The following is a 228,041-nucleotide window of genomic DNA, read 5'->3' on the forward strand; positions in this document are numbered from 1 at the left end:
GCCCTGTCGCCGAAATCCCAAGGGTTCCTGCTTAAAGCTAATCTGAGCAGGGTAAGCCGGCCCCTAAGACGAGCCCGAAGGGGGTAGTCGATGGGAACCACGTTAATATTCGTGGGCCTGGAGGTGTGTGACGGATCTCGTAAATTGTTTGCTCTTATTGGATTGAGCAGGCTTTGAAGAGGTTCCAGGAAATAGCCCCTCCATTATAGACCGTACCCTAAACCGACACAGGTGGGATGGTAGAGTATACCAAGGCGCTTGAGAGAAGTCTCCTGAAGGAACTCGGCAAATTGCCTCCGTACCTTCGGAAGAAGGAGGCCCTCATTCCGGGCAACCGGTTTGAGGGGGCACAGGCCAGGGGGTAGCGACTGTTTAGCAAAAACACAGGGCTCTGCTAAGTCGGCTTCAAGACGACGTATAGGGCCTGACGCCTGCCCGGTGCCTGAAGGTTAAGTGGAGTGGTGCAAGCTGCGAAATGAAGCCCAGGTAAACGGCGGCCGTAACTATAACGGTCCTAAGGTAGCGAAATTCCTTGTCGGGTAAGTTCCGACCTGCACGAATGGCGTAACGACTTCCCCACTGTCTCCAGGAGATGCTCAGCGAAATTGAATTCTCCGTGAAGATGCGGAGTACCCGCGGTTAGACGGAAAGACCCCGTGCACCTTTACTGCAGCTTCAGAGTGGCATTAGGAAAGAACTGTGTAGCATAGGTGGGAGGCTTTGAAGCGTTGGCGCCAGCTGACGTGGAGCCATAGGTGAAATACCACCCTGTTGTTTTCTGATGTCTAACCTCGATCCATGAAACTGGATCAGGGACCCTCTGTGGCGGGTAGTTTGACTGGGGCGGTCGCCTCCTAAAGAGTAACGGAGGCGCGCGATGGTAGGCTCAGGACGGTTGGAAACCGTCTGCAAGAGTGCAATGGCATAAGCCTGCCTGACTGCGAGACTGACGAGTCGAGCAGAGACGAAAGTCGGTCATAGTGATCCGGTGGTCCCGAGTGGAAGGGCCATCGCTCAACGGATAAAAGGTACGCCGGGGATAACAGGCTGATGATTCCCAAGAGCTCATATCGACGGAATCGTTTGGCACCTCGATGTCGGCTCATCACATCCTGGGGCTGGAGCAGGTCCCAAGGGTTTGGCTGTTCGCCAATTAAAGTGGTACGTGAGCTGGGTTCAGAACGTCGTGAGACAGTTTGGTCCCTATCTGCCGTGGGCGTCGAAATTTGAGAGGAGTTGACCCTAGTACGAGAGGACCGGGTTGAACATACCTCTGGTGTACCTGTCGTGGCGCCAGCCGCGCAGCAGGGTAGCTATGTATGGACGGGATAACCGCTGAAAGCATCTAAGCGGGAAGCCTCCCTCAAGATAAGATTTCATAGAGCCGTGGAAGACCACCACGTTGATAGATCGGATGTAGAAGCGCGGTAACGTGTGGAGCTAACCGATACTAATTGCTCTATTCGCACTTAAGAGTCCCACCATCAACGACACTCCTGATAGGATTGTCCGCGATTGGATGATTGTAGTCAGACAAATATTGCACGGACATCGATTGAAACCCGATTTTGACCCACGCCGGCTTCATTGCTTGGTGACCATGGCGTCAGTGACCCACCCGATCCCATCTCGAACTCGGCCGTGAAACCTGACAGCGCCGATGGTACTGCTGCTTAAGCAACGGAAGAGTAGGACGTCGCCAGGCATTGTGGCCGGCGTGAGGAAAAAATCGCTGGAAAACCCATTCACAAAGTTAGAGGCCGGCAGCAATGCCGGCCTTTTGCTGTTACGGACCGCGCTCTGCGCGAAGATCCGTAAATTGGTGGCGCGGGATGGAGCAGCCCGGTAGCTCGTCAGGCTCATAACCTGAAGGTCGTAGGTTCAAATCCTACTCCCGCAACCAACGTCGGTATAACTCCGGGATTCAAAGTTATACCAACAGGGGAAGCCAGCCCCCGCAACCAACGTCAGTATAATTCCGAGATTTGTTATACTGACGGGGCATCGGGTCCCCGCAACCAGCGTCAGTATAACTTCCTCGTTATACCGATCTAGCGTCAACACAACAGCCCGTCAGACCAAGTCTGGCGGGTTGTTGCGTTATGGGTGTCCTAACACTCCCGGTCTTTGAGCTATTGGAAAGACGCTCGGCTAACGGAAATCATGGCTCTTGATCCTAACCAACTCCTCGTCAGTGAGCACGGCGTCGAACGGCGGATGAGATAAGGTCCGCCCGCGCGGGATACCGGAGTTGCGCGGGTCCGGCCCCGCGCCGTTGGTCGCCCCGTCGCCGCGGATGGGCGTGACGGCGAACGCTGTCCGTCCGATTGAGCGCAGCATGTCATCGTGATCGACGATGCGGTCGCAGATGATATGGATCACCTCGCCTTCCTTCTGCAGGCGCCCGCGCATCGCGATCATCGATGAAGACATGACCTGACGCCGGTAGATTTCGAAGCGGTCCGGCCAGAGGATGCCATTCGCGATGCCGGTCTCATCCTCGATCGTGATGAACAGGACGCCCTTGGCCGAGCCCGGCCGCTGGCGAACCAAGATGACCCCGGCCACCTCGACATTGCGGCCGTCGCGGATCGTGGCGAGATCGGCGCAGCGAACGATCCGCAACGCGTCGAGCTCATCGCGCAGAAAGCTGACGGGATGGCCGCGCAGCGACAGCTGGGTCGAGCGGTAATCCTCCACCACCTCGCGGCCTTCGGCCATCGCGCGCAGCGCCACCATCGGCTCCAGCCCTTCTGGCGCGAATTTGGCCTCGCGCTCGTCGGCTGCCGCGAACAGCGGTAGCGGCGCCTCGCCAAGCCCCTTCACCTTCCAAAGACCTTGGCGCCTATTCTCGGCGATGCAGTGGAAAGCGTCGGCTTCGGCAAGCCGCTCGATCGCCATGCGCGGGGTGCCGGCGCGGCGCCAGACCTCTTCGACGCTGTCAAATCGCTCCGGTCCACGCGCGCCGACGATCGCTGCACCATGGACATTGGCGAGCCCGCGCACCTGCCGGAAGCCGAGCCGCACCGCCAGATAGCGTCCGCGGGTCGGCTCCAATGTGCAGTCCCAATGGCTATCGTTGATCGAGACCGGCCGCACCTCGACGCCATGCTTGCGCGCATCAGCGACGATCTGCGCTGGTGCGTAGAAGCCCATCGGCTGGGCATTGAGCAGCGCCGCGCAGAACACGTCGGGATGATGATGCTTCATCCAGCAGGAGGCGTAGGCGATCTTTGCGAAGGAGGCGGCGTGGCTCTCGGGAAAGCCGTAGCTGCCGAACCCCTCTATCTGTTTGAACGTCCGCTCGGCGAACTCCTTGGGATAACCCCGCTCGACCATGCCACCCACGAGCTTGTCGTAGAAATGGCTGACGCCCCCAGTGAGCTTGAACGTCGCCATAGCGCGACGCAGCTGGTCAGCCTCGACGGCGGTAAAGCCGGCACCGACGATGGCGACCTTCATCGCCTGCTCTTGGAACAGCGGCACACCCAGCGTCTTCTCGAGCACGGCGCGCAGCTCGGGTCGGGGATATTCCGGCGTCTCCTTGCCTTCCCGGCGACGCAGATAGGGATGGACCATGTCGCCCTGAATCGGGCCGGGGCGGACGATCGCTACCTCGATGACGAGATCGTAGAATTCCTTGGGCTTCATCCGCGGCAGCATCGACATCTGCGCCCGGCTCTCGATCTGGAAGACGCCAAGCGTGTCCGCCTTCTGAATCATCGCATAGACGGACGGATCGTCGTCCTGCAGGTCGGCCATTCCGACATCAATGCCCTTGGCGTCGCGCAGCAGGTTGAACGCGCGGTTCATGCACCCGAGCATGCCCAAGCCCAGCACGTCGACCTTCATGAACTTCAAGGCATCGATATCGTCCTTGTCCCACTCGATGATCTGGCGGTCCTCCATCCGGGCAGGCTCGATCGGCACGAGATCGTCGAGCCGGTCCTGGGTCAGCACGAACCCGCCGGGATGCTGGGAGAGATGGCGCGGCGTCCCGATCAGCTGCCGTGCGAGGTCGAGCGTCATCCGGAGACGGTGATCCTCGGCATTGAGATTGAGCGTCGCGATCTGTTCGGGGGTGATCCCGTCCATCGACCAGCCCCAGACCAAGCCAGTCAGCATCTTGGTCAGATCACGCGGCAGGCCCAGCGCCTTACCCACCTCGGCTACGGCGCCGCGGGTGCGGTAGCGGGTGACGACGGCGGTGAGCGCGCTGCGCGTCCGGCCGTAGGTCTCGTAGATCCACTGGATGATTTCCTCGCGCCGCTCATGCTCGAAGTCGACGTCGATATCGGGCGGCTCCTTGCGCTCGCCCGAGACGAAGCGTTCGAACAGCAGTTCGTGACGGATCGGATCGATTGAGGTGATGCCGAGCAGATAGCAGACGCAGCTGTTGGCGGCCGAGCCGCGCCCCTGGCAGAGGATGCCGCGCCGCCGGCTCTCGGCGACGATCGCGTTGACGGTCAGGAAGTAGGGCGCATAGCCGAGTTGGTCGATCAATCGCAACTCGTGATCGATCTGCTTCACATAGGCTGGCGGTAATCCTTCCGGAAACATCCGCGCGGCCGCATTCTCCGTCAGCGCCGCCAGCGCCTCCTGCGCGGTGCGGCCGGCGATCACCTGCTCATAGGGATATTGATACTGGATTTCGCCGAGATCGAAGGTGCAGGCGGCGGCGATGTCGGCGGTCGCCTGGATGGCGTCGGGAAAGGCCGTAAAGCGCCGCTCCATCTCGGCAGGCGACTTCAGGTCGCGGTCCATGAACCGCTCGCGGCGAAAGCCGAGCGCGTCGATCGTCGTCTTCTCGCGGATCGCGCTAACCACGTCCAGCAAGGGCCGGCGTTCAGACGTATGGTAGAGCACGTCGCCGGTCGCGACGCTGCGGACGCCAGCCATTCGCGCCATCGTGTCAAGCTCATGCAGGCGCGCCATATCGTCGGGGCGTCGGCGCAGCGATAAGGCGCAAAAACCCTGCTTGCCGAACAGATCGCGCAACGCGGCGAGGTCCGACGCGGTCCGCGCGTCAGGCATGTCGGGCAGCAGGATCGCAATCACGCCTTCGACGTGCGCTGCAACGTCGGCCCAGTCGAGGATGCAGAACCCCTTGCCGCCGCGCGCCTTGCCGACGGACAGCAGCCGGGTCAGCCGTGACCAGGCCGGGCGCGTCATGGGGTAGAGCAGCATGGCGCGACCGTCGGTCAGGTCGACGCGCGCACCCGCGATCATGCGCACGCCGGTCGCCTTCTGGCCGTCCCAGCCGCGAACGATGCCGGCGACGCTGCCGCGATCGGCGAGCCCGAGCGCGCTGTGTCCGAGTAACGCGGCCGCCGCGAATAGCTCCTCGGGCGACGACGCGCCGCGCAGGAACGAGAAGTGGCTTGTCACCTGCAGCTCGACATAGGAGGTCATGCCATGACGCTCGCGGCGGATACGCGAGCGCGACCGCAACCCGCGCCATGGACGTCATCCGCCTTCAGGAAAAATTCGCGCTGATCGATGAGCACTGGCGGCCCAAGGTCGCCGGTCGCCTCAACGGCCAGGAGGTCAAGCTGGTCAAGGTGCAGGGCGTGTTCCCGTGGCACAGCCATGCCGATGCCGACGAGATTTTCCTCGTCCATCGCAGCCGCTTCCGCGTCGAGTTTCGCGACCATATCGCAGACATGGGACCGGGCGAGTTCGTGCTCGTCCCGCGCGGGGTGGAGCATCGCACCGCCGCCGACGAGGAGGCCGAGGTGCTGATGTTCGAGCCCACCGGCGTCGTGAACACCGGGAACGTGCAGGACGCGGTGTTCACCGCGCCGAACGGTATCGAAATCTAGGCTCATCCGAACAGGCCGTGCAGATACCAGCTGAGGTCGCCGGTCGCGGCCTCGACGCCGTCGCCGCGCCGGAACAGCCAGAAGCGCTCGCCGCCCTCCGCCTCCACCCGGAAATAATCGCGCACCGCCCAGAGCTCGCCCGGACGGCGCCACCATTCGCCGTGAATGCGCTCGGGGCCGTCGCCGGCGACGACGCGGTAGGCTTGTCCGCGCCAGGTGAAGCGGCGCGGTGGATGATCGGGCAGGAGGGCGACGACGTTGGACAGCGGCTCGGGTTGGCGGAGCAGGCGCACCGGCCGCTTCCATGCTGGCCAGCCGGATGTCGGCGCCAGCGGCGCGTTGCGGCGAACGGCGCGTTCGGGGACGTCGCTCTCTACCGAGGACAGCCGGAACAACTGCTCGGGGCCGACCCTGCCGCCAAGCTGGTCGACCAAGGGCGCGATATCGGGCGTGCGATCGCCATCGACGAAAACGGCGGTCAATGTCTCCGGTGCGAGCGCCTCGACGCGGGGTGCGGCAAGCGTCATCCCCTCGATGCCAAGCCCAGGATCGATCCGCTCGACACGCATGGCAAGCATGCGCTTGAGATGCCGCGCGTCGCGCGTGGCGCGCGCGGTGCCGATACCGATGCGCTGGGTGCCACCGTCGACGACGCTTGCGGCGAGAACCGCGGCGCGGACACCCAACCCCCGCGCCTGCAACACGGCGGCTAGGTCGTCGACAAGATCTCCGATGACCTGCGTGATCGCCTCCGCGGTGCCGATCGGTTCGAGCAGGCGGCGTTCGACGCGCGGCATGTCGAACGGCACGATCGGGATGATCGGCTCGCCAATGACGCCTCGCGCCTGGTCGAGCCGCTTGACCGTCGATAGCCCCAGACGGCGGGCCAGTGGCCCGCGCGGCATCGGGTACAGGTCGGCGACACGCTCGAGTCCGAACCGCGCCGCGGTTGTCAGCGCGTTCGGGGGCAGCCTCAGCGCTGCCAGCGGCAAGTCGGCAAGCGCTTCAGCTTCCATGCCGGCAGGCAGAATGGTGATCGCGGCCCCGCCATAGCGGGCCAGCGCATGCGCCGCCCCCGGCGCGCCGGCGATGGCGACCATCGCGGTGAAGCCAAGCCGGCGCAGGAAGGCGAGCAGCCGTCGGCAGAAACGTTCTTCGCCGCCGAACAGGTGCGTCGTTCCCGCCAGATCGAGCCAGAGGCCATCGGCGCCGGCCACGCTGGCGGTCGGCGTCCAATGGCCGACCGCATGCAGCGCGAGCCGGTTGAGCAAGGCCCGGTCCGCCTCGGGCGCGGCCTCGCGCACGTCTAGTTCGGTGACGAGCGCGCGGGCGTGCGCGGCCGCCATGCCAGGCCGCAGGCCACACTCCAGCGCGATCGGACATGCGGCGGTGACGACCTCGCGCTGACCGCTGCGTTCGATCAGGATGGTCGGCCGGCCCCACAGCGTCGACCATGTCGGCGCCATCCCCGTCGAGGCTGACCCCGGCGCGCCTTCGTCCGGCGGCATCGCCTTGAACGGATGCTCGGCGGCTTCGCTGCGCCGGCCCATCTCGCGCATCGTCGGACGCTGATGCGCGGGCATCGTGTCGATCTTGGCTTGGTCTGGCCTGCCTGTCGCCGCGCGGCCGCGCGGCCATTCGGCGGCGCCGTGATCGGCCAAGGCCCAGCACGCGCCGGGCCGCCAGCCAAGCCCGCGCGGGACCGAGCAAGCGCCGGGGTCGCCGTCGATCGGCGCCGGGAAGCGCGGCTGGGCCGGGATGAGCGCTCGCTCAGGCGGCTTGGCTAGCCGCTCCGACCTGCGCAGCCGCTCGATCGCGAGCTGGGGCAGGTAGAGCGAGGCGACCCTGGTCATCACAAGCTTCACATTCGAGGAAAAAGGGGTTACCGCCCCGCTGGCGGACCAGCTCGACCGACCAGCGCGCACGGCCGACGCCGGGATAGGGCAACCGCGCGGACGACGCGCAGCCGATCCGCCAGCGCGTCATCGCGGCGGACGGCTGGTCGAGCGGGCAGCGATCGCGCGCCCGGTGTCGGCGGTAGAGCAGCATCGGCGTCTTGCCGTCCGAGGCGGCAAGCTGGAGTCTACGGGTCGCGGTCTGGTCGGCCGCCTTCACCTCGGCGATCACGCAGGCGAGCGCTCCGTCACGCAAGGCATCCTCGGCCAGTGCCAGCACGTCGCTGTCCTTGCGACCCGACGCGTAGAAGATGCGATCGGGGCCGAGCCCGACCTGCTCGAGCCCCGGCGCATAGAGATCGAATTTGGACAGTGCCCAAAGTACCGAGAAGCCGGGCTGGCAGGCGAACCGGGCCGCGATCCCGGCGGCGAACAGGGTGGCCGCCGCATCGTCGCTCGATGACGGTCGTGCCGCAGCGATCTCGTGAAGGCCGGCGCCGTCAAGTCCATGGTCGGAGAGTCGATCGTCAACGGCGGCGATCCCGAACGCCAGCGCTGGCCCGCGTGCGATCTGGGCACGCGCCAGCTCGGCGCGGAGGGCGACAATCTGGTCGGCGCGTGACGGCTCCGCTATTTGGACGACATGGTTCATAAGCAATCGACTCGGGTGTTCGTGTTATGTTCCACGAGCCCGATTGATTCCGCAAGTCAGAAAAATCCTTGAGGCGGCCACCGCCGGACGTTCGAAAACATCCGGGTCGGAGTCGGGCCTAATCGCCCATCCACTCACCTCCCTGTTGGATCGGCGCAGCGCATCGCTACTTTGAAACGGGTAGCGCTGGGGAACGCTGTTAATCCCCGAGCGCTTCTCCAGCAGCGCCGACGCCTGTCGGCTCCCCGCAGAACCGCCCTTGAAAAGCGTAGAACCGAAAGGCTGAGCATGTCCCTCAAAGGCAAATCGATCGCGATCCTCATCGCACCGCGCGGCACCGAAGAGCCGGAATTCGTCCAACCCAAGGAGGCCGTCGAACAGGCAGGCGCCAGCGTGACCGTGATCAGCCTCGAGAGCGGGCAGGCAAAGACAAACAATCACGATCTCGATCCCGGCGGCGAGTACGCGGTCGACACGACCTTCGCCGACGTGTCCGCCGATGACTTCGACGGTCTGATCATTCCCGGCGGCTGTGTCGGTGCCGATAAGCTGCGCGCGGATGACGACGCGGTCGCGTTCGTCAAAACTTTTTTCGACCAGAAGAAGCCGGTCGGCGTCATCTGCCATGGCCCCTGGCTTTTGGTCGAAGCCGACGTCGTCGAGGGCCGCACACTCACGTCCTTCCCGAGCGTGCGCACCGACATCGAGAATGCCGGCGGCAATTGGGTCGATCAGGAAGTCGTGGTCGATGAGGGCCTGGTAACGAGCCGGAAGCCCGACGATCTGCCGGCTTTCTGCGCCAAGCTCGTCGAGGAGTTCGCTGAAGGGCGTCAGGTCGACGCCTGATACCGGCTGACGATGATGGGAGCGTCAGCGCGAGGGTGGCGCTTCCTCCAGCAACGACAAGGTAGCGTCGTCCCGCTTTCCCGCGAACCAGCGATCAAGCGCGGCCGCGAACAAGGCAAGCAGGCGCGCCTGCTCGAAAAGCGTCAGCGACGAACGTAGCTTCATGGCGTCGATCTCGCCGAACACCGCGATGGGGTCGCTCACCGTCAGATCCTGCAGCGCCTCGACACATTCAACATAACGGATCCCGAGCACCGGATTGTCGAGATAGGCGCGGGCCTCATCCAGCGAGCGGATCGCGAAATGGCGCGCGGTCGGGCTTTGACCGAGACCGGCGATCTGCGGGAAGATGAACCACATCCAGTGCGAGCGCTTGGCGCCGCGCCGAATCTCGGCGAGCGCGGTCGGATAGGCGAGGGTCTGCGCCTCGACGAAGCGATCGAGCGAGGTCTCGTCAGGCATCAGGCCAGCATTCCCTGTGTTGCTTCGGGCGGGAAGGCTCGCGTGACGGCCAAACTGCCTTTCGGCAAGACCCGCAGCACCTCATTGGCGGGCACAGCGCCGTCGAGCCAGTCCGCCCACCGGTCGCGCGGCAACGGGATGATCTGCCGATGATGGTAGGGAGCCACATCCTCGCCCGGCTCGGTGGTCAGCATCGTGAACGCCTCGCCGGTCTTAGGATCGGTGCGCCAGATGCCCGCGATGCAGAACCAGTCGTGATCCTTGAGCGTGAACAGCCATTTGGTCTTACGCTTCTCCCCAGGCAGCGGATCGGTGAATTCGTAGAAGCCGTCAGCGAGGATAAGGCACCTACCACTGTTGAACGCGCGACCTTCCGAGCGGAAATTGTAGACCGGCTTGCCGCTCTGACCAGGCCAGCTCCACTTGCGGTTGATCAGATCGCCTGCACCGCGGTCGCCCTCGATCCCGCGTACTATTGGTGCTGTGTCGCTAATCTTGATATCCTCGCGCGCCGCGACGTTCGGCGTGCCCTCTGACATCTTGATCTTGATTTTCAGGTCCGAGAAGTCCTCGACGATCGAAGCGATGTCGACTTCCAGCCTATAATTGTTGCACACGAGACGCTTAGCCCTCCTTGCGACTCATCCTTGTTCACATTATGTTCCCGACATGGAGTCGCCCACGCCTTTCGATTCGGATGCCCCGCTTGGAAGCCGCCGCGCCATCATCCGCCGAAATCCGGACGATGCCAGCGAAATCGAGATGGTCGAGGCGACCTGGGGTTCGAACCCACGCTTCAGCGATGGCATCGCTTACCGTTTCGTCCGCTCCGAGGGGCAGACCTTCCCGAGCCATCGTTGCCTGATCCCGGCCAGCGAGTTCCACATGATGGTCGGCGACAAACGCTACCGGGTGACGCTGGATGGCGGCAATCACTTCTATCTCGCCGGTGTGTGGGAGCCGGCCATGTGTGAGTGGCCGCTCTGCTATCGTGTCGTCACCGTCGACGCGAACCCTGAGGTCGCGCGCTATCAAGACCGGCACGGCGCGATCATCCACCGCAGCCAGGTCATGCAGTGGCTCGATCGCACCGTCCCTGACATCGACCTGATCGCAACGCCGCCGGCGCGCACCTTCATCGTCGAGGAGATCGGCGCGAGCGCCGTGCAGGCGGCGCTTGCCTTGTGAACGACCCAGGAAGGATTGGATCATGAGCCGCATGTGGGACACGCCCGATTTCTGGGCACGCGGCGAGGCCGATGAGGCGCTTCGCGACATGCCCGATGTTGAACCGGCGGCAATGGCGCATTCGCTGAAACGAAGCGCGGCGAGCTATGGCGGCGACCCGGAAACGGTCGCGTTGATCGCCACGGACCTTCGACGGCGCGCCGCGGCCGGAATTCGTTTCTGGACCGGCCCTGAGGCCGTCACGTCGCCAGCGGCCAAAACGGTTACCGGTGCGCATTCCCGCACGCGATCTGATATCGCCGAACTGATGGACGACGAGATCCCATCGTGAGGGCGGCAACCGCCGATCTGTTTGCCACGCCGTTCGTTGCCGGGCTCGACTACAGGGATGCCGTGCTGACGGAGGCCGAGGAAGATGCGCTTATCACGCGCATCGATAGAGCCGAGCTGAGCCCGTTCAAATTTCACCAATGGAAGGGAAAGCGCCTGACCCAAAGTTATGGCTGGAGCTACGATTTCGAAAGCGGCCGCTTCACGCCGGCCGAACCGATGCCCGACTGGTTGCTTCCCTTTCGGGCCAAGGCAGCGCGGTTTGCCGGGCTCAATCCTGCCGCATTCGTCCAAGCACTGCTCATCCGATACGATCCTGGCGCCGGCATCGGCTGGCACAAGGACAGGCCAGTCTTCGAACACGTCGTCGGCATTTCGCTCGGAAGCGAAGCGACGTTGCGGCTTCGGCGGCGATGCGCGATAGGGTTCGACCGCGTCGGTGTTCCGCTGGCTCCGCGCTCGATCTACCATCTCTCTGGCGAGGTCCGGCACGACTGGGAGCATAGCATCGCGCCGCTCGACCATTCGCGGTGGTCCGTCACGTTCCGCAGCCTCTCCGACAAGGGCAGAACCCTTGCCGAACGGAATGATCGCTCGCGCGTTTAGCCTGCAGAAGGAGATTGATCATGCCTGCCACCTCAAAGGCCCAGCAAAAGGCTGCCGGTGCAGCGCTCGCCGCCAAACGCGGCGAAGCGCCGAAATTCAAGCTGAAAGGCGCTTCCAAACAGATGGAGAAGTCCATGTCGGAAGATCAGCTCGAAGAGTTTGCCAGCACGAAGAGAAAAGGTCTTCCCGATAAAAAAGACTGACCGGCGAGGGGGCCGACCGCTCGCCGGCGCCCCCTGACTGCCGTTACTTTGTCGTGCGCGGCCGGCTGTGGCGACGGTCCAATCCATCGCTCGATCCGCACACGCATGATCGGCTGGTGAAGGCGCTGATGGCTGCGCGACGCGCCGTGGGCGTTGCCAAGCGTGCGGGCGATACCGATGCCGGGGCATCAGCCCATTCCGACGTCGGCCATGCCAAGCGAGCGCTCGGCGAGCGCGGGTCGGCCTGGTGGCTGACGGTGCACCCGATCTCAATCACCATATGACGCGCAACACTCCCTACGCGGACTGGTTCGCGTCATTGACGCAAGTCGACCGACAGTGAAATTGGGATATCAAGTCGGCGGCCGTCGCCTCTTGAAGGCGGACAAAGCATTTCCAAATCCATCTCCGCCGAACGTTTCGGCCATAAGCTTGCGGCGACCTGAAGCGAAAGGAGGCACAGTCATGTCGCAGCCCATTTCCCGCTATTTGCATCCATTCGACATTGCCGAGCACCCGACACTGGAGCCGGAGGTCAAGCGCGCGATCCTGGCATCCTGGGCGTCGGACCGATCCGCCGTCAGAGGGCAGCCATCCGTTCGCAAACCGCCCGGCGCCCGCGCCCGTCCCGATCGACGACATTCTGGCCGCGCGGCGATCGCTCGACGGCGAGCAACCGCCGACACTGCAGTGACAGGCGGTCCGCTCCAGCGCTGGCGCGACTGGGGCGGCGCATCTTGAGCGTCCCGCTTCCATTCGCCGACTCATGGAGGTTGCGCTGGCGCTGCTAGCGCTATCTCCTGATGAACTGGCCGCGCTGGGAGTTTGCGGTCGCGCCGACGCCGATCCTTCTTGTTCTCGCCGCGCCGGACGATCCGGCGACACGCGTTTGGCGTGGCGGCGGATGGGCTCGTCTTCCTCCTCTGGACTCAGGCGGGCGCGATTTCTTCTTATGAGCAGATCGATCATGCTTGCACAGAGCATCGCCAAGCAGGGGCGGGGTGTTGGTTTTCGCTGGCGTACAGGTTGCGCGCACTTTTTTTCAACGCCCCGTCCTGAAGCTGCTGTTTGATCGATACGATTGGGGATCTGGGCCACTCGACGTCGTCCATGTCGATGGTCATGCCGATCTGGGCATGGGAGATCCTTCCTGGGTCGATCTCATCTCTCATGTCGGCAAGCCGCTCTCCGAACGTCATCAACCTCGCCGCGCAAATCAGGGGCTGAACCTCGGGACCTGGCTGGCCTACGCGTTGACGGCAGAGTTCATATTTAGACTCCTGTTCGTCCCATCCCGCCAAAAAAAGTGACGATCTGTCTCCCATCCATTTTCTTCGGTCGGACAAGACTTCGGGCTTCATCGAGAGGAAATCCTACGCCCGTCCCGATTTGCCGCGCATGGGCTCGGTGGTCGACTACCATGCGCTCCTGAAACTTCCGCCGGATGTGCCTTTGCCGCCAGTCCCATTCGCAATGGAAACCCTGACCGCCTATCGGGCCGACCGTCCCTTCGATGTCGGGTTCCTCTGCAGGTTACCGGAATATACGCCTGCGACCTCCGATGCGCTCATGATCGCCGACTATTTCCTATTCTAGGGGCGACGATATTAACCCGGAAGCTAGGCCAAATCGAGCGTCGCGATAAACCGGGGCGATCGAATAGAAGCGGCCGATCCAGCATCTGGCTTGGCCTGTGATATCTGGGCGGTTTGCATTGTCAGGCGGCAATCGCCCGATCCGCGACGAACAATTTGGGATCCCATCGGCTGATCGTCTGGCCTATGGCATTCCTTCCGAGTTCGATCACATTGAGGCGATCGCCTTCGAAGGCCGGGCTCAACTCCAGGCACAGATAGTCGAATAGCGAGCGCTCATGCACTGCGATCACTACCTGCCGCTTCATCTGCTTTGACAAGGTCCGCAGAAGTGCAGCGAACTGGGCAATATGGACCTCATCCATGCTTTGGACCGGATCGTCGATAACGAGCATGGGCAGCTTTTGCTTTGACGAGAGATGAAGCGCGAGGAAGAGCGTGAGGGCGGCGGTATTGAGATTGCCGGCGCTGAGCATTGCTCGCGGATTCCCGCCTTTGCCGCCACGTCGATGATGAGTCTCAAGAATGGCTTCGATGTCTGCGCCTGGGCCGGCCGGGATCGCAAAGGCGGGGATGAATGGCTCTTCGGGCGCGAGGCGGACGAACAGATCACGCCATACGGCATTGAGCTCGTCATTGAACACGCGGCGCACAACCCGTCCTCTGGCTTCGCGCGTTTGTCGGACCAGATCTTTGGCAACCTCGATCATTCGATCTGCCTCGGCCTTCTGGGCCCGCAGGATCGCAAGCTCAGCTTCGGTCGCCGCCAGAGCCCGTCGTGCGGTCGCCTTGCCATCGCGCGCATTTCCCAGGGCAAGGAGGCTGTCAACTGCCACCCGGCGGGATTGCTGTCGCGCGGACAAGCCCGCATCACGCGCAGAAATTGCTTCCGCAATCCGAGCGATAAGATCATCCGTCGGGTCATCGCCCTTGACAGCCACGCCTACGCGACGTGCAATATCGTCTAGGCTGTTGCGCAGTACGACCGCGGATTGGTCGGCATTCTGCCCGACAACGAGCGCCCGCGCTGTCCGCGCGGCTTCACTGCGAAGAGCATCCCCTTCCACCATGAGATCGCGGCGCGCATCCAGCTCCTTTCCGATCTCGACAAGGTTGGCATGTCGCGCTTTAAGCCTGCTGATATCGGCGTCCGGCAGAAGGCTGTTGGTCGCGTCGGCAAGCTCCCGTTCAAGTTGCGCCAAAGCGGTTGCGGAATTCGTCCGGTCGCGCGAGAGCGACTGAAGGCGCCCGGCTTGCTCGACCATCGCGCCAACCTTTGCCGCTATATGCGCTGCAAGCGACCTCGGACCGGTCTCGCTGAAATCCCTGTCACAGACCGGGCAAATGTCACCATGGACGTGACTGCCAAGGTCTGACAGCGCCCGCGCAAGTCCCTCATTCGCTTCGGCGGCAAGGGCGATCTGCTCATCAAGACGGCGGAGCCTCGTCCTGGCCTCGTCCCGTTGGCGGACCAGAGCATCGCGCTGAACCAAAGTCTGGTCATGCGAGTCGAGGGATGCAGCGATATGCGTTGTTTCCGGGCTAATGCGCCGAGCGAAGATGTCCGCTCGGTCCACATTTCCCGGAGCGGACGTGTCCGAGAGATCGGGAAACAGATCTGCGGCCCGATTGAAAAGCGCCTCGAGATCATTTCCCTGCGTTTTCGTCCAGGTCTCAAGTGCCGCGCGTGCCGCGCTATTCTCGGTCTCGATCGCTGCCCGTTGGGCAGCCCCCGGCGCTGCGTTGGCATTCGCCCAGCTTGCCTGCGAGACGTCGAGCTCGCGCTTCAGTCTCACAAGGTTGAGAAGGCGTTCCTCATCAGGATCCTGTTCCAGCTGCGCTCGTAAAGCGGAAAGGTCTCCAAGCTGTTCGACCAGCGACGGATCGATGGCGAGGAGTTGCTCGCGAAGCGCGGTCTCTTGGGTCTTGATGGCGCTTTCAACCTGCACTTCGTCCAGAAGAAGGTTGTTAAATTCGCTGTCTTTCGCGGCGATCTCATCGCGCGCATTGCCATAAGCGGGGACAGGGGCTTTGAGCCTGGCGATGTTGCCGGCGCTATGGAGCCCGCCGATCAGCGCTTCCATGCGGTCAAGGCCAAGTAGCTCCTTCACGAAGCGGGTGAGAGGCGAGTCCGCCTTCTTTTCCGAATGCTGGTAGATTTCCAGGAGCCGACCAAGCGTCGACTGAGCGAGATAGCTGCGTTCGCTGAAATAGTCGGCCTGGTCACGGGCAAGAAGCGGCGCGCCGGTGATCCCTTCCGCCGTCACCCGGATATCGGCGGTCCTCGTCGCGCCAACCTCATCCGCAATCTCGAGGCGGACCTCGCCGAACGGCCGATCCTTGTGCGGGAGGAACGTGAGATAGTCCGGCTCGGCACGTGAAAGCGACGGGACCGAACCGGTCAGCGCGAGCTCGATCGCAGAGAGAAGGCTGGTCTTTCCGGCGCCGTTGGGGCCATGAATGAGCACGATCGGCGCATCGAACGAGAGGTTGACCTCCCCGTCGATGCTGCGAAAATCCTTCACATAAAGTGATTTGAGCCGCGTCATCCGAGCAGTTCCTCAAAGTCGTCGCCGTCCGGATCGAACGCCGCCCTCAGCGCTTCATGAAAGACGTCGCGCACGGCGTCCTCGCCAAGCTCCGAGGCGTCGAACAATCGCTGTGCGATACCGTCTTCCGGCAGGATCAGTTCCTCGCCAGCGCCAAGATCGCGCTCCTCGCTCATCGATGCGGGAACCTCCAGCGGGAGCAGGATTGCCAGCCGATCACGCAGATCCGCTGGATCGCTCGCTTCCTCGACGGCCAGCATCCGGCCAACCTGCGCAAGCGCTTCGAGCGCCTTCCCAACCGGCCGCGGGCCCACGATGACACTGGTCAACGGCCGATGCGACCGCATCACGTCGAGGGCGCGCGCGATCCCGTCAATCTGCTGGACGACCTTGCGTTCACCATCCGCCGCCATGTCACCCACGACAACGAGATCGGCCGAATGGCCGCCGCCCACAAACGCCCCTGCGACGTCGAAGGTCAGGCCCGCAACCTCAAGTGGCGATGCGATCCGGCGATAGCCCGCCGCGACAAGCAAGTCGGCGACCCGCTCGGAGGGAATGGACGCGCTCACAGCGCCACCTTACCGCGAAAGCGTTCAAGCAGATCCTCGACCTCACGCCCTTCAGCCAACAGTTCCGCGATGCTTGCTTCCCGGATCGTAGCCAGCCCCGTCCTGCCAGGTGGACGGCGAGGCGCGCGCTGCATTGGGGGAGGGCTATCGTGGCTGTGCACGATCACAGCGTCGTCATTGGCCGCAATAAGACCATTCAGGCCAAGCCGGATCGCAGCCTGGGGCGTCGCGGCGAAATAGACCCGCGCCGGTCCGCTGCGGCCAACAAGCGTCATGGAGCCGGACTGCGGATCGCCCACCTGCGATTTCTCCACGGTCCACATACCCCTCTCCAGACCGATTCCGATCAGCCCGGTCGCGACGGCGAACTCACACACACCGCTTCCTCCAAGGGTCGGGTCCGCAGGCATCCGGTCGATGGGATCGGGCGTCAGTGGCGCATAGAGACCTGACCGATACGCCGGCAAGTTACCATCGCGCAGCAGCGCCAGGGTCCGTCCGATGAGCAACAAAACCTCAAGCACATGCTCCGCCGAGGGAGAGATCGCATCGGCGAGCAGGTCGCGCCCATGCATAAGACCTGCGGTCAGCTTGTCACGATCAGCGTCGAGAAATTGAAGCGCGGCATGTCCCACAAGGGCCTGCAGCTTTGCGGTTACGACATGGAGGTAGAGCGCCAGCAACAACGGCTTGGCATAGGCCTGCACCAGAGCCTCATCATCCATCGCCGGCTTGTTCTGGGGCGTATGGTCAAGATGATAGACATTCTGGAGAAGGCTCTCCTGATCGCCCCCAAGCGCGTTCTCGGCAAAGGCGTAGGCGGGGGGATGCGATGGCCAGCGCCATGCCAGCTGGGCTTCGGCAGCCGCGAAAAGCCCCTGGATGTTCGAGTCCTGCGCTGACAGCCCCAACATCAATGTTGCTCTCGTCGTGATGAGATGGACGAGGAAGCCGGCCATCACCGCATTGTTAGCCACCCAGCCATTGATCTGGTTCTGTCTCGCGACCAGCAGCGGGCGGAATGCAACGTCATCACGCGCGGCTTTCGCGCATCCGTGAAATTTGTAGAGATTGCCGCGCCGACGATTCCAGCGCGTATCCTGCGGCGCGACCGCCACGCGCAGCACCGGAAGAGTGCCCGCGAGCATGGTAACGGCCCTTTCGACAAGCGTGTCCCAATTGGCCGACGGCATCTCCGATGCGACCCCCTCGATCATGAGCGCCGCCAGGCACAAATGCTCCGCATCCGGCTCAATTGTCTCATCCGAATAGACATTCGCGGCATCGAGCACGTCCCAGAGCAGGAAATCCGCCTCCTCGCCGTCGACCGTGACATTGAGCATCCGGGCATAGTTGTTGACGAGCCTGCCGGACAGCGCAGCGAATACAGGCCATTGGTCAGGCGCTTGTGCGAAGTCGATTTCGGCCCATTCCTGTTCGCTGGGCGCAGCCAGCGCAACCACCTTCCCCAGCGCCTTTTTGAAGCGGCAGTCGGCGTTGGCGCGATCCACCCGAGCATGGAGCGTCAGCAGAACTCGCTTTGCCAAGTCCCGCAGATCCGGCATCCGCTCTCGCGAAATCCCCGAGCCGAGCCAGAAGACATATTGATCATTTGCGACGCCCTGCGCAATCTCACGCTTTGGCCCATCAAGCATGGCGAGCGTCTCGCGGATCGTGATTGTTGCTGCGGGCGGAAGTGCCATGGTTTTCCTGTAACGAGATCGAACTTGTCTGGGTGAGACGCAAACTGCACAAAACTATGCAAGACAGGAAAAGTACAGTGTATTTCCGCGGCGCGCCGGCCGGGACGAGACCTCAATCGGAGCGCCCGTCTCGTCGTCCCTCTCGATCGACGCAACTGCGACAGGAATGCCGATCGTCAGCGCGTCGATGAAGGCGCGCAGGGCAGCAGGCATCTGAACCCGGCTGGGATGATAGAGATAGAAGGCCGCGGCGGGCCGCGACCAGTCGAGCAGGAGAGGCGCAGGCGGTCCGCGCTGAAGATGGAGGGTCGCCATCTGCGGCGCGCAGATGCGGATCGTGCCGGCGGGCTTGCCTCTGAACTCGTTGATCTCCTCGAACCCGTCGAATAAAGGTGCAATCCGGTCTGGCAGTCGGCTGCCTGCATCGGTCAACGCCATAGTAGGGGTCGTGCGATGGAGGAGGCGCACGCCCAACCGATCTTCTAGCCCCTTGATCGTCTGGCTGAGCGCCGATGGCGAAACCGCGAGCTGCTCGGCCGCGCGCGCGAAATTGAGCCGCTCCGCAACGGTGGCGAACGCCTTCAATTCGGCGAACTTGGCGCCTCGCATCGTCTTGCCGCTCCTGACCGGGGGCAGACCGGCCATCGGGTCCGCACCGCTGCAACATGGCATGTTCACAGGCGGCATCAAGAGCCGACTGGCCTCAGATTATATATTCCACGCTTCATAGCTCCTGTCGGAATGCGCGCATTCCGGGCGGCGTGCCGACGCGCGATATCCGCCTCGACCAAAACACAGCCCTTTTCGAGGACAGATATGACCGACACGTCGCCCCTCCCGCGCGCGATCAGCCAGCTCGCGCCCATCGCGCCCACAGGCCGTCTGCTTCTGCGTGGCGGTACGATCATCAGCATGGATCGAGGCATCGGCAACATGGTGCGAGGCGACATTCTGGTGGAAGGTGACCAGATTCGTGCGATCGGCTCCACGATCACTGCCGATGACGCGGAACGGCGAGCTATGCGCTCGCCCCCGAGGTCCGCACCCGCGTGAACGGCTATGTCCTCACGCAAATCACCGACGACAGGCAATATGGCGCGATCGTGGGCGCCGATGGCGCGCGCACCACGGTCTTTGCAATCGGGCCTGCACTCCACGCCGATATGCGCAAGGCGGGAATCGATCTGAAGATCCTGCGCGTTCGGCGCGCGCAACCACAGCCAGGGGACCAGTGTCTTGATAAAGGCCGCGATAGGGCTCTGATCTGCGTGTACGCGGTCGGCATCGGCAGGGACTAGGAAGCAGGCTGCACCAGCTTCGTCGGCATGGCGGCTCTACGGCGGTCTGGCGCGGCGACCAACTTCCGTGGGTGCCGAACCCCGGCCCTTGCGAAGCCATGTCGCAGCACCCCTGAAGATCTATTTCTCAGGACGGGGGCGTCATTCGGTGATGGCCGAATATCCTGTTGAGCTTGTTGGTGCGCCACCTCGGCATCTTAGCCTGCCCATCGTCAAGTCCGTTGGCCTCCAGAAACGCCCACCAATTCCGGCAAAGTGCATCGAAGCGGCTCACCGCGAAACCCAGGCTCTGTCTGCCGGCCACCATATGATAGAGGACATAGCCGGGTGGCACATCTTCATCGCCCTCTTCATACGCCATCACCACTTCGCCATCGATCCAGCCTCGCTCGCGAAAATTTGCATGCTTTGCCGTGTTGGCGATCGCGACGCAGGACAGCAACTCCGGAATAGCGGCATCGACGGATCGATAGAAGGCTTCGTCGCGCCATATTTTGCCGGCTTTTTTGGCTTCAGCCTCCAGCGCCGCTTTGACCCAGTCCCGCAAGCTCGCAGCTGCGATGCACACGTTAATCGCCGCATAGGCCAGCGGCTGGTCCTCGTCGGGATAGCAGACCTGAATATCGCGAAAGACGTCGACGTCCCACGCCAGCTTCGACCACATTCCGACCGCGTCGCCAATGATGGCTGTATGTCTTGTCGCTCCCGGCATGAAATCCAGTTCTTTTCTTGCGTGATGACCCGTGCGATCTACAACATCGCATGGACGGAAAAGCCAATCTTGTCCTAGACTATGCTGATGGACAAGGACACCGATTGGATACTCCCCGCCAGCATCCCTTTTGCGGATATCAAGGGACGGGATCTCGAAGAGTGCGTCTATTGGCTGCTCGACGCCATGGGCGCCCGGGACCTTGAATGGCGCATCGGCGGAACAGGGGGTGGGGCTGCAGATGGCGGGCGGGATCTGGAGGCGACCTTCTACATCCCCGGTCCCGATGGCGAGATGGAACCACAGCTCTGGTGGATCGAATGCAAGGGGCGCAAAGGCACCGTCGAGCCTGACGAGGTGAAGAGCGCCGTCAACAACAGCATGCAACTCGCGAATCTCGCCCATCTCGTCATCGTCACGAACAGCAACTTCTCCAACCCGACCCGCGACTGGGTCAAGCAATGGCAGGCGAACCATCCCCACCCTCGCGTCAAGCTCTGGGATCAGGGGACGCTGGAACGTCTCCTCACCCAGCATCCCAACGTCGTCCTGCGACTCTTCTCCGAGGCCCTGAGCCCGTCTGGCCTCCTCAAGGTGATCCGGCAGCGCTTCTGGGAACGGCTCGAATATATGCCCGTCAAAGCATTGCGCACCTTCTGGAGTGAACGCAACGCCATCGAAATCGACCCGCTCGACCGCTTCGCGCTTATCGCCAACGAGTTCGCACATGGCAGTATTAACGATCGCCCATGGGCAGCCCAGGCAACGCCCAAGAAGCTAATCCAGACCGTTCACATCGCCTTCGTGAACCTCCCATATCTCATGGTGCGCGTGAGCCGCATAGGGGTCGATCGCGAACCGGTCCTGGCAGCACTCGCACATCTTATCGTCGCTGCGCTTCAGGTCACCAGCGCCGACGATCTCTGCCGGCTGTTGTTCGACGATTGTCTGGCCCTGAAAGGTGAATTGTTTCCGGACTCAGTGATCGATGTGATTCTGGTGCCCGTCATCGATCGTGTTGCCGGCGAGATGCAGGACGTCTGTGCGGCAGATTGCGATCGCATCATGACCTCCGAACCGACGACGCTAGTCAACGCAGGTGACCTCATCGAAACCTATTGGCGCCGCCTCGATCCTTCGGGTGCATCGGAGGTACCCGACGAGACCAGGCATTTTCGGATCGAGCGACGTGACGGGCCGTGCAAGGTCGGCTTCGAGCTTGACCGTAACCACAGCTGTCCGCTCTTCGACCTCGACCTTAAGGCTGCCAATGTCCGCGAGTTTCTTGCTATAGTCGAACGCGTGTCTGAGGCGAGACTAGCTCAGGCGCGCGAGCGGGCCGCCGAGAAGGCGCAGGAGGACGCCCTGAGAGATGCCGCACGAAGGGCTGACCGCAACTGACCTTTCCGATCAGCCTGGCTGCGCTCCGGCCATACTGGTGAACATGGCCACCCGCTTCATCCGCAGACTGCCGTCCTTATACTTGTCGAGCCAGACATCGGTCTCGTCAAGGAACAGGCTCGCTTTCTCATCGGCAGCGGCGTTCACTGCGCTGCCGCTACTCGCGCGATCTCTGGTGGCTTCATGGACCGAGCGAAAATAGTAATGGAAGAAAAGCCGATTGAACTCGGTGAAATAGATGTCCGAAACACGCGTCTCCCCCCGGATCAGCAGCATATTCTCATCATTTTCGTTGGTTGACGCTGTCGAGAAATTGGCCGAGCCGGTCACCACTATCGGATCAGCGCCAAGCGGGTCGTGGAGAAGGAACTTCGAGTGGATGTAGCTCACATGCACATTGAGGCCCAACGCCCTCGCGTTTGTTTCCTTCGTCCACCGATAGAGCGGATCATCGATATATGACCCCCAGGCCGAATAGACATTGTGCTTTGCCCCCAGTGTTACAAAAGGCTTGGTCGAACCCTTTCGGGGCTCGTCCTTCTTCTCCAGCATCAGAAAGGTCAGTGCTCCGGCCCGGTTGTTGAGAGCGAGCTTGTCCTTGAAGACGGCGCCGATTCCGAACGCGAGCGTGATGCAGCCGAGCGAGGAGGCCTCGTCCAGCAGCGTCGCATACATGTCGAGGACTTCGCCGCCCGCGCGTGGACTGAACACTGGCGTCGTGCCTTCGGGGATCGCTCCCCATTCCGCCGGCGTCTCCAGCAGATCGCCCACCAGCTTGCGGCACGCCGCCATCACCTTTCGCGCGGTCGCTGCATCCTCGAGACCAGTCTTGCCAGGGTCGGTCGCGAGCAAATCCCAATATGCTTTGAAATGAGCCGCAACGCCGGGATCGCGCACCCAATGGCCGACATTCGTCTGGCCATGTATTCCCCCCGTTGAAAGGTTAGTGGACCCCGTCCAAACCTCCGTCGCTTCCAGCGATCCGCCCTTAAGGAGCACCATGAACTTGTTGTGAGCGATCGCGCCGGGATTCTTCTCTCGCCAGCAGGCGATCGCACTGTTGGGCAGCCCTGCCTTCTTTACTGCATCGACATTGTCCTCACGCGGGAAGTCCAAATGAACCTTGCCCTTCTTGTCGGTGTAGCCATTCTTCTTCGCGTCAAGCACGAGCCTCACCTTCACGCCGCGATCGACGGCAGCCTTCAGGCGATCGGCTGCTGGCGCGTAGCGGAACTCGTAAAAGGCACCGAGCAATGTGTCGCCGGCCTGCGCATTGTCGATGAATGCGAGAAGGGCCTCGTCGAGTGACCGACTCAGCCACTCCAGGGCAGCGCTCTTTTCAGGCTCGGCAAGCTTGTCTGGCGTTTTGTTACGAAATTTGCGAGCATAGGCCTGACTGCTCGCGACACCGCGATTGAAGAAGATGTCATGGGCGCCCTGACTGAACAGCGGCTCCGTTTTCAGCTCGATCGGGATGGGTTTACCCGAGCGGTCGAGATTTTTGGGCGTCCCCATGACCGGATGGAAATAATAGCGGTAGGTCCGGTTCGGCTTAGCCGTGAAATCGTCCCAGACGAAGGACTGGATCGGCTGGTCGAAGGTCGACACGACAAGCTCGGGATTCGGCGCGGGATAAATGCTCTCGAACACCTTGAACCCATAGACGAAGTACCGTTCCTCCTCCTGAGGGTCTTCCCGCTCGATCGCAAAGCCAAGCAATCCATCGATCTTGCTGCGGTCGAACGCGATCCCAAAAGAAACCGTATTAGTTCCGCTAACAGCGAAGACTTGATAGCCTCCCACTTTCTTCGACTTGAATCGCATTATTTGTCCCCCCGCCTGGACCTAGCGAAGGACTATTTACCTTATTTGCAGGGCTGCGGGAACAGGCAACGGAACGGCATGTACCACGCTCATACTCGTATGGTGCCTAAGGTTGAGGATCACCCGATGTCGGAGTTGATGCGCGAGGCGCTGGACGGGCAGGGCAAGGGACGAAACAACGCCGCTCCGAACATCACAGCCAAGCGGATCGGCATCCATCGACAGACCCGTAGTGTTGAGGCCGCACCAATGAGCCTCAGGACGTCAGATCTTCGAGGCGCGGGGCTGCATGTCGACCCATTGATTAGCGATGCTGCGCTCGACGATGAGCCAGCCTGTGGGATAACGGCGGCAGATGTCGCGGTACTGGACGCCGGCGATGATTTCGTCTCGTTCGTCACCCTTTGCGACCTTGTGGTGCGCAACACCATAGCTCCAGACGGTCGCCTGGTCGCCGTTTAGCGCGACGTACTGGTTCGCTATGAGGTGCTGCGTAGCCTTGAAGCTGGAGGCAACCGCATACGTCGCTGGCAGGCTTTCATCGACCGGTTCAAGCCCGGCCTTCCCCTGAATCTTCGCCTCGTCGGCGAACGCGCTGCGCGCCAGGTCATAGTCGCGCAGGTCCATTCCCAGCGCGTAGATCTTGCAGAGCTGTCCAGCCGCGTAATGATCGGCAAGCTCCTCAGGGGTTAGGGGCAGGGCCGGTCCCCGCCAGCATGCGACATCAAATTCCATTTCTCATTCCTCCCGTGAAGGTAATCGGCCGTTTCAAAAACCCACAAAGCGAACTTGCTGGTCCAAGGGGACGCGAGGCCGTTCGAAGTTGTTGACCGGTGCTGTTCGGTCGGCATGGCCTATGGCGAGCCCGCAGAAGAAGATGTGGGTTTCATCGCTGACGCCGATGTGGTCCTTGATGACCCGGGCGTAGAGCGACAGGAACTCTTGGGGACAGCTATCCAGCCCTTCCTCTCGCAAAAGCAGCATCACGGTTTGGAGCCACATGCCGATGTCCGACCACTGTGGCGGTCCCATGACGCGAGGGAAATAACACAGCAGCAGAACCGGGGCGCCAAACCCGCAGTAATTGCGCATTACCGAAGCCTGGCGGCCTGCTGCATCGTCCCGGGCAATACCTTCGGCGGTGTACTGTCGATCACCGTTTTCGGCCAGGCGCGCGAGATAGTCGGCGCCGATGTCGGCGGGCTGGATCACGTATTCCACAGGATCCTGCGGCGGCAATTGCCGCATCTTCGATTGCAGGTCGCCAAGCGCCGCGCCGGTGAGGACGGTCGCTTCCCATGGCTGGAAGTTGCATCCCGACGGCGCAAAGCGGGCCTTGTCCAGCACGCCTTTCAACACATCGAGCGCGACCGGCTGATCCGTGAACGCGCGGGTAGCGCGCCGGCTCATGACCGCACTGGTCACGGTCAGGCTTGCCATAGACGCCGCTGCGTCGACGCTCGTTAAGACCGGTCGATCTGGCCCAATTTCCTGTTCCATCGCTAATCCTTGATGCCGCGCGGCGCGGCCAAATGAGAGGTCGTGATCCGGGGCGGCTTCATGCCGGTTCGCCCGCATCGGCCAACTTATCCTTCGAGCCGACCCCGGCGAGGTAGGTTTCAAGGCGTTCGAGATAATCGGGGTTCAGCATCAGAGCGCTGTTCGCCATCCGCTCGACATGCGCCGCTGAATCGCGACCCAGCTCGGCAGCAAGTTCGATGGCCACTTTGGCGGCGCCCATCTGCTCGCCGTTTTGCCTTGCGAGGTGCCGGCAGAATTCCATCAGGTCCTGCTCGAACGACTCATCGGGAAAGACCTGGTGGACGAGGCCCATCGTGAGTGCGAGATCCGCGGATGCCGATTTGTTGGCCATGATCAGCCAGCGTGCCCAGTGCGGTCCGCACAGACGCGTCAAGCGGCTTACACCGTTGGATGCGGGAAGAACGCCGAAGAGGCCTTCGGGGAAAGCATAGGACGCGCTCTCAGCCGCGAAACGAAAATCGCATGCCAGCGAGAGCTCCAGTCCGCCGCCGACGCACTTGGCATGATGGCCGATGACGATCGGCTTTTCGATGTGCTCCATCTCATCGTAGATCGCGCGAACGCCATAGACGCCGAGCCGATGATTTTCCCGGATTCCGCGAGCCGTCATCGAGGCCGGCTTCTTCCCGCCCTTGAGATCGGCCCCTGCGCAGAAATAACGTCCGGTCGCCCGGATCAGCATGACCTTCAATTCATCGCTGTCCCGCAGGAGCGTGAGGGCCTCCCGGAAGATGCCCATCATCCCCTGGGTCATCGCATTGAGCTTCTCGGGCCGATTGAGCGTGCAGATGACGATCGGTCCCTGGATCTCGACAAGCATGTGAGGTGCTTCAGCCATGGTCATCTCCCATCAGCGGCTTCGGGGAAGGCCAAGCGCGCGCTCGGCGATCATGCTGCGATGAACTTCGCTTGTGCCGCCGTAGATGGTCGTGCCGTGGGCATGCCGATAGCTGAGGTTGATGAAGCCGGCCGGTCCGTCCCGTTTGGATAGCGACGCGGGCGCCGTCAGCTCGAGCAGGTCGTTAGCGTCCTCCAGGAACTTCTCGGAAGAGAACATTTTCGCCATCGGCCCCGCACCTGGAATGGGCTGCTTTTCCTCGGTTGCCCACAGCGAGCGCAGGCCCAGCATCTCTGAAATCAGGCAGTGTGCCGTCGCCCGCGCAAGGCGGCGCTGTGCCGAAGGCTCCTGAATCAGCGGGCCACCTTCTGCGCCCTGCAATTCCCGGCATAAAGCCTCTGCCGCGCGCAGGAGTGCGAACTGCGACTTGAAGAAGCCTCCGCCATGCTCAAGCTCAAGACCGGCGCTCATGGTTTTAACCCCGCCGTCGATTTCCCCAAGCCGGTAGCTGTCGGGCACGAAAACGCCGTCGTAGAAGGTGACGTTCGTGCGCTCGTCCTGGAAAGTGAAGACCGGTTGCACGCTCACCCCGTCGCTCTTGAGCGGCAGGATGAACATCGTCAGGCCCTTATGCTTCGCCACCTGCGGGTTGGTGCGCGTCAGCATCAGCACGTAGTCGGACAGATTGGCACCGCTGGTGAACATCTTGGTGCCGTCGATACGCCAACCGTTGCCCTCGGGCACTGCCCGGCATTGTGCGGCAAAGACGTCCGATCCCGACCCCGGTTCCGAATAGCCGAGACTGCAGATCACGTCTCCTGCAAGGATCGGTTCCAGCACGTCTCGCTTCAGATCCTCGCTGCCGAAGCGCTCGATGATCGCAGCGACCATCTGCGTTGTCCCTTTGGCATGGCTGGACCAACCATGTTCTTCCCAAACCTGGGCGGCGGCGTGACTGGCATAAGGCGAAACGCCGCGCCCGCCTTTGGCCTTGGGCCATGCTGGGAACAGGAGGTTCGCCTCGGCAAGCTTCTTGTGAACCGCAGGATGATGACCGTCCCACGAGTAATGGGCATGGGCTCTCAGGTCCGGCGTCAAGGTCTCCCGGAAGAACCCATCAAGCTCTGCAGCCAGCTCTGCCGCTTCGGACCCCAGATCGAAATCGATGGAAATCTCGCCCACATCGGGAAGCGCCGAGCCCGTGTTCGCATAAAGCCGCGCCCCAGCCTCGCCAAGCAAGCGATCGGGATCGCCGGCGATGAGCTGCAGCGCCTTTGCGCGCAGGTTGTAGAGATGAATATCGTACTCTGTGGTGAGCCCATACCCGCCGAATGTTCGAAGGCCTTGCACGACGGCCATGGTCGCGACCCGGCCGTTCCACCACAGTGCCAGGGGGATGAGGGCTCCGGCTTTCGGCGTGCGATGAGCTACCTCGTGGAGCACTTTCCAGACGAAATATTTGCCGCCATCGATCTCCGTAATGAAATTGGCGAGGGGATGCGATATCGCCTGAAACGTTCCGATCGGAACGCCGAACGCCTGTCGCTCGCAGGCATAGTCAGCCGCCAGATGCACGGCCTGCCTGGCAAGGCCCGATAACATTGCGCTGGTGAGCAGGCGCCACTCCTCGATGGCGGCGGCAAAGCGAGTGACAGCTTCCTGACCCGATGCGAGATCGACCCGCGCGGCGCGGGAAAGGTCGACCTCGCCGATGCCGTTGGACGCGAGGTTGCCCTCTGCTTTGCGGTTTTCAGGCGTGAGGGACAGCAGGACCACCTCATTACCGTCGCGGGCGATGACAAGGTCTGCGATGGCTCCGCCCGCCAGCCACTGAACAGACCGCTTCGCAATGTCATGGAAGGCCAGAGTCGCGATGCGAGTGCCACCCAGAACTTGCCCCAACACAGGCTCTGCGCTCGGCTCGCCAAGCTCGCCAAGCAAGGCTGCGGCAACGATCGTCTCGGCAAGTGGACCCGATGCCAGGGTCCGTCCCGCTTCTTCGAGCACCAAGGCGGCATCGAGCGTGCTGAGGCCTAGTCCCCCGGCCGCTTCCGAAACCCGCATGGCGAAAGTGCCAAGGTTTGCGAGGCCCTGCCATAACGCCAGATCGAAGCCGCCGGCTTCCCCGGCTTGCCGCACCCGCGCCATGGAGCTGTGCTCGTCGAAGAAGCGAGCAAAGGTATCGCGCAGCAACTCCTGCTCATCGTTCAATCCGAAGTTCATCGTCTCAGTCCGGTTATCTGGGATTGGGATGGGCGTCGTGCACCGCATTAATGGCCTTCGCGAGATCCTTGGGGACGGCGAGATCGATCGCGCCCAGATTGCTCTCGAGCTGGGAGACGGAACTCGCTGCCATCAGTACACTGGTCATGAATGGCTGGGAGCGGGCAAATGCCAGAGCCATATGCGCGGGCTCCATACCGTGATCACGCGCCAGCTGCGTGTAAGCGGCGATCGCCTTTTGCCTCTCCGGTGTAAACCGGGACAGGAATGCCGCGGAATCGCTTGAGCGACTGCCCGCTATGGGGCCAGGGTCGCTGCCGTATTTTCCGGTCAACGTGCCGCCGGCCAGCGGCGAGTAAGCGATCAAGCCGAACTGCTCGCGCATGGAAACTTCGGCCAGTCCCAGCTCGAATGAGCGGTCCAGCAGGCTGTAGCCGTTCTGGATCGATGCGACACGGGGGGCGGCTCCTTGGTCGGCCGCTTTCAGGTAGCGCATCACGCCCCACGGAGATTCATTGCAGACGCCGACCGCGCGAACCTTGCCGGCGCGCACCCATTCGCCAAGCGCATCCAAGGTCTCTTCGATCGAGATCTGTACTGGATCTTCGGCAACCTGCGAGAAACGCGATCGTCCGAGCGTGGTGATCGCGCGCTCGGGCCAATGGACCTGATAAAGATCGATGCAATCGGTTCCGAGGCGCTTCAGACTGGCGTCAATAGCCATAGCTATGTTGGTTCGGTCGAGCCGCCGGTTTGGCCCGCGAAGGTAATCCAGAGACATTCCGGCGCCGTTCGGCCCCGCGACTTTGGTGGCGATAACGACTTTTCCGCGCAGCCCCCGGGTTGCGATCCAACTGCCTAGAATTTCCTCGGATCGCCCCTGCGTCTCAGCTTTGAGCGGTGTCGGGTAATTCTCTGCCGTGTCGAACAAGGTGATGCCCGAAGCGAATGCCAGATCCAGCTGGCGCATGGCATCGTCTTGCGGTGTTTGTCCGCCATAGGTCATCACGCCGAGCCCGAATGCGCTCACCGTAATGCCTGTTGTGCCTAGTTGGCGATATTCCAAACATCCCCCTTCGGGCCAGATCACCCTGAGAACTTGCGAAGCGTGCTCTATTGAGCAGCGCCCAGCGTAAATGGCGGCATTCCCTTGGCGACCTGCCGTCGGCCGGCTCGCTTGAGGATGCTGTCAGTCTTTTCGCGCGGATTATAGAACTGGCTGTACCAGATGCGGGATTGTCGGAACGGCCCATCGCCTGGCATCTGCATGACATTGATGGCCGGGCGCTTCGTGGCCCAAACCTCGCCGTCGCGCATCAGCCCGTTGCCCATCGAGGCGCTGAGGCGCCCTCGGGCAATCTCTGCCTGCTCGGCCGTCAGGCCCTGCGGAATCTTCAGCATCGCCGCTTGCCAAAGACGGCATGTGCCGTCTTCGATCGGAGTGACGCAGATAATCTGCTTGGCATCGATCTCGACGAAATGACCGAATGCGATGCCGGGTCCGACGTAACCGGCCAGTGTGGTCAGGGTCGATGCGTAAATGCCTTCGCCCTGCTCGGTCGTGTTCCCGCTTTGACGCTGATGGAGAATATGGCCGTCGTACTCGTTTTCGTACGAAGTGACACTGCCGCCGTGGAGATGATCCAGGTGCGTGACATCCGACATGTTATCGAAAATCTCGATTGGGTGCTGGAGATCGCACAGAAGCTCGAGTTCGGTCCAACTCGCCCAGTCGGGCTGCCCCCATTCGTAAAATTCGGCGATTTCGAAATCGGGCGCCAATCCCTCCGGATCGTGCCAGCAGAAGACGATTCCGTACCGTTCCTCGACCGTCCAGCTGTTTACCCTTGCAGCGGGCGGGATGGGGCCGTCGTGATAGGGAATGTGGTTGCAGACACCGTCGGCACCGAACCTCCAAGCATGAAAGGGACAACGGATGTTGTCGCCCTCCATGAAGGTATCTGACGTGGTCGTCGCTGAATGGGGGCCGCTACCAATATGGGTGCCCATGTGCGGGCAATATGCATCGAGCATGACCACTCGCCCGCTGGTGCCCCGGTAAAGGATCATGTCCTGACCGAAGTAACGGACATTTTTGGGTTTGCGACCGACTTCGGCGCTTTGCGCGACGGCGAACCAACCTCGCGGAAAAGCGTAATCGCCCAGCCGATACTCGGCGCTCGTCGCCATGCTCGCCTCCCATCAAACGGCCCGTTCCGAGCCCGCTTCTCTTGTTAGGTGGCGATGGGTACATGCCACCACTACAATATTCGTGCCCAAGGTATGCCGATCCACTATAGGTCGCTGATGGAACTGCGCCGTCTGACCTATTTCCTGCGGATTGCCGAGGAAGGCTCGCTCAATGCGGCGTCGCGTGCGCTCGGCATTGCGCAGCCGGCCCTCAGCCGACAGATGCAGCTGCTGGAAACCGATCTCGGGGTGCAGCTGTTCAAGCGCGTGGCACGCGGCATGCAGCTTACCGAAGAAGGCGATTATCTGCGGTCCGGCCTCATCCATCCCCTTGAGCAGATCGAAACTGTGCTTGCCAACGCACGATCGTTTTCTACGCGCGTCGAAGCGCATGCGAAGATCGGGCTGCCTCCGGGCTTGGCTGGGCCGATCGGACCGCGCCTTATCACCCGCTTGGCCGCCGAAATGCCAAACCTCAGATTGAGCATTCTTGAGGAAGATTCTGCGGTGCTGGCGAACGAATTGCTGCACGGCCGGATCGATATCGCCCTGCTCAGTGGATTGACGCCTGACGATCGCCTCTTCCATTCCGAGGTTGCCCGCGAGGACCTGGTGCTTGTCGGAAGCCCCGGATCACGCCTCGCCGGCCGTTCGGAAGTGACATTTTCGGAGCTTGAGAATTATCCACTCGTGGCGCCGCCGGCTCCGGCAAGCCTCACCGTCATGTTGGAAAAGCTGGCGGCCCGCCGGGCATGCAAAATCAAGATCGCGTTTGATGTCTCGTCACGGACGATCAGCAAATCTCTCGTCATCGCGGGGGCCGCGTTTGCGGTGGTCACGCCGCTAAGCGTACAGCGTGAAATTGAGAGCGGGCAACTCGTATATGCGCGGATCGTCGACCCCACGGTCTTCCAGCTCACTCATGTTTCGGTGCAGGCCCATTGGCGAATAGCTCGGAGTACCTACAAACAGTTTCACGGGGTGTTCTACAGCGTCCTTTGCCAAACAGTTGACAGCGGGGATTGGCCCGCAACGTGGTTACTCGACTTGGCAAGTGTCGAAAACGCGATGACCTGAACTGCCCAGGCGCTGGGGCACTTGGCGAGTTTCTCCTCCGGGAAAGGTATTTCAAGGACGAGCCCATAGTGCATTGAGATTCACCTCTAGCCGCGGGTTGTTGGCAACCCAGTCGTGCTCGGGGAGGACGAAACTCTCGATCTTCGTAGCGGTGCTCCTGCTTCGGTGGCTGCAGCTTCCGGCCGGCGGCGACGCTTCGGCTTGTCGGCGAGCGCGACCCAGACTGGTGCGTGATCGCTGGTCTTTTCCCAGCCGCGAACGTGCCGGTCGACCTGCGCGTCGACGAGGCGATCGGCAAGCGCCGGACTCAGCAGGAGATGATCGATGCGCAGGCCTGCATTGCGCGCATAGGCGTTCCGGAAATAGTCGAAGAAGGTGTAGATCACCTGCCCTGGGTGGATCATTCGTAGCGCGTCTATCCAGCCCTGATCGAGCAGACGGAAATAGGCGGCCCGTACCTCGGGCGCGAACAACGCGTCGTCGAGCCAGCGCTCTGGTTTATAGACGTCGAGATCTGTCGGGATGACGTTGAAGTCGCCCGCGAGCATCACCGGAAAGCCGGTTTCCAGCAGACTAGCGGCGTGTTCGATTAGCCGTTCGAACCAGCTCAGCTTATAATCGAACTTGGGCCCGGGGCGGGGATTGCCGTTCGGCAGATAGAGGCCGCCAATCAGGATTCCGTTGACCGCCGCCTCGATATAGCGGCTGTGCGTGTCGTCGGGATCGCCGGGCAAGCCGCGGCGCGTTTCATGGATCTCGCCGACACGGCTGAGGATGGCGACGCCGTTCCAGCTTTTCTGGCCGTGCCAGATCGCATCGTAGCCAAGGTCGCGGATCGCGCTCAGCGGAAATTTCTCCTGCGGCGCCTTCAACTCCTGCAGGACGACAATGTCGGGCTGGCGTTCGGTCAGCCAGCGCAGCAATACCGGCAGGCGGCCATTGACGCCGTTCACATTGTAAGTCGCGATGATCACAGGTCGGGGAGGATCTGATCGGCGCGCCCCCAATGCGCCAGATTCTTCGACGCCGCACGCTTCACCATCTCCGCCCCGTCACCGACATGCCAGTGCGAGGGTTTGTCGAGGTCGCGCAGTTCCTCCCAAGTCAGCGGCACCGCGATCGGCGCATGTTCGCGGGTTCGCGCGCTGTACGGCAGCACCGCCGTCGCGCCGCGCTGGTTGCGCAGATAATCGATGAAGATCCGGCCCGTCCGTTTCGCTTTGGCCAGGGCCGCAGTGAAGCGTTCCGGCTCGGCCTGCGCGAGCGCCAGGGCGAAGCGATGGGCGAAGTCCTTCACCACCGGCCATTCGGCCGAGGGGGTGAGCGGCGCGATGACATGGACGCCCTTACCGCCGGTGACCATCGGGAAGGTGGTGAGCCCCATCTGCGCCAGCACATCCTGCACATGGAAGGCCGCCGAGACGACGTCCTTGAACTCCAGCCCCTCGTCGGGATCGAGATCGAAGACGAGCCGATCGGCTTTTTCGACATCCTCGATCCGCGCCCCCCAGCCATGGAACTCGATCGTCCCCATCTGCACGCAGGTGAGCAGCCCCGCGGGTGTATCGACGAACAGATAGGGTTCGTCATGGCCGTCCTTCTCGCGGATGCCGACCTGCTTCACGTCGTCGCCGAAACTGCCGGCATCGTGCTTCTGGAAGAAGCATTTCTTCGATCGGCCTTGCGGACAGCGCACGAGGCTGATCGGCCGGCTGCCCGCCCAAGGCAGCATGATGGGCGCGACGACCTCATAATAGTCGGCGAGCTGTCCCTTGGTGAGCTTGCCTTCAGGGAAGATCACGCGCTCGCGATTGCTGATCTTGACGCTGCTGCGCGCGGGGGCGGTCGCGACCGCCACCGGTGTCTCGGCCTCGATCACGACGGCTTCGGGCTTCTTGTCCTCGCGCAGGCCAAGATAGCTCGGATGGCGCAGGACGCCCTCGTCGGTGAACTCGATATAGGCGATCTCGGCGACGAGCTTCGGCTCGATCCAGTGGGCGCCGCGAACGGCGGCACGCGGCGCGTCGACAGTCGGGGCCTTGCGTTCGAGCGGCGCCATGATCTCCATCAGCCGCTCGATCTCGTCGGCGGTGAATCCTGTGCCAGCCTTGCCCGCGTAGCGCAGCTTGCCGTTTTCGTTCACGCCCAGCAGCAGCGAGCGGAACCCGCGCTGCTTGTCCGACGGCGTCCAGCCGACGATGACGAACTCCTGACGGCGGATGCACTTCGTCTTAAGCCAGGTCCCCGCACGCGAGCCGCTGTATCGTGCATCAACACGCTTCGAGATCACCCCTTCGAGACCCGCGCCGCAGAAGCTGGCAAGAAGCTTCTCGCCGTTGCCGATGATATGATCGGAGTAGCGGATACGTCCCTTGGCGTCGCCGATAAGCGCAGCCAATTTCTCCTTCCGCTCGATCAACGGGAGTCGCGTCAAATCTTCGCCGTCGAGCTCGAGCAGGTCGAACGCGAAATAATCGATGGTATCGGGATTGCTCTTGAGCGCTGCCTGCAAGGCCTGGAAGCTGGTGCGGCCATCGGGAAGGATGACGACGGCCTCGCCGTCGATCAGCGCGCTGCTGACATTCAGCTTCAACGCCTCGGCGATCAGTCCGGCGAACCGGTCGGACCAGTCGAGGCCCGAGCGCGTATAGGCGCGTCCCTCGCCGCCGCCGACAGCGATCAATGTGCGATATCCGTCATATTTAAGTTCGTGCAGCCAGCGATCACCCGGCGGCACGTGATCGACGAGCGCGGCAAGCTGCACAGGCTGAAACGCTGGCAAGATGCCCGCTGCTTTCGGGCGACCTCGCCTCGCTCGGGACGCGGTCGGCGCAGAACTCGCGGCGGCGGGCGCGTTAGAGTCTGCTTTGCGCTTGGACACCGCCTTGCCCGCGGCAATCTCCTCCATCGTGCGTCCGGTATCGACGCTGGTGAGATGGGTGCCGACAAGATCATCTGAGCCCCCGACGAACGCGTCCTGGACCTTGCGCAGGATCCAGTTTTCACCTTTCTCCTTGCCCCGCGGCTTCAGGCGAAAAAGGATCCATTCGCCCTGCATACGCCGGCCGTGAAGAATGAAGTGAAGATGGCCTTCGGGCAGCGTCTGGCTGGGGTCCTTGCCCGGAATCGATTCCCAGGTGCCATTGTCCCACAGCATCACGGTGCCGCCGCCATATTCGCCCTTGGGGATCGTGCCTTCGAAGCGGGCGTAGTCGAGCGGATGATCCTCGGTGCGGACCGCGAGACGCTTGTCGTCCGGATTGCTGCTCGGTCCGCGCGTGACCGCCCAGCTCACCAGCGTGCCGTCGAGTTCGAGGCGAAAATCATAATGCAGGCGGGAGGCGGCGTGCTTCTGGACGACGAACCCGTTACCATTCGTGGGCTCGGTCGCGCCCGACGGCTCGGCGGTGCGCGCAAAATCGCGCTTGGCGCGATATTTGGCGAGACGCTCCTCTGCCGGACTGCTTTTCGTTATCGAGCCTCGTGCCATGGTGGTTCCGATCGATCGCCTACTTAATCCTCGCCGCCGCGGACTCGTTCCCCGGATGCCTGTTCGCTGATCGTTCGGACGAACCGATAGCTCGCCTGCTCGAACTTCAAAGAGCGGAAGAAATTGTGGCTGTTGTTGGTCGTGATGTCACTCATCACCTCGATCTGGCGGCAGCCGGCCTTTGTCAGCGCGGTTTCGGCGGCTTCCAGCATCGCCGTTCCGACGCCCCGGCGACGATGCGCCTTGTCGACGACCAGCGCGGTCAACCGGCCGACTGCGCCACGATGTACAGTCGCGACGACCGCCCACCCGCAACAGCCGACAATCTCGCCCAGGTCTGCCAAGACCATGCCTGCCTTGGCCTTGCGGGCGCTGGTTAGATTAGCGGCGACGTCGGCGCTCTCCAGAGAAAACCCACCGAGCTGGCTTAGCAGGGCCGCAAGCGCATCGGCATCCTCTGTGGTGGCCGCGCGAACCCGCAGCACCGGTTGGGGTGCGGGCCCGGGTTCGGGCTCCGATTCTGGCTCCGGCGCAGCTTTTGGAACGAGCCGAAGGGACGTTCTTGGTTTGGCTTTCGAGGGAGTCTTAGGTCGCGCCGGCGCCGATTCTTCTTGTTCCCGCCGCGCCGGACGATCCGGCGATATGCGTTTGGCACGGCGGCGGATGGGCTCGTCTTCCTTCTCCGGCTCGGGCGGGCGGGGTGTCTCCTTACGAGCAGGTCGATCGGGCGTCGTATCGGCCGACTGCTTCCACGTGTTTTGCTCGCTGCTGCGCAGATAGTCCTGAATGTCATCGGCGCTCGCGGTCAGGCCATCGGCTCCGATGCCGAGCAGAGCTTCCCCGCCCATATCCGTCAGTCCGTATTTGCCGAAATCGCCCGTGCCGGGCTTGCGCCGCCGCGACTTGACCAGCCTCAGCCCCCGGTGCTGGGCCATCTCGCGAAGCTGGTCGTCGCTGATCCCGGTCATCTCATGATCGACCAGCAATGCGGGCCTGCGCCCATCCGGCAGCGCCGGCTTGGCGTCTCGCGGATTCGAGCTGACGCAACGACCGGAACGACCTGTGATGATAGGCGCTTCTCCGGCTATGCGCGCGCAACGCTTCCCGCAATCCTCGATGATAGACCGCATCGGCTATGACGACGCCGCCGGCACGCTGTCGATCTCGTTTCGCGATACCGGCAAATACTTCTATCACGGGGTTCCGGCCGCGCTGTTCGACGCCTTTTGTCACGCGGCGTCGGCGGGAACCTTCTTCAACGAGCACATCAAGGATCGCTTCCGCTGCGTTCGCGATCCCGAACGGCGGCGCTTCGGACCTAACGCCTGAGAGATCAGGCTTCGCCAAGCGCACGATACACCGACATCAGATGGCGCGAGGCGACGGCGCGGGCACGCGGCGACCGGATCGTCTCTTCGTTGGTCTCGTGCAACATGGTGATCATGTCGAGCACCTCCTGACGGGGTGTGCCTGACTCGCGAAGATGCGTTCCGATCAACGTGAGCAGATTAGCCCACAGCGTGATCGCGCCCTCGGCGAATGCGGCATCGTCGTCGACCAGCGCCGATCCTGGGTCCGATCTGTTGGCCATCGATCAGGCCCGCTTGCGCGCAGCCGGTTTCGGCTTGGTCTCGGTCTTCTTGACGGCCGGCTTCGCGGCGGTCTTGGTCGTTTTCTTCGCCGCTGTTTTGGATGATCCTCCACCCGACGACCCAAGCGAATTCTTAAGCGCCGCCATCAGGTCGACGACATTGGAGCCGCGCGCATCGCCACCCTTGTCGTCGCTCTCGATATTGAGTGTCTTGCCCTTCTTCTTGCGCTCGATCAGCTCCTTGAGCGCGTCGGCATAGCGGTCGTGGAACTCGCTCGCATCAAACTTGCCCGTCTTCTTTTCGATCAGCGTGGTCGCAAGGTCGAGCAGTTCGTCGTCCGGATCCGCGTCGCCGATCTGGCGGAAGTAGCTCGTCGCCTTGTTGACCTCGTCGGCATAGCGCAGCGTCTCCATCACCATCCCGCGTCCGCAGGCCTTGATGCTGACGACATATTCCCGCCCGCGCATAGCGAGCTGGCCGAGACCGATCTTGCGTGTCCGGCGGAGCGCCTCGCGCAGGACGATGAAGGCTTCCTCGGCAAGATCGTCTGCGGGCACGACATAATAGGGCTTTTCGAAATAGATGGCGTCGATATCGTGGCTGTCGACGAACTGGGTCAGCTCGAGCGTTTTCTTACTCTCCAGCTTGACCCCCTCGATCTCGTCATCGTCGAGGAGGACATATTCGCCCTTGGCATACTCGAAGCCCTTGACGATCTCATCGACATCGACCGGACCGATGCCCGGTACAACCTTCTCATATTTGATGCGCTGGCCCGAGGGTTCATGAATCTGGTTGAATGCGATCGTGGCGCCGCTTCTCGTCGCCGAATAGATTTCGACAGGGATAGAGACGAGTGCCAGTCGGATCTGGCCTTTCCAGTAGGGACGCGCAGCCATAGATCTCTCCTTCGCACCGATTGCATTCAATCATCTATCTAGTCGCCGGGAATGACCTTATCTTGCCGTTCACAGCCAGCGCGAAAGATGGCTTCACCACCGCAACAAGAACGCATGAACCCGCTCGATAAAGTCATCGCGATGAAAATGCCTGAACACCATAATAGTTCGCGACTTCCTACATTTTGTGAGATCCAAGAACCGATTCCCCTTGTCGACCGTTCTTGCAGTGCGGCAGTTTGGAGGTCCTCATGGCGTCGGCAATCGAAAACGGAATGACGTTGTGGATGTGGCCACTAATGGCAACGCAGTTGGCCTATGACTGGGTCGAGACGATGACGAGCGCGCAAAGCGTGATCGACGCTCGCATGCCGGTCATTTCGGTGGCATGGGCTAATCCCTTCACGGCCGATTATCGCGAACTGGCGCGGATTGTGACCGAGAAGACAAGCGCGTTCTGACAGTCGCAACAAACGATCAGCGCTGCGCAGGGGAAGGTCCGCCGCGCGGGGGAGGCCAATGCGCGGGCGCTCGGCCGACTATCGGGCGGGGGCTGGCTCGGCTGGTCTGAATGGAAGCAGGTCGTTGAACGAAACCTCGAGATCGCGACCACTCTGGCGATGTTGCCGACAACGGCGCTGGCGCCAATCCCTTCCAAGGCGACGGCGAACGCCCGCCGCCTCAGCCGGTTTTAGGCCGCCGCCAGCCGGATAAGCCTTTCCCGCATGTGCGAAGAGCTTTCTAGTGAGAGCAGGCTTTGGTCGGTACCGAGCAACTCGGGGAGAAATGCCGCTGGCGGGAATGTGTTTCGTTGATCCTCCGAACGGACAATGATGTCCTAGTCTTTTGCTACCGCTCAGGATTCACGCTTGTTTTTCTGGCATCGAGGATCTTTGGCAGGCGTGTCTCGATCCAGTCCGCGAGATCAGTCACTTTTTGCGCAGCTTCGCGTCCTATTGGCGTGAGGCTGTACTCGACATGCGGCGGAACAATCTGTCGCGCCGTACGATTGACTAGCCCGTCGTGCTCCAGCCATTGCAAGGTCTGCGAGAGCATCCTTTCGCTTACCCCACCAATCAGCCGGCGAAGTTCGCCGAACCGCAGCGTGCCATCCATCAGAGCAATCAGCACGAGAACCCCCCATCGACTGGTGACGTGTTTAAGCACTTCGCGCGATGGGCATGCCGCCGCCATGAGATCGCCGCGACGCAGTTGTACGGACAGGGGTATACCCGTGGTTTGTGCATCATATTCCATACTAACACAAATGTACGTACTTACGAAAAATAAGCAAGGCGCCTATTGCTGATCTTGATCACCAAAGGAGCGAGGTTTTTATGAATATTGCCGTTACGGGTGCGAGCGGACAGCTTGGGCGCCTTGCAATCGATGTGCTGACAGCCCGGACAGGTCCGGCCGGTATTGTTGCGCTTGCCCGCACCCCGGACAAAGTGGCTGACCTCGGTATCGAAACGCGCGCTTTCGATTATGAACAGGCTGAAACACTGGCAGCCGCGCTTAAAGGCGTGGATACGCTCATCCTCATATCGTCGAGTGAAATCGGCCAACGCGTACGCCAGCATCGCAACGTCATCGATGCCGCCAAGGCGGCTACGGTCAAGCGCATCCTTTACACGAGCCTGCTCCACGCGGACACGTCGGTGGTGTCGCTCGCCGCCGAGCATCGTGAGACCGAGGCAGACCTGAAAGCCTCCGGCGTCGATTTTACGATCCTGCGCAACGGCTGGTACACGGAAAACTATACCTCCTCGATCCACAGTGCCTTGCAAAGCGGTGTCTTCATCGGGAGCGCGGGCCAGGGCAAGTTGGCGTCAGCGACGCGTAAGGATTTTGCAGAGGCGCTAGCCATAGTAGCGATGAGCGATGGCCCTGCGAGCAAGGTCTATGAACTGGCAGGAGACGACGCCTGGACACTCTCAGACCTAGCCGCGGAAATCTCACGGCAGACCGGTAGGACCATTCCCTATCGCGATTTGCCAGCAGCAGACTATGCCGCAGCGTTGGTCACCGCGGGTCTTCCCGAAGGCTTAGCTGACGCGATCGCCGGGTGGGACGTCGCTGCATCGCAGGGGGGCCTATTTGACGATGGCAAGCAGCTTTCAAAGCTAATAGGCCGGCCGACTACACCATTGGCGCAGGCCGTGGCGCACGCGCTGCAATAACTCGCGCTCGCGGTGCAAGGCTTGACGGCCCGATCGACTTCTTGGGGTATGTAGCGTGGCTTCGGCGCTAGCGATGTTCGCATCCGCTTGGTCCAGGGCTGCGCCATAGCGGGGAGATCAATAAAACAGCGCATCGCCTGTCCGGACGGATTGATTGTCCCGGACGCGGACCTCGGTCATCAGGCCGGCTACATCGGGCGTCACGCGAACAACATCGGCGTGGACATGGCCGCCGCTGGTCCAGCAGTCTTGCTCATATCGGTGTCAGAGCGCGATAGGACTGCCACTGCGAAAGAAACGATTACGATAATGGTGGTGGTAAACAGGCGGCCAAGAACGGCAGGTGGCGTGTCATGCGAACGTCCAGAGATTCCGCTGATCTGTGCGACTGCGGCGTAGAGCAGGAGGAAGAATGCAAGATCGACGATTGGCCGGAAAATGAGATCGAAATAAGCGGATCTCCGCCTGCAGTCTTGCGGCTGAGGTAGTCGCTGCTTAAATTGCCATCATGCAGCATTCATCTTCGAAACAAAGCAAGGGTCGCCCGCGAGGCTTCGATCCCGAGTGCGCGCTGGAGATTGCGCTCGATACGTTTCGAAGGAAAGGTTACGAGGGCGCATCCGTCGATGATTTGACCGATGCTATGGGTATTTCGAAGCCGAGCATGTACCGGGTTTTCGGCAACAAGGAGGCGCTTTTCAACAAAGCAATGGACCTTTACGAGACCGATATCGTCAGCTTTTCGGTCGTGTCGCTTAGAGAGCCGACCGCGCGAAAGGTAGCGGAAAGTTTCTTGCGAGGCGCGTTGGACGCGCAGACCCGGACAGGGTCAAAAGGTTGTCTGGGTGTCTTAGGTTCGATGGCTTATTCTGACGACGCGCACGCGGTGAGGGCAAATGTTTTAGCGAGGCTCGGCGCGGCGCGCGCAGCTCTCGCTAGTCGCCTTGAATTGGCTCGTCAGCTAGGTGATTTACCCGGCAATGACCCGATTGATGGTTTGGTGAGTTTTCTCTACGCCCTCGTTCATGGAATGGCGGTGCAAGCCGCCGCCGGCGTGGATCGAACAGCCCTGGAAGACATAATAGAATTAGGTTTGCGCGCGTGGCCGGCTAGCGGGATCGAGGGCGCTTAATCGGACAAATGGCGTTGGCGAACCAATTGGCGGGCGGGACCAGCCAACCGCAGAACCAGTTCAGCCGCCTATCCCGCACATCCGGCGATGCGCGGCATCGAGCATCGGCAGGGCGTGCCCGGCTCGCTCGGCTGCGTCTCTCGCAGCCTCAGGTCTTTCAGACCCAGGGTCGCCTTGAAGCTCGGTTCATAAGTCTCGCTCGCGATGTTCGCTGAATAGACTTGATAGGAGCGGCTGCCGGACAGAGTACAAAGGTTGAGTTTCGAAAACTGATCCCGAGCATGGCCGTTGGCTTCGGTCAGCACAACAGTTTCAGCCATTGCCTTGATCGCCATGGTGATCATTATATTGCAGGCAACCTTGGTGGAAATTCGCCATCGGCCCGTCTGTGCCCATGTCCCAGATCCGCCCGCCGATCACCTCCTCAGAGGCGCGGGTCCTGTCGACCGCCGACGCAGCGCCGCCGACCAGGATGTTGAGTTCGCCCTTAGCAGCCAAGTCGGGACGGCCCAGCACGTGAGCGGAAACAAAAGCAACATCGCACTTTCGTGCAGCTCGGCCAGTTCACGCGCGAAGGCGACCGAGATGGTGGTGGATGCCGCGGCATGAATCAGCCCGATTTTCGCGTTAGCGAACGTGCAAGGGCCGACGCTGCCACCGACCTACCGATCGGCATTATCGTCGACCAGATGGCGGGGCAGGCTGGCCAGCGTGCTATTTCAGACGTCCAAAATAGGTGGCGCATATGCTGAGGCCGCTCTGCGGATGTCGAAGTCCGATCGACGGCCTTGAGCGGTCTCAGAGTTGGCAAAAACCCCTTTCGGATTTGCCGATAGCTGCGACGAGGCGCTCCGATCAGCTGGATGGACGAGCGCGGATCGCCCGGCGCGTGGGGATATTTCCCGTCGAGGCAGGTGACTTCGCTTTATCCATACGTAGCGAAACCGGAGGGCCGCACTCACTTCGCGGACAAGCACGGCTCCAGCCCTTCCGGCGACGTTCGAAGAGGGCTGGTATCGGGGCTGAGAGCGGTGGACGAAATAGAAAAAAGAGGTCGGCATAAATGCCGACCTCAATTGGGAGAGGATGCCTGAAAGGCGATCGTATTTTCACAGGAAATTGCTGCACCGCGCAATCTCCCAAATTGGAATGTCTCTTATCCGTCGTGGAATGAGTGATATATAGAGGGCGCTCGCCTCGGCGACCTGGACTGTCGTGCTCGGAACATAGGTCTTGCCGGACCGCGCCCGAACTGAGCGCCCAGACACATTGGAGACAATATCGCCGCGATACTCTCGCGCGGATATGATTCGGCATGAGCAATCAAAAAGACCGACTGAACGGCAGGAAGAGGGGGAGAAGAGCTTCAGTGTCTGACTCAGAAGATAATCAAGCAAAGCAATACCTTGCAGTTCGCCGGGTAAGCATGCGGATGGAGGCGATGGTCGCCCATGCGGTCGAGGACGCGACGGTCGTCTCCCAATCCTTGGCGAGCCGGCGGCATCTGCCGAGCCATGCGAAAGTCCGTTCGACGACCCATCGGCGGGGGAGGACGTGGAAGCCCTTGGCCTTGTCGGACCGTTTGATGATCTTGATCCTCCACGCTCCCGATCCGGCGAGCGCATTCCTGAATTTGTCACCGGCATAGCCCCCATCGGCAAAAACATGCCGCAGCCACGGGAAGCGTTTCCGCACGGCCTTGAGGACATCGACGGCACCGTCGCGGTCCTGGATGTCGGCGGTGTGGACGAGGATGAAGATGAGAAAGCCGCAGGTGTCGGTCAGGATATGCCGCTTGCGGCCCTTGATCTTCTTGCCCGCGTCATACCCGCAAGGACCGCCGCTTTCGGTGGTTTTCACCGACTGGCTGTCGATCACACCGGCGCTTGGGCTTGCTTCGCGCCCTTCGATCTCGCGCAGGTTCATCACCAGCACCGTGTTCATGACCTCGAGCAAACCGGTGTTGCGCCAAGCGTAGAAATAGCGCTGCACCGTCGAGACCGGCGGAAAGCATTTGGGCAGAAGCCTCCAGGCGCAGCCGCTGGCTGCTATGTAAAGCAAGGCATTCACCACCTCGCGCATGTCTGTCGTCCGACGACGACCTCCGCGCTTGGCCGGCGGGATGAACGGCTCCGCCAAAGACCACTCACGGTCCGTCATATCACTGGAATAGCGCAATCCTTTCCGGCTATGCTCCTGCCGGGCAATACCAGTCCATGTCATTGATCACTCCATCTCTCGCAGGACGGACTGAATCACAACATACTGGTATTGCTCAACAACTTTCGGGGCGGGCTCTCAGGCCTGGAAGGCATGATCAAGGAGTCGAACCATCGTATCGAGAGCGAGTCTTGCTTGCGGTACCGGTCCGGTGTGCGTGAAGAAATGATCGACGCCCGGAACGATCACATGCTCGAACAATACCCCCGCATCCCGAAGCCGATCGGCAAATGCGTCCCCCTCATCGCGCAATGTATCGAATTCCGCCGTGATGACGAGCGTTGGCGGTAGCAGGGTCATATCGGTAGCGAGCAGCGGCGAAGCCAAAGGGGCGAGGCGCTGTGAACGGTCAGGTATGTAGCTATCGGTGAAAATCCGGGAAAGAAGCGGAGTGATCAGCGGTCTTGGCAACCGCCTGTGCTTCGTCCGAGGATCGGCAGCAAGATCAAGGATCGCATAATCCACGATCAATCCGAGTATCTGAAAAGCTTCATCCTGCGCGGCTCGCAAAGCGAGGCCTGCCGCCAACGCGCCGCCTGCGCTATGGCCACCCACTGCCAGCCTTGCCGCATCGAGATCGAGCTGATCGCCATTGAGCGAGAGCCAGCGCGCCAGGCTGAAACACTGTTCGGGCGCGGTGGGATAGCGGGCCTGCGGCGCGGTATCATAGTTGATGTTGACCACCGCACAGCAGGCCCGATTGGCAAGGTACCGACAAATATGGTCATCCTGATCGGGACAGCCCATTACATAGCCGCCGCCATGAATATTCAAGAATACGGGCAATGGACCTGAAGGCGTGGCCGGGCGATACAGCTTGAACGATATGAGACCGGCATCGGTCGTCGCCCGATGCGCGCTGACGTTGCAGGGAAGGCTGAACTCTTTGCGCACCTCGCCCGCTGGCCTGGTCAGGAGCGGCGCGATCGCTTGGATTCCAAAAGCGACGATGTCTGTCAGATAACCCATATCACTCCTTGATCTCTTGCATTTCGATGGTCCGTGACCCTCATCATGACCGGTGAGCTACATTGCCTCGCCGCGCGCCTTGCCGCTGCCATCATTAGACGAACGCAGCCAGGACTTTGTCCCGCGCGGTCGCGGCATTGGCATCTGTTTCCAGGCAGATATGGTTGATCAATAGCGATAGGAAAGGGTCAATCCATAGGTTCGTGGTTGACCGGTGAACCGGATCGCCGCATCGGGCCCTGGCTGACTGACCAGAGTGGCATAGAATTTGTCGGTGAGATTCTTCACATAGGCGGTCAGACGCCAACGGTCGTCTTTCAGCACGACGCCTGCCCGCACGTCGATCAGCGTGTAGGAATCGATCGCAAACTGGGGCAATTCTCCGAGCCCTCCATTCGTGGCAGCCTGGTAGGTTGCGCCGCCGCCGACAAACCCGTTCATGCTGTCGCTTACCGAAAACTGATAGTCGATGTCCGATGTGACCTGCCAGTCGGGCGTCAGAGGGAAGGCTTCGCCGCTCAGGTGTACCTGCTGTGCGAGAGCGTCGAAATTGACGAAATCACCAAGAATCCTGGTTCCGACATAGGTGACGCCGGTATTGATCGTCAGCCCCGAAATTGGTCGCAGCGTTGCCTGGATTTCGCCGCCGGCGACACGTGACTTGGGGACATTGATCAGGGCGCTCTGCGGCCCGATCACGGGATCTACAATCCTTCCGCGAAACTGCTTGTCGCGGTAATCATAGTAGAAGACCGCTCCATTGAGTTGCAGCTTCCTGGCAAAGAGGCCAAGCTTGAATCCGGCCTCATAGGCGGTGAGCGATTCCTGCGTGGCGGGTGTGAGCTGGAGCGCAAACGTTGCTCCAGCCGTCGGAAAGGCACCGTTTTTATAGCCCTTGCTGATGTTCGCATACAGCAGGGTGGTTGGGTTCACTTGCCAGTTCACGCCGCCCCGCCACGATATATTATCCTCGTTCAGCTGGCTGCGGACCTGTGCAGGCTCAAAATTCGCATTGAGCGTGAGGCATGCTCCGGGCGCTATCGTGATGGGGTGTCCGGCGCGCGCTGTAGCGATACGGGATACCACCGCCGAAAAATCGCCGGCACCCGAATCATAGGTGCAGCCGATGAAACGCCGATGCTGGTCGGTATATCTCACGCCGCCCTGGAGCGTCAGTGTATCGGTCAGCTTGTAGTCGAGGCTCGCAAATGCGGCATAGGTATTGATATGTTGATCGGAATGCGCACTCGCCCTTTGAAAGGGAAAGCTCGAGGTCCGTGCGAGGGGGTCCGACTGGTCGAAGACACTTTCCCAAGCGTAATTTAGGCCAACGACATAATGGAGTTGCCCGGAATCGCCTGATAGGCGCAACTCCTGCGAGAAGTCTCGCGAGCGGCCCGGGTTAATCAGCGCATAGGCCTGGATCGCCGTGCCGTCTGCATCGACAGCGCTTAAACGCTTGAGCTTTGAATAGGCCGTAATCGATGTGATCGTAACAGTGTCTGACAGATCATAGTCGGCGCGACCGGAAACCTGGGCGAACCAGGAGTTACGCTTGAATGAAAGGTCAGGGTCAAAATCGGCGGCGCGATTGTCGCGCGGGGGCAGGGGGTATGTGCGCAACACGGCGGGAGACGCGGCTCCCGTAATTGCCGCAAGCTGAGGCGCCTGGCTTTCGGAACGATCGCGCCATCCGTGAACCATGAAACTGAAGCGGAGCCGGTCACTCGGCTTCCAGTCAACGATTGCGCGGCCGGAGAAGATGTTGCCTTCGCCGTTGGTTGCATCGCGTGTGTAGCTGCGCTGCCAGTCGTCATTTCGATCAAACCGCGCGGCGATACGGGCGGTCAAGGTGTCGGTGATGGGACCGCTGACGAACCCTTTCAACTCGACCCGGTTGAATCTGCCATAGGTGAGATCTGCCCCGCTGTGAAAGCTATCTGTAGGCCGTGCCGAGATGTAGTTGATCGCGCCACCCGTTGCATTCTGCCCATAAAGCGTGCCCTGAGGGCCTTTCAATATCTCGACGCGATTGAGATCGAGGGTGGCGCCTAGCGCCATGATCGAAAGCGGTAGCGGGACTTCATCGACATAAACGCTGACGGCCGAGGCTGCGCCGATCGCCGTGTCATAGAATCCGACACCCCGCAGGGTCAGCACGGGTACGCCATAGGCGCTCTGAACAAAATTGAAACCGGGCGTGATCTTGATGAGGTCTGCGGTATCGACCACGCCGCGCTGTTGGAGCGCGTCGCCCTGGACCGCTGTAATCGAAACACCGACCTTGTTGACGTTTTCGGATCGCTTTTGCGCGGTGACGATGATGTCGCCGAGCGATGCAACGGGTTCCGGCACAGAGTCAGCTTGTGACGGGGGATTGGCCGCATCCGGAGCGTTCTCATTCGTCTGGGCAACGCAAGGCGCTGCTAAGGCCATCAGCGAAGTTGCCGATAGCGCATACGTGATCGTCTTCATATTCCTCTCCCCTTGGATCGCCCTGTTCGAGCTTGTTTGCCTGAACATACTCAAGGGTATGTAATTTACAATATGGGGACCAAATTTTGCAGATTTAGCTAACATCCTGAAAACAAGGGTAATTGGTGAGAAAATGACGCATATTTTTTGCACCTGTCCTTCGAATGGTGCGAAAACCATTCGAATACGCATGGTGGAATGAGTGCGACGATTCGCTCGATGGGGTTCGTTGGCCTGGAAAAACGCGCTTGCAAAATTAGATACGAATCCATACGGTAAGGTATGGAGAGCCTATCATGACGCACAAAGCCGCCGATTTGGTCGACTGGACGTTCGGAACCGTCGATCGCCGTATTTTCTGGGATCCTGCTATATATGAGCGTGAACTCGAGAGAGTTTTTGCGCGCTCATGGTTGTTCGTCGCGCACGAAAGTCAGGTCGAGCTGCCCGGCAGCTTCATCACCACGTATATGGGCGAGGACTCGGTGATCGTCGCCAGGGCAGGCGCGGGTACGATCAACGTGTTCCTCAATTCCTGCCCGCACCGTGGCAACCGCGTCTGCTTTGCTGATAGCGGAGAAGGTCGCCAGTTTACGTGCAACTATCATGGCTGGGCGTTCGGTCTCGATGGTGCGCTCAAGAAGATGCCCAAAATGGGCCTCTACAAATCCACCCCCGGCTTCCGGATGGAGGATTGGGGGCTGAAGCGCGCCCGTGTGGCAAGCTACAAGGGGCTCGTCTTCGCGACCTTCTGCGAGGAAGCGCCTTCACTCGACGAGTGGCTGGGCGACTTCCGCTGGTATCTCGATGCCGTGCTGGACGCGGAAGATGGTGGCACCGAATTCCTTCCCGGCGGCGCGACCCGCTCCGTGATGAAGTGCAACTGGAAGTTTCCGGCCGACAATTTCGTCGGCGATATCTACCACGCCCTGTGGACCCATCTTGGTGGCTCGGAGCCGACATTGGGCCGCCATGGCGGCGTCAAGGTCGACAATGCCGGCAGCTATCAGGTGTCCGTCAACGGCCATGGCTGGGAGTTCAACGACAGCTTCCTCGGCAATGCCGCGACGATGGGCGATCGCGAATTGCTGCGGTACATGCGCTCGCGACAGGATGCGATTACCGCTCGCTTGGGGCGGTTCCGCGCCAACATGTGGGGATCGGTCGCCTCTGCAACCATCTTCCCGAACTTCTCGTTCCTTCCCGGCTATTTCACCTTCCGCACCTTCCAACCCAAGGGGCCGACGCAGACGGAAATCCATGCCTGGACCCTCGTCCCGAAGAACATGCCCGAGGAGATCAAGGACAGATTCCGGCGCGGCTCGATGCGTACCTTCTCGCCCTCCGGCCTGCTCGAGATGGACGACGGCGAGAATTGGGAGCACTCCACCACGGCCAATGCAGGCTGGGTGACGCGAAACCAGCGGCTGTGCTACGCCATGGCGCCAATTGGTGAGGTCGAGCAGGAAGGTCTCCCCGGTTCCGTTAGCGCAGGCCAGCTTTCCGACGCCAACCAGCGGCTGTTCTACAAGCGCTGGGCGCAAATGATGGATGCCGAGACCTGGGCCGATATGCCGGTAGAGGTTCCCGTAGCGGAGCCGGAGGCAGCGGAATGACCAGTGTGCTCGACCGCAAGCCTGACTATTCGACCTATCCGACGTTGACTCAAGGCGAGGCGCGCGCCGCTGCGGCTCAACTTCTTGCCATGCGGGGGGAGGGCGCTCCCGTTGAGGATGCGCTGCTGGCAAAAATCGAGCGATTTGCCAAGCTCGAGGCGCGCCTCCTCGACGAAGAGCGATATGATGACTGGTACGCCCTTCTGGCGGACGATCTGTTTTACTGGATGCCGCTGCGGCAGAATCGCTTCCGTCGTGACGCAAGGCCGGAATTGGATCCCGGCAATATGGCACTGTTCGATGAATCGAAGGCGGACATCGCGGTACGCATCGGGCGAATCCATTCTAATCTGGTGTGGACGGAAGATCCCCCAACTCGCCATGTTTATCTCATCACGAATGTCGAGGCGTTCGAGACGGACGTCTCGGGTGAGTATGAAGTTCATTCTGCCTTCGTCCAGTACCGCAATCGGTCGGAACATGACGAAGCCACTTTGTTCGGACGTCGTCGTGATTTGCTGCGCGTCAGTCCCAATGGTGGTTTCGAGATTGTGCGGCGGATGATCTTGTTGCCCCAGTCGGTGTTGCTGACCAAAAATCTCTCTGTCTTCTTCTGATGGCGCGCCTTGCAGGATATCGCGCGGTCGTGACCGGCGCCGGTTCCGGTATCGGGCGTGCCGTCGTGCGCCGCTACCTGGCCGAGGGCGCGCATGTCGTTGCGGTCGTTCGCCGCGATTCTGATGTTGCCGCGCTCGAAAGCGAGGGCGCGGTCGTCGTCGTTGGCGACGTTGCCCACTTCACCACCGCGGAGCGTGCAGTCGCCGCGGTGGTGGAGCGCTGGGGGGGGCTTGACGTCTATGTCGCCAACGCTGGCCTGTGGGACTTCCACAAGCGTCTGGAAAAGCAGGAACCGGCGGAAATCGACAGGGGGTTCGAGGAGATCTTCGGCGTCAACGTCAAGGGGGCTCTCCACGGCGCGCGCGCCAGCCTGGCGGCCTTGCGCATGAGCCGGGGCAGCATCATCGCGACCGGATCGAACGCCTGCTTTCTCGCTGGCGGGGGCGGGGTGCTCTACACGGCCTCGAAGTTCGCTTTGCGCGGTCTTGTCATGCAGCTCGCCAAGGAGTTTGCGCCGGAGGTTCGTGTGAACGGGGTTGCTCCCGGCGCGACGGACACCGGCATCTCCGGCCCCGCTGCACTGGGACAGGGGGAGCGGGCGATGAATGCGGATGCTGACCGCATGGCCGAAATGCAACGCCATATGCTGCTTGGGCGCGTATCGACCCCGGAGGATCATGCATCGCTTTATGTCCTGCTCGCAAGCCGCGAGGAGAGCGCGTACGTCACCGGGGCGATGCTTCTGTCGGACGGCGGGCTCACTATTTCCGTTTGAGGTCCGAAATGCCGACACTTACAGTCATTAATCGTGCGGGAAACGCGCAACAACTTGAGGCGGGATCAGGGCTCTCTGTCATGGAGGTCATCCGTGACGCCGGATATGATGAGCTGCTTGCGCTTTGCGGCGGATGCTGCAGTTGCGCGACCTGCCACGTCTACGTCGAAGGCGATGTCGATCCGGGCGTGCCCGGCAACGATGAAAATGACCTTCTCGATAGTTCCGATCACCGTACCGAACGATCTCGCCTGGCGTGCCAAATAAGGTTCGCTGACGATCTTGCGGGACTGACGATACGGATCGCGCCGGAAGACTGAAAAAAAGTTGGAGGGGAGTTTATGATAGCGAGTGATTTGAAAGTTGCAGCGGTCGATGTGCAAGCAGAGCGCCGTAGCGATGGCTCTATCCTGCTCAGCAACGGAATCGCCCTGCCGCCCGTGAACGGCACGATCCCGCAGAGGCTTGCGCATTGGGCAAATATTCAGCCCCAAGCCTTGTTTCTGACCCAGGGTGACCGGGAACTTACTTACGCCCAGGCCGAGGCCGAGCGCCGTCGGATTGCCGCGCGATTGCTAGCGATGCCGCTTTCGCTGGAACGCCCGCTGATGCTCCTTGGGCAGAACAGTATCGAACATGCGCTGGTCGTTTTGGCAGCCACCAGCGTCGGCATTCCTGTGGCAATCGTTTCGCCGACCTACGCCGCGCCTGAAGCGCGTCCCTGGGCAAAGCTGCTGCGCGTCATTGGCGAGATCGATCCTGGTCTTGTCATCGCGGACCACACCGATCTTGCCGTGTCCATGCTTGCGGAAAGCGGGCGTCCCGGGCTTGAAGTGCGCTCGCTCAAGGATCTTGGCTGGATCGATGCCGTGCAGCCCATAAGCGATACAATAGTCGATGCCATGGAGGCCGACGTCGGTCTCGACACGGTGGCAAAGCTTTTGTTCACGTCCGGATCGACGGGTCATCCCAAGGCGGTTGCAAACACTCAGCGCATGATGGTGTCGAACATGCTGGGGTTGTCGGCGATCTGGCCATTCCTCAATGACCGTCCGCCCGTTTCCGTCGATTGGCTGCCCTGGAACCATACATTTGGCGGCAATTGCTGCTTCAATACGACCCTCTGGTTCGGCGGCCATTCGCATATCGACGACGGTCGACCGACGCTCAAATCGATCGCGAAAACGGTAGACGCCTTGCGTCGTTGGAGACCGACACTTTTCTACAACGTGCCGGTTGGTTTCGAGGCCCTCCTGCCGTTTCTGGAAAGTGATCCCGTCTTCGCCCGTCATTTCTTCGGCGATCTGGACTTCATCTTCAATGGCGGTGCACCCCTGCCTACAGCCCTGAGGAAGAGGGTGGAAGCCGCCGCCCTTGGCAGCGTCGGGCGGGTGCCAATGATCGTCGCTGGCTGGGGTTCCACTGAAACAGCCCCCTTCTCGAGCATCCTGTATTTCGATCAGCCCTATGCCAATAATCTGGGCGCGCCGATGCCCGGCACGACGATCAAGATGATGCCGAATGAAGATCGCTACGAGCTGCGCGTGCGTGGACCCAATGTCATGCCGGGCTATTGGCGGGATCCCACGACCACGGCCAATGCGTTTGACGAAGAGGGGTTCTACAAGATCGGCGACGCGGCCAAGTTTGCGGACCCCAATGACCCATCGGCTGGAATATTGTTCGATGGTCGCGTCGCGGAGAATTTCAAGCTTACCTCTGGAACCTGGGTCAATGTCGGGGCTCTGCGGCTAGCCATCGTCAACGCCGGGGAGAAACTTATCTCCGATGTGGTCATTACAGGCCATGGTCGCGGCGAGGTCGGAATTCTGTTGTTTCCGAACCAGGAAGCCTGTCGTGCGCTGCTGGGCGAGGATATGAGCGCGATGTTCGGTACGGAAGCGGTTGCCGAACACCCCCTCATACGAGAACGGCTAAGTGCGATTCTTCGCAGGCACAATGATCGGCAGATGGGGTCGAGCACCCGAATCGCGCGTTTCATGGTGCTTGCTGAACCGCCAAGTGCCCATCATGACGAAATTACCGAGAAGGGGAATGTCAATCAGCGCCGTATCCTCGAGCGACGAGCGGACCTTGTCGAACGTCTTTATGAAGATGCGTACGCGCTATGATATCCTGCGGGTCGCCTTCCAGGCATGATATCCTCATCGTCGGCGGGGGCCATGCGGGCGCGCAGGCCGCTGTGACGCTGCGACAGCGCGGATTTTCCGGTACGATCGGCCTCCTTAACGGCGAGCCTGAACTGCCCTACGAGCGACCACCTCTGTCGAAGGAATATCTTTCAGGCGAGAAATCGTTCGATCGCATTCTCATCCGTCCTGCCACATTCTGGGCCGAAAAGCAGATCGATGTGATGCCCGGGCATGTGGTGACCGCGGTGGATGCAGCCGCGCACTGTGTGATGCTGGCTGACGGCAGGGTGCATGGCTATGGCACGTTGATTTGGGCGGCCGGCGGTAATCCGCGCCGTCTCAGTTGTCCAGGGAATGCGCTCGGCGGCGTCCATTCGGTGCGGACCCGCGCCGATGTAGACAAGATGTTGCTCGAGCTGGGTGACGATCCTCAAATAGTGGTCATTGGTGGCGGATTTATAGGCCTGGAAGCAGCAGCCGTGCTGATCAAGCGGGGGCTGGCGGTGACCTTGCTCGAAGCCCTTCCGCGCGTTCTTGCGCGTGTGGCCGGCGAGGATATTTCCCGCTTCTATGAGGCGGTCCATCGAGGTCATGGCGTTGACCTGCGCATGGGCGTGGCGGTCGCCTGCCTGGAAGGGCGGACCCGCGTGACCGGTGTGCGGCTGTCTGACGGAACGCGCATTCCAGCCGATATGGTGATTGCAGGCATTGGTATCCTTCCGGCGGTCGAAGCCCTTTTGGCGGCCGGCGCGGAAGGCGGAAATGGGGTGGCAGTTGATGCCTATTGCCGGACGAGCCTGCCGGACATCTATGCCATCGGCGATTGCGCCCTGCATGCTAACCCCTATGCCGATGGCGCTTTGATCCGGCTGGAATCGGTTCAGAACGCGCATGATCAGGCGATGGTTGCGGTTTGTTCGATCATGGGCGATCCGATTCCATACGATGCCGTACCCTGGTTCTGGTCCAATCAGTACGACCTTAAATTGCAAACCGTGGGCCTTTCGATCGGATATGACGATGTCATCATCCGGGGTGATCCGGCCAGCCGAAGCTTTTCGGCGATCTATCTCAAGAACGGTCGGGTCATCGCACTCGACTGCGTCAATGCCATGCGCGACTATGTGCAGGGCAAGGCCCTGGTGACTGCCCGCATCTGTCCCGACCCCGTGCGGCTGGCTTGTACCGATGTCCCGCTCAAGACGCTTGTTCAACAGACGGCCTGATGCCGATCAGAAGTGCCTCGCATCTGTCCATCGTTTCGCGCGCTTCGGTTGCGACGAGAGTCGCTGCGACCCGCATATAGGAATAAGCGAGAATGGCGCGTGCTTCCGCTTCCGGAGCATCGGCGCCGCACTGCATCATCAGCCCGGAAATATAGCGAAGGCGCAGCTGATCAATCTCTTCAAGTGCCGCCTGCGCGCGCGGCTCGCGCCGCCCCCAGAGACGTACCGCGAGCTCGACGTCGGCTGCCCGCGCCGAGCGTTGCCCCATGATGGGCAAGCGCAAAAGTCGTCGCAGCCTCGCTTCGGGCGAGGCCTCACCGCGGTCCAGGCGCTCGATCAGCGCCAGCGTTGCGCTCTTGCGCCATTGTTCGAGCATCGCCTGGTGCAAGGCATCGCGATCCTTGAAATGCCAGTAGAAGCTGCCTTTCGTCACTTCCAGCCGCTTGGCCAGGAGTTCGATCCGAACGCCGTCGATGCCGTTCGATGCCAGAAGTTCCAATGCGGCGTCCGTCCAGGCCGCAGCGTCCAGTCGTATCGCTTCCGTGCTGCGCGTTTTTGTTGTGGTCTTCATGAGAGCACTTCTTGCCGAGAGACGTCATTTGTCAATCGAACTATGAAATGCCGCCGCAAACAGGTATCAACCATACGCTACCGTATTGACATTCGCGCGTAACCCGTTCACCACGGTTCGCAGCAATGAGAGGATTGTGATGTCTGAAATCGCCGAAATTGGACGCGGAAAATCGGTTGCCGCGCTTGGCCTCGAAACGAATGTCCACGACATGGGTGAGGGGCGGCCGGTGGTGCTTCTTCATGGCTCCGGGCCGGGCGTTTCGGCATGGACCAATTGGAAGCGGGTCATGCCCGTGCTGGCGTCCGACTTTCGTGTGGTCGCTCCCGATATGGCCGGTTTTGGTTACACCGAGCGCAATCCCGATCTCTCCTACGACATCAAGCTTTGGGTGAAGCATCTCGTCGCGATCCTCGATGTGCTCGAGATCGAGAAGGCCAGCCTTGTAGGGAATAGCTTCGGTGGCTCCCTCGCGCTTGCGGCCGCCGCGCGTCATCCCGCCCGGTTCGACCGACTCGTGCTGATGGGCACACCTTGCGACAAGTTTACGATGACGCCCGGCTTGCGCGCTGGCTGGGATTATACGCCCAGCCGCGAGGCAATGCGCGCGGCGATGACGCATTTTCCCTATGATCCCTCGTTCATCACCGACGAACTGGTCGAGGATCGCTTTCAGGCAAGCCTCATTCCCGGCGCTCAGGAGGGATTGCGCAAGCTCCTCGTCAAGCCGAACGATGAGGGGGACACCCCCCTTTCGGGTATGCCCGAGGGCGTGGTTTCGGGCATCGAGCATCAAACGCTCGTTCTGCATGGCCGGGAGGACAAGGTCATTCCCGTCGAGATGGGGCTGCGCCTGGGACGTGCGATGCCGAACGCGGAATTCCATATGTTCGGTCGCTGTGGACACTGGGTCCAGGCCGAGCGCTTCGACGCCTTCGTAGCACTCTCGCGTCGTCACCTGGGGGCGGGTGCATGAGCAGCGAAGTCGAGGCGCTCGGTTATATCGGGCTCGAGGTTTCGGATCTGGCGGCCTGGCGCGTCTTTGCGAAGGAGGAGCTTGGGCTTCAATGGGTGCCGCGCGATGATGGCACCATCGATCTGCGGACCGATCAATATGCCACGCGAATTCGCCTTCATGTCGGGCCGCGGGATGATCTGGCCTATGCCGGATGGGAAGTGAAGGATGGCGCGGCCTTGGCAGCGCTTGCTGCGCGACTGGAGGGGGTCGGCGTTACGGTCGATCGTGCAGACGCCGCGGTTGCGGCGGACCGGCGCGTACATTCGCTGATTCGTTTCACGGATCCTGAGGGCAATGCCCATGAGGCCTTTTTCGGCCCCTTGCAGAAGACCAATGATCCATTCGTCAGCCCGACCGGAACGCGCTTTAAGACAGGGCGACAGGGCCTGGGGCATCTTGTGCTCGCATGCCGCCAAAAAGCCACGATGATGGAATTTTTTACAGAAACCCTGGGGTTCCGTTTGTCCGATCATATCAACACCGAAGTCGTGCCCGGGCGCCCGATCGAGATCAGTTTCCTGCGCTGCAACGGTCGCCATCACTCGCTCGCCCTCGCGCCTGTCCCCATCCCCAAAAAGATCGTGCATCTCATGGTCGAGGTGACGACGATCGACGATGTGGGGCGCGCGCTCGATCGTTGCATGAAAGGCGGCAGGCATTTGACCTTTACGCTGGGGCGCCATTCGAACGATGAGATGCTGAGCTTTTATCCGCTGACCCCGTCCGGGTTCGACGTCGAATATGGCTGGGGCGGTCTCGAGGTGGACGACGAGAGTTGGCATGTCCTGACGCATGACACCAACTCGGCCTGGGGCCACATCTATCAGCGCCCCCCGAAACCCGCCAAGCTGGAGTCCGTCGCGTGAGCAATTATGAGGATGTGGCGGCGCGGCTGCGCGCCGCTTATGCGGGACCTGCCCTGGACCCGCTCCGGGATGTGCTCGATCCAACCGATGCGGACGGCGCTTACGCCGTTCAGGCGATCAACACGGGCTTCTGGGCGAACCAGGGGCGCCGCATCGTCGGCCGCAAGGTCGGGCTGACCGCCAAGGCAGTGCAAGCGCAACTGGGTGTCGATCAGCCGGATTTCGGCGTGCTGTTCGATGACATGGCAATCGACAATGATGGCCTGCTTTCGCCCGAACAGGTCCTGCAGCCAAAGGCCGAAGCCGAAGTCGCCATCGTGCTCGCCACGGATTTCGACCATCCCGATGCGACGGCCGCTGACGTGGCGGCCGCAACCGCCCATGCGATTGCGGCCATCGAGATCGTCGACAGCCGCATAGCCGACTGGAAGATCAGCTTTGCCGATACGGTCGCCGACAATGGGTCTTCCGCCTTTTTCGTGCTGGGCGAGACCAGGAAGCCGCTCGATGGGCTCGACCTTTACACCTGCGGGATGGCGCTCGAAGTGAACGGGCAGCTTGCTTCGCTCGGCGCGGGAGCAGCCTGCCTTGGCCATCCGCTTGAGGCGGCCGCGTGGCTCGCCCGCACATTGGCGGCGGCCGGTGATCCGCTTCGTGCCGGCGACATTGTCTTGACCGGGGCACTTGGCCCCATGGTGGCTCTCAAGCCCGGCGACCGGGTGGAAGCGAAAATCGGCGGCCTTGGCAGGGTTGCATTCAGGTATGGGAATTAACGATGGCCAAGGTGAAGGCAGCAATCATTGGATCGGGCAATATCGGTACCGACCTGATGATCAAGATCATGCGCAATTCCGACGTCCTTGAAATGGGCGCGTTCGTCGGAATCGACCCGGAGTCCGACGGTCTCAAGCGAGCCGCTCGGATGGGCGTCGCAACGACAGCGGAAGGAATCGACGGCCTGGTCGCGCTTCCAGTGTGGCCTGAAATTGGCGTCGTTTTTGACGCAACTTCGGCGGGAGCCCATAAGCGCCATAGCGACATCGTCACCGGTGCCGGCAAGGTCATGATCGACCTGACCCCGGCGGCCATTGGTCCTTATGTCATACCGGTGGTCAATGGTGACGCCCATCTCGATGCTTCGAACGTCAATATGGTCACTTGTGGGGGGCAAGCGACGATTCCGATCGTTGCTGCGGTATCATCGGTCGCCACGGTTCATTATGGCGAGATCGTCGCATCGATTTCGTCGAAGAGCGCGGGCCCCGGGACGCGTGCCAATATCGACGAGTTCACCGAGACCACCAGTCGCGGTATCGAGGAAGTCGGCGGTGCTGCCAAGGGCAAAGCGATCATCATCCTCAATCCCGCCGAGCCACCACTGCTCATGCGCGATACCGTTTTCACTCTGTCCTCCGGCGCGGACGAGACGGAAATCGAAGCTGCGATCCTCGCAATGGTTGCGAAGGTCCAATCCTATGTGCCGGGTTATCGCCTCAAACAGAAAGTGCAATTCGAGCGCTTCGGGTCCAACAATCCCGTCAAGATTCCCGGTCTCGGTAGTTTCGAGGGGATCAAGACGAGCGTCTATCTAGAGGTGGAAGGCGCTGCACACTACCTGCCTGCCTATGCGGGCAATCTTGATATCATGACGTCGGCGGGCCTCAAGACAGCCGAGAAGATCGCAACCCGACGCTTGCAAAAGGAGGCCGCATGATGGGCTTCGATCCGTGCACCACAAAGCTCTACATTCAGGACGTCACGCTGCGCGACGGCATGCACGCCATTCGCCATCAATATGGCATCGACCATGTCCAGAAGATCGCCAAGGCCCTTGACGAGGCGAAAGTCGACGCGATCGAGGTCGCCCATGGCGACGGTCTCAATGGTTCGTCTTTCAACTATGGTTTTGGCGCGCATACTGACTGGGAATGGCTCGAGGCAGTTGCCGATGTGCTCGAGCATAGCGTCCTCACCACTTTGCTGATCCCTGGGATCGGGACCATCGAGGAGCTGAAGCACGCCTACAAGCTCGGGGTGCGTTCAGTGCGCGTCGCGACGCACTGCACCGAGGCCGACATTTCCAGGCAGCATATCGAGGCAGCCCGCAATCTCGGCATGGACGTTTCGGGCTTCCTCATGATGAGCCATATGAGCGAGCCGGACGCGCTGGCCCGGCAGGCCAAGCTGATGGAAGATTATGGCGCCCACTGCGTCTATGTGACCGACAGCGGCGGCGCGATGGACATGGACGATTATCGCGCGCGGTGCGAAGCGTATGACAGGGTGCTCAAGCCCGAAACTCAGCGTGGCATTCATGCGCATCACAATCTCAGCCTTGGTGTCGCGAATTCGATTGTCGGCGTTCAGTCGGGCGCGATCAGGATTGATGCGAGCCTGGCCGGCATGGGCGCAGGCGCGGGCAATGCGCCGCTCGAGGTGTTCATCGCCGCGGCGGAGCGCAAGGGGTGGCTGCACGGCTGTGATCTCTACAAGCTGATGGATGCGGCAGAAGAACTGGTCCGCCCTCTGCAGGACCGGCCTGTCCGCGTGGATCGTGAGACATTGTCCCTTGGCTATGCCGGCGTCTATTCCTCCTTCCTGCGTCATGCGGAGAAGGCGAGCGCAGACTATGGTGTCGATACGCGCGCCATCCTCGTCGAGCTTGGTCGTCGACGGATGGTCGGTGGCCAGGAGGATATGATCGTCGACGTGGCGCTGGATATGGTTCAGGCCGATGGCTGACCGCTCTCTCGTCGATACGCTCTATGGCGAACTTCGCCTTCCTGTGTTCGCTGCGCCGATGTTCCTCATCTCCGGCCCCGATCTTGTCATCGCGGCAGGCAAAGCAGGCATCATAGGCGCCTTTCCGGCGCCCAATGCACGGACGATCGAGGATCTCGCCGCCTGGCTCCCGCGTATCACGTCGGAGCTCAAGGCAGCCGGTCGCGAGGGGATGTGGGCCATCAATATGATCGTGCATCCGACCTACGAGCGGTTCGATGCCGAACTGGACCTGATCTGCGAATATAAGCCGCGCATAGTCGTCACCGCCCTGGGTAGCCCTGGACGCCCCCTGGAACGGGTTCATGCCTATGGTGGGGCGGTGTTCTCGGACGTCATTACGCCTGATCAGGCGCGCAAGGCGGTGGATGCGGGGGCCGACGGATTGATCTTGGTGGCGAGCGGTGCCGGCGGCCATACCGGCCACTATAGCCCGTTTGCCTTCGTAGAGGAGGTGCGCAGCTTCTGGGATGGTCCTCTGATTCTGGGCGGTGCGATCGGCGGGGCTCGCGCAATTCGCGCTGCGCTCACCATCGGGGCCGATTTTGCCTATATGGGTACGCGCTTCATCGCGACGCGCGAGAGTCTCGTTTCGGACGACAATCGTGAGATGCTGGTGCGCGCCACCATGCGTGATATTGTTACGACCACAGCGGTAACGGGCATCCCATCGAACTGGATGCGCGAGAGCCTCGATGCTGCCGGCTTCACCCCGGATATGCTGGAAATTAAAAAGAAGATCGACTTCTCCAATCTTCATGGTGATTCCAAAGCCTGGAAGAACATCTGGGGAGCGGGGCATTCGGTCGGTCGCACGCGCGCAGTTCAGAGTGTTGCCGAATTGGTCGACGAACTCGTGGAAGAATATCGTCTGACCAGCTCCGACCTCACGCGGATCACCGATTGGCCGCACGACATCGAGGCGGCCCGAGCGGATTTGGTTGCGGGGTGACGAGCGGGGCCATTTGGCATGGGGGGCATGTCGATCTTGCCGGGCTCAATCGTCTCGGTGAAGGGTCCTTAAATTCCCATGTTGGAATCGAATTCGTCGAGGCGGGGCCAGACTGGCTCACAGCCCGCATGCCGGTTGATCGACGCACGGTGCAGCCTTTGGGGCGCCTGCATGGAGGCGCATCCGTGGTGTTGGCTGAAACAACAGCCTCTGTGGCCGGCCTGCTGACGCTGGATCCCGCGCGTGAAACCGCGGTGGGCATGGAGATAAACGCCAATCACATGCGGCCGGTTGCCGATGGCTGGGTGACGGCGACGGCGAGGCCAGAGGCTCGTCAGCGGATAACCCAGGTCTGGACGGTTCGCATCACTGACGATGCCGGCCGTCTGGTCTGCATATCCCGCGTGACGCTTGCAGTTATTCCGCTTGAGCGCGGAGCGCCTGCGAACAAAGGGTGATATCGAGGACTGGCGAAGTCGGCCGATTTCTCACGCCTTCCGCTTCGCTGCGAATGCTCATGCAAATGAAACCGCAGTGTCCCGGACAGCGCTTGGCGTCGTCCCGAATTCCGCGCGAAAGGCCCGGCTGAGCGCTGCCCCATCATTGAGACCTGCGCGCAACGCGATCTCGCCGAGGCTGAGATCGCGTTGACTGTCGTCCATCAGACATCGACGGGCAGATTCCAGGCGCACCAGGCGGATGAGCTTGGCGGGACTTTCTCCTTCCGCTGCCAAGGCGGCATATAGTGCACGGCGAGACATTCCCATATCGCGGGCAAGATCGTTTGGAGTGTAGCGATCGGCGAGATGTGCCTCGATATGATGTCGCGCCCGCCGGGCATAACGTCTTTCGGCAATCGTCCCCAATCTGTTCGACAGGGGTCCACGGATCAGATCGAAAGCCGCTTGAAGGAGATGCGGACCACAGCTCTCCTGGTCGTCATCGTCGAAAAGGCAGCTCACAACCGCGCCGGCGGCTTTCATCGCGCTGTTGCCGGTTATTAAGCGTATGTCACGGCCGGAAGGAAGCGAGGCGAGTATCGTATGGCGCTCAGGTATCACGAGCATGACAGCCCGATAGCCCGTCAGAACATCCAGGGAATAAGCTTCGCCCAGCGGTACATGGAGTGCGTCACCCGCCGAAAGGCATACCTGCTGCTGGTCGTTCGTAAAAACCGAACTCCCCTCCATCTGCCAGACGATCTTGCAGCGGGCCTGCAGCCGGGTAGAGCGCTTCCGGCTTGCACGACCGAGCAGAGCCGGGCTCTCGATACGAATGGCATCCATTCCGGCGACGCGGCGCTGAACGACGTTCCCTGCGAGATCGACATCATCGGCGATGTCGATCTCGAGGTTGGGAAAAATTCTGTCGCATTCACGCAGAAAGAGGTCGGATGCCACTGGATTCACCTTTTCCATACGGTAGCGTATCTTGAAGGCGGCGGCAAGATTTGCGTCGAACAGCTCTGCGTTCGACGCTGATCTTTGTCTCATGAGAACCGGTTTGCTAAAAATTCACCTGCAGCCCCGCGTTCACGACGAGCGGGTCGAGCGCGACACGGGCAGTGCCAGGGACCAAACCGCCCGGTGTTGGCAGATTGTAACGCGAATTTGTAGACACCCATGCCTTAGACACTGAACCGAATAGGCTGAAACGCTGATTGAATGGCACCTCGACGCCAGCGACGAGGGCGGGTCCGAAGGTATTGGATGTTTTGAAGTTTTGCAGCGCACGATCGTCCGTATCGAAAATGATCGTCCAGTTTACTCCGGCGCCGACATACGGTCTGATCGGACCATTGGGATTGAGGTGGTAGCGCACCGTGTAGACCCCAGGGCCGTATGTCACCGTTCCCAGGTCGCCGGCCGAACTCAACGTGCCCGCGCCCCTGAGCGTGGTCTTGGGGGGCAAGCCGATGGTCGCCGCAACGGATATGTTCGGCAATATGAAATAGCCCACCTCCAGCGAGGGTGGCGTGTTGTCCTCGACCGTCGCGTTGCCTCCCGCGACAGGCGCGCCGCCCAGCTTGATCTTTGCATTTTCGTTAAAGAAGAAATGGGCGACGCTGACACGGACATAGGCACGCCCCTTGGCACCATGGGGATCAGCATTTTGCGCGCCGGCTGCAGTGGAGCCCAAGCTGAGGACAAGTGCAGACGCGATCATTGATAGTCTTTTCAATATTCCTCTCCTTCTATGATTTTTCTTGTTGTCAGTGCCCCTTGAGCAGTGCCTCCTCCAGAAACTGACGGGTCTGCTCACCATAAGGCGCGCGCATCAGCATCACGGCTTCGGTGGCTTTGCTTTGTCGATAGATGGAACGTGCGTGGCTGAAGGTTCGGAAACCGACATTGCCGTGATAAGCGCCCATACCGGAGGGGCCGACCCCGCCAAATGGCAAACCTTCGACAAACACATGGGCCATAACGTCGTTGATCGTCACACCACCCGAGGCGGTGCCATCGACGACTTCACGCGCGGTCGCGTCGTCCTCGCCGAAATAATAGAGCGCGAGGGGGGAGGGGCCGGAGCGGATCTTCGCGATGACCGCGTCGAGTGAATCATAGCCTATCACCGGCAAGACCGGGCCGAAGATCTCCTCCTGCATCACCATCATGTCATCGTTCACGCCGACCAATATCGTTGGCGTCATCCGGCGATCATTGGCCTCGGGTGCCGTTGCGAGCACTTCGACCACCTCGGCTCCCTTCTGTCGGGCATCTTCCACGATGTGTTGAAGGCGGGCAAAGTGCCGTTCGCTGATAATCGCGGTATAATCGTCCGAGAGCGTGCCATCAGGGTACATTGTCCGCGTGGCAGCTACGCATGCATCAACAAACGCCCGCTCCGTACCGCGCGGGACATAGACATGGTCCGGTGCGAGACAGATCTGCCCTGCATTGTAGGTCTTGACTGTCATCACACGCGCAGCCGCCTCGGCCATGTCGAACTGGTCCGTCAGGATCACTGGGGATTTTCCGCCAAGTTCCAGCGTCACAGGCGTGAGATTGGCCGCCGCCGCGCGCATGACGTGCCGGCCGACCGTGGTTGACCCGGTGAAAATCAGGTGATCCCATTTGGCGCCGGAGAATGTCTCTCCCTCCTCCGGACCGCCTTCAATCACGGCGACTTCCTCCGGGGCGAAGTAGCGGGCGATCAGATCGCCCATCAGCGCGGACGATTTCGGCGTGAATTCCGAGGGCTTTACGACAGCGCGGTTGCCCGCGGCAAGAATGCCGGCGAGGGGCGAGAAAACCAGATTATATGGAAAGTTCCAGGGGCCGATAATGCCGACCACACCGAGCGGATGATATTCAACCCGGGCTTCGGCATCGTGAGCGAGACTCTCGTAGAACTCCGGTTGCATCCATCGTTCGACTTGAGCACTTGCGAGCCGTAGCGAGCCAACAGCGGCAAAGACGTCAGCGATGATCGTCTGGATCGTGCTTCTGTGGCCGAAATCCTCTGACAGGGCGGCGGCAACCGCATCCCTGTTTTCCACAAGGAGCGCTATGGCGCGGCTCAGGCGATCGATCCTGATGGCGGCGGAGGGAAATCCATCGGCGATATAGGAGTGTCGCTGGCGGTTGATGATGGTTTCGAGCCGGCTCTTGAAGTCCATGTTCGGGGCCTTTTCGGTCATGCCGGTGGTTCTCGGCAGATATGGAGAGATCACAGCGCGCCGATGCGGAGCACGGGTTTCAGCGTCTTGCCGCTTTCGCTATCGGCAACGGCTTCATTGATCTGGTTGAACTCATAAAAGCGGATCAGCTTGTCGAAGGGGAATTTCCCTTGCTTCCACAGCGCGATCATGTGCGGGATGAAGGTCTTGGGCGTGGCCTCACCCTCAAGCGCGCCGCCGATCGACTTGCCGAAGAGCATGTCCATGGCCGAAAGAGTGAATTCGGCACCAGGTTTTGGCACCCCAACCAGCATCGCGCGCCCCCGCATCTTGAGGACATCGACGCTCTGACGGATCACCGCAGGCACAGCGGTCGTATCCAGCGTATAGTCGACGCCCCCCGCCGATAGTTCGCGGATGGTCTCCACCGTATCAGCTCCGGCTTTCACCACATGGTTCGCCCCGACCTGCCTCGCGAGATCAAGCCGATTGTCATGCAGGTCGACAGCGATGATCGTCGTGCAGCCCACCGCGGACGCTGCCATGATAGCGGCAAGCCCGACCGCTCCGGCGCCGAAGACCGCGATCGAGCTGCCCACCTCCGGCCGGAGCACGTTGATGACTGTCCCCGCGCCCGTCTGGATACCGCAACCCAGAGGGCCGAGCAGCGCGAGATCGACGTCCTTGACCACCTTAACCGCATTGCGTTCACTGGCGAGGGCATATGTTGCAAAGGACGATTGGCCGAAGAAGCTTCCGCTGATCGCTTCTCCGTGACAGGTGATGGTTGGGCTGCCATCGAGCCGACGGCCACTGAAATTCAGGGGCATGACATTGTCACAATAGACGGTGTGTCCAGTCACGCAGTTGGAGCATTTGCCGCAATGGGTCATGGTGAGAACGACATGATCGCCAACCGCCAGCGTCGTCACATCCGGCCCGATCTGTTCAATCACGCCAGCGCCCTCATGGCCCAGCACGGCTGGGAGAGGTGTGGGGAGATCCTGGGCGCGCACGCTCATGTCCGTATGGCAAACACCCGTCGCCACAATCCGGATGAGCACTTCGTCGCCCCGAGGGGCGTCTAGTTCAGCAGAGGCCATTTCCCATGCGCCGCCATGGCATGGCGTCAATGCTGCAACGATATCGGTCACTCGATCTTCTCCCATTTGATCTATTTTTGTCTAATATCGGCTCGATGACGCTATCCAGCGAAGTCCGATCACGGCATGCGGCGGCGCTTGTCGCGGAGCCTGAATTACGTCACCAATGTCCAATTGCTGATCGGGCCAGGATCCTCGATGTACCGACCCTGTCGTGAAACACGCGATTGCGGATAGATTGCGCGCCCGATCCCGACAGGCCATGCTGTCGTCAGCAACAGAAATATTGGTTGAGCTGGCATTGCCAGCATCCTCTCAAACTGCTTCATGTCGTTGACCTGAACATCACGGTGACGGCGCGCTCGGTCCCCTGTCCATCAGCTTAAGAGCGCCCCTCAGCTTAGCGCTTCTATTGATGGCGCGTTTGCGCCTGCGTGCAGACAATTGCGCATGCGTGCTCTTCTTTCCGGGTGGAAGACCGAAATGATCCTGCCGTTTCCGGATGCGAGGAAGGAGCGACACGAGTTGGGGATTGTCCCGAAGCAAAAGGGTCGAAGATCAGATTGTAATGCAACTGACCTCCGCCGTGCTGATTGGGCCACGAAGAGGAATGGCTCGATCCTGTCACGGGAAAGAGTCTGGGCCTCAATATTCGCACGATGAAGGTGGTTCGACGATCGACAGGCTGAATTGGCCTGCCGGAGACGAGATGCAAAATACCCGATGCCTCTCGGGACTGGACAACCGATGTCGTCGATCGGTATGATATTTTATGTGCGGTCGAAACCTCTGCGGTGTCACTCCGTCAGATTCCATTGCGTCTGCACAGGTGCCGGCCCTCTGGGGTGGAGGCGGCAAGCGCACGGTGCCGATAACGATCCGTTTGCGCAAGGCCCACTCCGGCACGAAAGCTTGCCGAACAGGTTGCTGCTTTCCCCGAGAGATATCATCGAGACGCCGACGGGTCGGACAAGCCTACCCCAGGAAGGGCTGCGGCTCGTGCTGCGTTAACTGCTATGTCGCTGCCCACACCGCCTAGCTGGGCAGGCCCTTCAGAAAAAGATCGACGACCATGTCGGCAAGCTGGTCTCCATTGATTTCTCCCGCAGGGTCAAACCAGGTATGAGTCCAATTGATCATGCCAAAATACAGCATGGTCAAAGCTCGTCGCTTTCCCTTGTTCTTGCCCAGTGTGGTGGCGCGATCGACAATAATACCGTCAACAATATCGAGAAGCCTTCTCTCGGCCTCTATGATGGCCGATCTCCGCTCGACGGGTAGCTTGTCGAGATCATTGATGAGAACCTTGTGCCGATAGGATGCGTTGGCGTAGAGCTTCATGAAGCCATGGGTCAGGGCCTTTAAACGATCGGCGGAATCCGGCAGGTCAGAAACCTCATCGGCGGAGGCGCGCAGCGCTTCGACATGCCCGATCATGATCTCGAACAGTATATCCTCCTTGGAGGAAAAATAATGATACAATAACGACTTCGAGATACCTGATGCTTTAGCAAGATCTGCGATAGAGCTTCCCAGAAATCCAGTTTCACCGTACAGCCGCGCGGCTATTTCGACGATCGCTTCGCGCCGGTCGTCATAGTCTGCCGCCTGTGTCCTCGCCACGCATATATCTCCAAAGCCAGATTCTTCATCGGCTATGCCAGAGGGCGCGCGCGAGGCCAAGCAGATGCTCAGGCGTCGAAGTCCACCGAGACGTCATCGGTCAACGGCATGGCCTGACAGGTAAGGATGTAGCCCTGAGCGATTTCGTCAGCCGAGAGGCCGTAGTTCGCTTCCATATGCACATCTCCGGTCACAAGCTTGGCCCGGCATGTCGCGCAGACACCTGCTTTACAGGCATAGGGGGCGGACATGCCGGCCGCGCGGGCATTTTCCAGGATGCTGCCGCGCGCGCTGTCGAAGCTGATCGAGCGCCTGCGTCCATCAAGCGTGACGCTGACCTTGCGACCCTGTGACTGGCGCTCCAACGCTGCCCGCTGCTCCGCGTTGCCAGCGGGCCTGTCGGCCGTAAAACGCTCGGCCAAAATAGAGGATGAGGGCACATCCTTGGCGAGGAGCGCGGCCTGGGCTGCATCCATCATAGCGCCAGGTCCGCACAGAAATGCTGCCTCGATCGTCGAGGGATCAACCAACCGCTCGAAAATATCACCTAGTTTCTCAGCTTCAAGACGACCGTTGAAGAGTTCGATATCCTCTTCCTCGCCGCTCAGGAAATGATGGACCTGAAGTCGCCCCATATTGCGGTTCTTGAGGGCAGAAAGCGTCTCGAGAAACATCACTGAGCCGCTGTGCCGATTGCCATAAAGCAAGGTGAAACGGCTCTCAGGCTCTTGCGCCAGCATCGTCTTGATGAGTGACAGGATCGGCGTGATGCCCGAGCCCGCCGCAATACCAAGATAATGTGCGCGGCGCGCAGGCGTGAATTTCCAGGTAAAGCTGCCATGGGGAGACATTGCCTCCAGGCGGTCACCCTGCTTGAGTTCGCTGTTCGCCCAGGATGAGAACTGCCCGCCGGGAACCTGCTTGATCGCGACCCATAGCGCGCCTTCGTCTGGCGATGCACAAATCGAATAATTTCGCCGTACATCGTCGTTTTCGAACAAGCGTCGAAGGGTCAGGTGTTGTCCAGGACTGAAAGCGAACGCATCGCCGCAGTCTTCCGGCAAAGCGAGGCGAACCGCGACGGCGTCGTCGGTCTCGCGCCGAACCTCGGCGACGGTCAGTTCGTGAAATGCGACGGACAAGGGTCTCTCCTTAATGACATTTGAAGCGGTCGAACGGCTCCAGGCAGTCTTCGCACTGCCAGAGCGCCTTGCATGGCGTCGATCCGAAACGGCTGACTTCATGGGTCGCGGCGGATCCGCATCGGGGACACGCTGCTGCCTCCCTATTGCGCAGCGAGGACATCGAAGCGCCGCGTGGCGGCGGCGCAATGCCATAAGCCTTGAGTTTTTCACGGCCCGCGTCGCTGATCCAATCGGTCGTCCATGGCGGCGAGAGTACCGTCCGGATGCCGACTTCACCGAATCCGGCGTGATCCAGAGCGTGCCGCACGGCCTGCTCGATCACAAGAGTGGCGGGACAGCCGCTATAGGTCGGGGTGAGCAGGACAGTTGGGGGTGAGCGTTCTATAGCCCTGACGATTCCCAACTCGACCACAGAGATTGCGGGGATCTCAGGGTCGGGCACATCGCACAGGACATCGCGCACCCGGTCCTCGAAGCTGGGCGAAGAGATGTCACCAGCGTGCATCGGGAAAACTGCGTGGGATATGCTGCATCACTGCAAGCAGGTGACCGAGATGTTCGCTGTGCTTGCCCTGGCGGCCGCCGGTGACAGGCCGGTGCTGTGCAGGCAGGTCCAGCCTCGCTTCAGCAAGTGATTGCGCGACGATGAGGTCGAAAGGCTCGCGAAGTTTGGCGCGGTCGATGCCGATGCGAGTCTCGATCATCGCTTCGTCCACCGCATCATTGACGAACAGTTCGTCGATGAACCGCCAATTCCATTCCAGGCCATCGATCATGCGCCGACGGCTTTCCTCGGTGCCATCGCCCAAGCGGATTACCCACTCGCGCGCGAGGCCTGCATGATATTCGGTTTCCTTGACGGCTTTCGCGGCGATTGCTGCAAGTTCGGAATCCGACGATGCGGTCAGCGCCCCGTAGAGCAGGTTCTGGAACGTCGAGAAAAAAAATTGCCGCGCCATTGTGCGGGCGAAATCGCCATTGGGTTGCTCGACCAGCAGGCAATTGAGAAAGTCGAGTTCGTCCCGGTGAAAGGCGAGGGCGTCAGCATCCCGGCCGCCATTTTCGATCTCAGCGGCATGCGCCAGCAGCAGCGTCCCCTGGCCAATCAGGTCGAGCCCAAGATTGGCAAGCGACAAATCGACTTCGACCGAGGGCGCGTGTCCGCACCATTCGGACAGGCGCTGACCCAGGATCAGAGCGTCGTCGCCCAATCCGATCAGATAGGCCACATGCGCCTCGCGGACGATCACAGCATTGTCCATCACATATGCCTCACGGCGTCGGGCAGGTCATAGAAGGTCGGATGCCGATAGACCTTGTCCTCGGCCGGCGCGAAAAGAGGGCCGGCTTGTCCAGGGTCGGACGCAACGATGTCGGCCGAGCGTACTGTCCAGATGCTCACCCCCTCCATGCGGCGGGTATAGGTGTCCCGAGCATGGCGAAGCGCCAGTTCGGCGTCGGGCGCGTGGACAGAGCCGACATGCTTGTGGGACAGTCCGCCGCGCGCGCGGACGAAAACCTCCCAGAGAGGCCAATCATTACTCATCGTCGTGTTCCAATCAGGCTGCGAGGCGCTGGCGCCGCTTCATTTCATAGGCATCGGCAGCTTCACGCACCCAGGCGCCATCTTCCCATGCCTTGCGTCGTGCCTCGATCCGCTCCCTGGCGCAGGGACCTTCACCACGAACGACGGCAAAGAACTCCTCCCATTCGATGGCGCCGAAATCATAACCGCCGCGCGCCTCGTTCCAGCGTAGGTCGGGATCCGGGATCGTAAGACCAAGCAATTCCGCTTGCGGCACGGTTGCGTCGACGAATTTCTGGCGCAACTCATCATTGGTGTCGCGCTTGATACGCCAGCGCATCGATTGTTCGGAATTGGGCGACTGGTCGTCAGGCGGACCGAACATCATCAGGGCAGGCCACCACCAGCGGTCCAGCGCATCCTGTGCCATGCGGCGCTGCGCCGACGTGCCGGCCGCCAACGTCATCATGATTTCATATCCCTGGCGCTGGTGGAAGCTCTCCTCCTTGCACACCCGTACCATGGCCCGTGCATAGGGGCCGTAGGAGGTCCGCTGGAGGGGCACCTGGTTCATGATGGCCGCACCGTCCACCAGCCAGCCGATCGCGCCGATGTCAGCCCAGGTCGGGGTCGGATAGTTGAAGATCGTGCTGTACTTGGCTTTGCCCGCATGTAGTGCATCGATCATCTCGGCGCGGCTCGCCCCGAGTGTCTCGGCGGCCGAATAGAGATAGAGACCGTGGCCACCTTCGTCCTGCACCTTGGCGAGGAGGATGGCTTTGCGGCGGAGGGAAGGTGCGCGGGTGATCCAGTTACCTTCAGGAAGCATGCCGACGATTTCGCTGTGGGCGTGTTGCGAGATCTGCCGGATCAGCGTCCGGCGGTAAGCTTCGGGCATCCAGTCCTTGGGCTCGATGAATTCGTCCGCGGCGACGCGCGCCTCGAACGCCGCGACAAGATCAGCCGGCTCGACGCTGCGGACCCCAGGGTCGGCCTTTTGCAATTCGGTCGTGTACATGGCTCAAAATCTCCTCGAACATGGTGATATTATTAATCGACCGCTCGGTCAACTAATAACTGCGATCAAGGTTGCGCGAGCAGCATGGCGATGCCCTGTCCGACCCCGATGCACATCGTGCATAGTGCGTAACGCGCGCCCCTATCCGCCATTTCGATGGCCGCCGACTGCGCAAGACGCGCGCCCGACATGCCCAGTGGATGCCCAAGAGCAATCGCACCGCCATTTGCATTCACATGGTCCGCGTTGTCGGGAAGGCCGAGTTGGCGCAGGACAGCGAGGCCTTGCGAAGCGAATGCCTCGTTGAGCTCGATGACGTCGATGTCCTTGAGTGCGACACCGATCCGCTCGAGAAGTCGCTGTGTAGCCGGTGCAGGCCCGATCCCCATGATCCGGGGCGGGACGCCGGCGACGGCCATGCCAACGATCCGCGCGATCGGATTAAGGTTATATTTCTCGACACTGGCCTGCGATGCGATCAGCAGGGCTGCAGCGCCGTCATTAACGCCGCTGGCATTGCCCGCGGTGACACTACCGTCAGGGCGAACGATCGGCCTGAGTTTCGCGAGCGCTTCCATGCTGGTTGCGCGTGGATGCTCGTCGCGGTCGACGACGATCGGATCGCCCTTCTTCTGCGGGATGGTGACGGGCACGATCTCGCGCGCGAGGCGGCCGTTCTCCTGAGCCCGCGCCGCGCGCGCCTGACTTTCTACGGCGAAGCGATCCTGATCCTCGCGCGAGATCTGGAAGTCGTCCGCGACGTTCTGGGCGGTCTCCGGCATCGAATCGACGCCATATTGCGCCTTCATCAGTGGGTTGACGAAGCGCCAGCCGATGGTCGTGTCGAATATCTGTGCTTCGCGCGCAAAGGCGCTTTGCGCCTTTCCGGTCACGAACGGAGCGCGCGTCATGCTCTCGACGCCACCCGCAACGATCAGATCCGCATCACCCGACCGGATCGCGCGGGCGGCGTAAGCCACCGCATCCAGGCCCGACCCGCACAGTCGATTGAGCGTGGTGCCGGGGGCGCCCTCGCCAAGGCCGGCAAGTAGGGCGGCCATTCTGGCAACGTCGCGATTGTCCTCGCCCGCCTGGTTGGCACAGCCGAGCACGACATCGTCGATGCCGTTCCAGTCGATCTGGGGATGGCGTTCCTTGAGCGCGCGAATTGGAATGGCGGCCAAGTCGTCCGCGCGCACTTGCGCCAATGCTCCGCCATAGCGTCCGATTGGCGTCCGGGCGGCGTCACAGATAAATGCTTCAGGCATCTGATTGAAGTCCTTCGATTACAGGCCTGCCGAGCGATCGGCTCAGGCCTTGCATGGTAGCGACGACACGGCCGTCCTCGCCAAATACAGTGATTGCGTAGCTGCCTGTCCTTCCACGCACGGCCAACTCGCGTGCTTCCGCCACCAGCCGTTCCCCTGGGTGGCCGGCGTCTATGAACGCAATCGCACAGCTCTGAGCGACGGCAGCGACGTTGCGGGAGTTGCAGGCGTAGGCAAATGCCGAGTCGGCAAGCGCGAAGATCATCCCGCCATGAGCAGTGCCATGGCCGTTCGTCATTGCCGACGTCAGTCGCATCGACACGCGGCTCATTCCTGCATCCGCCGCTTCCAGGGTCAGGGCCCACGCGGTCCCGGTTCCCTCTTTCGACAGCAGGTCAATGGCGACCCGCCAGGCGAGATGCTCGCTGGGAGACCGGGAGAGATTTCTGTGGTTCAACATCATTCCACCTTAGCCGCACGATTAGGACTTGCCAATAATAGTTCGACCGGTCATTCTGCGAATTAAGGGCAGCATGTCCGCCGGAGGATGCATGGCATATCAAACGATAGTTTTCGAAGCGCAGGACGGCGTTGCGCGACTCACGCTGAACCGGCCCGACCGCCTCAACAGCTTCACGGTACAGATGCACGAGGAGGTTGCCGAAGCGCTCGGTCGCGTGGCCGGCGACTCATCAATCCGTGCGCTTTTGCTCACGGGTGCGGGTAGGGGGTTTTGCGCCGGGCAGGATCTGGGCGACCGTGCGGTTGCACCGGGCGCCGAGCCGGTTGACCTCGGAGACTCGGTGGAGCGCTATTATGCGCCCTTGATCCGCAGTCTTACGTCGCTGCCGATGCCGGTCATCTGTGCTGTGAACGGCGTCGCGGCGGGGGCAGGAGCCAATATCGCACTTGCCTGTGACATCGTTCTTGCCGCTCGCAGTGCGAAATTTATCCAGTCTTTCGCCAATATTGGCCTCATCCCGGATTCCGGCGGGACATGGGTGTTGCCACGTTTGATCGGACAAGCGCGAGCGCTCGGCTTAGCGCTGACAGGTGATCCCTTGCCTGCGGAACAGGCGGAAGCCTGGGGCCTCATCTGGCGCTGTGTCGATGATGACGTCCTTGCCGGTGAAGCTGCCGCTCTGGCGTCGCGTTTTGCGAACGGGCCCACTTCCGGGCTCGCCGCGACCAAGCAGGCCTTGCGGGAATCCTCATTGAAGTCACTCGACGCTGCGCTCGACAACGAACGCGATCTCATGCGCAGGCTCGGTCGAAGTGCCGACTATGCAGAGGGCGTTGCCGCCTTCTCGGCGAAACGCAAGCCAGCATTTACGGGCCGTTGACGGCCAAGAAGGAGTTCATCTCATGGCCGTTCGTGCCGTTCAAAGTTACACCGAAGGACATTGGTACACCAGTTCGGGCGGCCGTGAGGCCGTTGCGTCGGCGGTCACCGGTGAGATCATCGCCGAGATTGGCAGTGATGGGATCGATTTCGGCGCGATGTTGCGCTTCGCACGAGCGACCGGCGGACCGGCGCTGCGCGCGATGACCTTTCACGAGCGCGCGTTGATGCTCAAGGCGCTGGCGCAAGCCGTCATGGCGCGAAAGGAGGAACTTTACGAGCTTTCCTACCCCAGCGGTGCAACGCGTTCGGACAGTTGGATCGACATTGAGGGCGGAGCGGGAACGCTCTTCGCCTATGCATCGAAGGGGCGGCGCGAACTGCCCAACGAGCGGCTATTGATCGACGGCGACACCGAATTGCTGGGCCGTGCCGGCACCTTTGTCGGGCAGCATGTCTACACGTCGTTGCAGGGCGTCGCCGTTCACATCAACGCTTTCAATTTTCCGATCTGGGGAATGCTCGAAAAACTCGGGCCCACCCTGCTCGCGGGCGTGCCGGCCGTCGTCAAACCCGCTCAGTCAACCGGCTACATCGCCGAGGCCGCTTTCCGGATCATGATCGAATCCGGCGTACTCCCGGCAGGTGCGCTGCAACTTGTGTCGGGCAAGACGGGAGATCTTTTCGATCATCTGACTGCCCAGGATGTCGTGGCCTTCACCGGCTCTGCTCGCACAGCCATGCTGTTGCAAAACCATCCGGTCATTGCGCGCGAATCGGTTCGGTTCACGGCGGAACGCGACTCGCTCAATGCGTCAATTCTCGGGCCGGATGCGACGCCCGACACGCCCGAGTTCGATCTGTTCGTCAAGGAAGTGGCGAAGGAGATGACGGTGAAGGCCGGGCAGAAATGCACTGCCATTCGCCGCGCGCTCGTGCCTGCCAACCTGATCAACGCCGCGCAGGAGGCGCTGTCGGCCCGTCTCGCCAAGATCAAGGTCGGTGACCCGCGCGACGAAAGCGTGCGCATGGGAGCACTTGCCAGTCGCAGCCAGTTGTTGGACGTCCGTTCAAGGATCACCGAGCTCGCAAAGGTAGCGCCGATCGTCTTCGGAAGCCCGGACGATGTTCCTCTTACGGGCGAAGGCCTAAGCGGAGGCGCTTTCATGTCGCCCATCCTGCTGCGGACCGACACGCCATGGAAGGCGACGGCAATCCACGAGGTCGAGGCCTTCGGTCCGGTATCGACGCTAATGCCCTATGACGGCATCGATGATGCAATTGCGCTCGCGAACCGCGGCATGGGGTCACTCGCGCTATCGGTCGTGACACACGACCCGGACGTTGCGCGTGACGTGATCCTCACAGGCGGCGCCTGGCATGGTCGCATCCTCTTCCTCGACCGCGACTGCGCCAAGGAGTCGACGGGTCATGGCTCGCCACTGCCGGTCCTCATTCATGGCGGGCCGGGTCGCGCTGGCGGCGGCGAGGAAATGGGAGGTATCCGCGGCGTGAAACATTATATGCAGCGCACCGCGCTGCAGGGTGGTCCAGCATTACTGTCAAAGGCCGTGCATCAGCAGTTGCCGGGCGCCCCGACTGCCGAAGGCGACCGCCATCCCTTCCGACTGACATTCGGGGAAATTGAACCCGGCTACGGCATCCGTACCGCGGCAAGGACCGTTACACTCGAAGACATTGAGCATTTCGCGCACTTCACCGGCGACACATTCTATGCGCATATGGACGAAGAAGCGGCGTCAAAGAGTCCGATCTTCGGCGGCCGCGTAGCCCATGGCTATCTGATCCTGTCGTTCGCTGCCGGCCTGTTCGTCGATCCCGCGCCCGGACCAGTGCTCGCCAATTACGGTCTTGAAGGACTGCGCTTCGTCAAGCCTTTGAAGCCAGGAGACAGCATGAAGGCGGTCCTGACCGCTAAATCGAAGTCCCTCAAGACTCCGGAAATGGGCGAAGTTCGCTGGCATGTCGATGTCAGCAACCAGGACGATGAGCTTGTTGCCACCTATGATCTGCTGACGATGAACGCGGTCTGAGAGCCGGGAAAGAGGAGAGGAAAATGGCTACCGCGCTTGCACTTGAACCCATTGAGACAGCTTCGGTCGACGAACTTCGCGCGCTTCAGCTCGAGCGGCTTCGTTGGTCCATACGTCACGCCTATGAAGGCAATCCCCGCTATCGTGCGAAGTTCGATGCGGCGGGCGTACACCCGGATGACCTTCGAACGCTTGCGGACCTGGCCCGCTTTCCGTTTACGACGAAGGCCGATCTGCGAGACGCCTATCCGTTCGGCTTCTTCGCCGTCCCGCAAGAGAAACTTTCGCGCATCCACGCATCGTCGGGAACTACCGGAAGGCCCACCGTCGTCGGCTATACCAGGAAGGATATCGAAACCTGGTCAGGTGTGGTCGCACGATCCATCCACGCGGCGGGCGGGCGCCCGGGAATGAAGGTCCATATCGCCTATGGCTATGGCCTCTTCACCGGCGGCCTTGGCGCCCATTATGGTGCAGAGGCGCTCGGATGCGCGGTCATTCCGATGTCTGGGGGGCAAACCGAAAAGCAGGTCCAATTGATCGGCGACTTCCGGCCCGAACTGATCATGGTCACGCCCAGCTATATGCTGTCGATACTCGACGAATTCCGGCGACAGGGCATCGATCCGGCCACCACCTCGCTCACGACAGGCATCTTCGGCGCAGAACCGTGGACAGAAGCCATGCGCGCCGAGATCGAACAGGCATTCAACATCAGCGCCGTCGACATCTACGGCCTCTCGGAAATCATGGGCCCCGGTGTGGCGCAGGAATGCGCTGAATCCAAGGACGGGCCGACCATCTGGGAAGATCATTTCTACCCTGAGATCATCGATCCTGTGACCGGCGAGGTCGTGCCCGAGGGCGAGGAGGGCGAGCTTGTGTTCACCTCGCTCACCAAGGAAGCAATGCCTGTCATTCGCTACCGTACCCGCGATCTGACCAGACTACTGCCGGGTACGTCACGGACCATGCGTCGCATGGCAAAGATCACTGGCCGCTCGGACGACATGATGATCATTCGTGGGGTGAATGTCTTTCCGACCCAGATTGAGGAACATATCCTCGGCTGCACTGCGCTCGCGCCGCATTATCTGATCGAGATCACGCGCCCGAGCCGGATGGATCAGGTGAAACTGCTTGTCGAAGGGCGGGCGGGCATCGGCGACAACGAATGCGTGCGTGATGGCAAGCGGCTCGCCGAACGGATCAAGACCATGATCGGCATCACGGTCGCGGTCGATATCCAACCGGCAGGTTCGCTCGTGCGATCCGGTGGCAAGGCTACACGGGTGCTCGACTTGCGGCCCAAGGCGTAATTTCCCCAGGAGAATCCGGACCATGCATAAGCTGATGGCGCTCTATAAAATTCCGGCCGATGAGACGGCTTTCTTCGCCCACTATAATTCCGTCCATCTGCCGTTGGTCGAGAAGATACCGGGGCTGTTGAAGACCGAAGTCACGCGGATTGACCGCACATTGATGGGCGAGGAGGGCAATTTTCTCCTGGCTGAGCTTTATTTCGCTGATACGGACAGCTTCAAAACCGCCATGAAAAGCGATGAAAATGTCGCAGTTGGCGCCGACGCGGTGGCCTTTGCGCCTGGCATTTTGACGGTCATGACCGGTCACACCCTGGGCGATTGAACGGACCATGCCCATCCATCAGGAAATCGTCGGCAGGATCCTTCTGCTCAGAGTCGACAATCCCCCGGTCAATGCCTTGTCCAGGGTCGAGCGCCGCGGCCTGATCGATGGGATTGTGCGCGGGGCCGATGAGGATATCGATGCAGTCGTCATCATCGGTACCGGCGCGAGCTTCATCGCAGGCGCGGACATCCGGGAGTTCGGCCAGCCGCCCGAGCCGCCACATCTTCCCGAAGTCGTCGAGGCGATCGAGGCTTCTACAAAGCCGGTCGTTGCGGCGATCGCCGGTCAGGCGCTCGGAGGCGGGCTGGAAGTCGCCCTAGCATGCCACTATCGGCTGGCAAGCGCAGACGCCAGGCTCGGACTTCCTGAAACGACCCTGGGTCTCATTCCTGGCGCGGGCGGGACGCAACGCTTGCCCCGTCTTGTCGATCCCCTTGTCGCCGCAGACATGGTTGCCACCGGTAAGCCGCGCAATGCGACAAGCGCGCTGCAGATCGGGCTGATCGACTGGATCGCCGAAAGGCCGCTCGAGATCGAAGCTGTGGAGCGGGCTCGAGATGTCGCCAGGCAGTCGCTCGACGGGCGACGTCTGTCTGAAGGGAATGTCGCGACATCGACCGCCACAATTGAAGCGCTCGCCCACCTGAAGGCGGACACGGTCAGAAAATCGCGGGGCGCACTCGCTCCCGGCATCGCCATAGACCTCATCCGTTTGGCGCTACAAAGTCCCTATGATGCCGGTGTGGCCGAGGAACGGGCCCGTTTTCTTGAATTACGATCGAGCCCGCAAGCCGCCGCCCTGCGGCACATCTTCTTTGCGGAACGGGAAGCCGCGAAAGGACAGGGCGGGGCCGCGCGCAGTGTTGCACGCGTCGGCGTCATAGGCGCGGGCACGATGGGCGCGGGGATCGCGATGAGCGTGGCGGACGCAGGCTTTCCGGTCACCCTCATCGAACAAAATGAAGCGGCGCTTGCCGCCGGGCTCGATCGTATCGCGCGAGCCTATGGCGATGGGGTCGCGCGAAAAAGACTGACCAGCGAGGTAGCGGCCGAGCGCCGTGCCAATATCACCGGCGCAACCGATTATGAGGCGTTGGCGCAAGCGGATCTCATTATCGAGGCCGCCTTCGAAACCATGGAGGTCAAGGATTCGATCTTCAGGCGTCTTGACGCCGTCGCGCGGCCCGAGGCGATCCTGGCGACGAACACCTCCTATCTCGACATCGACGCAATCGCGGCCGTAACCGACCGACCCGGCCAGGTGGTGGGGCTCCATTATTTCAGCCCGGCCAATGTCATGAAGCTCCTGGAGATCGTGCGCGGGCGCAAAACCGATCCGGCGGTGCTGGCGACCGCGCTCGCTTTCGCCCGCCGAACCGGCAAGATACCGGTCGTCGCTGGCGTTTGCCACGGTTTCATCGGCAACCGGATGCTGCGTGCCTACAACCGGGAGGCGGGGCTATTGTTGCTCGAAGGCGCGACACCCTCGCGGGTCGACAAGGCTTTGACGGACTTCGGCATGGCCATGGGACCCTTTGCCGTGGCGGACCTCTCCGGGATCGACATCGGTCACAAGGGACGGATGGTCATGGAACCGGGATCCTATGAGCCTGCTGCTTTCCGCGTCCACGACACGCTGGTTTCGCGTGGATTTCACGGTCGCAAGACTGGCGCTGGTTTTTATCTCTATTGTGACGGGAAGGTCGAGGGCGACAACCCCGAAGTGGCAGACATCGTGGCGGCGGCGCGCGAGAATTTTGGCGTCGAAGCTCGAAACATCGATACCCACGAAATCGTGGAGCGGTGCATCTTTGCGGCTGCCGCCGAAGGACTGCAGATCGTGAAAGAAGGGATCGCGGCGCGGCCAGGCGACGTCGATGTGGTTTTCGTGAACGGCTATGGCTTCCCTCGCCACCGCGGAGGACCGATCTTCCATCTGAACCAGGCCGGCGATGTCGGTGTCGCGGCGCTTCGTGGCTATGCGCAAGGCCCCTTCGGCCGCTGGTGGCCATCTGCCGATCCGCATGACAGCAACGTCGAGATGCACCCTCGAGGCCAATCAACACAAGATGCCGCTTAAGGAGAGACGACATGGCAACGGCGCAATCCTACGTAACCCCGCTCAGCGCGGTCTCCACTTTCATCGGGCATGATCACGGGCTCTTCATCGATGGCGACTGGCGCGCTGCGAAGGGTACCGAACGACTTGACGTCTTCGATCCCTCGACCGGAGAACCCATCGCGAGCGTCGCCAATGCGTCGCCCGACGATGTCGATCATGCCGTGCGCGCTGCCCACAAGGCGTTCGAGAGCGGCGTCTGGAGCGGCATTGCCCCCGCCGAGAGGGAACGCCTGCTCCTCAAGTTTGCCGATCTGGTCGAAGCCAATGCGGAGGAACTGGCGCAGATCGAAACGCTCAACCAGGGCAAGTCGATCAACATCTCGCGTTTCGTCGATGTCGGTGGCGCACCGGCTTACATGCGTTACGTCGCTGGCCTCACGACGAAGATCACCGGGGAAACGTTCGACGTCTCGATCGGCGCGATTCCAGGTGCACGTTTCACGGCCTCGACGCGCCGCGAACCTATCGGCGTCGTGGGCGCGATCGCACCGTGGAACTTCCCGATGATGATCGGGCTGTGGAAAATCATGCCGGCGCTTGCAGCTGGCTGCACCGTCGTCCTTAAGCCATCGGAAGTCACGCCGCTTACGAGCTTGCGGCTTGCGAGTCTGGCGAAGGAGGCGGGGCTTCCCGCGGGTGTTCTCAACGTGATCACCGGTGACGGCAAGGCAGGCAAAGCGCTGGTCGATCATCCGCTCGTGGCGAAGATCACGTTCACCGGTTCGACCGCAACCGGCAAGGCGATCGCGCGATCTGCATCGGACCGGCTTTTGCGCACCTCGCTCGAACTTGGCGGCAAGAACCCCGCCATCTTCCTTGCCGACGCGCCCATCGAACAGGCGGTCCAGGGTGCAATCCTCGGCGGCTTTTTCAACAACGGTCAGGTCTGCGCGGCCTCCTCGCGGCTCTATATCGCGCGCGCCATCTATGATCCCTTCATCAAGGCTCTTGCCCACGCGGTCGATGGTATGACCATGGGCCCAGGGCTGGACACGGCCGCGCAGATCAATCCCGTGGTTTCATTACAGCACCGCGCGAAGATTCTGGACCATATAGCGCGCGCGCGTCAGGATGGCGCCCAGATTGTCGCGGGAGGTGAAAGTCCCGACCGCGCTGGCTACTATGTCCGGCCGACCGTTGTAGTCGGCGCGGGAGCGCAGCTTGCCATATCCCGGCAGGAGGTCTTCGGGCCGCTGGTCACCGTCACCCCCTTCGACGATGAGGACGAAGCGATCAACCTTGCCAATGATACCGAAATGGGCCTGACGGCCTCGTTGTGGACTAACGATCTCAAGAAAACGATGGACCTCGTACCCCGGATCAAGGCCGGCACGGTCTGGGTCAATTGCCACAACTTGATCGATCCCAATATGCCGTTTGGAGGCTACAAGGAATCCGGGATCGGCCGCGACTTCGGCATCCATTCGCTGGACGGCTATAGCGAGGTAAAGTCCGTGTGCATCGCGCACTAAGCATCAGCGGTCGGCTTGACCGCCGTTGGTCTCGGTCCCCCTAGCTACGGACGGAAAGGATCGACGGACCGGAGCGCGGTCGCGGGGCTGGCTCGCGACCGCGGTGGCAATGTGGTCGATGAAACTGCGTGCACGTCGCGACAGGAAGCGGGTCTGCGGATAGATCACCGTTACCGTTATCGGGGGCAGATAATAATCCGGCAGGAGACGCCTGATCTTCTTGTCGCGGACGTCATCGTCGATCAGCCAGGATGGTACAATGGCTATCCCGTCGCCCGCCACCGCAGCCTGATAGGCGGCCTCGTCACTGTTGGTACACAGACGACCCGATAGTTGCACGACCTGTCGGCCATTTTCCGAATCGAACTCCAGACGGCCGCTTGCGTTTCGGGTGGAACGCACGATCTCATGGGCCTCCAAATCGATCGCGCTCTCAGGCGCGCCGTGGGCTGCGAGATAGGCCGGAGAGGCCACGACCGCCCATTCAAATACGCGAATGGTTCGGGTAATCAAGGATCCTTCCGTCGGCGCGGCCGTGGTAATAGCAAGCTCCAAGCCTTCCGCGACAATGTCCTTAACATTGTCGCTCAGCACCGCATCGAGGCTGATCAAAGGATGGGCAGCCATGAACGAGCGCACCAGAGGGAAGAGGAGGGTGCGGCCGAGCGATTCGGGCAACGCCAGCCGCAAAAGTCCGGCGGCCTCGGGTTGCTGGCCTTTGACGAGAGCGTGGGCGGTCTCAACGGAATCAAGCATATGTTGCACATGTTCGTAGATTCGGGAGGCCTCCGGTGTCGGACTGATACGCCGTGTGGTTCTCGTAAACAGTTGAACACCAAGGCTATTTTCCAGGCCTGCAACATGTTTGCTGACCGTGGACTGGGAGATTCCGAGCTGTCGTCCGGCTGCGGAGAAACTTCCCAATTCCATCAGACGGGCGAACGCGGCGTAAGCTTCGATGCGATCAGTCATTTATTCTCTTTCGCATATATCATAGTGGATTTGCGTCATTTACGCCTGACCGCTCGGTCGATAAATAGAAAAGAAAAGCTTCACCCCAGGAAAGCTTCACTCCAGGAAAGGATGAATGGCATGAGCAAAAAGATCGGAATTATCGGCGCGGGCACCGCGGGCCTTAAACTGGGCTTGCACCTTCTCAAGAACGGTGTCGAGGTTAAGCTGTTCACCGATCGTCGCCCGGAAGAATATGCCGGCATGCGATTGCTCAACACGGTGGCGCACCATCATGTGACCGTAGAGCGCGAAGACAAGCTGGGCGTGAACCACTGGCCGGATGTCGGCTACAAGGGGCATTATTATTACATCGGCACCCCCGAGCCGCTTCAATTCTATGGCGACCTCGTCGCACCGAGTCGTGCGGTCGATTACCGCATCTATCAACCCCAGCTCATGCAGGACTTCATCGATCGTGGCGGCGACATCGAATATGGGCAGATCGCACACGAAGACCTCGATGCGATTGCCGACGAATTCGATCTCCTCGTGGTTTGCACCGGCAAGGGTCCGTTTGGACAAATGTTCACCCACGAGCCTGCCTACTCGCCGTTCGATCGGCCGCAGCGCGCTCTCTGCGTCGGCCTGTTCAAAGGCATCCGCGAGCCCGAAACCCGTGCGCTGACGATGTATTTCTCGCCCGGCCACGGCGAGATGATCGAGATCCCGACACTCTCCTTCAACGGCATGGTCAACGCGCTCGTGATCGAGAACCATATCGGTGGTGATCTCGAAATTCTCGCCAAGACCAAATATGATGACGACCCCAAGGCCTTCATCGCGCTTCTCCTCGAGAAGCTACAGAAGCACTATCCAACCTGCTACGAGCGCATTGACCTCGAGGAGTTCGATCTGGCCAATGGCCCGCTCGACATTCTGCAGGGTGGCGTTACGCCGACTGTCCGCAACAGCTATGCCAAGCTGCCGAACGGCAAGATCGCCGTGGCGCTGGGCGATGTGCAGGCCGTCGTCGACCCGGTCCTGGGGCAGGGGGCAAACATGGCCTCTTACGCGGCGATCATACTGGGCGAAGAGATTGTCGCCAATGACGTGCTCGACGAGCGCTTCATGGAAAAGGTCGACGCCCGCCGTCGCGACCGCGTGCTGAGCGCCACGCGCTGGACCAACTACATGCTTTCGTCGCTCGCGACCCTCGATCCCAATCTTCTCCAGTTCATTGGGGCTGTCAGTCAGAATCCGAAACTGGCCGACGAGTTCACGGAGAACTTCAATTTCCCGGAGAAGCAGTGGGACTGTTTTTCGAGCCCGGAGCGCGTGCAGGCGTGGATCCAGGCCCGGCTCGGCACGCCCGCCAACGATGCCGAAGAACTTGTCGCCGCAGAATGAGTGATGGGTTGCCCCCCTTTGGGGGGGCAATCTCACCGAAGTGAGAGGATAAATCGATGGTTCCCGACCAAATGTTTAAGCAGGCGCTGTCCCGGTTGGCTGCGGGCGTGAGCATCGTGTCGACCGCGCACAACGGTGAGCGTCGCGGCGTCACTGCCACCGCCGTCTGTTCCGTCTCCGCTGCGCCGCCGACCATCCTGGTCTGCGTCAACACCGCGACCGGTACCTGCCAGATGATCAAGGAAGCGGGTCATTTCGCCGTCAACCTCCTCGCCGAGCACCATCAGCCTGTTGCTGAAGTCTTCGCCGGGAGGGGGGGGCTGCAGGGCGATGAGCGCTTCGGCCACGGCGACTGGATCCGAGGGGAGGAGCGGGGCTTGCCGATCCTGTCGAGCGCCCTCGCAGCCCTGGAATGTCGCGTCGATCAGGCCGTCGAAGCCGGCACGCATATCGTCTTCTTCGGTATCATCGAAAGTGCCTATTTCGACGAGAATCCACCGCTCATCTTTCATGGCGGCAGGTTCCACGTACTGCCGATGGCGAACGCGGCCTGATCTAATCGCATAACAATGCATAACAATAATGAGGAGAGATGTAATGAGGAGAGATGTTATGGCAACTCTGGCGGCACAGCCCGCGGCTGGTGGGGTGGACGCTGCGCCCGACGTAGAGCGCGAACGCGCGGCACTGCGCAAGATGATGATCGGCAATGGCGTATTGATGATCTTCGCAGCCCTGGTCGGAGGCCTCGGCCTCTGGATGTATCTCATCGGCGGTTTCATTCCGATCTTCCCCGGCTTTCATTGGGATTTCCAGCTTCCCGGCACTGCTGAAGGTTGGGCGCGCGCGCACACTGGACCCGTGCTGAACGGTCTTATGGTGATCACCGTCGCCTTTTGCCTTCCCCTGCTATCGTTCACGCCTAAATGGGCGCGAATCTGGGGCCTCATCGTCGTACTCGACGGCTGGTCGAACACCGGCTTCTACTTCTTTGGCAACTTCGCACCCAATCGCGGGCTCAACTTCACGGCGAACCGTTTTGGCGAGGCGAACATCTTCAGTTTCTTGGCTCTGGCGCCGGCCTATCTCTTCGGTGTTCTCGTCATGATCGCACTGTTTGCAATCGGGATACAGGCGTTGCGGGACGCGCGCCACTGAGCCTCGCCGACGGATTTCAAGTCAATCACAAGAGCGCCCGTCAACCGAGCGCCATAGGGAGGATGTATGAAGAAGCAACTGACCATTTTCGGGGTTGTCGCCGCAAGTCTCTCGCTTGCGAACCCGGTTCGGGCTGCTGATGGCGATGCGCCAACGTTCAAGCACTGGTTCGTTCGGGCCGGCCCAGCCGAGGTCATCTATGATGAGGGCGCGAAAATCCGGCTCGGTGGCCAAATAGTGCCTGGCGCAAGCGTGACCGCCAAAAACAACTTCACCGGCGAGATCGAGGCGGGTTACTATTTCAATCCCAATGTCTCGGTTTCACTGACAGTCGGGGCGCCCCCGACGGCCACTCTGGTCGGTACGGGCCCGCTTGCCGGTGTCAAGCTTGGCAAGATCACATACGGGCCCGCAGTGGCAGCCATTCAGTATCACGTGACGGATTTCGGCCCTCGCTTCATCCCTTATATCGGGGCCGGCGTAAACTATACGATCGTGCTCAGTGAGAAGGATGGAGCAGTCCAAAACTTGCGCGTCAAGAGCTCTGTCGGCGTTACCTTCCAGGCAGGGGCGGAAAGCATGATCAATGATCGCTTCGGCCTGTTCATCGACGCCAAGAAGATTGTGCTCGATACGACGGCCCGCGGTAATGTCGGCGGTGTGCCTGCCGATGCGAAGATCAAGATCAATCCGCTGATAGTGACTGGCGGTATCAGCTTTCACTTCTGAGTGCCTCGCCTCGGGCCGAGTACACGGCCTTCCGTAAAAATAGCCCGAGGCAGCATGGAATGACGTCGATCACATGTCTCAGGTGTCGCAACCGAGCATCGCCGGCCTTGGGAACCCATCCCGCCGTCAATGATGACGAGGACGCTTCACGCAGATCACCCGCCTTGTTCTTTGCTTGAGCGCGGTGCTTGTGGTTCTACTCGCATACGCGGCAATCCGCGAAGCTGCGGCTCGACTTGGAAATCTGCGGATGCCAATGCCAGGTCGCTGAAGCCGAGGCTCGCGACCAGGTCGAAGCGCAATTGCGCCATATCCAGAAGATGGAAAGGGTGGGCCAGCTTACCGGCGATTTCGCGCATGACTTCAACAACATGTTGGCGATCGTTATCGGTTCGCTCGACTTGCGTCGGCGGCGAAGGTCCGGAGCGGGCGACGACAAGGCACTGCGCTACGGCGACGATGCGCGGGAGCGCGCCCAAACCGCCGCGATGCTAACCGCGCGGCTCCTCGCTTTCGCACCCAGCAGCCACTCGAAAAGGTTTTTGATCCCAATCGCCTCGTCTGTAGCATGTCCGAGCAAATCCATCGAACGGTGAGCGAGACGATGCGAATCGAAATGGTACTGGCGGCAGGTGCGTGGCGGAGCTGCGCCGATGCGCCCCAGCTTGAGACGCCATCCTCAACCCCGCCGTCAATGCGGTCGACGCAATTCCATCGGGTAGCAACTCCTGCGCTTACTTGGCCAGGTCGACAACCGTCGGCGTGGTTATCGCCGGGGGCTCGATGGCATTGATGCGGATATTCATATTGGCATTTGCGCCCGCAGCGGTCTTGGTTAGCCCGACCGCAGTATGCTTGGCGGCGCCATAAGTCCCGACATTCGGCGTGCCGAACAACGCCGCTTCCTATTCTGTGTTGAAGATCACGCCGCCGCCATGCGCTTTCATATGCTGGATAGCGTATTTCATGCACAGCCAGACGCCTTTCGCATCGACCGCTATGATGCGCTCGAAGTCCTTTTCCTTGATGTCGGCGATGACGACCCTGGCGTACTCGCGCGCATAGGCCGCGGCGGTGGCACGCGCGATGCCGGCTGGCCCCGGTGACAAAACCTGCTTTACCGTCAAAGGGCCATAGTCGCGGTCCTTTCGATGAGAGTCCGCCGTCAACCGATCGAGTGCCTTGCGAGGATTTGTTTCGCCGCAAGCATACAGGTCATTTGACCCGCTCCCGATCGATGGCGCTCCACAATTCCCACCTTGTGGCATTGACCTGCCAGCATCTCATGTTTAATCAACGCATGATGATTTAAGGCAAGAATCGGAGTTGCAGACGTGCCGCCGTTCGATCTCACATTTTCTACGGGACCGGATGAAGTGCCGGTTCTCATGTCTCTTGAAGCCTCGGACGAGGGGCATGCCAGGAAGGTCGCATCGAATGCCATCGCGGAAGCTTTAGGACGCCCCGGGATGCTTGTGCTTCTTGAACCAAGTGGCCGGTTTACGGCTGGTGTGGGTTTCTGGTCTCGGAGCGGTCACTATGTGCTGAGTGCTCATCGGGCGCCCACTTCAACCGACGCTGCCAAATGAGTTGGTTTCCGTTGCTTGACGCTTGCAAGGGCGCGGAATGTGCCTTCGGTAGTCGCTTTGAAGAGTTGAAACAGGCAATATTGACGACCTATCGGACTTATGATGCCCGTGCTAACGATCGCCTCGATTTAGAATGCGCGCTCTTCATTCTCTGGAGCATCGAGATCGGCCTCCTCAATGCACCGACAAGGTGGTTCGATCGCCATAGAGCGGAAAGGCGATTTGCCAAACTTCTGCGCCGTGGCCTTCGCGAGCAGGGCATAGAATTTGCCGGGCGGCAAATGGATGAGGTATACAGGGCCCGATTCCGAGATGCGTTGCGCACCATCCGGAACATCTATGTCGAATGGGACAGAAGCGGATCGCTTAAACCTCCGCTAACAGTGCGCACGACCAAGCTATTCATTAGCTACACGACTGATATTTCTTATCCTCTTTCGTCCCAAGCGCGCACAGATATGCATCATAGCTTGCACGCTGTTCTAAATGATGGGTGTCGCGCATGTGTCCTTTCAATGCTGCAGCCTGCGGGATAGCGCATACTGTATAAGATATTGATGGATTGCGCCAACCGCCACTATGGGCAGCGGGGTGGCTGTCTGCGGCTCTTGATAGCTATCAGACGAAATTGGCGCTCCATGCAGTTCTTATAGCCTCCATGAGATCTTTTGATCTGAACGGATTTTTGGGCCTGTGTCCGATCATGAGAGGAATAGGAGTGGGGCCTTCGACAAGGGGGCGTGTCACGACGCCGTTGAGCAGCAGGCGCGCGGCATATTCCGGCAGGAGTGAGAAGCCACCCACCGAGAGGATGAGTGACAGGGCGGATGCAATATTGGCCGCAGCATGAACCGGGATAAGAGACAGATCCTTCTGCTGAGCCCATGCATCAATGGCTGATCGTAAAGCCGGTGCCGACCTTCGGCCAACAGAGACATATATTTCGTCAATCAGGTCGGCGTAGTCCAATTGCGCTTTTGCAGCGAGAGGATGGTCCTCGCGGAGGAAGACCATGACGTGATGATAACCGGCAATCTCAAAATGAATATCGGCCGCATCTTCATCCTGACGCATGAACGCCATATCAAGGTTGCCTGTGCGCAGTTCGTCTATGATGCGTGGAGACGATGCGCTCATGACCCGAATATCGGCATCAGCAGAGTAGCCGTTTGCAAGTTCCATCAGTCGGGGCAGGATGGATAGTTCAAGCCCAGGCAGCACACCGAGGCGAAGGATGGCGGGCGTATTTTTTGCTGCTGCCGCTGCATCCTCGACCTGTTTGAGAATGCGGCGGCCATGTTCAAGAAAGACCTGGCCAGCATCGGTCAGAACGATGCCACGCGATCGTCGATCGAAGAGCCGGATACCAAGCTCATCCTCCAGTTCGAGAAGCTGTCGGCTGAGCGAAGGCTGCGATGTATGAAGCAGGGACCGCGCCGCTCCGCTCACGCTCCCTGCGTCCGCAACGGCCACAAAATACCGGATATGACGAAGCTCCATCCATGCCTCCTGAGCATGGCTAGTAGAGCTACCAAGTCTTGGTAAGTCTGGCAACTGCGACCTATCTCCTCCTTGCAATCAAGGCCCGAGCTCGAAGGCAAGCTTTCGGGCTCGTCGGGAAACAACGCGCCGCTCTACGCCCAATCCGATGGAGCGTGTGCAATTTCATGTGGAGCAGATAGGTGAACATACCTCAGAAAATCGGCATTGTTGGATGCGGAGTCATAGGCGCCAGCTGGGCAGCCTATTATCTTGCACGCGGCTTCGATGTGGGCGCTACCGATCCTGCTCCTGGCGCCGAACAAAAGTTGCGGGAACTTGTCGCCCAGTACTGGCCCGCCCTGATCAAAATTGGCTTGGCGCCAGGCGCCTCCATGAATCGTCTGACGTTTGATCCCGATCCTGCCAAAGCGCTTTCGGGCGCCGGTTTCGTACAGGAAAATGGCCCCGAGCGGGTCGATATCAAAAGGATCCTCCTTGCCGAGATTTCGGCCGCCGTGGCGGATGATGTGATCATCGCCACCTCATCATCAGGCATCCTGATCTCGGAAATCCAGGGAGGCGCAAGCCATCCCGAACGCGTGGTGCTTGGCCACCCGTTCAATCCGCCGCATCTCATCCCGCTGGTCGAAGTTGTCGGCGGCAATGACACCACGCCCGAAGTTATCGAGCGCACGCTCGCCTTCTACAGGGACATCGGCAAGAAGCCCATCCACATTCGCCGCGAAGTGAAGGGCCATGTGGCCAATCGCCTTCAGGCGGCCCTCTGGCGAGAAGCCTTCTATCTTGTGGATCAGGGCATTGCTTCGGTTTCCGACGTCGATACGGCGATCGCCCATGGACCGGGCCTGCGCTGGGCACTGCTGGGGCCGTTCCTCAATCTCCACCTCTCTGGTGGCAGCGGCGGCATCGGACATGTCATCGATCATCTCGGCCCCCCGATTCAAACCTGGTGGCACGATCTGGGCGATCTTTCCTTCACTCCGCAAGTAAGGGCGCAGGCCGTTGCAGGCGTGGAAGAGGAATTGAGCGGCCACACGCTGTCAGCCCTGCAGGATGAGCGCGACGAGGTACTTATCCGCCTGCTGTCGCTTAAGGCTCAAGCCCCCGAGCTGCCCTGAACCAGCAATCAACTTTTGGATAGGAATGATGTGATGAGCAATATCATCGAAGCTCGCATCAAGACGGCGCTGGCGGAACCGCTGACGTCCGACGACAGGATCGATCCGGCAAAGGAGCTACAGGAAGTCCTTTCCTCGGTCGGCCTGGGTTCGCACGATGCCGACGGTACTATCAGCTTCATTGGCAAGGACCCGGTGATTTCCAGCCCGTGGCCGCTCGCTACCATGGCGGGTGTATCGCTGATGGCGAAGGCGGTGGCCTTTGCCGGCATATGGAAGACGCGGACCGGCGAGGGGCAGGATTTGTCTGTAGATCTGCGGCGAGTCCTCCACCGTCTCTGCCCCTTCTACGATAAGAAATGGGAGATGCTGAACGGATATGCCCCAGGTACGCCGTCCGATCCCACCAATCCATTCATGCCCAGTCACATGTATCAGACACGCGACGGGCGCTGGATCCAGTTGCTCAACATCTACCCCCGGACCAAATCGGCGGCGCTGGCCCTGCTGGGTTGCAATGATAGCGTCAGCGCCATCTCCGCCGCGGTGCGCGGATATGATGGGCTCGATCTCGAACAGCGCTTTAACGAAGCGGGCTTGCAGGCGACGCTCGTGCGAACCGTGGAGGAATTCGTGGCGACCGAGCAGTTCGGCTATCTCAAGGACATGCCGCTCGTCGAAATCACGAAGATCGGTGACAGCGATCCCGTTCCGTTTACCGCCGATCCCAAGACGCCGCTCGACGGTATTCGCGCGCTCGGCCTCGGCCGGGTGATCGCGGGCGCCGGGCTCGGGCGCGCGCTTGCCTATCATGGGGCGGATGTTCTCAATATCTGGGGGCCGAACGACTTCGAGATGGATCTGACCTATTACACGGCCAATGTCGGCATGCGGTCGGCCACCATGGATCTGAAGCGCGCCGACGAGCTGGCGCGTTTCAAGGCGCTGGCGCAGGACGCCGACATCATGTTCTCCAACCGCCGCCCCGGCTTCCTTGGTCGCTACAACCTGACGGCAGAGCAGATGGCGGAACTCAATCCGGGACTGATCCACGTCGATATGTCGCTCTACGGCTGGCATGGGCCCTGGGCGGACCGCATCGGCTTCGACCAGAATGCCGGCGGTGTCAGCGGCGTCTTCGCCCGCGAAGGTACGCCCGAGCGTCCGCAACTGACCGAGATCTTCGTCGTCAACGACTATGCCATGTCCTGGATTTCGAGCGTCGCCGTGGCGGCTGCGCTTCAGCGGCGCGCAGTCGAAGGTGGCAGCTATCGCATCCGCATTTCGCTGGCGCGCCTGTCGATCTGGCTACTGAAGATGGGCATATTCGATAAGTCCTATGCGGCCTCGATCGCGGGCACGCCCGGCGACCACGAGTATCTGGCGCCCGAAATGTTCGAAGCCAATACACCTTGCGGGCACTACCAGGGCGTTACCGATCAGGTGCAGATGTCCCGTACGCCGGGCTTCTACGCCACGCCGCTTGTGCCCCGCGGATCGAATAAGCCGGAATGGCTTCCCCGCCGCTAAGGGGGACTCCGATGGTTCTGGGCCCCGCAATCCGGGCCCGATTTTCCCTCGCCAGGCGGGGATAACCCACAGAACAAGGAAAAGTGACATGAGCAAGAGCTTGCGTGAAAGTCTTATCGGCGCCTGGACACTGGTCTCCTATGTCGAGAAGCCAGTCGACGGATCGCCAACTGTTCATCCTTTGGGAAAAGATGCGACTGGTATCATCATGTATACACCGGACGGTTTCATGTCCGCCCAGTTGATGAAATCTGGCCGTCCGGAATTCGCGTCGGGAGACTGGTTCGGCGGTTCGGACGACGAATATCGCCAAGCGGGGAACTACATAGCCTATTCCGGTCCCTTCCAAGTGAAGGAAGAGGATCAGACGCTGACACACGGCATGTTCGTTTCGTTCTTTCCCAATTGGCTGGGCCAGACCCAGCCTCGCGTCGTCAGGCAGGAAGGCGACCTTCTCCACCTCAGCACGGCGTCGCCCATCCAGTCTGGGGGCAAGACCGTCATGTCGTATCTGACATGGACGCGTGCCGGCAACTGACAGGGAGCAGTGCCAAGCGCGTGACGGCTTTGCGCGACCCATCTCTGATCGACCGGCCCGTGGATCGAAGGACCGCGGGCCGGCATACTTTGCAACATGGTTTTGGCGATCGCCCCGCTGTGCCCGTACCCTCGCTGCCTGGACACAAAAGCCTCTCAACTCAACGAGACAGATCAAATCCCGCCAGCAAACGGTCGATCAGTGCGACGCCGGTCTATATGACATGGCCGTGAGTGAGGAAATGATCAGCTGGAGATTCCCGCAGCGCCACTTTGGCCCTCGATGCCCTTGGTGAATGGCAATGCGATCGTTGGCGCATGACCATGCCCAAGGTGGGGGGAGGATGCGCCTGCGATACATCAAGAGAGGCGCGTCAATGCTTCAATGCAGCTTGAGGCGCGGCCGTATGACCTGATTGACCTTGCCGACAGCCATCAACGCGAGACCACGCAGCCAGCCATGGACTGCCAGAACATGCATACGATAAAGCGACGTGTAGACGAATCTCGCCAATCGACCCTCGACCGCGAGGCGTCCGCCTATCAAATTGCCCATCAAGCTACCGACGGTCGAAAAGCGGCTGAGCGATACAAGCGATCCATGGTCGCGATAGACAAAATCGAGGAGGGGCTTGCCGGCGGTGATCCGCAAAAGATTTCGGTAGACCATCGATGCCATTTGATGTGCGGCCTGCGCGCGCGGTGGTATCGGCCGCTCGGTGCCTGGAAGGAGGCAGGAACAACAATCCCCCAACGCAAAAATCCTTTCGTCCTCTGTCGTCTGAAGGGTGGGACGCACAAGAAGCTGAGAAGCGCGATTGACCTCGAGACCATCAAGATGGCTCAACAGGGCATGGCCCTTTACGCCGGCCGCCCATACCATGAGATCCGCCTCGATCCGTTCGCCCTCTTTGGTAATGATGGCGTGCTTTTCGGCACTCGTGACGGGCACGCCCGTGAGAACCCGGACACCTAGAGCTTCAAGTTCCGCCTGCGCGGCCTTGGCGAGACGCTCTGGCAGAGCCGGAAGTATGCGCGGCCCCGCCTCGACCAACGTGACCTTAAGCCTGCTCTCGTCGAAAACCTCGAGGCCGTAAAGGCGAAGCGCCGATGCGGCATTGTACAACTCGGCACTCAGCTCCACTCCGGTAGCGCCCCCGCCAATGATCACCACTCGCACATATTCATTGACCGTGCAGTCAGCACTCATTCGTCGCGATACTCTGAGGCAATGATCGAGCAGCTTCGACCGGAAGCGGTCTGCCTGGGCGCGTTCATCAAGAAAGATGCAGTTTTCGCGAACACCCGGCGTACCGAAGTCGTTGCTCACTGAGCCGATGGCAAGCACGAGATAATCATAGCGGATCGCATGGCGGCCCACGATCTCGCTGCCATCCTCATCATGCACCGGAGCAATGATGACCTGGCGTTTCGTCCGGTTGATCGTCTCGAGCGTACCGTAATAGAAGCGGTAGCCCCAGCGATGGCAGTGACCGCGATATCCCACCTCATCCAGATTGGCATCAAGGGAGCCGGCCGCGACCTCGTGCAACAGCGGTTTCCAGATATGCGTGTGGTTGCGATCGATGAGGATTATGTCATGATTCTTTCGCCCAAAATGCGCACCAAGTTTTCTTACCAACTCGAGCCCGCCCGCACCGCCGCCCACCACGACGATCTGGGTTTTCTTCGATTTGGCCACCTGTTGTTTAGATTTGGGACGTGAGCTGGTATCGATCGTCATCGCATGCGCCTCTATACTGGGTTCATTTTGAGTCGTCAGGCTGCCAAGAGAACTGCCCGTCGGGACATCTCGGGGCTGGCGGTCGCGCGCCTGCGTTTGTCAGATAGAGGCCACATCGCTGTCCAAGCACGCGGTTCTGAGCCCAATCGGGCGAACGGCCCGTGATACAGGCGCCTTCTATGATGACATGAGGGTGCCGCTGCACGGCGAAATCCGTCTGGACCTCGCCATGCAGGGTGGCCGGTCACGCCGTGATCAAGCCTGCAATTACCTGTTCGGCGCCTTCGCTATAGGGCGCGCGCATCAGGAGGTTCGACTCGCCGCCTTCGCTCTGCACGAATACCGGCTTCGCATGGCTCAGCGCGCGGAAGCCATATTCGCCATGGTAGTGGCCCATGCCAGACGCTCCGACGCCGCCAAACGGAAGCGTATCAAGAAAAACATGGGTCATTGCATCGTTCACGATAAGCGCGCCCGATGTGGTCCGCGCTGCAACCTCGGATCGGACATCCAGATTGTTGCTGAACAAGTAGAGTGCCAGTGGACGAGCACGGGCATTGATATAGGCGATCGCGTCTTCAAGCGTGCCGTAGGTGACAATAGGAAGTAGCGGCCCAAAAATCTCCTCCCGCGTAACGCGCATTTCATCAGTCGTACCAAGCACCAATGTCGGAGCAACCTTACGCTTCGCTGGATCGGACAAATCTTCGTTTAACGGGTTGAGCGAGACCAAGGTCGCACCTTTGATCCTGGCGTCTTCGATCAGGGCATGTTGGCGCGCAAACCCCCCCGCATTAAGCATGGAAGTATAGTCATCATTGTCGCGTAGGCTGGTATACATCGCCGCCACCGCTGCTTTAGCCTGCTCGACAAAATCCTCCACGCGCTCTTCCTGAATCAGGACATAGTCCGGAGATAGGCAAATCTGTCCGGCGTTGAAGGTTTTTACCGTAAGGATGCGCTCGGCCATCTCCCGCAAGTCGGCGTCAGCACAGACGAGTACAGGAGATTTTCCGCCAAGTTCAAGGGTTACGGGAACCAGATTCTCGGATGCTGATCGCATTACATGATGTGCTACCTGCGTACTGCCGGTGAAAACCAAATGGTCGAACGGCTGGGCTGAAAAAGCCGATCCAGTGGCCGGTCCACCGAGTACAGTGGTCAATTCGTCCTGATCGAAATATTCGTCGATCAGGTCAGCCAAAAGTTGAGATGTTGCCGGGGTCAATTCCGACGGCTTGAGCATAGCACGATTGCCTGCTGCGAAGCAGTTCGCCAATGGTCCAAAGGCCAGCACGACAGGAAAATTCCAGGGGCTGATAATACCGGTTACGCCCAGCGGCTGATACTCGACCCAGGCTTGGGTGCCTGGGAAGGGTTCCAGTTGTGGCTGAGGCCTCATCCATTCATCGATATGGTTGAGATTGAAGCGCAGCCCTTCCACGGATGCGAGGATGTCGGCGAGCAAAGTTTCCTGCCGGCTTCGCGTTCCGAAGTCGGACGAGACGACATCGATAATCGCCTCCTGATGCGTCCGCAACAGGTCGATTGCCCTGCTGATGCGGTCCTTGCGTAAGGCAGGTGAGGGCGGCCCTGCTTCGAACTGAGCGTGTTTCATTCGATCGAGCCGTTCACGGATTTGGTCTGCCGAGGGATCGTCGGGAAGTCGCAAATTGGGCATGTTGTGTGTCCGTTGTTAATAGGGGGCGCGTGTCAATCGTGCGTGAGAACGAGACGACCATTGACCTTCCCGGCGCGAAGTAGCTGGATCGCCTCGTTGACCTCAGCGATGGGAACTTCCTGCACAGGTATAGGCTTGATGGCGCCAGCACGAACATAGGTCATCAGTTCGACCATTTCATCGAGGCTGCCGACGAACGAGCCGGCAATGCTGACCTGGCGAATTGCCAGCAGCGGAAGCGGCACATGGGCCTCGCCGCCGAACAGTCCGACAATCACGAGTTTGCCGCTTGTCTTGAGTTGATCCAGTGCAAATTCCGCAGTGGCAGGCGCTCCTACAAAATCCACGACACCAGCCAGCCCGCCGGTGGCTTCACGCAGTCGCTCTGCGGCATCAGGTGTTGAGCTGTTGATCGTGAGGTCTGCGCCATACTGGTCGGCGGCCACCTTCAATCTCTCGTCATTGACATCGACCACCGCGACCTTCTGAAATCCCGAGCCCTTGGCGATGGCGAGCGCCATCATGCCGACGCCGCCGGCACCAATGATCGCTATCCACTGATCCTGTCGTCCGTCGAGTTTTTTCAGGGCGGAAAAGGAGGTAAGCCCGGAGCATGCATAAGGACCCGCAAGCAGAGGATCGACTCCCCTCGCTTCGATCAGGAATTTGGGCTCGCGCACCAGGAGATGATCTGCCTGCCCACCTGGTTGCTGCATGCCGATAACCTGCGGATTGGCGCACTGGTGATCCAGTCCTCTGTTGCAATATTCGCAGTCACCGCAACCTATCCAGGGGTAGATGATAACGGGACGACCTCGATCAGCTTCGTCCATTCCCGCATCAGGGCCAAAATCGACGATGGTGCCGAAGGGCTCATGCCCGAGAACGAAAGGCGGATTCACGCCAAGTGCCGTCAGTGGCAGATTATTGCCGCCACCCAGATTGAGATGGCCCTCGTGGAAATGCAGATCGGAATGACAAAGACCACAGGAATGCACTCGAACCAGTACTTGCTTTCCGGTCGGCTTGTGCAGTTCGGAAATCCGTTCCTCGAGCGGTTCGCCAAATGCGACCACCGTCTGCGCTTTTACGGTTTGATTTTCCAAGAGTGAGTACCTCTTCTTATTTTACATGGAAAGTGTGTTTGACGGGGTCATTTCGTGTGCGTTCTTGAATTTTCCCGTCATCTTCAAGATCGAGGTGAAAGATTTCGAGCGTTAGTAAGCGCACACCGACCTGTCTGCGCGCCGTTGCGTGCAGTGTTCATGCCATTTTGTGCAAAATTGGCTTTAATTGAGGTTCCGACGCGCTAGCCGGTCTTCAATGGCCAAAGGCAAATCTCGGTCGTCGAGACGGTGGCTGCCAGACGCCCTGAAATTGGAGGTCAGGCTATGCCCTGCAACCTGCACCTGGTTGCGGCCTGGGCAGCCCGGATAAGTCGAAACCGGAAACTTTTGGTCGGGGATCGGGCGGCCCGTGCCCATCTCAGCGGACCATCAATTTGCCGCAAATGTCGCAGCTATATGGCGCCTCTGTGCTTCGGAGGTACGCTGGCAAGACTTTGCTACTTTTCCGCCGATCCGGTGGGCGGGCGGGCACGCGTACTGGCCGCTAAAGTGCGGATCCGATGACACCGATCGTGTCAGACGGTAGGCCTGATGCTGGTCAGCGGTGGGTGTTAGGCGGATCGGCTGGCGCATTCCCGCGCGAGCGTGCTCAAGCGAGGCACTCTTGGCAGCTTCGTCGTCAATCTCGCGTGGCGATATTCCGTCGGCGTCATACCCAGTTGTTGTTTGAAAAGCCTCGCGAAGTGGGTCGCATCGGGAAACCCTGCGTCTAGAGCAATATCAGTGACGTTTCTGTGGGATTGGCCGGGATCAGAGAGGATGGCGCAGCTCAAGTCGATCCGATACTGCTGGATGGCCTTGTACGGCGTCTGCCCGCTCAGCTTCAATACGTTGTACAGGGTCCGCCTGGAAACATGCAGGATGTCCGCCAGGCCCTCCACCGAGAATTCGGGATCGGCGCCGTATGCACGGATCGCCTGGTGCGCCTGGGAGAGAAGAAGCGTTTCGCGTGACATATCGAGGAAAGCACCGCCATTGTCCATCGATCGACGTATGCCCGCCTCGATAAGTGTCGCGATTGCATGAGCCGTTGCCGCGACGTCGTCGCGCCCTGCCTCGACCTTACCGTCCAGGCACGCGCTGATAGTTTCGAACGCAATCGCCATGTTGCCGGCGATTGGATAGGTTTGCTCGGCCCAGTTTGCATCAGCAAGAAATCGTTGAATCGATACCGCTCCAACCGGCATCGCTACCGCTACGCAATCATAAGGTTCGTCAGAATCGAGCCGGTAAGGGCAGGCTGGATCATAGATGGTCCACATGCCTTCTTTCAGAATCTGGGCGCTTCCGTTGCGCCATAGTCTGCCCTGACCCCTGGTGATGAAGATCAACTTTACATAGTTGCCAATGTCAGCGGCTTTTCTATTCCAGCGCGCGCCGACACCACTGATCGACAGTCGGGCAAGTCGAAGCGCCGAAAGGCTGGCAAATTGTCCCAGAAGCTCGGGTTCGCCATTTGGCATATCGTCGTCGCTCACCAAAGAGAGCGGAAGCAATGCGCTCGTGACCGCGAGTTCGAGATCCGCAAGCCGGGCCCTATAGGGGCTTATCGCTTCGTCGGCAAAGCCCGGTGGTGTCATCTCGGGACGTGTTTGTGCGGTGCGTATGAACATGTCGGCTCCATCCTGCGCTTTTCTCGTCCGGCGCTGCGATCCGATAAGTTGGGGCCGCCCTGCCTCTGTCCATATGGAGAATCAGACTGTATCGCGGCATGCTTGCAAACTCGGGACGAATGCCATAAATCATCATATGTTGATTAAATCAGAGGGTGGCTGACGTCAATGCCGGGTCGTACCAGGGTTGAAAATGACAGGCGTGGTCGCGGGAGGCCGAGGCACGGCTTGGAGGCAGACTCCAAGGAGGTGGCGCGGGTCGCCTTCGCCGCGTTTGCGGCTTCGGGCTATGAAGGCGCGAGCCTGCGTGAGATCGCATCTAAGGCCAATGTTGATCCTGCCCTTGTTTCTCGCAGATATGGATCAAAACTGGGATTGTGGAAATCCACTGTAGATGAACTCGCCCGGCGTATGGCCGCTGTCCACACACCGATCGCTGAACTGTGCGAAGACGGTTCGTCATACCCCGCCCGGCTGAGGATCGCACTGCGGAAATTCGTCGCTTTCAGCACGGAGGTCCCAGAACTTGGTCGTTTCTTTGCTGATGAAGTGGCAAAGCCGGGCGAGAGGCGCGACTATATTCTCGAACATATTTGGCGTCCGCATTTCGATACGGTCCAACCGCTGATGCGCGAGGCGTGCGATACCGGTCTTGTCGAAGTGGACGATCCGGATTTCCTCGTTTTTCTCCTCATTGGCATGGTTGCCATGCCCCTGATGATGAACTCCGTCATCAAGGATGAGCTGGGGGTCGACGACACCCAGCTCGCAGAACGGCTCAGTCGCTCCGTCGAGCGGCTGTTTCTTGGCGGATGAATGGGCTTGGTCAGAACGGCCGAGCGATGCGCCTTAAACCGGCGCATCGTCGAAGGTCCGTTATGTCGGCCAACCGATGGGTGCATCCGCGTATTAGATTATTCGATGATGTGATCTTTAAAAAAGCCAATTTCCGGTCGAGATTTCACCCATCTTGGCTACGCTATCAAGACCGCTTTGCCGACCTGACGCGAACTTCAGCGACGCTTGCGAAGAAGGCCCGCTATGATGGAGGCAGACTGTCTGGCCAATGTCTGTCGGGCTAAAGCAGGTTCGGCTACAGGGCGGTTGATGAGGCCGCCCATTATGACCAACATTATCTGCACAACGACATCAATATCCTGATCCGGAACGGTCACATCCGCAAATTGTCGAAAGGCGTTGGTTAGCCGCGCGCGCACCGCCTCATCGGTATCCTGGAGAATAAGGGCAATATTGGGGTTTCTGGCTGCCTCTGCAAACATCTCCAGGAAGAGCGATGGCTCCAGCGTAACCAACAGCGTTTCGAAAACGCTTCCAAGATTGGCTTCTAGGGCATGCTCGTCCGCAATCCCTGCCTCTACGGCGTCGACGATCGGATCGAATAGCGCACGTGACTCTCGCTCGACAACTACGCTGACCAGTCCTTCCTTGTTGGTAAAATCGCGATAGAGTTGCTGCGCGGAAACCGTCGCATCTTTTGCAATTTGCGCGATACCGGTGCCGTGAAAACCCAGCTCGATAAAGCTCTTGCGCGCAGAACTGATGATTTTCTCGCGGCGAAGCAATGATCGATTTGTCCAGCTTTCAGTCAATTTGGCCATTCCCAACAACAACGAACAATGTGAAGGCCATTGTGCTACCGCTCTCCAAGACGCAATGTTTCTCCGAAACGCGAATGCATTTCGTTACGCTTCCGTGACCGTTCGGCTCGGCATTAAAAGCACCGACTGACAGCAAAATCCACCGCCATGCTAAGAGCACTCTTCGCCCTAGAATTGCCGAACGAACTCAGATGGGATTTGGCAACCCTTCCATGGTTATAAGCGCGGGCTAGCGTATCCCGGATTGCCCCAGTATCTTCCAGAAGTTTGAGGGCGTGTGCAAAATCTGTGTCGCTCACCTTATTGCCTTGCATTGCGTCTTCCCAGAAACGCCGGTCTGCCGGTGAGCCCCGCGCGAAGGCGATAATCACCGGCAGCGTCACCTTGCCGTCTCGAAAATCGTCGCCTGCATCCTTGCCCATACGGGCCGATGTCGACACATAATCGATCACATCGTCGGTCAACTGAAAGGCAATGCCAAGGGATCGCCCAAACCTTTTGAATTTTACAGCCGTGGCCTTGTTTCCCCCGGGCAGGTATCCAGCTATTTGGCATGATACTTCAAAGAGTGCAGCGGTCTTTGCGCTGATGATACGAAAATAGGTTTCTTCGGTTGTTTCTATTTGGCGGTGCGAGGCCAGTTGGGAAACCTCGCCGGCGCTAAGGACCATTGAAGCGCGCGATATGGCGTTGACCACATCCAAGGATCCATCGTCGACCAGCATCTCAAATGCCCGGCCAAGAAGGAAATCGCCGACAGCGACCGCTCGCCTATTGCCCCAGATCGTGTTGGCCGTTGGTTGACCCCGTCTAAGGGCCGAGCGGTCCACCACATCGTCATGCAAGAGAGTGGCAGTATGGATGAACTCCAATGCAGCCGCCAGCGAAGGCGATCGAGGGCCACTGTAGCCGATTAGGCGCGCGCAGGCCAGGAGCAGGGCCATCCGGATCCGCTTTCCACCATTTGAAATGAGGTATCCGGCCAGTTCAGGAATCAACTCAACCTTGCTCTGAGCCTTTGTAAACAGGATTGCTTCGGCATCTCTCAAGTCGCTGGCGACCAGTTGCAGCAACGCTTCCAGCGACGGGGTATCGAAACCAGACTGTTCGTGAGTCCTTGCGTCTTCATCACGCCGAACACCACCGACGCGGGCCTGGCCCGCTAGTAGTCGATCGAGTACCTCGGATTCTCGCCATTTTTGCACTGCCCTTAGCTAGCACTTGGTATTCCCCAAGGCAATAGTGAACGATCACTATCATTTTTCCGGCTTGGCGGATTTTGCAAATCTGATGGGTTCAATCTGCTGTCCGTCTGGAGCTTACGGGCCGCAAGAACCTCAGCCTGGCCGGTCTTGCCACTTCCATCCGCCGGGTGTGAGCGCGGCTAGAGCTATGACTTCGCCGCGATTATGAAGGCCATAGACGAACCCCGACCACGGCTGTCTGATGACCTCGAAGACAACCAATGGCGAACGGGCAAAAGGAAGACCAATGCGGACATCAATTAGGCAACTATGCGGTCATGCGAATCGGCTGCTTGAACGGCGGTGTCTGGCGGAAATGGTCATCGCGGGCGGCGCGAAGACGCGCCGATGCAAGAGTGATTGATGGAATCTGGCGCGATTAAACCACAGCAGCGTTGCAAGATCGAGGCAATTGGCAGTTACGGATCGGTAGGACGTGATTATAAGCCTCAACCTTCGTTCCACCGAGCATCTTCCTGACATCACGCGGGAAGCGGAGCGACAGTGGAGCACACATCACGAAATGCAGCTTGGTAACGGTTTGCTATGGCGATTTCATGTTCCGCAGGTCCCCTGTTGCATCCCTTCACCTAATGCTGAAGCGAGAAGGCGACAATATAGTCTCCGCGATCCTGCTTCTGGGCGAGGTTTCCACCCACTGCAATGGCGAGGTACTGGCGCCCACTACGAGGTGAAACATAGGTCATCGGCGTGGTTTCTGCCCCCATTGGCAGGCGTCCCTTCCAGAGTTCGTGCCCGTTTCTGATGTCGAAAGCGCGGATGTAATGGTCCTGCGTTCCTGCCATGAACACCAGGCCCGAGGCCGTTGTGACCGGTCCGCCTATCGCCGGCAGGCCGATGGGAATGCCCATATGCATCGCGAGTCCCAGCGGTCCGGAATCCTGCAAGGTACCCAGCGGCATCGACCACAGTACCTTGCGAGTGGCTAGATCGATGGCTGTGATCGCCCCATACGGCGGTTCCTGACAGGGGACTGCCAAGGGGGATTCGAGTGTGCCCTGCTCCAGGCCGTAAGGCGTGCCATATTGCGGCGCGCCCGAACCTTCGCCGCTGCTTTTCCGCGCCTTGGCGTCGTATTCGGCGCGCGGGACCAGGCGCGCCACGACAGGAACGCGCGTGTCATTGACGATCATCGTGCCACGGTTTTCGGCAATCGACACCGAGCCCCAGTTCATGCCGCCAAACCAGCCAGGGAAATAGATGGCCGTTTTCAGGCCCGGTGGAGAAAAGTCGCCATCGTAGCGCGCCTTTCGGAAGGCGATCCGGCAATAGAGCTGGTCGAGCGGCGTTGCGCCCCACATGCGCGCTTCTGTCAGACGCTCGGCGCCAATGGCGGGCATGCCTGTCGAATAGGGTTGAGTGGGCGAGAGGAAATCGTCCCGCGCGCCGCCTTTCTGGGGGACGGGGCGTTCCTCCACCTTCGCGATCGGCTTGCCGGTGCGGCGGTCAAGCATGAAGATCTGTCCGCGCTTGGTCACCTGGATCAAAGCGGGAATCGTGCCACCATGGCCATCAGGCACATCGTAAAGCGCGGGCTGGGCCGGCACGTCGTAATCCCACAAATCGTGATGCACGGTCTGGAAGCTCCAGCGCACCCGCCCCGTCGTCACGTCGAGCGCCACGATGGAGGAGGAATAGCGCTCGGCGGCCGGGCTGCGCTTCGGCCCCCAGGAATCGGGCGTGGCGTTGCCGGTCGGGAGGTAGACCAGCCCGAGCTTGTCATCGAAAGAAGGCGTCGACCACACATTGGGCGTGCCGGGGGTGAAGCTCTTTCCCGCAGGCGGGCGGCCCGAGGCGTCCGGATTCCCCATGTCCCAGGCCCAGACCAGCTTGCCGGTGTGGACGTCGAAGGCGCGCACCACGCCCGAGGGTTCGCCTTCCTCGTAATTGTCGCGCACCAGTCCCCCCACGATGATGAGGTTGCGCATGATGGTGGGCGCGGCGGTGGGGAAGTAGAACCCTGGCTGCATGTTGCTCATGCTGGTGCGCAGGCTCACGACACCACGGTTGCCGAAATCGGCGCAGGGCAAGCCGGTCACGGCATCGACCGCCACCAGCCTGGCATCGACCGTGGTGGAGATGATGCGGCGGACGCAGGGGCCGGAGGGCGCAGCCATGGCGACAGCACGGGGCGTTACGGGTGTGGACGGAGCGGGTTTAGACGGGGCGGGAGCATCATCGTGGTAACCCACGCCGCGGCAGCGCGGGCGGAAATTGCCTTGCGCATGCGGATCGTAGCGCCACAGTTCCTTGCCCGTATCGGCGTCCAGCGCGAAGATCACGTTGGACTGCGTGCAGCCATAGAGCCGTCCGTCGATGTGGAGCGGCGTCGTCACGAAGGCAGCCGGGTCCTTGGGGATCTCGCCGGTGCGATAGGTCCAGGCAACCTTGAGGCCAGCGACGTTGGCGGGCGTGATCTTGTCGAGCGTAGCAAAGCGTGTGCCGGATGGATTGCGCCCCCAATAGGGCCAATCGCCGCCCGCGCTGGGCGCGGCGGACCGGCCGGGAATGGGCGCCGACACGGCGTCTGCAACCGCCAACGGCCTGGGCTGAAAGGTGCTGACGATCGTGCCGGCAAGGGCAAGCGCGATCAGGCAGGCCAGGCCCAGAGACGCCTTGCGAGGCACCGGGCGTGCCATGGGGCGCAGGGCAGGCAGCAGCAGCAACACAGGAATTGCCAGCACGGCCGGCGCGAACAGACGGGAGATCAGCGGCCAGAAGGTGAGACCGACGTCCCACAAGGCCCAGACGATCGTTGCAATAAATACCACGCCATACAGTCCGGCACCGGCAGGCCGCCGCAGCATCAGCAAGCATCCCGAGCCGCACAGACCCAGACCCGCGAGGGCAAAATACCAGGAGCCGCCAAGCGCGACCAGATAGGCGCCGCCCCCCAGCATCAACAAGCCAACGATCAGTATGATCAGGCCCAGGGCGATGACGGCAATTCTGCCGGCCTTGGCGCTTGTCGACGATGGCATGCGTGAACCTCTCTGGTGGGTCATGTCAGGGAGCAAGCGGTTGAGGCGCCCTGGGTGGCAACTGCTCACCAGGCATTCGTGGCTCGTCGACCATCACGCGCCGCGAAACCGCGCCTGTTGAAAGCCCCATTATACACAGTGCCATTTTGAGGATTAGTCGCTAATGTGCGCAAGCTGTTATTAGAAGGCCTTATGAATGGCGCGCGAAAATCTCAATGACCTGGCGGCCTTTGTCACCGTAGCGCGAGAACGCAGCTTCACGCGAGCAGCGGCGCAACTGGGTGTGTCGCAGTCGGCCCTGAGCCAGACTATCCGCCTGCTTGAAGCGCGTATGGGGGTGCGCCTGCTGACCCGCACCACGCGCAGCGTGTCCTCGACTGCCGCGGGCGAACGGCTTTTTCAGTCGCTCGCTCCGCATCTCGACGAGATCGATGCCGAGCTTCAGGCGATCAGCGACATGCGCGACAAACCTTCGGGCACCATCCGGATCACGGCGGCTGACTACACCATCGATTCCCTGCTCTGGCCCCGGCTCAATTCCCTGCTTCCCCAATATCCCGACATCAAGGTCGAACTCGTCGTCGATTATGGCTTGACGGACATCGTGGCGGAACGCTTCGATGCCGGGGTGCGGATGGGGGACCAGATCGCCAAGGACATGATCTCGGTGCCCATCGGCCCTGCGGTGCGCTTTGCCGTGGTCGGGGCGCCTTCCTATATGAGGGACCGTGACGTTCCGATCATTCCACAGGATTTGCTCCGGCACAATTGCGTCAATCTGCGCTTGCCGACCTATGGTAGCCATTACGCGTGGGAGTTCGAGAAAGGCGATCAGGAACTGAAGGTCCGCGTCGATGGGCAACTGGCCTTCAACAGCGTTCACAACATTCTGGCCGCCTCGCTCGCCGGGCACGGCCTGGCCTTCCTCCCCGAGGATATGGCGATGCCTTATCTGGCCGATGGTAGGTTTGTCCGCCTGCTGGAGGATTGGTGCCCGCCCTGGGAGGGCTATCACCTCTATTACCCAAGCCGGCGTCAGACCCTGCCGGCGCTGCGCGTGATCGTGGATGCCTTGCGCTATCGCCCCTCGACCGCGCCCTGAAAGTCAGGTCTGCGTGGCTGAACCCTTCCTCGGCAGCATAAGCGCCACAACCGGCATGGCCAGCACGGTGGTCACGGCGCTGGCGATGAACACGCTGCGCAGTCCGGCCAAGCCCGCTAAGGCGCCTAGCGCCGGACTCCCGAGACCCAGCGTGACATCGAGAAAGGCATTGTAGACACCCATCGCCATGCCCTTGCTGTCGTCGGGCGCGCGGCGCACCGCCTCGCGGCCCAGCCCGGGGAAGATCAGCGAGAAGCCGCCGCCGCACAGACCGGCCCCGACAATCGCGACCCAGCCCTTGCCGGCCAGCGCGATCATCAGCAGCCCGGCTGTCTGGACCACCATGCAGCCCAGCGCGGTCTGCGCGCCCCCCATCCGGTCGGGCAGATCCCCCCACAAAAAGCGCGCCACGATCAGCGCGGCGGCAAAGCCCGTGAAGGCCAGCGCGCCATGCGCCCAGCCCGCCTGCGCGAAATAGAGCGTCAGAAAAGAGGTGACCGCACCAAAGGTGATGCCCGAGAGGGCAAAGGCGATCCCGGGCAGGATGACGGCGCTCACCACAGCCCGGACCGACCCTTGCGGCCGGGCCTTGGGCACCAGGGCAGGCTCACGCCAGACTAGCGCGGCGGCCATGGCGGGCAAGAGCAGCGCGGACACCGCGATCCCGCCAAATCCGGCATGGCGATAGACGAGATCGCCGACCGGCGAGCCCACGGCCATGGCCGCGAACATCGCCATGCCAACCCAGGCGATGGCCTTGCCCGCCATATTGGCCGGTAGTAGCGCCAAAGCCCAGCTGATCCCGCCGGTGATGATGAGACTTTCCGCCCCGCCCAGCAGAATGCGCCCGATCAGGATCACGGAAACCGCCAGCACCGGCTGCTGGGGGAACAGCAAGGAGAGGATGTAGCATCCGCCCCCGCCGATGGCCGCGCACAGCCCCACCAGCACCGCATGGCGGCTGCCCCGCGTGTCGGCCAGATGCCCGGCCCACAGGCGCGAGGCGAGCGCGGCGAGAAACTGCCCGCCCGAGACCAACCCGACGACAAACGGGCCAAAGCCCAGATCGTCATGCACATGCAAGGGCAGGACCGGCAGCGCCATGCCTACCACCAGATAGCCGACGAAGACGGCGGCCATCACCGGAAAGGCCGGCGCCAGCGGGTGGCGGGCAGGTGTCTGGCTCACGGGCGCAGGATCGCTTTGATCGCGCGCCGCTCATCCATGGCGCGGTAGGCATCGGCCACCTGCGCCAGCGGAAGGTCGAGGTCGAAGACCAGCCCGGGGTTGATCTGCTTGTCCCAGACCTTGGCGATGAGGTCGGGCAGGAAGCGGCGCACGGGCGCGGGGCCTCCATGCAGATGGACATGGTAGAAGAACAGATCCTCGCCGCGCAGCTCGACCCCATGCGGCACGCCCACAAAGGAGGTGAAACCGCCGGGCCGTACCACCTTGAGCGCCTGGTCCATCGATTGGGCGGTGCCCACGCATTCCAGCACGCTGTCGGCGCCTACGCCCTTGGTGAGGTCGCGGATGCGGGCAATGCCGTCCTCGCCGCGTTCCTCGACGATGTTCGTCGCGCCCAGCTGCCGGGCGATGGCCTGCCGGTCGGGATGGCGGCTCATGGCGATGATCCGCTCCGCGCCCATCAATTTGGCCGAGAGCACAGCGAGCAGCCCCACTGCGCCATCGCCCACCACAACCGCCGTGGCGCCGGGGCGGACATTGGCGGCATCGGCGGCGAACCAGCCGGTGCCCATCACATCCGAGACGGCCAGCAGGCTGGGGATGAGGTCGGCGGACGGGATTTCGGGCGTGGCTACCAGCGTGCCGTCGGCCAGCGGCACCCGCAGCATTGGCGCCTGCGCCCCGCCGACGAACTCGCGATTCTGGCACGAACTCTGGTAGCCGTGCTGGCAATGGGGGCAGGTGTTGTCAGAGGCGAAGAAGGAGCCGATGACGAACTGGCCGGGTCGGATGGTCTTGACCGCGCTGCCGACCTCCTCGACGATCCCGCAATATTCATGGCCCATCGGCATGGGCGCATCGTGGGCCTGAAGGCCTCGATAGGGCCACAGATCCGATCCGCAGACGCAGGCTGCCGTCACGCGGATCACCGCATCGGTGGGGTGCAGAATGGTGGGCTGCGCGACATCCTCGAAGCGGATGTCATTGGGGCCGTAGAGCATGGTGCCCAGCATGGAAATCTCCTGTCTGGCTGGTGGCAGCGATAGGATGCTGCGGGAAAGTCTAAGAAAGGGTCAGGCGTCGGGCCCGTAGCCCGGTCGTTTGGTGAGGCTGGCCGCGTTGCCCGCAATGTCGGGCGTGAAGACCGTGTCCATCCAGGCCTCAGGGGCGACCTGCTCGACCGCCACCGACACCAGCGCCTCATCGACTCTCAGCACGTCGGTAACGTCGGGCAGAATGAGATCGGTAAGGCGTCGAAGTTGCTCCGGACTCTTGCCTGGGACAATTTTCACGATGACATGGGGCATCCGAGGGCTTTCACTGTCGGTTACCGCAAAGCGTTGGCGCGGGCCTTACAGGCCCAGCGGCGCCAGTTCGCGGATGAGGTCGATGAGCAGGCGCAGCGGCACGGGCAGCTGCCTGCGACTGGGGTAATAAATGTGCATGCCCGGGCCCATCGAGGCCCAGTCGTCCAGCACGATCCGCAGCTCCCCCCGCGCGACCAGATCGGCGATGCCGGGCTGCGCGGCGTAGATCAACGCGGCGCCGTGGCGGGCCATGGCGACGGCGGTTTCGCCATCGTCGATGGTGATGGCCCCCGGCACGGACAGTTCCAGCGTTTCAGCGCCGCGGTCGAATTCCCAGCGGTAGATGCGCTCGTCGCCCAGCTTGATCTGGATGCAGCGGTGAGACAGCAGATCCTCGGGATGGGCGGGCGTACCGAAGCGGTCGAGATAGGCAGGCGAACCGGCGACCACCCAGCGGATGTCGGCGGACAGACGCTGGGCGATCATGTCCTCGGGCACGGTGCCACCATAGCGGATTCCCGCGTCAAAGCCGCCATCGACGACATCGACAAGACTGTTCGTGACGCTCAGGTCGATCTCGGCATCGGGATAGCGGTCGAGGAACACCGGCATCACCGGCGCCAGCAGATGGGTCGCCGCTTGATCGAGCACATTAAGCCGGATGCGACCGGCGGGCGAGGCCCGAAAGCGGTTGAGTACATCGACGGCATTGTCGATCCGGCGGAATGGCTCGGCGATGTTGGCTAGAAGTTCCTCGCCCGCCACGGTTAGCGTCACGCTACGGTTGGTGCGGTTGAGCAGACGCACGCCGAGGCGTTCCTCGAGCCCGCGCATCGCATGGCTGAGCGCCGAGGTGCTGATGCCCAGTTCGAGCCCCGCCAGACGAAAGTTGCGATGCCGCTCGATCGCCAGGAAATAGCCCAGATTGGCGATGTCCGATCGGTTGAACCTCATGGCGCTATCCTGTGGGGCGGGGCGCTCATTTCACGCCCGGACCCTTGGCGTAATCGGCATCGCTGACCTTTTCCAGCCACTCGACATTCTTGCCGTCGACCGCCTCCTGCACCGACAGCTGGACGAGCCCGGTGGTCGCCGAGGCGCCGTGCCAGTGCTTCACGCCCGGCGGGCACCACACGACATCGCCGGGGAGGATCTCGACGATGGGCTGGCCTTCTTCCTGCGTCCAGCCCACGCCCGAAAGGACGATCAGATATTGCCCCTTAGGGTGACGATGCCAGGCGCTGTGCGCGCCGGGCTGGAAGGTGACCGTGCCGGCCGAGGCCGTGCTGGGCGCATGGGGATCGAACACCGGCTGAACGGTGACCATGCCGGTGAAACGTTCGACCGGGCCGGGCACGGCAGGGTGAGAGCCGGCGCGAAACACCTCGACATGGGCGGTCTGCGCCCATGCAGGGGTGGCGACCAGCGCGGCGAGGGCAAGCAGCGCCTTCATTGCGCATGCCTCTTGGCGAACACATCCTTGGCAACCGGTAGCGCCGACATGGCATTGGGCCAACCGGCGTAGAAGGCCAGATGGGTGATGACTTCGGCGGCCTGCGTCTCGGTCAGGCCATTGTCCATCGCGCGGTTGAGATGGTAGGGGATCTGTGCCGTCTGCCCGGCGGCGATCAGCGCCGCCATGGTGATCAGGCTGCGGTCGCGCGGGGCCAGATCGGGGCGCAGCCACAGGTCCTTGAACAGATAATCGGTGGTGTAGTCCACTAGCCCCGGCGCCGTTGCGGCGAAGTTGTCACCCACCAGCTTGGCCCGCGCGGCCTCGGCCTTCTCGTCGATGGGCAGCAAGGGCGGGCTGACTGCGGGTAGTTGATCCGCCCCGATGTGGTGCCGGGCGAACACATCGCTCACCGGCGGGATGGCCGCCATGGCATTGGGCCAGCCCACGTAATAGGCCAGATGGGTGATCGTCTCGGAAATCTCCGCGGGTTTCACACCGTTGTCGAGCGCCTTTTCGGTATAATAGCCCAAGGCAAAACTCTGCCCGCGCGCGATCAGCGCGGCGATGGTGACCAGGCACCGGTCGCGGGTGGAGAGGCCAGGGCGTTTCCAAACAGTGCGCTCCAGCCGCTCCTGCCCATAATGGTCGAGCGCGGGAGCGACCGAGCGTACTTGCTCTCGGGTGACGGGACGCGCTGCGTCGAGCGGGGTCTGGGCGTGGAGGTCGGTCATACTGGAACATCCTGCGAGAACGAGGAGGGAGAAACGGCCCAAGGCCCGCGCGCGACGCATCACGCGGCTCAATGCGTGGTGAAGCCGCCGTCGACCGGCAGCGCCACGCCCACGACAAAGCTGGCGCCTGGGCTGCACAGCCACAACACGCTTGCGGCGATTTCCTCAGCCAGACCAAGGCGGCCGATGGGTTGCAGCTTGAGGAATTCGTCCATGGCTTCCTTCTGGGTTTCCAGCATGTCGGCCACCATCGGCGTGTTGATGACGCCGGGACAGATCGCGTTGATCCGCACGCCGCGCGGGGCATATTCCAGTGCGGCGCTCTTGGTCAGCCCAATGACGCCGTGCTTGCTGGCATGATAGGCCGCGCGCTGCGGCAAGCCGACCAGACCGCCCAGCGACGAGCAGTTGACGATGGCGCCGCTCCCCTGATGGCGCATCACCTTCAGCTCATGCTTCATGAAGGTCCATATGCCGCGTAAATTGACGCTGTTGACGAGGTCGAAATCCTCCGCCGTCTCGTCAGCGGCGTCGGTCGGGGGCACCTGAATACCCGCGTTGTTGAAAGCCATGTCGAGGCGACCGAAGGCGGCGACCGTCTGCTCGACGGCGGCGGCGGCCTGCGCTTCATTGGACACATCGCAGCCGATGCCGATGGCACGATGCTCGGCGGCAATCAGCTTCTCGGCCTCGGCCTGTGCTGCCGCCAGATTGCGGTCGATGATCGCCACGGCGGCGCCCGCCTGCGCAAAGGCCTTTGCAGTGGCCAGCCCCATGCCCGAGGCGCCTCCGGTCACCAGGGCGACCTGTCCGGTGAAATCATAAGACACGCTCATGCCTGCAACTCCGAGAGATAATCCTCGTCGCTCACCTTCTCCATCCACACGACATTGACGCCATCGAGCGCTTCCTGAACGGCGATATGGGTCATGGCGGTGGTGGCGGTCGCGCCGTGCCAATGCTTGTGGCCGGGCGGGCACCAGATGACGTCACCGGCGCGGATCTCGACCTTTTTGCCGTCCTCGCACTGGGTCCAGCCGCAACCGGCGGTGACGATCAGCGTCTGGCCAAGCGGATGGGTGTGCCAGGCACTGCGCGCGCCCGGTTCGAAGGTGACCGCCGCGCAGGACGCGCGCGCGGGAGCGGGCGGCGCGTTGAGCGGATCGATACGAACGGTGCCTGTGAACCAGTCCTCGGGGCCTTTCATCGAAGGCTGACTGCCTGCTCGTTTCAATTCCATGGTTGCCTCGCAAAGGTCCCGATCACCGGGACGGGAACGTCAGGAGCAAGGGATAGGCCACGTGCCCGCTGACAGGGATATGGCCATTTACGCTCGAACAGGGCGGTCGGGGCCATGAGAAAAGCCCAACGGTGAGTTGAATGAAATTCAAGAGGAGCTGACGGATCATGTCCGCTGGCCTGTTGGACGATAGAACACCGTCGTCATGGCCCAGTATGAAAACAAGGTTCCGGATTGGAGGTGCATCGTCCTTTGCGCTAGTCGCGCTCGCCGCATGCAACGGGGAAACAGAAGGGGGAACGGAGTCGGGCCGTTACCGTGAGCGATCGCGCTGCCAACGATCCTACCGGAAATCGCATCATCAACGTTGGGGGCGACCCCGACAATTGGCTATGTCACGGGCGTGGCTATGATCAGTCACGCAACAGCCCGCTCACTCAGATCAACACCCGCAATGTAGGCCAGCTCGGATTGAAGGGGGCATCCATCCCATCAGTTCGCCCCGAACCGGCGGTCACTTCGCTCCGGCGAATCTACGCTCCGCTAATCTGACGGACCGCAGAAGCGTCGCTTCATCCACCGCGCAGATGGCGACCCTCACCGTGAAAAGAAGCGTTCTACGATATCGCGCGCGAGGCGGGCGGGACGGTGTGTGTTCGCATCGATGCAGCACCAACTCGACCGAACTACAGCAAGCACGTCCTCGCCGCGTTTGATGATCGTCTCATAGAAGGCTCTTGCCCCCTGCACCTTCTCCAGCAGAACTGTAGCGACTACGACATCGTCAAGAAAGGCGGGCTTACGATAGGTGATCTCGTGCTTCAGGGCCACCCAAAGGTGACTGCTGACGGCTTCTGCTGGAGCCACACGTTGCCAGTGGTTCAGCACGGCCGCCTGGACCCATTTGAGATAGCTCGCGTTATTAACATGCCCCATGAAATCGATATCGTCTTCTTTGATACCGATCGGGTAGCTATGGGGAATGGCGGCAGACATGATTCTCCGTTAGCACGGATGCTGCAGCGCAGCGAGCCGATCTTTTCCCAGATCCGGCTTATACGGGCAGGTAATTGGCGCCGGCGGGCCGTCCCACAACTCTGCCGCGATCGAGGTGCTCTGACCGTCGTCGTGTCAAAGAGCAGCGGACGTGCAGCACTATAGTCACTGGGACGCACGCTGTCGCGCGAAGCGCTGCTCGCTATTCGTGGGTAGACCCGGGTAATGCTCCTTGCTCGGAGCGGGACGCGTATTTTTTCCAGGCAGTGGCCAAAATCGCCGCAGCCAGGATCATTTGAGACGATAGAGATGTTTGCGATATCATATGGTTTCTCAGGGATCATCAGGCTGATCGCTGCCACGGAAGCGCCAACGCGTGATCTGCCCCTTCTGAGTGGCCCATCGACTATCATCGTCTGGATCGCGAAGGAGGAATTGAAAGGCTCGCAAGCACAAGCCCGAGGAGATCATCGGCAAGCTGAGTGAGGCGGAGATCATCCTGGCACCGGGCGGTACGGTTTGGGATGCTTGCCGCCGGATCGGCGTCACCGAACAAAGCTACTATCGCTGGCGCAAGGAGTATGGCGGTCTGAAGATGGATCAGGCGCGGCGGATGAAAGACCTGGAACGAGAGAACGCCCGGCTTCGACAGGCGGTGTAGGACCTGACGCTCGAGAAGCTGATCCTGCTGGAGGCTGCCAGGGGAAACTATTGAGCCCCGCGCGCCGACGGCGCTGTATCGATCACATCCGAGGGATGATGCCGGTGTCCGAGCGGCGGGTTTGCCGTGTGCTTGGGCAGCATCGATCGACGCAGCGCAAGGCGTCCCGCGGGGCGGACGACGAAGCGGCTCTGACCGACGACATCATCGCACTTGCTCGGCAGTATGGTCGTTACCGCTATCGCCGGTTGACGGCCTTGCTGCGCGATGCCGGCTGGCATGTGAACCGCAAGTGGGTCGAGCGTATCTGGCGGCGCGGGGCGCTCAAAGTGCCGCAGAAGCAGCCGAAGCGCGGCCGTCTGTGGATCAATGACGGATCGTGCATGCGGCTGCGCCCCGAGTATCCGGGGCAGGTGTGGTCCTACGACTTCGTCGAGCGGCGCACCCACGATGGCCGCAAGTTCCGCATCCTGCCGATCATCGACGAGGCCAGCCGCGAGTGCCTGGCCTTGCCGGTGGCGCGGCGGCTCAGGAGCGAGGATGTGCTGGCGGCGTTGGTCGAGCTGTTCGTCACCTGCGGCCCGCAGGCACACATACGTTCGGACAACGTCCTGAATTTATCGCCACGGCCGTCCAGCAATGGCTGGCCAGGATCGGTGTGAAGATGCTCTACATCACACCCGGCAGCCCGTGGGAGAACGGCTACTGCGAGTCCCTCAACGGCTCGATGCGCGACGAGCTGCTCAACGGTGAGATCTTCTCCACGCTGGCCGAAGCCCGTATCCTGATCGAAGCATCGCGGCGGCACTATACACCGACAGGCCGCATAGCTCGCTGGGCTATCGACCGCCGGCCCCGGAAACTGCGACGCCGGCATGGCCGCCCTCCGGTTCCGCTGCGCTCCATCTGCGACCGACCATGGCGCCGGAGGCGACAATGCACTAACAATCAAACCGGACCACTCGGTGTGGGCCGATCATTCGGAAGCTGCCGGACATTGTGCTGAAACGCTTCTGCTATTCTCAACAGCAAATTGGATATCAGCGTGGATTACGTCAATCTCGGCCATTAGGATCTCTAGGTCTCTCGCCTGTGTTTTGGCTGCTCGAGCTATGGCGAGCCCGGACGGGGGGCATGGTCTTTAAGCGAGGAAGGCAGGCGCTGGAGGCAGGGATCAATTCTTCGACACGGCCAATCCCAGCGGCAGTTCGGAAGAGATCGTCGGCCAGGGCTCGCGCGATATGGCCGTCCTGTGGCGACCACGGTCAGCAAGAAGGCATGCGCGGCTGCCTGATGGCCGAGCCGAAAACCAATACTGGGGAATATTGTGGTTATCCGAGTTGAAGAGCTTCATAACTCGCGCCGAAAGACGAGTTCTTCAGGGCGGTGTTCGTTGTCAGCGCCAATGCTTCGGCCGCGCCGATTCGTCTTTGGCTGCCATCAAGTTTCGCTGCTATTGCCAGTAAGGAATCGGTGTACGAAGTTTCCTGAAGTGTCTGATGCCGGTACTGGTGGCGGTCAAAACGGATGAATGATATTGCCCGATACGGCTCGGGTTTCGATGCGCGGAAGGACAAGTCTGCCGAACCGGCGGGCGATTCTCCGGCAATCGCTGAACTTCTGGTCGCGTTGGAAAGAGACTATCTAATCCTACTGCATCGATTGTCGCATCGCCTGCACTCGCAGGAGGCGGCGGAAGACGCTCTTCACGACGTTTATGTGAAGCTCCGATCATATCCGGACATCGGAGAAATCCGGAGCCCCAAGGCCTATCTTTATCGGATGGGGCTCAACCTCGCGAAAAATCACATCCGCGCCCATAGCCGAACCGCAATGGTCGATGACTTCATCCTCGCGCTGGTTCCGGACATTGCCCCGGATCCCGAGCAGGTTGCTTTCGCTCGCCTTGAGATGGATCGAGCGCTTGAAGCACTGCACGCCATGCCCGAGCGGCGACGGCAATTGTTTCTTGCAAGATGGCGGGACGGCAAGCCACAGGCTGAAATCGCCTTGGAATTCGGATTACACAAGCGATCAGTGCAAAAAGAACTCGCGCGCGCCGAAACGTTCCTTCGCAAGGTTCTGCGCCGACCAAAACTGTAGAACGGGGCCAGTGGTCCGCGCCATGGGGCGGCAATCGCCTACATATCCCGCGATAAAAAAAAAGAGGGCGCCTTTCTGATCCCTCAGGTGTCCAGGCGCGGGAATGGACGGATTTCCTCCTCAGGCGACCGCGGATGTACCGTGCCGGATTTGGGGTGGTGATCGAGGAAGCAGGTGCGTTGAGGTTCCCAGCGCAAAAAAGGCTGCTTCAATACACCCGAGGAGTCGCCATGGCGGCTTTGAACGTATGACCGTAGATGTCGCACTATGCGCTCGACAGTCGGAGACCCGGCCGCCCCTCGCGCCACCGAACCGGGGCCGAACGCGTCGGACGACCGCACATGCAAGACCTGACGCCCGACCGACGCTAGCGCCTTGGCAGGTCAGGCTCGCAACCCAGATCATGCAACGCGATTTCAGCAAGGGTATTTCGATTCTCGATATCGCGTGCCAGTGTCGGTTGTCCCTCAGTCACTTCATCAGGGCGTTCTCCAACACGGTGGGCACCGCACCATATGCATGGTTCGTGCAGAAGCGCGTGCAGCATGCTGAAGCTCTGCTAACCGAAACACACCTCCCGATCGTCCAGATCGCACTCGAATGCGGCTTTACGGATCAAGCCCATTTCACGAAAGCGTTTGCCAAGGCGAATGGGACAACGCCCGCACGGTGGCGGCGTCAACCCTCGTCGGGATAGCCAGGAGGAAACGATCAGCTGTTCTCGGTTGGCAAGCCCTTGCGGGCGGCGCGGCGGCGAAGCGCCGTTCCCAAAAGCCTGGGATCGTGCACGGGGCGATTCCAGCGCGCAGAATCATTGAGGGCGGTGAGATCTTCAAGATGGGTCAGGAAAGTATACACCCGGTTGACGATCTCGATCATGAGAGCTTTCATCTCGGCATCGGAGATCTTCGAGACTTGGGTCCAAGGGATTTCGCCGAACGGTGTCAACACCTTGACGTCAGTGAAGTCTCCAGAAATGCTGTTCGGTGTCGTTCCAGCGTGCAAATCCTCAAGGCGACTATTGCGAACGCATTGCTCGACAAGCGCAAGTGCGATTCTGCGCGCCGCCCTGTCGGGAATTGCCTCCTCAGCCACGTGATCACCCTCGATTCCGGAAGATTGCTTGGTCTCTCGCTCTGCGGCCGGTGGTCATTATAGACCATTGTCACCTTGTGGTTCGATGCTCCAGTTGTCACGCGAAACTCTGCAAGCGGATCTTGCCACGGTCCGCCTGACGCGTACTCAACGATGAGTATCTTTCGGCATCCCCTCCGCGCGGAGCCATCCGCTCAGAACCGGCAGCGGGCATCCGCGCACTGCCGGCTCAGTTGTTCACGCGTTCAGTTTGTCCTTTACCGCCTTGGCGGGCGCGAAGGTCAGCTTCTTTGACGCAGCGATCTGAATGGTTTCGCCAGTCGCCGGATTACGCCCTTCGCGAGCTGCGGTTTCCTTAACCTTGAACTTGCCGAAACCGTTGAGGGAAATCTCTTCGCCGCCCGCTGCGGCTTGGGCGATCGCGGCGAACACGGCATCGACGGTCTTGCGCGCATCGACCTTGCTCAGGCCAGAGTCGGCAGCCAGCTTATCGGCGAGATCACTGTTATTCATGCAAAAACTCCCATTGTGTTACAGTGGTTCGGTGAGGGCCACGCCTTTATATCTTTGCCTGCAGATCAGCCAGTTTTTCCTGGCATAGTTCGTTGACGACGTTGCCGAGCAGTTCAATCCGCTCGGAAAGAAAGGAGAACTCCTCGTCGGTCATCTGGAACCAGTCGGAGTGTCGGGCCTTCACATAAGCGTCTTTGAGTTTCAGGAAGCGCGCCTCGAGTTTCCGCTTGTCGCGTGGCCAGACATCTACGAGCTTGGGCGACAACCTTTCCGCCAGCTGCCGCAGAAACTTGATGTTATGGCTGTAAGGCGTGTAGAAAGTGAACACGAGCAGGATGCAATAATAGAGCCGTTCGCACGCCTGTTGCAGGTTATAGGCGGCGTCCGGATACTGCTTGTTCGAGTAACAGAACTGATATGTCATCCGCGAAGATACGGCCAGCCCGAACCACTGGTCATAATAGCCTTTGGCCATGTCATAGGCCTGCTGCGGCGTCTTCGGCTTGGGCTTGTGTAACTCGCTGTCGTCGGCCTGATAGAGCGCAATGCCCTCGCGGGCGATGTCCATGAAGAAATACCGGCCATGCGCCAGTCCGTCATTCACCTCCTGAAGGGTGTGAACGATGAAATTGACCGGGGTCCGCAGCCGGTTCAGGATCATGGTCTCGCGGTCAAGGCGCTCCGCCGCCTTTTCCCAATATTCGAGCCGGTCTGTCAGTTCCTTCTGGTTGACGATGATGAGCAGGTCGAAATCCGATCGATAGCCGCGTTCGGTGTGCGGCTCATGGACCCAACGCCCGGTCGCGTATGAACCGTACAGAATGATCTTCAGGATGCGGCCAAGCTTGCGCGGGCCGGTCGGCTGGCCATGCGCGTCGTCGAATTCCTCGAACAGGATCTGGATGACCCGATCAAGTTCGCGTCGCTTGTTCGCAGGCAGATGGTGAAGTTCGGTTTTCATCGTCTCGATGTCGCTCGGCTCAGGTCAAAGGGAAGCGGGAGGGATCGTCTTCCCAGGGATTGAAGATCACGGCCCCGCTGTGGCGCGTATCCTTCACGTTGCGCGTCACGAGGAAGAGATCATGTTCGATCGCGGTGGCAGCGAGCAATGTGTCGATGACCGGCGGAGCCTGCCGGACTCTCCGTTTGACGTCGCCGGAAATCGCGCCCCAGCGGTAGACGATGGCGTCGTCGACAGAGAGGAGCCGATCGCTGAAGCGGTGCGCGAGCGCATCGCGCGCGGCCGTGTAACGCGAGCGATCGGGGTGGTCGGGCTCCAGATTGTGAATACCTTTGTCATATTCCGCGAGCGCCAGCACGCTCAAGAACATGCGATGCTCAGGCTGCCCCGTCGCCCAAGCCTTCACGCTTGGCGCACCACTCGGACTTGCGAGCGCCGAAACGACATGTGTGTCGAGCAGCCAACCTTTCACAGGATGATATCCCTTCCACGGTCGACCTCGCGCTCAAGATCGAGACCATCGAGCCCAAGACCCTCCAGGAACGGCACGAAAGCAGGCTTGCCGGCACCCCTGGGGAGAAGGCGGTCGAGTTCGTCAACGCTGATCACGACAACAGCTTCCCGACCTCGAACCGTGACCCTCTGCGGCCCTTCGCTCTGCGCGCGCCTGACCACTTCACTGAAGCGAGCCTTGGCATCCTCCAGTTTCCAGGCTCCGGGCGGACCGGATTTGTCCCTGTTTCCTTTGCGAACGGCTGTGCCCACTTGCGTTCTCCTGACTAGCTAGTCAGATATAGCCTCTGGGTCCCGGTTCGGCAAGCGGCTCAGGTAGCTTTTGCGGAAAAGTCTTCTGCTAGTTTCCGAAACTCGCGGTGCATGCGGATCATGCCCCATTTGTTGGTCTTGATCGACGATTGCGGAGCCGGACCGCTTTGCGGTCGCCCACAAGACCTGTGGAATTGGTTCCGCACTTCGGGTTCCGCGTTTATCATCACGCTATGACCAAGCAGAACGATTCGAGCCAAGGTTCACTGTTCGGCGCCAGCGAATTGCCCGCAATCAAGCGGACAAAGCAGGCGCTACCCGACCGGTCAACGCTTGAGCCATTGGACCAATTGTCCCCTGATCGCATGCATGCTCTCATCAAGCGTCACGGCGCTAACCGCAATCCCATACGAAGGTGGTTCAGTGCACTGATCACGCGCCGAAAGCACATCTAGCATCTCCATCTACTGGCCCGGCGCATGATCTCCCATCGGTCCGATCCGCCCCGGTTCGGCCATTCAGGACTCAACAAATATCTTTCCGTAGTGACGGGCGAGGACGGTCGCTTGAGCCGCTCCGATCGCAATCGCTTTGGTCGTCGTTTCGGCAATCGCGTCCGCGGCGCGATCGAACAGCGCTACGCACCGATGGTCGTCGAACCGGGAGGTGTAAAGGATGCCGTCGGCGACGGTCGTTGCGTGAATTTCGGCGCTGACCTCCCAGCATCGTAGATATTCGACGCCATGGAGATCGGTAGAGGAGAGGCCGTGTGCTAAGGCGCCGGCATCGATCAGAGGATAGAGCCTCAGCGCTCTTGTAGTCTCCAATTCACTGCGCACTCGGGCTTCGATGCCTGACGAGAGAATGTATGGGGTCTCGGGAGTTCGGACGAGTGTCTCGCCGAACGCCATTTCGAGCATCCTTGCCGCATACAGCACCTTATAGCTGCCATCCGGCGAGTCGAAACGGGACTGCGGGGTATCGCCGACAGGTCCGAAAAAAATCGGACTGTGCTCGGCACGATGTATGCGATGAACGCGAACGCCCGCATCAATACGCCTCAATCGGATGGACGCCATTTACGATCAGGCAGTCCAGCTCGCCGCCAAACCCGCAAGCTGCTTTAGAATTTTCTGCTCCGGCCGTCTTGCGAGCGTTTGGAAGATCGTTTCGGGGGATGATCCGAACCCATCGACCGGCGTGGTGAGCATCATCAATTGCTCCCAGGGGTTCATATCGTCGAAGGCTTCCAGCACGGCCTTGAGGCCATGCAACACCTCGCCTTTAACAAACTGCGCGGCAGGATAGCGAAGCTCCGTTCCGTAGGGGACGCCCAGAATCTGGCGACGCTGTCGCTGCTTGTCGATCGCGGCCGAGGAGACACCGAGCATCTCGGCGACATGGGCGCGGTCGAACATGCCGCCGGCCCGCTCGGCCATTTCCTCGCGAAATTGCGCGGTCCGTTCGCGTGCCGACCTGATCGCTTCGAGGTCGGCCGGCGCTTCGGGAGCGATGTCGCGCGGCGCGATGACCAGCGCGTGCCGGAGATCCTCAGAACCGACTATATCGGCAAGCGTATCGTCGCTGGCGGACTCCACTGCTTTGGCAATTGCCAGCGTCAGCCTTTCCAGCGCCTTGTGCCGCAAAGTGTCGCTCGCGGAGAAGGGCGCGCGAGGCGAGGTGCGCCGGCTGGATTTCGCGACGTGGGCGGTGCTGGCCATGATTGTCCTTTCCGTCTGCAATATGTCAATTACGACAAAAAGGACAAGGGCGGATTGTCCATTGGGAGTGACGTTAGACGCCTTTGATGGTAAGAGGAATTCGAAAGGATTTCACGGTGGAAACCGCCATGGACGATCAGAATAATGCGAGCAGCCCGGAGGTGCCGAAACTGTCGGCATGGCTCTGGTCGCCTTGGTATGCCAAGCTCTGGTGGACGGCTATTTCCATCTGGTGGGTGGGTATGGCCATGTCGACGCGCGTTGACGCGCTGGCTGTGTTTTATCGTGGAGCACTGGCGGGCTATCTGAATATCCTGTTCTTCCCAATGACCGCGCTCATGGTGCTCGGCGTTGGTTACGTTCGCGAGCGCCTCGATAGTTTCGTCGGACCAGGCGGTGGTGTGCCGCTGTCCGATGAAGATGCGGAGGCTTTCTTGGAACAGCACAACAGGGATGAGCTCGAGCGCATGATGAAAGCGGCGCGCGCAAGGTCTAACCCAATGGATCCGCGTTCTGGACCACTATGGATCGGTAACCCGATGAATCCGACAAACCCGGGACATATCAATCCTCACACCGGGAAGTTCAACGCTACTTGAACGTGCTGTCCCCATCACCTGGACTTCCCGGAATATCGGTCGAGAAGCTCCCCTTCGCGAGAACGGAGTTTTGTTCCAGCGAGGTCAGCGGTCCGGTGATATCAAACGTGGCCCGCCCGTTGTCCGCGTCCTGCAGATAGCGATTGCGCATGCCTTCAGTCCCGAGGATGCGGTTCGAGAGTTCACGCGAGAATGCCGCCTCGGGAGTGCTCGAGCGGGCTGCTGCTCGCTCCGCGGCGGCGATGGACTCTCGGACATCATAGTTGACGATATCCAGGTTCGATTGCGCCCCTTCGGAAGTGCTGCCGGTGTCGTGGCTTTCAAAGCCGACCCCCGCGCCGAAACGTCCGGTTGTCGTGCGGTCCGTTTTCTCAACTGGCGTTCGTGCCTGCCGCGCCCGACCCGAAGCTCCGGCATGACCACCGGATGTTTCGGTGTCGGAAACGTGGAAATCCCGGCCGACATTGATGCTGACGTTGGTTCCCATCGTCGTTTGATCTTGGGCCAAACGAGACAGGGATCTCTGCCATCCCGTCTGCGCCATGACCGCCTGCACATCGCGCTGGAGCGTGTCAGCGACCTGAGGCTTGAGGCGCCACTCGCCCTTGCGGTCCATCTCGAACCCACCGCGCAGCCAGTTTGAAAGCATGGCCTGCCCCTCGGCCCCGCCGCCCATGAAATGCTCGATCGTGTCCGGCCCAGCCTGTTTGCCGGCCTCGAACCGTGTGCTGGTGTCGCTGCGCGCCGAACGGCTGAAATCCGTCCCGCTTGAGACAAGGAGGTCATTGTGGGCGAAACTGAACCGTGCATGCCCTCCATTGGCAATCGCGCCGAGTTGACTCTCGTTGATGAGCCCCGCCTTCCACATGGCTGCAGCGGTCTCGGGGGTGAGATTGAGGCCAAGATCGCCATTCTGATCCATGGCGATCTGGCGCTTGCTCAGGTTGACACCATGCTCGGCAAGCAGGCCCTGCATGCGGGTGAGACGCTCCCGATCGACGATCGAGGTCAGCCGCTCGTTACGCGCGCGATCGGCGATACCGGGCGCACCACCTTCGGACATTTCGACCTGGTTGCCGGCCGTCCGGCTCAGTGCCTGGATGAAGCTGTCGAGACGCGCAGCCTCGCGTGTCGACGCGCCAGCAGCCGCAGCTCCCTCTGCAAAGCCGAAATTCTCTGACTGCCTGCGTTGCTCGCCGATGCGCGCCGCGTCGCGCGTCCCGGAGGTTCCAACCTCACGCTGCGCGTCGAGCCTGCCCGAGCGCTCGGCGAAATCATAACCGGCCGCCTCGCGGGTCCGGCCATAGACGCTTGTGCCTTCGCGGCCTGCCTCTGCAGTCGCGCCATCAGCGGTGCCAAGGTGGCTGGCCGCACTGTAACTCTCCAACGCAGCCTCAACCTGCGCCTCGTTGCGGCCAGTGGCACGGGAGAGTTGACTGATCGCCGTGCTGCGCGCTTCGCCCGACAGGGCATTGATAAATCCTATGCGGCGGGATGTCTCGTCCACCGACAGGCCCAACATCGATGCCGCTTCGCGCTGGCCCTGATTGCTGCCGGTGCGCCAGCCCTGTTCGGTTGTGACATTGGCGCGTTCGATGCCGGCTACATTGTCGCCAGCATGGTCCCGGCGTCCCTCCATCGCGCCCACCTGAATTTGCGCGGAGGTAAGATCGTTCCTGAACATCTGTTCCTGGTCGAAAGCATTGGCAGTGAGCTTGGCGAAGGTGGGGTCGGCCTGCGCCTCGCCGATAACACCCGACGCCTTGAGCTGCGCGTCCGCTGGCGAATATCCAGCGCGCTCAAAGTGGCGCGCCGCCCCTTGCATCATCATGCCGTAGGCGCGCTGGTCGCCGAATGCGCGCCACTGGACAAGGTTCTGGCTGAAGGTCGCGAACGCCTTCTCACCGGCTTCGCCCTGGCCGAAATAGCTTGTCCCAAGACTTCTCAACGCATCCTTCTCGGCGAACTGATGGATGGCCGTGGTCGCAGCATTGGCCTGAACCGCGCGCGCGACAGCCGGATCGGCAAGATCGCGGCCGCCCAGCGCGGGCGCGAGGCTCCCCAACTGGCGCGAACCCTCGATGCCGCCGAGCGCGAAAGCCGTACCGCCCGGCGTTCCTGGGCGCTCACCCAGAATGTGGCCAGCCTCGCCATATGTCCGGTTCGCGCCGAAGGTGGAGCGCTCCCCAAAATCCCCAAAGCTCGAAGCCGCCGCGGCGCGGGAACGCGTTCCCGTCGCCGAAGCCTGAGCCTCCAGCGCCGAAGCCTGACCCTCGGTGGTCCCCATCGGCGCGGCGGCGGCTGTGCCCTGACTCGCAATCCCAAGCGATCCCGAGGTGAAGGAAGTGAACACGTTGCCGCTGAAACGGAAAACGGTAAACACAAAAGCCCCGGCAAGCCCGGCGGCGGCCGTGCGGAAACTGCCGAAGATCGCAAGCGCCTTCATTGCGGCGGACGGCGCCAGCAACCAGGCATTGGCAGCGAGCGCATTGGATCGCAATTCGGCGAGCGTCGCGGTCGCACGGCCGAGAGTGAGCTGATAGATGCCCGCGTCGATCACACCCCAGAGCGCCACGAAGACGAACATACCGAGCGCGAAGCTCGCCACGCGCAGGTTGATCGGCGTCAGGATGAACAGCAAAGCGATAGGGATTATGAAAAGCATGATACCGAACACCGTGGCCCGGATCGTCGGCATCCATTCGTTTGCGACCGACATGGTCGCCAGGCCATTCGAGATGACCGCGCGATTGGCCATGACCCTGGCCGCACTGGCCGGCGAATCCTCGAAGAGAACGTCGCCGACCGTGTTGCCTAGAAGGATGTGGGTCAGGAACGCCTGCGCGCTCAGCGGCCGGTCGAGCATCATCTGGCCCATTTCGCCAAGCTGTTGCCGACAGCGGGTCATCTGCTGGGCATTGCCGGTGTCATAACCCGTGCGTGCGCAGATCTGACTGGTGTAATTATCGAACAGCACGGGGTCGGACAGGCGATCCGAAATGTGCGTCCAGGCGTCGGTGCAACTCACCGTCGTGCCGCCCTTGTCGGCCTCGGTATAGACCGTCGAGAAGGTCGCTGGCCCCGCCATCGCCGCGAACGAGGCCGGCAAGTCGGTCGAGGTCCGGAACAACTGATCGTCATTGACGCCATAGGCGGCCGACACGCGCGCGACCGGATAGCATTGACGGACATAGTCCTTGATGGTCGCATCGAGGAACACATCGGTCATTGGCCCGCGTGGGCTGACCGCGTTGAGGAACAGGTCGAAACTGTGTCCTCCCGCGCCGAATTCGATCTTGGCGTTGGGATCGAGCGTATTGTCGTCGATCGTCTCGACCATCGCGCGCTCCATCATGTTGGTCGCTCCAGCGACGAGGACAAGCAGATTGGGAACGCCGCCGACCGGCTGATAGGCGTTGCGGACGCGATCATAGACATGGACCGTGCCAGTCGTGGCGATCAGGCCGACGAAGAGCCCGACGCCGACCAGGATCTGGAAACCGAAGGCGACGAGGCCCATGCCGGTTCCTCGCACGCTGGCGATTATTGCCCCGAGACCGATGCCTACCGTCGCGACGATCATCACCAGTGTCTCGTAGCGTGGATCCCCGAAGATCATCGAGACAAGACGGAAGGCGTCGACCGTCTCGGCAAACCCGTCATAGGTGTGGAAGCTCGTATCGACCGCGAGCGCGGGCGAAGCGAGGAAAAGGGCGGGGAAGGTGGCAATCAGCCTCGCAAGCCTGCGCATGACAATTTGTTCCTATTGGTTGCGGGCAGCGGCGCCGGCGGCGTCGCGAGCATCACGGTCGCGTGTCCGCAGGAGGCCGGCGTAGTTCGCGGATAGATTGGCCTGGTTGAGAGCGGCCATGTAACTTTGGCGCATCTGCGCGCGCTGGCGCAGCACCTCGTCCCTGAGATCCCGTAACTGCTCGATGCCTTCGGACAGTATCCGCGTCTGGCAGACATTCTTGTTGTTCCCGTCTGCCGAACCCGCGACGGTCGCGCCGCGCTCGGCGTTCATCACGGTGAAGTCGATCGTGCGGGTCAGGTCATTGAGCATCTGGTAGGCGAGGGTGAGGGCCACCAGTTCGTCGGTATCGGCAATGACGGAGTCGACGACGCCCTGACGAACGCCCCATTCCAGCATGCGATAGACCGGAAGCGTCCTGACATTGGCGACGAACTGCTTCTCCTCGGCCGAGAGCGCCGCACGGGTGCGGATCTTGGTCGCGATCGACTGCATGCGCTCTCGGGCCAGAACGAGCGCGCCGCGCCCCGATCCATCCTGCCCGCAGTCGGCACCGGTCGGCGGGAAATTGAGCGTACGGCGCTGGACGCGGCCTGTCAGGAAATCCTGCGCGCTTTCCGTGTCCTGTGCGGGGCATTGCGGAATGGCGGTGAACAAGGGCACGCGGTCGCCGTCGTCCCAGCGCATATAAACATCGCCGACCCGGGCGCGCATCACGCTCGCCCAGTCGGCTGCGCCGACGCGCGAGGCCGCATGAGAAAGCAGCGAGCCGGTGCGGAAGATGTCGGTCACTTCTGCCGGGCAGTTGGCGAGCGCGTCCTTCAGGTCTTCGGTAGGGTTGTTGTTGTTCGCCTCGATCTTCTCGCGGCTTTGCTGGTAGCTCTTCGCAAATCCTTGCTTGACCGAACGATAGCCGGTCATCTCCTCGATGATCCCCGACATATTGTCGTCGCCCTTGGCGATCTGGACCATGCGATTGGCGAGACGGCAGTCATTGACCTGAATCGAGTTCAGGAAATTGGTGGCCGCTTCCATTTTCGAGATGATGTTCCCCATCTTCTCATCGAGCGTCTCGAGCAGATACTGGAAGGCGACCGCCGGCGCCGCCTGAAGGATGCTCTCCAGCTTCTGGACCAGATAATCGGGATCGAGGAACGACATGCCGCCGAGGAACATGTCGATGCCGCCGCAACCCGCCCTGACCTTGGGCAGGCTCACCGACATCAGATAGTCATTATGGACGTCCACCCGGCCCGACATTCCGCCTGCGGTCACATAGCCGCGGGTCTGATCCTCGAAGCTGCCGGGGGATGAATAGGTGACGTTGTCGAACCAGCTCTCGGCCCAACTCTGGGCATGGGCGGGCGCCGCGGAGAAAACCGTGGCGACAAGGAGAGCGATCAGCGCGCGAACGGCTGCACGAGGCCTGGCAAACATGGCGGACTCCAGACAATCTGAGGTGAGGGAGGAAGGGCTGAGGCCGCCATCGCTCAGCGCCTTCCGGTTCGGGTCGCCGGCAGCCCCACGATGCCGGTGAACTTGGACATGGCGCGGACGCCGACCGCGGGTCTCACGCCCGTCAGCATCTTCGCGGCCAGATAGAGATTGCGGGCCAGGTTGGGCGCGTGGTCGGTGCCGATCGCCACCGGCACGACCCGAATATCGTCCGAGACCGGCCGAACCCAGGCGACGGGATGCCCGACCCAGGGCAAGCCGAGACGTCCCGACCGGATCATCGCCTCCTGGGCGCCGATCGTGCGGACGTGCCAGCCATATCGCGTGCCCAGCGCCGTCAGCTTGGTCCAAAGGTCGCCGCAGGGCACGCAGCCGGCTGTTGTCGTCATTTCGATGACGAACGCGGCGCCATGCCCTCTCAACGTGGTCGTGAAATCATCGGGGAACTCCCGTGTGACCGGAACCCGCGAGAGCCAGGCCTGCATCGCCTTCGCGTCGCCGACCGGGTGGATCGCGGCCCGCATCGCCTCCGCTTGGCTGACGGTCTGCGCGGATGCCGAACCCATGCCGATGACCAGGCCCGGGATGCCGAGGAGGATGAGCGCACGCATCACGGCTTCCGTCCAATGGAAGCGTCTACCAGATCGCCGTCGAGAGCACGGGGATCGGTTGCGGACACCGGGCCGTTGCCGAGTGCATCGAAGAAGCCGGCATCTTCGCCCGGTCCTGTCATGAACTGCTCGGGCCGGATATCGCCGCGCAGCAAGCGCACCGCCTGATAGGCCATCTGTGCGAGGTTGGGATATGCCTCGACGCCAGAGGCTATGATCATGCGTTGCTGGCTGCCGCGCCGGATGATCATGGTCGTCGGCGTGACCTCGACTCCGAACCGCGCGCTGACATCAGGCCGCTTGTCGATATCCATGAGCGTGACCTGCCAGCCCATTTCCTCCTGGAATCGCTGGATGATCGGCCACTGGACCCGACAATATCCGCAGGTTGAACGCGAGAACATGACGAGAGCGAACTCGCTCGCATGGGCGCGCAGATAGGATCGGCGAATGGCGTCCTTCTCCGCCGACATCTCTGACCGGGCATCACCGACCATCGGGTTGGCCGACTTCGAGTTGAGTTCGGGATATTGCAGCATTGCGATCTGCGTCACACCCGCGAACGCGCGTGCCTTGCGCCGTGCGAAATCCTGAAGCCGCCAGAAATCGGCGACCGCGTCGACCGTCAGCACCGTCGCGGCATAGTCGCGCTGCTCCTCGATGAGCTTGCGGATCTTCGGCGGAGTCCAGGTCGCCAGTTCCGCCATCGGTGGTATGACGGGCTTGACCAATGCGTCCGGCTCGGCGCTGTCCTCAGGCTTTGGCTTGGGCGCCTCATACCACCAATAACCTTGCCTGGATGGGACGGTAGCCGAAGCGCCTTGCGCACTGACCGATGGCGGAAGCGCAAAGAGCGCCGCGAGGGTGAGGCCGATGATGGAAAGTCGACGATGCGGGCTGTCACTTTGTATTGACATTGTCGTGGCAAAACGCCAGATACGGCCAAGGAGTTTAGCGACATGGCACAGCACGCACATACCGATCGAAGCGCCTCGACGCGTAAGGACGATGTCATCCAGATCAGGGCTGCGGCCGAGCTCAAGGCGATGCTCAGCCGCGCCGCTTCGTTGCGTGGTCAGAAGCTGTCCGAGTTCATGCTCGCGAGCGCGAGGCGGGAAGCCGAAGCCGCGATCCTCGATCAGCGCACTTTTTTCCTGGATGCCGAAAGCCATGAGCAGTTCCTGGGCCTTCTCGATGCGCCGCCCGCGCCGTCGCCAGCCCTTGAAAAGCTGATGAAACGCGAACCACTCTGGAATCGATGATCGGACGCATCGCGCGATTCCATGTCCACGCGCCGTGTTACGCCGCCCGAACGCCTCAACGTCGATCACGAGGTCGCCGCGTTCGATAATGGGCGCCATGCCTCGCTCAACAGCTGGCTCGCCGAGCGCGCCCTTGCCAGCGAAGGCGCTTCGGCACGCACCTATGTGGTCTGCGATGCCGAGCGGCCCCGTCAGGTGGTCGGCTATTATACGATTACCACCGCGATGGAGGAGCGCGCGGCCTTGCCCACTGCGAGACTGCGCAAGGGTATGCCCGACAAGGTGCCCCTGCTTTTGATCGCGAGGCTGGCCGTTGCATCGAGCTTTCAGGGGCTTGGCCTTGGCGCCGATCTGCTTGCCGATGCCCTGCGCCGCTGTGCTGCCGCCTCGGAGATCGCCGGGGTTCGCGCGGTCATCGTGCACGCGATCGACGACGAAGCCGTCGGCTTCTACGCGCGGCATGGTTTCATCGTCTCGCCGCTGGGAGAGCGCGTTCTGCTCATGCCCATCGAAGCGGTTCGGGCCGTGCAAGGCTAACCACATAAGACACTGCGTGCTGCGTAGCGTGGTCTGGCACTCCGGGCGCTGCTCGGTGAGCCTATTCTGATCGCGACCGCTCACAGGATGCGCTCCATGCGAATGAGACTCGTGATCGGCAACAGCCCGAAATAGCGACTGTCGAACCCCCTGGGATGCGTCGATCCGACATAGGCCATCCCGGCGGGGATGATGCCGCTCCATTTCATATGGCTGAGTTCCATCCCGTTATGGGCCAGTGGAAGGCTCACACCCAGAAGCTGGCCATTGCAGTAATAGTGACCGTCCCAGCTGCTCGGCTTGAGTGGGGAGGGCGTCTCGAACATTGTAAGCCGGTCGCCGGGCAGGCAGAGCGCATGCTTGGTGACCGATACCGGCTTTGGACCCGCAATCGCGTGATGCAGCGTGAACATCACATAATCACCACGGATGATCGGCCCGGGGCTCTTGCGCACGGCATAGGCCTCGATCGACGGGGACATGACCAAGGTGACTTGCGGCATCAGGACTGCGGCGAACAGCGCAAGGGGCAGAACTACCAGCATGGCGTGCCAGAGTCGTTCCGGCCGCGCGGGCTGATCGGGGCCGGGAGCGCCGAGCGTCACCGCTGCCTTGCGCGGCAGGCTGCGCAAGCGTGGCCAGAGACCAGCGATCCACCTAACGATTAGCCAGAAGAGCCTGAGCATGGCTTACCTCCTCCTTCCCGCCCAGGCGGGCATATTCGTCGAGCATTCCGGAGAGCGCGCTGTCGCCGAACACGATATGGGCTGCCCGAGGGCTGTCATCGTCGCGTTCGCAATAAGCCTGGGTCGGATCGCCTGGCACCATCGCGAGCGCGGGGACCTGGACGATCCCGTGCTGCCGGAACACGATAGGGTCGATGATGAGCTGAACATTGCGCATGACGCAGTTCGGTCCCTCACAGCCCGGATCGAGCCGCAGGATCTGGGCCGTCAGCTTCGCCATCGGGCCCATCTTCCGAAGACCGCCCGGCACGCCGCGAAACGCCATCACCCCGTGCACCCGCTCGAGCTGGACCGCATAATTGCGCAGCGTCGAGATTGGCATCGAGGAGGAGACGAACAGAACCGGTACCCAACCCTTGGCGGTCGCCGCAGGGGCAGCCTTGGCGAGCGCTTGTTCTTCGGCAGGTTCCAGCCCCAAAGCCTGACGCAATGCCTTGGCTTGTCGCTCCCGCTCGGCTGCAAGGCTTGCTTCTCCGCGCGCCTGCGCAGCGCGGGCGCGCGCATCCATTTCTGGCATAGCCGCGCGGCCCCTAAGGCCTTCGAAGGCACGCTTGCGGTCGGCAGGGTTATCGGTACGCGGAAGCCTCGGATCGGGCAGCCGCCCCGCAGCTTGCTTCCCGCGTGCGACTGCGTTTTCGAGCCGGTCCATGCTGGCCTGGCCCTGATTGGCGGCGGCTTGCCTGGCATCGCCTTGATCGGCGCCACGGATGGCATCCTGTCCGAGCGCGGCGGTTGCAGCACCTATCAGCGCAAGGAGGGCGAGTTTATGGATTGACCGCTTTGAGATACGCATTGACGCGCTCCCCCATGTCTATCTGGATGTCGGATTGGGCGCGTGCCTCGATGTCCGCATAATATTCGGAGAGGTCGATCTTGCTGAAGTCGAGCGCCTGGAACTCCTCCGGTGTGAAGCCGCGGCACATCGGCTTCTTTGCCGTCCCCCAGAGATTGCCGTTGAATGCCTTGAGCTGGGGACGACCCTGTTCCTGAATGATGCGGCCGAGCTTTGTGTTGAAACAGCAATGCCCCCGCGCTTTCTGGAGGCAGATGCCGAGGAAGCTCGACGTGCAATAGCTGCCGATCTCGTGGCACATGCCCGACGAGCGGAGCATCGCGGTTTCCATGTCCTGCTGGTCACAGCCGGAAAACAGGAAATCGATCATGAAATTGATCGCGAGGCTGATCGCAAGCGAGGTCGGATCGAGACCGACGATCAGTGCATTGGCACCGGCGCTCGCCGCCTGGCTCGCTGTCGCGCCAGCTTTGAACGCGACATAGGCTGCCTTCATACCGGTGAAAACGCCCTTGGCCACCGCGATCTTGGTGCCGATCGACGAAATGGACGATCCCATCCCGTCCTTCACGATCTTGCCCTTGTCCTTGCAGCAATTGGCGAAGGTGGTCGAAAGTCCGGCAGGCCGGCAGCGCACGCCGCGGCCCGAGAATATCTCGATGGTCCCCATGCAATTGCCGTCGGCATCGATGCCGCCGTTGGGCTCGGTGCCCGGATCGTCCATCGGCGGTTCTTCGACGACTGGATTGGTCGCAAGATCGGCGCACTGATTGGGCGAACAGGATGGAGCCCCACCGGTGCTCTTGACGAGGCAGGCATATTGCGGACCGACCGGGCAGCTATACTGGCCCATGGCGTCGGCGACGCAATCGACCTCCTGGATCGGACAGAGCCATGCTCCGCTCTTGGTCGCGAGGCAGCTTGCCTGCTCCCCTTCGTCGGCCGCATCGCCATTATTGTTGAGATCGGCGGCGCAGATCTGCTGCGCATTGGCGGCACTCGCGCACGCGAGGGCAACTCCCAGGCCGAGCACCAGCGCAAGCGCGGCACCGCGCGGATCAAAACGCCGTTGTCTGTTTGTGGAGCAGCGGTTCATTGTACGCCCCCCGTGCAGACGAGGTCCGCGCCGGCGAGGCGGACGGTCTGCATCATCACGACAGCCTCGGGAAAATCGTCGAGGCAGCCACAAGCTGACACGATCTCCTCACCGGGGCCTGCCGGGCACTGGCTGTCGGTTGTGCAGGCGTGGAAGAAGGTGTCGTAGCCGGTCGGCACATTCTGTTTGGTGCCGACAACGCCGTCGATTGCCGCTTCATTATTTGCCTTGGGCGCGCGCGTTTTGCAGACGGGTTCGCACGCGGGCACCGAGCCACGGTCGGGCAGGCTGAACGCTCGCGTCGAGGTAGCGTAGCTGCCGTCGCTCTGAAGCGTCCGGTCGGCCAACAGGGTCTCGGTCGAATGGTCGATAATATAGGCGCCGCGGCTCGTATCGGGCTTGGCGATGTTGTCGACGTTGCAGCGATAGGTGCGGTCCTTCAGGAAGAAGTCGCGCGTGAGGTCGGTCGGGCAGGCGGGGCCGCCCAGGATGCGGGTCTGGGGCAGGGGCCTCAAACCCGTGGCGACACCATTTATCCAAGTCTGAACCCCATCGACCAGCTCACTGTCAAGCTTGCATTGCGGATCGGCGGCGATCGCTCCGCAACCGTCGACGACCTGCTCCAGCGTCTTGCAGCTGTTGTCGACGTCGACATGCACCTGCGCGAAACCCTCGCCGCCTGACGCCACCGCGACGCGCAGCCAGATCTCGTGATCACCGGCGGTGAGCCAGGGCTTCAGGTCGAGATTGGGATAGGCATAAAAGGTCTTCTTGAGTTCGCATTTGCTCGGTGGAAGTCCAAGTGTCGTCCAGGGCGAAGGACCCGAACCGACCAGTTGGCCATCAATACTTACCTGTGCCCAATCGTCGGCGAAGAACTGGGTGAGGCGTGCGTCGATGATACGGTCCGGGTCGCTCACATGCAGCGTCATACGGAAGTCGATGAGCGTGCAACTGCCGCCGGCAAGGCTGTTGTCGGCTGGCGAGCCCATCAGGAAATCGAAGGACGAGCCGTTCTGGATCGTCGAATAGCCGCCCGAGGTCCGGCTGATGATATCCTCCGCGCCGGGCTTGAGTACCGTCACTCGCCGTTCGATCGTGCAGTGCCGATATTGCAGTGATGTGCCGGTTCCGGTCGCCGAGCCCTTGAGCGCCTGAAACACCGCGCTGCCGCTCGATGCGGCATAGGCGTCCGACGCAATGATCCCGGGATTGAATCGATAGGCCGTCTGGGGCAGGTCCGGATTGGACGAGCAGGCGGTCGATTGCGCGCCTACATAGCGGATGGCGGGTCCATCGATCACGGCTTCCGCGACACCATAGCGCGGGTCGGCGGTCGTCAGCGCGCCAATCATCCCGCCGCCCAGATCGCGCAGTACGGAGGCCATATTGCCCCAGGCAAGATTGGTGCCGCAGCTATTGTTGATGCAGTAGCAGCCGGCGAGCTTGGGCATGTCGACCGAGGTCAGCTTCAGCGCCTTGGCCGCATCAACGTCCCAGCGGTAAAAGCTGCAGCCATTCCAGCTGCCGGGCTGGCACGACACAACGCCGTTCGCGCAAATGCCGGAGACCGGCACAGGCAGGTTCGAGGTCGCGTCGACCGTGCCATCGAGATCGGTGTCGCGCGCGATCGTGACCGTGCCCAGATCCCCGGTGCCTGAGGGCTGGACCAACACCTCGAGCATCGTTGCGGTCTTCTGGCAGGCGATATTCGGCGCGAAAGTGCGGCTGTTGTCGACGGTAGAGATCTGCTGCCCGGCAAGGCCCGGCGTCACATAGTTCTGCTGGAGCGCGTCGCTGTCGCTGGTCTTGGCGCGCGACGCCTCGGCCGCGGCGCGAGCCCGCTCCTCCATCGTCTGCGCCGAGGCGCACGAAGAGACGGAAATGGCCAGCGCGGTCGCGATTATGGAACAGGCGGAGAGGAGACGCCGGTCCCATCGGGGGAGCATTGCGGCCGCGCTGGCCAAGGGTGGAGCGACGCCGCCAGGGGGGCTTGACGGCGCCGCTCCGGTCCCGCGCGGCAGCCCTCGACCGTAGGGGCCTTGGCGAACAGACCTCCGGAAAGGACGGCTGTCGCGCGCGGGAACAGGGGAAAGCGATCGGCTCATGGCACCGGTATCCCGGCGCAGCAGATCACCTTTTCGAAGAGCATGAACTGGGCGTTGTCCTTGCCCGGCGCATGCTTGGCCGAGGACCACAGCGCGCCCGGGCGGCCGATGTTGACGCACTTGCCGCCCTTCACCGGCTCCATGATCTGGAGCTTGTAGCGGGACTTCGTCCAGACGGGCTGGGGTATGAACGAACAGCCGTCGGCCGAGCTTATGGTGAGAGTGCCCAAGCGCCCCATCATGAATACGCCGCGTGCGGCAAGCCCGGCCCAGGCTTCGACGCTGTCGTCGAAATGGATATCGCCGGCGATCGGATAGGTCGCGCCCCAACTCCCCATGCACCAGAAGAGAGGATCGATGACCTTGCCCGCAGCGGCCGCGGCGCTGTCGCCCATGCAAGCAAGGCCGGCGGCGGGGTTTCCGAACAATATGCCCTCGGGCTGGATGATCGCGCCCAATGTCCCGGACTGCCAGGTCGGCAGGACCTCGGTGATCAGGGCGACGTCGAAGCCGTCATTCTCGAGGCAGGGCAGGTCGGTGAACATGTCGAGCATCGCCCAGACCGGCGAGATATAATAGTGCATCTGCGCGAACATCTTGCGGGTATTGGTGCCGTCCGAGATCGACGATTGGCTGCCTTGCAGCTTGCCGCCTGTCGGCAGCAGATCGGCACCCAGGGCCATCATGCAGCCGGGTTCGGTCACGACATCCACCATTCGGTTCGGCGACCAGTAGGAAACCTTGACCCCGAACCAGAACTGGATGCCCTTGCGACAGGCGCACAAGGGCTTGGAGGCCGATTGCGCGTCGAGCGCCTTGTCGAGCTTGTCGAAACTGCCGACGCGAATGCCCCCAACCGTGATCGGAAAGATGCAGGTCCAGCGCACCTTGGTGATCGGATTGAAGACCGTGCCAGCCTCGCATTTGGAGGCATGGGCCTGGCTTGGCCAGGAGAGCGTCATGATCAGCCCGATAATCAGGCCGGTGACGAAGACAGGAAGGCGCCCGATCATCGCGTCGCTCCTTTTGGCGGGACAGCGGCGGCGCGACTCTTTGACCCATATTCAGTGAGGACGAGCCGTGTGCCGGATTGCTCGACGATGACCGGTGCCACCGTCAGCCCGAGCCGCTGCTTGACCCGCTCCTCCAGGATGTAGATCGGCCGCCCTGTCTTTTCGCTGAGGTCGATCGCATCGCCATTCTGCGTGCCTAGCGCCGAGAGTAGAATGAAATCGCTGGCGCGGGCGTTACGAAGCGCCCAGCCGATATCGCGCGGATGCACGACGATCAGGCGCTGGGGCAGCTTCACATAGGTCAGCGGGTTGAAGGTGAAGCCCTTGGGATAGAGCGTCTTGCCATCGGGCAAGGTGATGTCGAAATCGAGTGTATAGAAGGGTACGACACTGCGAACCCGGTCGGCGCCGGCAATCCCGAGTGGCGCGGCCTTGAGCGCGGTCCACCTGTCGCGCGAGCCGAACGCCTTGCTCATGTCGCTGGGAAGCGTCGCGACCTTGGCTTCGATCTCGGCTAGCGCATCAGGTTCTGCGATCGGCCACGTCCGCCCGATCGTGCTACGCGACGGGGCGGTGCTGTTGATCGGTCCGGCTGCGCCGAATGCAGCTGCGACAGCCAGCAAATTGCCCGTGGCGAGCACCAGAAGTATCGGGCCGCGGCGAACACGACCGAGCAGCCTATCTGCCATGACGGTGCCTCCAATGCTGTTCGGGCGGCTCCGGAATGCCGATGAGCGCGGCGACGAAGGCCGAGAACGCCAGAGGTGTCAGGACCCAGATCAGCATGCCGGAGTTCCGGTCGAGCGCCGGAGACATCAGCAAGAGTGCGCTTTGGACCATCATCAGCAGAAAACCGCTGACCATGAGCCGGATCACCGACGGCGAGGGCGTGGAAGAGGTGAGGCCGTTCATTTGCCCCTCCACCGGCGCAGGCGGCTCATCAGCTTCGCGGTGCCCGCCGAGAGGCTCAGCAGCAGCAGGCCAGTCGCAAGGCACGATGCCGCTACGAGTAACGAGGCGCGCAGCACCATCATGGTCGGCTGCTTGAGCAGGAGCCCCGCGACGAGCACCAGCAGGCCCATCATCACGGTCTCGATCATGACGAGCCGGAAACGCCAATGGAAGGATTCCGCCTCGAACCGCTCGGCGAGCCGTCGCTCCACGATTAATTCGATTGCTTCATTGTCGGACCAGTTGAGCGGCAACTGGTCAGGATGCGGTGTAACGCGCGCCATGCCGATCACACTCCCACCAGGCGAGGCGCGGCAGGCGTGCCCAGGATCTGCGAGGGCTCGACGCCGGCGAGACGGCATATGGCTTCTAGCGGCGAAAGGCCCTGACGCATCAGCGCCTCGAAGGCAGCAACTTCGTCGGGTGCGGAGGTATTGATCCAATAGCTGAATGGATCGACCACGAGCCGCGCGATGCCGAGCCCAAGCGGGGAGTCGATGAACACCTCGCTGTAGTTCGGCTTGGAGTTCCGGACCGATTTCAGCAAGTCGAGAACGAAACCCGAATAATCGAGGATCTTGTTGTCGACCGCCCGGTCATAGGTCGAACCCTGAAGCAGGAACCGCGTTGCGGCATTCTCCAGGATCACCTGGCCCGTGCCACCGAAAAGGGTCAGGTCGTTCATCGACTGCAATACGATGCCGAACGATCCGCGATATTTGCGGGCCCGGCGATAGCCCTGGCCGAAGGCCTCGGCGAGGCGCGAGAGATCCTGACCGTCCGTGCGCGTCATGAACTGCGCGGCCTCGTCGCACAGCACGAAACGGGGCTTGTCGCGCGCCGAGAGGTACAGTTCCTGGGTGACGGCATTGACCACCACCATGACGATGACGTTGAACAAATCGGGCATGGATTTGAGGCGTTCGAGTTCGAGCACCACAAATTCATCGTGGCGGATGTCCAGCGTTGAGGGGCCGTTGAAATAATGGCCATAGGCGCCGCCCGACCCGAAATCGCGTAGGTTGAAGGCTAGCTCGCGCGCAACGGGTACGAGATGGTCCACATGATCGAGCGCGGTCTCGACGAGCTCGGGATAGGTGCCGAGCCAATCGCGCACGGCATCGATGCCATGATCGGCGCGGCCCGTATCGATCGTCCACTGAACAGCGGACTTGAGGAGATTCCACTCCGAGGTGGTAACGCCCTTGCGGGTGGAGGCATTGGCCATCTCGGCGACGATCGCCACAGCCATGGTGATGGCTGACTGCTTGTCATCGCCGTCGAGGGCTAGGCCCATGTCAAAGGGATTGAGGACAAGATGCTCCTCGCCGATATCGATATAGCGGCCCGAGCAGAGCGTGCAGAGCTTGCGGTAGCTGCCGCCGATATCGATGATGCGGATGAGCGCGCCGCAGGCGAAATATTGCTGGCACAGATTGTTGAGCAGGAAGCTCTTGCCGGCACCGCTCTCGGCAGAGACGATGAAATTGTAATTGTTGATGCGCGGATCGAACAGATCGAGCGTGACGAGTTGGCCCTTGCGTCCGGTATAGAGCAGTGCAGGGCGCCCGCCGCCGCGAAAGTCGGTCTGGATTGGCGCCATCAGAACGGCCGCCTTCACCGGCATGCGGAAGTCCCGTTCGAGGAGGCGCAGCGTCGTGCGGTCGGGGTAAAGCCCGAAGGGCAGGCTCATCACCAACAGCGTAGGATTGAGATAGCTCTCTTCCTGCATCGAGAAGGGCAGGGGCTCTCCTTCCCATAGCCGCTTGGCGCGCGCGGCGAGATCACGGGCATGTGCGCGGTCGCGGCCGAACACCCAGATCGTCGGGATCACGCGGACGAACTTGCTGTTGCCCGCTTCGTCCAGGATCCAGCCGATCTCCTCAATCTGCTTGCCGACCTCGACCGCGAAGCTGCCGGCCGCCTTCTGCGCCGAGAGGATCTGAGCGCGCTTGTGGATCTCGAATTGCGAATGATCGAACAAGATGTTGAGCGTATAAAGAAACGGCCCGCCGATCTGGTCGCTGTCCTCGGACGCGCCGCGCATCCCGCCCATGAGGCGGTTTGCCCGCTCAGCCGTGATGCGCCGCGCCGGCGCTTTCGGCGTCAGGCAGCGCGCGACCTGGTTGCCGAGGAACACCTCCGCACCGTCGAACACGAGATCCGGCCCCGCATCAATGATCTGCTTGCCGATCGGCGGCGCGCCCGTCGTAGTACCATCAGAGAAGACCCCGGGAGCCCTATCCGTGACGCCGTTGAAGATGCGCCTGTAGAAGGCAACCAGTTCCTCTGGCGGAAGCCGACGAATGCCGAGCTTTGCCAGTTGCTCCTCGACCTGCCGCCTAAGATCCTCACCAAGCGGCCGGCGCGTCTTGATCGACAAGAGCGTACGGAAGTTGCGCACCGGGATTCCGTGGAGCGCCTTGAGCCCATGTCGTCCTTCGCTGAGATACGCATGAGTGTAGCGCGCCGATGCCTGGATTAGTGGATCATCACGGGTCTTCAAATCGAGGAAGGCATCGAGCGCGTCATCGATCAGCGGATCCGCGAAGGTGTGGATCTGCAGGACCGTCCCGTCCGGGAAATGGATGTTGAGCAGCCCCTGCAACGCGCCCTGGACATGCGTGAACATATAGGCGGTCGGTACCAGTTCCCAGGCATGGCCCCAGGTATCGTCGATGCACAGGAACGCTTCGCTATCTTCGTCCCAGGCGACCAGAGGGAGATAGTCAGAAAAACTATCCCGTCGGACGGCGCTCCGCAGCCGTGCATAAGAAAGGCCGCTCATGGCCGGCGCTCCGGGGCGGGCGGGACGATCGCGGGTGCGGCAGGAACGGTGGCCTCCTGCGCCGTCTCGCCATCGGGCGCGGCACCATCGCGCACCTGACCAAGGATTGGCGCCTGTGACGCGCGATCGGGAGAGGCGACGAGCGCGCCGCCCACCACCCAGACCGGCTTGTCGATCACCGAATAGACATAGCGCGGCATATAGAGCCGGTCTGGACGCTGGCGGTCGGCATAGGGGAGGATGAGCGTTCGAACGGTGCGCGCGGGTTTCAGCATCGGCGTGACCGGCGCTTCGATCAAACCCTTGAGCTCCTGGTAGACGCTGTCGCGATAGCTGCCATAGGCATTGACTGCGGCGTTGCTGCCCGGTCTGCCGTTTGCTTTGCCCAGGTCCTGGCCACGCAGCATGGCGCGGTCGTTGGTGACCTTGGGGTCCGATTTCGATGTGACACCCGCGACGGCATCCTCATAGGCGCGGTCTGGATGGATGCACTGCCCATGGTCGCTATTCTTGCAGTCGAACTTCTCCGAATAGGGCGACATTATCGATCCGACGGTCGCGCAGCCCCCGAGACTTGCGACCAGGCAGAGCGAAAGCAGTGAACGATGAAGAGCCTGATAGGCCGGCTTGGACATGGCGGGACCTCCTGAAGAATTGGGCAAGCACATCAGAATTTGCTCCCGACCGACGGTTTGATCTCGAGGGCGAGCCCCTCCTGGATGACGACCACGACATCCTTGGCCGCGCCGACCTCCACCACCGGGCCAGCCTGGCGAGCGAGATCGAGATAGAAGTCCGTAAGCTTGTCGGAGGACTTGGAGAGGCCGCCCGCGACACCGGACTTGACCGCATCGCCTGCATCCAGGCTCCGCACACTGCCTAGCGCCGATGTCGACAGGCTACCGAACGATCCTTCCACACTTTGCGAGATGCCGGCGATCGTGCCCGCGATGAAGGAGCGGGCGAGCGTGGCGCCGGCGCGGGTCACGACCTTGCCGGACAGGCCCTTCTTGCCGTCGGCGTCGACGAAGAAGCCTTTGATCGCCTGGTCGACCACCGCATGACTGTCGAAGTCCACGCAGGAGATTGAAACAAGCTGGATCTCGACCCGCTCCTTCGCGAGGCTCCCCGTTGCGTTGCCGATGACGAAGCAGCCAGCAAGATTGGCCTTGACCTCATTGGGGAGGACGGCGGGTGCCTGAACCCTGGCGATAATCGGCTCGGGGTTACTGGTCGCGTCCCGGCTCGCCAGGGCGTCGATGCCGGTCAGCAGCCGCGCCGTCATGAAACCAGGTGGCAAATAGATCGTCCGCTTCCCTTTTTTTGAGGCGGCGCCGCTGCCAGCACCTCCTTCCGAGGCTTGCGTGGCTGTCGCCGCGCCGATCGCGCCGACCTGCCGCTGCGTAGGCGGAGCTGGAGGCGCCGGCGGTGCAGCGGGAGCAGCAGGCGGAGCAGGGATTTCGTCGGCCGCGCCCTTGGCCTCGGGTGGCGCGGGCGGATAGGCTGGAGCCTCGCCGGGTATGGCCGGGGGCAGATCGCCACCATCTCCGGCAGCGGCCATATGAGAGCCGCCACCTGCGCCGGGAACCACTTTGCCTTCCTCGATCGCGGTGACCCGGTCGCCGAGCAGGGTCTGTCCATCGAGAATCTTCTGGAGATCCCCGCGGAGCTTCACTTCGAGGCTGTCGCCGCGAAGGCCAGCGCCCATGTCGAGGTTCGAGGCTTGGGGCGCCTTAGGCGCTTCCTTGTTGCCGCTGGTACTCGCGGTGTAGAGGCCGAGGCCGAGCAGTGCGATCGTGGAGACGACGCCGAATTGCTTGGCGCGCAGCTTTTGGTCGGAGGTCAGCTTCGACCATTGCGCGGGTAGATCCAACAGGGCCGGTCGCGCGATAACGCTCTCGTCGCTATCGTCGACGGGGTGGCTCGGGGCCGTTGGCGGCGTCGCCGGTCGGCTATCGTCAGGCGTCGTCATTGCTGGACACTCCGGCGGACGATGATCAGCCGCGCGGTCTCGTTGGGACCCAGGGTCAGCCGGTCGATCGTGATGGCAAAGATGTCGGCGCCAAGCGCGGTATCGAGGAAATAGCGCTCATCGAGCGCGGTGGCGGCGCTGGCACGGACCAGATATTCGCTGACCGACAGACCAGCCCCCTCCACTTCGAGTCGCCGCCGTTCGGTAAGCGTCGCTGTAGGCAGGTCCGCAAGCATCAACCGGTCGCGCGAGGGTGCGACCTCGGAGAAGGAGGCCGGCACCCTGTCTTGCAGGATCGCGAGCACGATACCGACCGCACGCTCTTCCTCGACAAGTGGTCCAAGCAGCGCGTCATTGGCCCGGGCGCGCTGGGCGCCGCCAGGGACGAGCGTGACGGTCTGGGCCGGTATGTCGGCGGGCTCGGCATAGAGCGGATAGATCGCGCCGTTGCACGAGACGAAGAATTCCGATGGCGTCGTCACATAGCTGTGCGTCTTGGCGCCACTTCCAGGAATATTTGGGTCCTCGGTCTCGAGGACGAGGAACTTGATCCACGCGTCCGAACCGCCGCGCTCCACGGCGAGGCCCTTCTCGGCCGAGAATTTGACGTCGTCGATGTCGCCGCCCACGCACACGACATGATTAACGTCATGGTTGGAAAGGCGGATTCGGCTCGTCTGGTCAGGCAGCGCTGCGATCGACTGGGCGAGGGCGGGCGCGGCAGCGGTGAGGGACGCGGCCACTGCTAGAAAGGCGGGCGCCCCGGCGAGGCACGCGAGCCTCGCGCGCTTAACGGATATCGGCACTGAAATTCTCCTCCTGGAGCGCTGTCAGCCAGAAGCGGCCGTTTTCGAGCGCGTATCGGATGCGCAGATTGCCGCGGAACTTGCGGATCACGCCGCCGATCACCCTGACCTTCTCGACCGGCACAAGGATCTCGCTGCCCGTCCAGATGACGGGCTGGTCGCCACGGATATAGGTCGCGATCGACAGCGTCGGATTGTTGCCGAGCTCATCAAGCAGCCGGTTCAGGCTGTCGCGCAGGCCGTTATAGGCGCTGGGATGCGCGATCCGGAGCAGCTCCTGAAACTGACGATCCGCCGAATAAGCGGAATAGGTGCCGGCGAGACCCACGATGTTGAAGGTGATCGAGCGCAGATAGGCCTCGGAAGGCTTGTTGCCTGTCACATAGAGGTCGCCGTCCGCGCCGAATGGCACGATTACGGTGCGCGTGTTCTGGTGCGAGGTATAGATGACGGTACCGAGCACGGCAGTGATCCCGAACAGGCCCGCGATCGCGACCTTCAGCAGCCGGTTCTCCTCGAAAAGGTTGGCCGAGCCCTGCAGATAGCGGTGCAGGTGCCAGCTCGGCCGCGTATCGCCGATCATGTCGGGTTGGCGCTTGCGCCTGAAGGGATGAGCCATCTCGCCTACTCGAAGAAGCGGGTCTGGGTCGGACCCGGATAGTTGCGGAAGCGGGCGAGCCCCCAGCGCCAGGCCAGGTGGGGGATGAACCCGCGTGGCTTGGTCCGCTTCCAGGGAATGAAAAGAAGAAGAGCGCCGATGAGCAGCCAGCCGATGATCCCGCCGACGATGACCGCGACAAAGGTCACGCTCATCACGACGATGAATTCCTGACTGTCGAACCAGAGGATCTGGACCGGCCGATGCAGGAATTGTGGCAGACGTTCGTCCACGCTCTTCTCCTTTGCTTCACCACGCCGCTGGACGTGGGTTGCGGAAGGCGACCACCGCCTCCCGTTCCGGTGGCCCGGCGCCGGTCTATCCGGCGCCTGGCCAGACTTTCAGATCAGCATGCCGAAGGTCTGGAGGATCGAATCCGCCTTGATGAGGCAGACCGCCGCCACGATCGTCGGGATGCCGATCATGATGTTGGAGAAGAGCCGCGAGACGCCGAACAGGAAGGCGGCAACGCCGCCCACAAAGCCGAGCGGACCCTTGACGCCCTGGTTCACGACGATGTCGTAGATGTCGTAACCAAGGTCGCCAGCAGCCGGCGCCTGGAAGGCGTAGGCGACGCTCGTTCCGGCGATCGCGGCCAGGAGGAAAAGGACCGCCGCGTCGATCGTGCGGAACGTCCTTCCCCGAAGCAAAGTCAACATATGCAGTCTCCTTGTCGTGTCAGGAGCCGTCCCGATCATGCTTGCCGGCACCGACGAATGATCGTTTCCGGCCGACGGCTGCGCTGGACGGCCCCTGAGGCGCGCTCCCGTCGGCATTCCGGTCCCCGGCAGCGCGGCGCGCGCACACACGGGATCCGCCAAAGTGGTCTCGGCTAGCCGTCAGGGGCTGGGCTGGGACTTGCGGTTCTGGGTCTCGAGGAAGGCCTCGAGTTCTGCCTGCTGGAAGCCGGACACGAGCTTTCCATCGACGAAGAGCGTCGGGGTCCCCGATACGCCCATCTTGCGGACCGTCTCCGCGTCGCGGGCGACCTTCTCCGCGCCCGCCCGGCACTTGAGCAGCGCCGTAGGCTGCGCGCCGGCATAGACGGCCTTGAACGTGGCCTGAGGGTCAGGGGAGCAAAGAATATGCTCGGCCTTGGCGGCCGCCTGCGGATGGATACCGCTCACGAAATAGACGAGGCGTTGAACCGGTTTGCTCTCGGCCTCTTTTGCCAGCCAGAAGCGTTCGAGCGCCTGGCAATAGGGGCAGTCGGGATCGGTGAACTCGATCACCTTCGGCGCCCCAACTGGTCCGATCACCAGTGCGTCGGCGGGATCGATGGCGCCCAGGCGCTTCCTCACGCTGGCGTCCTGGGCAAGTGCCGTCAGATTGACACCATTCTTGTCGTAGATGGCCGCAAAGAGGAGGTGCTGGCTTTCGGGGGCGTAATAGATGACTCGTCCGCCGGCGATTGCCTGATATATTGGCCCTTTGACAGGCGCCCGACCGAAGTTCTCGAACGTCAGGTTCGTGAAGGTCTGGTGCAACTGGCGCTGAGCCTCCTCCGCCGCGGCGGTGAGCGGTTCGGCGCCGCTGTCCTGGGCGTAGGCCGGCGCTGTGGCGCAGAACAGCACTGCTGCGATCAGCTTAGCGCTGCGGGACATGGATAGACTCCGGACGAACGAGGGAGGTGCGCGCGAAAAGTCGGCTGTCGAGAGCGAGCGAGGTGCCGATCTTGATTGCAGTGGCAGTGACAGGTGCGTTGGAGAGCGCAGCCTTTTCGCGGATCGAAAAGCCAAGATCGCTCTGGACGATGACGGACCGGGCGTGGCGAGCGCAGGGATAAGCTTCAGCGTCGGGACGATAGGTCTGAGCGCTGGCCGGCACGACGGCTGCACAGAGCGGTAGCACTCCGGCAAGCATCGGCAACGAGCATGGAATGTCCATGGCACACGTCTCCTCATGGCGCCGCAAGGCGCTCGGGTTTGGGGTTGGATGGGCCGGGCCGAAGGCCTGGACATAGGTCCAAGGTGGCCGCCGATCCGGTACGCCCCGAGGCATGACGATCAGGAACGCCCGCTGCAACGGGGAGGGCACTGAAGTGCCGAACCGGTGAAACAAAGCATCTACAGGACGGAAGTAGCCAAATGATCTCGTCGAGCGTTGAAAAGAACAGTTTTGGGCGAAATCGGCACTATAATGCCGCTCTTGCCTCCGTTGGTCGTGGAAAATCACCCGCTCGGGCACTCCGGCGGGTCAAAAGTTAGTAGTTCAGGCAGGAGAGGGAGCGATGGCTCGAGCTAGACGCAGCTTCAAGCTCCGGCTTTCGCCGGCAGGGCTCGACGTTCTCATCGACTCGCATTGCCATCTGATTCGCGTGACGCGTTCGCTGATCGCCTGGGGCACGACCCTCCATATAGCGGTCGAACATCTCAGCACATTATCGACCGACGAGATCATCGAGCAGTTGAAAGTGCACCAGCTCGACTGCCTGGGTGGCGCCGAGGAGCATCATGTCGGGGCGTCCAACCGGCTCTGGGATATCGCAACCAGCATCACCGAGCGGGTCCAGGAGACGTCGCCCGACGGACGCCAGCCCAATCTTGGCACCATTTATCTATTGGCGCTAATCCAGGTGCCAAAAGCGGGAAAATCAGATTTGATGAGCGCCTTTGACCGCGCTTTGCAATCGGGAGCGCGATCGCCGGCCTCTGGCGGGGTTAATGATCTTACAGGGTAAATCGCGACAACTTGGCCGAGGTTGTATCTTGACGATGGTGGTAAGTACACCTTAGCGTTCGACTTACGGAATTGCCTTGGCGGGCGGTATCTCCCTGTAAGGAGACGCGGACATGTCGCAATGTTTAGCGATTTCCGTTGCCGAAAGTCCAATCCTGTACGTCAAAGTACAGTCCGGGCGACAAATTGAAGAGGCACGGAAGAAGAGGCGCCTGACGCAACGCGATTTGGCGCGAGAGCTTGGTATGGGCGTACGCTGGCTTCGCGAGATCGAAGGCGGCAATCCCCGCTCACGGCTAGACGATCACCTCATCTGTGCCTACCGGCTTGGTCTGTCGACCGGACATATCCTGATACCGCTGCTATTTGCGGGCCAGAAAATGTCCTTTCCTCGCCAGTTGGCAACAGGTGATCTTAGCGACCTTGAGCGGATGTGCATCGAACTCATCGCTCAGCGAAACCTCGACCATCTGACACAGGCTCTGACGCCAGCCTGGTCGGCCGTGGCTGTTCCAGGGGTTACTGGCCTATGATGTCGGCGATGGATCCTCCGCTCCACGAGCGCGTGTACGAAGGACTCAAGGAGGATTACCTTGCGGGTCATTTCGTGCCGGGCAAGAAGATCGATATCCAGGATCTCGCCACCCGTCATCGGTCGAGCAAGACGCCTGTGCGGGAAGCGGCGTTTATACTGGTGGGGGAGGGGCTTCTCGCGCATCATTCGGACGGCGGATTCCTCGTGCCGGTCAGGGAACCGGCCGAACTCGTCGAACTCCTCGCCTGGCATATGCAGTTGATGGCGGCAACGCTAACCAGACTGAGAGAGACAGCCATGCGAGAGGCGCTCCAGCAAAGTTTGGCTTTATCATCCATACCCTCACCAGTTTCTGTCGCTAACCTCGCTTCGGATATTTTCAGTTCGTTGGCCGCAGCCACCGGAAACCGTCAAGCGTTGATAGAAGTTCGACGTGTCAACGAAAGGCTTCACTACAGCCGAATCGCCGATGCAATAGATCCCGAACTCGCTGAAAAGGAGCTCGTTACGATCGCCGGCGTCGACGCTGCGAACTTACCAAAAGCTACGCGTCGACGGATTGAAGCATATCACATGCGGAAAATCGCGCATCAGCAAAAACTTATCAAATCATCAGAGCATCTATAAAAACATATAATTTTCAGAGACATCCACTCAGGAACCGTCCACGAAATCCGTGCCGAACGGTCCCATTGCCGATGGTGCGGAATATCACGCCAATCTGTCCCGATATATCCCCGCCCGCCAGTGTCGAACTCCATTACTTTTGGATCGCCGCACTCTTGCGGCAGTTTCTGAGGAGTGTGTCATGGAACGGAATGACGATCGTAACATCGACAAGCTGATCGACCTTGGTTCGGTGGTCGCCGAAACGAAGGGCGGCGCGAACAGCGGCGATGACAGCTTCCTTCAGCGGCAGCCCACCGGCATCGGCCTCGAGGACGACTGAAGGCTGTGGCGCGCGTCGTAACTGGCGCGCGCCATAACCAAAGTGAGGGGAGCCAGATGCAATATCAAATGCGAAAAGACCTTTATCATTGCGTTGCAGGACAAGAGGTTATCTTTCTCGATCTTTTCAAAGATCGGTATCTCGCGCTCCCTCGGTGTAGCACCCAAGCCTTCAGGCGCCTTGTGGCGGGAAACGGGAACGCTTTTGACGGAGATAAGGATGCTCTCGCACCGCTAGTGAATGCGGGATATCTCTTAGCCGGTTCCTCGGACTTCCAGGACTCCTATAGACCTGCAACCGAGATTCCGACCGGCGATATCTCGTTCGGCAAGAGGCAGCCTTTTCGTATCCGGCAGTTTCTGGTCGCGCTATACTGGGAACTGCTCACATCCGCGATGCTGAAATTCACTCCATTGGCGTCGGTGGTCGCGCGCTACCGGAACACTCGACGCAACTGTACCAAGGATGGAGAAATCGCTACGTCCAAGGTGCACCAATGGGCGTCCGCCTTTGATAGCACCGCCTTGATCCTAGGACGGGCGGATCGTTGCCTTGTTCGATCGCTGGCAATGTTCAACGTCCTCCGCAGAAGCGGCGTTGCAGCGGAATTCATCATTGGGGTCCGATCAGATCCATTCTCAGCGCATGCGTGGGTGCAGCGCGAAGGCGTCGTCCTGAACGACACCATTGAGCAAATCACCAACTACACCCCGATCCTGGTAATCACGTGACAGTCGACTTTTTCTCTATACTAGGCCGTGAGGCGCAACCTGTTACCCCAATCAACGGGCGTCTGCCAGCTGCCTTGGAATGGACGGACATCGCAGCTCACTCTTTATTGGCGCTCAGCGGTCATGGGAAATCACTTGTGCTCCTAGGCGACGCTGGCTTTGTCATTGGCACATTGTTCCATCGTCACGGTCCAGCAGAGCCCGTCTATGCGCTCGAACTCAAAGACGTCGAAGCGATCACGGCAACAAACGGACAGCATTTGGTCGATCGCTTCTGGGGTGCTTACATCGCCGTCATCCGAAAGCAAGATCGACTGATTGTCCTCAGGGATCCATCTGGCACCCTTCCTTGCTACTATGTTGCGTCTGGCGAACAACTGCTGTTGGCCTCCAATCCTTCGTTTTTCAGTATAGCGACCGGAAAGACTCACGATATCGATTGGCCCCAACTGGCTAGGGCGCTAGCTCTTGGCGATCTCTCCGAAGAGTCTACGGCGCTTGCTACTGTCCGCCAGCTTTTGCCAGGAATGAGCCTACAGATTCGGAAAGCGGAGATAGCAAGTGAAATGCCATGGAATCCATGGACCTTCGCTTGCGATCCGACACATCGAAGCCTTGAAGACGGAGCTGAGGTCTTGCACCGCGTGACGCAATGCTGTGTAGGCGGTTGGGGCAAATTAGGCCGGCATGTTCTTTTGGGCGTCTCTGGTGGTCTTGATTCGTCGATCGTCGCAGCCTGTCTCAGGGCTTCAGCTAGAGACTTTGCATGTGTGACGCTAAAGACCGATGATCCGTTGGGAGACGAACGCGTATACTCTCGAGCCCTAAGCTCGCATATCGGTCAACCTCTGTTTGAAGAGAGCTATGGCTTGGAGGATGTGGACCTCGACCGGTCGTCGGTAAGCCACTTACCCAGGCCATTTGGCCGTCCAGAGGCGAGGGCTTACGATGCGGCCTTAGTGCGGGTGGCAAAGCAAATCAATGCCGACTCGATATTCACAGGGAACGGTGGCGATAACGTATTCTATATGAGCCGCTCCGCTAGGCCCCTGGCTGATCTTTTCTCCGCAAATGGTTTATCGCTGGGCCTGCTCAGAACCACGCGCGACATCTCGAAGTTGACGGGATCGAATAGTGCTAATGTCATATGGCACGGGCTGCAGGCGTGGCGCAGAGCCGCGCGTGGCTATGCTTGGAAAATCGAACCACGCTTCCTATCAGATTCCGTGGTCCGGGCTTTGACTTCAGGGCCGGTTTATCACCCATGGTTGGAGCAGCCGGAAGGATTTAGCCTGCCGGCAAAAGCCGCTCAAATCGCCATGCTAATTCGCATGCACCATTCGCTAGATGCCTATCGTGAACGAGAAGGGATATCAGTCTTCCATCCTTTGGCTTCACAACCGTTGTTGGAGGCCTGCCTGCGGATACCTTCTTGGCACCAATGCGATCAAGGTGTTGATAGGGCTGTAGCGAGAAGAGCATTCCGTTCCTCGCTCCCAGATGTCGTAGTAAACCGCAGAAGCAAGGGCGGTCCACAGGGGTTTAGCTTTCAGGTATTCCATCGCTTTCGAAGGGGTATTATGGAGAGATTACTAGATGGTCGCCTAGCGCATGAAGGAATTATCGATAGGAACTCAGTGCATGCAGCATTTTCCTTAGATGGCCGTACGAGCGCAATGGATGTTGCGCGCTTGTTAATGTTGGTCGATGCTGAAGCATGGGTTGGACACTGGCGACCAAGATAAGCACGATAGTAAGTGTAGTTAGAAACCGCAAATCTATAAAGTAAAAACTTGCCTATGGCAAATCAATCGTTCGATTGCCACTCGCCCTTGTCTCCAATCCCACGGAGCCAGTAATCAAACCATCGAAGGTTGCGCTCATACGCTGAAAGTCTGTGCGCGGGCTGCCACTTTACATGATACTCATCAGGAAAAACGTACAGCGCCACCTGACGGCCTGCCTGCCTCAAAGCCATGTAGCTGGCAACAGCCCCTCGAAATTCGTCATCCGATTGTTGTATCAATAGAGGAGTTGAAACCTTCGCAGCATTGCTGATGAGAGAAATATGCGACCAGAAATCCGAATTATATTCAACCAGTTTGGGCCAGCCTCGTTCGTGATATGCTTTCGCAGCAGCTGGTCCTACAAGCGCGTCTTGGTAAGGCTCCCAGCAACATCCACTTACTGATGCTGCGCTAAAGAGGGGGCTGTTGATAAGCGCGAATTGGACCGTCGAGGATCCATCGCTCAACCCGGTGATACCGACCTTGCGCGGATTTGCCATGCCGCGGTCGATGAGATTCTGAACAGCGATTTCAATTGCTGACAGAACACTTCTGCGGTCGCTGAAGCGTCTGAAAAAGCTGAGTTCATTAACTTCGCTTTTGTCGGAATTACGTTCGAGGTTGGCAACATCGGGCCGATTGACGCTCAAAACGGCATAGCCCCGATTTGCGAAAACCTGGATTGGGAACTCGTCTCCCACACCACCTCGCAGGAAGCCGCGGGATATGTATTGGACGACGATCAGTGGATAGGTGCGGCCTGGCACGTATCCTACGGGATAGATCAGATCCCCGAATGCTTCAATCCCAAACACATTGCGCCAATGTAGACGCTCGACCTCACCCAATGAAAACCGCTGAAATACCTGATTTGGTTCATATACTACCTTAACCCGACCGCTATCTGCGTCTAGAAGGACCAAATGTCGCGGTCGAGTCGACTGCTCGCGTGCACATAACAGGTGCTGATTGGCGGGCTGACAATCGAGCAACAAGTCCGGAGTGCTAAACAAGCGTCTAGGTGCCAATGACCCAGGCTTCCATTCATAAATCGCCGTTTCGCTGTCACCCCATCCGTCGCGGCGAATGAATTGAACATTCTCTCCGTCTTTCGTCCACCAGAGGGACAAAGCCCCGGCGCAAAATGCGGACGCGCAGATTTTCTCGTTGCCACCACGGTCCTGGACAGCCACTTTATTGCCACCCAAGCGGTTTCCGTCGCTTGCGACGGAAACAAGCGCCTTTCGACCGCCGTCAGAGACCGCAGTGGGGCCAGCCTTATCGGTTCTTGCTTGGCTCTCGAACTCGATCTTCTCCGCGGCCGTGGCATCCCTTACATGGCGCGTAGAAGGGTCGATCGTTCTTACGTGGACGGAACTGGTCACCACGCGCGGACTATCGGCGAATAATGGAATAAAGCGCGCGTCGTATCGGAAGCCACGGCGCGCCTCGGAATGCAAAGCTTTGTTCAGCGCCGGATCCGGATAGCGCGACGAATAGACGAGATGGCTATTGTCCGCCAACATTGAAAACTCATCAACCCCCTCAGCTTCGCTCGACACCGCTTCGCTGCCCGCGCCATTGGCGGCGGCTCGCCATACTTGTGCCGCTGCTCCAGATCGCTTTAGAAAATAGACCCACTTTCCGTCATGCGACCAGATGAGTGGCGTTGCGGCTGCATATCCTGTTCGCACCGGTTCCCCTCCGATGCCGCTGACCATCTGGAAGTTGAAATCGCCGCCAGCGTCGATTGTTCTCACCCGCCCATGCGGGGCGACCTCAATTACATCGATGCGAAAGGAGTAGCGATTTATCGTGGGGTCGGCGGTCCTCACCTGGACCGCAACCAACTTCCGATCGGGCGAGAGGCTAAATATATGCTCCCCTTTCATGGGCCAAGAAGATCCAAAATCTGAGATGCGAACGAGATCTTCTGCAGTCAGGGGATTTTCGCGAGCGGTATTAGACACCGGCGGGTTTGCGCCGTTGGCGTAACTGGCGTTCCCGCTGCACGACAGAAGACATATAGCCGCTAGCGCTGCCGCATCCTTGCGAAGAATGCCGGACATTAGAAGCTCTTACTGATCGAAATGCTGAGGGATCGTCCAACGATGGAATAGTTGCTCGCGTCGTAGTGATATCCACCAGCAGCCGTTGTTCTTATGTAAGCAGGCTTTTCGTTAAAGATGTTGAGGGCTGAAATCGAAAAGCTAATGTTCGAGATCGCTGAGTGACCTGAAGGGGTTTCAAATTGAGCGACAAGATCGACGGTTTTGAAATCGCCGACATTCTCATAGGGCTGGAGCCGATTGTCGAAGGTGCCGCCAATATAAGAAAAAATTCCAGATAACGAAATAGTTTGATGTTTCCATTCAAGAGATGAAGATGCCCGCCAATGAGGAGGTCGATACAGAATTCCCGCGAGTTGGACGACCGGCTGGTTGGCGCTCAGTTGCTGCTTGCTGGTGAGATAGCTCGCGGCTCCATGTACGTTTAATTTGTCACGAGAGCCCAAGTCGATCCCATAGTCTAATGCAAGATCGATACCGTCAATCTTCTGTATGGCGGCGTTCTGTAGGTAGTTATTCACGATGGCAACGACATTGGCAGCCGCTGGATCGCCGCCCCCTTGGTTATACAAAGTGGTCGCACTGCTCAGCGCGGCAAGGACCTGATCGCGGCTCGGATTGAGCGTCACATAAGCATTGTATATTGGCGAAAAGGCCTGTGAATTCTGCGGAATTGGAGAAACGGCGCGGTCTCTATATGAGATATGGAAGTAGCTCGCGTCAATACGTAGTCCAGAGATAAAAAGGGGCGTAAACGTAGCAGTCGCGGTCAAGTTGGTCGCACGTTCTGGCTTCAGTTCCGGGTTTCCGCCGGACAAATAGAGGACTGTCCCGGGTGTAGGGCTGGTAGGGAAGAACTGAGTATCACCGACCTGTGAGTAAGCGCTTCTAGGCCGCCCTTGTTGGTACTGCGTAGGAGCTTTGAACGATTTTCCCCAGCTGAATTTGAACATAACATCGCGGATCGGAGCATAAATGAGACCCAGCTTTGGTGTCACGACGTTGCCGACGTGGCTAATATCCTCGTAACGTGCAGCCGCAGTTAATGTTAGCCGATTTACAAGGTCGATATTGTTATTTGGAGCGATGAGAGGGAGAAATAACTCTCCAAAGCCATAAGTTGTCGTTTGAGCCTGGGTAAATGCGAGGGTCGGCCGAACGCCGCCCTGCTCGACTGTGCCTATGTCGAGTATGAACTTCGCTTCTCTTACACCGGCACCAGCGGCTAGACGAGCGCTTCCTCCTGGGAGTTCGAATAACGGGCCTTCAGCATTTGCCTCAATTGCCTTGAGGCGATTGGTGTAAACGCCTTGTTGAGTGAGATAGGGCACATTGCCGAATGCCACATACGCCAATTGTTTTGCACGGCTTTCGCCGAGTGTCCCAGCTAGTTTCAATTCCCAATCGTTGCTAAGAGCGAGTTTGAGGCTGGGGCTAGTTGTCCACGAGCGCGTGCTGATGCGGATATCGGCGCCTGAGCCAAGACAACCGTCAGTCACCGTGTAGTTTACACAGAGACGGCTCTTTCGGTTGTTGAACTGGGCATCGAGTTCGAATGAGATGCGGTCACTGATCTGTTGGTGCCCAGCAACCACGATGCTGTGCTGCTTTTGCCCGGCTTGGAGTGTATCAGAAGGATCGTTTGAACGTGTGTAAGAGCGCTGGCCTGCCGTGATGGGGGCAATGTCGCGATAATCGTACGCGGCCATAAAGCCGCCGCCGTACCACCGTTTGCCGGTTACAACGTTGAATTGGCGCTCAGAGTCGCCACCGTCCGTTGCGCCGCCAAAACGTGCCGACGCGATCGCGCCGTTGAAGTCCTTGCGTAGAATTACGTTTGCTACACCGCCGACCGCGTCGGATCCGTATAGAGCGGATGATCCGTCAGTCAGGACTTCTACTCGATCGATGGCTGCAAGAGGTAGAGCAGAGATATCCACTCCTTGACTCATTGCGTCGTAGGCGACCCGGTGTCCGTTGACGAGCGTCAGCGTCGCGTCTGCGCCGAGGCCACGAAAATTGAGAGTTGATGAGGAACTTACGTTCTCTGAAGTACCTTGTCCACCACCTGGAATTGTTGGATTTTGCCCTCCAGCATAGTTTTGAACGAGACTTCGCGCAAAAGTACCTAGATCGTTGATGCCCCGGCTTTTAATCTCTCCTCTCGTAGTAACAACGAGTGGTGAAACCGGCTCTCCCCCTCGGATGTGCGATCCCGTGACAACAATATCAGCCTGGCCCGCCGAGCGATCCGCTAGATCCCCCGACGGCTCCGATCGCCCCCGGATGATGATGACGTCCTTTCGGAACTGCGCCGCCAGGTCGGAACCTTCCAGCAGCACCCGGACGGCTTCGTCTACGCTATAGGTTCCGTGCAGCGCCGGAGCATGTCGCCCCAGCACCGCCTCGGACGTGAATATGATCTCCTTGCCTGACTGACGGCTGACCGCTTTGAGGGCCTCCCCGAGGTCACCGGCCTCGATCTTGTATTCGATACGGCGTTGCTCCTGGGCAAGTGCGGAGGCGCCCGGAACAAGCGTACCAATCGCCACCGCAGCAAGGAGCGCACAACGAAACCGTGACCGAGACCGCATCCGAACCATTCTTGCCCCCTTTGAAAATCCCGACAAGTTGGCGGGAGTTTCAGGGAGCATCGCAACAAATCTGCAATCTACGGGGTAGGGGGTAAAATAATCTCCGGCTATTTTTTGGAGAGCGTGATTTCATCCGATTTGGTTCGTTCGGCGCTGAGGTCGAACAGCACCGCGAGCCGATCAGCAACCTGGTCGGCGTCGTCAACGCGGAAGCGTCCACTGACCCTCAGCGCACCGATGTCCTGATCCGCTAGCCTGATAGATGTCGCCGAATCCTTGTTCGCTTCGGCGATGACGGCGTACAGAGGGGTTCGCTCATACTCGCGGATCAGTGGCTGCTGCGAAGCAAGTGATGCGGGGGCGATCCCGACTTTGTCCAAGATATTCGAGGGAGTCGCCGGTGTTACCGCTGTGAAGCTGAGCACTTCGCCGGGCTCCAGCCTCGCCACCGCAGCGGCACCGTGGTCGCCTTTCGCGCTGTCCGGGCGCTCGACGTCGACCGCGCCTCGTAACAAGCGCACGGTCACGCGCTTGTCGCTCCCTAGAATGACGTCGAACACCGTGCCTCGTGCCGTCACGCTCCCGCCGCCGGCGAGCACGATGAACGGGCGGCCCTCGTGCGCGACATCGAAGCGCGCGCGACCGCGTTTGAGCCGAAGTTCCCTCCGGGTCTTGCCGAGGTCCGTCGATAATTCGCTTCCTTCATCGAGCTCGACGACAGAGCCATCAGCGAGGCGAATGTGTCGCCGTCCACCGACCACCGTGTCGTAAGTCTGCCACTCGGTGGGAGCGTCACGGTTCAGCTGAGCGGCTTGCACAGGCCGATACACCGGGCCGCGCATCACTCTGTTGGCGAACCAACCGCCGGCGCTGATAAGAAGGAGGACGCTCGCTGCCAATCCCGCCCATTTCCACTTTTGGGCGACCGGCTCATTGTCGTTGTCCTCGCTCTCGAGTTCCTCCCTCTGAGCGGCCAGGAATCGCCCGAGCGCGAAGATTTCGCCTGCTCGATCATAGGCACCGCGATGTGACGCGCCGAGCGAGAGCCAGCGTTCAAATTCAGGCCGATAACTCTCTGCCTCGGGGCCGCGCATCCTCGCGAACCATAGCGCCCCTTCGCGCGTCAACTGATCCAATCGCGGTACGCCCTCCGGCTGCTTTTTGTCAGCCATTGGCATTGCCAATGTTCTTGCCGATCCGCACGATGGCCTCCGCCACATGCCACTCCACAGTTCGCATACTGATGCTCAGCTGCTCCGCGATCTGTCTATAGCCGAGTTCGTCGACGCGATGTAACAAATATACTTCTTTTGTCCTGGGCGGGAGGCGGTCGATGGCAAGGCGATAGTGCTCCCGCATTTGGTTCAGTTCCGCCGCTGCGTCTGGACCGGGCATCTCCTGATCGGCCGCGCAGGCGGTTGGGTCGAGAGGCCGGCTCTTCGCCCAGGCTCGCACCCGGTCAGCCAGGAGGTGGCGAACAATCCCATGCAGATAGGCGCCAGGATTGCTCCAGGCAGTTGACGATCGTGAAGCTGCCAGCCGGGTGAAGGCCTCCTGGACCATGTCGTCCCGATCATCTTCCAGCCATATTCGCCGACGCAGAAAGGAACGTAGCTTCGGGGCCTCTTCGCGATACAGGGCGACGAACTGATGCTCCTCGTAAATGGTGGCCGCGGGCGCGCAGGCGCCTTCGCTTTGCTGCGCCTGATACATGGGCTCAGACGCGCTGGAGAGGATTGAACGGCGCCGGTACCCAGTAGCGGCTTTGAACGAAAGACAGCATGACAGGACCACCCAAGGGCGGCGGGCAACATTGTCCAACGACTGCGCTCAACCTGAGTGGATGAGCCCACCATCATGCCTGGAAGGATGAACCTACAGCCGGGCCCCAGCCTTTTCCCGCACCGCACCGAAAATGTGCATTGAATTCCCGCCTGTGGCAAGATGGGAAAAGCGGGAGCCCGTACACTGCGGCCCAATAGGGAAATGTCACGTGAAATCGCATTCGCGCGCCGACGGTGCGGCGGCCATTTCCACAATTCGGTCGAAAAAGCGATCGAGCATTTGGCTCGTTTCCGCCCGGAGCTCGACGATGATCCGGCGCCCGTCGAACGGATCACGGCGAAGGTCGACGAAGCCGCGGTCAGCCAGGCGGTGGACAATCCTTTGCGAATTACGCTCGGACGCGCTTGACGTACCTGTGAGCGATGTCAGCGATCTCGGCTGAACGTTCCTTTGGGTATAGAGATCGAGCAGCATCTCAAAGGCCGGGATGGTGAAAAGCTCTTTTCCGAACTCGTCTGCGCGCAGCCGCTGCAGTTGTTCGGTCAGTCCGATCATGCGACATCGGCTGACCGTAGTCGTTATGCTCCGCCCCTCGATCATTGCGAGCCCCCTTGCGTTGGCAACCGTGCGGATCGCGGGGAATAGATTCTCAATCTTGCTCGAATGGGCATCGGGGAGCTCCTTTCTGATGAGAGAGAGAAACCCATGTTGCGCAGCTCATATTGTAAGTTTTTGCGTGTAAATGTTCCGCAGTGGCCTTTCCTCCATTTTGGATGATAACGTGTCATGCAGGAGCAACTCCAACCGATCACCGCCCGCGCACACCTGGTCGAGGCGCGCGTCCGGCTCGACAACACGATCCGGGGCCTTTGCGCCACCTTCGGGATCATCCCGGGAGCCGGCCTGGGCGAGCTCTTTCTCGCGCGGATGTAGGCTGCCGTCGCCATCCCAGGCCTCGGCGAGGCGGTAGCCTCGCTGCTTCGGGCTTGGACCGGCTTGATCGACGAGATCCGTCGGGTCGTCAAATCGTTGTGTGGTGCACAAACCTTGAGGTGACGCCACCTTGCCTTTGCCTCATCCTTGATAGTCGCGGGTCAGGATGAGGCGCAGCATGTCGCCGAAGGCCATTTTCAGACGTTCCATGTCGATTGCCGGGTCGCCGACCACCCGCATCCAGAGGCCTTGGATCAGGATGAGGAGCATCTCGATCCGGGTGCTGATCACCTCTTCGCTCGCGCCGGGCAGGAGCGGTGCGAGGAACTGGTGCGCGTTTTCTCGCAAGCGCTGGTCGTAATGCGCCACGATGTCGCCGATGGGTTTGCTGCGCTCCACATGGGAATAGACCTCGATCACAAAGGCGGCCTTGCTTCGCTGGACGATCTCGGAAAATCCTGAAAGCGCGGCCGCGATCACGGCGTCACTGTCGAATCGCTGCTCGCCCGGAAGAATGGGGGAGCGGCTGATGAAATCCTCGAAGTTACGCTCGCACAGCGCAATGACAATCGCATCCTTGCTATCGAAATATCGATAAAGATGTCCGACAGACATCTGGGCCTCTTCTGCGATCCGATTGACGCTGGCTGCTTGGAATCCTTCCCGACGGAAACAGATACTGGCTGCGTCCAGTACCTGTTCTCGCCTTTGTTCCTGACGTTGTTGCTGCCGCAACAGCGCATCCATCCTCTTAACCATCAGGGTCTTCTGCTCATTTGGTTTCTTGACCCGCTTTCCTTAGCAGGATAAGCACGAAAAAAAAAGAGTGAACAGTTGCTCTAAATTCTTATCGCCTCTGGAGGAAGCTCATCCCCATGTTCCGTTGGAATGCCGAAAAGAAAGCCGTGTCCCGGCTCCCCGCAATTACTCGCTCGCATCCCGGCGGCGGCAGGTCTCGTCGCGGCGAGGCCATCATAGCCGCTTCCTTGCTGATGACGCTTTCAGCATGCGGGGCGGATGAGCCGCAGGGAACAGCGAACGCCGCGCCAGAGGTCGTCGTCCTCAAGGTCAAGTCGGAGGCGGTTTCGCTCGCCACGGCGCTGCCCGGCCGCACCAATCCCTATCTTGTCGCGGAAGTCCGTCCCCAGGTCGGCGGCATCCTGCTGCGCCGCCTGTTCGAGGAGGGCAGCAACGTTCGCGCCGGGCAACCGCTCTATCAGATCAACCCGGCGCCGTTTCGTGCAACGCTCGCGTCCGCACAGGCCACGCTGACTTCCAGTCAGCTGTTGTCGAAGCGCTATGACCGCCTGATCAAGAGCGAGGCCATCAGTCAGCAGGAACGGGACGACGCCCGGGCGAAATATCTCGCGGCCAAGGCCGCCGTGGATGCCGCCCGGATCGATCTCGAGTTTACGCGCATCACCGCGCCGATCTCGGGCCGCATCGGCCGCTCCACCTTCACCCAGGGCGCGCTTGTCACCGGCAACCAGGCGCAGCCGCTGGCGACCGTGCAGCAGCTTGACCCAATCTTCGTCGATATCGTCCAGCCTTCGACGGCTCTGCTGAAGCTCAGAGGGGATCTTGCCAGCGGCCGACTGGTGAGGTCGGGGGACAATCAGGCGAAGGTCAGCCTGAAGCTGGAAAACGGCAAGGTCTACGATCATCTCGGCACGCTCAAGTTCTCCGAAGTGAGCGTCGATACGGGGACGGGCGCGGTCACGCTGCGCGCGATCTTCCCCAATCCCGACGGCATCCTGCTGCCGGGGATGTTCGTCCATGCCGAACTGCAACAGGGCGTGCGACAGGGCGCGCTGCTCGTGCCACAGCGTGGCATCGCCCGCGACGCGGCCGGCCAGGCGAGCGCGCTCGTCGTCGGCTCCGACAACAAGGCGCAGCAGCGCAAGATCACGGTCGAACAGAGCATCGGCTCCCGCTCGCTCGTGAGCAGCGGGCTCCGGCCCGGTGACCGCGTGATCGTCGATGGCGGTCAGAACGTGAAGCCGGGGGCCCCGGTCAAAGTCGTCAAGACCTTGAGCTGAGGAGCTGCCACAGATGTCGCGTTTCTTCATCGACAGGCCCATCTTCGCGTGGGTCGTCGCCATTGTGATCATGCTTACCGGCTTTCTGGCGATCCGGTCGCTGCCGGTTAATCAATATCCCAACATCGCGCCGCCTGCGGTTGCGATTTCCGGCATCTACCCCGGTGCCTCGGCCCAGACGGTGCAGGATACCGTAACCCAGGTGATCGAGCAGCAGCTCAACGGCTTGGACGGACTTCGATACATCAAGTCCGAAAGCAATGCCGACGGCAGCTTCATGATCATCGTCACCTTCGATCAGGGCACCAACCCTGACATTGCGCAGGTACAGGTCCAGAACAAGCTTGCCCTCGCAACGCCGCTGGTCCCCGCCGAAGTGCAGTCGCAGGGCATCCGTGTCGCGAAATTCCAGGTCAACTTCATGCTTATCGCGGGGCTCGTCTCGATGGACGGCAAGCTCAGCGACTATGACCTCGGCGACTATGTGGTGTCCAAGCTTCAGGATCCGCTGACGCGGACGAAGGGCGTCGGCGACTTCCTTGTGCTCGGCTCGCAGAACGCGATGCGCGTCTGGCTCGACCCCACCCGGCTCACCAGCTTCAACCTGACGCCGCTCGACGTGAGCAATGCGATCCGCACCCAGAACGTACAGGTATCGTCCGGCCAGCTGGGCGCACTGCCGAGCCCAAAGGGCCTCGAACTCAATGCGACCATCATCGGCAAGACGCGCTACCAGACCCCCGACCAGTTCCGGAACATCCTGCTCAAGGTCAATCCCGACGGCTCGCAGGTACGCCTGAGCGACGTGGCCAAAGTGGAACTGGGCGCGGAAAACTTCTCGATCCAGGCCGAGTACAACAAGGGCAAGCCGGCTGCCGGCATAGCCCTGCGTCTGGCTACCGGTGCCAACGCGCTGGACACGATCAAGGCCGTCCGCGCCACGCTCAAGGAACTCGAACCAGGTCTGCCGGCCGGCGTGAAGATCATTTATCCCTACGATACGGCGCCGGTCATCGGCGAGTCCATCAATGGCGTCGTGCATTCGCTGTTCGAAGCGATTTGCCTCGTCTTCGTTGTCATGTTCGTCTTTCTCCAGAACTGGCGCGCGACGATCATTCCGACGCTGGCAGTGCCCGTGGTTCTTCTGGGCACCTTCGGGGTCATGGCCGCCTTCGGCTTCACCATCAACATCCTCACCATGTTCGGCCTTGTCCTGGCGATTGGCCTGTTGGTCGATGACGCCATCGTCGTGGTCGAAAACGTCGAACGCCTGATGCACGAGGAGCGGCTGTCTCCGATCGAGGCCACGCGCAAGTCGATGGGCCAGATTAGCGGCGCGCTGGTCGGCATCGGTCTTGTCCTGTCAGCCGTCTTCGTGCCCATGGCCTTCTTCGGCGGATCGACGGGTGTCATCTATCGCCAGTTCTCGGTCACGATCGTTGCGGCCATGACGCTTTCGGTCCTCGTTGCGCTGATCTTCACGCCGGCCCTGTGCGCTACGTTTCTCAGGCCGATCGAGCACGGCCATGAAGAAAAGCGGGGCTTCTTCGGTTGGTTCAACCGCTGGTTCGACCGCCTAACGCAACGCTTCGACACGAGCGTTACGCGGTTCGTCGGTGCCCGCAAACGCGGCATGATCGCCTTCGTCATGATCGTTGCCCTGCTGGCCGTGCTGTTCCCGATGATCCCGACATCGTTTCTTCCTGACGAGGATCAAGGCACGATGTTCGTGCAGGTCCAGATGCCACCCAACAGCAGCGCCGAACGTACCCGTGCGGTGTTGTCCCAGGTCGCCGACTACCTCATGGATGAAGAGGGTGACTCCATCGACAACGTGATGTCGGTCACGGGCTTCAACTTCGCGGGCCGGGGCCAATCGTCGGGCATGGCATTCGTCCGGCTCAAGCCGTGGGAAGAGCGCAAGAGCAGCGTCTTTGAGATCAGCAAGCGGGCGATGAAGAGGTTCAGCCGGATCAAGGACGGCACCGTCATCGCCTTCGTTCCTCCCTCGGTGATGGAATTGGGGCAGGCCACCGGCTTCAACCTGTTCCTTCAGGATCGGGATGGTCTCGGCCATGAAAAGCTGATGCAGGCTCGTGACAAGTTCCTGGCGATGGCCGCCAAGAACCCCGCCCTGCACATGGTGCGCCCGAACGGGATGAACGATGAGCCGCAGTACAAGGTGCTGATCGACGACGAGAAGGTGCGGGCGCTTGGCGTCAGTCTCAATGACGTCAACGCGACGATGTCCGCAGCCTGGGGCTCTGCCTACGTCAACGACTTCATCGACAAGGGGCGCGTGAAGCGCGTCTTCATCCAGGGCGTTCCGCAGTCGCGCATCTCGCCCGAGGATTTCAGCGAATGGTATGTCCTCAACAAGGAAGGGGAGATGGTCTCGTTCGCCTCGTTCGCGACCGGCGAGTGGACCTACGGGTCACCCAAGCTCGAGCGCTATAACGGCGTCTCCGGGATCGAGATCATGGGCGAACCCGCACCTGGCAAGAGCTCCGGCGAAGCCATGGCCGCGGTCGAGGACATTGCGCGATCGCTGCCGAGCGGCATCCATGTGGCCTGGACGGGTCTTTCCTATGAGGAGCGTCTGTCCGGTTCCCAGGCCCCCGCGCTCTACGCGCTGTCGTTGCTGATCGTGTTCCTGTGCCTTGCCGCGCTCTACGAAAGCTGGTCGATTCCGCTGTCGGTCATGCTCGTGGTGCCGCTGGGCGTTCTTGGCACGGTCCTTGCCACGCTGGGGCGGGGCCAAGGCAACGACGTCTTCTTCCAGGTCGGCCTGCTCACCACCATCGGTCTTTCCGCGAAGAACGCGATCCTGATCGTCGAGTTCGCGCGCGAACTGGTGGACCGGGAGGGTAAGAGCCTGAAGGACGCGGCTATCGAGGCGGCCCGCCTGCGCCTGCGGCCGATCATCATGACCTCGCTTGCCTTCACTGTGGGCGTCATTCCTCTTGCTGTCGCAAGCGGAGCAGGCTCGGGGTCCAAGCATGCCATCGGCACGGGCGTCGTCGGCGGCATGATCGCGGCCACGCTGCTCGCGATCTACTTCGTCCCGCTCTTCTTCGTCGTCGTGATGGGCTTGTTCGATAAGAAGAAAAAGGCGGATCCGGCGGATACGGATAAGGGCGGCCCGTCCCCCATGCCCACCCGCGAACCGGCACTGGCCGGTGACGGGGCGTCCGGTGACTAGCGCAGGCGGTCACACATCCTGCGTGGCCCGGTGCGAACCAAGGTTCGGCCGGGCTGCGCCCCCATCGCGAAATTCCCTTCCCCACACTCACTGCGTCGGGACAAAAAAATGAACAGACTTCCTGCCACTCCCCTGCGTGCGATCCGCACGCACTATCGCCGGCCCGGCATCGCCGCTCTAGGCTGCCTTGCCGTCGCTTTGAGCGGCTGCTCGCTCGCTCCCGATTACCACCGCCCGGCCTCGCCTGTCGCGCAGCAGTATCGGGAGCCGGTCACCTCAAGCGCCGATGGCCGCATGGTCACTGACATCAGATGGTCCGACATGTTCGCCGACCAGAAGCTGCAGAGGCTCATCCAGCTCGCTCTCGACAACAACCGCGACTTGCGGGTCGCGGCCCTGAATATCGAGAAGGCGCGCGCCCAGTACCGCATACAGAGGGCCCAGCTCATCCCCGACGTGGGGGTGACGGCCACGGGGACCGAACAGCACCAGCCCCGGGACATGGCGATGTTCGACAGCACGTACAGCCTTGGCGTCGGCATCAGTTCCTATGAACTGGACCTGTTCGGGCGGGTGCGCAGCCTGAAGGACCAGGCTCTGCAATCCTATCTCTCGACGGTCGAGGCTCGCCGCGCGGCACACATCAGCCTGATCTCGGAAGTGGCCACCACCTATCTCACGATGGCGGCGGATCTGGACCTGCAGAAGCTCGCGCACGATACGCGGGACAACCGGCAAAGGTCGTTCGACATCCTCACGCAGCGCCATGCCGCCGGCACTGCCTCGTTGCTCGAAGTCAGGCAGGCCGAAGGAGAACTGGAAGACGCAAAGGCAGCGGCGCTGGCTTCGGACAATCAGGTCGCCATGGACCGCAATGCGCTGGATCTGCTGGTGGGCGCTCCTGTGGCCGGACAGTTCCTGCCGGAGAAGGACACGCTCACGTCCATTGTCAGGTTGCGCGATATTCCCGCCGGCATCCCGTCGGACCTCCTTCACAACCGGCCCGATATCCTTGCTGCCGAACACGATCTGATGGCTGCGAATGCCAATATTGGCGCGGCCAGGGCGGCATTCTTCCCCAGCATCAGCCTGACGGGCGGCGTCGGACGCGCCAGCACGGAGTTGGAAGACCTGTTCGACAATGGCAACTACACCTGGAGCTTCACGCCCCGGATAAACCTGCCTATCTTCACCGGGGGCAAGCTGAAGGCCAATCTCGACATTTCCAAGGCCGGCCGGGATATCGCGGTGGCGCGCTATGACAAGACGATCCAGTCGGCCTTCCGGGAAGTATCCGATGCCCTGTCGCAGCGCAGCGTGATGGACGGCCAGTTCGCGGCGCGGCGGCGGCAGACCGAGGCGGCACGGGCCAGCAGCGATCTCGTGGACGTTCGCTACAGGGAAAAAGTCGCCGGTTATCTGGAAGTCTTGGACGCGCAGAGGACGCTCTATGCCTCCGAGCAGAACCTTATCCGCACGAAGCTGACCCAGGAGGCCAATCTGGTCACCTTGTACAAGGTGCTGGGCGGCGGTTGGAGCGAGCAGTCCCCCGAACAGCCTTCAGAGCAGCCGAACACCCCGGTCGAAGGATACGCACGATGACCATCGGCGATGTAAAGGCAACCGACGACGGTTTGATGCGGCGCACTCGCACACAGGACCGCAAGGAGGCGCGGCGGCAGCACCTGCTCGATGTCGCACGGGCGCTTTTCTATGAGAAGGGTTTCTCCGCGACGAGCATCGACGACATCATCCGCCGCGCAGGGGGAGCGGTCGGGACCATCTATCTCTATTTCGGCAGCAAGCTGGCACTCTTCGAAGCGGTCATCCGAGACGAAGCGGCCAAGTTTTCGTGCAGGGTGGCCACCGCCCTCGATATGGCCACGGAGAAGAACCTCTCGCTTGAAGAAGCGGCCGAAAAACTCGTGGGCGCGGCAACGGACGAAGAAGCGATCGGCCTGCTGCGCCTCGTCATCGCGGAGGGGCAGAGATATCCGATCATCCGGGAGATCTATCGCGAGATCCTGGCAGGCATCCACCAGGATGTCAGGATGCTTATCCGCAGATCGGAGTTCTGCCGGGGTCAGGTCCTGTCGGTGGAAAGCGTCGATCTGATCCTAACGACACAGATCGCCGATGCCCAATTGAGCCTTCTGACTGGTGTGAGCGAAAACGGCGCTGGCCCTCTGTGCCAACGACGGTGAGACAAAGCACCGCCGGTAATTTAGCCTTGAGGGCGCGGATGAGATATCACCATGGTTATGCCGCGTATACCAAACGACGAGACGAACTCCGCCGCCGCGGGCGCTGCCGCCGAGGAAGGCCGAAGGCCGACGCTGGTGGCAGCGCCCGCGGCGGCATCGCCCGAGCTCTCGGACCGCCCGCAGCGGCGGAACTTTGGCGCCAAATATAAGCTGCAGATCCTCGACGAGATTGATCGTGCCGCCGGCACACCAGGGGCGATCGGTGCCATCTTGCGGCGTGAAGGAATCTATTCCTCCTCGATTACCGAGTGGCGGCGGTTGCGCGCTACTGGGGCATATGAAGGTCTGAGCCCCGTGAAGCGGGGCCCAAAGCCGATGGCATCCAACCCCGTGTCAGCAGAGCACGCGCAGCTGAAGCGAGAGCACAAACGGCTTCAGCAGCGCCTGGAGCGTGCCGAAGCTGTGATAGAAATTCAAAAAAAAGTCGCGCGTTTGATAGGCTTCCCGATCGAGGACGACGAGAAGCCGTGATGGATGCGTTGGCTACGCTGGGTACCGGCTCGGGCATCATTGCGGCGGCTTGTGACGCGCTGGGCGTGTCGCGTGCGACTTTCCATCGCCGTCAGGTTGCTGTGGCTTATCCCCCCGCTGCTCGCGGCAAACGGCCAGCGCCAGCGCGTACCATTCTCGGGCCAGAGCGTCAGCATATCATCGATTTGCTGCGAGAGCCGCACTTTGCAGACCTCGCACCTGCGGAGATCTACGCTACGCTGCTCGATCAGGGCATCTACCACTGTTCGATCCGTACAATGTACCGGATCCTCCACGAGCATCAGGAAGTTAGGGAACGCCGTCGGCAACTTCGCCACCCCGTCTATCAGAAACCCGAGCTGCTGGCCGAAGGCCCCAATCAAGTCTGGTCATGGGACATCACCAAGCTCATGGGGCCGAGCAAATGGACCTACTTCTACCTTTATGTAATCATTGATATATTTAGCCGACGCGTCGTTGGATGGCATGTCGCCGACACCGAAAGCGCTGCTCTGTTCAAGCCGCTATTCGAAGATTGCGTCGCCAAACATAACGTCTCACCAGGCCAGCTCACCCTACACGCCGACCGCGGGCCATCGATGAAGGCCAAGGCTACCGCGCTCATGCTCGCCGATCTCGGCGTCACCAAATCCCACAGCCGGCCATATACCTCGAACGACAATCCTTTCTCGGAAAGCCACTTCAAGACATTGAAATATCAGCCACAGTTCCCAAAACGCTTCGGCTGCGCCCAAGACGCAAGGACGTTCTGCCGGCACTTCTTCGCCTGGTATAACCGAGACCATCATCATCTCGGCATCGGGCTGATGACGCCCGACCAGGTGCATTACGGCCAGGCAGATGCAGTCCACGCCGCCCGTCAAACGATCCTCGATGACGCCTACCGCTCAAACCCAGAGCGCTTCGTCAATCGACCACCACGACCGCCACAAAAACCAACCGCGGTCTGGATCAACCCACCGGCCCAGGAGCGAAAGACGATAGCTTAATCTCCCGACCCGGCTGTCTCACAATCGTTGACACGTTCCGTGGGCCGGCGCAGGCATGCGAAGTTCGCAAAGGGATCTTGCAGATGCTTGTCGTCCAGAAAAACTAGGCGATCTGGTGTTCCTGGAGCGGCGGCCGATCACGTCAAACTACTCAGCGCACCCAGTTTAGCGAAGTTTGCTGCGGCTCTTACACGGTTAAGGTCGGACGCTTACGCCTTTGCCACCGCCTAGTTCTCAAGCGAGCCGAGTTTTGCCAGTTCCCCAGGGGTGGCGCCTGTCCAGGCCTTGATGCCGCGGCAAGCGCTCGATGCCTCTGAGTATCCTAATTGCTCGGCGAGCCGGGCGACGGGAGCTTGACCCGGTGCGCACAGTTCACGCGCCTTTCTCTCACGCTCGTCGCGAACGATCGCTCGTAGGCTGGTGCCGCTTAGCGCCAATTTGCGCTGCAGCGTTCTCTCCGCGAGCCCCACGGCCTTACCGATGGTAGCCAGCGTTACCGGCTCGGTGCCGAGGCGTGCGGCGACCGCAGCTTGTACGCGCTCGACGAGGAACGCCGGCAACCCGCGATCTTCGATCAGGTCGCTGAGGTGGCGCTGCATGAACGGAAAGAACACCGCCGACGCGGCATCGCGGAAGGTCGTGCCGGCGTCATCGTTGTCGATCAGGATGCGGTTGGTCTCCTGCCCGAAATAGATCGGGGCCTTGAAGAACTGGCGGAGCGGCGCAATGTCGTGCGGGGCGGAATCCTCGAAATGGATTTCGCTTGGGTGCCAATGCGGGCCGAGCCGCAGGCGCAGCCAGCAGATCGTCGCGCCGATGGTGAAAAGTGCATCCTGCCGCCGCAGTCCGCTAAGATTGCGCGCATGAACCCGGTACGACCAGCTGAACAGGGCCTTGTCCTGTTCGCAGATCGCATCGGCCCCCTCCTGCCATGCGCCGAGGAAGGCGCTGAGATGCGCGAACCCGTCGGAGATGCTCGACGCCGTGCTGAACAGCACCCCCAGCGGCCCCAGCGCGCTGGGTTGGAAGCGGCGGCACAGTTCGAGGCCGAGATTAGGCTCGCGATAGCGTCGGGCGGCCCCTTCGAAAAAGACGAGATAATCGCGCAACGGGATCCAGGCATAGGGATCAGCAGATGCAAGCGCGGGCGTCGGCCAAGGTGCTCTGCCCTGCGCCATGGCCCAGTCGCGCGTGGCGGCCGTGACCGAGTGAAGAACGCTGGTTCGCACCCGGGGCTCTGCGTCTGAAGATCGTGCCATCGCCTCCCTCGAAACCGGAACGGACCGCCGGCACAACCCGCAGCTCTGCGCGGCATCCACGGCCAAACTAGAAAGACTGGCGCATTTCGTCAATATACTGGCGCATTTAGTCAACGCGATTGGCGTCGATACATGTAGGTTGAACATATCAAGAATAAAAACATTCCCGAAAATCTTATCGGGCAAATTTCGCGCTTAAATCGGCACGATAAGAGGCCGGCGGCGCACGCACGTCCTGAAAAAATCTGAAATAACGGGCCTGAAGAAAACAGGTCGGGAGGAAAGCAGTAACTGCAAACATGGGGGTAAAATCGATGAAGCGTATATTGTTATTTTGCACATCCTCTCTCACACTATGTTCAGCTCCGGCCTTCGCCCAGCGAACGGCTGAGGCTGCGGACCAGGCCCAGACATCCGTTGCCGAAAACAGCGGCGAGATCGTCGTCACCGCGACGCGTTCGGCGCAGGTCGTCAGCCGCGTGCCGATCAGCATCAGCGCCTACAACCAAGCCTCGCTCGACAAGACCGGCGTTCGCGACGTCGCCGGCATCGTCGCGCAGACCCCGGGCTTGGTGTTTCAGACCACCAGCCGCGCCACCAACATCGCCATCCGCGGCATCAGTTCAACCGCTGGGGCGGCTACGACCGGGATCTACATCGACGACACCCCGATCCAGATCCGTTCGCTCGGTTATGGCGGTGGCAATGCCTATCCGATCATCTTCGATCTCGACCGGGTCGAAGTCCTGCGCGGCCCGCAAGGCACGCTGTTCGGCGCCGGCTCGGAAGGCGGCACGGTGCGCTTCATCACCCCCAAGCCCGACATGACCCGCCAAAGCGGCTACTTGCGCAGCGAGTTGGCGTTCACCGAAAGCGGCGCCCCGTCGTACGAGGCGGGAGCGGCACTCGGCGGCCCGCTGGTGGCCGACAAGATCGCCTATCGCGCCAGCGGTTACTATCGCCGCAACGGGGGGTATGTCGACCGGCGCAACTTCGACACCAAGGCCACGGTCAGCCACAACGACAACTGGGACCGCAGCTACGCCGGCCGTCTCGCCTTGGCCTTTGCGCCTAGCGAGACGCTGACGATCACGCCGTCGATTTTCTACCAGAATACCTTCTCGCACGGGTCGTCGTTCTACTGGGATAGCCTGTCCGATCTCGATGCGCACCGCTACATCAACGACCAGCCGGGCGCCGAACCTTCGCACGACGAATTCTACTTGCCCGCGCTAAATATCGACTACGACATGGGGCCGATGCGCCTGGTCGCCAACGCCTCCTACTTCGACCGCAGCACCCGCAATACGGTCGATTACACGACCTTAAACCAGAGCCTGTTCACCGGCATTTCGCTGCCCAGCATCCCCGGGCAGCACGCGGAAAGCAATTACAGCAACACCCAGAAGAACTACACTGGCGAGTTGCGCCTGCAATCGAACGATGCCGACGCGCGGCTGCGCTGGGTGGTGGGCGGATTTTGGTCGCGCAACCGGCAGACCGCGCAGCAGCAGGTCGCGGACACCTACTTCCCGACCTATATCCTGAGCACCTTCGGTGCTCCCTATACCGCGATCTTCGGCCAGTCCCTGGTCGATGGTCACCTGATCTACGACCAGGTTACCCGTTCGGTCGATTCACAGTATGCCATCTTCGGGGAAGCCACCTATCGCATAGTCGAAGGCCTCTCCTTCACCGCTGGCCTGCGCTACAGCCATACCAAGTTCGAAATCTCAGCACTGGCGCAGGGCCCCGTGGTCGGTCCGAAGACCATCGACTCCGGAGTCCAAAAGGAAAATCCGGTCACGCCCAAGTTCGGCCTCAATTACCAGTTCAACCGCAACAACCTCGTCTACGTGACCGTCTCCAAGGGCTTCCGGCCGGGCGGCTACAATCCCGCCGTCGGGCTCCCGTGCAACGGCAACCTCGTCAGCCTGGGCCTGACCGACCGTCCGCCGCTCTACAACTCGGACTCGGTGTGGAGCTACGAGGTCGGATCGAAGAACAAGGCTTTCGGCGGCAAGGTCCAACTGGCGGCCAGCGCCTATCAGGTCGACTGGAACAGCATCCAGCAGAACGTCTTCCTCAATAGCTGCGGCTTTCAGTTCACCGGCAACCTCGGCTCGGTACGCAGTCGCGGCTTCGATCTCGACGTGCAGGTGAACGTGACGCCGAACCTGCTGGTGTCGGCAGCAGTCGGCTACACCAACGCAACGTTCCAGAAGACCGTGTTTGGCGGCCCGAGCGCGACCAGCGCGGTGGCGAGTGCCGGTGATGCGGTGGTCGCCCCGCCGTGGACTGTGGCGCTGCACGGCGAATACACCCGCCCCGTGCTTGACGGGCACGAAGGCTACCTGCGCCTCGACTACAACTTCAAGAGCCATCAGGCCGCGATGACCCCCGGCCTCAATCCCGCCAACGGCATCGCCGATCCCACGATCGACAACGTCCCTGCCACGCACCTGCTCTCGCTGCGCACGGGCCTGCGGCTCAATGGCATCGATGTCTCGGCGTTCGTCAACAACCTGCTTGACGACAACGCCTGGATCGCCCGCCAGCGCGACAACACCCGCTCCACGCTGTATCGCTCCATGTCGAACCGCCCCCGGACCTGGGGCATGACTGCGTCCTACCGCTTCTGATGCCGCTATCCGGCCCCGTGGCCGGACAGCAGCCCATCCACAGCGGACAACACGGATCGAGGACCATCTGCATGGAACGATCGAAAACCAGAATGCAGGACGCGCCACACGACCGGTTGACCGGTTCGATCGGCGTCGGCCACATCGTCTTCTTCGTAGTCGCCGCCGCCGCGCCGCTGACCTCGGTAGTCGGCGCCTCTCCCGCCGCCTTCGCCTTTGGCAACGGCGCGGGCGTACCGGGGACCTATCTCGTCGCGGGCCTGCTATACCTGCTCTTTTCGGTAGGTTTCACCGCGATGAGCACCCGCATCGATTCGACCGGCGGGTTCTTCCAATACATCACGCTGGGCCTTGGCGGGCGCATGGGGGCGGCGGGCGCAATGGTCTCGATCGCCACCTACTCCGCGATCCAGTTGTCGATCCTCGCGCTGGCCGGGGTCTACCTCGGCGATGTCGCAGGCCCACTCGGCCTGGCCCTGCCATGGTGGGCCTGGGCCGGGGCGATCATCGGCGTCGTGATGCTCGTCGGCCGCCGCCATGTCGAGCTGAGCGGCAACATCCTGGGTGTCTGCATGCTGGCCGAAATCGCCATCCTGCTGCTGCTCGACCTGGGCTGCCTGCTGCATGCCGGGCCACACGGCATCGGCCTCGACGCCTTCGCTCCCAACATCGTATTGGGCAAGGGGCTGGGCGTCTCGATGGTCTTCGTGATCGGATCGTTCATGGGCTTCGAGGCCACCGCGCTGTTCGCCGAGGAAGCGCGCGATGCAAAGACCAGCATTCCGCGCGCGACCTACCTCGCGGTCGGGGCGATCATGGCCTTCTATGCCTTCTCGACCTGGTCAATCACCCAGTATTACGGCCCGGACCGGGTCACGGCGATTGCCGCCGCCGGCCTCGACACGTTCTATTTCCGCGCCACGGAAGAGGTGCTCGGTGGGTGGGCGACCGCGGTTATGCGCGCCCTGCTGATCCTCAGCCTGTTCGCCTGCGCGCTTTCGCTGCACAGTTCGATTAACCGTTACCTGCTGGCACTCGCCCGCGAAGGCCTGCTGTCGCGTTCACTCAGTAGGGTCAACCCGGCGCACGGCGCTCCGGTCGCCGCCGGCAAGGTACAGGGGGCCATGGCCGTCGCCCTCGTCGTCGGTGCGGCATTGCTGCGGCCGGATCCCTATGCAGTTGTCTTCGGCTGGGCCTCGGCCTTTGCGGTAATGGGCATCCTGGCCGTCCAAATCGTGGTCTGCATCGCGATCGTGCGCTTCTTCCGGAACGTGCCCGATTGCCCCTCGCGCTGGGTCGGGCTGGTTGCCCCGACCCTCGCCGGGCTCGGTCTCGCGGTCTGTCTCGCCTGCGTGATTGCGAACCTGCCCCTGCTCGCCGGTAGCGATAGCCCAGCCCTGCATATTTTCCCGGCCGTGCTCGTGCTGATCGGACTGGCTGGTGCGTGGCGCGCGCACGCTCGCCGGCGTGATCGGCCCGGGCGCGATGCCACCCTACGACTTTTGGGAGACGAAACATGAGCTTGCCACTTGCCAACGACCTCTGGAAGCGCCTCGACGCCCCAAACTACTATCGGGCCACCAAGAAGTATAACCTGTCGTTTCCGGTGCTCGAGGAAAACCTCGACGTCGACGTCGTGGTTATTGGCGGCGGCTTTTCGGGGATCAACACCGCGCTCGAACTGGCCGAGAAGGGCATCACCAACATCGCCGTGCTCGAGGCCCAAGTCCTCGGCTATGGCGGCACCGGCCGCAACGGTGGGCAGGTCATGGCCGGTATCGGCCACGACATCAACGCAGTTTCGCGCCATGTCGGTCCTGAAGGCATGGAGACGCTTTTCCAAATCGGGACGCTCGGCGCCGGGGTGATCCGCGAGCGCATCGCGCGCTATGGCATTGATGCCGATTTGTGCCGCGGCTATGGCTACCTCTCGCTCAACCCGCGCCAGACCCGCACCCTGCACAAGTGGCTGAGCGAATTCACCGAGGCCGAGCCTGACGAGGACATCGAACTGCTTCAGGGCACCGCCGTGCACACGGTAATCGGGTCCGACCGCTACGACGCGGTGATCAAACACATGGGCGGTGGCCATGTCCATTCGCTCAACCTCCTGCTCGGCGAGGCCACGGCACTGGCTGGCCACGGCGCGCGCATCTACGAGCACAGCCCAGTGCAGTCGGTCGACTATGGCCCGCGCATCATTGTGCGTACGCCAAAGGGCACGGTGCGCGCCAATAAGTTGCTGTGGGCCTGTGACAGCTTCCTCGACAAGCTGGAGCCGGCGATCCACGCCAAGACCATCAATACTTATTCGTTCCAGGTCGCCACGCAAGAACTGCCGTTCGAAATTGCCGAGCGCATCAGTCCGATCCGCGGCGCGTTCAGCGACATCAGCCCGGTGATCAACTATTTCCGCGTCACCAACGAGAACCGCCTGCTGTTCGGCTCGGCCACGCGCTGGCTGGAATACGTCCCGCGCGATTTCGCCGCGTGGAACCGCAAGCTGATGTTGGAAATCTTCCCGTTCCTCGCCGACACGGCGATCGACTTTGCCTGGGGCGGGCCGATGGCCTGCAGCGCCAACCTGTTCCCGCAGATCGGCACTCTGCCCGACCGGCCCAATGCCTTCTACGTCCAGGGCTATTCGGGCTTCGGCGTGACCCCCTCGCACATCGTCTGCAAGGTGCTGGCAGAAGGCATGAGCGAGGGCTCTGCCCGCTACGACCTGGTCCGCTCGATCCCTCACGCCGCGATCCTCGGCAAGGATCACTTCGCCCCCGCGCTGCTGAGCGCCGCCAAGACCTGGCACCAGCTTGCAGGCTATTTCAACGGTCGCCGCTGACCCCGTTTTCAAAAGAGTTCGACCATGACGCTGTTTCCCTTCGCTACCGATGCCCACCCCGACCTCGATCCTTGGGGTACCGTCGTCGACCTCGGGTCTGAACTGCTCGCTGGCAAAGGCGCCGCCTTCGGCAAGATCACCGCCGGAACCCCGGACGCGCCATTCCACTCCGCTTATTTCGGCGTCAGCCGCAGCCAGTTCCGGATGACCTACCCGTTCAACGAACATGCCGTCGTGGTCGCGGGAACGGTATCGCTGACCGACGAGGCCACCGGCGAGAGCCGCACCTTCACCACAGGCGAGGGCTGGTTTGTCGAAAAGGGCACCGCGATCGTGTGGGACGTGCAGTCCGACCTATTCGTCAAGCATTATCTCGCCGTAGCATGATCCGTATCCCTCGTTTCAAGGACACTTGCGCCATGTCGCGACGCCCTCTCTTCAAAACCGTGCTGACCCTTCTCGCCGCCACCACCGCGGCCACCGGTGCAGGCAGCGCGTACGCTGAGCTCGCCAATGCCGGGGCGGCGGTGCCCCCGCCGCCTGCCGACCTGGTCCTCTATAACGGGCACGTATTGACACCTTCGGGCTGGGTCAGCGCGGTGGCCTCGAGCGACGGCGCGATCGTCGCGCTGGGCGACGACGCACTTGCCAAGGCCAGTGCCGCTGCCAACGCGAGGATGATCGATCTGCACGGCCAGACCGTCCTGCCCGGCCTGCACGACATGCACGCTCATCCGATCTCCGCCGGCACGGCCGAAATGCAGTGTCAGATCGCCCCGGACAGCACGATGGAGCGCTTGCTCGCCACGACCGCCGCATGCGTCAAGGCGAAGAAGCCAGGCGAATGGGTCGTGGGACGGGCCTATGAACCCGCCGCGCTGGGCGCCGCACCGAGCAAGGCTCTGCTCGACACCATCGCCCCGGACAACCCGGTTATCCTTACCGATGTCTCGATCCATGCCTCGTGGGCCAACAGCGCCGCGCTGCGTCTGGCAGGGATCACCCGCGACACTCCCGACCCCAAAGGCGGGGTGATCGATCGCGACGCGAACGGCGAGCCCACCGGCATCCTGCGCGAGGCCGCAGCCTTTATCGCCCGTGAGAAAGTCCCCGCCGCCAGCCGGGCCGACAATGTCCGGGCACTGCAATGGGCGCTCGACAAGATGATGTCTTACGGCATCGTCGCCTTCGACGATGCGCTGGTCACCACCGACGCTGCCCAAGCCTATGCCGACCTTGCCGATTCCGGCAAGCTGAAGCCCTTCGTGCGCGGCTGCCTGATCTCCACCGATCCGCACCTCATCACGTACCGCCAGGTCTATGCGCGCGCGCGCTTCGAGCCGACCTGCATCAAGATCCTGACCGACGGCGTGCCTAACGACAGCCACACCGCCGCCATGCTTGATCCCTATCGACCCGTCCGCGGCGTGCCACACGACGAGCGACCCAACGGCCTGCTGATGATACCGCCGGCCCAATTGGCCCGCGACGTCACCCGCTATGATGCAATGGGCTTTACCGTGAAGCTGCACGCCGCTGGCGATGCGGCGGTGCACGAAAGCCTTGAGGCCATCGCCGCAGCGCGCAAGGCCAACGGCTTTTCCGGCCAGATGCACGATGTCGCCCACAATAGCTTCGTCGCTCCTAGTGACTTGGTGCGTGCGCACGACATCGGCGCCACGCTGGAGTTCTCGCCCTATATCTGGTTCGACTCCCCCATCGTGCGGGGCGTGCAGCAGGCGGTCGGCCCCGAGCGCATGAAGCGCTGGATCCCGGTCAAGGAGGCGCTCGACGCCGGGGTCTTCGTCATCCCCGGATCGGACTGGAACGTCGTGCCTTCGGTCAATCCGTGGCTGGCGATGGAAACCCTGGTCACCCGGCGCGGCCCCGGCGGCAGCGGCGAGCCGGTCGGCCTCGCCGAGGCGATCACCCTCCAGCAGGCCTTCAACCTGTTCACGATCAATTCCGCCCGGCATATGAATATAGCCGACCGCAGCGGAACAATCGAGATGGGCAAGCGCGCTGATCTGGTCGTGGTCGACCGTGACATCTTCGCCGTGCCAGTCACCGCCGTTCATGACACGAGGGTCGTAATGACGATCATCGATGGCGAAGTGGTCTATGCCCGACCGGGCCCTGACCGCCTCCCGCCGAACGAAGGTAACTAGAAATGTTGCTGGCATTCCAGCAACATTTCTAGAGTGGTGTTCTGTGTGTTGAGTAACACACAGAATTGATGGAGTGGGTGACCCACCCCATGGCATCGGATGTGCTATAGTGATGTTTCCAGACGTCACGACAACAGATAGGCAGCACCGCTTACATGCGCGGGAACATGGAGTTGTAGACAGTGTCGGAAATTTTAAGCGGGGCGTCTTCGCGCGCGTCATGACGTTCGCTTTCCGTCGGCCTGGCCCAGTGGGTAACTAAGGTTCTAGGTTTTCGAACGCCTCCGGGAGCTTGGGCTGAAAGTCAGATGTCACTGGGTGGTCTCCCGAGAAGCTGTGATCAGGTCCTCCACCGTGCGAAGGCAGTGGCGGATCTGGATTTGCTCGTCCTGCAGCTCTTGGCGCCCGACGCGAGGCCTCGCTGGACGGCCTCGTGGCTGCCGGCATCCTCGCCGAGGATGGCGCGGAAGCGCTTTGCCTACATCTCCTGAGCTACCTTTTTCACTGCCGTGCGGGCCGGGCCGACATAGATGTGGACTTCCCGAATGGTGCGATCGACGGCTTCAGGCCAGTAATAATAGGTCACATAGCTATCGCCTGCTGGTCCTCGCATCACGATAAGTTGGAAATTGCGGAAAGCGGATCATTGTTGACCATTTCGCCTTGTATTGGCACCCGCAGGCCCTGTGTTCCGACAGTTATGACGGCCATCAACAAGCCAGCCAACGGCAAAGGCGCGTAAACGGGATTGATCTCGGCGGAGACCCGGCTGTGCGGTCCGACTAAGGTTCCGTCCTGCAACCGGGGCATACCCTCGACGTTGGAGGCGATCGTGTCTTTCATCAGCTAGCGATGCTGGAAAGGGATGTGAGAGCTCTCGTTCTGGGTATCGAACGCGACTTTCCAGTTCGAGTGATTATCGAATACGCAGCTGTTCATCCGCTCGAACCGGTGAATGGCCGCACCCTGAGGCATTGCGCGATCTCTCCGAGCGATTCATCGAGCGACTGGGTCGGTTCCTTAAGGTACCAGTCCCAGCCCCTTCGATGGCCATAATCCGAAACGACAACCTGTCGGCCACGGGTGAGGAGGGGAGTGGGCGGAAATCGGTTGGGCTATCTTAGGGTCGCCCGTCCAATGCCTGTCCGTCTCTCCGGATGACCGCTCCCCGCGTTGAGGAGGCATCAACGGGCAACCAATTTGGGGACCGCCCATGCCTAACCTCGCCAGCAAATTTAACCCGGAACTCGAGGCAATCGGCTCCGGTATCGTTAAGCGCCTGAGAGGCGTCTGGAAGCCGGGAGGCGCCATGTGTCTTTGCCCGGCCCATCCAGATCGAAGTCCCAGCCTCTCCGTTCGTGTCGGCGACCATGCGTTGGTCTTCAAATGCTTTGCGGGCTGCGACAACCGCGATGTCATCAAGGAGATACTGCGCCTCGATGAGAATGCCTTACACAAAGCGGAGGGGGAGACTGCGTCCGGTTCCCGAATACCGACCGTTATCGGGCGGCGCCAACTGGCCTTGCGCATCTGGGATGAGGCGCGACCGATCACCGGTACGGCCGCTGAGATCTATCTGCGTCGTCGACGTATTGCGCTGGTTCCGCGCGCCCTGCGATTCCACCCGCGTACACCGCTCGGGAGCGGCGAGGGCGTCGGTTTCAGACCTGCCATGATCGCGGCGCTTCACGACGGGGGCTTTCATGATGAAGGGCGCTTCATAGCGATTCAACGTACCTTCTTCGATCTGGACGACGCGCGGCGCGCCCGCGACCTGGCCGACCCGCGAAGGACCCTTGGCCGACCCGAACGCGCTGCTGTGATGCTCGGTACGGCAACTTCTGTCCTGGGACTTGCCGAAGGCGTCGAGACCGCGCTCTCGGCGATGATCCTCTTCGGCATTCCCGTTTGGGCGACACTGGGCAGCGAGCGTCTACACCAGATCGCGATACCAGGCCGGGTAAGCCGGCTCGTGCTGTTCGCCGACAATGACGTCGCCGGCGAGATTGGCGTGGCCAATGCGACGGATGCCTACGCATTGCCAGGTCGGACCATTGAGGTCCAATTCCCGCCATCGGCCTTCAAGGACTGGAACGACGTGCTTCGACTTGGAGGGGAGGGAGTGGGGGATTGGTGGCGGCAAGTGGTCTGACGGTCAGGCTGTCCCCCGCCAGGAGAACATCCCAGTGACCCAACTTCCTATCCTTGTCCCCGCGGCGAACCTCGCCAAGTCGCCGAGCAACGTACGCACCGTCAGCGACCCAATCGCTGACGCCCAACTCGAGGCCAACATTGCCGTCAAGGGCGTGCGTCAGAACCTGATTGGCGTGCCCGTCTCGCGCAAAAAGGGGCACTATCGCGTCATTGCGGGCGGCCGACGCCTCGATGCTGTCTACCGCCTGATCGAGAAGGGCGTGTTCGATGCCGACTATCAGCTCGCGGTGCTGGTTCTCGGCAACGCCAAGGATGCGATCGAGACCAGCCTTGAGGAGAACTTCTTCAATCTGACGATGAATCCCGCGGACACTTGTCGGGCCTTCCAGGATATCATCGAGAGCGAAGGCAAGACACCCGAGGACGTGGCCAAACGCTTCGGCCTTACCGAGCGCTTCGTTCGCAGCCGCCTTCGCCTGGCTGACCTCGCCGACCCGATCTTCGAGGCGCTGCGCAACGGCGAGATCACGCTCAACGTGGCTGTCGCCTATGCCAGTAGCAGCGATCGAACCCGCCAGGCCGAAACCTTCGAACAGCTCAAGGACGGCTATTACCGCGCCAACGTTAACGAGATCCGGCGGCAGCTCGCTGAGGACACCTATGTCGGTAACGATCCCAAAGCGCTTCTGGTTGGGCGCGCCGCTTATATTGAAGCCGGCGGCCGGGTCGATCTCGATCTCTTCACCGACGCTACCACCGAACGCTGGATCGACGGCGATATCCTCAACCGCCTCGTCGCTGACAAAATGGCCGCCGCTGCCGAGACCATGCGCGAGCACGAGGGTTTCGCCGAAGTCCGTGTTCTCCCGTCGACCCATGTCACCTACAACGACACCTGGGATCTGCGTCCGCTCAAGGGCGAGACGCCGTCGTTAACGGACGAGCAGCAGGCACGACTCAAAGAGATCGAAGTCGAACTCGAGGCGGCCAATGAAGCCTATGAGGACGCCGCCGAAGACGACGCCGCCGAACTCGCCAACCGGGTCGAAACGCTCGAAGCGGAATATCGCGCGATCGAGAAGCCTGTCCCGGTGCTGACCGACGAGCAGAAGGCGGGCGCGCTCGCTTATGTGGTCATCGGCCATGATGGCCAGCCGCGCCTGCACGAGCAGCTCTATGTCGTGCCTGCCGAAGAGGATGAGGCTGACGGGACGGATGATGACGCGGATAACGATGAAGTCGGCGAGGATGTCGTCATCACGTCGGGCAAGCCGTCCTACAGCCAGAGGCTGTCCCAGGAACTCGCCGAGATGAAGAGCGAGCTGGTGCGGGTCCATGTTGCCAGCGATCCGGGTTTCGCGCTCGATCTCGGCACCTTCTGGATGGCCGACAAGGCTATGCGTAAATATGGTGGCACGGATCTCGCGACCGAACTGAAGGCCGACAAGCCCTGGTCCGCGCTCATCGGCTTCCAGAGCGGCACGCGGGCGGCCGAGGAATGGGGCAAGATCGATGATGCCCTCGATCGCAGCTGGACCGAGGTGGGTGACGCCTGCGCACGCTACGATGCCTTCTGCGCTCTTCCCGACGAGGCGCGAGCGGCATGGCTAGCCTGGGCGATTGCCCGCACGCTTCACGCCGTCGTCGCCGGTCGTGATGGCGAGGACTTCATCGACCATCTGGGCACCAAGCTCGAGATCGACCTCGCGGCCTGGTGGCGGCCGACCGCGAACAACTATTTCGATCGTCTGAGCAGCAAGGCCGCGATCCTTGCTCATCTCGAAGAGATCGGCGGCAAGGAGCTGTCGAGCCGCTACGGCGCATCGAAGAAGCATGACCTTGCGACTTCGGCTGAGAAGATCTTCGCCGGCAGCGTGCCGATCGAGGCCGAACTCCGGGAGGCTGCTCTCGCCTGGGTGCCGGACGTCATGCGGTTCACCCAGCCGGACGCCCAGATCGAAGCGGAGCTCGCGAATGATTTGGCCGTGCCGGATGGCGAAGGCGACCTGCCTCAGGCCGCCTGATTACCCACATCGTCTATCTCTGGGCCGTGGCGGTGAGCTGCGGCCCTTTTTTTGCATGATCGGTGGCACTTCAGCACAAGCATGAACATTAGCGTGGCCGATGGAACTACTTCAGCTTCCTGAACTGCTCGTCCAACTGGATTTGAGCAATCTGGTGGCCCAACCATTTCGCTGTCTGGTGCTCCTGAAGTTTGCGCTTGGGCTTATGGCCGATGGCGCTCAACAACGCCTCAAGCGAGATCAAGCGGTCCTTGTAGCCATTGAGAACGCCAAACTTGATGCTGGCGATGTCGGGCCCGCACAAAATCCAGCCGCCTTTACGCGCAAGGGCATGCACCCACAGATCGCGTTCGCCATCATCGAGCATGGCGAGGCTGGCATGGCTAGCCTGGGCGTCGAGTCTTTGTACGGCGTCGACTATATGCACCCTGACCTGCTGGCGGAACTGGTCAGGCGGTATGATCTCCCGGTGCTGATAGCCCGTCATTGCCTCACTTTCGACCTCCATGACGGTCTCAAGCGTATAGCGCGCCGCAAGAGCGTCCCATGCGCCAGCAGCGACGCACGCGGAAATCGCGCAATTGTCGAGAAGGACAGGATCAGACGGGACCGCCACACACCGCCTCTATGTCAGACGGTAACCGGTGGCGCGATTTCGTGAGCAGCGAAAAGGGCGCGCAGCGCTTCCCGGGGAATCGCAATGAGCTTCGCCAATCGGCCGACCGATATGTCGCCTCTTTCGATGGCGCTCGCCATAACACCCATGAACGCTTTCGAAAACGGCGCCGGCGTATCCTGAAGATAATCGTCGGAGGGCGCCTCCACCTCGAGCATCTGGCTCGCTTTGTTAAGAAGCTTGAGGCCGACCAGGCGCCAATGCAGAGCGCTGACCGATACCCTGAAGAAATCGGCAACTTCGCGCATGCGGTGGGCCCGCTCGGCGTTGCCGAGCCGCCGCCATTCGCCAAACCGCGCAAGCACCCGCTGCGGCATCAGCAGCGCGGACGCAAAGGCATTGGCGAGTTGTTCGACGCGGTTGCCGCCATTCTCGCTCACGTCTTCAATCTCATTGGGCGGCATCGAGTCCCATGTCAAAAGGTGAAAGAACTCGTGCGCGAGATCGAAATTCCGGCGTCCCGGATTCTCGTGGCGGTTGACGAGGACAGCGTCAAATTCGGGGAGCCGACAGGCCGCGCCTGAAATCCCTTCCTCGGCATCGACCATAAGGACGAGAATGCCGAAGTCCTGCTCCATGACCTCTGGAAGCCGGGCCGCGGGGACGTCGCCCATATTATAATCGACCGTAAGCCGCTCAGCTTCCGCCATCGCGAGTTCGAAACTCGATCGTTCCGAGAGCCGCAGGCTCCATCGTTCGCGCGGACCTGGACGATCCTGCGGGCGGCTGAGTGCGCGATAGCTTGCAAGCCATGTTCCTGCCTTCCCCTGATAGGCTTCCAGCGCCTCCCTGGAGCATTGCGACTGTCGCCAGCAAAACTTGCCCTCGCCAACGAGCCGAAAGGGGTCGGTCAGATATTCAGGCGTGATGCCATAATGCTCGACCAACGCCATCATTTCCGCGCCCTTCATCGGCCGCGTGCCCTTCTCAATGTTCGAGATGATCTGATGGCTTTTAAGGCCCAGAACGCGCGCAACGTCACTCTGCGTCAGATTCCGATGTTCGCGCAGCGTGGCGAGCCGAAGCCCGATTAGAGGATTCACCGTCGTTTCCATGGGGCCGTATAATCTTGCAAATTCAATTTTGCAAGATTCATCTTAGACCCGTCAGCCCCACAGGAGGGAAGGGGGAAGGAGATGGCGGGCCGCGATGGTCCTGATCCAGATCGGAGTTCCGCCATGTCTGTTCCTTTGCTCGCGCTCGCACATCCCGACGAGCCTGAATCTTTCAAGACCACGCGTCTTTTCGACGTCGCTACCCGGTTGTCTGACCTGCTCCGACGCGGCCAGCCCATTCGCCGCCAGGACCTCAAGCGTCTGATGGAGGAAGCCTTCTCGGCCTCCGACGCGACGGGCAACTGGTCGATGCGCGACGCCTATGATGCGCTCGAGGCTGCACAGGTCATCCTCCTCAAATCACCTGGAGGCCGGACTGGCATCGTTCCGGACGGAGCTGATGCATTCGCCTCGCTTCGCCGCCTCGAACGGGCGCTCCCCACCCAGACCTATCGCAGCGAACATCAAGTCGAGATGCAGCAGTTCAGTACGCCGATCTCGCTCGCCTGGCTCGCCGCGCAGGCCGCGCGTATCGGCAAGGACGACCAAGTGCTCGAACCCTCTGCCGGCACCGGCATGCTGGCAGCTCACGCGGTTCGGCTCGGTGCCGCGCTGACCCTGAACGAGCGCGATCCCGGCCGCGCCGCGCTGCTCGGAAAACTGCTCGGCGATCCTGTCACAACGCACGACGCCGAATTCATCAACGACCTGCTACTCCCCGGCATCTCCCCAAGCGTCGTGCTGATGAACCCACCCTTCAGCCGGAGCGACGGTCGGGGCAAGGACCGCTTCGCCGGCGCCCGTCATCTGCGTTCCGCGCTGCTGCGGCTGGCACCGGGCGGCCGCTGTGTCGCTATCATGCCACCCAGCTTCGCAGCGGACGGTGCAGCGGCCAACGGCTATACGATGGTGTGCGAGACCGCGAACCCGCGTGTCGAAATCACGATCCTCGGCAACCCCTATGCCAAGCATGGCACCAGCATCGCGGTCCGACTGATCATATTCGACAAAGGTTGGACAGGGCCGGCGGAACGCTTGACCGCCCAAACGATTGAGGAAGCCGCGGCGCTGGTCGGAGGCGTCCCGCCGCGCCTTTCCGTACCCGAGCCGGAGCCACCAGCGCCGGCCGTCATCCCCCTGCGACCGCGCGCCTCCGCCAAACCATCACCGTCGACGATCTTCGGCGGCATGCAGAAGCGCGTGCTGGTTGTCCCCGACCGCATAGCGGCCGATGGAAGTGCCAGTCCGGTCGACTATACGATCCGCGCAACGCCGCTGCCAGCGGGCGATCCGGTCGGACATTACGCGCCCTGGCGGCCCGCACGCATCGAAATTAACGGCGCAAGGCCCCACCCGGACCAATTGGTGGAGTCGGTTGCCATGGCATCCGTGCTGCCGCCCGCGCCCAGCTATCGTCCGATGTTCCAGCCGCAGGCTCTCGCCGCCCTGTCTGACGCCCAGCTGGAAACGATCATCCATGCCGGCGAAGCCTGTGAGCGCGATCTGAAAGGCACCTTCTCGCCCAACAAGGCGGGCGACCAATTGCACGAGGATGCGGAAGGCGCTGTTTACCGGACGGGCTTCTTCATCGCTGACGGCACCGGTGTGGGCAAAGGCCGTGAGGGTGCGGGCATCATCCTGGACCAATGGAACCGCGGCCGCCGCCGGGCAATCTGGATTTCACGCAGCTCGGCGTTGATCGAGGACGCAAGGCGGGACTGGAGCGCGCTCGGGGGCGTCCCCATCGATATCCAGCCACTCGATGCGTTTCCACTCGGTGAACCGGTCGCTATGGCTAGCGGGATCGTCTTCCTCACTTATGCGACGCTCCGCTCTCAGCGGCATGACCGCGCATCGCGTCTGCAACAATTGCTCGATTGGGCGGGGCCAGACTTCGACGGCGTCATCCTGCTCGACGAGTCGCATGCACTCGGGAACGCTGCCGGCACCGAGACCGAGTTTGGCGCGGCTAAGGGGTCCGAACAGGGCCTTGCTGGCGTCCGGCTGCAGATCGCGTTGCCGCGCGCCCGGGTCATCTATGTTTCCGCGACCGGAGCGACCAAACCGGAAAATCTGAGCTATACCGCACGGCTCGGCCTCTGGGGACCGGGTACTGCCTTCCGAGACCGAGACGCTTTCCTTGCCGCGATGGAGGAGGGCGGCATTGCGGCGATGGAGATCGTCGCGCGCGATACCAAGGCCATGGGGCTCTATACGGCACGCGCGCTCAGCTTCGCCAGCGTCGAATATGACCCGCTCGAGCATAAGCTGACATCCGCCCAGATCGAAATCTACGATGCTTATGCCGACGCCTGGGCCGTGATTCATCGCAACGTCGATGCCGCGTTGAAAGCCGCCAATATCGTCGATCGCGCCTCAGGTCGGACCTTGAACGCGATGGCGAAGGGATCCGCGCTCAGCCGATTCGAAAGCTCCAAGCAGCGCTTCTGGTCGGCATTGCTCATCTCGATGAAGATGCCGACCGTCTTCGAGGCGATCGAAACCGAAATCGCAGCGGGCAATGTAGCTGTCGTCCAACTCGTCAGCACCGCCGAGGCAATTCTCGACAGGCGGCTTGCGGAACTCTCGCCAGAAGAACGCGCGCATCTCGATCTGGAACTCTCGCCGCGGGCGACCATGATCGATTATCTCAAAAACGCCTTCCCGACCCAGCAGATGCGCGTTTTCGCCACCAGCGATGGTTCACTCCGGTCAGAGCCGATGCGCCACGAGACGGGCAATATGGTCGAATGCGCCGAAGCCATTGCGGCTCGCGACGCATTGATCGAGGAGCTCTGCGCCATGCCGCCGGTTCCGGCTGCTCTCGACGCGCTGCTCGCGCATTTCGGGACGGCACAAGTCGCCGAGGTAACGGGCCGATCGCGTCGCATCGTAATCGGCAGCGACGGTTCCCAGAAGCTTGAACGGCGCGGCGCACGCGCCAATCTCTCCGAAACCCAGGCATTCATGGACGGGCTGAAACCCATCCTTGTCTTCTCCGACGCCGGTGGCACCGGTCGTTCCTATCATGCCGACCTGACCTGCAGGACGGCCGACAAGCGACGCGTCCATTTCCTGCTGGAACCGGGCTGGCGTGCGGATGTCGCGATCCAGGGTCTGGGGCGCACCCATCGCACCAATCAGAGCATGCCGCCTGTGTTCAGGCCGGTGACGACCGACTGCAAGGGCGAGCGTCGCTTCATCTCGACCATAGCGCGCCGTCTCGACAGTCTGGGCGCGCTGACACGCGGGCAGCGCCAGACGGGTGGCCAGAACCTGTTCGATCCGGCGGATAATCTCGAAAGCGATTACGCACGGGAAGCGCTAACCCAATGGTATCATCTTCTCCATGGGAACAAGCTCTCGAGTGTGAATATGGAGAGCTTCCAGGCCATCACCGGTCTCAAGCTTAGAGACGAGGACGGCACGCTCCTCGAGAAGCTGCCGCCGATCCAGCGCTGGCTCAACCGCATCCTCGCGCTCCGGATCGCAACCCAGAATGCGATTTTCGACGAATATATGGGGCTCATCCAGGCGCGCATCGACGCGGCGCTTGAAGCCGGTACGCTTGATGTCGGAGTTGAGACCATCCGCGCCGAGCAGATCATCACGCGATCCGAGCAGACGCTGCGCACCGATCCGGTGACCGGCGCGGAGACCAGACTGCTACGACTCGAGCTCCATCTGCGCCCGCGCGTCATGCACTGGAACCGGTTGATGCAGATCTGGGACGGCACCCGCGAAATCGCTTATCTCTGGAACGGCAGGTCCAAGCGCGTCGCTCTAAAAGTGCCGTCCTGGTCGATTACCGACGAGGAAGGACGCATCGTGCCCATGTGTCAGCTTGTTCGTCCGACCGGCGGGACCCGCATGCAGGAAATAGCCATGTGGGCCAGCCTCTGGAAAGAGATCGACCGTGACGAATTCCAGAAGCTCTGGGAAGCCGAAGCGAGCGAGGCGGAGGCCAAGGTCGATATCGAGACCGTCAACGTCGCGACCGGACTCCTCCTGCCGGTTTGGCACCGACTTCCTCAGGATGATGTCCGCGTCTGGCGGATCGATGATGGGCAGGGGATTTCGATCATAGGCCGCCTGATCCCGCCGGCGGCAATGGCGGAACTGCAATCAGCCTTCGGTCTCGACGGCACGGTCGAACTGACCGCTGCCGAACTTGGCGCCGCGGCCCAGAAGGGGACGGGGGTTGCGATCCCAGGCCTGGGCGGCGCGACGTTGACAACCGCGCTCGTTAACGGCTCGCGCCGACTTGAAATCCGCAACTACCGGCCGGAGGACCGCGAGCGACTGAAGGTCCACGGTGTGTTCAGCGAGGTCATTCAGCACTTAGATTAGGCGTCAACTGTCCTCTTTGATTTAAGCGGCGGGGATTCATGTAATTTCTCCTGCTGGTCTTCGTTAGCGTGTATTTTGTGCCCCCGCGCCGATGGGCGTCGGGCGCGCAGCTTCGTTCCTTGTGGCAACCAGGCGGGCATTTTGTCGGCGATAACGCTGTGCGTCGGCTTCGGCGCTGAGGGCGCGTTGAAGCAGTGCAGCATTCTGGGTGAGGAGCCGCCGCTCATTGGCTTGCATTTCGCGGATGACAGCGCGGAGCTCGACGACCTTTTCTTCAAGGCTTTCGGCCGCTTTGGGATGGGGCCGGGCTGCGGCAAGTTTCAGTGCGTCGATAATGGAGCGATGGTTGGTATAGATCGCGTTGCGACCGACGCCAGCCTCGCGCGCGAGCGTCGCCACCTCAAGCCGATAACCGTTTTGCAGAGCGGGATGCGAAGGGCGCTGCTCGATCAACCGTTCCAAAGCTGCGCGAAGTTTTCGGTCCGTTGCAGCGCGCCGCTTTTCGTACGGATCCGGCGGTGGGGTGCGGTCAGTTCTATTCATGCGCGACCTCTATTTGTTGGTCGAGTTCGGTCAGGATCCGGTTGCATTCGGCGATGCGCGTGATCGCCAGTTCACAGCTGACCGGATCGAGGGAGGGGTGTTCGAGCAAGGATGCATTGCGCGCGCGCCGTGTTTCCCAGACAGAGCGATGCTTGGCCGTGACGGCGAAGTTGGCGCAACTGACACACGTGCTTTGGGTTCGCAGGGCAGGATTTGGCCCTTTCTCGTCACCGAAGCATGCCGAGCTTTCCACGCGATAGACGCAGTAACCCCAGTCGCAGACCCCAAGCCTGAGGTCGGTTTCCGCCATCAGGAAGTCGACGTAGGCGCGAACATCTCCGTCAAGTGTCCGACCGCGGAACCGTGAGCGCGATGCTATCAAGCGACCGCCTTTCCCTGCGAGACGTGTAGCTGTCAGCAACTCCTCCAGAGCCGCGCGCGTTTCCTCCTGGGCTTGCTGATCGATCAACTCGTCGAGTTGGAAGTCGGTGCCGACATAGCTGCGATCTGTCATCACCCGGCTCACATGACCAAGATGGTGCTGGAGAGCGTGTAAGCCGGTTCGGTCTCGCTTGCCGATGAAGCGGGCGAACGTCTTTCGTCCCTGATGCGTGGTCAGACGCCAAGGTTCACCGGCGTGGTCCGGCAAGCCTATGAACGGCGCGAAGAAGCGGTTCAGCCGGTTGATGATCACCTCGGTCACCGGCAGCTGTATCAGCGCGTTGGGGCCGAGCAGCCCGGCGTGGGCCGACAGCAGCCACAGTTCGGGACGACCGCTCCGCTCACGAAGCGGCTGCGACAGTATTTCCATGATCGCGACGGCGCGTTCGACCGCCGGCGGCGCGGGCCAGTGATGCACCTTGCCGCCTGACGAGGATGCGGTCTTGTAAATGCGGCCGACCAGATAGGCGAACCGCTCGATGCCGTCCGCCGATGGACGATATTCGATGCATCCGGGCCGCAACCCGAGTATTTCGGAGACTCGCGGGCCAACAAGGTAAGAGATCGTGACGAAGCACGCCTCATAGAGGCGCTGCACCAGGAACCGCACCTGCTTGGTGCTCCTCACCGGGCCATTTTGCCAAGGGGCCGCTTCGCCCGGAAGCGTCGAGAACCGGAACGGCTTGATCGCCTCCAGAACGACAAAGCGGGACCGGTGATAGCTCATGCCCTTGGCCAGAGCTTCATCCTGTGCTGATTGTGCCAGAGCCTGCAAAGCGATCACATCGTCGGCGGGGGATGCGAGCAACCTGAGCGCTCCGCTCACCAGCGGCACGGCAATCGCATCGGGCGTATAGGGCAGCATTGATCGCATTGGCGGGGTCCAGCCATGCGTAATACCTGAGAGCGGCTCCAATGTTGCTACCGCAGGATATCGCACGCCCTGCTGATCGAGGCGCGCAAGCAGCGTCCGATAGGTGAAGATCGTTCGGACATCGATCGGTTTGCCAGCGCGCGTGCGTCGTCGTCCCACAGCCTCCAGGAACCGATCCGCCCCGGCCCGATCAAGATCGCCGAACCCACGATAGCTCTCGCTCACCATCCAGCATATCAGCAGCCTGAGCCGCTTGAACACACCGGTCAGGGTCGCCCCCCGGATCCTGATGCACCCCGGCGGCGGATCGACCTGCAAGCTCCAGAGGAACGTTTTGGCTGCCGTGCACCAGGCTGCCCAGCGAGGATCGGAGAACCGGCCGTCGATCACCGCAAAGCCCCAGATGATCGAGAAGTCCGCCGTTTTCCACCCCGGTGGTGCGTCGTCGAGGTGCCAGACCGCATCCCCCCACACGGAGCGGGTCGAGATCACCGTATCCGGCTCGAACGCCTTGGGATTGATGACCGGGCTCATTCCAGCACCGGAAGCGGCGGCAGCATGGACACCAGTTTTTCCGCCTCGGCATGCAAGCCGGTCGGGAAGTCGGGTAATATGTCACTCAGCAGGATGCGATGGCTTGGTGCATACACCCCCTCCCACCGGACCGGATCGATCCGGTCCCGCGCATCCACCAATGCAGCGATGGCCTGAAGGATCCGGGCGAGATGATGGGCATCGAGCGGGATCACCAGACCCGGACAGCGCAGGCACGCCCCGTAGTGCGGGCAAAGCGTGCCATCGCACGCGCCGTTGGCAGGATCCAGGCAGTCATGCGCAAACGGCATCGTCGCTCTGCCGGGGCGACACCTCGGTTTGCCTTTGGGCGGTTCGACGCCCGTTACCCATGCAACCAGCATGGCCTGCGCCCTGGCGATTGTTTCGTGCTGGATTCTTTCTGTCTCCGGCCCTCGCACATATCGGTCCGTTGTGCTGACGTTCCCGTGATTGAGCTGGGCCTGGGTCACCACAATATCCCCGCCGGAGGCCTTGTAATATTCCGTCGCGACACTGCCGCGCAGGAAGGCCGGAGCAATGTCGGGGAGCGCAGGCAACCGGCACGCGTCGGCGCTATTTACGGCGACCTTCGCATTTCGCCGAGCCACGAACCGCTTGACGCCTTTCCACAGCGTCGGATGCGGCAGCGCAGTAACGGCGCCTGTCTGCCCGCTCAGAAGAAGGAACAACTTCTCCTTGTCCTGCGGCCGTGCGCGCCGCGCTAGCGGCGCGGTCATTTGGAGCAACCGGTTGATAAGGTTGGGCGCGGCATAGGCACGGCGCGTGTCGAACGAACGGCGTTGAACGCGCTTGTATTTGCGGCCAGCGCGGGGTTTGTCCCATTCAACCATCAGCCGGTTGTCGTCGAGCGGGTGTGTCGTCAGGCAGTCCCTGCCGATGAGCCGCATCGGGGCGGGATTGCCCGCGGTCTGGATGACGATAGCGATGTAAAATGCGACGGCAGCCTCACCAGTCAGGTGAAGATAGGGAGCAACCTGCTGCAGTCCGCCATGCCGGACTGCGGTCGACCAGGGCACACCGGCCCGCTCCATCTTCCGCCGGCCAGGGACTATTCCGTCATCAACGCGGGCCAGTTTCCGGATCGTATCGACCAGTCTTGGGTCGATACCGTTCAGTTCGCCGGATGTTTCGATGGCTTGCCGCCCTATTCTGAACATAAGCCAGGCCTCGTCGATCTCCTCATAGCAATGCACGAGGATGGCCTTCAGTTCGGCGGAGGTCAGGCGCGGGCGCGGCTTCGCGCTGCGGATGTCGTAGCTGCCCCGCGTGAAGTCGATGCGGCACGGCAGGCGCTCAGGCCGATTTCGCCGCGTCCACTCGACAAGCTGTCGAAGCGATGTGAGCGCATTTCCTTTATAGGCCTCCGACCAGCGGTCCCCGGACGCGCTTCTTTGCCGGTCAAGCCACAGCATGTAACGTCCCACCATCTCGGAGGTGAAGTCGGTGACTAACGACAGGTTTCCCTCGCCCGCCGCGAACCGGGCGAACGTCGCAATCGAGTACCATTGCGCACGTCGGGTGGTCGACGCTGCGGCCGTATATTGCCCGGCAAAGGCTTCCGCCAGGAAGATGGTCAGTTCCATCGACAGCCCCAGAGTGGAGAAGTCGAAGGCGCGGGTGTTCTCGCCCCATGCACCTCGGAAGGTCGCGACGGCACTTCCGCGATCCTCGGCGTTCAGCCGCCGATCGATTCTGCGGCCGTTAGGCATCGCTGATGGCGGCGCCGTAGAGATAGGCGACGCTCTCCTCCAGGTCGGATGCGTATATATCGATGCAGCGCAAGTAGATCGCGGTGCTCTGGATCGAGCGGTGGCCGAGGAGCATCTGGACGATCTTGAGCGGGTTGATGTGCGGTGTATCCCGCGCCTGTTGCTGCAGCCTCGCCAGCATCGTAATGGCAAAGGTGTGCCGCAACCAATGACCAGTGCCCTCCACACCGGACGCTGTAAACGCTTCGGCCATGGCCGCCGTCAGCCGCTCTCTGGTTACCGGTCTACCCTCGCGATTGAGGAACAGCGACGCCGGCGCGCGATACCGGCTATTCCGAGCGCGGAGCCGCCGGATCGACGGGGTGCGCACCTCGTCGATATAGCGATGGGTCCGGTCTACGAGCCCGATCGGCGCATAAACGGTACGCGGCTGATCGCCTTTCGTGATCGAGAGGCCTATGCCTATGAGCGGATGTTCGTCCGCTTCGAGATGCGCGGTTTCAGGGATCTGGTATCCCTCAAGGCCGCAAAGTTCCTTGCGCCGCATGCCGGTTGCCAACGCCCATTCGCCCATCAGCCGGTAGGGCGCATCGAGATGCGAGAAGAGGCGGCGCAGCTGATCGACGCGCAACGCGCGGGGAAGCCGCTCGTACTGCGCGACCGTGAGCACATTGGCAGCGATGATACCCGGCCGTGGGTTGATGTGCCCCAGGAAGGATTGGCGGCCCAGCCCGATCCGGACGTCGGTGAAGTGGAACGGAAGCGCTTCGATCCAGCCAGCATGGTGGGCCCAGCTATAGAAGCGGCAAACGGTTCGGACGCGATCGTTGACTGTCGAACGCGCGTAGGGCCGCTGCGTGTGTGGGCTCGGCCCTCCCAGCATCCGATTACGCCAGGAGGCGATCTCGGTTTCAGTCACAGCGTGCCATTCGAGCCCCGACTGCTCGAGCGTATCGAACCAGTCATGGAGGTGCTCGCCGTAGGTCCGCACGGTCTCCGGTGAGTGTGACCTGCCGGGCACCGTCGCCAGCATGAGCAGCCACGCGAAGACTGGCTCGATGATCGCCATGTCATCGCTGACGATGATCGGGAAGTTCGCGGGTATTGCGGCGTGACCCTCCACAGCTTTCACAATCCGCGCCATATGTCCTCCATGGCGCGCCGACACGCGTTAGCCGCAGGACATCTTGTCCACCCTGTTTCGCTGGAAACCGCCAAAGAGGACGAGATGTGTCGTGCGGCTTTCTGTGACCTGAAGCTCGCTCCCTCCCTGCTATACCATGCGGGCGAGTCGCCCAGTTCGGCAAATCGACGGACCGGGATTCCCACCGGACAACCGGAGGCATAGCGCGCGGTGATTGGCTCAGGCCGACCACCGCCAGCTCTTTGGGTAAGCGCGGCGGTCGGCCTGAACCAATCACATCCGACGGCGCTCCCGACATCTAAAAGGACAAGCATAGTGCCTAACCTAACAGTATAAGACCCGACTATTCATTCCGCTCGACCGGTCGAACGAGATCATCGAGGCGATCCTCTCGATGACGCGGATCTGACCCATCCCGAGTCTGCTCGACCCTTGAAAAGCGGTCCGGGAACGTTGCGCGCCCGGACCGCATCGATCAACTTGCCGCGAGCGTGTTTTCCGGCGCGGGTTCAGCCGATGGAGCCGCCTCAGCGTCTGTCTTTTTCGCCCGAATGCGCTTCGGCTTCGGTGCCGCATTCGCGCGCGCGACGGAAGCCTTTGCGGCAACGCCCTTGGTGACCTTGCGCTTGGGTTTTACCGCTACGGACTTCGATTTGGCATCGAGAGCCTTGGGCGAGGGACCTTCAGGCGCGTGCTCTGCTGGGGGCGTCTCAGCAACGGCAGGGTTGGGCGTCTCGGAAACCGGGGATGCAGGCGCGTCCGCGGCGACCAGCGCAGGAGCGGCCTTACGCTTAGGCTTCTTGGCCGCCGGCTTCGGTTTCACGTCGACAGTCTTGGTTCGCGGGCGACGTGTCGACGCGGCCTTTGCCGGGGGTGTCTCAGCAACGACAGGCTCGGGCGTGTCGGTAACCTGGGGTGAAGGCATTTCCTCGGCAACAGCCGAAGGAGAGTTCTTGCGCTTGCCGCCGAGGCCCAGCTTCAGTGCGACTTCTCTTCGGGCCGCCGAATATCCTCGCGCGACGATAGGATAGTCCGCCGGAAGGCCATAGCGGCCACGATATTCCGCAGGCGTCAATCCATGCGCTGACAGATGTCGTTTGAGCGCCTTGTAGGGCTTGCCATCGATCAGGCTTAGTATGTGATCCGGTGATGCCAGACTTTCGTCAATGGAGACCTTCGGCTTATGATCCGGAGCGGCGGCCGGCGTCTCCGGTACAATCTCTTCGGCCGCCGGGGCGGCGACTGGCTTCTCCAGAGCAACCTCTTCACTTCCTGGAGCGCCAACTGTCGTTGCGACAGGTGCGTCGCCCAGCAGCGCCCTCCGCGTCCCCTCCACCAGCGCTGGCAATTCGGCGCTCGGCACGGTGTTGTTCGCGAAATATGCGCTGAGCAACGTCACGGTCAAAGACATGACGCCCGAATCTTCGGTCTCGGCCATGTAACATCCTTCTTCTTGCTGGGAACACGGGTCTTGAACCAGGCGCAGTTGCGCAAGTGTAAACGAACTCGTGCCCCCATTCGGCCGTCAAGTCAAAGGGAGGGGAGGAGGGCGGCTGTGGGTGGCGCGGCAATTGGGCTGCCCACAATCTTCATGGAGCACCCATGGCCGACCACTTCATCCAGGGCTCATTCGCCTTCACCTGCTCGATCGCCGAAGCCGCGCTCATCGAAGAGGCATGGCAGCTTGCCGCCGATCTGATGTGGGATTTCGATCCTGCTCCCATCAGCGATGAACTGCTGACAGTCTTTCCGCCGAGCCTTGCCGATAAACCGCTGAGCGGGTTCACCGCGATCTTCGATGATGCGAACTTTCCCGACTTCGGCGCCGACATTCAGGTCGAGAATTCGATCGAAGATCCCAAAACCTGCTCGGTCAGCATTTATAGCGACACAGACTTCCAGCCGTGGCCCATTGCCGGGCTGATCCAACGTTGCTGCCAACCGACACTGGCTATTGCTCCGATCGGCTTTGACTGGAGCCTAACCTGTAGCAAACCCCGCATCGACAGTTTTGGCGGAGGATGGTGCGCCATATTCCCGGACCGGATCGAGATCGAGAGCACGCGGCAAGCGCTGTCGAAGGCGCTCAACGGTGGACTGTCATGAGCCGCCGCAGTCATTGGGATGACAATCCCCACCATCCTGTCGACGACTGGAAAACCGAAGTTGCGAACGACGATACCCGTCTTGGCTATCTCGATTGGGTTGAAGCCCGGTCGGAAATGCTCGCCTCCGAGGATAGCCCGGGCACGGCCGGAGTATCACCGCGTCGTGATGCCGTTCGCATCCGTGCAACCGATCGGCTTGGCACCATCGCCTATATCCATCGCGAAGCGAACCGCCCGATGCGCTGCACGCTGGCGAATGGCGTATCCGCCGCGCTCTTCTACGCCGGCATCACGGTCGATGAAATGACGTGCCGCTTCGCGCTCGATGATTGCGAAACCGCCGACCAGGCGCTTGCGATTGTTCGGCGCTACGGGTCGCTCGAGTATGGCTATTGCCAAGCCGGGCCGCCACCGGGCTGGGATAGTTCACCAGCGACGCCTCCCGCAATCCATCTGCTTGCGGATCTGCTTGGCGAGATCGACCGACTGGCGACCATCGTTCCGGAAGTCTTGGGTCAGATCGACGAGGACGCCGTGAGGCGTGCCCGCGCCGTCATTGCGATGGAATTGCCCCCAGGGTCCCGCGAGACCTGACAACAACCGGCCACCGGGCTGGCCACCAAACCTTTGCCACGGAGAAAGACCATGACCGACGTCTCGACGCCGGGCGCGTCCGCGCGCTTGTACAGCCAGACTCCGTTCGACGAGCGGGGCAATTTCCACTATGAGGGCGACCTTTATCAAGCCGGCGACAATCTCGCGACGCTCGCCGCGCGCATCGAAACTCATCTCAAGGCCAAATACCCCGACACGCGCTTCGCGATCAGGACCGAGAAGTTCGCGCGGGGCCGAAAGATCATTGCCGAGATCCTCGACACACCAGCGGACCTTACCGCGCGTGACGCGCAGAACGACTTCTTCGTCGCGGTGCGCGACCAGATGGAGCGCTTTGGCTTCACCCGCTCCAATGTCTATCAGGACCTCCACAACTGTTCCTTTTATTGTGAAGCGCGGATCGGTCCGGCCTATTGGGCAGCATTGTCCGCGCGTCGGGGACCAAAGAACCCGGTCGACCCCAAGGTTTCCCTTGCTGCGTTCAAAAAGCAGGTGAGGGCTGGTGACAGCCTGAAGCTGGTCGACGCACCAGCCGGACATCGTGCGCTCGGGACGACCAGGGCAATCACCCAGGTGCGATCCGGCGATCTCATTCTCGAAGGCCGCTCCTATCTGAGCTTTCCGCGAGCTTCCGCCTTCGCCTGCGATGGAAGGCTTGTGCGGATCTCGAATGGCTCTGAATATGACCCCGACTCGCACCTGCTTTATGAGTGGCTGCGTCAGAAGGCCGCCTGAGCCATGGCCTTCATCGCCAAGGAGACGGCTGTCTGCAACAGGCCGGGTTGCACCAAAAGCTGGGACGTCGACCCGGTAATGCTTGTCCCGTGCCCGGATTGCCAGGCGCTCGTCAGCGTCGGCTGTCAACGTCCCAGCGGCCATAGCGGTCCCTTCGACGAATTCCATGCCGCACGCGACCTGCTCGCGGACCGGGAGCGCATCGCACGTTAAGGCCGGATCCGAGGCAGCATGCGCGGGGATGGAGGGAAGGGGGTGGGGAAGGGTTGGCCGGTCCGAAACGGATCGGGCCGTTCCAACCAGGAGATGTCACATGGCAACGCTTGCCCAGCATATCGACGCGCCCCAGGTCTCGGGCGCCTACAAGGTCGACATATCCCGCGGTCGCAGCATCGGACGGGTCTCGTCCGAATGGTATTCGCGTCCCGACGACGAGAAATTCCTCTCCCTCGACGACCTCTATGAGAACGTTCGCCGTCGCGCCGACCGCGCACGCACACGTATCGTCGAAAGCCGCGACGTCCGCGTCGAGGCGAGCATGGACAATGCCGAGCGCCTGAGCCTCATCGTTCCCGGCGAAGCCGAACCGATCGCACCCACCAACTGGTCGTTCGGTCAGCTCTCTAGCCTGGTTGGGGCTCCCGCCTCCTACCTGCGCAACCTTCCTGCAGCGCTCGCCGGCATCAATCTCCAGCATGGCCTCCTGAGCCATCGCGGCGAGCAGGTGAAGCTGCTCAAGACCCATGAAGGCCGCGCCGAACTGCGGGCTGTCACCGGACCCGATTACGGCCGGATCTGGGACCATGAGCTGGTCGCGGCGGTCATGAAGATCGCGGGCAACGGCGTTTCCGATACGCGCTGGAAGGTTCCGGGCGTGCTCGACTGGCGGTCGATGCGCTATAACCCCTATGTCGACGTTACGCGCGAGACGACGACACTCTATGCGTCGGATCGCGACGTTTTTCTGTTCTTGGTCGATGACACGCATCCGATCGAAGCGGGGAAATTGCCGAATGGCGACCCCGATCTCTTCTTCCGCGGCTTCTACTGCTGGAACTCGGAGGTCGGCTCCAAGACATTGGGAATTGCGACTTTTTATCTGCGCGCTGTGTGCATGAATCGCAATTTGTGGGGCGTCGAAAATTTCGAGGAGATCTCGATCCGCCATTCGAAATTCGCCGCCAACCGCTTCGCCCATGAAGCGGCGCCCGCGCTCGAGAGCTTCGCCGACTCTTCCGCGCTAAGCTTCATCGAAGGCATCAAGACGGCGCGCGGTCGCATCGTCGCACGGTCCGACGAGGATCGCGACTCCTTCCTGCGAAAGAACGGCTTCTCCAAGACCGACACTGCGAAGATCATCCAGTCAGTGATCGCCGAAGAAGGCCATCCGCCCGCCAGCCTGTTCGATTTCGTGCAGGGCATCACTGCGCATGCACGCGCGAAGTCCAACCAGGACACGCGGCTCGAAATCGAGGGCAAGGCGCGCAAACTCTTCGCCAAGGCGAGCTGAGGAGGGCGTCATGCTGAGCTTCACGATCGAAAGCACCTACCGGCTGCCGGTTTTCCGGCACCGGACCTATGAGGCGGCCACCGCCGAAGATGCCTGTCGCCTCGCCATCACGGACGAGGACTGGACTGGCCAGAAGGAGGACTATGAGAATAGCGGCGCCACTTACCTTACTGGCATCTGGCCCGGTGTGGATAGCGCCTACGGCCCCCCCGCGCTGGCGCTGCCGCCCGGTTTCGCCGAAGGAGAATATCCGCCGTCGGCGATCAGGACGAAATCGGTCACGCCCATACCGGCTCCGCTGATGCCGCGCTGTCGCCATTGCGGCAGCGCGGACATCTGCAGGGATGCGAACGCCGCCTGGGACGAGGTCACCCAGCAATGGTCGCTGCTCGCGACCTATGACAGCCAAACCTGCGAGCGATGCGGCGCGGACAGCAACAATCTCGCCCTCTGGGTCCCGGTCGCCGAGGCGGGCTCGGCCACGGCTTTCCTGTGGGAAGTGATCCAGGTGCTGGAATCCACCTCCCTTGCCTGGGAAGCCGATTTCCAGCGTTTCTGCACCGAGAGCCATGGCCAGCTGACGGCTGATGAGGCCGCCGCCCGATGGCGCAGCGCCGCGGGCGCCTGACCATCCAGTCCGGCCCAACGGGCCAACCTTCAACGCCCGTCCACCCCGAGGCGGCTTCGACACAGGTCGGAGCCGCCCTTTTCCTATTGAAAGGATCCGATCATGCACGCTTCCTCCCAAATCGAACTGCGCTCATTCTCCGTCGAGATCGAATTCTCCAGCGGCGGCGAGCCCTATGCAACCGAGACCTATACGGTCGAAGCGACCGACTGGTATCGCGCGCAGCGCGATGCGCTCGAGATGTCGGTCTCCAGTCCCTACGACAACGCGCGCATCCCCGATCTCACGCGTCGCGTGGTCGCACAATAAACAGCGGGCTTTCTCCCGCCGCCGATCATGGGCTGGCGGGAGGGGGCGCGGCCGCAACCGGAGTTGCCGCTCATGATCACCACCAGAAGCCAACGCTGGCGCGATCGGCGTTGCCGCTGGGTGCCAGGCGCCACGGAAATCGACACCAGGCGCTTCGCTGTCGATATCATCGACACCGTCAAGCAGGCCGCCCCTTTTGTGCGCCAGCATCATTATGCCGCCTCGATGCCGGTTACACGCCTTTCGCTCGGCCTCTTCCGTAATGGCGCGGCCGGACGATCCGAGTTGGCCGGCGTTTGCGTCTTCGCCCACCCGGTCAACAATGCCAGCGTTCCCAAATCGGCCGGGCTCCCCGATCCACGTAGCGCCTGCGACCTCGGGCGCCTCGTGCTGCTCGACGACACCGGCGGTAACGCGGAAACCTGGATGCTCTCGCGCGCCTTCAAATCGCTGCGTCGCGAGAAACCGGAAATCGTGTCCGTCATCTCCTACGCCGATCCCATCCGTCGCACCGACGAGCAAGGCCAGATGTTCATGCCCGGCCATGTCGGTACGCTCTATTGCGTGATGGGCAGCCGCTACACCGGCCGCTCGTCAGCACGCATCGATCTCATCCTCCCCAACGGCCAGCCGATTTCGAGCCGGGCGATCTCCAAGATCCGTAATGACGAATGCGGCCAGCGCTACGCGGCCGAGCAACTGGTTGCGGCTGGTGCCCGGACCCGTCGTTCGGGCGAAGATCCCGCGCACTGGCTCGCCGATCTTGAACACACCGGTTTTCTGCGCCGCCAGAAGCACCCGGGCAACCACGCTTAGGTTCTGTTCCCGCTCACCAAAGCGGCGCGGATCGCGGCACGGGCGGTACCAAGTCTGCCCTATCCCGTTCTCGATCGCACTACGCCCGCCGGCGACGTGACGGCGCTTCCGCTGCTTGCCCACGCCGTTTGAGCCAGCCGGTCGCAGCCGGAGGGAAGGGGGCGGGATTGGGGGCCGGTCAGGAACCGGCTTACCGGAGAACCCCGCCATGCCCGATCTTGACGCCCGCGCCCTCCTTGTCGAGGCGCTCGATTTCTTCAACGACCATCCCTGCTTCGGCCTACGCCGCGACCGGCGCCGCACAAGCTACCAGCTCGCCGCGCGGATCGACGCCTTCCTCGCACCGGACAAGACTGTTCTGCCTATCGTGGCGGCCGCCCGCGAACGCTGGCTTAACACTCATATCCTGCGGATCGACCCTGACGAGCAGACCGTCCAGCGCGATGGCGACAGCTATTGGGTGCGGGCATGGGTGCGCGTGGATGCGGCCCGCCTAGCCGACGTCGGCGCTGCGCCAATCGACCGATACGCCCGCGCGGTCGCCGCACTGCCGGAAATCACTCGTCAGGTTCTCCTGGCGGATTTTCTCGGCGAGGAGGATTTCGCCGCGATCGCGGCCCGTCTCGGCATCGCCACGCACGAGGTCGAGCAGCATATCGCCGACGCACTCGCCGTGATCGCCCAAGCGCTCGACCGGCCCTGATCGCACGCTCGGGCTGCCCCTCCGCGCACCCGGCACATCCCTAAGGAGACAATCCATGACCCATATGACAAGGGACGATTTCGCGCGCCTGCTGGCCCGCGCCCGCATTGCGATCGCCGACGCCAGCCCGGCAGGCCATATTCTGTGTGACGAACTGGCGCAGGCCGAACGGCTCATGGAAAATCATGCGGTTCCCTGGTCCGCCGACATCCACGTCGCGTTCATCGACCATCGTGAGGGAGGCAACCTCCATGCGGCCTTCGGCCGTGAGGCGTTGATGGCCGAGGTCGCCTCATTCTGCCGCGAATGGTGGCCGGAAATCCGCGACAGGCGTGATCCCTCGACGCTCTCCGACGAAGAGGCCGCTTCGATCTATTTCGACGCCCACGAAGACGAATATCTATGGACCGAGCGAATCTCGGTCGGCGCGCCGGCGATCGGCTCTCCGAACGCATTGCGCATCGCTCGCCATCTTGTGATCAGCACCAGCCATATCCGTCCCGCCACCGCGGACCTTCTCGACCAATGGGCGCCGATGATCCCGGAATCGCGCCCGCTGGGTGTCGCCGAGGCCGGCTATGGCTGGTTCGTCCTCACCGATTCGCTCGACGGCCTGGAACGGGAGATGGTCCCGAACGAGCTTTGGGCCGCCATCGAGTTCGCGCGTGCACAGGGCTGCCGTTGGCTTCTTCTCGACCGTGACGCGGATTGCATCGACGGTCTCGAGACGTTCGAGTGGTGAGGGCTCTGCCATGACCCGCCGCTCCTCCAGGGCCGAGGTTCGCAATCCCGTCCTCGGTCTTCCCGCCGCACGCCTCCTCCAGGCTATGCCAACCGATACCCGCACCTTGCTCGCAGTGCTGCTGCTCGACCTTGCCGCCGAGGCGCGCCACCGTTCGCGATCGAGCTGGGAGAGTCGCAAGGTGTTTGTCGCTGCCTACTGGGCTACCGTTGCCGTCTATGCCGGACATGTCGCCCGGGTCCTTCGCGGGACCCGGCAACGGGGTACTTCGCGCAAACCCTTTCGCATCGCCCAAAAAGGCTATGCCGAGCTTGCCGCAGCGAGCTGGAAGGAAGCCTCCGACCTCTATTGCGAGCGCCGCGACCGATTGGGTCTGGGCGCCAGCATGTACCCCGAGGCGCTGCTGTTGGTCGCCGACACGCCTGTGGGGCGGATCAGCTATAACGGCCGAATCTGGCTGCCCGGCGACTGGGAACCCGGCACGGAACCCCTCTACGACACCAGGTCGCCTGCCGGCCACTGACAGGCGCGCAGTCGCGCCGATCCACCGCACCTGAGGAGACACCGCATGAGCCCAGCTCTTGCGCGCGGCTTGCTTGCCGCGCCTGATGATCCTTTGCCTGCGATCGACGATAGAGTCATAGCCGCCGTGCGGTGCCGTGCCTGGTTCGCCTTCAATCTTTCGGGCGGCAAGGATTCCACCGCCTCGGCCCACGCCGCGATTGCGCTGCTCGACGCCTTGGGTCATCCGCGCGATCGCCGGATCGCGATCCACGCAGACCTCGGGCGGGCGGAATGGCGGTCGACCTCGGCTATGGTTGCAGCGATCGCCGACAGGCTGGGGATTCCCTTGCTGGTTGTCAGCCGATCGGCAGGCGACATGGTGTCGCGCTGGGAGCAACGCTTCCTCTCCGGCAAGCGTCGTTACGAGGCGCTCGAAACCTACAATCTCATCGGACCCTGGTCCTCGGCATCGCTACGCTTCTGCACGTCCGAGCTGAAAGTCCAGGTGATCGGCCCTGACCTCGCACGCCGCTATCGGGGCGAAACCATCGTTTCGGTCATCGGCCTGCGCCGCGACGAAAGCCCGAGCCGCCGCTCGACCCCGGTCTCCCGTGTCGACGAACGCTTCGCAAAGCCCGGCAATGCCGCCGGCACGTGCATGCTCAGTTGGCATCCAGCAGTCGACTGGAGTGCTGACGACGTCTTCGGGATTCACGCGCGCCACGGACTCCCGCTGCACGAAGCCTATGTAAGATACCGCACGACCCGCCTGTCCTGCGCTTTCTGCGTGCTTGCATCCGCGCACGATCTGGCCGCCTCCACCGAAGCTCCCGGAAACGTCGATCTCTTCCGCCATCTTGTGGCGATCGAGCTGGACTCGACCTTCTCCTTCCAGCCCCAACGATGGCTCGCCGATGTCGCGCCTCGATTGCTGCCGGCCGCTCTTCTTCACGACATCGCCTGCGCCAAACTGCGAGCCCATGAGCGCCGGACGCTCGAAGCGAAAATGCCCCCGGAATTGCGGTTCGTGAAGGGCTGGCCACCACGCATGCCGAGCCTGGCCGAGGCCGCGCTGATTACGAAAGCCCGCGCGCCGATCCTCGCCCATCACGGCCTCGCCGACCATTTTTCCGACGCTACCGCGGTCCAGGCGCGGTTCGCAGACCTCCTCGCCGCGAAGGCCGAACGGTCCCGCTAGCGAGCCGGAGGGGAGGACTCTTTTTAAGGTGCGTCGGGCGAATTTCGCTCGCGCGTCTCCTTGCTGCCGAACGCGCAGCCCCCTGTCTCCACTATCGAAGGAATAGCCAATGGACGTCATCGTCTCTCGGTCCCGCATCCCGGGCGCCGCCTCGACCTATCACTATCGCGCCCTCGTGCCGCTGGCCGAAGTGGCACTCCAGCGGCGCCCGCGCTGCGTCGTCATCCAGGCCCACATCGGCAATGGACGGGTGCCCTCGACCCGGATCGCCGACGTCGTAGCACCCGCCGCCTGGTATGAGCGTGAGCTGGCCACCCCCTTGGGCCTCGCGGCGCGGCTCAACCTGGTCGCGCGGCGAATCGAAGCGCTCATCATCCGCACCGTCTTTCCCGAGATGACCGCCCGGCTGACCCCGCTGACGCTCGCCCTGGAGTCCGATCCCGGCGAGGCCAGCTGCCGTGTCGCCGTCGCCGACCTGAACGCAGCGTTCGACCGGGTCGCGCCCGAAATCGACACCCTGATGGCAGCCGATCTCGGCCTCTACCAGGGCTGCGACCTCCGCGCCGCCTGACATCGAAAGGCCCCGTCATGACACACTATTCTGAAACCAGCCTGGTGATCGCCGCCTGCCTCTGGGAGGCGGTCCTGGCCTTGCGCGCCAGGCCGATCACCGATCCCGACGCGATAGGCCTCGCTCTCGCGATCGACAAGACCTTCGATGCGCTCGGCAGCGCTGCACTGCGGCTGACGGTCGTTGGCTGGACCGACATAGTCGAGGCTGCCTGGCGCGGGGGCGAGAATGACTATCCGCTCTGCTTCGACTGGGATTTCGTGCCTGCCTGGATCATCGACCACATCGACTGGTCCGACCCATTCCATCCCGCGGTGATCCAAAGGGGAGGGGGATGAGGGCTCATGTGGCGGGGAATTGGTCTCCGCCAGACAGGAGTCGCATTCCATGTCCTTCCCCGCCACCATCCGGCCCGAGGTCGGCCAGTCGCTCATCACCAAGGTCTCGCGCCTGTTCAACGGCACGCTCGGCGACGTCCTTCAGGAACTGTTCCAGAACAGTCGCCGCGCCGGTGCCCGCGCGATCCATGTCGCGATTTACAATCTCCCCGCCGGTACCGCACTGTCCATCTACGATGATGGCTGCGGCATCGACGACCCCGCCAACCTCCTGAAACTCGGCGATTCGGGCTGGCAGCAGGATATCCGCGCCCGCGAGGATCCGGCCGGCATGGGCGTGTTCAGCCTCGCCGGTCGGGATGTGCTTGTCCGCTCCTGGTCGCGAGCAGCGGGGCGGGGCTGGGGGGTCCATATTCCGGCTGACGGCTGGGAAGGGGCTGTCCCGCTCGCGATCGAGCCATGCGGGATCGTACGCGGCACCGAAATCCAGATCATGCTGCCAGCCGCCTGGGAGGAGCAACTTTCGTCGGCACTGCGCCTCGCGGCCCGATATTTTCCGCTCCCGGTTCATTTCGAGGGCGCGCAGCTCCCGTGCGAGGACTTTCTCACCGGTGCGGGGCAGATTGAGGAATGGGAAGGCTGTCGCATCGGCATCTTCCACGACGGCACGACCGAGGCCGTCCACACGCCTCGGATCAATTTCCATGGCGTGACGGTCGCCTCCCGGCTTCCCACCCTGAGCGAAATTGAGACTCCCCATAACTGGCGGGTGCGGGTCGATATCGTCGACGCGCCGGCGCTTCAGCTTGTCCTCCCCGCGCGCAAGGAAATGGTCGAGAACGAGGCGCTGTCCCGGCTCAGGGAAGCCGCCGAAATCGCGCTTTACCGCGCCATCGCCCGCGAGAAATCTCATCGCCTCTCCTACAAGGCCTGGGCGCGCGCACGCGACCTTGGTGTCGCTCTTCCCGAAGCCGAACCGTGGCTCAATGCCTGGACGCCCACCATTGCCGACACGTCCAACCGATATCAGGGCGAGGCCGTTCGGCAGGGCCCAATGATCATCATGTCCGACCACGAACCCGACATCGAGCAGGCACTGTCGCGCGCACTAGCAAAGGAAACGCCGCTCGGGGGGCGCCTGGTCCACGAAAATCGCGATTTCGAGGGCTATCGCTGGTACGACGGATTGCCGCGTCTCCTGTCCTGCAGCTTTGTTGTGCGACGCGATGGCATCCTCCATCGCTATGCTGATGACGTCGCTTTGGCCGACGATTTTGACTCCGGGCCGGTTGAAGAGATCACCGCCGAAATCCTTCTACGGCCCGGTGGTCCGTCACCGTCCGAACCCACCACATACTGCGTGCCCGCGGACATGCTGGTCTGCAGCAATGCCTGCTGGACGATCGACGAGGCGACCATCCTGTTCGACGGCGAGGCCGATGTGCAGCCCGACGCGCTTGCCGACCTGATGTATGCCAGCCTGTTCTGTTATTCCGACGACTGCGAGCGCGACAGCTGGGATACGCAATCGCTCGCCTTCGAGCATGAAGCCCGCAATCTCGCCAACCTGCTACTGCTTGGCGAGGACGAGGCGCTGCTCGCTCGATTGCGTGAGGCGGTTTTCGAGCACGTCCAGTGGCTTATTCCCAATGACCGCAGCCTGACAATCTCCGTCGACAGGAACAGGCTCTCGCTCTCGCTCGATCAGGCGGCCTGAGCCCCATCGCCCGAGACTCGCCCAAGCCTTCGTGAGGGAGCTTTCCCATGCGCCATGCCGCACTCTTTGTCTGCTCGACCGCCCATCTACCTGTAGCCGAGCGTCGTCATATCGATCGCCTGATCGCCGTCGCGTCACGCGGGGCGGACGGACGTGTCGAGGTCGGCCATCCCGATCTGGTGATCGAACCCTATGCCTATGGCTTCTTCGTCCACACCTGCGTCGTCGGGTGCGGCGGTGAGGCGCCCGACATCAGCCCGGAGTTCTGGGCGATCCTGCGCGCCGCATTCGACAGGGATGCCTCCTGGGTCCTGTTCGACCGCGACGAACCCGCCTGGTCGCAGCTGCCCACCTTCGCCGATCCCGACCAACCCGAGGAGCACCAGTCATGACCAGCACCTGCTCGATGCAACCCTGTTCGCCCAAGCGCGCGGTGCTTGCATCCTTCGATCATGCCTACGCCCTTGCTCTGCGGATGCGGCATGAGACCGGCCGCCCCCAGTTCGTGCTGCGCACCGGCGATCCGTTCCAGCCCTTTCGTGTCTCCAGCACCGGGCCGCAGCGCCGCCAGGCGCTGATGACGCTCGTCGCCTGACCTGGCACCAGCTTGTGCCGGAAACGGCTCTCTTCAATGAGGACCAGTCCCATGACCCATGGAATATTGCGCCAGCTAGCCAGCGAGGCGCCAGACGTCCCTCCACCTGCCATCCAATTTCTCAGCCTCACCGAGGACGAGTTCGTGGACAGGTTCCAGCCCGTCCCCAATCATCTCCTCGCAACGGCGGGGTTCGACTTCGGCCGGGGCGGATGCCTGTTCGAAGCCTCCGGCCCGGACCTCGAATTCATCCGCTCGCAACCTGCGGCAAATGTCTGGACGGTGATCGAGGGCGACGACGGTCTCGAGATCACCGACGGCATGCACGCCGTCAATCGCCTCGGCTATCTCCTGGCCGAGCAGCCATGTCCCCCCGATACTATGGTGAGCGTGCCGCTCGACTTCTAAGCGGCCACACCTCCCGACTCTGGGGCCTCGGGGGCCAATTGATCGTCGCATTCCGGCCATCCTGCCTCCGGGATCAACCCGCCAACCGTCACGGCGACGTTCCCTATGGGCTCCCGACCTCCTTCCTGGAGATCAGTCATGTACGATCCGAAGCGACCGCCGATCGCGGCGGCGAACGACGACGCTTGCCTTACTGCCCCATCCGGCGTCCCTGTGATCGCCGCCTGGGGCATGGGCGTCGACAGCACCGCGATGATCATCGAATGGGTCGCGCGGGGGCTGCCCCTGTCCGCCGTCCTCACAGCCGACACCGGCGTCGAGCGCGAGGAAACCTATGCCTTTCTGCCGATCTTCCAGCGCTGGATGGACCGGCATCATATCGAGCATCATGTCGTCCGCTATGTGCCGAAGCGCTTCAAGCACTGGCCGCCCTATTTCTCGCTTCTGGAGAACTGTCTCACCAACGCGACACTGCCATCGATCAGCTTCGGCCGCCACAGTTGCTCGTTAGGTCCGGCTTCAGAGACTGTCTCTTTTGCTCGCGATGAGTGACGGGCCGACCGCCGCGCTAACCCAAAGAGCTGGCGGTGGTCGGCCCGTCACTCGCGTCGCGCAGCGACGCCTGATTGCCGGATGAATCCGCTTGGACTCAATTACCGCACTTCATTCGCGAGCAGATCATTTCAGGATCGATTTCACTGGCGAAACAAAGGCTGGGCTTGTAGAAGACCGGAGAACAAAAGGGGGCTTTATGGCGCGGCGCGTTTTCTTCAGTTTCCACTTCGCGAACGATTTTTGGCGCACCCAGCAAGTGCGTAACATCGGTGCTCTTGAAGGGCAGACTCTTTGCACCGCGAATGCGTGGGAAGAGGTCAAGCGGAAGGGCAAGGCCTCCATCGAAGAATGGATCGATGACAACATGTACGGCAAGAGCTGTGTGGTGGTGCTTGTCGGTTCTGAAACAGCGAGCCGCCCTTGGGTAATCCGCGAGATCGTTAAAGGCTGGGATGCCGGCAAAGGAGTGGTCGGCATTCGGATAAACAAACTTCTCGGCCACGACGGGAATTCGTGCGCGGCTGGTAGCAATCCGTTTGACGAAGTCGGCTATGGAAATACCGGGAAAAAGCTATCGTCCATAGCGAAGCTGGTCACCCCTTCAGGCACAGATAGCAAGGCAGTGTATGATTCGATCAAAAACGGGATCGAGAGCTGGATTGAGGACGCGATAGCGATCCGCTCAAAGAACTGATGGAACTCCGTGAATTCGTGCGATATTCGATGATAGAGTTTCGATTATGATCGAATACATTACAAAATCCGAGCTTCGGAATTTTGCCGATAAGTTAAATGTTAGCGAACAGGCAAGTCTCAGAAAATCTGCTGCTTCTCGTAGCCTCTCAGGCACCACATTTCTTTCGCACTCAAGCAAAGATGATGATTTGGTCGTTGGCGCTATTCGTGTGTTGGAAGGGCACGGAGCCAGGGTCTATGTCGATGAAATCGACCCGGAAATGCCCCCATACACGACGGAGGAAACGGCGGGGCTGTTAAAGAGCCGTATTCGCCAGACCAAGCGCTTTGTTCTTCTTGCAAGCAAGAACAGCAAGGACAGCCGTTGGGTGCCCTGGGAGTTGGGCGTGGCCGATGGGTATAAAGGGCTGACGAAGATCGCGCTGTTTCCGGCATCCGACAGCTCGCATGAGCAAGCATGGGCATCGTGGGAGTATCTGGGATTATACCGCCGCATTGTCTGGGGGGATCTACAGGGTCATCAAAAGCGTGTCTGGATGGTTCTCGACGAGAAAAGGAACACAGCTACGGAGCTTAGCGAATGGCTGGCTGGCGAATGATGAGTTCCCACCCCGTTTAAGCAGTGGCAGGGGGCTGCCAAAATCGCTCCTCAACGACAGCCGGTTGGAGGGCCGGGCTTTCGAAGCGCTCCTCTCGGACGGAAACGTCAAGGTGGCGGTGAAATAACGCAACATAGTCCCGGTCTTCCGCTAGGTCGGGCGCTAGAGACCCAACTTGCGCCCCCACTTCAAGCGTCGCGCCGCCCGTGGAGATTACTGGTATCACTGCAGCCTCTGGTTGCAGGCGTCGAAACATTTCGTACTCTTGTACGATCCCACCCATACCACCAATGAATACCGCTGCTTTGAACTTGTGTTCGGAAAACATGCGCTCGCGCATGGCAAGCAGGCTCTTCTCCCGATCCTTCTCAACCTCGTCTGTATAAATCACGTTATTGAATCGCTCGTTGTCCTCGGGGAATTCATCCTCGAAATGGCGGGACTGATAGAGCCGTACCCAATGTCCGTAATTTACTCCGATGTCCTGAGAGACCACCCAGATCATCGGTGTGATTGCGGGTTGTCCACCCCAAACAAGAAGTCTGCGACCAAGTGTGACGTGCACCAAAGCGGAAACTGCGGCCGTAATCGCGACAGTGTCGGCGGTCGCCGCATATTGTGGCCCTCGCTTCGGATCTGGCACACCTGCCGATAGGAAAATGGCCTCAGCCATGGTCAATTCTCCCATGCTGCGAGAGCCCATCCGGCTTCGGAAACCTTAATCGTGCGGACCGCGAGAATATGCTCTCCAAGCCATCGGAGGTGGGCATTCCATGCATCACGGATGCCGATATGATCGTAGACCAGTACCGGTATCTCCTGCTGTTCCGCTCGTCGCGCCTTATCGGCCACATCGTTCAAAATTTCGGCCGTGGGGATTCCAACAATCGGATATGCCCAAATCTTTTGACCATCCAGCAATCGCACAGCGACGGCTCGGTGTGCGCCGACGCCTTCCACCGATGCTCCAATTTTTTCGACGTCAGCGCGAAGCTTGCCGGTTATCGACATATATCGAGATGCGATGCTTCGGCTTCGTAGCCGTTCCACCTCAAGAACGATTGCATCGGCCGTTTTTGCTACTATCGGTCCATCAGCCCCCTCGAGTTCTTCTGGATCAAGATAAATGGTCTCTGCAAGATCAGTCAGCTTGTTCGGTGTATGTGCAGGCCAAATGACACGAAGAACTTGAATCTCCTTTGCGCGTGCTCTTCCTATTTCTTGTCGCGTCCATCGGCTATCAAAATAAGTTGGAGTGTCGAGCATAACCATAACATCAGAATCGACGAGCCTGTGCCAAAGCACATCTTGGAACGGATCGCCGGGCCTAATATCGTGTGTGTCCAGGAAAACGTCGAATCCGCGGGATGCGAGGAGATCGTGGAGTTGCAACGCAGCTGCTCGGGATTCAACGCGTCGATAGCTGACAAATACCCGTCGCTGTCGGCGGAGCAGGCCAACGCATTCCAGCATCGCCGATGCGAGTTCGGTCATCGCTGGATCGTCAGCGCGCCGCGTTAGCCCGTTGATGGGCTGGAGAAACTGGGGGATGTGAACATTGAAGTCTGCGCCGGCGGGGATCGTGGGAATGATGGGCGCGCTCGCGCGGATGAGTTCCTGGGCCGCCTCCAGATCTTGTTGGGCGTTTCCTCCGAAATACGCACATGCGAATGCTGCTGGTTTGTGTCGTCCACTCAGCGTGTCCGCATTATGCACAACTACATCGTCGCCCAACGTCAATCCGAAGTCGGAAACGATATCGGCGAGCGTCGCGGTTAGTGTTGCGCGATCCCCGGGCGTTACGGCGCCAAGTATGGCCAATTCATAGATACTCATTGATGTCAGCGACCGGCCGCCTTTGCTGCAGTTTCAATCCAAGCCGGCATGTTGACATAGCCGTTATCCCGAACCCAATCATACGCTCCGTATAGGTTCGAAAGCGGAACATCCCGGCCATTCTGCTTAATTGTAAAATAGCTGAGTGGGTTAGTCCCCTGACGATCAATCCCAAGTTGCGGATCTTTTACGCTATGGATGTCGATGGCCAAGAGGCCTTTTCCAAGCTCGTAGCTTCTCTTGATCTCGTGCCGGACCCATTCACGGTCATACGTCTCCGCGCCAAACAGCACCACAGTCACGGACGTACCTTTGAGCTGCTCCTCGATCCATTTTTCTATGCCGCCCGCTCGTTTCTTCGCCTCTTCGAACTCTGCCTTGTCATAGAAGGGCTGGGCTTCGCCACCGGGCCGAACCACCCAGGAATTGCGGACTTGCACGACCCGTCGAACGTCACGGTCATAGTGAAAGCTAAAGAATACCCGACGTGCCACCACTTACCCCCTCGATCATCGTTCACTCATATCAAGGCGGGAGCCAAGTGTCAGCAGCCACGGTGAGTGGTTGGTGTCGAGTCGCAACGACACCCTTCGACATGACGAGGAAACCGCCCATTCCATCGAAATGCGTCGGTCAAACCGGCCATATTGCGCTACTTTCGAAATCGCATCTGTGCGGGCGAGGGAGATAGCCCGTGGTATCAATGATTCGGGCATTCTCTGGCATGCCCAATGTCCCACTTGGCTTCCCGATCCTGTTCGACGCCGACATGGCGATCATCGAGCCTGCCTTCGTCTGGCTCATGGAGCACGCCGAACTGAGCGGCCGCGCGCAGGCGTCTGAAACCGTCCGGACCTATGGCGAACATCTCCACGACTGGTTCGACTCGCTCGAACAATCGGGGATCGAATGGCGCGAGGCCGACGAGCGTGTCATCGCTGCTTATCGCAACCGAATGCTGGAGAATCCCAGCACGCATACCGGGCGGCCCTATGCCCGGACCACGATCAATGCGCGCGTCTCGACCGTCTGCCGCTTCTACGGTTGGGCGCTCGACCGGGCGCCGATCGACCATTGCCCGTTCCGGTTGACCGAGAAGATGACGCTGATGCTTGACGGTGCCTATCGCCCAGGCTTGCAGCGCCGCCAGGTCAACGAGCTGATCGTCTCGCGCCCCGAAAAGCTGCCACGGCCACTGCGCGCCGATGAACTGGCGCGGCTGTTTGCGCATCTGAGGCCCACCGCCCGACTAGCCGCGCAATGGGCGCTCGGGGCGGGTCTGCGCCGCAAGGAACTTTCAGCGCTCGCCGTCGAACAGATCCCGGATAGCTGGCCGCTCGACCTCGACAGCGATCCGCTAGTCGGCGTGCCGCTGCATATCACCAAGGGCGATCGGCCGAGGACGGTCTATCCGCCGCTTCGGCTGCTCGATCATACACACTGGTATATCGGCGAGGAACGCGCCCGGATCGTCCGCCGTATCCGCCGTTCCGACCGGCGCTATCGCGCGCCGTCCAATCTCCTGCTGAACGAGCATGGACGGGCGATGACGCGCAAGCTCCTGACGGCGCAGCTTGCCGAAGCGTTTGCCGCTTCCGGGCTGCAGGGCACACTGCACTGGCTCCGGCACACCTTTGCGATGGCGATGCTGGCCCGTCTCCAGGTCCAGGCCCGCACCAATCCCGACCTCAACCCGCTCAAGGTCGTGCAGGTGCTGCTCGGCCACGCTTCGATCACGACGACGGCGATCTATCTGCGCTGTGTCGAACTGCACGAGCGCGACCTGAGCGAAAGCCTCGCCTATCTCTATGGCGAGCTGATCCCGGCCGATGGTTAGGAACCGCCTCGATCGGACGCTTCGGCTCGAACCGACGCCGACGGACCATCCGGTGGAGCTCGCCGAAATCCAGTTCCGCGACGAATGGGGCAGGATCGTTCAACGGTTTGACCCGGCGCTGCTCGGAATGCCGGACGACATCAGCGCAGCTATCTCGCGCGCCTTCCGCGATCATGATGTGGCGTCCAGCGCCGCCACCCGCACCTCACGCTGGTTCGCGCTCCGCGTGTTCGGCAGGTTCCTGTGCGAAGATGGGCGTGTCAGGCGCGCGGTCGATCTCGATACGGCGACGATCCGCCGGTTCATTACATGGCTGGCGAAGCCCACCAACGGGCGCAGGCGCGGCGTCCAGTCGCAATCCGGTCAGCTCGGTATGATCCGGCCGGTCCTTAAGCGCGCGATCGCGGACAATCCCGGCTTGTTCGCACCGGGCTTCGCCGTTCCCAACAATGCGATCCCGCTCGCCGGCGTCCAGCGGCTACCGCAAGACAGGCTGACGACCTCCGCAATGCGTGCCCTGCTGGCAGTCTGCTATGCCGAGATCGACACTGCCTGGGACAGGTTCCAGCACGGGCAAACCATCGTCGCTCTTCCGAACTTGCCGCTCCATGGTGGCCGGACCGCCGAACGAGATCGCTGGATATGGAAGCTCCACCGCCTCGGCCACGGCGTCATGCCGCCCGCCCGAGGCTCGGACCTTAACAAGCCCGATCGGCAGCGGATCGCCGACGCAGGCGGGTTCCGTGAGCTGGAAAGCTATCTCCACCTCACGACCGACACGCTGGTTGCGTTCTATATCGTGCTGCTGATCCAGACGGCGGCAAATGCCGGTCCGCTACGCCAGATCAAGCGCGACTGCCTGGTGCCCCATCCGCTCGAGCGGCATCGCGTCATGGTAGAGTGGGTGAAACCCCGCGCCGGCGGTAAGGTGAAACGCATGCAACGGCGGTCATTCGACAATCGCCGGCCCTATGCGGCGCCTCGTCTGATAGAAAAGCTCCTTGCGATGACGGCGCCGTTGTTGCCGCATGTGGAACCGTCCAGGCGCGATCGGCTGTTCCTGCATCGCTTCCTCATGACGACTGGCCGCCTCGAGCGTGATCATCACGCCGGCCATATCGTGCAGGCCACGTTGCGATCGGCAATGTTGCGCTTCTACGAGCGCCAGAACGCTGCAATCGCCTCGTGGAACGAAGCGCATCCCGAAAAGCCTCGTGCGCTGCTTCCCGACTTCTCGCCCAAGCTGTTCCGCAGCAGCATGGCAAGCGCCCATTATACTGCATCGCAGGGCGACATCATGGCGGCCAAGGCGGTCCTTAATCATGCGAGTGTCGCCACCACAGATATCTACGTCGACGGCGATGCCGTTCGCCGCCTCGAACGCGATACGATCGCCCGACTTCAGGCGCTGATGATCACATGGGTCTGCGGCGAGACAATCTCGGATCGCTCGCAACATAGAGGCGCGGATACCGGCGCGCCGGTGACGGCGCTGTTCGGCCACGACTGCCTTCGCCCGACTGACAGCGGACATGCCCATCCTGGTCGCGTGTGCCCGAAACTGGGAGGCTGCCTTGCCTGTCCGGGCCTGATCGTCCCGATCGACCCGGATCATCTCGCGCGGATCGTCCAGGCCACCTGGCATCTTGAAGCTGCGCGGGAGCGGATCGACCCGATCCGGTTCGGCCTCTTTTACGCGCCCAGCCTTCAGGTGCTGACGCAAGACCTGCTACCGGCATTCCCGCCCGAGATGATGCCAGACGCCGAACGGCTCATGTGCGCCCTGCCTTCGCTGCCGGACCTGGAATAGCCTCATGGCCTCCGTCCCGACGTCCACGTTCACCCAGGTTCCGGCTCCATTGCTCGGGAACGAAGGCGTGCCCGCCGCGATGACGTTCAACTGGGGGTTCGAAATGCCGGACGGAAGCCGGTTCAGCGACGATCAGTGGACGCTGCTCCGGCACGCGGCCGAACTGTTCCTGCTCTCGCTGCGGCACGATCCACCCGAAGGCCGGATGCCGCTCCGAAAGGAAACGATCCGCGGCCACTTCAGTCATATCCGCTTCCTTGCCCGATGGATGGCGGCGGAAAACGTCCGACGCTTCAGGGATCTCGATCAGGACACCGTGGGTCGCTTCGTGGCGATGCTGCGCGCGCGCCCGGGCAGGAACGGCGCGTTGCTCTCGCTCAGCACCGCCGAAGGCCATCTCGGCACGATCCGCACCTTCCATATGCAGCGCGACAAGCTGGACGACGCGCCGCCGACGGCACCGCCTCGCGCCGCCTCGGTCGGGAAGCGGCAATGGAAGCCTTATGGCGGTCATCCCTATACCCCTGACGAGATCGCCGTGCCGCTGATCAGCGGGGCAATCGAGTTGCTCGGCGATCCGGCGGACCAGATAATCGCCCTGCGCGACCGTCTCGCAGACCTGTATGAACGGCTCCGACCACGGCACCAGGGACGAATGCTCCACTGGCATATCAGACGCGCGATGCTGGCCGAGCCATGTCCCTGCGCCGATCGGTATCCGAATCCGGAATGGCCACTGCGCCGCCTGGCGTTCATGCTCGACCGGCTTGGCGATGCCTGCTTCACCGTCATCGCCTATCTTGTTGGCGCGCGCGCCTCCGAGATACTCAGGCTTGAAGAGGGCTGCCTCGAACGGCGCGCGACCGACGAAGACGGCGAGGAACACGTCTATCTGGTCGGCACGATCACGAAGACGTCGCTGACGGAACATGGCGACCTCCACCGTTGGCTCGCGCCCGAGCCGGTCCAGCGCGCAATCCACATACTCGAGCGTCTCTCCGCTCCGCTCCGCGAACTCAGCGGCGAGAAGAATCTCTGGCTCCAACAGCTCGGTCGGGGACGATCACCGCTCCCGACGATGATGCCCGTCGCCCGACTGCGGTCACCCATGGTCAATGTCCGCTTGAACGAGCGGCTTGCGCCGTTCCTTGCCTTGCCGGACCACCAAGGCGGCACCTGGCGCCTGACCACCTATCAGGGGCGCAAGACGTTCTCGCGGTTCATCGGGCGGCGCGACCGCACCGGCCTGACGGCGCTGCAACGCCATCTCGGGCATGTCCACCGCGCGATGACCGACCGGGCCTATGTCGGCACCGACTTCGAGCTTGCCGAGTTGATCGACGAGCAGGCCGCCGAAGAAACCCGCAAGGCGCTGGAAGACCTGCTCCTGGCTCCGCACGTTGCGGGGAAGGCGGGCGTCATGCTCTCCGAGCGATCGCCGTTCCGCGGGCGCACGGGATCGGGCGATGTCGATGCCTATATTACCGAAATCCTCGCCGAAACGGATATGCGCCTCGGCGTCTGCGACTGGGGCTATTGCCTTTACCGCCGGGAGACATCCGCTTGCCTCGGCGGCGAGCGCGAGCCGAACCCAGTGCTTCGCACGCAAAGCACCTGCTCAAGTTGCGCCAACTTCGCCGTGACTGACCGGCATAGGCCGGTCTGGGAGGCGCGCCTTGAACGTAACACCGCGCTGACCCAGCGCGATGACCTCGATGCCGAGAGCCGCGCGCTTGCCGAAGCACGCATCCAGGAATCTCTCCGCATCTTGGCCCAGCTCGACAAAGGAAATGCCGATGGCGTCCGAGACTGATCTGTCCACCCCACAAGCCCGTCGGCGGGCGAACACCGATGCACGCCTGCCCGAAGCCCTTGGCGTCCTCGCTAATAACGCGTCCACCGCGCCAACGGTCGCCGGGCTCGCACGAGCAGCCGGGGTCGGCCGCAACATCATCTATACCCACCATGCCGGCGTTCTCGACGCCCTGCGTGAGCTTCAGTCGCAGCGTGAGGCGGCCACTGAAACGGCCGCAGGCGAGGCTGATCGCACACGCTCTGCTCTTCGCGATGCGGAAACCAGGAACATCGCCCTTGCGACACATAATGCCAGCCTGCTGAAGCGCGCTGTCGAAGCCGAGCAGCGGGCGGAACGGCTCGAACGCCGCAATGCGCAGCTCGTGCAGGAACTCGATCGGATGCGCCGGCCCGTTCCGATCCGCACCAACGCCGAAGCGCCCGATCCCTCTGCTGCCTGAAGGCGGTCACGCCCTAATCGGGCGTCATGCAAGGGGAGAGGGTGAAGGAACGACGGAAATGCGAGCTTTGCGAGGCCAATAAGACAGGTCGATCCAGACCTAATGCTCGCAGAAATGGAAAATACAGCCGCAAGATCAATGGGTTAATTCATGGGCGCCGGCGCGGAAAATATGGACCGAGGGCGGCAAGGTTGTCAAGCTCATCGGCTATGACAGCTCGCCCGCCGATAGCCGCCGCTATGCCCATCGCGAAGGCCATATCAGCGACCTGTACGACTATCATTACCCCTTACGCGCCTGGGGCTGGGATCGCGACGCCTGCATCGCACGGATCCGCGCCGAGGGCCTGCCCGTGCCGATCAAGTCCGCTTGCTGGCTTTGTCTCGCACAGAAAAGCAGCGAGCTGATGAGCCTCCCGCGCTGGTGTCTTCGTCTGATCATATTGGTGGAGGCTCGCGCTGCCCCACGCCTGGTGACGGTCGAGGGCCTGTGGCGGACGTCGACGCGTGAGCGCCCCGGCTCAATGACCCGGTTCATCCGCGAACGCGCTCTTCTTCCCGCTTCCGAAATAGACGCCATCATTGCCGGCGCCCCGGTTGATCTGATCGACTTCCAAAGCGTCGCGGCCCAGATCCCGCTCGCCGAACGCCCGACGATGCGGGACTGGATCGATCGCTTCAATGCCGGTGTCGAACGTCTCGCGGCATGACGATACCGTCAATCTGTCTGCGACTGTTGTTGACTGCCAAAGAGCATCACCGAAAAACTCTCCTGATGCGACTTATCGATGAACTGGCCGCCAGAAGGCTCTATTATCACCGGCCACTCCCGACTTTGCCGGATGTCCTGCTGATCGACATCCCACCTCGTTTTTCGGGAGGAGGTCTGGCACTCGGCCGTTACTATCCCGTCATCCTCGAAAGCCTCGCAGAGATGCACGAGTTCGAGGCATATCTGTGCGAGCCACGGATGACCCTTGTAGCGCCTGCTCTTCTCGACCGGCGCCCGTCTGCCCTGCGCACCAACGACATCATCTTCGCCCGCTATGAGCCCCAGGCACCGAACTGGCCCTGGCTGCTCATCTGCTTCTGGCCACAATCCTACACCGCCATGGTACCGCCATCGGCCGACACCTTCGCACGGGGCAGCTATACCATCGATGCCTATTCCACTGAGGGACAACTCACAGACGCGCAGCTGAAACTTCTCGGCACGCTCGGCCCCGAGCACGCACGCACAGTTCACTCGGGGGGGATCCGACTGGGACACGCCTGAACGTCATGTATCGCGCCCCGCCACCAGGCCAAGATATGCGGACAAGCCGAAGATGTTAGGCGGCAAAGGCGCGATTATACCGGAGACGTCCGTGTCAGTGGCGATAGCCGAGCACGGCCGCGATCGGCGGCGCCATGTCGGCCCGCCGCTTCATCAAATCGGCAAGCCAGGCCAGATGCGCGGCTGCGTCCGCCAACGGCAGTTGGCAAACTTCATCGAACAGCTCATGCTGATAGGCAAGGTCGCGATCCAGAATATCACGCAGGCGAACACGGGCAGGGCTGTCCTCCGCCTCGATGCCCGCATTCGCCTCTCGGGCAGCATCGAGAAACGCCTCGGCCATCTCCTGCGCCTCATAATAGCCGCCATCCAGACCCTCGCTCGCCGCGAGGCTCGCCAGCCTGCGGCGAACCAGCGGCAGGTCTGGATCGACCGCCGCATCGTCCAGGGGCAAGTTATAATCATAGCTGGCGAGATAATCGCGGATCATGGCATGGCTCCTCAGTATATCTGAGAACATAAAATGAACAAGATTGCAAGCCTGAGCGCGCCTATGCCATGCGGGGGGCAATGTCTGTTCCGTCTTTTTCGCCGATTCCCCCCTTTAGCAGTCTCCATCATGGAGACGGTCGCCCATGACTGACAGCAAGGCGCCGCTGCGATTGCACGGGATACTGCGCCTCAACGAGCGTGGCCCTTTTCTGGAGGTCGAGGAGGGGCCTCTCTGGCGCCTTCAGACAGACGCGGATCTTCGGACGCATCAGGATCGACGGGTTCGGGTCGAGGCCTGGCAGCGCGGAGCAAGCATCCTCGAATTGCTGTGGATCGGTCCGGCCTGATGGCCGGATGGTCCGGTAAGAGGGGAACTATGCCTCAAATCAGCCCGATCCTGTAACCGCCTCTGAAATCGCTCGCTGACGGTAAGCGAGCAAGACAGCGCCGAGTTCGTTCGCGCGGCACGAGCAGGCCTCCTTACCCGCCGCCTCTCTGCCGAAACGTCGGCTGGCCACCGGCCGTGAAGACATCCTGCTCCCATCTCTGAAGCTCGGCAGCGTTGAGCGCCTCCAGCCGGCAAAGTCGATCGACCTCCTCCCGCCCAAGCGCCTGCCGCGCGCTTCCCTCCCGGACGAAATCCTTCAGCATCATATTCTGGAGGAGGAAAAAGCCCCTGATCCGCTTGCCCGTCTTCATCGCACCATCACGCGCCGAGCGCCGCCGAATCTGTCGATCCGCGTCATTGCGATGTTCATCACGAGATCACGTCTGCCATATTCCAAGTTTCCGGTCGGCTTGGGTATAGCATATGGATAATGATGGTGTAAGATTGAAATGTGATGCAATATACATCATAAACGCAGCATGATCACCTCACAGCAGATGCGCGCGGCACGCGCGTTGCTCGGCATCGACCAGAAACGGCTGGCGGAACTGGCAAAGGTATCGCTTCCCACGATCCAGCGGATGGAAGCGTCGGACGGACAGGTGCGGGGTGTCGTGGAAACGCTGGTCAAGGTCGTCACAGCGCTTGAACGCGCAGGTGTCGAGTTGATCGGCGAGAATGCGACCAGCCAGACCGGGGGACGGGGTGTGCGCTTGCGCCAAGCTGTCGCCGGCCAACAGTGACTGACCAAGGGACAAGGACAGATGACCGATACCAACGAAGATTATGTCTATGATGAGGAAAGTGGCGAATGGTTGCCACCTTCCGAACTTGCCCAGCGCCAGCACGCCGCCGTTCAGCCGGAAGTCCGGGATGCTGTCGGCAACCTTCTCGCCGATGGCGATCAGGTGACACTCATCAAGGATCTCGACGTCAAAGGCGCTGGTCAGACGCTCAAGCGCGGAACGCTCATCAAGGCGATCCGCCTGACCGGTGACGCCCAGGAAATCGATTGTAAGTTCGACGGCATCAAAGGCCTCGTGCTGCGCGCCGAGTTCGTTCGCAAGCGCTGATGGCGCGACGCCGGATCCCGATGCCCTCTGCGATCGAAATCCGCGCGCTGGCGGACCGCGAAGGACGTCTCGCGCTCCGCGCCACGCCAAATGCCTCGGCCGACGCAATCCTGCTGCCATCGCAAGCCGGGGGCCTGGAACTTCTCGTGCGCACAACGGCCACAGCCGAGAGTGGCAAGGCCAATGAAGCGATCCTGCGCCTTCTCGCCGACGCCCTGGGACAACCCGTCTCTTCGATCCAGATCCTTCGCGGCGAGACAGGCCGCACCAAAGTCATGCGTATCGGGCCGCCGCGCGGATGATCGCGGAATGCTGATCCGCCAGGGTGACGCACGCGACAGTCGGCTGGACCGCAAGCTCGCCTTCGCGCTGGCGTGGGTGGCTGGCGGACTCAATGCGGCCGCCTTTCACGAGGTCGGCTTCTTCTCCGCCAACATGACCGGAAATGTGTCCGCCCTCTCCAGCCTGCTCGCGATGGGACAATGGGGGCATGCTCTTGGCTATCTCGCCATAGTCCTGTCCTTCATCATCGGCTCCATGGTTTCGACACTCGCGATCGGCTCAGGCCTGCGGCGCGGGATCGGCACCATCTACGCCCGCGTGATCCTGGTCGAAGCCGCTCTTCTTGCCGCGCTCGGTCTTGCGCGGATGGCGCTCGATCGCTCCACAGGCGTGCCGATGCTGATCGTCGGCCTCGCTTTCCTCATGGGGCAGCAGAACGCCATCGTTACCCATATTTCGAACGCGCGGGTGCGCACCACTCATGTATCGGGCATGGCCACGGACATCGGCATCGGACTAGCCAGGATGCTCGATATCCTTCGCGGCAAGGCTGGCCCTGCGGATCGCGGAGAAATTACAACCCGATTGAGCCTTCACACGGGTACGGTGCTGTCCTTCCTGCTCGGCGGAGTCGCGGGGGTGCTGGCGTGGCGCATCGTCGGCGACCTCTGTTTCGTGATTGCAGGCCTGGTTCTCGCAACCATCGCGGCAACCTCGATGCGACGTGCCGGCCAGATTGTCCCGCAAAATGATCCGCTCGATTGATCACCATTACTTCACCGCTCATTACTATGGTGAAATGAGGCCACTGGCCCGAACAATCACCGAGGGCCGATGATCCTGCTGCCACAATGGACCGAAAAAGCCGAAAAGCGCGGGCTCGACCCGCTCGGCATGCAGAATAGCGGCGTGCTGCTCTATCAATCACTGCTCCCAGGCATCAGCAACGTCACGCTGCGCATGCGCTACTATGGCTATTATTGCTGGGTCAGCGAAACCTATGCCCGCCGGGACGCGACCAGCGACTTCGAAGCCTGGCGCACCTGGGTGCGCCGCGCCGAGGCACTCTACGCCCTCGTGTCAGCACGGACGGGTGAAACCGGCGTCGGCGGTATCGAATGGGCCAATCGCCGCCTCGCGACCTCGGGACGCGTGATCGACTTTGAAGCCGCCGCCTCGACCGATCCCGCGCAGGAACGCTATCTTCGCCAGTCGCTCGGCGTCTTCGGCGGCGCCTATTACAGCCAGATGGCCGAAATGAACCTCTTCACCGAGAACCGCCACGGCATCCAGGTCGCCACCAAGGATCTCGGCCGTCGCGCGGCCTCCCTGTTTGCCGACGCGATCGGACCGGACCTCGCCAGACTCCTGCGACAGAAGATCGTCGACGCCAAGGTAAGCCTGCGCGAACTCGACCGGCTTCAACCCATCGCACCTTCGCAGATCGCGGAAGAAAGCGAGGAGCGGACTTTCTACGAAACACTGCTCTTCGCCCGATCCGATGACGCGAGCAAGTCAGGGCCGAGCCGCGCGGCATCGCTCGACCTCATCCTCGAAACCGCTTTCACGCAAGAGGAGTGGCCAAGCCCCGAACAGGTCCGCTGGCATCTTTTCGATCCACCCGAGCCGGCCCTTTCTTCCAGCCTCGAAACACAGCGGCTCGCCTGGGAAGCCTATCAATGCCAGGACATGATGCAGGTAGCATGCGCCGCACTGCTCGCATGGGGCATAGCGATCATCAACGCCGAGGCTCAAGGCAAGTCGCTTACTGAGATCCGCGCTGATATCCTCACCCATCTGGAAACGCTGGATGAGCCCCATCCAGACCTGAGTTGGCGCGCGCTGCGACTCGGCCTCGATCCACATACCTTCGATTATGCCGAGATGTGGGACGAACTCACCGGCGCACGCGGCGCCGCCGCCGACAAGGCCATCAGCGCATGCCTGCTGATTGCTGCGCTTCATCAGCGTCTCCTCGACCGTCCCGATCTCGCTGCTGCCGCCGCGCAAGGTCTGCCCGACCGCGGGATGGCCCACTCGCTGCGTACAGAAATATCATGGCTCGAAGATAGGGAAGGGGAGCGCATCGCCACGCTTATCGCCGACTATATGATCGAGCGCATCATCAGGCGGCATAGCCATGTAGCCATGCAGAAACTGCGGCGACAGGGCGATTATACGTTCCTGTTCGAGCAGCAAGAGGGGCGTTTCGTCTATCTCGCCGCCTACCAGCCGGTCGCCACCACACCGCGACTTGCATCCGCGATCCAGTTTCTCGCTGACATCCATCTCCTCGACGATGATGGCCTGACGGCGCTCGGTCTGGCGGCGCGAGACACCAGCCGATGAAGCTCCCCGATCGTCTGGGTCGCCGCAGCGGCCGCCCTTTCCACAGTGCAATCGCCACCAGCTTTGCCCTGGAGTTCGCTGCGGTCGAGGAAATCCTGCTGCCGCAGCTCATGGCCAGCGGAGCTACGAACCTCCTCCTTCTGACCGACGCGCGCATGACCGCGCTCGCGCTTTCGGAAGGCTCAGCCCTTCCTGCCGCCCTTGGTCGCGACTATGCGCTCTACAGCCCGCCTGCCGCCAACGGCATTTTTCACCCGAAAATCATCCTGCAAATTGGCCGGGAAAGCGCCCGGGCGATCGTCAGTTCCGCCAACCTCACCGCATCAGGCCTTGCCGGCAACGCCGAAATCGCTGTCGAGATCGAATGCAAGAACATGGACAGCCCCGAGCGGGACATCATTCGCTCTATCTGGCGCTATCTCGACGCACTCGTGCCCGCCGCCAGTTCTCCGGCACGCGACGCGCTGCGCTGGACGCAAGAGCGTGCGACCTGGCTCGGCGGGCCAGCAGGGGATGCCGTGCACGAACTGGATGGGACCGGCATCGCTTTCCTCCATGGGCCTGGCGACACGGGAATTGCAGACCGGTTCGTGTCGCTGATCCAGGGCGCGAAGGTCCAGACGCTAACCGTAATCAGTCCCTATTGGGACCATGATCTCGCTGCGCTGGCCGATCTCTCGAAGCGCCTCTCCCCGCCCCGGATCATCCTGCCGATCGACCGCAACCATCATGAATTCCCGGTCGATGCACGCTTTGCCAGGAAAGCGACGATCGTCGATCTTCAGTGGCCATCCCGGCGCTTCACGCACGCCAAGATCATCATCGCCTCGACCGCTGATCACGACCATATCCTTTTCGGCAGCGCCAACTGCACCAGCGCCGCCCTCGGATCAGCAGGAACGCCAGGCGCCAATGCCGAAGCCTGCATCTATCGCAGGCTTCCCGCCGGCGCAGCAGGACAAGCGTTGGGCCTTGAACGCTGGACCGAGGCTGAGCCGATCAAGCTTTCCGACCTGTCACCACCGATCGTGACATCCCCGATTCCACTCGATACCATCGAAGCCCTGCAACCCGGCACCTTCGAACTCGATCAGGGCCAGCTCATCTGGACACCGTCGAGAGCAGGCATCGGGGCTGGAGATATCCAGTTGCTCGACCGGTCCGCCCGCATGATCGGGACGATCCCGGTGACATCCTTCATCCAGATCGATGGCCGGCGGCGCGCGCCGGTAGAGCCGGCATTGCACAAATCCCTGTGCTTCGCTCGCCTGACCACGGGCGACATCATCTCGACTCTCGCCCATATCACCCATCGAGAGGGGCTGCGCGTCCGGCGCCGGGAGGTAGCGAGCGGTAGCGTTGCCCGCGCGCTCGCGCCTTTCACCGACGGCGCTGATTTCGATCTCTGGATGCATCAGGCATTTGAGACCCTTGTGCGCGCGGACTTCGAGTCTGTGACGCAGCCACGTGGCCTGTCGGCTGCCCGACCACAGGCGCGCAAAAACGCAGACGAGCCGGTGGCGCCCGTTCCCTTAAGCTATGACGAGTTCACCCAGGCACGCCTCGGCGCAGGCCGCTCCGCCGGGGCGGGCGATAACAGTCTTGCCGGCACCTATAGCGACACGATTCGCGACTTCCTCAATCTGCTCTCCGGCCGCGGTCCTCAAGCAGATCGCTACGCCGAAGACGACGACACAGCTTTCGATGACCTCTCGGACGAACAGGTCGACACCGGCCGCGATGATGACCGGAACGCTGACAAGATTGAGCCTCGCGACACCGACAAGCCATCGGTCGCGCCAGCGCCGGTCGATGCCCGGCTCTATGAGCGGCATATTCTCGGCTATACCGAAGGGCTGGAAACCGGCGAAGAAGCACTCGGCTCAAGCGACGTGTTGCGGCTGCGCTACTGGATTCTGTTCCTCCTGTACAAAGCCAGATGCCCTGATCTGCCGAGGGGCCTTGATACATCCAGCGCCCTCCTTGGCTGGCCACGCTTCATCGTGCGCGTCCTTGTCGCCTTCTTCTGCGGCGGGAAGCCCGCGATTCGGCGCGTCATGCTCGCGCGCGATTTCGACGCCATGCCGGTCGATTTCATGGAATGCTGGATCACCATATTATGGAGCCTTGAGGCGATCGAGAAGCTGTTGCCGAACCAGCGTAAGGATCGCGAGTTCGTGAAATATATCCCCGAGCTGCGCCGACGCGTGGTTTCCCTTCTCGGTCTAAGATCAAACGAGCTAAATGGTGATATCGCCGCCGCCATTCGTGCGGGACTTGACCAGTCAATCGGGATCAGACTCGGCCTTGATCCGATCGCTGTTCGGCTCGATGTGCCCCAGCCATAAAGGGAGCCTGCTGTTCTTGAAGTCCCAAGCCCCAAGCGCAAACCATTCGGACACCGCCTCGCCATGGAGCAGGATCACCTGATCGCCGTCGATGGTCTGCGCGGCATGATAGCGGCTGAAAATCCGGCTGTCCCAGCCGATCCCGTCAAAGCCCTGGTCTGAAGACTCCTCAGGCTACGCCACGAACTCGCCACCGCCGATTTGACCACCGTCGATCCGTGCAATCGACTCTCCGGCCTGACCGGTCCGCCGCGCTTCGATCCCGCCATGACATCACGACCTACCGCGCCACCTCTCCCGAAAACTCCTCGTCGATCGCCCGGGAAAGACGGGACAGACGACTTTTCAGATGCGCCCATTCTTCCCCATCCGCTTCGCGCTCTGCGGTCCTCAGGAAGAGATCCACCTGCGACCCCGCGAAATTGGATCGTGCGAACAGAGCGCCCAGAAGGCGATCCCGAAGATCACCGAGGCTCGGACGCGCACCCGGCTCGACCGCAAGGCATGCCTCGACGATCGCGGCCAACCCGGCGTCTGGAAGCGGATCCGCAATGGGGCAGCCACGCCTGATCCAGGCGCGCCAGCGGTCATTGTCCTGCCACCGGTTGAAGCCGGGGTTGATCCGCCGATGCCAGTCCCCTCCGTGGGTTCCGATCGGGTGCACGCCGCGCGTCATCAGTTCGTGGAGCATTATGCCGACCGCGAAAACGTTGGTCCGCTCGCTAAGAATTGTCGCGCCCCACTGCTCGGGAGCCATATAGGGTCGCGACCCGCAAAACTCGGCGATCTCGGCCGCCAGGTTGACGCTGCCGAAATCGGCGACGAGCGGACGGAGCCAGACGTCACCCTCCGGTAGCTCGAAATCCCGACGCAGGTCTCGCACGAACACGTTCTCGGGCTTGAGGTCCTGATGCACGAGCCCGCGGACCTGACAGTGCGCCAGCCCCGCGACGAGCTGCACCATGATCGACAGGCGTCCCTCGTCGCCAAGCCGCTCGTCCTCTATGAAGGCGGACAGGTCGCCCTCCCATCGCCTAAAGTACGCGACGGGCACCTTCAGGATCATGACGATCTCAAAGGGCCAGTGGACGTTGGGATGGTAGTGCGCCTTGGCCTGAAGCGTCATCTCGCGGAGAAACGCTTCTGCGCTTTCGTGCGCCGACTGGTCCGACTTCCTGCGCGGATACTTGGCCGCAATGAACCGGGGGCGGACGTGCTCCCCATTGTCAAGGAAGACGATCTCGCCGCCGAAACCACTGGTGCGGCCGGTAACCGTCTCGGCCTTACCGTGGAACGCAATAAACTCGTCGCGCAGCGGCTGGGGTATATCATGAAGACTGGTCATTTCGGTTTCTTCGGCGGCGCAGGCAGACATACTCGCCCGATCAGTCGTCATACGGCTCCCCCGTGTCGGAAATCTGCTGCTCCGCGCCGGGTATCGCACCCCTTCACATGTTGCAGAGGAACTGGCTATCGCAGGAGGCACGCTGCGACAACTTCATCTTCGCACGGAGCATAAATCAACGTTCAAAGCGGTGAGGGCCTCGGACTTGGGCGGCGGCTTGCGATTTTTACGAGTGTCACCGCCGAGAGGTTGTGACACCATGCCCCCGCGGTTCTCAACCATTCCAATCCCCCAGCTGTCCCGCAGCAAAGCCCCAATCTCTACCACGAACGCGGTCAGACTGGAGCCGCGCGATCACCAAAATCCGAACTGAGACACTGCCCATAAAGCGGGTTCGTCACCGCCAGGGGAAGGGGATCGGCCAAGCCCCAGAACCGCGTCGTGGCCCGGGTATAGCGCTCAAGGTCCGCTTGCCGGATGCGCACATGTTCACTTGCCACCGGCGTTCCGGGGAGGAGATCGTGATAGTCGACAGACTCCTCATCCCAGAGGTGCGGGGCAAGCGCGCGCAGCCTTTCACAGGATCGCCCCTCTCCATGACGCACGACATTGGCAACCACGAACATCTCCGTCAGAGCCTCGCCAAGACCATCAGCCGCAAGATCGATACCGGCCTGCCCGGCGCAGCCCGCAACCAAAGGTTCAAAGCCGGTGAGTCTGCTCATGTCGGCACCCCCCGCATCCTCCGTCGCGCGCGCCCAGCGGCTCATTTGTCGCTCGAACAAACCGGCGAGGGTAAGGACAAACGCCTTGGCCGCCTCATTGGCAGTATAATTGTCGACCTGCGCCACCGCCCGATCGAGAAACTGATCAAGGCTATCGGCCTCCCCGGTCTCAAGCTCCGCATGGGACGGCAGCTTGTCCATGACGGGCAAGATCACGCGATCGAAGAACCGCCCGAGATTGGCCTGAAAGATCCTGGGTAACTGCTCCGCCGTCGACATCATCACAATCCTCTTGCGCGCTTCCTCGCGCCTCCCAAAAGGTGAAGCTTTCTCCCATAGTTGCAAGTCATCAAGACCTCGCCGTGGTGACGACGATGCGATAGAGGTGCGTGCAATTAGACACAGGGGGAATGCGTGAAGAGTGCCAAAGGCGATGCCCACCGGAAATCTTCGCGGAAGCCCTATAATGAGCGCACCGACCTTGAGAAACTCCAGTCCCAATGGACAAAATTGTCGGGGCTCCATGGGCGCGATGAACCATCCGCGGCGATCGTGCGCTGCGCCACGGCTGCGGAAATCGCCGCCAATTATGCGGTACGCACCGAGTGGGGCAAGAAGACCCAATTCGATGCAGCCATCATCGACCAGTTCCTCCGTTGGGCAAATGGTCTCCCACTGAAGGTCGAGCGCCTGTTCGTACCCGTTTTCTTCGCGACCCCCCGGACAAGCCCAACCGCCCGCGCCCTGATCAGCTCGGCGGGCAAGATCAACACCGTCCGCAACGCCGTCGTCCACCAAGGTTCCTTCAGCAACAAGGGGGAGGCCGAGGCGGTGATCGCGGAGGCCAAGACCTTCATCAACATGATCGTCGGCCTCTCGATCGACGGCTTTGATATCGACGCACAGGCCGCATCGGTCAGGGCTGCGCCCCCTGCCGAGGGAACGCCAGAATGACCGCCGAGAGGCCCAAGCGGCATCATTATGTGCCGCAATTCTATCTCCGTCGCTTTGCCTGCCCGGACGATACAAAAAAGGTTCGCGTGGTCGAACGACATGGCGATATCCTCGCCATCGACCGCAAATCCATCGATCGCATCGGCTATGAGGACGCCATCCACGACTATGTCGCGGACGGGGTCGCAGGGTCGATCGAAGGTCCGATCAACCATATGATCGAGACGCCCTTCTCCAACAGTCCGGCCTGGAGGAAGATCGTCGAGGGTGCCGGCACCAGTCTCGCTGAGACCGACAAGATACCGATCTATGGTTTCGCCCGTCACCTCCAACGTCGCAACCTTGAGACCTTGCGCTTCATAGAGGCTGAGTCCGCCCGCTTCGCGGATGGCGCGCTCGACGGCGACTTGAGCGAGGACGAGCAGGAGATGCACGCATGGATCGCTGCATCCGCGGACAATGCGCATGCCCTGTTTCGCGAGGGCGCGATGGACACGAATATCCCCGAGGACGCCGACGCCATCAATGTGATGGTCTGCCATTCGCCGATCCCTTTGCGGACATCGACGAACCCAACGCTGATGATCTCGGCGCCGGGCCATCAATCTATCTTCGGCGCCTTCTTCAACGACCTGAGAACCTGGTGGCTCACGCTCGATCGATATTGTGGCGCCTTCATCATCGCCGGTGGCCCGCCGGGGTTCAGCAATTCTACCCTGCCGCCTGACGCGGCCCGCATGATCAACCAGCAATATCTGGTCCAGCATGGCAACAGCATGACGGTTCGCTACCTCCTCGCCAACGACCCCTATCTTGATGACGACCTTGTGTGGGCCGGCTATGGCTTCGAGCGGTCCACGACCCATGGTGCCCGATGGCGCAAGCTCGGCACGGGGCGATGATCCGGCAACCACGATCCAGCGCATTGCACTAGGGCAAGCCTCCGGTTTGTCGTGAAAGCGGGGCATCTCGGGATTGCACGCCGAGCGATAAACGACAGGATAGACATCCCGAGGTCGGGCGGATGCCCGCTGAAGCGGGCACCGGGCTCTATCTCCGCTCCGCTCCGACCAAGCCCCCTTTGGGGTCTTGGCGGCTGACGCCGTAACGATCCCTTCCGCGGGGAGGCCGGGCAGGGGAGGCATTCTTCCCGAGACGTCAGAAGGCCCGGCACGACCATCGCAATGCAGGCTTCGCCTAAGGAATCGCGCTAGTCGCGCGATGCGGATCGTGGAGCCAGCAGACAAGCCATCACCCCCTTCGCCGCCCTCGCAGGATCCGTGCGTTGCAGGACGGGTTTCGTCCGCAAGAATTGCGTCGGGACAAAGCTACGCTAGGCGAAAAGGTGCCGGCGATGTTTGTCTGTTTTCAACAGAAGCGCCGGCCCCTTTTCGCCAAGCTTCGCTAGAGCCCCTCCCGTGCTTCTTGCGGACAAGAGCCCCGCCCTGCGCCTTCGGACCTGCGAAGGCGGCTCCGGGTGCGATGACTTGTCAGCCGGTCCACGCTCCCTTTCCATTCAAACAGAACCGTCCGCTGACGCGGCCGGTGCGTCTTTGTGTCTGTTGGCCGCTGCGCGGCTGTTTCTTGCTCAGGCTCACCAGGTACGATGAATTTCTGTCAAGAAATCAATGACATGGAAGTAATGGAGGGGAGGGGGTAGGGTTCAGATGTGGCCGGGAAAGAGAAACGAGCCACAGCACAGAGAAAGGATGAAGTCATGAAGATCGGTAGCTTCAAGTTCGACGAGCGCGCCAGCGACATTATCGGCAAGATCGCCACCCGCGAAATGCGCTTTCCCTACCTTATCATGCGCCGCGTCGAGGATCGACAGAGCGACAGCGCCCCCGTCTATGAGATTTACGAGACGAACCGCGCTGGCGACGAAATCCAGATCGGTGTCGTCTGGGAACGCAAGATGCGCTCCAATGACGAGGTGTTCCTGTCCGGCATGGTGGACGATCCGAGCTTCCGCGAGCCGCTGCCCATCGCCCTGTTTGGGGACGAGACGAACGGCTTCGATGTCCAGTGGCGGCGCGAACGCGAGCGCGAGAGCCAAGGCGGCGGCTTTGGCGGAAGGTCGGGCAGCGGTCAGCGCCAAGGTGGCGGGGCTGGCGGTTTCGGCGGACGGACCGGCGGCGGTTTCTCCGGCGGCAGCACCGCAGGACCGGACGGCGGATATACCGGCGGCGGACGCAGCCTTGACGATGAGGTGCCCTTCTAAGGCGACCCGAGGCGGGCCGGGGGAGCGCTGGAACGCTTCCCCGGTCCTGAACCGTCATCCCGTCACAAGGAGTGAATCCCATGAGCAAGCCAACAGCCTTGCACAGCGTTAGCAGCTTTGCCGACCTGCCGGAACTCTATGCCGAAGCCATCGCCACGCCCGATTTCGTGGCATCGTTCGGCGACCCCTTGCCCCTCACCATCATCGAGCCAGACGAGGAACCGGCCGAACATTTCATGCCCGATCCGCTCGCGGCACAGGCGGAATGCGGCGGCATCATCGCCGCCATCTTCGACCTGCTAGGCGATACCCGACTGGACCCGCTTGCCCCGGAACTCGCATGGGGCTTCGTCAACAGCTTCCATTTCGTCGCAAACAAGCTGGAAGGCCGCGAGGACAGGCTGGCCGATACCATTCGCGATATGGCCCGCCGTCTGGAACCGGGCGAGGTGTTCAACAAGGAACTGGAAGACACCCAGCTTGAATGCCAATCGGTCGCGGAACAGCGCGCCGCCATGGAAGCCATGCGCGATTATGCGGCGGCGATGTATCGTGCCTATGCCGGTCGCCCATGGTCGCCCGCCAAGGGTTCGCGCGCGTCCCATGTCACCACCGCCAGTCAGATTTCGGCGCTCGACTTCCTGCGCGCAAGGTCCGAACGAAAGCGTGACCGATACGACCCGCAAGGCCCCGTCGTCGTCGTATCCGGCCCTTCCGACTGGCACGATTGGCGGATTATCTGGGGACGGCTCGACCAGATCAGAACGCGCATTCCTCACATGGTGCTTGTCACCACCGGGCAGCGCCTTGGGGTGGATGCAGCCGCCGCCGCATGGGCAGCGCAACGGGGCGTGGTCTGCATCGCGTTCGGCCTTTATGGGCGCGGCAACGGCAAAGCCTTCCGGCGCAATCGCAACATTGCCGAGCTTATGCCCGTCGAGGCGTTGCTATGCGAAGGGTCGGGCATCCAGTCGAGCCTCTATGACCTGTTCAACCCGGAGAAGGGCCACCGCGTCCCGACCCATGTTTTCATGCGGGCAGATCAGGCGCCCGATGTCCCGATCAAAAAGAAGCGCCGCGTCATAGCGGCCTGATCGCGAAGCCACCAAGAGAAGGGCCGGGGGCGGGCAACCGCTCCCGGCCCCTTGTCGTGCCTTTGGCACGAGCGGGGGAAACCCGAACGGTTTTCCCCGCGCCGCTCCTTTTGCCGGGCGTGCCGCCCGCCAACGTCGCTCCCCTTTCCGCTAAGGATGCACAGCCGTTGAGGCGTCATCACCGCCAGCCGGAGGAACAACCGCGCGCTTGCGAGCCGACCCCGCAGACGGTTCCGCCTGGACGCCTTGTGCCGTCAGCCCCTTGAGCGCGGCAATCGCCACGCCGCCGCCGACCCGAATCGCTTGGCTCAGCACGTCGCGAAATTCGCGCTCGCTTAAGCGTTCGACCGGCAATTCCGTCGCCAGCTTCCCATAATGGGCGCGCAATCCACGCCGCATCGTCTCGGCTTCCCGCGCAAGATTTTGCTGATCGGCCTCGATCTTCGCCAGCCGTTCGCGTTCCGTCATCTTGGGCATTCTTAGACTCCTTGCTCAAGGAGGTCTGCCCGCCGCCCTCGACTATCCACCAAGGACCACCGCCATGCAATGCCTTCCCGGCGATCGGAATGCGATCATGCCCGCAAACGCACCCAACCGGGGAGACCCGCCCACGGTCGAGTCGACGGGCGCAGCGGGCAGGCGCGCTGCGGAGGAGGGACGCACGCCTGAGGCGGGTGTAATGCACCCCACGCACGGGTGCTGCGGGCGCGAATCGCCAGGAATTCAGCCACTTTCCGTTGGCACAGCGCGGCAGTCGCTTTGGCACTAATCGTCTGCCGCCGGCAGCCAAGCCCTATCCTCTTTCGGCCTAAGTGGCTGATCTGCTTTGGCACTTAGCGGCAGCCAGTGGCAGTTTCCGGTAAATTCTTGTTATCGCGAAGTAAATCGGCTATAAAGGCGGTGCTTCACCACGTTGCTGGCGTGTCGGACAAGGAGTCCGCCGCTTGGCACGCATCACTATCCGCATAGACGATGACCTCTATGCGCGTCTTTCTGTACAGGCGCGCAATGCCGGTCTCGGTGCCGCGACCTATTGTCGCGATATCCTCGAACGCTTCGAAGGCACCGATCCATCGGGTTATCACGCCCGCTTCGATGAGCTTCATGCGACGACCATCCAGGCCTTCGCGATCCTCGCCACCTCGGTGGGCGAACGGTCCCCGGACATCCTCCAGAAGGGGTTGGGCGAAGCGCGTCGACTCCTCCGCGAAAGGGGGCTGCTCGATCCCGAGCAGGACCGGCCATGAGCATCTTTCGTCACGACACGCTCGGTTCCTGGACGAGGGGCGGCCAGGCCATCGTTCACAACGTCCGGATGACCACCCAGGTCTTCTACCAGACCTTCCTTGCAGGCTTGGTGATCTGGATTGGCGGTGTCATCTGGTACGCGTTTGAGAAATCGTCTGAGTACGAACGCTTCGTACTGGTGAAGCTTGGCCAGGCCGCCTTCATGGGGGATGCCGTTCCGGGCAATGTCACCCCAATCCTGTTCAAGACGCCGGAGGGCAAACAATACTGGACAAGCCCTAAGGCGCTCCTTGATTCCGGCCTCGCCCACAAGACGCTCGAAGCTTTTGAGACCGATCTTCTGCATGGTGCGGCGATATCCGGGTTGTTCGCGCTGGCCATGCTCGGGTGGGCCTGGTTCTATTTCACCAGGACGGGGAAAGGCCTCGGCTCCAATCAGTTTCTGCGCGGGGCGCGGTTCGGCACGGTGCGGCAGGTCCGCCGCGCGCTATGGCGTTACGCCAAGGGTAGCTTCGACATCGGCGGCGTCAATGTGCCCGACGCCTTCGAACCCGAACATATCCTGATCTGCGGTGCGCCCGGCACCGGCAAGACCAACATCATCGTCAAGATGCTTGACGGCATCCGGAAGCGAAAGCGTCGTGCGATCGTCTATGACACGGCCGGCACCTTCGTCGAAAAATTCTACCGCCCGGGGATCGACGTGCTGCTCAATCCGCTCGATGCACGGGCGGATTGCTGGTCGCCCTGGGTCGACGTCCCGAGGGACTATCATTACGACCAGATCGCCGAGTCCACGATCCCTGACAAGACCGGCGATCCCTTCTGGGCAAAGGCGGCGCGCGGTACGCTGGTCGCCGTGCTGCGGAAGCTGGCTCGGCAGGAACGCACCCTCGTTTCGATTCTGCTCGACACGCTGCTGCGCTCCAAGCTGAAGGACCTCGCAGCCTTTGCCGCCGGCACTGATGCGGCGGCATTCATCTCGACCGAGGGTGAACGCACCAGCGCCGGTATCCAGGCTGAGCTTGCCTCCGTCATGCGCAGCTTCTCCTACCTCGACGATACTGCGGATGGCTTCTCGATCCGGGACTGGGTTGCCAACGAGAAGGACGACAGCTGGCTCTTCATTACCGTCAAGGCGGACCAGCTTCCTTCGCTGCGTCCCCTGATCACGGTATGGCTCGACATCGCGATCAGCGCGATCATGAGCATGACGCCCGATCGCAACCGGCGCCTCTATTGCGTCATCGACGAGCTACCGACGCTCCAGCGCCTGCCCTCTCTCGGCGATTTCCTCGCCCGCGCCAGGAAGTATGGAGGCTGCGGTATCCTCGGCTTCCAGAGCTATCCACAGCTCGAGGCAACCTACGGTATTCAGGATGCCGCGGCGATCACCGGCTACTGCTCGACCTGGGTGGCTCTCCGCGCCAACGACACCCCCACCGCGAAGCATGTCAGCGAGAACCTGGGCCAGGTCGAGCAGGTCGAGGCGAACGAGGGCATGTCCTACGGTGTGAACGACATGCGCGATGGTGTGAACCTCTCGCGCATGCAGGTAACCCGACCGTTGGTGATGCACACCGAGGTCACAAACCTGCCAAACCTCATGGGCTATCTGCGGTTCGGCCGCAGCCTTCCGGTGGTCCGGTTCGAGGATAGCTACAACAAGGTCTCGTCCATCGGCGAGGCGTTCGAGGAGCGGGGCACCGCGCCCATTCGGATGACGGTTCCAACGCCATCGGTGCCCCCTGCACCGGCGGCGGCGACATCACCAGCCAAGCCGAAAGTCACCCCTACGAAGCGGCGGCGCGCCACCCCCAGCGATCCAGTGGCCGAACTGCCATTGGTACCGCCAGGCGACGCTACGGGACCGACCGGCATACCCTCCGATGAAGCGGAGGCGGCTCCTCCGACCGACAACGGCCGGGAAGGGGAAGCAAGCAACCCACCACCACCGCTCGAGCTATTCGGGAAGCCGGCTGGCTTCCGTCTCAGTCAGCACGGCCGCCATGACGGCGCTCGCAATGCAGCGAGGCCGGCATGATCAATCCCATCCGTCTCAAGGGCAAACCCGCCAACATCGCCCGCTATTACACGGTCGGCGACTACTATACCAAGGGCGCCGACGAGCATTCCGAGTGGGGCGGCAAGATCGCCACCGAACTGGGACTGGAAGGTGAGGTCGACCCCGCCGTCTTCAAGGAACTCTTAGCCGGAAAGGTCGGAGAGCAGCAACTCGGTCGTCGCCGGAAAGACGGTAACATCCAGCATCATCCCGGGTGGGACTTCGCGGTCAACGCACCAAAATCGGTATCGATCATGGCACTGGTGGCTGGTGATGACCGGATCATCGAGGCCCATGAGCAGGCGGTCGGTGTCGCACTTACCTATCTCGAGGAACATGCCACGATGCGGCACCGCGTCGATGGCGAAGTCACCGAGAAGACGACCGGACGGCTGATCTGGGCGCGCTTCACCGAGCATGCGTCGCGCGAACTCGATCCTCATCTTCACACGCACGTCGTCGTCATGAACATCACCGACGAGCGGGATGGAGCGAAGAAGGTCAGCCTGGAAACGCGTGCCATGTTCGCCGAACAGATGGCGGCCGGGCAGGTGTATCGCAATGAGCTGGCACATCTCCTGCGCGAGCGCGGCTATGATATCGAATTCGACCCGCGTCGTGGCCTGTTCGAGATCAGGGGCGTCCCGAAGGACCTGATCTCGGACATGTCCCAGCGCGCCGAACAGATTGACGCGCATGCAAAAGAGCATGGTCTGACCGGGCAGGCGGCACGGCAGAAATCCTTCTATGCCACCCGTGGCCCGAAGCAGAAAGTCTCCCTCGAAGAGCTCCATCAGCGGTGGGACGGGCGGCTGGGCCAACATGCCGAGACGGTGAAGGACGTGCGTGCCGACGCCGAGACGATCGGTGAGCGTCGTATCGAGGTCGAGGCGCAGACGGCGGCGCGGGCCATGCTGTTCGGGCTGCGCCAGTCGGAAGGTAAGGAAGCGGTCAATAATCTCGGTCTGCTGCTACAGACGGCCTTGGCTTCGCACGTAGGCGAGGTTCGGCTCTCCGATGTCCGTCCCGGGGTCGACGAGCATC

Annotated in this window: 224 protein-coding genes, 1 tRNA gene, 2 rRNA genes and 3 pseudogenes (2 of these 230 cut by a window edge); 114 read left to right on the forward strand and 116 right to left on the reverse strand. The window is 61.5% G+C overall.

Features of this window, described 5'->3' with window-relative positions; all coding sequences use genetic code 11:
- From SKP52_RS00655 to SKP52_RS00665, 3 genes are all read left to right on the forward strand, one after another.
- Positions 1-1,473, forward strand: a 23S ribosomal RNA gene (locus SKP52_RS00655); it begins 1,320 nt to the left of the window's first position.
- A 117-nt stretch (positions 1,474-1,590) separates the two neighbouring features.
- Positions 1,591-1,705 (forward strand): 5S ribosomal RNA (gene rrf / locus SKP52_RS00660).
- Positions 1,706-1,826: 121 nt separating this feature from the next.
- A tRNA-Met gene (locus SKP52_RS00665) sits at positions 1,827-1,903 on the forward strand.
- Between the two features lie 248 nt (positions 1,904-2,151).
- On the opposite strand, the gene SKP52_RS00670 is transcribed toward SKP52_RS00665, so the two are convergent.
- Entirely contained in the window at positions 2,152-5,412 is a 3,261-nt protein-coding gene (locus SKP52_RS00670; protein ID WP_039579235.1) for an error-prone DNA polymerase, read from the reverse strand.
- A gap of 47 nt (positions 5,413-5,459) precedes the next feature.
- Between SKP52_RS00670 and SKP52_RS00675 the strand changes: the two genes are divergently transcribed.
- Positions 5,460-5,822 (forward strand): cupin domain-containing protein, encoded by a 363-nt coding sequence (locus tag SKP52_RS00675; protein WP_039570565.1) that lies wholly within the window; start codon positions 5,460-5,462, stop codon positions 5,820-5,822.
- Positions 5,823-5,824: 2 nt separating this feature from the next.
- On the opposite strand, the gene SKP52_RS00680 is transcribed toward SKP52_RS00675, so the two are convergent.
- Entirely contained in the window at positions 5,825-7,675 is a 1,851-nt protein-coding gene (locus SKP52_RS00680) for a DUF6504 family protein (RefSeq protein ID WP_167702722.1), read from the reverse strand.
- Positions 7,593-8,369, reverse strand: coding sequence for an ImuA family protein (locus tag SKP52_RS00685; RefSeq protein WP_039570568.1), 777 nt, complete (start codon positions 8,367-8,369; stop codon positions 7,593-7,595). Before SKP52_RS00685 ends, SKP52_RS00680 begins: the two co-directional genes overlap by 83 nt.
- Before the next feature lie 288 nt (positions 8,370-8,657).
- Between SKP52_RS00685 and SKP52_RS00690 the strand changes: the two genes are divergently transcribed.
- Complete coding sequence (locus tag SKP52_RS00690) at positions 8,658-9,215, forward strand: type 1 glutamine amidotransferase domain-containing protein (RefSeq protein ID WP_039570572.1); 558 nt, start codon at positions 8,658-8,660, stop codon at positions 9,213-9,215.
- A 24-nt stretch (positions 9,216-9,239) separates the two neighbouring features.
- Here SKP52_RS00690 and SKP52_RS00695 read toward each other — a convergent pair whose 3' ends face one another.
- Both SKP52_RS00695 and SKP52_RS00700 read right to left on the reverse strand, forming a co-directional pair.
- On the reverse strand, positions 9,240-9,677 hold the full coding sequence (locus SKP52_RS00695; RefSeq protein WP_039570575.1) for a DUF1810 domain-containing protein: 438 nt from the start codon (positions 9,675-9,677) through the stop codon (positions 9,240-9,242).
- Complete coding sequence (locus SKP52_RS00700; RefSeq protein ID WP_039570578.1) at positions 9,677-10,294, reverse strand: SOS response-associated peptidase; 618 nt, start codon at positions 10,292-10,294, stop codon at positions 9,677-9,679. The genes SKP52_RS00695 and SKP52_RS00700 overlap by 1 nt, the downstream gene beginning before the upstream one ends.
- 52 nt (positions 10,295-10,346) lie before the next feature.
- Here SKP52_RS00700 and SKP52_RS00705 point away from each other — a divergent pair, with 52 nt between their 5' ends.
- The 6 genes and pseudogenes from SKP52_RS00705 (at position 10,347) to SKP52_RS26800 (ending at position 12,698) form a co-directional block, all read left to right on the forward strand.
- Positions 10,347-10,865: an SOS response-associated peptidase family protein gene (locus SKP52_RS00705; protein WP_039570580.1), complete on the forward strand. Its 519-nt coding sequence runs from the start codon at positions 10,347-10,349 to the stop codon at positions 10,863-10,865.
- A gap of 22 nt (positions 10,866-10,887) precedes the next feature.
- Positions 10,888-11,196 (forward strand): hypothetical protein, encoded by a 309-nt coding sequence (locus tag SKP52_RS00710; RefSeq protein ID WP_039570583.1) that lies wholly within the window; start codon positions 10,888-10,890, stop codon positions 11,194-11,196.
- Positions 11,193-11,801 (forward strand): alpha-ketoglutarate-dependent dioxygenase AlkB, encoded by a 609-nt coding sequence (locus SKP52_RS00715; protein ID WP_039570586.1) that lies wholly within the window; start codon positions 11,193-11,195, stop codon positions 11,799-11,801. The genes SKP52_RS00710 and SKP52_RS00715 overlap by 4 nt, the downstream gene beginning before the upstream one ends.
- A 20-nt stretch (positions 11,802-11,821) precedes the next feature.
- Positions 11,822-12,004 (forward strand): DUF3008 family protein, encoded by a 183-nt coding sequence (locus tag SKP52_RS00720; RefSeq protein ID WP_039570589.1) that lies wholly within the window; start codon positions 11,822-11,824, stop codon positions 12,002-12,004.
- Positions 12,005-12,132: 128 nt separating this feature from the next.
- On the forward strand, positions 12,133-12,288 hold the full coding sequence (locus SKP52_RS27355; protein WP_321164065.1) for a hypothetical protein: 156 nt from the start codon (positions 12,133-12,135) through the stop codon (positions 12,286-12,288).
- A gap of 181 nt (positions 12,289-12,469) precedes the next feature.
- Positions 12,470-12,698: pseudogene (locus tag SKP52_RS26800) on the forward strand (hypothetical protein).
- Positions 12,699-12,969: 271 nt separating this feature from the next.
- On the opposite strand, the gene SKP52_RS00730 reads toward SKP52_RS26800, so the two are convergent.
- Entirely contained in the window at positions 12,970-13,365 is a 396-nt protein-coding gene (locus tag SKP52_RS00730; RefSeq protein ID WP_148308970.1) for a hypothetical protein, read from the reverse strand.
- 112 nt (positions 13,366-13,477) lie between these two features.
- Between SKP52_RS00730 and SKP52_RS27185 the strand changes: the two genes are divergently transcribed.
- The gene (locus tag SKP52_RS27185; protein ID WP_267128021.1) at positions 13,478-13,600 is read left to right on the forward strand and encodes a hypothetical protein; all 123 of its coding nucleotides are present in this window, start codon (positions 13,478-13,480) and stop codon (positions 13,598-13,600) included.
- A 121-nt stretch (positions 13,601-13,721) separates the two neighbouring features.
- Here SKP52_RS27185 and SKP52_RS00740 read toward each other — a convergent pair whose 3' ends face one another.
- Genes SKP52_RS00740 through SKP52_RS27360 form a run of 4 tightly spaced genes read right to left on the reverse strand, consistent with a single transcriptional unit; the run spans position 13,722 to position 19,068 of the window.
- Positions 13,722-16,148: an AAA family ATPase gene (locus SKP52_RS00740; protein ID WP_039570598.1), complete on the reverse strand. Its 2,427-nt coding sequence runs from the start codon at positions 16,146-16,148 to the stop codon at positions 13,722-13,724.
- Entirely contained in the window at positions 16,145-16,720 is a 576-nt protein-coding gene (locus SKP52_RS00745; protein ID WP_052207678.1) for a hypothetical protein, read from the reverse strand. The genes SKP52_RS00740 and SKP52_RS00745 overlap by 4 nt, the downstream gene beginning before the upstream one ends.
- Positions 16,717-18,423, reverse strand: a complete 1,707-nt coding sequence (locus tag SKP52_RS00750) for an SIR2 family protein (RefSeq protein WP_039570604.1) — start codon at positions 18,421-18,423, stop codon at positions 16,717-16,719. The genes SKP52_RS00745 and SKP52_RS00750 overlap by 4 nt, the downstream gene beginning before the upstream one ends.
- 54 nt (positions 18,424-18,477) lie before the next feature.
- Positions 18,478-19,068, reverse strand: coding sequence for a LysR family transcriptional regulator (locus SKP52_RS27360; RefSeq protein WP_052207679.1), 591 nt, complete (start codon positions 19,066-19,068; stop codon positions 18,478-18,480).
- A 171-nt stretch (positions 19,069-19,239) separates the two neighbouring features.
- On the opposite strand from SKP52_RS27360, the gene SKP52_RS00760 reads away from it, so the two are divergent.
- Both SKP52_RS00760 and SKP52_RS00765 read left to right on the forward strand, forming a co-directional pair.
- A complete protein-coding gene (locus SKP52_RS00760) occupies positions 19,240-19,476 on the forward strand; it encodes a hypothetical protein (protein ID WP_148308971.1) in 237 nt (78 codons plus the stop codon).
- Positions 19,473-19,721, forward strand: coding sequence for a transporter (locus SKP52_RS00765; RefSeq protein ID WP_039570609.1), 249 nt, complete (start codon positions 19,473-19,475; stop codon positions 19,719-19,721). The genes SKP52_RS00760 and SKP52_RS00765 overlap by 4 nt, the downstream gene beginning before the upstream one ends.
- Before the next feature lie 127 nt (positions 19,722-19,848).
- On the opposite strand, the gene SKP52_RS00770 is transcribed toward SKP52_RS00765, so the two are convergent.
- The gene (locus tag SKP52_RS00770; RefSeq protein WP_052207680.1) at positions 19,849-20,385 is read right to left on the reverse strand and encodes a hypothetical protein; all 537 of its coding nucleotides are present in this window, start codon (positions 20,383-20,385) and stop codon (positions 19,849-19,851) included.
- Positions 20,386-20,514: 129 nt separating this feature from the next.
- Between SKP52_RS00770 and SKP52_RS00775 the strand changes: the two genes are divergently transcribed.
- On the forward strand, positions 20,515-21,834 hold the full coding sequence (locus SKP52_RS00775; RefSeq protein ID WP_039570613.1) for a restriction endonuclease: 1,320 nt from the start codon (positions 20,515-20,517) through the stop codon (positions 21,832-21,834).
- A 9-nt stretch (positions 21,835-21,843) separates the two neighbouring features.
- On the opposite strand, the gene SKP52_RS24365 is transcribed toward SKP52_RS00775, so the two are convergent.
- From SKP52_RS24365 to SKP52_RS00810, 7 genes are all read right to left on the reverse strand, one after another.
- A complete protein-coding gene (locus tag SKP52_RS24365) occupies positions 21,844-23,658 on the reverse strand; it encodes a phospholipase D-like domain-containing protein (RefSeq protein WP_052207681.1) in 1,815 nt (604 codons plus the stop codon).
- A gap of 264 nt (positions 23,659-23,922) precedes the next feature.
- Positions 23,923-24,393, reverse strand: a complete 471-nt coding sequence (locus SKP52_RS00785; protein ID WP_081997135.1) for a nuclear transport factor 2 family protein — start codon at positions 24,391-24,393, stop codon at positions 23,923-23,925.
- Positions 24,394-24,426: 33 nt separating this feature from the next.
- Positions 24,427-25,098, reverse strand: coding sequence for a nitroreductase (locus SKP52_RS00790; protein WP_187337293.1), 672 nt, complete (start codon positions 25,096-25,098; stop codon positions 24,427-24,429).
- 118 nt (positions 25,099-25,216) lie between these two features.
- Positions 25,217-26,044: an enoyl-CoA hydratase/isomerase family protein gene (locus SKP52_RS00795; RefSeq protein ID WP_039570618.1), complete on the reverse strand. Its 828-nt coding sequence runs from the start codon at positions 26,042-26,044 to the stop codon at positions 25,217-25,219.
- A 6-nt stretch (positions 26,045-26,050) separates the two neighbouring features.
- On the reverse strand, positions 26,051-28,261 hold the full coding sequence (locus SKP52_RS00800; RefSeq protein WP_039570620.1) for an acyl-CoA dehydrogenase: 2,211 nt from the start codon (positions 28,259-28,261) through the stop codon (positions 26,051-26,053).
- A 13-nt stretch (positions 28,262-28,274) separates the two neighbouring features.
- Entirely contained in the window at positions 28,275-29,291 is a 1,017-nt protein-coding gene (locus SKP52_RS00805; RefSeq protein WP_228383766.1) for an aldo/keto reductase, read from the reverse strand.
- An 83-nt stretch (positions 29,292-29,374) separates the two neighbouring features.
- The gene (locus SKP52_RS00810; RefSeq protein WP_039570625.1) at positions 29,375-30,451 is read right to left on the reverse strand and encodes a Rieske 2Fe-2S domain-containing protein; all 1,077 of its coding nucleotides are present in this window, start codon (positions 30,449-30,451) and stop codon (positions 29,375-29,377) included.
- Positions 30,452-30,568: 117 nt separating this feature from the next.
- Here SKP52_RS00810 and SKP52_RS00815 point away from each other — a divergent pair, with 117 nt between their 5' ends.
- Positions 30,569-31,528 carry a LysR family transcriptional regulator gene (locus SKP52_RS00815; RefSeq protein ID WP_160292336.1) on the forward strand — a complete coding sequence of 320 codons (960 nt, stop codon included), beginning with the start codon at positions 30,569-30,571 and terminating at the stop codon, positions 31,526-31,528.
- An 86-nt stretch (positions 31,529-31,614) separates the two neighbouring features.
- Here SKP52_RS00815 and xth read toward each other — a convergent pair whose 3' ends face one another.
- Genes xth through SKP52_RS00830 form a run of 3 tightly spaced genes read right to left on the reverse strand, consistent with a single transcriptional unit; the run spans position 31,615 to position 35,986 of the window.
- Positions 31,615-32,502: an exodeoxyribonuclease III gene (gene xth / locus SKP52_RS00820; protein ID WP_081997137.1), complete on the reverse strand. Its 888-nt coding sequence runs from the start codon at positions 32,500-32,502 to the stop codon at positions 31,615-31,617.
- A complete protein-coding gene (gene ligD / locus SKP52_RS00825; RefSeq protein WP_052207683.1) occupies positions 32,499-35,018 on the reverse strand; it encodes a DNA ligase D in 2,520 nt (839 codons plus the stop codon). The genes xth and ligD overlap by 4 nt, the downstream gene beginning before the upstream one ends.
- 23 nt (positions 35,019-35,041) lie before the next feature.
- On the reverse strand, positions 35,042-35,986 hold the full coding sequence (locus tag SKP52_RS00830; RefSeq protein ID WP_039579251.1) for a GNAT family N-acetyltransferase: 945 nt from the start codon (positions 35,984-35,986) through the stop codon (positions 35,042-35,044).
- 118 nt (positions 35,987-36,104) lie between these two features.
- Here SKP52_RS00830 and SKP52_RS00835 point away from each other — a divergent pair, with 118 nt between their 5' ends.
- The gene (locus SKP52_RS00835; protein ID WP_228383767.1) at positions 36,105-36,347 is read left to right on the forward strand and encodes a KTSC domain-containing protein; all 243 of its coding nucleotides are present in this window, start codon (positions 36,105-36,107) and stop codon (positions 36,345-36,347) included.
- A gap of 4 nt (positions 36,348-36,351) precedes the next feature.
- On the opposite strand, the gene SKP52_RS00840 is transcribed toward SKP52_RS00835, so the two are convergent.
- Together SKP52_RS00840 and ku are read right to left on the reverse strand one after the other, a co-directional pair.
- Positions 36,352-36,609: a hypothetical protein gene (locus SKP52_RS00840; RefSeq protein WP_039570627.1), complete on the reverse strand. Its 258-nt coding sequence runs from the start codon at positions 36,607-36,609 to the stop codon at positions 36,352-36,354.
- Positions 36,610-36,612: 3 nt separating this feature from the next.
- On the reverse strand, positions 36,613-37,509 hold the full coding sequence (gene ku, locus SKP52_RS00845) for a non-homologous end joining protein Ku (protein WP_039570629.1): 897 nt from the start codon (positions 37,507-37,509) through the stop codon (positions 36,613-36,615).
- 299 nt (positions 37,510-37,808) lie between these two features.
- On the opposite strand from ku, the gene SKP52_RS26405 reads away from it, so the two are divergent.
- Positions 37,809-37,970 (forward strand): hypothetical protein, encoded by a 162-nt coding sequence (locus tag SKP52_RS26405; protein ID WP_160292337.1) that lies wholly within the window; start codon positions 37,809-37,811, stop codon positions 37,968-37,970.
- Positions 37,971-38,358: 388 nt separating this feature from the next.
- Here SKP52_RS26405 and SKP52_RS00850 read toward each other — a convergent pair whose 3' ends face one another.
- A complete protein-coding gene (locus SKP52_RS00850; protein ID WP_039570632.1) occupies positions 38,359-38,766 on the reverse strand; it encodes a winged helix-turn-helix transcriptional regulator in 408 nt (135 codons plus the stop codon).
- Between the two features lie 80 nt (positions 38,767-38,846).
- On the opposite strand from SKP52_RS00850, the gene SKP52_RS00855 reads away from it, so the two are divergent.
- Positions 38,847-39,692, forward strand: a complete 846-nt coding sequence (locus SKP52_RS00855) for an SDR family oxidoreductase (RefSeq protein WP_039570635.1) — start codon at positions 38,847-38,849, stop codon at positions 39,690-39,692.
- Positions 39,693-39,809: 117 nt separating this feature from the next.
- Here SKP52_RS00855 and SKP52_RS26810 read toward each other — a convergent pair whose 3' ends face one another.
- Positions 39,810-39,872 (reverse strand): biotin/lipoyl-binding protein, encoded by a 63-nt coding sequence (locus tag SKP52_RS26810; RefSeq protein WP_231726382.1) that lies wholly within the window; start codon positions 39,870-39,872, stop codon positions 39,810-39,812.
- Positions 39,873-40,200: 328 nt separating this feature from the next.
- On the opposite strand from SKP52_RS26810, the gene SKP52_RS00860 reads away from it, so the two are divergent.
- Positions 40,201-40,824 (forward strand): TetR/AcrR family transcriptional regulator, encoded by a 624-nt coding sequence (locus SKP52_RS00860; RefSeq protein WP_039570638.1) that lies wholly within the window; start codon positions 40,201-40,203, stop codon positions 40,822-40,824.
- A gap of 68 nt (positions 40,825-40,892) precedes the next feature.
- Here the strand turns inward: SKP52_RS00860 and SKP52_RS26815 are convergent, their stop codons facing one another.
- The 5 genes from SKP52_RS26815 to SKP52_RS00880 form a co-directional block, all read right to left on the reverse strand.
- Positions 40,893-41,159, reverse strand: coding sequence for an NAD(P)-binding domain-containing protein (locus tag SKP52_RS26815; protein ID WP_052207684.1), 267 nt, complete (start codon positions 41,157-41,159; stop codon positions 40,893-40,895).
- Positions 41,137-41,322 carry a hypothetical protein gene (locus SKP52_RS26820; RefSeq protein WP_228383768.1) on the reverse strand — a complete coding sequence of 62 codons (186 nt, stop codon included), beginning with the start codon at positions 41,320-41,322 and terminating at the stop codon, positions 41,137-41,139. Before SKP52_RS26820 ends, SKP52_RS26815 begins: the two co-directional genes overlap by 23 nt.
- A gap of 891 nt (positions 41,323-42,213) precedes the next feature.
- Complete coding sequence (locus SKP52_RS00870) at positions 42,214-43,047, reverse strand: IS5 family transposase (protein WP_039570640.1); 834 nt, start codon at positions 43,045-43,047, stop codon at positions 42,214-42,216.
- A gap of 75 nt (positions 43,048-43,122) precedes the next feature.
- Positions 43,123-44,013, reverse strand: coding sequence for an alpha/beta hydrolase (locus SKP52_RS00875; protein WP_039570643.1), 891 nt, complete (start codon positions 44,011-44,013; stop codon positions 43,123-43,125).
- A 168-nt stretch (positions 44,014-44,181) separates the two neighbouring features.
- Positions 44,182-46,488, reverse strand: a complete 2,307-nt coding sequence (locus SKP52_RS00880; RefSeq protein WP_039570646.1) for a TonB-dependent receptor — start codon at positions 46,486-46,488, stop codon at positions 44,182-44,184.
- Between the two features lie 296 nt (positions 46,489-46,784).
- On the opposite strand from SKP52_RS00880, the gene SKP52_RS00885 reads away from it, so the two are divergent.
- The 6 genes from SKP52_RS00885 (at position 46,785) to SKP52_RS00910 (ending at position 52,876) form a co-directional block, all read left to right on the forward strand.
- Entirely contained in the window at positions 46,785-48,104 is a 1,320-nt protein-coding gene (locus tag SKP52_RS00885; RefSeq protein WP_039570649.1) for an aromatic ring-hydroxylating oxygenase subunit alpha, read from the forward strand.
- Positions 48,101-48,721 (forward strand): 3-phenylpropionate/cinnamic acid dioxygenase subunit beta, encoded by a 621-nt coding sequence (locus SKP52_RS00890; protein WP_052207687.1) that lies wholly within the window; start codon positions 48,101-48,103, stop codon positions 48,719-48,721. The genes SKP52_RS00885 and SKP52_RS00890 overlap by 4 nt, the downstream gene beginning before the upstream one ends.
- 29 nt (positions 48,722-48,750) lie before the next feature.
- A complete protein-coding gene (locus tag SKP52_RS00895; protein ID WP_231726380.1) occupies positions 48,751-49,497 on the forward strand; it encodes an SDR family NAD(P)-dependent oxidoreductase in 747 nt (248 codons plus the stop codon).
- 8 nt (positions 49,498-49,505) lie between these two features.
- Positions 49,506-49,817, forward strand: coding sequence for a 2Fe-2S iron-sulfur cluster-binding protein (locus tag SKP52_RS25080; protein ID WP_081997139.1), 312 nt, complete (start codon positions 49,506-49,508; stop codon positions 49,815-49,817).
- A 120-nt stretch (positions 49,818-49,937) separates the two neighbouring features.
- On the forward strand, positions 49,938-51,629 hold the full coding sequence (locus SKP52_RS00905) for an AMP-binding protein (protein ID WP_228383907.1): 1,692 nt from the start codon (positions 49,938-49,940) through the stop codon (positions 51,627-51,629).
- On the forward strand, positions 51,626-52,876 hold the full coding sequence (locus SKP52_RS00910) for an NAD(P)/FAD-dependent oxidoreductase (protein WP_039570661.1): 1,251 nt from the start codon (positions 51,626-51,628) through the stop codon (positions 52,874-52,876). The genes SKP52_RS00905 and SKP52_RS00910 overlap by 4 nt, the downstream gene beginning before the upstream one ends.
- Here the strand turns inward: SKP52_RS00910 and SKP52_RS00915 are convergent.
- Positions 52,848-53,447: a TetR/AcrR family transcriptional regulator gene (locus SKP52_RS00915; protein ID WP_052207688.1), complete on the reverse strand. Its 600-nt coding sequence runs from the start codon at positions 53,445-53,447 to the stop codon at positions 52,848-52,850. The genes SKP52_RS00910 and SKP52_RS00915 overlap by 29 nt on opposite strands.
- A 211-nt stretch (positions 53,448-53,658) precedes the next feature.
- On the opposite strand from SKP52_RS00915, the gene SKP52_RS00920 reads away from it, so the two are divergent.
- From SKP52_RS00920 to SKP52_RS00950, 7 genes are read left to right on the forward strand one after another with little or no spacing between them, the layout of a single operon-like run.
- Positions 53,659-54,423, forward strand: a complete 765-nt coding sequence (locus tag SKP52_RS00920; protein WP_228383769.1) for an alpha/beta fold hydrolase — start codon at positions 53,659-53,661, stop codon at positions 54,421-54,423.
- On the forward strand, positions 54,420-55,331 hold the full coding sequence (locus tag SKP52_RS00925; protein WP_039570667.1) for a VOC family protein: 912 nt from the start codon (positions 54,420-54,422) through the stop codon (positions 55,329-55,331). The genes SKP52_RS00920 and SKP52_RS00925 overlap by 4 nt, the downstream gene beginning before the upstream one ends.
- A complete protein-coding gene (locus SKP52_RS00930; protein ID WP_039570670.1) occupies positions 55,328-56,104 on the forward strand; it encodes a 2-keto-4-pentenoate hydratase in 777 nt (258 codons plus the stop codon). Before SKP52_RS00925 ends, SKP52_RS00930 begins: the two co-directional genes overlap by 4 nt.
- Before the next feature lie 2 nt (positions 56,105-56,106).
- Positions 56,107-57,045 (forward strand): acetaldehyde dehydrogenase (acetylating), encoded by a 939-nt coding sequence (locus SKP52_RS00935; protein WP_039570673.1) that lies wholly within the window; start codon positions 56,107-56,109, stop codon positions 57,043-57,045.
- The gene (gene dmpG / locus SKP52_RS00940; RefSeq protein ID WP_039570676.1) at positions 57,045-58,073 is read left to right on the forward strand and encodes a 4-hydroxy-2-oxovalerate aldolase; all 1,029 of its coding nucleotides are present in this window, start codon (positions 57,045-57,047) and stop codon (positions 58,071-58,073) included. The genes SKP52_RS00935 and dmpG overlap by 1 nt, the downstream gene beginning before the upstream one ends.
- Positions 58,066-59,064, forward strand: coding sequence for an NAD(P)H-dependent flavin oxidoreductase (locus tag SKP52_RS00945; RefSeq protein WP_052207689.1), 999 nt, complete (start codon positions 58,066-58,068; stop codon positions 59,062-59,064). Before dmpG ends, SKP52_RS00945 begins: the two co-directional genes overlap by 8 nt.
- Positions 59,061-59,522 (forward strand): hotdog fold thioesterase, encoded by a 462-nt coding sequence (locus SKP52_RS00950; protein WP_081997140.1) that lies wholly within the window; start codon positions 59,061-59,063, stop codon positions 59,520-59,522. The genes SKP52_RS00945 and SKP52_RS00950 overlap by 4 nt, the downstream gene beginning before the upstream one ends.
- A gap of 57 nt (positions 59,523-59,579) precedes the next feature.
- Here SKP52_RS00950 and SKP52_RS24380 read toward each other — a convergent pair whose 3' ends face one another.
- The 12 genes from SKP52_RS24380 to paaI form a co-directional block, all read right to left on the reverse strand.
- Positions 59,580-60,482 (reverse strand): AraC family transcriptional regulator, encoded by a 903-nt coding sequence (locus tag SKP52_RS24380; RefSeq protein ID WP_228383770.1) that lies wholly within the window; start codon positions 60,480-60,482, stop codon positions 59,580-59,582.
- 88 nt (positions 60,483-60,570) lie between these two features.
- The gene (locus SKP52_RS00960) at positions 60,571-61,230 is read right to left on the reverse strand and encodes an OmpW/AlkL family protein (RefSeq protein ID WP_052207691.1); all 660 of its coding nucleotides are present in this window, start codon (positions 61,228-61,230) and stop codon (positions 60,571-60,573) included.
- Between the two features lie 46 nt (positions 61,231-61,276).
- Entirely contained in the window at positions 61,277-62,707 is a 1,431-nt protein-coding gene (locus tag SKP52_RS00965; RefSeq protein ID WP_039570680.1) for a coniferyl aldehyde dehydrogenase, read from the reverse strand.
- Positions 62,708-62,736: 29 nt separating this feature from the next.
- A complete protein-coding gene (locus tag SKP52_RS00970; protein WP_228383771.1) occupies positions 62,737-63,840 on the reverse strand; it encodes an NAD(P)-dependent alcohol dehydrogenase in 1,104 nt (367 codons plus the stop codon).
- Positions 63,841-64,824: 984 nt separating this feature from the next.
- Positions 64,825-65,412 (reverse strand): TetR/AcrR family transcriptional regulator, encoded by a 588-nt coding sequence (locus tag SKP52_RS00975; protein WP_039570686.1) that lies wholly within the window; start codon positions 65,410-65,412, stop codon positions 64,825-64,827.
- A gap of 68 nt (positions 65,413-65,480) precedes the next feature.
- Positions 65,481-66,554, reverse strand: coding sequence for a 1,2-phenylacetyl-CoA epoxidase subunit PaaE (gene paaE / locus SKP52_RS00980; RefSeq protein ID WP_039570690.1), 1,074 nt, complete (start codon positions 66,552-66,554; stop codon positions 65,481-65,483).
- A 10-nt stretch (positions 66,555-66,564) separates the two neighbouring features.
- The gene (gene paaD, locus SKP52_RS00985) at positions 66,565-67,062 is read right to left on the reverse strand and encodes a 1,2-phenylacetyl-CoA epoxidase subunit PaaD (protein ID WP_039570693.1); all 498 of its coding nucleotides are present in this window, start codon (positions 67,060-67,062) and stop codon (positions 66,565-66,567) included.
- Positions 67,049-67,819, reverse strand: coding sequence for a 1,2-phenylacetyl-CoA epoxidase subunit PaaC (paaC, locus tag SKP52_RS00990; protein ID WP_052207692.1), 771 nt, complete (start codon positions 67,817-67,819; stop codon positions 67,049-67,051). The genes paaD and paaC overlap by 14 nt, the downstream gene beginning before the upstream one ends.
- Positions 67,819-68,103 carry a 1,2-phenylacetyl-CoA epoxidase subunit PaaB gene (gene paaB, locus SKP52_RS00995; protein ID WP_039570695.1) on the reverse strand — a complete coding sequence of 95 codons (285 nt, stop codon included), beginning with the start codon at positions 68,101-68,103 and terminating at the stop codon, positions 67,819-67,821. Before paaB ends, paaC begins: the two co-directional genes overlap by 1 nt.
- A gap of 13 nt (positions 68,104-68,116) precedes the next feature.
- Positions 68,117-69,100 carry a 1,2-phenylacetyl-CoA epoxidase subunit PaaA gene (gene paaA / locus SKP52_RS01000; RefSeq protein WP_039570697.1) on the reverse strand — a complete coding sequence of 328 codons (984 nt, stop codon included), beginning with the start codon at positions 69,098-69,100 and terminating at the stop codon, positions 68,117-68,119.
- Positions 69,101-69,165: 65 nt separating this feature from the next.
- Complete coding sequence (pcaF, locus tag SKP52_RS01005) at positions 69,166-70,368, reverse strand: 3-oxoadipyl-CoA thiolase (RefSeq protein WP_039570700.1); 1,203 nt, start codon at positions 70,366-70,368, stop codon at positions 69,166-69,168.
- Positions 70,361-70,831 (reverse strand): hydroxyphenylacetyl-CoA thioesterase PaaI, encoded by a 471-nt coding sequence (gene paaI / locus SKP52_RS01010; RefSeq protein ID WP_228383772.1) that lies wholly within the window; start codon positions 70,829-70,831, stop codon positions 70,361-70,363. Before paaI ends, pcaF begins: the two co-directional genes overlap by 8 nt.
- 88 nt (positions 70,832-70,919) lie before the next feature.
- Between paaI and paaG the strand changes: the two genes are divergently transcribed.
- The 6 genes from paaG to SKP52_RS01040 are packed head-to-tail and all read left to right on the forward strand — an operon-like array spanning position 70,920 to position 79,008.
- A complete protein-coding gene (gene paaG / locus SKP52_RS01015; RefSeq protein ID WP_039570702.1) occupies positions 70,920-71,711 on the forward strand; it encodes a 2-(1,2-epoxy-1,2-dihydrophenyl)acetyl-CoA isomerase PaaG in 792 nt (263 codons plus the stop codon).
- 22 nt (positions 71,712-71,733) lie between these two features.
- Positions 71,734-73,764: a phenylacetic acid degradation bifunctional protein PaaZ gene (gene paaZ / locus SKP52_RS01020; RefSeq protein WP_039570705.1), complete on the forward strand. Its 2,031-nt coding sequence runs from the start codon at positions 71,734-71,736 to the stop codon at positions 73,762-73,764.
- Positions 73,765-73,787: 23 nt separating this feature from the next.
- Positions 73,788-75,083 carry a phenylacetate--CoA ligase PaaK gene (paaK, locus tag SKP52_RS01025; RefSeq protein ID WP_039570708.1) on the forward strand — a complete coding sequence of 432 codons (1,296 nt, stop codon included), beginning with the start codon at positions 73,788-73,790 and terminating at the stop codon, positions 75,081-75,083.
- A 22-nt stretch (positions 75,084-75,105) separates the two neighbouring features.
- Positions 75,106-75,411 (forward strand): EthD family reductase, encoded by a 306-nt coding sequence (locus tag SKP52_RS01030; protein ID WP_039570711.1) that lies wholly within the window; start codon positions 75,106-75,108, stop codon positions 75,409-75,411.
- A gap of 7 nt (positions 75,412-75,418) precedes the next feature.
- Positions 75,419-77,494 (forward strand): 3-hydroxyacyl-CoA dehydrogenase NAD-binding domain-containing protein, encoded by a 2,076-nt coding sequence (locus tag SKP52_RS01035; RefSeq protein ID WP_052207693.1) that lies wholly within the window; start codon positions 75,419-75,421, stop codon positions 77,492-77,494.
- 11 nt (positions 77,495-77,505) lie between these two features.
- Positions 77,506-79,008, forward strand: a complete 1,503-nt coding sequence (locus SKP52_RS01040) for an aldehyde dehydrogenase family protein (protein WP_039570714.1) — start codon at positions 77,506-77,508, stop codon at positions 79,006-79,008.
- A gap of 3 nt (positions 79,009-79,011) precedes the next feature.
- Here SKP52_RS01040 and SKP52_RS01045 read toward each other — a convergent pair whose 3' ends face one another.
- On the reverse strand, positions 79,012-79,980 hold the full coding sequence (locus tag SKP52_RS01045) for a LysR family transcriptional regulator (protein ID WP_052207694.1): 969 nt from the start codon (positions 79,978-79,980) through the stop codon (positions 79,012-79,014).
- A 24-nt stretch (positions 79,981-80,004) separates the two neighbouring features.
- Here SKP52_RS01045 and styA point away from each other — a divergent pair, with 24 nt between their 5' ends.
- The 4 genes from styA (at position 80,005) to SKP52_RS01065 (ending at position 83,256) form a co-directional block, all read left to right on the forward strand.
- Complete coding sequence (styA, locus tag SKP52_RS01050; protein ID WP_228383773.1) at positions 80,005-81,369, forward strand: styrene monooxygenase subunit StyA; 1,365 nt, start codon at positions 80,005-80,007, stop codon at positions 81,367-81,369.
- A gap of 56 nt (positions 81,370-81,425) precedes the next feature.
- On the forward strand, positions 81,426-81,923 hold the full coding sequence (locus SKP52_RS01055; protein WP_039570716.1) for a flavin reductase family protein: 498 nt from the start codon (positions 81,426-81,428) through the stop codon (positions 81,921-81,923).
- Between the two features lie 58 nt (positions 81,924-81,981).
- On the forward strand, positions 81,982-82,527 hold the full coding sequence (styC, locus tag SKP52_RS01060) for a styrene-oxide isomerase StyC (RefSeq protein WP_228383774.1): 546 nt from the start codon (positions 81,982-81,984) through the stop codon (positions 82,525-82,527).
- Between the two features lie 66 nt (positions 82,528-82,593).
- Complete coding sequence (locus tag SKP52_RS01065; protein WP_052207695.1) at positions 82,594-83,256, forward strand: OmpW/AlkL family protein; 663 nt, start codon at positions 82,594-82,596, stop codon at positions 83,254-83,256.
- A 155-nt stretch (positions 83,257-83,411) separates the two neighbouring features.
- On the opposite strand, the gene SKP52_RS26825 is transcribed toward SKP52_RS01065, so the two are convergent.
- The 4 genes from SKP52_RS26825 to SKP52_RS01080 all read right to left on the reverse strand — a co-directional run bounded on the left by SKP52_RS26825 (position 83,412) and on the right by SKP52_RS01080 (position 86,345).
- Complete coding sequence (locus tag SKP52_RS26825) at positions 83,412-83,615, reverse strand: hypothetical protein (protein ID WP_148308974.1); 204 nt, start codon at positions 83,613-83,615, stop codon at positions 83,412-83,414.
- Positions 83,616-83,990: 375 nt separating this feature from the next.
- Positions 83,991-84,152, reverse strand: coding sequence for an SDR family oxidoreductase (locus tag SKP52_RS25085; RefSeq protein ID WP_081997142.1), 162 nt, complete (start codon positions 84,150-84,152; stop codon positions 83,991-83,993).
- A 9-nt stretch (positions 84,153-84,161) separates the two neighbouring features.
- Positions 84,162-84,383 (reverse strand): hypothetical protein, encoded by a 222-nt coding sequence (locus tag SKP52_RS24385; RefSeq protein WP_052207696.1) that lies wholly within the window; start codon positions 84,381-84,383, stop codon positions 84,162-84,164.
- Between the two features lie 1,080 nt (positions 84,384-85,463).
- Entirely contained in the window at positions 85,464-86,345 is an 882-nt protein-coding gene (locus SKP52_RS01080) for a LysR substrate-binding domain-containing protein (protein ID WP_052207697.1), read from the reverse strand.
- Between the two features lie 182 nt (positions 86,346-86,527).
- Between SKP52_RS01080 and SKP52_RS01085 the strand changes: the two genes are divergently transcribed.
- From SKP52_RS01085 to SKP52_RS01095, 3 genes are all read left to right on the forward strand, one after another.
- The gene (locus SKP52_RS01085; protein ID WP_039570720.1) at positions 86,528-87,466 is read left to right on the forward strand and encodes a 3-hydroxyacyl-CoA dehydrogenase NAD-binding domain-containing protein; all 939 of its coding nucleotides are present in this window, start codon (positions 86,528-86,530) and stop codon (positions 87,464-87,466) included.
- 33 nt (positions 87,467-87,499) lie between these two features.
- Entirely contained in the window at positions 87,500-88,996 is a 1,497-nt protein-coding gene (locus SKP52_RS01090; RefSeq protein ID WP_039570722.1) for a CoA transferase, read from the forward strand.
- A gap of 88 nt (positions 88,997-89,084) precedes the next feature.
- The gene (locus SKP52_RS01095) at positions 89,085-89,534 is read left to right on the forward strand and encodes a lipocalin-like domain-containing protein (RefSeq protein ID WP_039570724.1); all 450 of its coding nucleotides are present in this window, start codon (positions 89,085-89,087) and stop codon (positions 89,532-89,534) included.
- A 381-nt stretch (positions 89,535-89,915) separates the two neighbouring features.
- Here the strand turns inward: SKP52_RS01095 and SKP52_RS01100 are convergent, their stop codons facing one another.
- The 4 genes from SKP52_RS01100 to SKP52_RS01115 all read right to left on the reverse strand — a co-directional run bounded on the left by SKP52_RS01100 (position 89,916) and on the right by SKP52_RS01115 (position 95,698).
- The gene (locus SKP52_RS01100; RefSeq protein WP_052207698.1) at positions 89,916-91,277 is read right to left on the reverse strand and encodes an NAD(P)/FAD-dependent oxidoreductase; all 1,362 of its coding nucleotides are present in this window, start codon (positions 91,275-91,277) and stop codon (positions 89,916-89,918) included.
- A gap of 244 nt (positions 91,278-91,521) precedes the next feature.
- Positions 91,522-92,958, reverse strand: a complete 1,437-nt coding sequence (locus tag SKP52_RS01105; protein ID WP_052207699.1) for a coniferyl aldehyde dehydrogenase — start codon at positions 92,956-92,958, stop codon at positions 91,522-91,524.
- A 32-nt stretch (positions 92,959-92,990) separates the two neighbouring features.
- Positions 92,991-94,064, reverse strand: a complete 1,074-nt coding sequence (locus SKP52_RS25090; RefSeq protein WP_039570726.1) for an alcohol dehydrogenase — start codon at positions 94,062-94,064, stop codon at positions 92,991-92,993.
- A 572-nt stretch (positions 94,065-94,636) separates the two neighbouring features.
- Positions 94,637-95,698 (reverse strand): AraC family transcriptional regulator, encoded by a 1,062-nt coding sequence (locus SKP52_RS01115; protein WP_081997143.1) that lies wholly within the window; start codon positions 95,696-95,698, stop codon positions 94,637-94,639.
- A gap of 228 nt (positions 95,699-95,926) precedes the next feature.
- On the opposite strand from SKP52_RS01115, the gene SKP52_RS25095 reads away from it, so the two are divergent.
- Positions 95,927-96,514, forward strand: a complete 588-nt coding sequence (locus SKP52_RS25095; RefSeq protein ID WP_197418015.1) for a TetR/AcrR family transcriptional regulator — start codon at positions 95,927-95,929, stop codon at positions 96,512-96,514.
- A 197-nt stretch (positions 96,515-96,711) separates the two neighbouring features.
- Here the strand turns inward: SKP52_RS25095 and SKP52_RS01125 are convergent, their stop codons facing one another.
- The 3 genes from SKP52_RS01125 to SKP52_RS01135 form a co-directional block, all read right to left on the reverse strand.
- Positions 96,712-97,317 (reverse strand): TetR/AcrR family transcriptional regulator, encoded by a 606-nt coding sequence (locus tag SKP52_RS01125; protein WP_081997145.1) that lies wholly within the window; start codon positions 97,315-97,317, stop codon positions 96,712-96,714.
- A gap of 113 nt (positions 97,318-97,430) precedes the next feature.
- Complete coding sequence (locus SKP52_RS01130; RefSeq protein ID WP_081997146.1) at positions 97,431-98,522, reverse strand: polyprenyl synthetase family protein; 1,092 nt, start codon at positions 98,520-98,522, stop codon at positions 97,431-97,433.
- A 629-nt stretch (positions 98,523-99,151) separates the two neighbouring features.
- On the reverse strand, positions 99,152-101,587 hold the full coding sequence (locus SKP52_RS01135; protein WP_228383775.1) for a membrane-bound PQQ-dependent dehydrogenase, glucose/quinate/shikimate family: 2,436 nt from the start codon (positions 101,585-101,587) through the stop codon (positions 99,152-99,154).
- A 172-nt stretch (positions 101,588-101,759) separates the two neighbouring features.
- On the opposite strand from SKP52_RS01135, the gene SKP52_RS01140 reads away from it, so the two are divergent.
- Positions 101,760-102,665, forward strand: a complete 906-nt coding sequence (locus SKP52_RS01140) for a LysR family transcriptional regulator (protein ID WP_039570738.1) — start codon at positions 101,760-101,762, stop codon at positions 102,663-102,665.
- A gap of 3 nt (positions 102,666-102,668) precedes the next feature.
- On the opposite strand, the gene SKP52_RS01145 is transcribed toward SKP52_RS01140, so the two are convergent.
- The 9 genes from SKP52_RS01145 to SKP52_RS01185 form a co-directional block, all read right to left on the reverse strand.
- Positions 102,669-103,853 (reverse strand): arabinose transporter, encoded by a 1,185-nt coding sequence (locus tag SKP52_RS01145; RefSeq protein ID WP_039570741.1) that lies wholly within the window; start codon positions 103,851-103,853, stop codon positions 102,669-102,671.
- On the reverse strand, positions 103,850-104,866 hold the full coding sequence (locus SKP52_RS01150; RefSeq protein ID WP_039570743.1) for a zinc-dependent alcohol dehydrogenase family protein: 1,017 nt from the start codon (positions 104,864-104,866) through the stop codon (positions 103,850-103,852). The genes SKP52_RS01145 and SKP52_RS01150 overlap by 4 nt, the downstream gene beginning before the upstream one ends.
- 60 nt (positions 104,867-104,926) lie before the next feature.
- Entirely contained in the window at positions 104,927-105,160 is a 234-nt protein-coding gene (locus SKP52_RS01155) for a tautomerase family protein (protein ID WP_039570746.1), read from the reverse strand.
- A 45-nt stretch (positions 105,161-105,205) separates the two neighbouring features.
- Positions 105,206-106,114 (reverse strand): LysR family transcriptional regulator, encoded by a 909-nt coding sequence (locus SKP52_RS01160; RefSeq protein WP_039570748.1) that lies wholly within the window; start codon positions 106,112-106,114, stop codon positions 105,206-105,208.
- A gap of 25 nt (positions 106,115-106,139) precedes the next feature.
- Entirely contained in the window at positions 106,140-106,613 is a 474-nt protein-coding gene (locus SKP52_RS01165; RefSeq protein WP_039570751.1) for a (R)-mandelonitrile lyase, read from the reverse strand.
- Positions 106,610-107,347: a carboxymuconolactone decarboxylase family protein gene (locus SKP52_RS01170; RefSeq protein WP_039570754.1), complete on the reverse strand. Its 738-nt coding sequence runs from the start codon at positions 107,345-107,347 to the stop codon at positions 106,610-106,612. The genes SKP52_RS01165 and SKP52_RS01170 overlap by 4 nt, the downstream gene beginning before the upstream one ends.
- 68 nt (positions 107,348-107,415) lie before the next feature.
- On the reverse strand, positions 107,416-108,183 hold the full coding sequence (locus tag SKP52_RS01175) for a glucose 1-dehydrogenase (RefSeq protein WP_039570756.1): 768 nt from the start codon (positions 108,181-108,183) through the stop codon (positions 107,416-107,418).
- Entirely contained in the window at positions 108,180-108,554 is a 375-nt protein-coding gene (locus SKP52_RS01180; RefSeq protein WP_321164066.1) for a (R)-mandelonitrile lyase, read from the reverse strand. The genes SKP52_RS01175 and SKP52_RS01180 overlap by 4 nt, the downstream gene beginning before the upstream one ends.
- Positions 108,555-109,184: 630 nt before the next feature.
- A complete protein-coding gene (locus SKP52_RS01185; protein WP_039570762.1) occupies positions 109,185-109,583 on the reverse strand; it encodes an acyl-CoA thioesterase in 399 nt (132 codons plus the stop codon).
- A gap of 466 nt (positions 109,584-110,049) precedes the next feature.
- On the opposite strand from SKP52_RS01185, the pseudogene SKP52_RS25865 reads away from it, so the two are divergent.
- From SKP52_RS25865 to SKP52_RS01200, 3 genes and pseudogenes are all read left to right on the forward strand, one after another.
- A pseudogene (locus tag SKP52_RS25865) lies at positions 110,050-111,189 on the forward strand (IS3 family transposase).
- 582 nt (positions 111,190-111,771) lie between these two features.
- Positions 111,772-112,347: an RNA polymerase sigma factor gene (locus SKP52_RS01195; protein WP_081997148.1), complete on the forward strand. Its 576-nt coding sequence runs from the start codon at positions 111,772-111,774 to the stop codon at positions 112,345-112,347.
- A 403-nt stretch (positions 112,348-112,750) separates the two neighbouring features.
- A complete protein-coding gene (locus SKP52_RS01200) occupies positions 112,751-113,044 on the forward strand; it encodes a helix-turn-helix domain-containing protein (protein ID WP_039570764.1) in 294 nt (97 codons plus the stop codon).
- A 14-nt stretch (positions 113,045-113,058) separates the two neighbouring features.
- On the opposite strand, the gene SKP52_RS01205 is transcribed toward SKP52_RS01200, so the two are convergent.
- The 7 genes from SKP52_RS01205 to SKP52_RS01235 all read right to left on the reverse strand — a co-directional run bounded on the left by SKP52_RS01205 (position 113,059) and on the right by SKP52_RS01235 (position 117,402).
- Positions 113,059-113,442, reverse strand: a complete 384-nt coding sequence (locus tag SKP52_RS01205; RefSeq protein WP_039570766.1) for a hypothetical protein — start codon at positions 113,440-113,442, stop codon at positions 113,059-113,061.
- Between the two features lie 237 nt (positions 113,443-113,679).
- Positions 113,680-113,955 carry an HU family DNA-binding protein gene (locus SKP52_RS01210; RefSeq protein ID WP_039570768.1) on the reverse strand — a complete coding sequence of 92 codons (276 nt, stop codon included), beginning with the start codon at positions 113,953-113,955 and terminating at the stop codon, positions 113,680-113,682.
- A gap of 46 nt (positions 113,956-114,001) precedes the next feature.
- A complete protein-coding gene (locus tag SKP52_RS01215) occupies positions 114,002-114,916 on the reverse strand; it encodes a HEPN domain-containing protein (RefSeq protein WP_039570770.1) in 915 nt (304 codons plus the stop codon).
- Positions 114,917-114,935: 19 nt separating this feature from the next.
- Positions 114,936-115,388, reverse strand: a complete 453-nt coding sequence (locus SKP52_RS01220) for a type II toxin-antitoxin system VapC family toxin (RefSeq protein WP_039570773.1) — start codon at positions 115,386-115,388, stop codon at positions 114,936-114,938.
- Complete coding sequence (locus SKP52_RS01225) at positions 115,385-115,681, reverse strand: type II toxin-antitoxin system Phd/YefM family antitoxin (RefSeq protein ID WP_052207704.1); 297 nt, start codon at positions 115,679-115,681, stop codon at positions 115,385-115,387. Before SKP52_RS01225 ends, SKP52_RS01220 begins: the two co-directional genes overlap by 4 nt.
- 518 nt (positions 115,682-116,199) lie before the next feature.
- Positions 116,200-116,760, reverse strand: a complete 561-nt coding sequence (locus SKP52_RS01230; RefSeq protein WP_039570776.1) for an RES family NAD+ phosphorylase — start codon at positions 116,758-116,760, stop codon at positions 116,200-116,202.
- 6 nt (positions 116,761-116,766) lie between these two features.
- Entirely contained in the window at positions 116,767-117,402 is a 636-nt protein-coding gene (locus SKP52_RS01235; protein WP_039570779.1) for a hypothetical protein, read from the reverse strand.
- 116 nt (positions 117,403-117,518) lie between these two features.
- Here SKP52_RS01235 and SKP52_RS01240 point away from each other — a divergent pair, with 116 nt between their 5' ends.
- A complete protein-coding gene (locus SKP52_RS01240) occupies positions 117,519-118,001 on the forward strand; it encodes a hypothetical protein (RefSeq protein ID WP_228383776.1) in 483 nt (160 codons plus the stop codon).
- Here the strand turns inward: SKP52_RS01240 and SKP52_RS01245 are convergent.
- Genes SKP52_RS01245 through SKP52_RS01260 form a run of 4 tightly spaced genes read right to left on the reverse strand, consistent with a single transcriptional unit; the run spans position 117,994 to position 124,735 of the window.
- Positions 117,994-121,752 (reverse strand): conjugal transfer protein TraG N-terminal domain-containing protein, encoded by a 3,759-nt coding sequence (locus tag SKP52_RS01245; protein WP_039570785.1) that lies wholly within the window; start codon positions 121,750-121,752, stop codon positions 117,994-117,996. The genes SKP52_RS01240 and SKP52_RS01245 overlap by 8 nt on opposite strands.
- Positions 121,753-121,764: 12 nt before the next feature.
- On the reverse strand, positions 121,765-123,189 hold the full coding sequence (locus tag SKP52_RS01250; RefSeq protein WP_039570788.1) for a conjugal transfer protein TraH: 1,425 nt from the start codon (positions 123,187-123,189) through the stop codon (positions 121,765-121,767).
- Positions 123,190-123,242: 53 nt separating this feature from the next.
- The gene (locus tag SKP52_RS01255; RefSeq protein WP_039570791.1) at positions 123,243-123,818 is read right to left on the reverse strand and encodes a hypothetical protein; all 576 of its coding nucleotides are present in this window, start codon (positions 123,816-123,818) and stop codon (positions 123,243-123,245) included.
- On the reverse strand, positions 123,818-124,735 hold the full coding sequence (locus tag SKP52_RS01260; RefSeq protein WP_052207706.1) for a conjugal transfer protein TraF: 918 nt from the start codon (positions 124,733-124,735) through the stop codon (positions 123,818-123,820). Before SKP52_RS01260 ends, SKP52_RS01255 begins: the two co-directional genes overlap by 1 nt.
- A gap of 366 nt (positions 124,736-125,101) precedes the next feature.
- Between SKP52_RS01260 and SKP52_RS01270 the strand changes: the two genes are divergently transcribed.
- Positions 125,102-125,617 carry a GNAT family N-acetyltransferase gene (locus SKP52_RS01270; RefSeq protein ID WP_039570796.1) on the forward strand — a complete coding sequence of 172 codons (516 nt, stop codon included), beginning with the start codon at positions 125,102-125,104 and terminating at the stop codon, positions 125,615-125,617.
- Positions 125,618-125,697: 80 nt separating this feature from the next.
- On the opposite strand, the gene SKP52_RS01275 is transcribed toward SKP52_RS01270, so the two are convergent.
- From SKP52_RS01275 to SKP52_RS01355, 17 genes are all read right to left on the reverse strand, one after another.
- A complete protein-coding gene (locus SKP52_RS01275; protein WP_039570799.1) occupies positions 125,698-126,303 on the reverse strand; it encodes a S26 family signal peptidase in 606 nt (201 codons plus the stop codon).
- On the reverse strand, positions 126,275-127,012 hold the full coding sequence (locus SKP52_RS01280) for a type-F conjugative transfer system pilin assembly protein TrbC (protein WP_228383777.1): 738 nt from the start codon (positions 127,010-127,012) through the stop codon (positions 126,275-126,277). Before SKP52_RS01280 ends, SKP52_RS01275 begins: the two co-directional genes overlap by 29 nt.
- Positions 127,013-127,127: 115 nt before the next feature.
- Complete coding sequence (gene traN, locus SKP52_RS01285; RefSeq protein WP_052207707.1) at positions 127,128-128,252, reverse strand: conjugal transfer protein TraN; 1,125 nt, start codon at positions 128,250-128,252, stop codon at positions 127,128-127,130.
- Positions 128,249-130,105 carry a hypothetical protein gene (locus SKP52_RS01290; protein ID WP_039570806.1) on the reverse strand — a complete coding sequence of 619 codons (1,857 nt, stop codon included), beginning with the start codon at positions 130,103-130,105 and terminating at the stop codon, positions 128,249-128,251. Before SKP52_RS01290 ends, traN begins: the two co-directional genes overlap by 4 nt.
- Positions 130,106-130,356: 251 nt before the next feature.
- Positions 130,357-131,322, reverse strand: a complete 966-nt coding sequence (locus tag SKP52_RS01295; protein ID WP_407695098.1) for a TraU family protein — start codon at positions 131,320-131,322, stop codon at positions 130,357-130,359.
- Between the two features lie 47 nt (positions 131,323-131,369).
- Positions 131,370-132,062, reverse strand: a complete 693-nt coding sequence (locus tag SKP52_RS01300; RefSeq protein ID WP_039570809.1) for a conjugal transfer protein TraW — start codon at positions 132,060-132,062, stop codon at positions 131,370-131,372.
- The gene (locus SKP52_RS01305) at positions 132,052-132,285 is read right to left on the reverse strand and encodes a hypothetical protein (protein ID WP_039570811.1); all 234 of its coding nucleotides are present in this window, start codon (positions 132,283-132,285) and stop codon (positions 132,052-132,054) included. Before SKP52_RS01305 ends, SKP52_RS01300 begins: the two co-directional genes overlap by 11 nt.
- Positions 132,282-132,608, reverse strand: a complete 327-nt coding sequence (locus SKP52_RS01310; protein WP_039570813.1) for a hypothetical protein — start codon at positions 132,606-132,608, stop codon at positions 132,282-132,284. Before SKP52_RS01310 ends, SKP52_RS01305 begins: the two co-directional genes overlap by 4 nt.
- Before the next feature lie 5 nt (positions 132,609-132,613).
- Entirely contained in the window at positions 132,614-135,112 is a 2,499-nt protein-coding gene (locus SKP52_RS01315) for a TraC family protein (RefSeq protein ID WP_039570817.1), read from the reverse strand.
- Positions 135,109-135,747 (reverse strand): TraV family lipoprotein, encoded by a 639-nt coding sequence (locus tag SKP52_RS01320; RefSeq protein ID WP_039570820.1) that lies wholly within the window; start codon positions 135,745-135,747, stop codon positions 135,109-135,111. Before SKP52_RS01320 ends, SKP52_RS01315 begins: the two co-directional genes overlap by 4 nt.
- Before the next feature lie 32 nt (positions 135,748-135,779).
- Positions 135,780-137,084, reverse strand: a complete 1,305-nt coding sequence (locus SKP52_RS01325; RefSeq protein WP_039570823.1) for a TraB/VirB10 family protein — start codon at positions 137,082-137,084, stop codon at positions 135,780-135,782.
- Entirely contained in the window at positions 137,081-137,890 is an 810-nt protein-coding gene (locus SKP52_RS01330; protein WP_081997149.1) for a type-F conjugative transfer system secretin TraK, read from the reverse strand. The genes SKP52_RS01325 and SKP52_RS01330 overlap by 4 nt, the downstream gene beginning before the upstream one ends.
- Positions 137,874-138,473 carry a TraE/TraK family type IV conjugative transfer system protein gene (locus tag SKP52_RS01335; RefSeq protein WP_407695099.1) on the reverse strand — a complete coding sequence of 200 codons (600 nt, stop codon included), beginning with the start codon at positions 138,471-138,473 and terminating at the stop codon, positions 137,874-137,876. Before SKP52_RS01335 ends, SKP52_RS01330 begins: the two co-directional genes overlap by 17 nt.
- Positions 138,474-138,514: 41 nt before the next feature.
- Positions 138,515-138,781 (reverse strand): type IV conjugative transfer system protein TraL, encoded by a 267-nt coding sequence (locus SKP52_RS01340; protein ID WP_039570833.1) that lies wholly within the window; start codon positions 138,779-138,781, stop codon positions 138,515-138,517.
- Between the two features lie 108 nt (positions 138,782-138,889).
- A complete protein-coding gene (locus tag SKP52_RS01345; RefSeq protein WP_018250898.1) occupies positions 138,890-139,207 on the reverse strand; it encodes a hypothetical protein in 318 nt (105 codons plus the stop codon).
- A gap of 180 nt (positions 139,208-139,387) precedes the next feature.
- Positions 139,388-140,152 carry a DsbC family protein gene (locus tag SKP52_RS01350; RefSeq protein ID WP_039570843.1) on the reverse strand — a complete coding sequence of 255 codons (765 nt, stop codon included), beginning with the start codon at positions 140,150-140,152 and terminating at the stop codon, positions 139,388-139,390.
- The gene (locus SKP52_RS01355; protein ID WP_148308975.1) at positions 140,136-140,435 is read right to left on the reverse strand and encodes a hypothetical protein; all 300 of its coding nucleotides are present in this window, start codon (positions 140,433-140,435) and stop codon (positions 140,136-140,138) included. The genes SKP52_RS01350 and SKP52_RS01355 overlap by 17 nt, the downstream gene beginning before the upstream one ends.
- Before the next feature lie 430 nt (positions 140,436-140,865).
- On the opposite strand from SKP52_RS01355, the gene SKP52_RS01360 reads away from it, so the two are divergent.
- The 6 genes from SKP52_RS01360 to SKP52_RS25110 all read left to right on the forward strand — a co-directional run bounded on the left by SKP52_RS01360 (position 140,866) and on the right by SKP52_RS25110 (position 145,187).
- On the forward strand, positions 140,866-141,228 hold the full coding sequence (locus SKP52_RS01360) for a hypothetical protein (RefSeq protein ID WP_148308976.1): 363 nt from the start codon (positions 140,866-140,868) through the stop codon (positions 141,226-141,228).
- A 112-nt stretch (positions 141,229-141,340) separates the two neighbouring features.
- Positions 141,341-141,760 (forward strand): helix-turn-helix domain-containing protein, encoded by a 420-nt coding sequence (locus SKP52_RS01365; protein ID WP_228383778.1) that lies wholly within the window; start codon positions 141,341-141,343, stop codon positions 141,758-141,760.
- A complete protein-coding gene (locus SKP52_RS24400; RefSeq protein ID WP_081997150.1) occupies positions 141,757-142,389 on the forward strand; it encodes a GntR family transcriptional regulator in 633 nt (210 codons plus the stop codon). The genes SKP52_RS01365 and SKP52_RS24400 overlap by 4 nt, the downstream gene beginning before the upstream one ends.
- Before the next feature lie 181 nt (positions 142,390-142,570).
- On the forward strand, positions 142,571-142,711 hold the full coding sequence (locus SKP52_RS25870) for a benenodin family lasso peptide (protein WP_148308977.1): 141 nt from the start codon (positions 142,571-142,573) through the stop codon (positions 142,709-142,711).
- 56 nt (positions 142,712-142,767) lie between these two features.
- Complete coding sequence (locus SKP52_RS01375; RefSeq protein WP_148308978.1) at positions 142,768-143,442, forward strand: lasso peptide biosynthesis B2 protein; 675 nt, start codon at positions 142,768-142,770, stop codon at positions 143,440-143,442.
- Positions 143,439-145,187, forward strand: coding sequence for an asparagine synthase-related protein (locus tag SKP52_RS25110; RefSeq protein ID WP_148308979.1), 1,749 nt, complete (start codon positions 143,439-143,441; stop codon positions 145,185-145,187). The genes SKP52_RS01375 and SKP52_RS25110 overlap by 4 nt, the downstream gene beginning before the upstream one ends.
- 62 nt (positions 145,188-145,249) lie before the next feature.
- On the opposite strand, the gene SKP52_RS01385 is transcribed toward SKP52_RS25110, so the two are convergent.
- The 5 genes from SKP52_RS01385 to SKP52_RS01405 all read right to left on the reverse strand — a co-directional run bounded on the left by SKP52_RS01385 (position 145,250) and on the right by SKP52_RS01405 (position 152,232).
- The gene (locus tag SKP52_RS01385; RefSeq protein WP_081997153.1) at positions 145,250-147,298 is read right to left on the reverse strand and encodes an Atxe2 family lasso peptide isopeptidase; all 2,049 of its coding nucleotides are present in this window, start codon (positions 147,296-147,298) and stop codon (positions 145,250-145,252) included.
- Positions 147,298-149,850: a TonB-dependent receptor gene (locus SKP52_RS01390; protein WP_228383779.1), complete on the reverse strand. Its 2,553-nt coding sequence runs from the start codon at positions 149,848-149,850 to the stop codon at positions 147,298-147,300. Before SKP52_RS01390 ends, SKP52_RS01385 begins: the two co-directional genes overlap by 1 nt.
- A 149-nt stretch (positions 149,851-149,999) precedes the next feature.
- Positions 150,000-151,064 carry a FecR family protein gene (locus SKP52_RS01395; RefSeq protein ID WP_039570864.1) on the reverse strand — a complete coding sequence of 355 codons (1,065 nt, stop codon included), beginning with the start codon at positions 151,062-151,064 and terminating at the stop codon, positions 150,000-150,002.
- Complete coding sequence (locus tag SKP52_RS01400; protein WP_039570867.1) at positions 151,057-151,605, reverse strand: RNA polymerase sigma factor; 549 nt, start codon at positions 151,603-151,605, stop codon at positions 151,057-151,059. Before SKP52_RS01400 ends, SKP52_RS01395 begins: the two co-directional genes overlap by 8 nt.
- A gap of 276 nt (positions 151,606-151,881) precedes the next feature.
- Complete coding sequence (locus SKP52_RS01405; RefSeq protein ID WP_228383780.1) at positions 151,882-152,232, reverse strand: helix-turn-helix domain-containing protein; 351 nt, start codon at positions 152,230-152,232, stop codon at positions 151,882-151,884.
- Positions 152,233-152,463: 231 nt separating this feature from the next.
- Here SKP52_RS01405 and SKP52_RS26835 point away from each other — a divergent pair, with 231 nt between their 5' ends.
- The gene (locus SKP52_RS26835) at positions 152,464-152,610 is read left to right on the forward strand and encodes a hypothetical protein (RefSeq protein WP_228383781.1); all 147 of its coding nucleotides are present in this window, start codon (positions 152,464-152,466) and stop codon (positions 152,608-152,610) included.
- 141 nt (positions 152,611-152,751) lie between these two features.
- On the opposite strand, the gene SKP52_RS24405 is transcribed toward SKP52_RS26835, so the two are convergent.
- Positions 152,752-153,357 carry a TetR/AcrR family transcriptional regulator gene (locus SKP52_RS24405; RefSeq protein ID WP_160292343.1) on the reverse strand — a complete coding sequence of 202 codons (606 nt, stop codon included), beginning with the start codon at positions 153,355-153,357 and terminating at the stop codon, positions 152,752-152,754.
- A 128-nt stretch (positions 153,358-153,485) separates the two neighbouring features.
- Between SKP52_RS24405 and SKP52_RS01415 the strand changes: the two genes are divergently transcribed.
- The 5 genes and pseudogenes from SKP52_RS01415 (at position 153,486) to SKP52_RS01440 (ending at position 161,596) form a co-directional block, all read left to right on the forward strand.
- A complete protein-coding gene (locus SKP52_RS01415; RefSeq protein ID WP_081997156.1) occupies positions 153,486-154,649 on the forward strand; it encodes an efflux RND transporter periplasmic adaptor subunit in 1,164 nt (387 codons plus the stop codon).
- A gap of 13 nt (positions 154,650-154,662) precedes the next feature.
- Entirely contained in the window at positions 154,663-157,851 is a 3,189-nt protein-coding gene (locus SKP52_RS01420) for an efflux RND transporter permease subunit (RefSeq protein WP_052207713.1), read from the forward strand.
- A gap of 108 nt (positions 157,852-157,959) precedes the next feature.
- A complete protein-coding gene (locus SKP52_RS01425) occupies positions 157,960-159,453 on the forward strand; it encodes an efflux transporter outer membrane subunit (protein WP_052207714.1) in 1,494 nt (497 codons plus the stop codon).
- Positions 159,450-160,055: a TetR/AcrR family transcriptional regulator gene (locus tag SKP52_RS01430; protein ID WP_052207715.1), complete on the forward strand. Its 606-nt coding sequence runs from the start codon at positions 159,450-159,452 to the stop codon at positions 160,053-160,055. Before SKP52_RS01425 ends, SKP52_RS01430 begins: the two co-directional genes overlap by 4 nt.
- Positions 160,056-160,106: 51 nt before the next feature.
- Positions 160,107-161,596, forward strand: a pseudogene (locus SKP52_RS01440) (IS3 family transposase).
- 227 nt (positions 161,597-161,823) lie between these two features.
- Here SKP52_RS01440 and SKP52_RS01445 read toward each other — a convergent pair.
- Together SKP52_RS01445 and SKP52_RS26420 are read right to left on the reverse strand one after the other, a co-directional pair.
- Positions 161,824-162,705, reverse strand: coding sequence for an AraC family transcriptional regulator ligand-binding domain-containing protein (locus SKP52_RS01445; protein ID WP_160292344.1), 882 nt, complete (start codon positions 162,703-162,705; stop codon positions 161,824-161,826).
- A gap of 325 nt (positions 162,706-163,030) precedes the next feature.
- The gene (locus SKP52_RS26420) at positions 163,031-163,348 is read right to left on the reverse strand and encodes a hypothetical protein (RefSeq protein WP_052207716.1); all 318 of its coding nucleotides are present in this window, start codon (positions 163,346-163,348) and stop codon (positions 163,031-163,033) included.
- On the opposite strand from SKP52_RS26420, the gene SKP52_RS01450 reads away from it, so the two are divergent.
- From SKP52_RS01450 to SKP52_RS01470, 5 genes are all read left to right on the forward strand, one after another.
- Positions 163,335-165,497, forward strand: a complete 2,163-nt coding sequence (locus tag SKP52_RS01450; RefSeq protein WP_052207717.1) for a TonB-dependent receptor — start codon at positions 163,335-163,337, stop codon at positions 165,495-165,497. The two genes, SKP52_RS26420 and SKP52_RS01450, sit on opposite strands and share 14 nt — an antisense overlap.
- A 71-nt stretch (positions 165,498-165,568) precedes the next feature.
- On the forward strand, positions 165,569-167,017 hold the full coding sequence (locus SKP52_RS01455) for an APC family permease (RefSeq protein WP_148308981.1): 1,449 nt from the start codon (positions 165,569-165,571) through the stop codon (positions 167,015-167,017).
- On the forward strand, positions 167,014-168,339 hold the full coding sequence (locus SKP52_RS01460) for an NAD(P)/FAD-dependent oxidoreductase (RefSeq protein ID WP_039570884.1): 1,326 nt from the start codon (positions 167,014-167,016) through the stop codon (positions 168,337-168,339). Before SKP52_RS01455 ends, SKP52_RS01460 begins: the two co-directional genes overlap by 4 nt.
- Before the next feature lie 24 nt (positions 168,340-168,363).
- On the forward strand, positions 168,364-168,726 hold the full coding sequence (locus tag SKP52_RS01465) for a cupin domain-containing protein (RefSeq protein WP_039570886.1): 363 nt from the start codon (positions 168,364-168,366) through the stop codon (positions 168,724-168,726).
- Positions 168,723-170,507: an amidohydrolase gene (locus tag SKP52_RS01470; protein ID WP_148308982.1), complete on the forward strand. Its 1,785-nt coding sequence runs from the start codon at positions 168,723-168,725 to the stop codon at positions 170,505-170,507. Before SKP52_RS01465 ends, SKP52_RS01470 begins: the two co-directional genes overlap by 4 nt.
- 612 nt (positions 170,508-171,119) lie before the next feature.
- On the opposite strand, the gene SKP52_RS01480 is transcribed toward SKP52_RS01470, so the two are convergent.
- The gene (locus tag SKP52_RS01480) at positions 171,120-171,350 is read right to left on the reverse strand and encodes a hypothetical protein (protein WP_039570894.1); all 231 of its coding nucleotides are present in this window, start codon (positions 171,348-171,350) and stop codon (positions 171,120-171,122) included.
- Positions 171,351-171,720: 370 nt separating this feature from the next.
- On the opposite strand from SKP52_RS01480, the gene SKP52_RS01485 reads away from it, so the two are divergent.
- Together SKP52_RS01485 and SKP52_RS01490 are read left to right on the forward strand one after the other, a co-directional pair.
- A complete protein-coding gene (locus SKP52_RS01485) occupies positions 171,721-172,659 on the forward strand; it encodes a DUF7146 domain-containing protein (protein WP_039570898.1) in 939 nt (312 codons plus the stop codon).
- Positions 172,660-172,693: 34 nt separating this feature from the next.
- A complete protein-coding gene (locus SKP52_RS01490) occupies positions 172,694-174,685 on the forward strand; it encodes a ParB/RepB/Spo0J family partition protein (RefSeq protein ID WP_039570902.1) in 1,992 nt (663 codons plus the stop codon).
- Between the two features lie 106 nt (positions 174,686-174,791).
- Here the strand turns inward: SKP52_RS01490 and SKP52_RS01495 are convergent, their stop codons facing one another.
- Together SKP52_RS01495 and SKP52_RS01500 are read right to left on the reverse strand one after the other, a co-directional pair.
- Complete coding sequence (locus SKP52_RS01495) at positions 174,792-175,172, reverse strand: hypothetical protein (protein ID WP_148308983.1); 381 nt, start codon at positions 175,170-175,172, stop codon at positions 174,792-174,794.
- Between the two features lie 143 nt (positions 175,173-175,315).
- Entirely contained in the window at positions 175,316-176,416 is a 1,101-nt protein-coding gene (locus SKP52_RS01500; protein WP_039570906.1) for a helix-turn-helix domain-containing protein, read from the reverse strand.
- A gap of 123 nt (positions 176,417-176,539) precedes the next feature.
- Here SKP52_RS01500 and SKP52_RS01505 point away from each other — a divergent pair, with 123 nt between their 5' ends.
- Positions 176,540-180,766 (forward strand): strawberry notch-like NTP hydrolase domain-containing protein, encoded by a 4,227-nt coding sequence (locus tag SKP52_RS01505; protein ID WP_228383782.1) that lies wholly within the window; start codon positions 176,540-176,542, stop codon positions 180,764-180,766.
- 63 nt (positions 180,767-180,829) lie between these two features.
- On the opposite strand, the gene SKP52_RS01510 is transcribed toward SKP52_RS01505, so the two are convergent.
- The 5 genes from SKP52_RS01510 to SKP52_RS24420 all read right to left on the reverse strand — a co-directional run bounded on the left by SKP52_RS01510 (position 180,830) and on the right by SKP52_RS24420 (position 187,491).
- Complete coding sequence (locus tag SKP52_RS01510; protein WP_187337275.1) at positions 180,830-181,219, reverse strand: hypothetical protein; 390 nt, start codon at positions 181,217-181,219, stop codon at positions 180,830-180,832.
- Between the two features lie 82 nt (positions 181,220-181,301).
- Positions 181,302-183,158 (reverse strand): site-specific integrase, encoded by a 1,857-nt coding sequence (locus SKP52_RS01515; RefSeq protein ID WP_052207718.1) that lies wholly within the window; start codon positions 183,156-183,158, stop codon positions 181,302-181,304.
- Positions 183,155-184,909, reverse strand: a complete 1,755-nt coding sequence (locus tag SKP52_RS01520) for a site-specific integrase (protein WP_039570909.1) — start codon at positions 184,907-184,909, stop codon at positions 183,155-183,157. The genes SKP52_RS01515 and SKP52_RS01520 overlap by 4 nt, the downstream gene beginning before the upstream one ends.
- Positions 184,902-186,053 carry a tyrosine-type recombinase/integrase gene (locus SKP52_RS01525; protein ID WP_039570910.1) on the reverse strand — a complete coding sequence of 384 codons (1,152 nt, stop codon included), beginning with the start codon at positions 186,051-186,053 and terminating at the stop codon, positions 184,902-184,904. The genes SKP52_RS01520 and SKP52_RS01525 overlap by 8 nt, the downstream gene beginning before the upstream one ends.
- A 475-nt stretch (positions 186,054-186,528) precedes the next feature.
- Positions 186,529-187,491, reverse strand: a complete 963-nt coding sequence (locus SKP52_RS24420; RefSeq protein ID WP_052207719.1) for a MucR family transcriptional regulator — start codon at positions 187,489-187,491, stop codon at positions 186,529-186,531.
- A 164-nt stretch (positions 187,492-187,655) separates the two neighbouring features.
- Here SKP52_RS24420 and SKP52_RS01535 point away from each other — a divergent pair, with 164 nt between their 5' ends.
- From SKP52_RS01535 to SKP52_RS01635, 21 genes are all read left to right on the forward strand, one after another.
- On the forward strand, positions 187,656-188,159 hold the full coding sequence (locus SKP52_RS01535) for a hypothetical protein (RefSeq protein WP_039570912.1): 504 nt from the start codon (positions 187,656-187,658) through the stop codon (positions 188,157-188,159).
- Positions 188,156-188,755: a hypothetical protein gene (locus tag SKP52_RS01540; protein ID WP_039570914.1), complete on the forward strand. Its 600-nt coding sequence runs from the start codon at positions 188,156-188,158 to the stop codon at positions 188,753-188,755. The genes SKP52_RS01535 and SKP52_RS01540 overlap by 4 nt, the downstream gene beginning before the upstream one ends.
- 51 nt (positions 188,756-188,806) lie before the next feature.
- Entirely contained in the window at positions 188,807-189,511 is a 705-nt protein-coding gene (locus SKP52_RS01545; RefSeq protein WP_039570917.1) for a hypothetical protein, read from the forward strand.
- A 3-nt stretch (positions 189,512-189,514) separates the two neighbouring features.
- Positions 189,515-189,724, forward strand: coding sequence for a zinc finger domain-containing protein (locus SKP52_RS01550; protein ID WP_039570921.1), 210 nt, complete (start codon positions 189,515-189,517; stop codon positions 189,722-189,724).
- Between the two features lie 100 nt (positions 189,725-189,824).
- Positions 189,825-191,021: a hypothetical protein gene (locus SKP52_RS01555; protein ID WP_039570924.1), complete on the forward strand. Its 1,197-nt coding sequence runs from the start codon at positions 189,825-189,827 to the stop codon at positions 191,019-191,021.
- A 10-nt stretch (positions 191,022-191,031) separates the two neighbouring features.
- Complete coding sequence (locus SKP52_RS24425) at positions 191,032-191,649, forward strand: hypothetical protein (protein WP_052207720.1); 618 nt, start codon at positions 191,032-191,034, stop codon at positions 191,647-191,649.
- Positions 191,650-191,751: 102 nt separating this feature from the next.
- Positions 191,752-191,958, forward strand: a complete 207-nt coding sequence (locus tag SKP52_RS01565; protein WP_039570927.1) for a hypothetical protein — start codon at positions 191,752-191,754, stop codon at positions 191,956-191,958.
- A 72-nt stretch (positions 191,959-192,030) separates the two neighbouring features.
- Positions 192,031-192,774, forward strand: coding sequence for a Mom family adenine methylcarbamoylation protein (locus tag SKP52_RS01570; protein WP_228383783.1), 744 nt, complete (start codon positions 192,031-192,033; stop codon positions 192,772-192,774).
- A gap of 208 nt (positions 192,775-192,982) precedes the next feature.
- Entirely contained in the window at positions 192,983-193,477 is a 495-nt protein-coding gene (locus tag SKP52_RS01575; RefSeq protein WP_039570929.1) for a sigma factor-like helix-turn-helix DNA-binding protein, read from the forward strand.
- Between the two features lie 55 nt (positions 193,478-193,532).
- Positions 193,533-194,219 carry a DUF5983 family protein gene (locus tag SKP52_RS01580; protein ID WP_039570931.1) on the forward strand — a complete coding sequence of 229 codons (687 nt, stop codon included), beginning with the start codon at positions 193,533-193,535 and terminating at the stop codon, positions 194,217-194,219.
- A 10-nt stretch (positions 194,220-194,229) separates the two neighbouring features.
- Positions 194,230-194,742: a hypothetical protein gene (locus SKP52_RS01585; RefSeq protein WP_228383784.1), complete on the forward strand. Its 513-nt coding sequence runs from the start codon at positions 194,230-194,232 to the stop codon at positions 194,740-194,742.
- A 45-nt stretch (positions 194,743-194,787) separates the two neighbouring features.
- Positions 194,788-195,921, forward strand: coding sequence for a phosphoadenosine phosphosulfate reductase domain-containing protein (locus tag SKP52_RS01590; protein ID WP_039570935.1), 1,134 nt, complete (start codon positions 194,788-194,790; stop codon positions 195,919-195,921).
- Positions 195,922-196,030: 109 nt separating this feature from the next.
- Positions 196,031-196,492: a hypothetical protein gene (locus SKP52_RS01595; RefSeq protein ID WP_039570937.1), complete on the forward strand. Its 462-nt coding sequence runs from the start codon at positions 196,031-196,033 to the stop codon at positions 196,490-196,492.
- Positions 196,493-196,509: 17 nt separating this feature from the next.
- Positions 196,510-196,830, forward strand: coding sequence for a hypothetical protein (locus SKP52_RS01600; RefSeq protein ID WP_039570939.1), 321 nt, complete (start codon positions 196,510-196,512; stop codon positions 196,828-196,830).
- Positions 196,831-196,879: 49 nt separating this feature from the next.
- Positions 196,880-198,547 (forward strand): ATP-binding protein, encoded by a 1,668-nt coding sequence (locus SKP52_RS01605; protein WP_039570942.1) that lies wholly within the window; start codon positions 196,880-196,882, stop codon positions 198,545-198,547.
- A 47-nt stretch (positions 198,548-198,594) separates the two neighbouring features.
- Positions 198,595-198,939: a DUF5983 family protein gene (locus SKP52_RS01610; protein WP_052207721.1), complete on the forward strand. Its 345-nt coding sequence runs from the start codon at positions 198,595-198,597 to the stop codon at positions 198,937-198,939.
- Entirely contained in the window at positions 198,936-199,142 is a 207-nt protein-coding gene (locus SKP52_RS01615; protein WP_228383785.1) for a hypothetical protein, read from the forward strand. Before SKP52_RS01610 ends, SKP52_RS01615 begins: the two co-directional genes overlap by 4 nt.
- Before the next feature lie 51 nt (positions 199,143-199,193).
- Complete coding sequence (locus SKP52_RS01620; RefSeq protein ID WP_148308984.1) at positions 199,194-199,550, forward strand: hypothetical protein; 357 nt, start codon at positions 199,194-199,196, stop codon at positions 199,548-199,550.
- A 138-nt stretch (positions 199,551-199,688) separates the two neighbouring features.
- Positions 199,689-200,102, forward strand: coding sequence for an adenine nucleotide alpha hydrolase family protein (locus tag SKP52_RS01625; protein ID WP_052207722.1), 414 nt, complete (start codon positions 199,689-199,691; stop codon positions 200,100-200,102).
- A gap of 91 nt (positions 200,103-200,193) precedes the next feature.
- Complete coding sequence (locus SKP52_RS01630; protein ID WP_228383786.1) at positions 200,194-200,799, forward strand: TIR domain-containing protein; 606 nt, start codon at positions 200,194-200,196, stop codon at positions 200,797-200,799.
- A gap of 46 nt (positions 200,800-200,845) precedes the next feature.
- Positions 200,846-201,400 (forward strand): toll/interleukin-1 receptor domain-containing protein, encoded by a 555-nt coding sequence (locus tag SKP52_RS01635; protein ID WP_038575785.1) that lies wholly within the window; start codon positions 200,846-200,848, stop codon positions 201,398-201,400.
- A gap of 16 nt (positions 201,401-201,416) precedes the next feature.
- Here the strand turns inward: SKP52_RS01635 and SKP52_RS01640 are convergent, their stop codons facing one another.
- Genes SKP52_RS01640 through SKP52_RS01650 form a run of 3 tightly spaced genes read right to left on the reverse strand, consistent with a single transcriptional unit; the run spans position 201,417 to position 203,730 of the window.
- On the reverse strand, positions 201,417-202,073 hold the full coding sequence (locus tag SKP52_RS01640) for an SLOG domain-containing protein (RefSeq protein WP_038575783.1): 657 nt from the start codon (positions 202,071-202,073) through the stop codon (positions 201,417-201,419).
- Between the two features lie 2 nt (positions 202,074-202,075).
- Positions 202,076-203,236, reverse strand: a complete 1,161-nt coding sequence (locus SKP52_RS01645; RefSeq protein ID WP_039570956.1) for a toll/interleukin-1 receptor domain-containing protein — start codon at positions 203,234-203,236, stop codon at positions 202,076-202,078.
- Positions 203,237-203,241: 5 nt separating this feature from the next.
- The gene (locus SKP52_RS01650; RefSeq protein ID WP_038577284.1) at positions 203,242-203,730 is read right to left on the reverse strand and encodes a TIR domain-containing protein; all 489 of its coding nucleotides are present in this window, start codon (positions 203,728-203,730) and stop codon (positions 203,242-203,244) included.
- A 209-nt stretch (positions 203,731-203,939) separates the two neighbouring features.
- Between SKP52_RS01650 and SKP52_RS01655 the strand changes: the two genes are divergently transcribed.
- From SKP52_RS01655 to SKP52_RS01680, 6 genes are all read left to right on the forward strand, one after another.
- Complete coding sequence (locus SKP52_RS01655; protein ID WP_039570958.1) at positions 203,940-205,073, forward strand: tyrosine-type recombinase/integrase; 1,134 nt, start codon at positions 203,940-203,942, stop codon at positions 205,071-205,073.
- Positions 205,066-206,883, forward strand: a complete 1,818-nt coding sequence (locus SKP52_RS01660) for a site-specific integrase (protein ID WP_039570960.1) — start codon at positions 205,066-205,068, stop codon at positions 206,881-206,883. The genes SKP52_RS01655 and SKP52_RS01660 overlap by 8 nt, the downstream gene beginning before the upstream one ends.
- A gap of 4 nt (positions 206,884-206,887) precedes the next feature.
- Positions 206,888-208,696 (forward strand): site-specific integrase, encoded by a 1,809-nt coding sequence (locus tag SKP52_RS01665; protein WP_039570962.1) that lies wholly within the window; start codon positions 206,888-206,890, stop codon positions 208,694-208,696.
- A complete protein-coding gene (locus tag SKP52_RS01670; protein WP_039570964.1) occupies positions 208,680-209,138 on the forward strand; it encodes a hypothetical protein in 459 nt (152 codons plus the stop codon). Before SKP52_RS01665 ends, SKP52_RS01670 begins: the two co-directional genes overlap by 17 nt.
- Positions 209,139-209,610: 472 nt before the next feature.
- Positions 209,611-209,847 (forward strand): hypothetical protein, encoded by a 237-nt coding sequence (locus tag SKP52_RS27535; protein ID WP_228383787.1) that lies wholly within the window; start codon positions 209,611-209,613, stop codon positions 209,845-209,847.
- Positions 209,844-210,413, forward strand: a complete 570-nt coding sequence (locus tag SKP52_RS01680) for a hypothetical protein (protein WP_228383788.1) — start codon at positions 209,844-209,846, stop codon at positions 210,411-210,413. Before SKP52_RS27535 ends, SKP52_RS01680 begins: the two co-directional genes overlap by 4 nt.
- A gap of 94 nt (positions 210,414-210,507) precedes the next feature.
- Here the strand turns inward: SKP52_RS01680 and SKP52_RS01685 are convergent, their stop codons facing one another.
- Positions 210,508-210,903: a hypothetical protein gene (locus SKP52_RS01685; protein ID WP_039570967.1), complete on the reverse strand. Its 396-nt coding sequence runs from the start codon at positions 210,901-210,903 to the stop codon at positions 210,508-210,510.
- A 145-nt stretch (positions 210,904-211,048) separates the two neighbouring features.
- Between SKP52_RS01685 and SKP52_RS01690 the strand changes: the two genes are divergently transcribed.
- The gene (locus SKP52_RS01690; RefSeq protein ID WP_030539268.1) at positions 211,049-211,252 is read left to right on the forward strand and encodes a DUF5818 domain-containing protein; all 204 of its coding nucleotides are present in this window, start codon (positions 211,049-211,051) and stop codon (positions 211,250-211,252) included.
- Between the two features lie 133 nt (positions 211,253-211,385).
- Here the strand turns inward: SKP52_RS01690 and SKP52_RS01695 are convergent, their stop codons facing one another.
- Entirely contained in the window at positions 211,386-211,604 is a 219-nt protein-coding gene (locus SKP52_RS01695) for a hypothetical protein (RefSeq protein WP_039570970.1), read from the reverse strand.
- Positions 211,605-211,772: 168 nt separating this feature from the next.
- Here SKP52_RS01695 and SKP52_RS01700 point away from each other — a divergent pair, with 168 nt between their 5' ends.
- From SKP52_RS01700 to SKP52_RS01725, 6 genes are all read left to right on the forward strand, one after another.
- The gene (locus tag SKP52_RS01700; RefSeq protein ID WP_039570972.1) at positions 211,773-212,036 is read left to right on the forward strand and encodes a helix-turn-helix domain-containing protein; all 264 of its coding nucleotides are present in this window, start codon (positions 211,773-211,775) and stop codon (positions 212,034-212,036) included.
- 21 nt (positions 212,037-212,057) lie between these two features.
- Complete coding sequence (locus SKP52_RS01705) at positions 212,058-212,366, forward strand: alkylphosphonate utilization protein (protein ID WP_039570974.1); 309 nt, start codon at positions 212,058-212,060, stop codon at positions 212,364-212,366.
- The gene (locus tag SKP52_RS01710; RefSeq protein ID WP_039570977.1) at positions 212,366-212,668 is read left to right on the forward strand and encodes a DUF167 domain-containing protein; all 303 of its coding nucleotides are present in this window, start codon (positions 212,366-212,368) and stop codon (positions 212,666-212,668) included. Before SKP52_RS01705 ends, SKP52_RS01710 begins: the two co-directional genes overlap by 1 nt.
- A gap of 7 nt (positions 212,669-212,675) precedes the next feature.
- A complete protein-coding gene (locus SKP52_RS01715; protein ID WP_039570979.1) occupies positions 212,676-213,413 on the forward strand; it encodes a YoaK family protein in 738 nt (245 codons plus the stop codon).
- 69 nt (positions 213,414-213,482) lie between these two features.
- Positions 213,483-214,997 carry a hypothetical protein gene (locus SKP52_RS01720; protein ID WP_039570981.1) on the forward strand — a complete coding sequence of 505 codons (1,515 nt, stop codon included), beginning with the start codon at positions 213,483-213,485 and terminating at the stop codon, positions 214,995-214,997.
- Positions 214,994-217,345, forward strand: a complete 2,352-nt coding sequence (locus SKP52_RS01725) for a phospholipase D-like domain-containing protein (protein WP_039570983.1) — start codon at positions 214,994-214,996, stop codon at positions 217,343-217,345. The genes SKP52_RS01720 and SKP52_RS01725 overlap by 4 nt, the downstream gene beginning before the upstream one ends.
- Positions 217,346-217,625: 280 nt before the next feature.
- Here the strand turns inward: SKP52_RS01725 and SKP52_RS24430 are convergent, their stop codons facing one another.
- The gene (locus SKP52_RS24430) at positions 217,626-218,741 is read right to left on the reverse strand and encodes a protein kinase domain-containing protein (RefSeq protein WP_052207724.1); all 1,116 of its coding nucleotides are present in this window, start codon (positions 218,739-218,741) and stop codon (positions 217,626-217,628) included.
- Positions 218,742-219,025: 284 nt separating this feature from the next.
- The gene (locus tag SKP52_RS01735; RefSeq protein WP_052207725.1) at positions 219,026-219,697 is read right to left on the reverse strand and encodes a ferritin family protein; all 672 of its coding nucleotides are present in this window, start codon (positions 219,695-219,697) and stop codon (positions 219,026-219,028) included.
- A 132-nt stretch (positions 219,698-219,829) separates the two neighbouring features.
- On the opposite strand from SKP52_RS01735, the gene SKP52_RS01740 reads away from it, so the two are divergent.
- The 4 genes from SKP52_RS01740 to SKP52_RS01755 all read left to right on the forward strand — a co-directional run bounded on the left by SKP52_RS01740 (position 219,830) and on the right by SKP52_RS01755 (position 223,684).
- A complete protein-coding gene (locus SKP52_RS01740) occupies positions 219,830-220,369 on the forward strand; it encodes a hypothetical protein (RefSeq protein WP_228383789.1) in 540 nt (179 codons plus the stop codon).
- Positions 220,366-221,271, forward strand: a complete 906-nt coding sequence (locus SKP52_RS01745; protein ID WP_039570986.1) for a DUF4238 domain-containing protein — start codon at positions 220,366-220,368, stop codon at positions 221,269-221,271. The genes SKP52_RS01740 and SKP52_RS01745 overlap by 4 nt, the downstream gene beginning before the upstream one ends.
- A gap of 815 nt (positions 221,272-222,086) precedes the next feature.
- The gene (locus SKP52_RS01750) at positions 222,087-222,590 is read left to right on the forward strand and encodes a DUF736 domain-containing protein (RefSeq protein WP_039570989.1); all 504 of its coding nucleotides are present in this window, start codon (positions 222,087-222,089) and stop codon (positions 222,588-222,590) included.
- Positions 222,591-222,670: 80 nt separating this feature from the next.
- A complete protein-coding gene (locus tag SKP52_RS01755) occupies positions 222,671-223,684 on the forward strand; it encodes a DUF2493 domain-containing protein (protein ID WP_039570992.1) in 1,014 nt (337 codons plus the stop codon).
- Between the two features lie 150 nt (positions 223,685-223,834).
- Here the strand turns inward: SKP52_RS01755 and SKP52_RS01760 are convergent, their stop codons facing one another.
- A complete protein-coding gene (locus SKP52_RS01760; protein WP_039570996.1) occupies positions 223,835-224,161 on the reverse strand; it encodes a hypothetical protein in 327 nt (108 codons plus the stop codon).
- 467 nt (positions 224,162-224,628) lie between these two features.
- On the opposite strand from SKP52_RS01760, the gene SKP52_RS01765 reads away from it, so the two are divergent.
- The 3 genes in view from SKP52_RS01765 to mobF are tightly spaced (each overlapping or abutting the next) and all read left to right on the forward strand, a layout consistent with a single transcriptional unit that may run on beyond the window.
- Complete coding sequence (locus SKP52_RS01765) at positions 224,629-224,931, forward strand: hypothetical protein (RefSeq protein WP_039570999.1); 303 nt, start codon at positions 224,629-224,631, stop codon at positions 224,929-224,931.
- The gene (locus SKP52_RS01770) at positions 224,928-226,976 is read left to right on the forward strand and encodes a type IV secretion system DNA-binding domain-containing protein (protein WP_039571002.1); all 2,049 of its coding nucleotides are present in this window, start codon (positions 224,928-224,930) and stop codon (positions 226,974-226,976) included. Before SKP52_RS01765 ends, SKP52_RS01770 begins: the two co-directional genes overlap by 4 nt.
- Positions 226,973-228,041, forward strand: the start of a protein-coding gene (gene mobF / locus SKP52_RS01775; RefSeq protein ID WP_039571005.1) for a MobF family relaxase. It continues 1,907 nt past the right edge of the window; only the first 1,069 of its 2,976 coding nucleotides appear in the window; the start codon lies at positions 226,973-226,975; the stop codon falls past the right edge of the window. Before SKP52_RS01770 ends, mobF begins: the two co-directional genes overlap by 4 nt.

Source organism: Sphingopyxis fribergensis, assembly GCF_000803645.1.
Lineage (GTDB): Bacteria > Pseudomonadota > Alphaproteobacteria > Sphingomonadales > Sphingomonadaceae > Sphingopyxis > Sphingopyxis fribergensis.

Bases quoted from the DNA above. Each gene is read 5' to 3' on its own strand.
- SKP52_RS00670 (WP_039579235.1), bottom strand. From the start codon at position 5,412: ATGACCTCCTATGTCGAGCTGCAGGTGACAAGCCACTTCTCGTTCCTG.
- SKP52_RS00675 (WP_039570565.1), top strand. From the start codon at position 5,460: ATGGACGTCATCCGCCTTCAGGAAAAATTCGCGCTGATCGATGAGCAC.
- SKP52_RS00680 (WP_167702722.1), bottom strand. From the start codon at position 7,675: ATGACCAGGGTCGCCTCGCTCTACCTGCCCCAGCTCGCGATCGAGCGG.
- SKP52_RS00685 (WP_039570568.1), bottom strand. From the start codon at position 8,369: ATGAACCATGTCGTCCAAATAGCGGAGCCGTCACGCGCCGACCAGATT.
- SKP52_RS00690 (WP_039570572.1), top strand. From the start codon at position 8,658: ATGTCCCTCAAAGGCAAATCGATCGCGATCCTCATCGCACCGCGCGGC.
- SKP52_RS00695 (WP_039570575.1), bottom strand. From the start codon at position 9,677: ATGCCTGACGAGACCTCGCTCGATCGCTTCGTCGAGGCGCAGACCCTC.
- SKP52_RS00705 (WP_039570580.1), top strand. From the start codon at position 10,347: ATGGAGTCGCCCACGCCTTTCGATTCGGATGCCCCGCTTGGAAGCCGC.
- SKP52_RS00710 (WP_039570583.1), top strand. From the start codon at position 10,888: ATGAGCCGCATGTGGGACACGCCCGATTTCTGGGCACGCGGCGAGGCC.
- SKP52_RS00720 (WP_039570589.1), top strand. From the start codon at position 11,822: ATGCCTGCCACCTCAAAGGCCCAGCAAAAGGCTGCCGGTGCAGCGCTC.
- SKP52_RS27355 (WP_321164065.1), top strand. From the start codon at position 12,133: ATGGCTGCGCGACGCGCCGTGGGCGTTGCCAAGCGTGCGGGCGATACC.
- SKP52_RS00730 (WP_148308970.1), bottom strand. From the start codon at position 13,365: ATGAAGCCCGAAGTCTTGTCCGACCGAAGAAAATGGATGGGAGACAGA.
- SKP52_RS27185 (WP_267128021.1), top strand. From the start codon at position 13,478: ATGGAAACCCTGACCGCCTATCGGGCCGACCGTCCCTTCGATGTCGGG.
- SKP52_RS00740 (WP_039570598.1), bottom strand. From the start codon at position 16,148: ATGACGCGGCTCAAATCACTTTATGTGAAGGATTTTCGCAGCATCGAC.
- SKP52_RS00750 (WP_039570604.1), bottom strand. From the start codon at position 18,423: ATGGCACTTCCGCCCGCAGCAACAATCACGATCCGCGAGACGCTCGCC.
- SKP52_RS27360 (WP_052207679.1), bottom strand. From the start codon at position 19,068: ATGGCCGGTCTGCCCCCGGTCAGGAGCGGCAAGACGATGCGAGGCGCC.
- SKP52_RS00760 (WP_148308971.1), top strand. From the start codon at position 19,240: ATGACCGACACGTCGCCCCTCCCGCGCGCGATCAGCCAGCTCGCGCCC.
- SKP52_RS00770 (WP_052207680.1), bottom strand. From the start codon at position 20,385: ATGTGGTCGAAGCTGGCGTGGGACGTCGACGTCTTTCGCGATATTCAG.
- SKP52_RS00775 (WP_039570613.1), top strand. From the start codon at position 20,515: ATGCTGATGGACAAGGACACCGATTGGATACTCCCCGCCAGCATCCCT.
- SKP52_RS24365 (WP_052207681.1), bottom strand. From the start codon at position 23,658: ATGCGATTCAAGTCGAAGAAAGTGGGAGGCTATCAAGTCTTCGCTGTT.
- SKP52_RS00785 (WP_081997135.1), bottom strand. From the start codon at position 24,393: ATGGAATTTGATGTCGCATGCTGGCGGGGACCGGCCCTGCCCCTAACC.
- SKP52_RS00790 (WP_187337293.1), bottom strand. From the start codon at position 25,098: ATGGCAAGCCTGACCGTGACCAGTGCGGTCATGAGCCGGCGCGCTACC.
- SKP52_RS00795 (WP_039570618.1), bottom strand. From the start codon at position 26,044: ATGACCATGGCTGAAGCACCTCACATGCTTGTCGAGATCCAGGGACCG.
- SKP52_RS00800 (WP_039570620.1), bottom strand. From the start codon at position 28,261: ATGAACTTCGGATTGAACGATGAGCAGGAGTTGCTGCGCGATACCTTT.
- SKP52_RS00810 (WP_039570625.1), bottom strand. From the start codon at position 30,451: ATGGCGACGAGCGCCGAGTATCGGCTGGGCGATTACGCTTTTCCGCGA.
- SKP52_RS00815 (WP_160292336.1), top strand. From the start codon at position 30,569: ATGGAACTGCGCCGTCTGACCTATTTCCTGCGGATTGCCGAGGAAGGC.
- ligD (WP_052207683.1), bottom strand. From the start codon at position 35,018: ATGGCACGAGGCTCGATAACGAAAAGCAGTCCGGCAGAGGAGCGTCTC.
- SKP52_RS00830 (WP_039579251.1), bottom strand. From the start codon at position 35,986: ATGACCGGGATCAGCGACGACCAGCTTCGCGAGATGGCCCAGCACCGG.
- SKP52_RS00835 (WP_228383767.1), top strand. From the start codon at position 36,105: ATGCGCGCGCAACGCTTCCCGCAATCCTCGATGATAGACCGCATCGGC.
- SKP52_RS00840 (WP_039570627.1), bottom strand. From the start codon at position 36,609: ATGGCCAACAGATCGGACCCAGGATCGGCGCTGGTCGACGACGATGCC.
- ku (WP_039570629.1), bottom strand. From the start codon at position 37,509: ATGGCTGCGCGTCCCTACTGGAAAGGCCAGATCCGACTGGCACTCGTC.
- SKP52_RS26405 (WP_160292337.1), top strand. From the start codon at position 37,809: ATGGCAACGCAGTTGGCCTATGACTGGGTCGAGACGATGACGAGCGCG.
- SKP52_RS00850 (WP_039570632.1), bottom strand. From the start codon at position 38,766: ATGGAATATGATGCACAAACCACGGGTATACCCCTGTCCGTACAACTG.
- SKP52_RS00855 (WP_039570635.1), top strand. From the start codon at position 38,847: ATGAATATTGCCGTTACGGGTGCGAGCGGACAGCTTGGGCGCCTTGCA.
- SKP52_RS00860 (WP_039570638.1), top strand. From the start codon at position 40,201: ATGCAGCATTCATCTTCGAAACAAAGCAAGGGTCGCCCGCGAGGCTTC.
- SKP52_RS26815 (WP_052207684.1), bottom strand. From the start codon at position 41,159: ATGGCGATCAAGGCAATGGCTGAAACTGTTGTGCTGACCGAAGCCAAC.
- SKP52_RS00870 (WP_039570640.1), bottom strand. From the start codon at position 43,047: ATGACATGGACTGGTATTGCCCGGCAGGAGCATAGCCGGAAAGGATTG.
- SKP52_RS00875 (WP_039570643.1), bottom strand. From the start codon at position 44,013: ATGGGTTATCTGACAGACATCGTCGCTTTTGGAATCCAAGCGATCGCG.
- SKP52_RS00880 (WP_039570646.1), bottom strand. From the start codon at position 46,488: ATGAAGACGATCACGTATGCGCTATCGGCAACTTCGCTGATGGCCTTA.
- SKP52_RS00885 (WP_039570649.1), top strand. From the start codon at position 46,785: ATGACGCACAAAGCCGCCGATTTGGTCGACTGGACGTTCGGAACCGTC.
- SKP52_RS00890 (WP_052207687.1), top strand. From the start codon at position 48,101: ATGACCAGTGTGCTCGACCGCAAGCCTGACTATTCGACCTATCCGACG.
- SKP52_RS25080 (WP_081997139.1), top strand. From the start codon at position 49,506: ATGCCGACACTTACAGTCATTAATCGTGCGGGAAACGCGCAACAACTT.
- SKP52_RS00910 (WP_039570661.1), top strand. From the start codon at position 51,626: ATGATATCCTGCGGGTCGCCTTCCAGGCATGATATCCTCATCGTCGGC.
- SKP52_RS00915 (WP_052207688.1), bottom strand. From the start codon at position 53,447: ATGAAGACCACAACAAAAACGCGCAGCACGGAAGCGATACGACTGGAC.
- SKP52_RS00920 (WP_228383769.1), top strand. From the start codon at position 53,659: ATGGGTGAGGGGCGGCCGGTGGTGCTTCTTCATGGCTCCGGGCCGGGC.
- SKP52_RS00925 (WP_039570667.1), top strand. From the start codon at position 54,420: ATGAGCAGCGAAGTCGAGGCGCTCGGTTATATCGGGCTCGAGGTTTCG.
- SKP52_RS00935 (WP_039570673.1), top strand. From the start codon at position 56,107: ATGGCCAAGGTGAAGGCAGCAATCATTGGATCGGGCAATATCGGTACC.
- dmpG (WP_039570676.1), top strand. From the start codon at position 57,045: ATGGGCTTCGATCCGTGCACCACAAAGCTCTACATTCAGGACGTCACG.
- SKP52_RS00945 (WP_052207689.1), top strand. From the start codon at position 58,066: ATGGCTGACCGCTCTCTCGTCGATACGCTCTATGGCGAACTTCGCCTT.
- SKP52_RS24380 (WP_228383770.1), bottom strand. From the start codon at position 60,482: ATGGAAAAGGTGAATCCAGTGGCATCCGACCTCTTTCTGCGTGAATGC.
- SKP52_RS00960 (WP_052207691.1), bottom strand. From the start codon at position 61,230: ATGATCGCGTCTGCACTTGTCCTCAGCTTGGGCTCCACTGCAGCCGGC.
- SKP52_RS00965 (WP_039570680.1), bottom strand. From the start codon at position 62,707: ATGACCGAAAAGGCCCCGAACATGGACTTCAAGAGCCGGCTCGAAACC.
- paaD (WP_039570693.1), bottom strand. From the start codon at position 67,062: ATGCACGCTGGTGACATCTCTTCGCCCAGCTTCGAGGACCGGGTGCGC.
- paaC (WP_052207692.1), bottom strand. From the start codon at position 67,819: ATGGACAATGCTGTGATCGTCCGCGAGGCGCATGTGGCCTATCTGATC.
- paaB (WP_039570695.1), bottom strand. From the start codon at position 68,103: ATGAGTAATGATTGGCCTCTCTGGGAGGTTTTCGTCCGCGCGCGCGGC.
- paaA (WP_039570697.1), bottom strand. From the start codon at position 69,100: ATGTACACGACCGAATTGCAAAAGGCCGACCCTGGGGTCCGCAGCGTC.
- pcaF (WP_039570700.1), bottom strand. From the start codon at position 70,368: ATGCCTGAAGCATTTATCTGTGACGCCGCCCGGACGCCAATCGGACGC.
- paaI (WP_228383772.1), bottom strand. From the start codon at position 70,831: ATGATGTTGAACCACAGAAATCTCTCCCGGTCTCCCAGCGAGCATCTC.
- paaG (WP_039570702.1), top strand. From the start codon at position 70,920: ATGGCATATCAAACGATAGTTTTCGAAGCGCAGGACGGCGTTGCGCGA.
- paaZ (WP_039570705.1), top strand. From the start codon at position 71,734: ATGGCCGTTCGTGCCGTTCAAAGTTACACCGAAGGACATTGGTACACC.
- paaK (WP_039570708.1), top strand. From the start codon at position 73,788: ATGGCTACCGCGCTTGCACTTGAACCCATTGAGACAGCTTCGGTCGAC.
- SKP52_RS01030 (WP_039570711.1), top strand. From the start codon at position 75,106: ATGCATAAGCTGATGGCGCTCTATAAAATTCCGGCCGATGAGACGGCT.
- SKP52_RS01035 (WP_052207693.1), top strand. From the start codon at position 75,419: ATGCCCATCCATCAGGAAATCGTCGGCAGGATCCTTCTGCTCAGAGTC.
- SKP52_RS01040 (WP_039570714.1), top strand. From the start codon at position 77,506: ATGGCAACGGCGCAATCCTACGTAACCCCGCTCAGCGCGGTCTCCACT.
- SKP52_RS01045 (WP_052207694.1), bottom strand. From the start codon at position 79,980: ATGACTGATCGCATCGAAGCTTACGCCGCGTTCGCCCGTCTGATGGAA.
- SKP52_RS01055 (WP_039570716.1), top strand. From the start codon at position 81,426: ATGGTTCCCGACCAAATGTTTAAGCAGGCGCTGTCCCGGTTGGCTGCG.
- styC (WP_228383774.1), top strand. From the start codon at position 81,982: ATGGCAACTCTGGCGGCACAGCCCGCGGCTGGTGGGGTGGACGCTGCG.
- SKP52_RS01065 (WP_052207695.1), top strand. From the start codon at position 82,594: ATGAAGAAGCAACTGACCATTTTCGGGGTTGTCGCCGCAAGTCTCTCG.
- SKP52_RS26825 (WP_148308974.1), bottom strand. From the start codon at position 83,615: ATGCGCGAAATCGCCGGTAAGCTGGCCCACCCTTTCCATCTTCTGGAT.
- SKP52_RS01080 (WP_052207697.1), bottom strand. From the start codon at position 86,345: ATGGAGCTTCGTCATATCCGGTATTTTGTGGCCGTTGCGGACGCAGGG.
- SKP52_RS01090 (WP_039570722.1), top strand. From the start codon at position 87,500: ATGAGCAATATCATCGAAGCTCGCATCAAGACGGCGCTGGCGGAACCG.
- SKP52_RS01095 (WP_039570724.1), top strand. From the start codon at position 89,085: ATGAGCAAGAGCTTGCGTGAAAGTCTTATCGGCGCCTGGACACTGGTC.
- SKP52_RS01100 (WP_052207698.1), bottom strand. From the start codon at position 91,277: ATGACGATCGATACCAGCTCACGTCCCAAATCTAAACAACAGGTGGCC.
- SKP52_RS01105 (WP_052207699.1), bottom strand. From the start codon at position 92,958: ATGCCCAATTTGCGACTTCCCGACGATCCCTCGGCAGACCAAATCCGT.
- SKP52_RS01115 (WP_081997143.1), bottom strand. From the start codon at position 95,698: ATGTTCATACGCACCGCACAAACACGTCCCGAGATGACACCACCGGGC.
- SKP52_RS01125 (WP_081997145.1), bottom strand. From the start codon at position 97,317: ATGGCCAAATTGACTGAAAGCTGGACAAATCGATCATTGCTTCGCCGC.
- SKP52_RS01135 (WP_228383775.1), bottom strand. From the start codon at position 101,587: ATGACCCACCAGAGAGGTTCACGCATGCCATCGTCGACAAGCGCCAAG.
- SKP52_RS01140 (WP_039570738.1), top strand. From the start codon at position 101,760: ATGGCGCGCGAAAATCTCAATGACCTGGCGGCCTTTGTCACCGTAGCG.
- SKP52_RS01150 (WP_039570743.1), bottom strand. From the start codon at position 104,866: ATGCTGGGCACCATGCTCTACGGCCCCAATGACATCCGCTTCGAGGAT.
- SKP52_RS01155 (WP_039570746.1), bottom strand. From the start codon at position 105,160: ATGCCCCATGTCATCGTGAAAATTGTCCCAGGCAAGAGTCCGGAGCAA.
- SKP52_RS01160 (WP_039570748.1), bottom strand. From the start codon at position 106,114: ATGAGGTTCAACCGATCGGACATCGCCAATCTGGGCTATTTCCTGGCG.
- SKP52_RS01165 (WP_039570751.1), bottom strand. From the start codon at position 106,613: ATGAAGGCGCTGCTTGCCCTCGCCGCGCTGGTCGCCACCCCTGCATGG.
- SKP52_RS01170 (WP_039570754.1), bottom strand. From the start codon at position 107,347: ATGACCGACCTCCACGCCCAGACCCCGCTCGACGCAGCGCGTCCCGTC.
- SKP52_RS01175 (WP_039570756.1), bottom strand. From the start codon at position 108,183: ATGAGCGTGTCTTATGATTTCACCGGACAGGTCGCCCTGGTGACCGGA.
- SKP52_RS01180 (WP_321164066.1), bottom strand. From the start codon at position 108,554: ATGAAAGGCCCCGAGGACTGGTTCACAGGCACCGTTCGTATCGATCCG.
- SKP52_RS01185 (WP_039570762.1), bottom strand. From the start codon at position 109,583: ATGTCTGCCGCCATTCCCCATAGCTACCCGATCGGTATCAAAGAAGAC.
- SKP52_RS01195 (WP_081997148.1), top strand. From the start codon at position 111,772: ATGAATGATATTGCCCGATACGGCTCGGGTTTCGATGCGCGGAAGGAC.
- SKP52_RS01200 (WP_039570764.1), top strand. From the start codon at position 112,751: ATGCAACGCGATTTCAGCAAGGGTATTTCGATTCTCGATATCGCGTGC.
- SKP52_RS01210 (WP_039570768.1), bottom strand. From the start codon at position 113,955: ATGAATAACAGTGATCTCGCCGATAAGCTGGCTGCCGACTCTGGCCTG.
- SKP52_RS01215 (WP_039570770.1), bottom strand. From the start codon at position 114,916: ATGAAAACCGAACTTCACCATCTGCCTGCGAACAAGCGACGCGAACTT.
- SKP52_RS01230 (WP_039570776.1), bottom strand. From the start codon at position 116,760: ATGGCGTCCATCCGATTGAGGCGTATTGATGCGGGCGTTCGCGTTCAT.
- SKP52_RS01235 (WP_039570779.1), bottom strand. From the start codon at position 117,402: ATGGCCAGCACCGCCCACGTCGCGAAATCCAGCCGGCGCACCTCGCCT.
- SKP52_RS01245 (WP_039570785.1), bottom strand. From the start codon at position 121,752: ATGCGCAGGCTTGCGAGGCTGATTGCCACCTTCCCCGCCCTTTTCCTC.
- SKP52_RS01250 (WP_039570788.1), bottom strand. From the start codon at position 123,189: ATGTTTGCCAGGCCTCGTGCAGCCGTTCGCGCGCTGATCGCTCTCCTT.
- SKP52_RS01255 (WP_039570791.1), bottom strand. From the start codon at position 123,818: ATGCGTGCGCTCATCCTCCTCGGCATCCCGGGCCTGGTCATCGGCATG.
- SKP52_RS01260 (WP_052207706.1), bottom strand. From the start codon at position 124,735: ATGTCAATACAAAGTGACAGCCCGCATCGTCGACTTTCCATCATCGGC.
- SKP52_RS01270 (WP_039570796.1), top strand. From the start codon at position 125,102: ATGTCCACGCGCCGTGTTACGCCGCCCGAACGCCTCAACGTCGATCAC.
- SKP52_RS01275 (WP_039570799.1), bottom strand. From the start codon at position 126,303: ATGCTCAGGCTCTTCTGGCTAATCGTTAGGTGGATCGCTGGTCTCTGG.
- SKP52_RS01280 (WP_228383777.1), bottom strand. From the start codon at position 127,012: ATGGACCGGCTCGAAAACGCAGTCGCACGCGGGAAGCAAGCTGCGGGG.
- traN (WP_052207707.1), bottom strand. From the start codon at position 128,252: ATGAACCGCTGCTCCACAAACAGACAACGGCGTTTTGATCCGCGCGGT.
- SKP52_RS01290 (WP_039570806.1), bottom strand. From the start codon at position 130,105: ATGGAGGAGCGGGCTCGCGCCGCGGCCGAGGCGTCGCGCGCCAAGACC.
- SKP52_RS01295 (WP_407695098.1), bottom strand. From the start codon at position 131,322: ATGACGCTCTCCTGGCCAAGCCAGGCCCATGCCTCCAAATGCGAGGCT.
- SKP52_RS01300 (WP_039570809.1), bottom strand. From the start codon at position 132,062: ATGGCAGATAGGCTGCTCGGTCGTGTTCGCCGCGGCCCGATACTTCTG.
- SKP52_RS01305 (WP_039570811.1), bottom strand. From the start codon at position 132,285: ATGAACGGCCTCACCTCTTCCACGCCCTCGCCGTCGGTGATCCGGCTC.
- SKP52_RS01310 (WP_039570813.1), bottom strand. From the start codon at position 132,608: ATGGCGCGCGTTACACCGCATCCTGACCAGTTGCCGCTCAACTGGTCC.
- SKP52_RS01315 (WP_039570817.1), bottom strand. From the start codon at position 135,112: ATGAGCGGCCTTTCTTATGCACGGCTGCGGAGCGCCGTCCGACGGGAT.
- SKP52_RS01320 (WP_039570820.1), bottom strand. From the start codon at position 135,747: ATGTCCAAGCCGGCCTATCAGGCTCTTCATCGTTCACTGCTTTCGCTC.
- SKP52_RS01325 (WP_039570823.1), bottom strand. From the start codon at position 137,084: ATGACGACGCCTGACGATAGCCGACCGGCGACGCCGCCAACGGCCCCG.
- SKP52_RS01335 (WP_407695099.1), bottom strand. From the start codon at position 138,473: ATGATCGGCGATACGCGGCCGAGCTGGCACCTGCACCGCTATCTGCAG.
- SKP52_RS01345 (WP_018250898.1), bottom strand. From the start codon at position 139,207: ATGTTGACTTTGCTTCGGGGAAGGACGTTCCGCACGATCGACGCGGCG.
- SKP52_RS01350 (WP_039570843.1), bottom strand. From the start codon at position 140,152: ATGTCCCGCAGCGCTAAGCTGATCGCAGCAGTGCTGTTCTGCGCCACA.
- SKP52_RS01355 (WP_148308975.1), bottom strand. From the start codon at position 140,435: ATGGACATTCCATGCTCGTTGCCGATGCTTGCCGGAGTGCTACCGCTC.
- SKP52_RS01365 (WP_228383778.1), top strand. From the start codon at position 141,341: ATGTCGCAATGTTTAGCGATTTCCGTTGCCGAAAGTCCAATCCTGTAC.
- SKP52_RS24400 (WP_081997150.1), top strand. From the start codon at position 141,757: ATGATGTCGGCGATGGATCCTCCGCTCCACGAGCGCGTGTACGAAGGA.
- SKP52_RS25870 (WP_148308977.1), top strand. From the start codon at position 142,571: ATGGAACGGAATGACGATCGTAACATCGACAAGCTGATCGACCTTGGT.
- SKP52_RS01375 (WP_148308978.1), top strand. From the start codon at position 142,768: ATGCAATATCAAATGCGAAAAGACCTTTATCATTGCGTTGCAGGACAA.
- SKP52_RS01385 (WP_081997153.1), bottom strand. From the start codon at position 147,298: ATGTCCGGCATTCTTCGCAAGGATGCGGCAGCGCTAGCGGCTATATGT.
- SKP52_RS01395 (WP_039570864.1), bottom strand. From the start codon at position 151,064: ATGGCTGACAAAAAGCAGCCGGAGGGCGTACCGCGATTGGATCAGTTG.
- SKP52_RS01400 (WP_039570867.1), bottom strand. From the start codon at position 151,605: ATGTATCAGGCGCAGCAAAGCGAAGGCGCCTGCGCGCCCGCGGCCACC.
- SKP52_RS01405 (WP_228383780.1), bottom strand. From the start codon at position 152,232: ATGATCGGACTGACCGAACAACTGCAGCGGCTGCGCGCAGACGAGTTC.
- SKP52_RS26835 (WP_228383781.1), top strand. From the start codon at position 152,464: ATGCAGGAGCAACTCCAACCGATCACCGCCCGCGCACACCTGGTCGAG.
- SKP52_RS24405 (WP_160292343.1), bottom strand. From the start codon at position 153,357: ATGGATGCGCTGTTGCGGCAGCAACAACGTCAGGAACAAAGGCGAGAA.
- SKP52_RS01415 (WP_081997156.1), top strand. From the start codon at position 153,486: ATGTTCCGTTGGAATGCCGAAAAGAAAGCCGTGTCCCGGCTCCCCGCA.
- SKP52_RS01420 (WP_052207713.1), top strand. From the start codon at position 154,663: ATGTCGCGTTTCTTCATCGACAGGCCCATCTTCGCGTGGGTCGTCGCC.
- SKP52_RS01425 (WP_052207714.1), top strand. From the start codon at position 157,960: ATGAACAGACTTCCTGCCACTCCCCTGCGTGCGATCCGCACGCACTAT.
- SKP52_RS01430 (WP_052207715.1), top strand. From the start codon at position 159,450: ATGACCATCGGCGATGTAAAGGCAACCGACGACGGTTTGATGCGGCGC.
- SKP52_RS26420 (WP_052207716.1), bottom strand. From the start codon at position 163,348: ATGCTGATCGGCACGCGGCTGACGACCTGCGCCGAACGCGTCGCGGTG.
- SKP52_RS01455 (WP_148308981.1), top strand. From the start codon at position 165,569: ATGGAACGATCGAAAACCAGAATGCAGGACGCGCCACACGACCGGTTG.
- SKP52_RS01460 (WP_039570884.1), top strand. From the start codon at position 167,014: ATGAGCTTGCCACTTGCCAACGACCTCTGGAAGCGCCTCGACGCCCCA.
- SKP52_RS01465 (WP_039570886.1), top strand. From the start codon at position 168,364: ATGACGCTGTTTCCCTTCGCTACCGATGCCCACCCCGACCTCGATCCT.
- SKP52_RS01470 (WP_148308982.1), top strand. From the start codon at position 168,723: ATGATCCGTATCCCTCGTTTCAAGGACACTTGCGCCATGTCGCGACGC.
- SKP52_RS01480 (WP_039570894.1), bottom strand. From the start codon at position 171,350: ATGAAAGACACGATCGCCTCCAACGTCGAGGGTATGCCCCGGTTGCAG.
- SKP52_RS01485 (WP_039570898.1), top strand. From the start codon at position 171,721: ATGCCTAACCTCGCCAGCAAATTTAACCCGGAACTCGAGGCAATCGGC.
- SKP52_RS01495 (WP_148308983.1), bottom strand. From the start codon at position 175,172: ATGACGGGCTATCAGCACCGGGAGATCATACCGCCTGACCAGTTCCGC.
- SKP52_RS01500 (WP_039570906.1), bottom strand. From the start codon at position 176,416: ATGGAAACGACGGTGAATCCTCTAATCGGGCTTCGGCTCGCCACGCTG.
- SKP52_RS01505 (WP_228383782.1), top strand. From the start codon at position 176,540: ATGTCTGTTCCTTTGCTCGCGCTCGCACATCCCGACGAGCCTGAATCT.
- SKP52_RS01515 (WP_052207718.1), bottom strand. From the start codon at position 183,158: ATGAGCCCGGTCATCAATCCCAAGGCGTTCGAGCCGGATACGGTGATC.
- SKP52_RS01520 (WP_039570909.1), bottom strand. From the start codon at position 184,909: ATGCCTAACGGCCGCAGAATCGATCGGCGGCTGAACGCCGAGGATCGC.
- SKP52_RS01525 (WP_039570910.1), bottom strand. From the start codon at position 186,053: ATGGCGCGGATTGTGAAAGCTGTGGAGGGTCACGCCGCAATACCCGCG.
- SKP52_RS24420 (WP_052207719.1), bottom strand. From the start codon at position 187,491: ATGGCCGAGACCGAAGATTCGGGCGTCATGTCTTTGACCGTGACGTTG.
- SKP52_RS01535 (WP_039570912.1), top strand. From the start codon at position 187,656: ATGGCCGACCACTTCATCCAGGGCTCATTCGCCTTCACCTGCTCGATC.
- SKP52_RS01540 (WP_039570914.1), top strand. From the start codon at position 188,156: ATGAGCCGCCGCAGTCATTGGGATGACAATCCCCACCATCCTGTCGAC.
- SKP52_RS01545 (WP_039570917.1), top strand. From the start codon at position 188,807: ATGACCGACGTCTCGACGCCGGGCGCGTCCGCGCGCTTGTACAGCCAG.
- SKP52_RS01550 (WP_039570921.1), top strand. From the start codon at position 189,515: ATGGCCTTCATCGCCAAGGAGACGGCTGTCTGCAACAGGCCGGGTTGC.
- SKP52_RS01555 (WP_039570924.1), top strand. From the start codon at position 189,825: ATGGCAACGCTTGCCCAGCATATCGACGCGCCCCAGGTCTCGGGCGCC.
- SKP52_RS24425 (WP_052207720.1), top strand. From the start codon at position 191,032: ATGCTGAGCTTCACGATCGAAAGCACCTACCGGCTGCCGGTTTTCCGG.
- SKP52_RS01565 (WP_039570927.1), top strand. From the start codon at position 191,752: ATGCACGCTTCCTCCCAAATCGAACTGCGCTCATTCTCCGTCGAGATC.
- SKP52_RS01570 (WP_228383783.1), top strand. From the start codon at position 192,031: ATGATCACCACCAGAAGCCAACGCTGGCGCGATCGGCGTTGCCGCTGG.
- SKP52_RS01575 (WP_039570929.1), top strand. From the start codon at position 192,983: ATGCCCGATCTTGACGCCCGCGCCCTCCTTGTCGAGGCGCTCGATTTC.
- SKP52_RS01580 (WP_039570931.1), top strand. From the start codon at position 193,533: ATGACCCATATGACAAGGGACGATTTCGCGCGCCTGCTGGCCCGCGCC.
- SKP52_RS01585 (WP_228383784.1), top strand. From the start codon at position 194,230: ATGACCCGCCGCTCCTCCAGGGCCGAGGTTCGCAATCCCGTCCTCGGT.
- SKP52_RS01590 (WP_039570935.1), top strand. From the start codon at position 194,788: ATGAGCCCAGCTCTTGCGCGCGGCTTGCTTGCCGCGCCTGATGATCCT.
- SKP52_RS01595 (WP_039570937.1), top strand. From the start codon at position 196,031: ATGGACGTCATCGTCTCTCGGTCCCGCATCCCGGGCGCCGCCTCGACC.
- SKP52_RS01600 (WP_039570939.1), top strand. From the start codon at position 196,510: ATGACACACTATTCTGAAACCAGCCTGGTGATCGCCGCCTGCCTCTGG.
- SKP52_RS01605 (WP_039570942.1), top strand. From the start codon at position 196,880: ATGTCCTTCCCCGCCACCATCCGGCCCGAGGTCGGCCAGTCGCTCATC.
- SKP52_RS01610 (WP_052207721.1), top strand. From the start codon at position 198,595: ATGCGCCATGCCGCACTCTTTGTCTGCTCGACCGCCCATCTACCTGTA.
- SKP52_RS01615 (WP_228383785.1), top strand. From the start codon at position 198,936: ATGACCAGCACCTGCTCGATGCAACCCTGTTCGCCCAAGCGCGCGGTG.
- SKP52_RS01620 (WP_148308984.1), top strand. From the start codon at position 199,194: ATGACCCATGGAATATTGCGCCAGCTAGCCAGCGAGGCGCCAGACGTC.
- SKP52_RS01625 (WP_052207722.1), top strand. From the start codon at position 199,689: ATGTACGATCCGAAGCGACCGCCGATCGCGGCGGCGAACGACGACGCT.
- SKP52_RS01635 (WP_038575785.1), top strand. From the start codon at position 200,846: ATGATCGAATACATTACAAAATCCGAGCTTCGGAATTTTGCCGATAAG.
- SKP52_RS01640 (WP_038575783.1), bottom strand. From the start codon at position 202,073: ATGGCTGAGGCCATTTTCCTATCGGCAGGTGTGCCAGATCCGAAGCGA.
- SKP52_RS01645 (WP_039570956.1), bottom strand. From the start codon at position 203,236: ATGAGTATCTATGAATTGGCCATACTTGGCGCCGTAACGCCCGGGGAT.
- SKP52_RS01655 (WP_039570958.1), top strand. From the start codon at position 203,940: ATGATTCGGGCATTCTCTGGCATGCCCAATGTCCCACTTGGCTTCCCG.
- SKP52_RS01660 (WP_039570960.1), top strand. From the start codon at position 205,066: ATGGTTAGGAACCGCCTCGATCGGACGCTTCGGCTCGAACCGACGCCG.
- SKP52_RS01665 (WP_039570962.1), top strand. From the start codon at position 206,888: ATGGCCTCCGTCCCGACGTCCACGTTCACCCAGGTTCCGGCTCCATTG.
- SKP52_RS01670 (WP_039570964.1), top strand. From the start codon at position 208,680: ATGGCGTCCGAGACTGATCTGTCCACCCCACAAGCCCGTCGGCGGGCG.
- SKP52_RS01680 (WP_228383788.1), top strand. From the start codon at position 209,844: ATGACGATACCGTCAATCTGTCTGCGACTGTTGTTGACTGCCAAAGAG.
- SKP52_RS01685 (WP_039570967.1), bottom strand. From the start codon at position 210,903: ATGATCCGCGATTATCTCGCCAGCTATGATTATAACTTGCCCCTGGAC.
- SKP52_RS01690 (WP_030539268.1), top strand. From the start codon at position 211,049: ATGACTGACAGCAAGGCGCCGCTGCGATTGCACGGGATACTGCGCCTC.
- SKP52_RS01695 (WP_039570970.1), bottom strand. From the start codon at position 211,604: ATGAAGACGGGCAAGCGGATCAGGGGCTTTTTCCTCCTCCAGAATATG.
- SKP52_RS01700 (WP_039570972.1), top strand. From the start codon at position 211,773: ATGATCACCTCACAGCAGATGCGCGCGGCACGCGCGTTGCTCGGCATC.
- SKP52_RS01705 (WP_039570974.1), top strand. From the start codon at position 212,058: ATGACCGATACCAACGAAGATTATGTCTATGATGAGGAAAGTGGCGAA.
- SKP52_RS01710 (WP_039570977.1), top strand. From the start codon at position 212,366: ATGGCGCGACGCCGGATCCCGATGCCCTCTGCGATCGAAATCCGCGCG.
- SKP52_RS01715 (WP_039570979.1), top strand. From the start codon at position 212,676: ATGCTGATCCGCCAGGGTGACGCACGCGACAGTCGGCTGGACCGCAAG.
- SKP52_RS01720 (WP_039570981.1), top strand. From the start codon at position 213,483: ATGATCCTGCTGCCACAATGGACCGAAAAAGCCGAAAAGCGCGGGCTC.
- SKP52_RS01725 (WP_039570983.1), top strand. From the start codon at position 214,994: ATGAAGCTCCCCGATCGTCTGGGTCGCCGCAGCGGCCGCCCTTTCCAC.
- SKP52_RS24430 (WP_052207724.1), bottom strand. From the start codon at position 218,741: ATGACGACTGATCGGGCGAGTATGTCTGCCTGCGCCGCCGAAGAAACC.
- SKP52_RS01735 (WP_052207725.1), bottom strand. From the start codon at position 219,697: ATGATGTCGACGGCGGAGCAGTTACCCAGGATCTTTCAGGCCAATCTC.
- SKP52_RS01745 (WP_039570986.1), top strand. From the start codon at position 220,366: ATGACCGCCGAGAGGCCCAAGCGGCATCATTATGTGCCGCAATTCTAT.
- SKP52_RS01750 (WP_039570989.1), top strand. From the start codon at position 222,087: ATGAAGATCGGTAGCTTCAAGTTCGACGAGCGCGCCAGCGACATTATC.
- SKP52_RS01755 (WP_039570992.1), top strand. From the start codon at position 222,671: ATGAGCAAGCCAACAGCCTTGCACAGCGTTAGCAGCTTTGCCGACCTG.
- SKP52_RS01760 (WP_039570996.1), bottom strand. From the start codon at position 224,161: ATGCCCAAGATGACGGAACGCGAACGGCTGGCGAAGATCGAGGCCGAT.
- SKP52_RS01770 (WP_039571002.1), top strand. From the start codon at position 224,928: ATGAGCATCTTTCGTCACGACACGCTCGGTTCCTGGACGAGGGGCGGC.